The organism is Neorhizobium vignae, from assembly GCF_000732195.1.
Lineage (GTDB): Bacteria > Pseudomonadota > Alphaproteobacteria > Rhizobiales > Rhizobiaceae > Neorhizobium > Neorhizobium vignae.
The window spans coordinates 1-216,819 of sequence record NZ_JNNU01000002.1 but is presented as its reverse complement, the minus strand read 5'-3'; the positions used below and the strand labels follow the sequence as shown (position 1 = coordinate 216,819).

Genomic DNA, 216,819 nt, shown 5'->3' with positions numbered 1-216,819 from the left:
TCGATCTACAAACGCCTCAAGGCATTCGAAGCGGTGATCTACGATGAGCCGCTGCCGATCATCGACCAGCATTACCTGGAGCGGGAAGCCGAGGGCGGCGAGATCGCAGCCGACCGGCCGTAGTGGTCGCCATTGAACTCAGCAGTTTTGGCCACGCAGGACGTTCGTCCGGCGCGGTTTGGTTTGGGAATGGGGCAGGCGGGGTATTTCGGCGTATTGGATATCAGGCTTTCCGCCTGCCCCGACTGTTTGCTGCAGCTTTCCGGGAGTTGTCAGTTCCCGTTCCACCACGTTCGACAGCCATCACCGGAAACCGGGGTCCGAAAACCCTTGGAGGAGGATGCCGGTTCGCGAACCCGGTTTCCATCCGATGACGGGGTGATTATGGGATGGGTTCGGCGAGGCGGGGATGGACGGGGAAGTGGATCTGGGTAAGGCATTGATGCGGTTGGGCGGGTTTTTCGCGGGTGGGTGAAATCGTCCCCGGCAAAGACCCCTCCCGGCCTGCCGGCCACCCTCCCCACAAGGGGGAGGGAGACCCGCGGCGATGTCGGCGCCAAATAACGCATGTCACCGCACGCCATCTTCCGCACGATCATCGTGGTGATCGTTTCGGTGAATGATAGGGGTCTCGTTTTTGGAGCGGCGAGCGCGCCGCATATATCCCTCCCCATTGTGGGGAGGGTGGACGGCAGGCCGGGAGGGGGCTTTGCGTCAAACTCTCAGGCCGATCGAACTTTAAAGCCCCGACGCCATCCGCGGTTTTTCCCGTTCGCGGATCAGCCTGATCGCCTCCGAATAACTCACGCAGGCGACGTCCTCGCGTGCACAGACCTCCGTCACCAGCCGCTCCATTGCCCGCCAATAGGCGCCGCCGTTCATTTCGACGAAATGCAGGCCGATCTGGAGGGGGATGCGGTCGCCGTCATATTCCTTGTCGAAGGCGGCCCTGAAGGCGGAATAGGCGCGGTCCTCGAATTCGGCGGAGCTGCTCGGATTGTCGATGCCGCCGGAATGGCGGATGAAGAGGTTGTAGTCCATGGCGATGATCGGCCGATTGGACGGGCCCTCGGGAATGAGCGGCAGGCCGAAGCGGATGAGGCCGCCCTTTTCTTCCGGCATCATCGGCCCCTTGGTGACGAGGCTGGCGTCATAGCGGATGCCGGCCCGTCTTTCGGCTTCGACCAGGCCGGGGCTGGTGGAGAAATAGGGAGCGCGGAAGCCGGTGATCCCGGTCGCGACGAAATTCCTCCAGCCTGGAGGTTCCTCCGATCTGGCGCCTGCTGTCTTCCAGGCATCGGTCAGCACGTCGTGGAAGGTGCTGAACTCGGCGCTCCAATCGGCTGCCGTCCAGTCCTTGCCGTCGAAATGGCCGCAGGTATGGCTGGAAATATCGTGGCCTTCGAGATGCGCCTGCCAGACGTGGCCCAGCCTTTCTCGGGCCTCGGCAGCCGTCTGGGCAAAGCCGATATTCGATTTGCCGGGCTTCTCGTTCGGCCCCTGATAACTTTTGGCATTGGCGCGCTCGATCACCAGTGTGCAGGAGAGGAAATAGGTGAAATGGGCATTGGTGCGCGCGGCGAGATCGCGGCTGCGCTGCCAGAGATGATTGGCGCCGGCGCCGTCGAAGGAGACCATCACCAGCTGTTTCGGCTTGTCCGCGGCATTGGTTGTGAGGGGCGCGGCGAGAAGACAGAGGGCGAGGGGAAGGGCAAGCGAACGCATCGGGTACCTGAATCATGGCGAAGGGCAGCCGGCTTTGTGGCCGCTGAATAAGGCAAAGCTTTGAGCGGTTTGATTTAAGTGCGGATTCCTGCCGAAAGGCCGCCAACGGGCGCCCCCGGGCGGGTCTTTTTCGATTTGCGCTTGCCGCCTTTGCAAAACCGGCGCCCACTTTTGCGCGACAGGCGTTAAGGGGGGCCTTACATCTCCGGGAAAATAGGCTAGAAGGCGCTTTTCCGCATGATGGGCCGGTTGGGCCGGAGACTTTGATGGCGCAGGACGACGACAGTTTTATTCGCGAAGTGAACGAGGAACTTCGCTCCGATCAGTTCAGGGGTGCATGGCAGCGTTACGGCAGGGTCGTGATCGGTATCGCCGTGCTGATCGTCGTCGGAACTGCCGGCTATCGCGGTTACGAATACTGGGATACGCATAATTCCTCGCAGTCCGGCGACCGTTTCCTGGCGGCCCTGAAGCTTGCCTCGGACAACAAGAACGACGAGGCGCTCGCCGCCTTCGCGGCGCTTGAAAAGGACGGCACCGGCGCCTATCCGGTACTCGCCAAGTTGCGCGCCGGTTCGGTGCAGCAGTCCAAGGGCGATACATCAGGCGCGATCGCCACCTTCTCGGCGGTCGGCAAGGACGCCAAGGCGCCGCAGGCGATGCGCGACCTCGCCCGGATGCGCGCCGCCTGGCTGCTGATCGACAACGGCACCTACGAACAGGTGGCCGCTGAAGTGCAAACCATGGCGGTGCCCGCCAATCCGCTTGCCAATTCCGCCCGCGAGGCGCTTGGTCTTGCCGCCTACAAGGCCGGCAAGATCGCGCAGGCCAAGGAATGGTTCCAGCAGATCGCCAATGACGCCTCTGCGCCGCGCAATGTTGCCAACCGTGCGCAGATCATGCTCGACAACATCGCCTCCTCCGGCAAGGCGCCCTGACGGATTTCGCTCAGGGCTTTAAGGATAAGAGAATGAGCTTCACCGTCGCCATCGTCGGACGCCCGAATGTCGGCAAGTCCACGCTTTTCAATCGCCTGGTTGGAAAGAAGCTGGCGCTTGTCGACGACACGCCGGGCGTCACTCGCGACCGCCGGCCGGGCGACGCGAAGCTCATCGACCTGAAATTCACGATCATCGACACCGCCGGCCTCGAAGAGGCAGGCCCCGAGACGCTCGAAGGCCGGATGCGCGCCCAGACCGAGGCCGCGGTCGATGACGCCGACCTGACGCTGTTCGTGGTCGATGCAAAATTTGGCCTGACGCCGCTCGACAAGACGTTCGGCGAACTGCTGCGCCGCAGCGGTAAGCCGGTCGTGCTGGTCGCCAACAAGTCGGAAGCGCGCGGTTCCGACGCCGGTTTCTACGATGCCTATACGCTGGGTCTCGGCGAACCGGTGCCGATCTCGGCCGAACACGGGCAGGGGATGATCGACCTGCGCGACGCGATCGTCGAGGCGCTGGGTGAAGAACGGGCGTTTCCGGAAGAGGTCGATGAGGCGGAGACCGATATCGACGTTCGCGATTCCGATTTTGCGGACGAGGACGAGAGCGAGCCGGAATATGACGAGACCAAGCCTCTGCGCGTCGCCATCATCGGCCGCCCGAATGCCGGCAAGTCGACGCTGATCAACCGTTTCCTCGGCGAAGATCGGCTGCTGACCGGACCGGAAGCGGGCATCACCCGCGACAGTATCTCGGTCGAATGGGAATGGCGCGGCCGCACCATCAAGATGTTCGACACCGCCGGCATGCGCAAGAAGGCGCGGGTCCAGGAGAAGCTCGAGAAGCTCTCGGTTGCCGATGCGCTGCGCTCGATCCGGTTCGCAGAGACCGTGGTGATCGTTTTTGACGCCACCATTCCCTTTGAAAAGCAGGACCTGCAGCTTGTCGACCTGGTGCTGCGCGAAGGCCGGGCCGCCGTGCTCGCCTTCAACAAGTGGGATCTCGTCGAGGACACGCAGGCGGTGCTCGCCGATCTGCGCGAAAAGACGGAGCGGCTGCTGCCGCAGGCGCGGGGCCTGCGCGCCGTGCCGATTTCCGGCCAGACGGGCTACGGGCTCGACAAGCTGATGCAGAGCATCATCGATACCGACAAGGTGTGGAACAAGCGCATCTCGACGGCCAGGCTCAACCGCTGGCTCGACGGCGTGCAGACCCAGCATCCGCCACCGGCCGTCTCCGGCCGCCGCCTGAAGCTCAAGTACATGACCCAGGTGAAGGCCCGCCCGCCGGCCTTCATGGTGTCCTGCACCAGGCCCGACGCGTTGCCGGAAAGCTATATCCGCTACCTGATCAACGGGTTGCGCGCCGATTTCGATATTCCGGGCGTGCCTATCCGCATGCATTTCAAGGCGGGTGAGAACCCCTTCGAAGGGCGCAAGAAGAAGCGGTAGGCTTTTGCGGCCCTCGTTTGGCTGCTTGCCCGGTGCTGCCCCTCATCCGGCTGCCGCCACCTTCTCCCCGCTTGCGGGGCGAAGGGATATGCCGCGCCGTTTTCGCCCCTCTCATCGCTGTAAATGGCGGCTCGCTCTGGGCGCTCTTCCGGGGAATAGGGAGCCGTGCGTCTTGTGTCCTTCTCCCCGTCGGAACGGGGAGAAGGTGGCTGCAGCCGGATGAGGTGGCAGAGCCTGGCTCCGACACTACACCGCCGAAGGCCGAATTCCGCCTCGCGGTGCCGCCAGCTTCGGGCGCCCTTGCGCGATCATCACATTGTTCAGGAACTGCTTCGACGCGGCTTCCCAGGTGAATTTGCGGGCAAGCGCCTGGGCGTTTTCGCGCGAGCAGTCGAGCGCGGCAAGGCAGGCCGCGCGAAGATCTTCGTGGAGCGCGCCGGCACCGGAACCTTCCTCGATGATGTCGATCGGGCCGGTGACGGGGTAGGCAGCGACCGGCACGCCGCTGGCCAGCGCCTCGAGGATGGTGTTGCCGAACGTGTCGGTTTTCGAGGGGAAGACGAAGACGTCAGCCTGGGCATAGGCGCGGGCGAGGTCCTCGCCGGTCTTCATGCCGGTGAAGAGCACGTTCGGATAACGCTTCTGCAGGTCGGCGCGGGCCGGGCCGTCGCCGACCACGACCTTGGAGCCGGGCAGGTCGAGATCGAGGAAGGCGGGCAGGTTCTTTTCCACCGCGACGCGGCCGACGGTCATGAAGATCGGGCGCGGCAGGTCGAAGGGCCGCTCGTCGAGATCCATCGGGTGGAACATGGTCTGGTCGATGCCGCGGCTCCAGCGCAAGAGGTTCTTGAGACCGAGCTTCGAAAGCTCGCGCTCAAGGCTGGCGGTCGCCACCATGCAGCCATTGCCGGCATTGTGGAACCAGCGCACGAAGCCGTGCAGCCAGCGGACCGGGATGGGGAAGCGCGCCGACACGTATTCCGGAAAACGGGTGTGGTAGCTGGTCGAGAAGGGGATGTTGTTCTTGAGGCACCAGCGGCGGGCAAGCAACCCGAGCGGGCCTTCGGTTGCGATATGCACGGCGGTCGGCATCGACGCCTGGATGGCGCTGGCGATCTGCCAGTAGGTGGCGACCGAGAGACGGATTTCCGGATAGGTGGGGCAGGGAACGCTGGTGAAATCCTGCGGCGTCACCATCGTCACATCGACGCCCATCTGGGCAAGTTCCCGATTGGTATTCTCGATCGAACGGACGACACCGTTCACCTGAGGGTACCAGGCATCCGTCACGATGGTTATTCTTGTCATGGAAGGCCGAACCCGGTTGCCGATCCGTCCACGACTCGCGCGTGACGGAGCGTTGTCGGCCCTCTATCGGAAAAGTTTGTTACAGGCTGATGAAGGGGGCAACCAAGACACGGAGAGGCGACACCGAGGAACTGGGCGGTTCAACAATAGGAATGCCAAGTACCGCCAAAGTTCCGAATATTCCCGCCGCTAATACACTGAAGCCCCAAGCCGCTGACCAGATCAGCACCAGCGTTTGCGGAAAAATTGTGGAGGCGCTACGGCCTCGGTCTATATCCTTCTTTTCGCCAAACGGGCGCGGCAGGCTGATCGCTTTGAATTTGGCCTCGTCTCGTTGATACCTCTCACGCAGATATTCGATTTGCTCAAGCGCAGCATCGACCCCTCTCAGGACGCGGAGAGAGAAATACACGCCAAGGGCAGCCAAACATCCCAGCAGAAAGCAACCGGCGATCATCCAAGTCGTTAGATAGGCGAGTCTCGTATCGACGAGCTTCATCATTATGTTGACGACCACGGCCGAGGCCGAGAAGATACCAGCACTAAAAAATATTGCCCATCCAAGACGTTGGTTGATAAGGTTATTTTCGCGGTCCATATTTCGCCAGATCGCGTCATATATTCGATACGAGTCAGTCTGTTCCGTAGCAACAGCAGGCGGTATGATCGGCTTTTCACACATAGTTGCTACTTTCCGGTGGGACCTAGTTACAACCTTCGCATTCATGCAATCATGAATTGATTTTTCTGGCTACGTCTCCTTTTTGATGATCTCTCAAGGCTTCCGCTTATCGATTGAACTGCCGCGCGTTCAATGGGATTATCGATCCGATCAGGAGGACTGCCCATGATTTCGTCGACCGTCGAGCTTCGCAACGTGGCCGGAACCGAGGCGGCCCTGGGCTGGGCCGGGAGCCATACGATCGTCGTCGATCGGGCGGAGGGGAAGGCTGGCGGGCGCAATCTCGGGTTCAATGGCGGGCAGCTTTTGGCGCTGGCGATCGGCGGGTGCTTCTGCAACGACCTCCGATACGCGGCGCACGAGATGAATATCGACATCGAGGATATCGCGGTCAGCGTCACGCTGGAGCTCGACGGCACGCCGCTGATCGCCGTCGGTGCGGAGCTCGACGTTATCTGCACCTCGGGCGATGGTGCCGACACCAGGGCGCTGATCGAGCGGGCCAGAAGCGTCTGCACCGTCGCCAATTCGGTGATGCGCGGGTTTCCGGTGTCGTTCCGGGTTGCCGGCTGACCTCCGAGCGAGGGCAGCCGGCGCCGGGGGCGGTTAATCGGCGGCGATGGTGAAGTCCTGATCGAATGTCGAGGTCTGGTCACCGCTCATGTCGTGGATCGTATAGGTCAAGGTGTATTTGCCAGCCGGCGCGCCGGTCAGCGTCAGGGTGAAATCCATGGAGAATTCCATGTTGGCGTTGTGGCTCTGAAGCACATTGGTGGAGAAGGCCTTCTTGTCGAGCATGACGTCGCCGTTGGCCGCCTTGATCTTCAGGTCCGATACGAAGTTGAGTTCGTACATGTCGTGGGGAAGTTCTTTCCATCCGTAGCCGATCGGCTCGACATAGGTGATGACCTTTTCACCCTGCTTGAAAATGCTGGACTGCTTTTCCTGATAGATGCCGTAGCCGGTGGAGGGCGCAGTGACGAAGGTCACCAGGCGCTCCGTCAAGCCGAGCTTTCCCCATGCCTCATAAGTTCTTTCTTCGGCCTTGGTCAGGGCATCGATGGGGGCTGAGTGTGCAGCCTGGGATAGGGAGAGGGACAGGACGGTCAGGACGGCAAGAGCGATACGCATTTCATTTCCTCGTTGGGAGCAATCGTAAGCCGCCCTAACTCTTTCAGATAATGACTGAAAATTGATGTATGACGCGCCACCCAAAAATCAGCCGACAACGGGGGTCGATTTCGGCGCCCTTGACCGGCGTGTCCGGATACGTCCGGTGGCGTTTTACCCCGGCAGCAGCGCCGGGCTGATCAGGGCGCCGTGGTGGCCGATCACGACGGACGCGACCGAGGCGCCGTAGGCGGCGGCCTGCGCCGGCGGGGTGCCGCGGACCAGGCGCGACAGGAAGGCGCCGTTGAAGCTGTCGCCCGCGCTGGTCGTGTCGACGAGCTGCTCTGCCCTGACGGAGGGGACATGGACGACGGCGGCGCCGGCGAAGCTCAGCGTCGCGCCCTCCGCGCCGTTCTTGACCACGATGTTTTCGACGCCGAGCGCGTGGTAGCGGGCGATGGTGTCTGCGACGGTCGCATCGCCGAAATGGGTGGTCTCGTCGTCGAAGCTCGGCAGGACGAGGGAGGCGGCCCGTGCGCCGGCTTCGATCGTCTTCAGCATGTAGTCTTTACTCGGCCAGAGGCGGGGGCGGATGTTGGGGTCAAAGGCGACTGTCTTGCCGGAGGCCTTGGCGCGGCGCAGTTCCGACAGCAGCGTCTCGACCGCTTCGGGGCTAAGGATGCCCAGCGTGATGCCGGAGAAATAGAGGATGTCGGCGGCTTCGATCGCGGCGCGCAGATGGTCCGCGTCGTCGGCGAGTTTCCTGGCGGCGGCCGTGTCGCGCCAGTAGCTGAAGGTGCGTTCGCCGTTCTTCAGCGTGATCAGGTAGAGGCCGGGCGTCTTGCCCTCGATGCGGCGGATGAAGCTCGTGCCGATGCCGGCATCCCGCATCATCGACAGCATTTCGGTTGACAGGGGATCGTCGCCGACAGCGGTGAAATAATCCACCGACCATTCGGCCGGCAGGCAGGCGCGCGCATACCAGGCGGTGTTGAAGGTATCTCCGGCAAAGCCCTTGCGCAGCAGGCCTTCGCCCGCCTGCGACAGCTCCACCATGCACTCGCCGATCGAAAGAAGCCGTCCGCCCAATTGCATCCCTCCCGCATTTTTTAACTCGCATAGGCCGAAGTTTCAGCCGTGGCAAGAGAGTGGTTTCGGAACGTCGCAGAGCCCTGCTTATGCGTTGTCTTTTGAACGGGGGGCACTAGGTTGGGCTGGAACATTTAAGAAAGGAGAGTCGGACGATGGCGACACAGGCAGTGAAGGCAGTCGATGCAAACTGGTGGCGCGGCGCGGTGATCTACCAGATCTATCCGCGCTCCTTTCAGGACTCGACCGGCGACGGGATCGGCGACATCAAGGGCATTACCGCGCGCCTGCCGCATGTCGCCTCGCTCGGCGTCGATGCGATCTGGCTCTCGCCCTTCTTCACCTCGCCGATGGCCGACATGGGCTACGACGTCTCCGACTACTGCAATGTCGATCCGATGTTCGGTACGCTCACCGACTTCGACGAGATGATGGCCGAGGCGGAGCGCCTGGGGTTGAAGGTGATCATCGACCAGGTGATTTCCCACACGTCCGACCGGCATCCGTGGTTCGTCGAAAGCCGTTCCAGCCGCACCAATCCCAAGGCCGACTGGTATGTCTGGGCGGACCCGAAGCCGGACGGCACGGCGCCGACCAACTGGCTGTCGATCTTCGGCGGGCCGGGCTGGGAATGGGACGGGGTGCGCAAGCAATATTACATGCACAACTTCCTGATCGCCCAGCCGGACCTCAATTTCCACAATCCCGAGGTCCAGGCCGCCATGCTGGACACGGTGCGCTTCTGGCTGGACCGCGGCGTGCACGGGTTCCGCCTCGATACCGTCAACTACTATTTCCACGACAAGCAACTGCGCAACAACCCGCCGATGGTCTACGACACCGACGGCGCGGGCATGGAGACGGACACCAATCCCTATTCCATGCAGAACCACCTCTACGACAAGACGCAGCCAGAAAATATCGACTTCCTGAAGCGGCTGAGAGCGTTGCTCGACAGCTACGAAGGTCGTGCGACCGTCGGCGAAGTCGGCGACGGCCCGCGTTCACTTTCGACGCTGGCGCTCTACACGACCGGCAATGACAAGCTGCACATGTGCTACACCTTCGATTTCTTAGGTCCTGCCTTCGACGCGGCCTATATCCGCAAGGTGATGACCACGGTTGCCGATACCGTCAGCAATGGCTGGGTCTGCTGGGCGTTTTCCAATCATGATGTCGTTCGCCACGTGACCCGCTTCGCCGAGTCTCCGGCCGAGCAGGACCGGGTCGCAAAACTGTCGATCACGCTGCTTTCGGTCCTGCGTGGCTCGATTTGCCTCTATCAGGGCGAGGAACTGGGGCTGACCGAGGCGGAACTCACCTTCGAGGATCTGCGCGACCCCTACGGCATCCGCTTCTGGCCGGCCTTCAAGGGCCGCGACGGATGCCGCACGCCGATGGCCTGGGAAGCGGGCGAGCCGCATGCGGGCTTTACCACCGGTTCGAAGACCTGGCTGCCGGTGCCGGCCGACCATGCGCGCCGTGCCGTCGATGCGCAGGAGGCGCTCCCGGATTCGGTGCTGCACCACTACCGGGCGGCACTCGCCTTCCGCAAGGCGCATCCGCCGCTCATCGACGGCGACATGACCTTCCTCGATACCAACCAGGACCTGCTCGCCTTCGTGCGCGAGAAGGGCGGCGAGAAATTGCTGTTCATCTTCAACCTGACCCGGGGAACACAGGATTTCACCCTGCCGAAACGGCTCGGCGAAATTCTGCCGGTTAACCTGCCGGGCTTCGTGTCGCGGCTCGAAAAGGGCGTGGTGAAGCTCGATGCCCTCGACGTGTTCTGCGCCCGGGTGTGAAAGTTCTTCAAGCTGGCGGCATGTTCTCGAATTTCGGCAGGGCCGGATCGAGATGATCCCAGGCGTGGCCGGCGGCGTGCCAGGTCACGAATTGCGGCTTATACAGGCTCGGATCGTCGAGGCTGCCGGCGCGGATGACGAAGTAGTCCGGCATAGCCGGGAACGTCATATAGACCGGCGAACCGCAGGTGGGGCAGAAGGCCCGCCTCTTGACGGTTCCGCCGTCGCCGGTCGCCTCCCAATGGGTCGCATTGCCCTCGACCTTGACGGCCGCGCTTGGGAAGGTGAGGTGGGAGGCGTGGCCTGTGCCGCTTTCGCGCTGGCACTGGCGGCACTGGCAATCGACCATGACCGCCGGTTCGGCGGAGATTTCATAACGAAGCGCGCCGCAGGCGCATCCGCCCGTAAAAAGGGTGCTCATGTCGTATCTCCATGGGTATGGCGCCATCGCGGACCTTTGACTGAAACCTCCGCCCCGGCTCTCTGGGGCCTCCCTGAACCATGGGGCGGAGGCGACAACGTGCTTCAGGCCGGGATGCGGCGGTCGTATTCTTCCTTGAGGCGGCTCCAGCCTTCCCAGAACGGTTCAGGCTTGGCGCCGGTCGCCCGGGCGACCAGGATGTCGAGATGCATGTGCCAGCCGGCGCCGACCATGACCATGTTGCGGCGATCGGAGATCCGCCGATGCGTGACGGTGAGCAGGATTTCGCTGCCGGCCGGTTGAAGTTCAAAGCTGACTTCGCCGCGCGGCGGCCACGAGAAGACGAGGCGATGCGGAGGCTCGAACGCGATCACCTCGCTCTGCATGCTGTGTTCCGCGGGAAAGCCTTCCGGTCTGCCTTCGGCCGAGCCGGCCAGTTCGTCGTTTCGCCAGGTGAGTTCGAAGGAACTGCCCGCCTGTGCCGGCATGATGCCCGATGCGAGCCACTGGCGGCGAAGATCGCTGTCGGTGAGGTAGGCCCAGATTCTCTCGATGGGACCCGGCAGGCGGCGCTGGATGGTGAAGGCGAAAGGTTCGGCTACAGCGCCGTATTTGTTCAATGATGTCATGTCGTTCATTGGTCTTCTCCCGTTTCAGTTTCAGATTTCTGGGACGCAGGGAATTTCAACGGATTCTTCTGGGTCTGGTCCCGGGCGTTCTTTTGGGCGTCCTCCTCCCTGAGAAGGCGTTCCAGGATATCGAGCCTGTCGGTCCAGAAGCGCTCATAGAAGGTCAGCCACTCATGGGCGGTCGCGAGCGGGCCGGGTTCGAGGCGGCAGAGATGGGTGCGGCCTTGAATTTCGCGGCGGATCAGCCCGGCGCTTTCCAGCACCTTGATGTGTTTCGAGGCCGCCGCGAGCGACATCTCGTGCGGCTCGGCCAGCTGGCTGACCGTGCGCTCGCCCTGTGCAAGCTCGCGGAGCATGCGGCGGCGCGTGCCGTCGCTGAGGGCGTGGAAGACCGTATCGATCGGATGTGTCTGTAATTCAACCATGTGGTTGAATATGCGCCCATGCCCTTTTATTGTCAACCGATCGGTTGAATATTTTCTGGAAGAGAGATTTGGGCGGTTCAGGCCTCGGCGTAACGGGAGGGTTCGCTTCTGAGCCGGGTGATATCCTGGATCGGCGGGGCGCCGAACAGGCGGCGATATTCGCGACTGAACTGCGAAGGGCTGTCATAGCCGACCTGATGGGCGGCAGTGGCGGCGTCCATGGCATTGCCGAGGATGAGGCGGCGGGCTTCCTGCAGGCGCAGCTGTTTCTGGTATTGCAGCGGGCTCATCGCCGTCACCTCGCGAAAATGCTGGTGCAGCGAGGACGTACTCATGCGCGCTTCGACCGCTACCTGCTCGATCGAGAAGGGGGCGGAAAAGTTCTGGCGGATCCAGGAAATCGCCCGGTTGACCTGATACAGCCGGTTTTCGGGCGCCAGAATCTGGCGGATCATCTCGGCCTGATCGCCGCGCAGCAGGCGGAACATCAGTTCGCGCTCGATCAGCGGCGCGAGATAGGCGATCTCCTCGGGCTTATCGAGAAGCTGGGCGAGGCGGAGTGCGGCGTCCAGGAATTCCGGTGTGGTGTAACTGAGACCGATGCATTTTTTGCGCATGGTTGGGACACCTGGCGCAGCCGGCATGTCCACCAGCATCTCGCTCAGCAGCTTCAGGTCGAGATCGAGGCGCAGGCAGAGATACGGCTCCTCCGCCGTCGCCTCCATGACCTGGCCTGTAACGGGCATGTCGACCGAGACGACCAGATACTGGCCGGGGCTGTAGCGAAAGATTTCGTCGGCCAGCATGACCTGTTTCGCCCCTTGCGCGATGATGCACACCGCCGGCTGATGGATGACGTGCAGCGGCTCGGTCGGCTTCGAGATGCGGATCATCGACAGGCGCGGGATCGCCGTATCGAACACGCCGTCGCCATCGGTGTTTTGTGCAATCAGCCGAGCAAGTTGATCGAGCTTTTCCATCTTCGGGCCTCGTTCGAAGGTACGGATGCCGTAAAATACAGGATGTCTGCGGTCTGGTGTGGGCATCATATGGTGGCGCCGTTGGCCATTTCAACTGAACTTCGGAGGATTGTGCAATCATGCCGGAGGACTGAGCTACCGCTCGCCCGCTGTTTTCCACCATATTCGGCTGGTCCGATCGAACCAGCCCGGACTCAAATGGAGATGGTGATGAGCAACTTTCAGCGCTTACTTGAAAGCCCCTTCCATTGGGCCGCCGATTTTGCCGGCGGCTTCCTCAAACGCTCCCGCGGCACGCAAAGACGCCGCCGCGAACGGATGCTCAGGAGGGAATATCTCAATGGCTGAAAGGCTTTTTCGCGCCCCTTCAGGTTTCCGGGCTCCGCTCGCGTTTGCTGCCTTTGCCGCGGCTTTCGCCTTCATCGCGACGTTTACGGCGCTTGCACACGACATCGAGGAAGAGGAGAAAACCATGGCTGAACATCCCTATGCGGGCATGTGGGTAAACGAAGACAATCACATCCGCCACGAGCTTTTGCCGAACGGCCGCTACGTGGAAGCGCGCGGCACCCGCGAAAAGGCCTATGAGGGTCGCTACTGGGTGGCCGGCGACCATATCGACTACAAGGACGACACGGGGTTCACCGCGGATGGGGATTTTCGCGACGGGGTGCTCTATCATGCGGGGATGGTGCTGAGGCGGCGGTGAGGGGCGGCGCCCGCTCAACGCGACCTTGTCTTCCCCGCACGGAATTCGGTCAAGGCATCCTCTGCGAGACGGTGGAATTTGCTTTCCGCATCGCCTTTCTCGATCTGCTCTAGCTTGCCCATGGACGATCCTAACGGGATTTATGCGGCAGGACGTTTCACCGTCCTGTCGCCGCGCCCTTCCAGAGGGCCGGCGATGGAGATGTCTTCGTCGAAATCATCCCAGTGGATGCCACTGCGATAGTCGGCTCCAACCAGATCTTTGCATTGGCGCCGCCGCTTCGGACATGGATATGCACAGGCTCACGCGGGTCGCCTTCGTTGGAGTAGAAAAAGAACTTCAGCTTTCCCGAGCGGAAGACAAATGGCATCAAAGCCTCCGTTTTTTGACTTTTATCTTCCCTCTTTGGAGCCCGAATGGTTGTCGCTAACGAATGGCTTTGATGCTTCACCCGATCAGCGCGAACCTGTCCACATCCACCATGCCCTTGTCCGAGATTTTCAGGTGGGGGATGACCGGCAACGGCAGGAAGGCGACCTGGAGGAAGGGTTCCTGAAGCGTCGTGCCGAGCGCGTAGGCGGCATGGCGGAGGTGGTGGAGGGTGTCGCGGACCGTTTCATACGGCTCAAGGCTCATCAGGCCGGCGACGGGCAGGGCGATTTCGCCGGTGACCTTTCCATCTTCCACCACCACGAAGCCGCCGTGGATTTCGCCCAGACGGTTGGCGGCGAGCGCCATGTCGTCCTCGCTGACGCCGACGACGCAGATATTGTGGCTGTCATGGCCGACGGTCGAGGCGATCGCGCCCTTCTTCAATCCGAACCCCTGGACGAAACCATTGGCATGGTTGCCGTTCTTGCCGTGCCGCTCGATGACGGCGACCTTGATGATGTCGCGGGACAGATCGAGACCGGTCTGGTTGCCGATTGCGGGCAGGCGGTAGCGGCGGTGTTCGGTGATGATCTTTCCGGGCATTACGCCGATGACGGGCGTCTCGCCCTCGCTCACCGGCACGCCGAAATGCATGGCCTGGACGGGACGCGCCTTGACGCTGTCGAGGCCGACCGGGGCGACGGGTTTGCGGGTGGCGAAGAGCTCGTCGGTCACCTTGCGGCCGGCGGAGAACACCATCTCGGCCTTGCAGTTTTCAAGGCTGTCGATGACGGCGAGATCGGCCCGCCAGCCGGGGGCGACGAGGCCGCGGTCGCGCAGGGCGAAAGCGCGGGCGGCGGAAATCGAGGCGGCGCGGTAGACGGCGAGTGGTTCGACCCCGTGGGCGATGGCGGTGCGGATCATGTAGTCGAGATGGCCCTGTTCGGCGATGTCGAGCGGGTTGCGGTCATCGGTGCAGAGCGCGAGATAGGGTGACAGCCGCTCGGTGAGGAGTGGCATCAGGGCGTGCAGGTCCTTGGAGACCGAGCCTTCGCGCACCAGGATGTGCATGCCCTTGCGGATTTTTTCGAGCGCCTCCTCGGCGGTCGTGCATTCGTGCTCGGTGCGGATGCCGGCTGCGAGGTAGCCGTTCAGATCGAGCCCACGCAGCAGCGGCGCGTGGCCGTCGATATGGTCGCCGTAGAAGGCGTCGAGCTTGGCGAGGCAGATCGGATCCTTGTAAATGACGCCCGGGAAATTCATGAATTCGGCCAGGCCGATGACCTTGGGGTGGTCGCGGAAGGGGAGCAGCTTTTCGATCGGCAGATCGGCGCCGGACGTCTCCAGATGGGTGGCGGGCACGCAGGAGGAGAGCTGGACACGGATGTCCATGATCGTTTCGAGCGAAGAATCCAGGAAAAATTGTATGCCCTCGGTGCCGAGCACGTTGGCGATCTCGTGCGGATCGCAGATCGCGGTGGTGACGCCGTAGGGCAGGACGCAGCGGTCGAACTCGTGCGGGGTGACGAGCGATGATTCGATGTGGAGATGCGTGTCGATGAAGCCCGGCACGACGATCCTGCCGGAAATGTCGATCTCGGTCTTGCCGGTGTAGTCGCCGCAGGTGCCGACGATACGGTCTGCGCAGATGGCGATGTCGGAGGCGACGAGTTCGCCGGTCACGAGGTCGAAGAAGCGTCCGCCCTTCAGCACGATATCGGCGGGTTCGCGGCCGGTGCCCTGGTCGATGAGGGTTTCGAGACGGGTGGTCATGGCAGGCTCCTCGCGCTGAATCGGTCGCCTAACCTAGCCGTTCCATGAGGAAACGGGGAGAGGCGACCGATGCAAGCGGGATGTCATGCGATATCCGCGCGAACATTGCCACCGCAGAGGATGGTGGCGACGGTTCGGCCTTTGAGGTTCGCGCCGTTTTCCAGAAGACCTGCAATGCCGGCGGCGCCGGCTTCCTCGACGACGAGGCCGTAATGGATGCGGCAGAAATCCCGCGCCTGGCGGATTGCCGCCTCGCTGGCTTCCCAGACGTCATCGGCTGTCGTCCTCATGCAGTCCAGCGCGTAAGGAACGCACTCCCGAACTGCGATGCCATCGGCTGCGGTCGCTGCGGTTTGCGTGGAGATGAGCCGGCCGGTCTCCCAGGATTGCTTCATGGCGGGTGCATTGGTGGCAACCACGCCGATGACCTTGCAGTTCGGTGCCCGGGCGCGGATCCAGGCGCCGATCCCGGTCAGAAGCGCGCCATTGCCGAGCGGCACGAGAATGGCGTCGAGGTCGACGGCTTGCCGGGAGAGGCGCTCGGTGATCTCCAGTGCGATCGTGCCTGCACCTTCGGCGATGGCCCGCAATGCGCCGTCTTCGACAAACGGGCAGCCATTCGCTTCGGCATAGGCACGCGCGGCGGCCTTGGCAGTGTCGAAATCGCTGCCTTCCAGCCGCACGTCGGCGCCGAGCCGGCGCATGGCTTCGATCTTGCCGGGATTGGCGGTGGTGGCGGAAAAGATCACCACCCTGCGGCCCCGCGCCCTGCCGGCATAGGCGAGCCCCTGACCGAAATTGCCGGCGGAGGCAGAGACGACGGGGTGATCGCCGGCCGGTTCGTTCCGCATCCACCAGTCGGTGCCGCGTCCCTTGAAGGAGCGGATCGGATTGAGCGTTTCCACTTTCGCCAGCAGGCGAAGGCCGAGAGCCGTGTTGGCCGTCTGCTGCTCGATCAACGGGCTGTTGGTGAAGACGGGATCGATGCTTTTCGAAGCAGCGAGAATACCGTCGGCGGAAGGGTGTGGCTGGTTCTGTGTCATGGCGTTAAGATGCCAACGAAAAGCCGGCAGAATTCCTGAATTCATGCTCATGATCAGGAATATTTCCCGGAATTTGTTGACAGGCGGGAAATCCTCTCAATGGCATTGACGAAAGCCGATCGTGAAATCCTCAAGCTCATGCAGCAGGATGCGACCATCACCCTGAACGAGCTTGCCGAGCGTGTGGGCCTCTCGCCGTCCTCGGCACAGCGGCGGCTGCAGAAGCTGCGCGAGGACAAGGTGATCCTGCGGGACGTTTCGATCGTCGATCCGAAAAAGGTCGGCACCGCCGTTTCCATGCTGGTCGAGGTGGAGCTGGAGCGCGACCGGCCGGAGCTCATGCCGCCTTTCCTGCGCTGGCTGGCGGATACGCCGGAGGTGCAGGAGGCCTGGGGTACGTCCGGCCGGGGCGATTTCACGCTGGTGATCCTCGTCCAGTCCGTCGAGCATTTCGACGTGCTGGCGGACCGGATGATGGAGATGAACCCGAATATCCGCAAATTTACCACGAGCGTCGTGCTAAAGACTTTGAAGCGGACGCTGGCGGTGCATATCGAGTGAGGGAGCAACGTTAAGTCTGCAAACCGATATCGATTGCCTGGCTTTGATCTGTCGGAATAAGGTGACGCCATGAGTGCCAAAGACCTGTCCGGCCCGATTATCGTTTTCGATGCGCAATGCATTCTCTGCTCGACCAACGCCCAGTTCGTGCTGCGTCACGACCGGGCGCGGCGGCTCCGTCTCACCTCGATGCAGAACGAAGCGGGAGCTGCGCTCTATCGCCGCTTCGGCATCGATCCCGCCAATCCGGAAACGCTGATCTTGGTGGAGGGTGACGAGGCGCTGCGCGACAGTGATGCGGTGCTGGCGATCTATGCCGGGCTTGGCTGGCCCTGGAAGGTGCTTTCCATTTTGGGGCTGGTACCGCCTTTCCTGCGCAATCCGCTCTATCTCTGGATTGCCCGCAACCGCTACCGGATTTTTGGTCAGCGCGAGACCTGCTGGGTTCCGCCGGCGGATTATGCAGATCGCGTGTTGTGAAAACGGTCATCGTTCTTGGCGGATATGGCGGTTTCGGCGCGCGACTTTCGCTGCGGCTCGCTGCTGATGGTTGGATGGTGATGGTGGCTGGCCGGAATGGCGAGGCCGCCAAGCGATTTGCAGAGGATTTGCCGAATGCGACGCCAATTGTGGCGGATAGGAACCGAGATCTGACGCCGATCCTTGAGGAACATCGCCCGTTTCTGCTCATCGATGCAGCCGGGCCGTTTCAGGGCAGCGGCTATCAGGTGGCGCAGGCGTGTATCGCCTGTGGGGTCCATTACATCGATCTGGCCGATGCGCGGGATTTCGTCAGCGGTATTTCGGGGCTGGATGAGACGGCGCGTGCTCGCGGGGTCGTGGCGATGGCCGGCGCCTCCAGCGTGCCTGCCATGTCCGGTGCCGTTATTGATGAACTGGCACAAGACATGGAGGACGTGTGCTCCGTCGAAATGTCGATCAGCGCTTCGAACCGTGCGACGGCAGGTTCGTCCGTCGCGGCGGCGATCCTCAGCTATGTGGGCAAGCCCGTGCGGCTCTGGCACGGCCGGCGCTGGCAGCAAGAGACCGGCTGGCACCGGTTGAAGCGCGTACACTACCGCATACGCGGCAAGGTGCCCATTTCGCGGCTGGTCGCGCTGTCGGATGTGCCGGATCATGATCTCGTGCCGGCAAGGGTACCGGGCCGACCTGCAACCATCTTCCGTGCCGGGCCGGAGTTTTCGTTTCAACTGTTGACGCTCTGGCTTCTGAGTTGGCCGGTAAAATGGGGCTGGTTCGCGTCGCTCAGGCCGCTTGCCCGCTGGCTGCTGCCGCTGCAGAAGCTCAGCACACAGTTCGGGACGGATCGCTCCGCGATGGCGATCGAGCTCAAGGGCTCACTTGGCGGTGCGTTCGAAAGCCGGCGCTGGACGTTGATCGCCGAAGATGGCTGCGGGCCGGAAATCCCGACGATAGCGGCGCAATTGATCGCGAATGCGATAGCGCAGGGGACGGTAGCTGCCGGTGCCCGACCGGCTGCGGGAGAGCTGTCATTGGCAGCGTTCACCCCGCAATTCGACCGGCTTGCGATCTTCCGGGAGATCGAGAGTAGCCCCTATCTGCCGCTCTATCTGCGGGTAATGGGCGAGGCTTTCCATATGATGCCGGGGCCGGTGCGGGAAATGCATAACGTTTTCGGCGATGTGGGAGCGGCCGGCACCGCCACGGTGGAGCGCGGGCGGTCATTTCCGGCGCGACTTGTCGCGGCAATCATGGGTTTTCCGCCGGAAGGCGAGCATCCGCTACATGTCGCTTTCTCGGAAAACGATGGCGTCGAACGCTGGACGCGCGATTTCGGCGGGCATGTTTTCAGCAGCGAACTCAGCCAGCGCGGGCGCTATGTCTGCGAGCGTTTCGGGCCGATGCGATTTTATTTCGATCTGCCTTCGGACGCTTCCGGGCTGACGATGGTGATGCGTAGGTGGTCGGTCTTCTCAGTGCCGATGCCGATGGTTCTTGCGCCGAAAAGCGAGGCACGGGAATGGGCGGAGGGTGTTGATTTCTGCTTCGACGTGCCGATCATGCTGCCGCTGATTGGCAAGGCTGTTCATTATCGGGGCCGGCTTCGACGCTTATAGGCGCGTTCACCAAAACAAACGGGCGCCCGAAGGCGCCCGCTGATCGTGCGATTTGAAGGATGTCACTCGGCGGAGACGATCTTGCCGTCTTCCCATTTGAACAGGGAGAAGCTCTGCGAGGTGAGGTCGCCCGTCTCGCCATAGGTGAGCTTGCCGATGGCGGTGGCGATCGGTTCGCCGGACCTGATGGCCGCGGCCACCGCTTCCGTATCCTCGGCGCTCTTTGCCTTTTCGATGCCGGCCTTGATGACTTCCACGGCGGCATAGGCGTTCAGGGTGAAGGCTTCTGCGGGGATCTTGCGGGCGGCGAGCGCTTCGGCGGCAGCCTTGGAATCCGGGCTCTTGGTGGCATCGGAAGCGTTGGTGAAGACGGTGCCTCCCGCCGCCTTGGTGCCGATGTTCCAGAACTCGCTGTTCGACAGGCCGTCACCGCCGACGATCGTCGCCTTGACGCCGAGATCGGCGAGCTGGCGGGCGAGCAGGCCGCCTTCCGGATGGTAACCGCCGAAATAGATCACGTCGACATTCTGCGACTTCAGGCGGGTCGTCAGCGCGCTGAAATCCTTGTCCCCCGGGGTGACGGCGTCATCGAGCACTTCCTTGACGCCGCCGTCATTCAGCGCCGTCTTGAAGGCGTCGGCGAGGCCTTTGCCATAGGCGCCCTTGTCGTTGATGATCGCGACCTTCTTGTCCTTGAAGGTCTTGAGCACGTAATTGGCGGCGACTACGGCCTGCTGGTCGTCGCGGCCGCAGGTGCGGAACACGTTGGTGAGGCCGCGCGTGGTGAGAGCCGGGGTGGTGGCGGTCGGGGTGACCATCAGCACGCCGTTTTCGGCAAGCGCATCGGAAGCCGGCATGGCGACGCCCGACGTCACGGGGCCGACCACGAAGCGGATGCCTTCGCCGACCAGCTGGTTGGCGGCCGAAACGCCCTGCTTGGGCTCCGCCGCGTCGTCGGCGGTCTTGAGGACGACCTTTTCGCCGAGAATGCCGCCCTTCTTGTTGATTTCGGCAATCGCGGTCTCGGCGCCGTTCTTCACCTGGTCGCCATAGGCCGCGACGGGGCCGGTGAGCGGGGCGATCAGACCGATGACGATGTCGGCATGGGCAAGCGGCGCGAAAACGAGCGAGGCGAGGGCAGTTGCCCCCAGTAGCGTCTTGAGGTTCATCTTGGTCTCCTTGGGTGGGGGCTTTGAGCCCCGCGGTGAACGCCGCATCCCCTGCCTTCCGTCTTCGATGTCGCGCCGGGCGCGGTCGTGCCAAGGACGAAGAGACGATGCGGTCGATACCGTGCCGAGCCATGTTTGGCTTCCGGCGACCGGCCGCCAATTCTGTATGAATTCCGCCGGGATTGCGCAAGAAGATAACAAAACGGGTTCGATTTTTGTGATTTTCACGAAAAATTGGCGAGAAAATGCAGAGACTGGCCGGATCTCGCGATTTTCTGCGAAGCTTCAGTCCTTACGTTCCAAAGCGCCGAGGAAGGTCCGGACCTGGTGGTTGAAGGCCTGGAATTCCTTGGGCGTCATGCCGGACCGTTCGATCAGCGTGTCGCCGAGGCACTTGCTCCTGGCGATCAGTGCGCGGCCGGCATCGGTCAGCCAGACGTGGACCTGGCGCTCGTCGGTCTTGCTGCGACGACGCTCGAGGAGGCCGGCCTGTTCGAGCCGCTTTACCGGCGGAGTGATCGTGCTCGACTCCAGCGCCAGCCGGTCGGCGATCGTGCCGATCGTCGAGCCGTCCTGTTCACCCAGCACGCTCAAGACCAGGTATTGCGGATAGGTGATACCCATATCGTCGAGCAGCGGCTTATAGGCGCGGTTGATGGCGATATTGGCGGTGTAGAGCGAAAAGCAGAGCTGATCGTCAAGCAGCGGAAGGGGGGAGGCGGACATGCTGGCTCCGGGGCTGTTCCAGGTTCGTGGGAATGTAGATAGCATAAATTTGTTATCGCGATAAATATTTTTGTAGACAGGATTAAAAAGTGGCGCTATTCAGATGTTTATCGCGATAACAAATATCGAGGTATGAAAATCGCGATAATTCGAAGGGTGTGGTTCAACGGAACGACACGCAACGGTATTATGAATGTCTGGTGCGGCCCTCCGCCCGGTTGCGGTCGCGCCCGACATTCATGTCTCAGTCATTCGAAAATCAGTTTCAAAAGGACAAGAGGACCATGACCAGCAATTTCATCACCACCCAGGACGGCACGCAGATCTTCTACAAGGACTGGGGTTCGAAGGATGCCCAGCCGATCGTTTTCCATCACGGCTGGCCGCTTTCGGCCGACGACTGGGATGGCCAGATGCTGTTCTTCCTGCACCAGGGTTTTCGCGTCATTGCCCATGACCGCCGCGGCCACGGCCGTTCGAGCCAGACCGAAACCGGCAACGAAATGAACACCTATGCTGCCGACGTCGCGGAACTCGCAGCCCATCTCGACCTGAAAAACGCCATCCATGTCGGCCATTCGACCGGCGGTGGCGAAGTTGCCCGCTACGTTGCCCAGTATGGCGGCGGCGGCCGGGTGGCCAAGGCCGTGCTGATGGGCGCCGTGCCGCCGATCATGCTGAAGACGGAGAACAATCCGGGCGGCCTGCCAATCGAAGTCTTCGACGGTTTTCGCGCTGCACTTGCGACCAACCGCGCCCAGTTCTTCCGCGACGTGCCGGCCGGCCCGTTCTACGGTTTCAATCGCCCCGGCGCGACCGTTTCCGAAGGCGTGATCCAGAACTGGTGGCGGCAGGGCATGATGGGCGGCACCAAGGCCCATTACGATTGCATCAAGGCGTTTTCGGAAACCGATTTCACCGAAGACCTGAAGGCGATCGATGTGCCGGTTCTCGTGATGCATGGCGACGACGACCAGATCGTGCCGATCGCCGACTCGGCCCTGCTTGCGGTCAAGCTGCTCAAGAAGGGCACGCTGAAGGTCTATGAAGGTTTGCCGCACGGCATGGCGACGACCCATGCGGATGTGATCAACGCGGATCTGCTGGCGTTCTTCAAGGGCTGAGGCTCTGGTCGATATTGCCATCCGCTGGGTTCCGGCGGGTGGCGGTGTGGCAACCTCTCACTCCTCATTTCTGGGACAAGCACAGGAATGAGGAAGACAAAAAAGGCGGCCGTTGAGGCCGCCTTTTCCGTGCTGAGGCAAAGCCGTCAGATATTGCTCGTCAAAATCTCGCGCAATTTCCCGAAGATCTCGTCGATATGGTGCTTTTCGACGATCAGCGGCGGGGACATGGCGATGGTGTCGCCGGTGGTACGGATCAGGAGGCCGTTTTCGTAGGCCTTCAGGAAGGCCGTGAAGGCGCGCTTGGTGGGTTCGCCGGCGATCGGGTCGAGTTCGATGGCGCCGATCAGGCCGAGGTTTCTGATGTCGATGACATTAGGCAGGTCTTTGAGCGAATGCAGGCCTTCCTCCCAATAGGGGGCGATGTCGCGGGCGCGGTCGAACAGGCCTTCTTCCTTGTAGGTTTCCAGCGTCGCCAGGCCGGCAGCCGAGGCGATCGGGTTGCCGGAATAGGTATAGCCGTGCATGAACTCGATCATGTGCTCCGGACCGGTCATGAAGGCGTCGTGGATCTCGGAGGTGACGAAGACGGCGCCCATCGGGATCACGCCGTTGGTGAGGCCCTTGGCGGTGGTGATGATGTCCGGCTTGACGTCGAAATACTGGGCCGCGAACGGGGCGCCCAGGCGGCCGAAACCGGTGATGACTTCGTCGAAGATCAACAGGATGCCGTGCTTGGTGCAGATCTCGCGCAGCTTCTGCAGATAGCCCTTCGGCGGGATGAGCACGCCGGTGGAACCGGCGACCGGCTCGACGATGACGGCAGCGACGGTCGAGGCGTCATGCAGGGTGACGATGCGCTCAAGCTCGGTGGCAAGATCGCCGCCATGCTCCGGCTCGCCCTTGGTGAAGGCGTTCTTGCCCGGCAGGTGGGTGTGCGGCAGGTGGTCGACGCCGGTCAAAAGCGTGCCGAACATCTTGCGGTTGGAGACGATGCCGCCGACCGAGATGCCGCCGAAATTGACGCCGTGATAACCGCGCTCGCGGCCGATCAGGCGGAAGCGCGAGCCGTTGCCCTTCACGCGGTGGTAGGCGAGCGCCACCTTCAGCGCGGTCTCGACCGATTCCGAGCCGGAATTGGTGTAGAGGACGTGGTTCATCCCCTCGGGGGCGATATCGACGAGGCGGTTGGCGAGTTCGAACGCTTTCGGATGGCCCAGCTGGAAAGCCGGCGCATAATCCAGTTCGCCAGCCTGTTCGCGGATTGCCTCGGTAATCTTCGGACGGCAGTGGCCGGCATTGACGCACCAGAGGCCCGCGGTGGCATCGAGCACCTGGCGGCCGTCATGGGTCGTGTAATGCATATCCTTGGCGGCGACGAAAAGGCGGGGTTCCTGCTTGAACTGGCGGTTTGCCGTAAACGGCATCCAGAACGCCCGCAGGTCGTTGGGCGTAGTATTCAGGCGGTTGGACATGACATTCTCCATGGCCATTCGGTTTCTTCGGGTGGCCATTTCCCGGTCGGCGTCATTGCACCAAGTTTTGACTGCATGGTCAAATTATCAGCGGGATTGGGGGCGTCAACCGCCTTCGGAGCGAGGGCCGTCTCGAATCTCCGCGTCCGGGCAAAAACGGTCCGGACCAGTCTTGAGGTCAGGGCGCTTGTGCGGCAGCCGGCGGCCCAGGCCTTCGGAATTCCAACAAAGGCTCAAGATTTCAACGCGGTTTCCACCGGCGTGAAATTTGATTGCCTCTCTCTGGTCTTTTGGCGAAAGCTGCCAATATCGCCTTAAACTTCAATTCCGAGACTTCTCATTGGCTGATCCCGATCCCAACGAAGACATGCATATCGAGCGACTGGAAGCGCTCGACGCCTACAATATCATGGACACCGAGCCGGAGCCTGAGTTCGACGATATCGTGCTCGTCGCCTCCACGCTCTGCAGCACGCCCGTGGCGCTCGTCAGCCTCGTCGAGAGGGACCGGCAGTGGTTCAAGGCGCGTGTCGGGTTCGAGGCATGCGATACGCCGATAGAGCAGTCTGTCTGCGCCCATGCGCTTGGCAGTTCCGAGGTGCTGGTCATCCCCGACCTGCAGCTCGACCAGCGCACCCGCACCAATACGCTGGTCACCGGCGAACCGCATATCCGCTTCTATGCCGGCGCGCCGCTGATCACGCCGGATGGGGTGGTGATCGGCACTCTCTGCGTCATCGATGTCCAGCCGCGGCCGCAGGGGCTCGACGAGGGGCAGAAGGCGGCGCTGCAGGCGCTCGCCCGGCAGGTCGTCGCGCTTCTCGAAATGCGGCGCATCTCGCAGCGCAAGGACGACCTGTTCCGGCGCCAGAAGACCATTAGCGCCAATATCCGCTCCAGCGTCAATGCCAGCCTGGCGGCCCAGGAGGCGGGAAGGATCGGCACGTTCGAAATCGATATCGCCACCTCGATGATGCGGGTCTCGCGGGAGTTCTGCCGGATCTTCCACGTGCCCATCGCCGAGACCTATCCGGCGCGGGTCTTCGAGGACATGGTGCTGCCGCAGGACAAGGGCCTGCAGTCCGACGATGCGTCTCGGCAGCAGGGGGATGCGCCGCTCGACGTCGAATATCGCATTCGCGTGCCGGGATACGGCGTGCGCTGGATCGCGCGCAATGCCAGCTTCCGCCATGACGAGGCGGGGCGGCCGGTCAAGATGATGGGCACGGTCAGGGACGTGACCGCTGCCAAACGGGAGGCCGCCCGGGTGCAGGCCCTGCTCGATGTCGGCGACAGGCTGCGCGACCTCAGCGACATGGAATCGATGGCGATCGCTGCCGGAGACCTGATGGCCAAGGCGCTCGATGCGACGCGGGCCGGTTTCGGCATCGTCAACGCAGCGGACGAGACGGTGTCGGTGCCGCCCGAATGGTGCGCGCCCGGCATCAAGAGCATTGCCGGGCTGCACCACTTCCGGGACTACGGGTCGTTCGTCGACGACCTGAAGCGCGGCGAGGCCGTGGTCATCGCCGATGTCGCCACCGACCCACGTACCCGCGACCATGCGCCAGCGCTTCTTGCGCTTGGCATCCGCGTGCTCGTCAACGTGCCGATCTTCGACCTCGGGCGCTTCAGGCTCGTCGCCTTCATCCATCACGACCAGCCTTATCCCTGGGTCGAGGAGGAAATTTCCTTCGTCCGCAGCTTCGGCAATCGCATCCAGATCGCAATGTCGCGGGTTCAGGCCGAGCTGGAGCAGCAGATGCTCAACAGGGAAATGAGCCATCGCCTGAAGAATACGCTATCGATGGTGCAGGCGATCGCCACCCAGACGCTCAGGCCGGTGGCGGAGCGGGGTCTCGTGGAGGCCTTCGAAAAGCGCCTGCATGCGCTCAGCACCGCCCACGACATCCTGTTCGAGCAGAACTGGACCAGCGCCTCGGTCTACGCAGTCGTCGACCGGACGATGAACGGGATCGGCGTGCGTGACCGGATCGACGCACAGGGTCCGAACGTGCGGTTCGGGCCGAAAGGCTCGCTTTCGCTTTCCCTGCTCCTGCACGAGCTGACGACAAATGCGGTGAAATACGGGGCGCTCTCCAACGATACAGGGCGGGTGGCGATAGATTGGCGCATCGAAGGCACCGGAGACGGCGCGATCTTTCACCTTTCCTGGCGGGAGACCGGCGGCCCGCTCCCGCGCGAGCCGGAGCGCAAGGGTTTCGGTTCCAAGCTCATTCGGATGGGGTTGATCGGAACCGGCGGTGTCCTCGTTAGTTATGATCATCCGGGGTTCAGCGCTGAGATGACAGCTGTGCTCCTTCAGCTAGCACAGGCAAACTGACCGGATGGGACAATCCGCACCGCCAAAAAGACAGGTAGTCCTCGTGGTCGAGGACGAACCCCTTTTGCGCATGATGGCAATGGACCTCGTGGAAGACGCGGGGTTCGAGGCGGTGGAGGCGGCTGATGCCGACGAGGCGGTGACGATCCTTGAAACCCGCACCGATATCCGCATCGTCTTTACCGATATCGACATGCCGGGCAGCATGAACGGCATGAAGCTGGCGGCTGCCGTGCGCGACCGCTGGCCGCCGATCGAGATCATCATCGTGTCAGGGCAGGTCCGGCTGGACGAGGGCGATCTGCCCGAGCGCAGCGTGTTCTTTTCCAAACCCTACGATTGGCAGAAAGTGACCGCCACGCTGCATCAGATGGCCAGGCACTGACACATGAAAATGCCTGGACCTTGCGCTTGCAGGCTCGATAACCGGCCGTGTCGGCCGGGCATGGAAACGCCCCAGTCCCCGACCGTCATGGCGGGGGCTGGGGCAGAGCAGCGTGACGTCATGTCAGCGCTGTCATTCTCACGCGGCTGCTGATTTCTTCTGCACCGGCGCGCAGTAGATTTCTTCCAAGGTCTCGAGGACCTTGATCACCGATTCCGACGAGCTGGAGTAATAGATGGTCTGCGCATCGCGGCGAGTCTTCACCAGCTTCTGGGCCCGCAGCTTGGAAAGGTGCTGGGACAGTGCCGATTGGCTGAGGCCCACCTGCGACGCAAGCGCGCCTACGGCGACTTCGCCCTTCACCAGGCAGCACAGGATCATCAACCGTTTCGGGTTGGCCATGGCGGACAGCAGGCCTGCGGCTGCGTTGGAATGCTCAGAAAGTGCCATCGTATCCATATGTCTTAAATTCCCATCGTATTCCAAAGCGGTCCCCCCGCTCCAAAATTCGGCCCATCGTCCTATGGGTGAAAATTATCAAGGAGCAAAAGGGATTGTATATCCCTAAATTTCAGGTAACCAGTTATCGTATGTTAGCGATATCAAAAACATAATCAAGAACGGCATGGGGAGACTCCGCAAGGAAGTCAAATTCGTGCCTGAGTTGAAAATCTCCCGCGATAAGGTCGATTCCCGCCCGGTCAACCCCTCCGAAGCGCCAGTTTTTCCCGTTTTCCGTGCCGAGACGAGCGGCAATTTTTTTCGCTTGCTCCGACATATTTTTTAACTTTTGTTGCAGGTCCAACCATTCCGCTGTCGTCCCCGGTTCGGGAATCACCAGGTCCGATCCGGTCAGCATGTATGCACGGCCGAATCCTCCGTTCAAGGACGCTGCCTGCGGAGTGATTCGGAAAAACCGGAAATCATCGAAATCTGCATACAATGCAGCCTTAGGATGGCGATCCAGAAAACGCTGGCGCACGCGCCCATGTTCGGGCGTATCGCGAATGACACCCTCTGCGAGACACTGGACGGTGATCCGGGGATGGGCGAGCGGATCGCCCTTGCCTGGCTCGCCGGCCAGAAGCGAGCAGCGCGGATCGGCAACCAGGCCTTTCGTATGGCCGGAGAGGCTTGAGACGAGGATGACCGGCACGCCGTCGACATCGGTGCCGGTGAGCGCGCGGCTGGCGGAGGGGAAACCGGTCTCCGGATCGAGGACCGCCAGCGCCATGTAACGCGCGCCGCGCACCAGCGTGCGGGCGAGCCGGCGGGCTTCGTCATCCGTATCGCGCAGCACCTGCGGCTTGTCGGTCTGCTGGTCGTCGGCCAATTCGTCGATCTCCTGTTCGTCCGCCGCGGGGCGGCCGCATTCGGCGTCGGCATAGCATCCGGCGCGGCGAAACGAAAGGTGACTTTGCAGCTCCGCTTATTGGGCGTCGCGGCGGCGATGGCGGGTCAGGCCGGCAATCACGTCGTCGGAGGAAATGCTGCCGATGATCGTGCCGTTGTCGACCACCCCGATGGCGCCCGGCTGACGCGACAGCGCATCTAGGATGTCGACGAGCGGCGTCGTCGGCAGCGCGGTGGCGGAGACGGCCGTGGCGCCTGCCACAGCGCTTACCCCGGTCCGCATCACGTCGCCGGCGGTCAGCATGCTGATCGGGTTGAGGTGCTGCACGAAATCGGCGACATACTGGTCGGCAGGCGCACGGACGATCTCCTGCGGCGTGCCGCACTGGATGATGTGCCCGCCCTCCATGATGGCGATTCGGTTGCCGATCCGGAAGGCTTCGTCGAGATCGTGGCTGACGAAGAGGATGGTCTTCTTCAGCCGCCGCTGGAATTCGAGCAGCTCGTCCTGCAGCCGGGTTCTGATCAGCGGATCTAGCGCCGAGAAGGGTTCGTCCATGAGCAGGATCGGCGCGCCGGTGGCAAAGGCGCGGGCAAGGCCGACGCGCTGCTGCATGCCGCCGGAGAGCTCGCCGACCTTGCGGCCGGCCCATTTGGTCAGGTTAACCAGTTCGAGCTGTTCGTTGACCTGCTTGGCACGCTCCGCATCCGGAACGCCGGCAAGCTCCAGGCCGAAGCCGACATTTTCCGCGACCGTGCGCCAGGGCAGAAGGCCGAACTGCTGGAAGACCATCGAGACGGTGTGCATGCGCAGGTCGCGCAACACTTTCGGGCTCGACTTGTAGGGATCGACCGGACCTGAGGGGGTTGCGACGCTGACATTGCCGCGCACGACGGGGGCGAGCCCGTTGACGGCGCGCAGCAGCGTCGACTTGCCCGAGCCGGACAGACCCATCAGCACGAGGATTTCGCCCTCGTGGATGGTGAGCGAGGCGTTGGCGACACCCATGACGATGCCGGTCGCGGCACTGATCTCGTCGCGGGTCTTGCCCTGGTCGACCATCGCCAGCGCCCGTTCCGGCTTGTCGCCGAAGACGATGTCGACATTGTCGAAGACTACGCAGTCACTCATTGGCCGTCTCCCGTCGATGTGCGGAACATGCGGTCGAGGATGATCGCCAGGATGACGATGCAGAGTCCGGAATCGAAGCCGCGCGCCACGTTGACGGTATTCAGTGCGCGCAGCACCGGCACGCCGAGGCCGTTGGCGCCGACCAGCGCCGCGATGACGACCATGGAGAGCGACAGCATGATCGTCTGGGTGAGGCCGGCCATGATCTGCGGCATGGCAAAGGGCAGTTCCACCTTGCGCAGGATCTGCGACGGGGTGGCGCCGAAGGCGACGGCCGCTTCCCGTAGCGAACTCGGGGTCGAGACGATGCCGAGTCGGGTGAGGCGGATCGGTGCCGGGATCGCGAAGATGACGGTGGCGATCAGGCCTGGAACCATGCCGAGGCCGAAGAGGATCAGCGCGGGGATGAGATAGACGAAGCTCGGCAGCGTCTGCATCAGGTCGAGGACCGGCCGCATGGCTTCGTAAAACCATTGCCGGCGGGCAGCGGCGATGCCGAGCGGCACGCCGACCAGCATGCTGACCGCGGTCGAGGCGAGCACCAGCGCCAGGGTTTCGGTGGTTTCCTTCCAGTAGCCCTGGTTGAAGATCAGGAGCAGGCCGCAGAAGGTGAAGGCCGCCAATACGAGGGAACGGCGCAGCCACCAGGAAAGCCCTGCCATGGCGGCCATGACGAACAGCGGATGCGGCGTCGCAAGACACCACAAAAGGCCGTTGATCACTCCAAGGAGAACGGAAGAAAGCCAGTCGAAGAACCAGTCGGCATTCGCCGTCAACCAGTCAACGACCGCCTTCGCCCAGGAACCTATAGGTATTCGATGATCTGCGATCCAATCCACGAGAAAACTGCCGTCCATAGGGAGAGAAAGGGCGGGCTCCGGGGCAGGCGATCCGCCGCCCCGGAAACATTTTCAGGACTGTTAGAGACCGAGTGCCTTCTTGACGGCGGCGAGGCCGTCCTTGCCGTCATAGGTGGTGACGCCGGCAACCCAGGGCTCGATGACCTTCGGGTTGGCCTTCAGCCAAACCTTGGCAGCGTCGTCGGCGTCCTCGCCGTCGTTGAGGATCTTGCCCATGATGGTGTTTTCCATGTCGAGCGAGAACTTCACGTTCTTGAGGAGTTTTCCGACGTTCGGGCATTGAGCGGTGTAACCGCCGCGGGCCACGGTATAGACCGTCGCGCCGCCGTAGTTCGGACCGAAGACGGTGGCGTCGCCGCCGGCGAGATAGGTGATCTGATGGGCGACGTTCATCGGATGCGGCGCCCAGGCGAGGAAGACGATCGGCTTGCCTTCCTTGTCCGCGCGGGTGACCTGGGTCAGCATGCCCTGCTCGGAGGATTCGACAACTTCGAAGCCCTTGAGGCCGAAGGTATTGGCTTCGATCAGCGACACGATCATGCCGTTGCCTTCGTTGCCCGGCTCGATGCCGTAAACCTTGCCGTCGAGTTCCTTCTTATGGGTGGCGATGTCCTTGAAGTCCTTGATGCCGAGCTTGGCGCCGGCGGCATTGGTGCCGAGCGTGTACTTGGCGCCTTCAAGGTTGACGGCGATGCTCTCGATCGACTTGTCGTCGAGATAGGGCTGGATTGCGCCTTGCTGGGCCGGCATCCAGTTCCCGAGGAAGATGTCGATATCCTTGTTCTTCATGGAAGAATAGGTAACCGGAACGCCGAGGGTCTTGACGTCGGCCTTGTAGCCGAGCGCTTCGAGGACCAGAATGAATGATGCGTTGGTCGAGGCGAGGTCCGTCCAGCCGACATCCGAGATCCGGACGGTCTTGCAGGCTTCCGGTTCGGCGGCGGATGCGGTGCCGGCGATCGCAAGGATCGATACGGCGGCGGCGAGCGTGGTCTTCAGTGAGGTAGTCATGCGCATGGGCTGCTCCCGTTTTTTTGGTTCCCGCCATTATCAATATATGCTGCGCCGAGGCAAGCGCGCGCATTCGCGGCGGACAATGGGGTGCATTTGCGACATTTGTGACTTTCTCCCCCAGCGTTGCGCAGTCTACAGTTTCCTGTGGTTTTCGGCCGAGACGGCTTTTCACGAATCCCGATCGCGATCAGAAGGCAGATATGGCCAAGCTCTATTTCCATTACGCCACCATGAATGCCGGCAAGTCGACGATGCTTCTGCAAGCATCCTATAACTACCGCGAGCGCGGCATGCGCACCGCGATCTTCACCGCATCGCTGGACGACCGGGCCGGGCAGGGCCGGGTCGCCTCGCGGATCGGGCTCTCTTCAGACGCGATTCCCTTCGGGCCGTCCGACGACCTCTTTTCGGACCTCGAGGCGATGCATGGGCAGGAGCCGATCGCCTGCGTGTTCGTCGACGAGGCGCAGTTCCTGTCGCCCGAACAGGTCTGGCAGCTGGCGCGGATTTCCGATCGGGTCGGCATCCCGGTCATGACCTACGGCCTCAGGACCGATTTCCAGGGAAAACTGTTTCCAGGCTCGCTGGAGCTGCTGGCGATCGCCGACGAGCTGCGCGAGGTGCGCACCATCTGTCATTGCGGGCGCAAGGCGACCATGGTGGTGAGGGTCGACGAGGACGGCAAGCTGGTGCGCGAAGGCGCTCAGGTGGATGTCGGCGGCAACGAGAAATATGTCTCGCTCTGCCGGCGGCACTGGGAAGCTCAGATGCGTTGCGAGTGATGCCCGGAATTTAAAACTCCGTTCACCGTGTGAGACGGAATGCCGCGGCGATGGGGCGGAAATTGACGCTGGTCAAAGTTTGGGGCCGGCAACATATTTAAATGCCGCATCCGAAACGCCTCGGCCCGATGGGCAGTGGTTCCCAGCAGGAGTTGCCTTGCATGCGCAAGACCGCAAAAACCTTTACGCTTGCCACCAGCCTCGCCCTGTTCGCCCTGCCGGCCTTCAGCGCCGAGATCGAGGTGAAGATGCTCAACAAGGGCAGCGACGGCGAGGCCATGGTATTCGAGCCGGCTGCCGTGAAGGCCCAGCCGGGCGATACGATCAAGTTCGTGCCGGTCGACAAGGGGCATGATGTGGTTTCGATGCCCGGCCTGGTGCCGGAAGGCGTCACCGAAATCAAAGGCAAGATCAGCCAGGAGGTTTCCTTTACACCCGACAAGCCGGGCGCCTATGTCTTCAAATGCACGCCGCATTTCGGCATGGGCATGGTCGCGGTGATCCTCGTCGGCGACGCGCCGGCCAATCTCGATGCGGTCAAGAGCGCCAAGATGCCGAAAAAGGCGAAGGACCGTCTTGATGCGGAAATCGCCAAGCTCGGGCTTTGATTTCTACGGGCTATCCCAATTTTTCCCGGCAATCCAGCCAAGCTCGCGTAGCATAATTTCGCGATGGCGTTATCTTCCCTTCCGACGGCGGGAGTATGCGCGTGGCGGCTTTTAAGAATTTCGACGGCGAGATCGAGCGGATCAGCGGCCTTTTGGCTGCAATGCGCGCCGCGCTTGGCCCGGTCTCGTCCCTGCTTGCCGAAACCGTGCGGGATCTCTCCCTGCCGGACGAGGAGAAGCCGGCTGCGCAGGCGGAGCGGCTGACGGCCGAGATACCCGAGCGGCAGGCAATCGAGGCGGCGATGGCCCGGCTGGTCGCGGATCTGGCAGCCGAGATCGGCATCTGCGCCCGGGAGTTCGACGATCGGGAATTGCCGACCCGCTTCGAAACACTGATCGGCTACGTTTCGGGGGCCGCCAGACACCGCCACCAGCAGGCGCGCTGGCGCAGCCCCGTGCCGCTCAACCGGCTGGCGGAGCTTCTGAGGCGTGCCGATCTGCTGGCCGGTCTTATGCGGCAGGAGCGCGACTTCCTGATCGGGCAGCGCAAGGAGAGCGAGGGCGATCTGGTGACGCTCATCGACCACCGACCGGAGATCATCGAAAAGCTGCGCGGCGATAACGGCGCCGCAATGACCGGCCTGGATGTGGTCGGCCGCACCGAACCCGCCATCAAGGTCTTCCAGGATTTCGTCGCCGGGCTCAACGCCCGGGTGGGCGCCTGCAACATCCTTCTGCACAAGCTGACCACCGATACGGAAAACCTTCTGATCCTCTACCGGATGGTTGCCGATGCCAGCGGGCATGGCGATGCCGGCCTGAAGCCCGAACTCTTTCCGCATCTGAAGCCCGAGGTCGAGCGCTTCTCAAGCGGGCTGCTGACATTACACGGTCTCGACCGCCGGCGGCAGCGCGCCGACCAGGCATTTGCCGAACGATTTCCCCCGGAGGCGGCGGAGGAGGCGGCCGACCGTGGAACGGCCGGCTTTCGGCTGCCGACCGTTTTCGGCTTCAAGTTCGTCCGGTCCCAATAGGACTGCCGAGGATCGGCTGCGCGGCCGTTTCCTGTCGGTTGCGGCGAAACGTTGCGCCCCCGTTGTGCTTGTGACGCCGAGCACATATGTGTGAGCCAAGCCAAATCGGATGCACACCGCCTCACGAGGAGACAGCGATGCTCGACCGGATTACCGCCTTCTTTCAAGGGATCGGCCAGGCCGTCGGGCGAGGCATAGGGCTGTTGATCGCCTGGATCGTGTGGCCGTTCCTGGCCGCACACGGCTGGTACCGCCAGCGCCACTGGATGGTGAAGGGCCCCATTCTCGCCATCCTGGTGCTGATGTTCGGGCTCTACGGCTATTTCTTCTGGCAGACGCAGGTCTGGACCAATTTCAATCCGAATTTCGTCGACAATTATCGCTGGTCGGAGCGCAACGTACCGGCCGGCCAGGAATTGCCGGCAACGGCTCCTGCAAGCGCCAACGCGACCGCTCCGGCGACCGGGGCGAGACAATGCCAGTCCTCGGCGATCGTCGATGCCGCCGCCGATCTCACCGACATGAACGTCAACCAGAATGCCTGGATTTCCTCGATGCTGCTCTATCGGCTGGGGTTCTTCGGTATCGACTGGGATCACACCCCGTTCCTCGACAACAAGGCCTCGTTCCAGCGTGGGGTCAATCAGGCGGTGCGGCGCACATCGACGGAACTTGTCGATTCGCTTGGGCGCGTGCGCGGTACGTCGAGCATCAACAACAATCTCCAGGATGCCCGCGGCAACCTGCAGTTCGACGAATATTCCTGGTATTTCGGGCTCAGCCCCTTTGGGCCGAAGACCCCGACCCCGAGCTACTATCGCGCGGCGATCGACAAGCTGAGGGCCTTCAACACCGATCTGACCACCTGCAACGCGACCTTCGACAGCCGCGCCGACAACCTGATCCAGTTCATCGACCGGATCGCCAACGATCTCGGCGGCACGTCGGCGATCCTGCGGGAGCGCTCGGAGAACTACAATGCCGGCTGGTTCGATACCCGCGCCGACGACCGCTTCTGGTTCGCCTATGGCCAGCTCTACGGCTATTATGCGGTGCTTTCGGCAGCAGGCGCGGATTTCTCCCAGGTGATCCGCGAGCGCAATATCGGGCCGCTCTGGACCGATACGCTATCGCAGTTCAAATCGGCGCTGCGGATCCAGCCGGCGATCATCTCCAACGGTCGCGAGGACGGCTGGATCATGCCGAGCCATCTGGCGGTGATGGGCTTCTATACTCTCCGGGTCCGCTCGAACCTGGTGGAATTGCGCTCGGTGCTGGACCGGTAAGCCGGTCGGCGCCGGTCAGGTTTTCGGCGGATTTTGGTCGTCGAGAAAAAACGTCACGCCGGGGCGTTCGGCAAAGAACTCGTAGGTGATGCCGACGACCTCGCCGCTCGTGCCCGGCTTGTCGCGGAATTTACCGACGCTGCGGACGTATTTATAGTCCTCCGCGTCGGCCTTGATGCGATAGATATTGTGATAGGTCAGGCGCTCGCCGCTGGCGCGCTCGAAGGTTTCCATCAGCTGCGGCATGTCGTCGGGATGGATGCGCGCGGTGAAGGCGACCATGTTCATCGGGCCATTCTTCGGCTCCAGTCCGAAGATGCGGCAGACGTCTTCGGTCACGAAGAAGTGGCCGCTGTCCAGATCGATTCGCCAATAACCGTAGAAACGGAAGGCCGAGGCAAGTTCAACCACCTCGTCTGTCGAGAGTCCCACTTCCAGGTATTGAGTATTGACGCGTTTTTCGGTGTATTCGACCCAAAACGTCAATCTTTTTCTCCCATAGGCCGGGAGAAACGCCCCAACCTCACACTATGAGTCTCAATCTCAATGCCTTAGCTACCAACTGGGTGCGGTTGACGCAATCCAGTTTCTTTATGGCATTGGTCATATATGCGTTAACGGTATGATCCGAGAGGGAAAGAATCCGCCCGATCTCGGAGGATGTCTTGCCCTGCGCCGTCCAGCGGACGACCTCCAGCTCGCGGGTGGTGAGGGGCCCCGCGGTACCGGTCCTGGCACTGCGGCGGATCTTGTCGAAGACATCGAAGGCATGCAGCACGATCATGCCGATCTCGTTGAGTTCCACCTGGCTCAACCGATGCCGGACGCCGTCGAAGCGCAGCATGAAGCGGCCGCCATCGATCGAATGCACCGCCATCGCGACGCTGGTGATGATGTCGTAGCGGCGCTGCAGTTCGTCCATCTCGGCCGGAACCGGGAAACCGCGTACGGTTTCCGGATCGTCGATCGACCAACAGAAGGGAAGGGCGGATTTCGAGATGATCGATGCAACCGGACAAAGCTTCAAAAGGCGGCGGCGGTCAAATTCCTGGACATAGCTTGCCGGCAGCGTCGTCTCGATGATCATCCGCGACAACAGTGTCTCATCCGCTCTGGTGGCGGCGAAAAGCGTGATGTGGCGAAACCCGAACTCGTGGGCGACACGCTTCATGGCAGCAAATATTTCCACCCGCGAATCCGCGGCGGAAATCTCGCTGTTCAGAATCGATTGCCGTTCCAAAGTGATCATGCGGGCGAAGCTGACAGATGGTTTATGTGATGGTTAAGAAATATACAAATCGATTTGAATAGCCAGCGAAATTTCGTGCGCTGCAGCAGATATCACCACTTTTTCCGATATAGGCTCACTTTATTTCCATGAATTCATGGAGTTACCGGGTCAAGATTTATACGGGGATATATCCAGTTCCCTTCACTTCCTCCATCACGGCATAGGTGTGGGTCTCCCTGACGCCCGGAAGCGGGAGAATCACCTCCGAAAGGAATTGGCGATAGGCCTCCATCCCGGCGACCCGGGCCTTCACGAGATAATCGAACCCGCCTGCCACCATGTGGCATTCCATCACGTCGTCGCTGCGTTTCACCGCGGCGGCGAACGCATCGAAAACGTCGGGCGTGGTGCGGTCGAGCTTGACCTGCACGAAGACGAGCAGATTGCGCCCGAGCTTTTCCGGTGACAGCAAAGCGCTATAACCGGTGATGTATCCTTCGCGGGTCAACCGCTTGACGCGTTCGGCGGTCGCCGTCGGTGAAAGCGACACGCGATCGGCGAGTTCGAGATTGCTCAGGCGCCCCTCCTTATGGAGTGCGCGGAGGATTTTTCGGTCGAGACGGTCGATGTCCTTCATGTTTCGCTAGATTTTACCTAAGTTGCCGTGAGATATTTTGTTAATGCCATAAAAATCAGCCGGAATCACCAGGGAATTCCCGCTATGGAGAGAATGAAACGGAGATGCGTATGAGCCAGATTCTGACCGAGCCCTTCATTCCCTTCAATGCGCCCTATGCCGGTGACGACGACCGGCTGATCCGGCAGTTCGCCGCCCGCACCAGCTTCAGTTCGGCGCAGGACGCGGCAATCGACCAGCGGGCGCGGCGGATGGTCAATGCCATCCGTGACGGGGCCGGCAAGGTCGGCGGCGTCGAGGACTTCTTGCGCGAATACGGGCTTTCGACGCGCGAAGGGCTGGCGCTGATGGTGCTTGCCGAGGCGCTGCTCCGCGTGCCCGATGCCTTGACCCAGGACCGGCTGATCGAGGACAAGCTGCGCGAGGGTGGCTGGAGCACCCATGAGGCTTCCGGCGACAGCTGGTTCGTGTCGGCATCCGCCTGGGCGCTTGCCGTTTCGGCGCGCGTCATCGGCCCGGGCGAAACGCCCGAGGGAATCCTGCGCGGCCTCGTCAAGCGCGTCGGCCTGCCGACCGTGCGTACCGCCACCAAGCAGGCGATGCGTTTCCTCGGCCACCATTTCGTGCTCGGCGAGACGATGAAGGATGCGCTCGTGCGCGCCGCCAAGAGCGAGGAGAAAGGCTACCGCCATTCCTTCGACATGCTGGGCGAGGGCGCCCGCACCGCCGAAGACGCCAAGCGCTATTTCCGCTCCTATGCGGATGCGATCCAGTCGATCGGCGTGCATATGAAAAAACACGGCAAGGGCCGCCAGCTTCCCGACCGGATGGGCATTTCGGTCAAGCTTTCGGCGCTGCATCCGCGCTATCTCGCCACCCACCACGACCGGGTGATGGCCGAACTGGTCCCCGACCTTCTCGACCTCGCCCGGATGGCGAAGGAACACCAGCTCAACTTCACCGTCGATGCGGAAGAGGCCGATCGGCTGGAACTGTCGCTCGACGTGATCGCCGCCGTGTTCTCGGACCCGTCGCTTGCCGGCTGGGACGGCTTTGGCCTGGCGATCCAGGCCTATCAGAAGCGGGCGCCTGCGGTGATCGACTATATCGACCAGCTTTGCACCACCCATGGCCGCCGGATGATGGTGCGGCTGGTCAAGGGCGCCTATTGGGACACCGAGGTGAAGCGGGCGCAGGAGCGTGGGATCGAGGACTATCCGGTCTGGACCCGCAAGCCTGCGACGGACCTTGCCTATCTCGCCTGCGCCCAGCAGCTTCTCGCCAAGCGGGCGCGGATCTTTCCGCAATTTGCGACCCATAACGCGCTGACCGTCTCGACCATTCTGGAGCTTGCCGGTCCCGACCGCACCGGCTTCGAATTCCAGCGGCTGCACGGCATGGGCGAGGCGCTTTACGACGATCTTCTCGAAAGCAACGATCGGATTGCCTGCCGCATCTATGCGCCGGTCGGCGGTTATCGCGACCTGCTCGCCTATCTCGTGCGCCGGCTTCTCGAAAACGGTGCCAACTCCTCGTTCGTCGCTGTTGCCGGCGACCGCCAGGTGCCGGTCGAAAAGCTGCTGGAACGGCCGGCCGCACGGCTCGGCCTCGATGACGGCATCAGCGCGCGGCACAAGCAGATCCCGCTGCCCTCCGACATCTACGGCCGACGCAAGAACAGCGCCGGTTTCGAATTCGGCCACCGGGTCGAACTCGAGCGGCTGATGGCGAGCGTTTCCAGGGCCTGGCCGGAGGTGAAGGCCGGACCGCTGGTGGCGGGCGTTGCTTCCAAGGGCGAGGATAAGCCCGTGCGGTCTCCTGCCGACCGGTCGAAGATCGTCGGCACCGTGCGGGATGCGGCGCCGGCCGATGTGGATGCCGCCTTTGCCGCCGCGGCCAAGGCGTTCCGGGCCTGGTCGCGCCAGCCGGTGGAAATCCGCGCCGCCTGCCTGGAACGGGCCGCCGGGCTGATGGAGGAAAACCGCGACCGGCTGCTGGCGCTTTTGGCCGCCGAGTCCGGCAAGACGCTGGACGACGGCATTGCCGAAATCCGCGAGGCGGTGGATTTCTGCCGCTACTACGCCGACAAGGGCCGCGAGCTGTTCGCCATGCCGACGCCGATGCCGGGACCGACCGGCGAGGACAACCGCCATTTCTGGCGCGGACGTGGGGTGTTCGGGTGCATTTCGCCGTGGAATTTCCCGCTGGCGATCTTCCTCGGGCAGATTTCCGCCGCGCTGGTGGCCGGCAATACGGTGGTCGCAAAGCCGGCGCCGCAGACGCCGCTGATCGCCTACGACGCGATCAAGCTGTTTCACCAGGCAGGTGTTCCGGCCGAGGTGCTGGCGCTGGTGCCGGGTGGCCCGGATGTCGGCTCGGCGATCACGGCGAATCCCAGGCTCGCCGGCATCGCCTTCACCGGCTCGACGAAGACGGCGCATGCGATCAACCGGGCGCTGGCCGCCAAGGACGGGCCGATCGTGCCCTTTATCGCCGAGACGGGCGGCATCAACGCGATGATCGTCGATGCGACGGCACTTTCGGAGCAGGTGGCGGACGATGTGGTCGTTTCCGCCTTCCGCTCGGCCGGCCAGCGCTGCTCGGCGCTGCGCATCCTCTTCCTGCAGGAGGACATCGCCGACGGCATGCTGAAGATGATCGAAGGGGCGGCGGCCGAACTCAATCTCGGCGATCCTGCCAAGCAGAATACCGATGTCGGGCCGATCATCGACGAGAACCAGACGAAGATGCTGGCCGATCACGTCTCCGACATGCGGGCGAAAAAACAGAAGATACGTTATGCCGGAGGCGCGCCGGCGACCGGCAATTTCTTCGCCCCCCATATCATTGAGCTCGACAGTGCCTCGGCGCTGACCAAGGAAGTGTTCGGCCCGGTTCTGCATGTGGTGCGCTGGAAGGCAAAGGAATTCGACAAGGTGCTGGCCGCGATCGATGCCACCGGCTACGGCCTGACGCTCGGCATCCACAGCCGCATCGAGGCGACGATCCGCAAGGTGACGGAGGCGCTCGATACCGGCAATGTCTACGTCAACCGCAACATGATCGGCGCCGTGGTCGGCACCCAGCCCTTTGGCGGCTCCGGCCTTTCCGGCACCGGCTTCAAGGCGGGCGGGCCTGCCTATCTGATGCGGTTTGCCGAAGAGCAGGTGATCTCCGTCAACACGGCTGCCGCCGGCGGCAACGCCAGCCTGATCGCGATCGGGGAGGGGTGAGGAACGGTCCGGCGCAGCCGGAGCAATCGATCCAGTGAATCGATTGCAGTGACGAACGCGCCGAGCCAAAGCGAGGCGCTGGGGCGCGCGACGGCCTGCCGGCAAAACGCTCCGATGGAGCTTTAGAGCGCCGAACGCGCTGAGCCTAGCGAAGCGCCGGGCGGTGGCTGCTTTTCAGGCGGAACACAGTAACCATCCCGGAACCAAAAGGCTCGGAGCGATCCGGGCCTTCTTGCATTGGGGCCTGTTGCATTTTTGTCATGGAACCGTGCTCGCATAAATATGATCATTAGACTCATGTTTTAATAATTGACAATAATACTCATGTTTTCTAATGGCATGAATAAGGCATTTTCTGCCTCCCGCCACATTCTTGCCAGAATTGAAAAGGGCCGCCGCCTTCCGGTGCGTTCGCGCGCGCCAACGGTTTCGTGTGCCCTGTTTGAAAGGATAGTCATGGTCACGCGACGTCTGCGATCCACCCTCGCCACCTGCACCGCGCTCGCGGTGTTTTCCCTCGCCTGCGATGCTGCCGCCCAGCAGCAGACGACGCAGCCGCAGACGGACACGACGCTGAAGCCGATCGTGCTCAAGGGGAAACGGGTGAAGGCGGGGGATCCAGAGAGCACGCCGCTCGCCGCGCAAACCACCGAAGCGCAGATCGAGAACAAGCAGATCCGAAGCATCGAGGACCTGGGCCGCACGATCGATCCGGGCGTGAATTTCAGCCGTGCAACGAACTCGTTGAACATCCGCGGTCTGGAGGGCAGCCGTGTCACGACACTCGTCGACGGCATTCCGCTGACCTACCTGCGTGACAACGCGCGCAGCAATAACGGCGGCGCCGATACCATTGATTTTTTTGCGCTGACGACAGTCAATGTGGTGAAGGGCGGGGATTCGAGCCGTCTGGGCGACGGGGCGCTCGGCGGCGCGCTTCTGGCTCGCACCCTGGAGCCGGAAGATCTCATCGGCGAGGGCAGGGATTGGGGCGGCAAGGTCGGCACCGGCTATGACAGCACGGACAAGAGCTGGTACGGAGGTGCTGCGGTCGCAAAGAAGATCGAGAACACCTCGATCATGTTTCTGGGTACCTACAAGAAGGGGCATGAGCGCCAGAACCACGGTTCGGTCGGCGGCTACGGCCCGACCCGCACGGCGACCAATCCGGCCGACTACGATCAGAGCAACCTGCTGTTCAAGCTGCGTCAGGATACCGAATCCGGTCATCGGTTCGGCTTCACCGCCGAGCGGTTCTCGACCGAGAAGGATATCGATCTGCGCCAGGCGCAGACGCTGACCGGCAACTATCGTCCCGGAAGCCACGAATCCGGCGAAGAAAACCGCCGGACGCGCGTTTCGCTCGACTATGAATACGAAGCGCAGAGCACTGACGGAGTGATCGACGCTGCCCAAGCGACGCTCTACTGGCAGCGTCAGGAGCGGGCGCTTACCCAGGATTCGTTCCGCTTTACGACGGTTCCCGGCGTCTATACGCGCGACAACCAGATAGAAGAAGCTGGCGTCGGCTTTACCGGGTTCCTGGATAACAACTTCCGGATGGGAACGGTCGACCACGTCTTCACGCTCGGCACGAACATCTTCCTGTCGAGGGTCGAGCAATATTCCGCGGGCGTCGATTCATGCCCGGCCGCTCCGCCCTATGGCGGTGTCTTCGCAGGGTGCGGCATGTTGCACACCAACCAGGCGGATATGCCGGATGTGGACAGCACGAAGATCGGCATCTACGCCCAGGACCGCATGGCGTTTGGCGATAGCGGCTTCTCGTTGACGCCAGGCTTGCGTTTCGACTGGTATGATCATTCGCCGAGGGACACCCCTGAGTTCACGAACAATGCATCCAACCCTTCCATGCCCGGCGGTTCGCAGGATAGCGCATTTTCACCCAAGCTGCTGGCCGAATACCAGCTCAATGATGACGTCACGCTTTTCGCCCAATGGGCGATGGGCTTCCGTTCGCCTACGGCGACCGAACTTTATCTGAGCTATGGAAGCGTCGGCAGCTATGCGTCGATCGGCAATCCCGATCTGAAGCCGGAAACCAGCAGCGGGTTCGAAGTGGGCTCGCGCCTCGGCGACGATAATTTCGGCGGTTCGGTGAACTTCTTCTATAACCGCTATAAGAACTTCATCGAAGGGCGGAACCTGACGGCTGCGGAAATCATCGGTCTTGGTCTCAACCCGCTCGACTATCTCTTTGTTCAGCAGCAGATCAACCTCTCGAAGGTGGAAATCTTCGGGGCAGAGTTCTCGGCTCACAAACGCTTCGACAGCGGCTTCAACATCCGCGGCGGGCTGGCATTCACCCGCGGTATCGATCTCGTCAACCACACCCACCTCGCTTCTGTCGCACCGGTCAAGGCAATTGTCGGCGCAGGGTACGAGACCGAGACCTGGGGCGTCGACGTGCTGTGGACAGGTGTCGGCAACGTCTCCTACAAGTCCAGCGCCACCTATAAGGCAGCGGGTTATGGGATTGTCGATCTGACGGCATGGTGGGAGCCCGAGCAAGTCAAAGGCCTGCGCATCAATGCCGGCATCTACAACCTTTTCGACAAGAAGTATTGGGATGCACTAAACAACAAGAGCACGACGGTACCGGCGACCACCGCAGACTACTACTCCGAACCAGGCCGGACGTTCAAAGTCTCGCTCACCCAGCGGTTCTGATCTCAAACATCGGCGGGGGCGCCTGGGGAGGGTGGTGCGAGAAATCGCGCCGCCCTTTTCTTTGTCGGGGAGAAGTTGTGACTGCCGCTCCAGCCGCTATTCCCACATCCCCTTTCCCCCGCTAATCATAACCAAACGGGCATATTTGGGTTCGATGGAAAGAACGGGGAGCGGGGAACGCATGGCAGAGGTCAGATCCGACATCGAAATCGCTCGGGCCGCGAAGAAAAAGCCGATCGTCGAGATCGGCGCCAAGCTCGGGATTCCCGTCGAAGCGCTTGCTCCCTACGGGCACGACAAGGCCAAGGTCGGGGCGGAGTTCATCGCGTCGCTTTCCGAGCGGCGGGACGGCAAGCTGATCCTGGTGACCGCGATCAACCCGACGCCGGCGGGCGAGGGGAAGACGACCACGACCGTCGGCCTCGGCGACGGGCTGAACCGGATCGGCAAGAAGGCGGTGATCTGCGTGCGCGAGCCCTCGCTCGGCCCCTGTTTCGGGGTCAAGGGCGGGGCGGCCGGCGGCGGGTATTCGCAGGTGATCCCGATGGAGGACATCAACCTGCATTTCACCGGCGATTTCCACGCCATCACCTCGGCCCACAACCTGCTGTCGACGATGATCGACAACCATATCTACTGGGGCAATGCCGAGAACATGGATACCCGGCGGATCAGCTGGCGGCGGGTGATGGACATGAACGACCGGGCGCTGCGCCAGACGGTCGTCTCGCTCGGCGGCGTCGCCAACGGTTTTCCGCGCGAGAGCGGTTTCGATATCACCGTTGCCTCGGAAGTGATGGCGATCCTGTGCCTCGCGGCCGACCTCAAGGACCTTGAAAGGCGGCTCGGTGATATCGTCATCGGCTACCGGTTCGACCGCTCGCCGGTTTTCGCCCGCGATCTCAAGGCCGACAAGGCGATGACGGTGCTCCTGAAGGACGCCATGCAGCCGAACCTGGTGCAGACGCTCGAAAACAATCCGGCCTTCGTGCATGGCGGGCCGTTCGCCAATATCGCGCATGGCTGCAATTCGGTGATCGCCACCCGCACGGCGCTGAAGCTCGGCGACTATGTGGTGACGGAAGCGGGTTTCGGGGCGGATCTCGGGGCCGAGAAGTTCTTCGACATCAAGTGCCGCAAGGCGGGACTGAAGCCCGATGCGGCCGTCATCGTCGCCACCGTGCGGGCGCTGAAGATGAACGGCGGGGTAAAAAAAGAGGACCTCGGCCGCGAGAATGTCGAGGCGCTGAAGCGCGGCGCATCCAATCTCGGCCGCCACATTGCCAATGTGCGGAAATTCGGCGTGCCGGTCGTCGTCGCCATCAACCATTTCACCTCGGATACGGAGGACGAGATCGCCGCCGTCAAGGACTACGCGGCGCGGCACGGTGCGGACGGCATCGTCTGCCGGCATTGGGCGGAAGGGTCTGCCGGCATCGAGGAGCTTGCCCTCAAGGTGGTCGAGCTTGCCGAGGGTGGGCAGGCAAAATTCCAGCCGCTTTATCCCGACCACCTGCCGCTTCTCGAAAAGATCGAGATCATCGCCTCGAAGATCTATCACGCCGGCGAAGTCACCACCGATCGGGGTGTGCGCGACCAGCTGAAGGCCTGGGAGGAGCAGGGTTACGGCGACCTGCCGATCTGCATCGCCAAGACGCAATATTCCTTCTCCACCGACCCCGCCCTGCGCGGCGCGCCGGAGGGCCACATCGTGCATGTGCGCGAAGTCAGGCTTTCCGCCGGTGCCGGCTTCGTGGTCGCGATTACCGGCGAGATCATGACCATGCCCGGCCTGCCACGCGTGCCGTCTGCGGAACGGATTTTTCTGAACGAGGACGGTTTCGTGGAGGGGCTGTTCTGAGGGCTTGAGCGCCAGAACCGCCTTGGAGGAGGAGATAGGCCGCGCTGTCGTCTCCATATCAAGGTTTACGCGAGGGGTGCGCGCGTTTTGCGCGCATCAAGGATCGGTGGAAAACCAATTATCGGCAATACCGATATCCGTCCTTCCGCTCCAGCACATCCAGGTGCAGGTGGTTCTGGTGGGCCGCGTCGCTGCCCGGTGACAGGACGGTGGTGAAGTGGAGGCAGGCGCCTGCTGTCGCGGTGCGCTGGAAGGCGCCTTCCATCGTGGAGTCTTCGTCGCGCGGCTTCATCTCCAACTTCTCGCCGTTGTCCAGCTTGAAGGCGGCGACGTCGAAGGCGTTGCCGCGGGCGTGTTCGGAAATCTTCCCCGCCGAGGCGCTGTTGCGCAGGCGGCAGGCATAGGTGGAGCCGGGCACGATGCCGGTGATCCGACGGCCCGGCATGGCGATGTTGAGCGCCGGCTGCACCGTGTCCTTCAGCCAATGCGCCATTGAGGCCGCGGTCTTGCAGCGCATCGTCGCGCCGCCCAGCGAGACGCCGGGCAGTACCTCCGTCACGTCGATCGGACTTTCGATGCCGCAGCCACCGCCTTCGTCGATCGGATCGGTCGGCTCGAACTTGGTGCCGAGCGAGGTGAGTTCGGCAAGGCAGGCCTTGAGCTCTTCGGGGTTTTCCTTGACGAGCGGCGGCGGAGGCGGCGGGGGCGGCGCCTCGGCCTTTTGCTCCTCCGGCTGCTTGCCGTCCGACTTGGGTTCGTTCGGTTTAGCCGCGTCCGGCATGGCCGCATCCTGTCCCGGTGCCACCGGCTGGTCGGGTTTGTCTGCCGGCTGCACATCGGCAGCCGTGGTGCCGGGTTTCGGCAGCGGCTTGGGAACTTCCACCTGATGTGCGGGTTCCGAGGCCGTGCCGGGCTGCTCGACGACAGGCGGGCTTGGGGGCGGGCTCGGCGGATTTTCGCTCGGCCGGTTTTGTGCCACAGGTGGCAGGGCTACAGGTGGCGGGGTCTGAGGCAGCGGGGCTTCCTGAAAGACCGGCTTGTCGGCGGTGTTGTCCGCCTGCTCGGGTGCTTCAGTCGGCTTCGCCGCGTCTCCGACCGGTTTCGGGATCGGCAGGGGAACGTTTGCCAGAGCCGGTGGTTGCGGAACTGCACCGCGCGCCTGGGATCGTGGGGACGCGCGGCGTCGGGGCGACGGATCGCGCGATCCGTCCTGCAGAAGGCGGGTCAGGAAATTCACCTCCACGACGCCCGCCGGAGCACCGGAATGCTGCGCCTGCGGTATCGGTCTTTCGGGCGGCACACCCGCCCCAACGATCAGGGGCAGGCCTGCCAGAATTGCGATCCACGAATGCTGCATGCCGTATCCTTCTCGGCCGCGTTTCCTTGAGCCTTAAGGGACAATAAACGCCGATCGCCGGTTTTGGTCGCATCGTACCTGCAGAATTTCTGTTTGCGGGGCATGGAAATTCGCTTGCGCGGCTCAAAAACCCCAGCTAACAATTCGCCCCATGATGAATTCGATGAACATTGCTAACTGGTGGCCGGCTCGCTCAACGCGGCCTTGACCAGTCATGTCCATCGACAAGACCACAAGCCGCCCGGAACCCGAGGCGGCTTTTTTGTTATCCGCCGCAGAGACCCGGGCAAAGACATTGGAGAGGCAGGACAATGGTAACGATCATTCGGGATGACGGTTCGGAGGTTTACGAGACGAGGGGCGGGATTGCGGTCAGCCGGCAGCGGCGCGCCGCTCCCTATGCGGATGCGATCTCCTCCTATGTCGACAGGCTCGACGAGCGGCGCGGCGCGGTGTTTTCCTCCAATTACGAATATCCTGGCCGTTACACCCGCTGGGACACGGCGATCGCCGATCCGCCGCTCGGGATTTCGTCGAATGGCCGCAAGGTGTGGATCGAGGCCTTCAACGGCCGCGGCGAGGTGCTGCTCGGCTTCGTCGCCGACAAGCTGAAAACCGTGGCCGACCTGACGCTCGGGGCGCGGACCGACCGCCGTCTCGACCTTACCGTCAACGAGCCGACCCGCGTCTTTACCGAGGAAGAGCGCTCGAAGATGCCGACGGTGTTTTCCGTGCTGCGGGCGATCGTCGACCTGTTCCATTCGGAAGCGGATTCGGCAATCGGCCTGTTCGGCGCCTTCGGCTATGACCTCGCCTTCCAGTTCGATGCGATCAAGCTGTCGATGCAGCGGCCGGAAGACCAGCGCGACATGGTTCTGTTCCTGCCCGATGAAATCCTCGTCGTCGATCATCATGCGGCCAAGGCCTGGATCGATCGTTACGACTTTTCCAAGGACGGGGTGACGACGGAAGGCAAGGACCAGGAGATCGCGCCCGATCCCTTCCAGCGCACCGATGCGATCCCGCCGAAGGGCGACCATCGGCCGGGCGAATATGCCGCTCTCGTCACCAAGGCGAAGGAAAGTTTCCGACGCGGCGACCTGTTCGAAGTGGTACCGGGGCAGAAGTTCATGGAGCGCTGCGACTCGAAGCCTTCGGAAATTTCCAACCGGCTGAAGGCGATCAATCCGTCGCCCTATTCCTTCTTCATCAATCTCGGCCACCAGGAATATCTGGTCGGCGCCTCGCCGGAAATGTTCGTGCGGGTGTCGGGCCGGCGCATCGAGACCTGCCCGATCTCCGGCACGATCAAGCGCGGCGAAGATCCGATCGCCGACAGCGAGCAGATCCTCAAGCTCTTGAATTCGAAGAAGGACGAGTCCGAACTCACCATGTGCTCGGATGTCGACCGCAACGACAAAAGCCGTGTCTGCGAGCCGGGTTCGGTGAAGGTGATCGGCCGCCGGCAGATCGAGATGTATTCGCGGCTCATCCATACGGTCGACCATATCGAAGGCCGGCTGCGGCCGGACATGGACGCGTTCGACGGCTTCCTCAGCCATGCCTGGGCCGTCACCGTCACCGGTGCGCCGAAACTGTGGGCGATGCGGTTCATCGAGAACCACGAAAAAAGCCCGCGCGCCTGGTATGGCGGGGCGATCGGCATGGTCGGCTTCAACGGCGACATGAATACCGGGCTGACGCTGCGCACGATCCGCATCAAGGACGGCATTGCCGAAGTGCGTGCCGGCGCGACGCTGCTCAACGACAGCGATCCGAACGAGGAAGAGGCTGAAACCGAACTGAAGGCGTCCGCCATGCTGACAGCGATCCGTGATGCAAGGGCCGGCAATGCCGCCAAGGTCGGCCGCGACGTGGCGCGGGTGGGGCAGGGGGTGAAAATCCTGCTCGTCGACCACGAGGACAGTTTCGTCCACACGCTCGCCAACTATTTCCGCCAGACCGGCGCCACCGTCTCGACGGTTCGCACGCCGGTGCCGGAAGAGGTGTTCGACCGCTTCGATCCCGATCTCGTCGTGCTGTCGCCTGGTCCCGGCAATCCGAAGGATTTCGACTGCAAGGCGACGATCAAGATGGCGCGGTCGAAGGGCCTGCCGATCTTCGGCGTCTGCCTCGGCCTGCAGGCGCTTGCGGAAGCCTATGGCGGGGAACTGAGGCATCTTGCGGTGCCGATGCACGGCAAGCCGTCGCGCATCCGGGTGCTGGAACCGGGCATCGTGTTCTCTGGACTTGCCAAGGAAGTGACGGTCGGGCGCTACCACTCGATCTTCGCCGACCCGAAGACGCTGCATCCGGATTTCATGATCACCGCCGAAAGCGAGGACGGCACGATCATGGGCATCGAGCACGTCAAGGAACCGATCGCTGCTGTGCAGTTCCACCCGGAATCGATCATGACGCTCGGGGGCGACGCCGGCATGCGGATGATCGAAAACGTCGTGGCGCATCTGTCGCGGCGGGCGAAGACCCAGGCGGCGTAAGAATGTTGTCAGAAACAATCCCGATCGAATCCATCCGCGAGGAGCATATCGAGAGTTTTCACAAGGCACTCGACACGGTCTCGCGCGAGCGAAAATACCTGAGCTTCCTGGAGGCGCCGCCGCTTGAAGACGTGCGGCCCTTCGTGCTCGACAACATCGAGAACGGCCATCCACAAGTCGTTGCCGTTGTCGGCAGCGAAGTGGTCGGCTGGTGCGACATCCGCCGGCATTCCCGCCCGACGGCTGCTCATTGCGGCACGCTCGGGATGGGGATCATCCCCGGCTATCGTGACAAGGGGCTTGGCACGCGGCTGATCCGCGCCGCTGTCGGGCAGGCCCGCGAATGCGGCTTCCACCGCGTCGAGCTGCATGTGCATGCCGACAACGTGCGTGCCATCGCGCTCTACGAAAAGGTCGGTTTCGTGCGGGAAGGCGTGGCGCGGGATGCGGTGAAGATCGACGGCCGGTATATCGACAGTATCCGGATGGCGGTGGTTTTCGGGTAGGCTGACAGCACATCGAGGAGGAGGCGGACGTGGCCGCCGCGACGCCATCCGACAAGCCCGGATTATGCCAGCCGGCCCTTTGACAAAGCCGCTCATGTGAGCGATATGCAGGCTAATCGAAACCGCCGCAGCGAGACCATCTCGTTGCGGCGGTTTCGCCGTTTTGGGCCTTCGGTCCTGCAAATCATTCGCACGCGCAAAAAGGAAGACATCGTGGCGAGGGAAGTCAAAATCGTCGAGCGGCTGGCCTTCTGGGGCATGCCGCTGTCGCTCGGCGTCATGTCCTTGAAGATGCTGGCCTGGTGGGTGACGGGCTCCGTCGCGCTGCTCTCGGACGGGCTCGAATCCTTAGTCAACGTCGCCGCCGCCTTCATCGCCTATTTCGTGATCCGCTATGCGCAGCGGCCGGCCGACCACGACCATCAGTTCGGCCATCACAAGGCGGAATATATGTCGGCGGTGGTCGAAGGCGCGCTGATCATCGTTGCGGCGATCCTGATCATCAGCGAAGCCTGGGACGGGCTGTCTGCGCCGAGACTTCCGGATGCGCCGGTGCTCGGCCTTGCGATCAACGGGCTTGCGGCGGTCATCAATGCATTGTGGGCCACAACCCTGATCCGGGTCGGCACCACCCATTATTCGCCGGCGATGGCGGCCGACGGCCAGCATATCATGTCCGACGTGGTCACCTCGGCCGGGGTCTTCGTCGGCCTCATCCTGGCTATTGCAACAGGGTATGCGATCCTCGATCCGGTACTTGCCATCCTGGTCGCGATCAACATTCTCTGGCAAGGCTACAAGGTGATCACCCATTCCATCGGAGGGCTGATGGACCGGGCGCTGGAGCCGGACGAGGAGGCGGCGGTGCGCGAGGCGATCGCAACCCATTCAGTCGGCGCGCTCGGCGTCCATGATCTCAAGTCGCGCCGGGCCGGGGCAGCGGTTTTCATCGATTTTCATCTGGTCGTGCCGGCGGATATGAGCGTCGAAGAGGCACATGCGATCTGCGACCGCTTGGAAGATGCGATCAAAGAGATTATTGCGGGCTCCACATTGGCGATCCATGTGGAGCCCGAAAGCGAAAATCCACATGGACAGAAGGTCGAATTCGAAGGAACAGGCAAATGACGATGACGGATGTCAGCGGGCTCTCGCAGCTCGGATCCCAGGTGGAGGCTCCGCAGAGCCCCGAAACCGCGGTGCTGGAAAAGGTACCGAACGGCAACCAGGGCACCGATTACGTGGTGCGCTTCACGGCGCCCGAGTTTACTTCGCTCTGCCCGATGACCGGCCAGCCGGACTTCGCCCATATCGTCATCGATTATATTCCGGACGGGTTCCTGGTGGAATCGAAGTCGCTGAAACTGTTCCTGCATTCGTTCAGGAACCACGGTGCGTTCCACGAGGACTGCTCGATCTATATCGCCAAGCGGATCGTCGACCTGCTCGCCCCGAAGTGGCTGAGGATCGGTGCCTACTGGTATCCGCGCGGCGGCATCCCGATCGACGTGTTCTGGCAGACGGGCGAGGCCCCGGCCGGCGTGTGGCTGCCGGAGCAGGGGGTTGCGACGTATCGAGGACGTGGGTAGCGGGAAGACCCCTCCCCACAAGGGGCAGGGTCCTAACCCGCGTCAGCGCTCCTGCCCTTGGTTCAAATCAATTCGTTGGGAAGGGCTAATGGTAATTGGGGGCGCGAAGAGTCCAACCTACACGTCCATCGAATCATCGCTGCCCAAGTCGCTGTTGTCGAAATCCGCCTGGTCGTCGGAAAAATCGTCATCGACGTAATCGGCCTGTTGCCAACCGGCGTTCGAGCCGGAATTGTCGGCTGCGTCATTGGTGTTGGCGGCGGCGCTCTTGTCATCCGAGGCCTGGCGGATCGCGTCATCGCCGAAATAGTTGTTGTTGATGACGGTTTCCTCGGCCGGGGCGGTGCCGCTTCCGAACGGGTTCGCACCGGCGAGGGGCGAGCCCCAGCCGAGCGAGTTCATGTGGCTGCCGAAAATGCCCGACAGCGAATTGGCGAGCAGCATGCCGCCCGCGACGCCGGCTGCGGTGCCGAGCGCGCCGCGCAAAAAGCTGCCGCCGGCCGACGGGGCTGACATCTGGCCGCTCCAGGGGGCGGCGGACGGCGGGGGCGTCCGATAACCGTCGTCATAATCGCTGCCGGTGCGGTAGTTCTGGCGCGGGGCGCTGCCCCACGGACCTGATTGGGGAGCGGGTCGGATGCCGGGCTGTGGAATCGAGGACTGCTGGGCCTGGCCGGTGCCGAAGATCGAGCTCAGGAAACCGCCGCTCTGTTCGGCGCGGTGATGTTCGCTTGTCTCCGCTTCGAGCTGGTGGACGCGGTCTTCCAGTTCCCGGATGCGGTTGGCGGCGGCTTCCAGGCCTTTTTCCTGCACGATGACGGCCTGGGCCAGATAGTAGGTGGCGTAGGGCTGTTCGCGGGTGGCCTGGTCGATGAGCGTTTCGGCGTCACGGTCGCGCGGGGTTGCGGCGGCGGTGCGGACGCGGTCGAAAAGGGCGGTCAGAAGCTGGCGTTCTTCCGGTGACATGCTTGCCTCCTTGCAGGCGTTTGCCATGCACAAGAAGGTAGGCAGCGATTCCGGCATTTCAAAGCCGGAATCCCTTACATTTCGGTAATCTTCGGGCTCAGCCGAAGGCCAGCGACAGGCCTAGAAGCGCGGTCGCAGCGCCGAGGATACGGGCGATATAAGGGCTGAAGCGGGCAATGCCGAGGCCGAGCGCGATGCCGGCTGAATGCAGGAGGGCGGTGGCGATCATGAAACCGATGCCGAACCGCACTGCGCCTGCCGAGCCGAGTTCACCGCCATGGGCGTGGCCGTGGAACAGCGCAAAAACGCCGACGACGGCCGCTGCCGCCGAAACCGGCAGTTTCACGGCGGTCGCGACGAGCAGACCGAGGCCGATCACCGACGCGAGGATCGCCGGTTCGACGAAGGGGAGGCTGACGCCACCGAGGGCGAGGAGGAAGCCGGCGGCCATGGTGCCGACGAAAGCCAGGGGGACGATCCACAGCGCATTTCGGTTGTTCGCCGTTCCGATCTGCGCCGCCCACAGGCCTACTGCAACCATGACCAGGATATGGTCGGCGCCAAAAAGCGGATGGGAGAAACCGGCGAGAAACGAGCCATGCTCGGCGGGATTGAGGTGCGCAAAGGCCGGCACTGTGGCGGCGGCAAGAACGGCGGCGGTGAGCGAAAGGCGTTTCAGCATTTGGGTCCCCTGGAAATTATGTGCATGCGGAATGACTTGCGAAGATAGGCAAGCGCCCGGTGGCTGTCCATCGCAATTGCGGCGGCTGGAGGCTCGGTAACTACGTCATTCACCTTAGTCCGTGGAAGGTTCCGTCTTAGACTCTACGCTCCATTGTTTTACGGCGGCGAACACATTATGTCCGGTATATGAATCTGATGCAGGAGACTCTCAGCGTGCTCGACGACGAAGACGACAAGGACGACAAGACCAAGGAACTGCCGCTCGGCAAGGAAACGGAAGCGAATCTTTTCAAGTCGCGTTCGATCTTCATCTATGGGACGATTACCCAGGAACTGGCGCAGAAGGTCAACACGCAGCTCGTGGCGCTTGCCGCGGCCAGCGACGACGACATCCGCGTCTATGTGAGCTCGCCCGGCGGCCACGTGGAATCGGGCGATTCGATCCACGACATGATCAGGTTCATCAAGCCGAAGGTCTGGATGATCGGTACGGGCTGGGTCGCATCGGCCGGTGCGCTGATCTACGTGTCCGTTCCGAAGGAGCGCCGCATCTGCTTGCCGAACACCCGCTTCCTGCTTCATCAACCGTCCGGCGGCACTCGCGGCATGGCATCCGACATCGAGATCCAGGCCCGCGAGATCATCAAGATGAACGAGCGGCTGAACAGGATCTTTGCGGAAGCAACCGGCCAGTCGGTCGAAAAGATCGCCAAGGACACCGACCGCGACTACTGGCTGTCGGCCGAAGAAGCCAAGACCTACGGCTTGGTTTCGAGGATCGTGACGTCGCAGAGCGAAATCTGATCTTTCGCCGCCATTTGTGAATTGAATAGCCCCGCCGGTTGCCGCCGGCGGGGCTTTTTGTTGTTTGCGGCTCTCGTGTATCGAGGATGGCGCCTGCGGTTCAGGCGACCTGCGGACGCCAGGCGATGACGCCTTCCGTGCGGGCGCGGACGTCGGGAGCGGCAAGGCAGGTGGCGACGGCCTCGTAACCCGGTGCACCCGGGACGGGTGCGACGCGGCTCGGGGGGCTGTGGTTGGCGGGGCAAAGGATGATCGCCTCGTCCGGTCCGACGGCGCCGAGATCGAGGATCGCCGAGGAGCGGGTCATGATGAAGAGCGGGCAGGCGCCGGGACGGCGGTTGCGCAGATAGGCCGAGACCGCCTCCTGCGATGGCTGGTCCAGACCCTGCTCGATCATGTCGATGACCGGGATGCGGGCCGCGTCGGCTTCGATGGCGACGAGGAGGGCGGTGAGGGCAGGCGTTGCCGTAGCGCCCTCCTCGACAAGCCAGGCGAGCGATTGCTCGACGCGTAGCTTCAGCGCCGGATCGGTTTCCATTCCTGCCCGGGCTTCGGCGGCGTCGTTGGCGGCGCGATCGAGACCTACGAAGATCGCGCCCGGAAGATGTTCGGCGATTGCCTTGGAGAATCTGGTCTTGCCGCTGCCGAGCGGGCCGATGATGTAGTTGAGCGGCCTCACATCCCTAAGCTCGAAGGGTTCGCCGCCCCAGGGCCAGGGGAGATTGAACGCTGCCGCGATCTCGGCCGCCGGACGCGTCAGACGCGTCAACTCGTTGGCCCGGGGCGACTCGCCGCCGGCAAGGCCCGTGCGCAGGCTGCGGACTTTTTCTACCGTCTCGGCGATCCGGCGGGCCTCCGTTTCAAGCCGCGCCTGATGGACGGCAAGCGCGGGAGCAAGGTCCTGCGCGTCGCCTTTCAGCACCCGCGCCACCTGTGCGAGGCTGAGGCCAAGGGCTCGCAACGCGGCGATCTCGCCGGCGCGGGCCATTTCGTGCGGGCCGTAGGCCCGCCATCCGGCCGCGGTGCGCACCGGGGCGATCATGCCGCGCTGTTCATAGAGGCGCAGCGCCTTCGGGGAAATGCCGAGCCGTTCGGCGGCGTCGGACGGGTTCAGGTAGTGTGCGGAAGAACTCAAGGAATCACCTCGTCGGTTGTTGACCGCTCCTCCTATCGGGGCAGCCCCAGGGGCCGGGTCAACATCTGTTTTGCGAGGCGCGATTTTTTCCGAACGCGGTTCGCTCAGCGGACCAGCGCCGCCGATGGCGCGAACCACGTATGGTTGCCTGCCCGCCAGTCCGTCGCGAATGTGATGAACTCGTCGGCCGGCATCGGTTTTGCGAAGACGTATCCCTGCAGGGTCTGGCAGCCGAGGCTGCGCAGGATGTCCACATGCGCTGCCGTCTCCACCCCTTCGGCGACGATCTCGATGCCCTGGGAGCGGCCGATCTCGATGATCGAGGCGACCAGTCGGCGCTGCGAGCCGGCGGCTTCGAGCGGCGCAATCAGCTTGCGGTCGATTTTCAGCCGCTTGGGCCCGAGTTCGAGAAGGCTGACGATCGAGGCATGGCCGGTGCCGAAATCATCGATTTCGATATCGATCCCGAGCGCCTTGAGGTCGAGAATGGCGGATCTCAGGTCCTTGTCCTGATCCTCGAAGGAGATCGATTCGAGAAGTTCGAACGAAAGGGTCCCGGGCGCGATCGGCAGTTCGGCCAGTCGTTTGAACAGCCTCTCGTCCTTCAGGCGCTGCGCCGAGATGTTGACGGAAAGATGCGGGATATCGAGCCCGAGCGCGCTCCATCTCGCCGATTGGAAGAGCGCCTTTTCCAGAATGATCGCATCGATATCGGCCGACCGGTGCAGGCTCTCGGCAATCGCCAGGAAACTGTCCGGTGCCAGCAGGCCGCGTTTGGGATGCTGCCAGCGCGCCAGCGCCTCGACGCCGACTATGGCGAGCGAATGCGCATCGAACTGAGGCTGGAAAAAGGGGATGATCTGGTCGCCTTCGAGCGCGCTCAGGAACTCGTCGGACATGCGCTTGCGCAGCACAACCGCCGAGCGCAGTTCCTTCGAGAAAACCTCGACTCGGTTGCGGCCGCGCTTCTTGGCTTCATAGAGCGCGATATCGGCATTGATTAGCAGCTGGCTCAGTTCCTCGCCGGCTGCAGACTGGCAGGCGATGCCGGCGCTGCAGCCGATGCGACATTCATGCCCGCCGATATCGATGGGGCGGGCAAGGGTATTGACGATCGACTGGGCGAGGTATTCGGCCCGGCGCTGCGGTTCCGGCCCCCCGGTCACGACGACGAATTCGTCACCGCCGATGCGCGAGGCGAACTCGTCGTGGTCGATCAGTTCGAGCAGGCGGGACGTGGCCGCCTTCAGGACCGCGTCGCCCGCCGCATGGCCAAGCGTGTCGTTGACCTCCTTGAAGCGGTCGAGATCGATGTGGATGAATGCCAGCCGGTGACCTGCAGCCTGGTTCTCTCCGGCGGTCATGAACTGGTCGAGGAAGCGCCGGTTCGGCAGGCCGGTCAGGGCGTCGTGCAGCGACTGATGTTCGAGCGTGCGCCTTGCCGAACGCAGTTCGTCGTTCTGCAACTCGGCCTTCGTCTGGGCCTGCCGCAGTTCGGAATGCAGCGTAACGTCCCTGGTGACGTCCCAGTTGGCGCCGACCACCCGCTTGACGCCTGCCGCGGTCCGGTAGGTGGCTCCGTGCGCACGGATGTGACGGATCTCGCCGTTGCGGGAGACGACGCGGAATTCGGTACGGTAGCTCGTTTCATCCTCGAGCGTCTTGCGGAAGCAGGCCTCGGCGGCTTCCATGTCGTCGGGATGCAGCGCATCGCGCCAGTCCACGTATTCGCGGACATCCCTGTCCGGCGCGTCGTAGAGCTCGCACATGCGCTGGTCCCAGATCAGCGTGTCGGTCGAAGGTTCATATTCCCAGACGCCGACGCCGGAGGCCTGAAGCGCAAGTTCGAGGCGCTGGGACAGCGTTTCCAGCTGTTCCTCGCGCTGCTGCAGGGTGAGGATGTGGCCGTGGCGCTGTTTCATCAACAGCCCGGCCCAGAAGAGCGGGGCGGCGACGCAGAAGGCGATCAGAAGGGCGGTGATCCGGAAGCTGAACATGTCCGGCGGAGAGCTCTGCCACCCGTCTTTCGGGACTGCGGCGAGGTACCAGGTGTCGTAGCCAAGCTCGATCCTCGATCTGACCGGGTCTTGCGAAAATATAGCGCCGTTTCCGAGGAATATGTCGCGCTCGGCGGGGATGGGCCGCTGCGAGATTGCGATGTCCAGCGCCTGGCGCTGAGTATTGACGTTGCTGTCCGCGTAGAGCCTGTCGAGGTCGATGACCGCCGAGACGACGCCCCAGAACCGCCCGTTGGCAAGCGAAAAGACCGGATAGCGGGCAATCAGCCCCCGGCCGCCCTGTACCAGATTGACCGGGCCGGTGATGACGAGCGTCCGCCGCTCCACGGCTCTCATCACGGCATCACGCTGGAGCTCGTTGGTGCGGTAGTCGAGGCCGAGGGCCTTCTTGTTCGCCTCTTCGGGGTAGACGAGGCCGACGACCAGGTCCTTGGCTGCGACGACGTTGCGCAGCTGGGACGGAACCCCGAAAATCCGCTCGGAGAGTGCGGTGAATTGCGGCTGGTTGATGTTCGGATTGGCGGCAATCGCGGCGATGAGCCCATAGATCAGGTTGACGTTGCCACGGATATTGGTCTCCAGGCTGGCCGCAACCCGGGCCAGTTGCTCGGCTGCCTTGACCTGCTGCGCCACGTGGTATTGTTCGCGTTTTTCGATATCGGCGCGGACCACCCCAACCAAGAGGCCGGCAACAGCAAGGATGGCCGGAAAGAAATAGCCGAGGCCGAAGAACCGAAGGCCAGACGATTTCGATATGAAGGGCAGCAAGGTCATGGAGATTTCCGATGGTGTCCCTCACTGTCGCCGACAAAATTTAAGATTGTCTAATTTATCCTCGCATCAGTTAGATTTGGCGCGGATATCGCCGATCCAAAGACCGGCAGGACGGGAAAAACGCTTGCCGCATCGACCATCGCCACTGGCGCCCCCAAAGACGACGCCTTTCGCGTCATCCGGGTGCAACCTTGCCTCCAACTTCGGCGATCTCGTCCCGCCGCCTGGCCGCATCGACGCATGGGAACTGCCTATACCGGCGCGCGCTCCGGTACTGCCGGCCGGCGGCCGAACACGGCGACGGAATCGTATTTCTTTTCGTCGGAGGCAAACGCCGTCGAAAGGAGAAGCTGGATCGACCGCAGCAACGTATGCCGCTTGCCTGAAGGACGGGGGGTATATTCGCGGGTCCGGTCGTAGATCGAGGCCTCCCATTGCCGCCAGCTTGCATGGTGGTGGCGGGTATAACCCATGTACTGGAAGCCGGAGAAGGTGAAGCCGCCCAGGCCGATCACCTTGCGAAGACAGGCGGGCGTAAAGAAATAGAGATGACGCGGCGCGTCGAACATGGCCGAGCAGACGCCGAGGCTTTTGAAATGGGTGGCCGCGCAGTTGGGCACTTCGCAGAACAGTATCCCACCCGGGCGCGTCAGGAAGAAGGCCTTCTGAAGCGCCAGGATCGGGTCGCGGCAATGTTCCAGCACATGGCGCATGATCACGAGATCGCAGCTCTGTCCCTTGAGATCGGCCGGAAGCTCCTCGCAGGTGCCCGCAAGCACCGTGACGCCCGCCTTGGCCGCCTCGGCTCTTGCCGCTGCATCCGGCTCGACGCCGAGGACGTTGAAGCCGAGCGCCTTGAAACGGCCGAGGAGCTCACCGCCGCCGCAGCCGAGGTCGCATATCGAGGCGCCTGGCGGCAGATCCTCGGCGATGCGCTCGGGATCGAGCGACCGGCCCTTGTCGAGGCGCCAGGCTGCGTGGAGCAGCGCCCTGTCGACGAGGGTTTGATCGACCTCCGTAAGATGGCCCTGTCCGTGGGTGTAATACCGGGCGGTATCGTAAAAAGACGGAATTTCTTCCGGGCGGGGCATGGGGCTTACGGCGCCGAGCCCGCATTCCGTGCAGACCACGAAGTCTTTATACGGGTTTTCGGCGCCCTTGATCGGGTCGAGTGGCATATATGTCCACGGGGCAGTCTGCCCCCCGCAGGAAAAGCAGGTCATCTCGTGCTCCGCAAAGGTGGTAGCAATTTGCCGACGATATCGATCTTCAACAACATGCCTAAAGTGATGATCTACCGATGGGGTATGTGGTTCTACCTGGGAATGACGCTTGCCGATCCGCGTGTGTCGCCGATGCTCAGCATTCTGTTTTGTACTGGAGGGGATTTCGGCCGTGCCTATGCGGGGCTGATCCGGTTCCGGCCGGCACGCTTGGAAAGGTAGAGGCCGTCGTCGGCGCGCTTCAGAATGTCCTCGAAGGAAGCATCCGCCGGCAGAAATTCGCTCAAGCCGCCGCTGATCGTGGCGTGATGGCCAAGCGCCTCCCGGACCTCGGTGGCGACGCGCTGGCGCAGCCGGTTGGCGATGACGATGCCATGCTCCTGCCGGGTGGCGGGCATGACCACGACGAACTCGTCGCCGCCGAGGCGGGCGAGAAAGTCGGTCTTGCGCAATTCCAGGCGACAGACGCTAGCGATCGCTTTCAGAACCGCATCGCCGACCGCATGGCCGAAGTCGTCGTTGACGGTCTTGAAGTGATCGATGTCGAACATGAACACGGATGTCGGGATATGCTCGTCGCGAAAAAGCTCGAACTTCAGGGCGAGCACGTCCATCAGCTTTCGGCGGTTGAAGAAGCCGGTCAGCGCATCGGTCTCGCTTTGGTGGCGCAACTGGTTCTCGACGGCGTTCTTTTCCGTGATGTTGCTGGCGACCCAGACGATCGCATCCTCGCCGTCGACCTGAAAATCAAGCGCTTGCAAGCGTCCCTCGAACCAGATCGAGTGGGCGGGGCCGTCGTTCTGCAGCCCCTTCACGTCGCTGCCGGAGAGGCTGTATTCGACGATATGCAGGGCACGCGATGCGAGCGCCTTTTCGATCTCCCGCACAAAGCGCTGCGCCTTCTCGACGACGAGGACATCGTAGAGGCTCTTGCCGACGAGATGGCTGCCCTCGTGATAATACCGGGTGTCCTTGCCGCCGAAAAGTGCGGCATAGCGGCCGCTGCGGGTCAGGACGAAGCATGGATCCGGGAGTGCCGACAGAATGAAATAAAGCTGATCGCGGGAAAAGGCGGTTTCCTGTCCGATCTCGATCGCTGGCGCAAGGTGAGCTGCCGTCATTGCGTTTCCCGGGCGTTGATGCAATCCGGGTTGCATGGCCGGACCGACCGGAAGCAACGGGCGCACGGTCCAGAGATTACCGCCAAACTCCTTCCAAATTATCAACAGATGCGAATATGCGCAGGCACGAACAAAGGCGCGGCCGATTGCCGGCAGAGGCAAATGGCCGGTTGAAGGCATGGCTTTCCCGCTCGGCCGTACCCTTTTGCGGCAAACGCGCCTTGCTTTTGCCGGTCGGCCTATGTTCGATTGCAGACTTTCAAATTCATGAGTCCCCGCCCGCATGTTCAAGGATTTTTCCGTTCCAGCCCTGATGATGGGGCTGCTCACAGCCTTTGTCGGGTTCATCAGCTCGTTTGCAGTCATCATGCAGGGGCTGCAGGCGATGGGTGCGACCGCACCGGAAATAGCCTCGGCGCTGCTGGCGCAGTCAATCTCCATGGGCGTCTTGGCGATCGTGTTCTCGAGCTGGTACCGGATGCCGATCAGCATCGCCTGGTCGACGCCGGGGGCAGCGCTTCTATCCGGCATCAGCATGATCGAGGGCGGGTTTCCGGCCGTGGTCGGCGCCTTCGTGGTCTGCGGCGTCCTGATCATTCTCTCCGGCCTGTTCCGGCCGCTCAGCCGGGCGATCCGGCTGATTCCGGCGCCACTCGCCAACGCCATGCTGGCCGGCATTCTCCTGGGGCTTTGCCTCGCGCCGGTGAAGGCTGTCGCCTTCAATGCCGCGCTCGGCCTGCCGATCGTGCTGACCTGGATGGTCGTGGTTTCCAGGTGGCGGCTCTGGGCGGTGCCGGCCTCGCTCGGCGCGCTGATCCTGGTGCTGATCTTCGGCGTCGACCTTCCGCCGGACGCGATGGGACAGATCGGTCGGGCGATCCATCCGGGCCTCACCTTCGTCACGCCGGTCTTTACCCTGCATGGGGTGATCTCTGTGGCGCTGCCTCTGTTCATCGTCACCATGGCCTCGCAGAACATACCTGGGATGGCGATCCTGAAGGTGCATCACTACGAGCCGCCGGCAGGTGTGATGTTTGTCGGCACCGGCATCTTCTCGATCCTCGGTGGGTTGGTCGGTGGCGTGCCGGTCAACATGGCGGCGATCACGGCGGCGATGTGCGCCAGCGAGGACGCCAATCCCGATCCCGCCAAACGCTACTGGGCGGCGATCGTCGCCGGCTTCGGTTACATCGTGTTCGGCCTGATCGCCGGCGGCATCATCGCCTTCGTATCGCTGGCTCCGCCGATCCTGCTGCAGGCGGTGGCTGGCCTCGGACTGATCGGCGCCTTTGCCAACGCGGCCTTTGCGGCCTATCGCGACCCGGAAACGCGCGAAGCGGCGGCGATCACCTTCCTCGTGACGGCATCAGGCCTTTCCTTCGCCGGGATTTCCGGAGCCTTCTGGGGCCTCGTGGCCGGCGGAGTCATGATGGCGCTGCAGCAGTTTATGCGAGCGCTGAAAAAGTAGACGAGCCCTTGCCTCATTCCGGACACGCAGTTATACATCCTACCCATGACCATGACAGGCGCAATCATGTCCGACCGTTCGTCTACCCGCCGCACCGCGGCCGGGACGATGGTATTTGCGCTTTCCTCGCTTCTTAGCCTCGACCTTACGCGCGGTTGCCGGGTCCGTTGAGGAGCGCCCGGCGGCCGAAGGCCCGCCCGGCATAAGAGCTCCTCTCACGAACATTCAAGACCGAGCCACAAAAGACCGCTAAAGGTCCGCATCGACGACGGCCAATTGCCCAGACGGGTGCCGAGCGACGCGTGAAGCGAGAAGAGACGACGACAATGGACGCCAAGACTCATTCCCAGAAATCCGGCCAGAAATCCGGGATGCCCGACGCGGCTTTGAAATACCGCGCTTATCCGCCCATCAACATTCCCGACCGCACCTGGCCCTCGAAAACCATCACCAAGGCGCCGATCTGGTGTTCGGTGGACCTGCGCGACGGCAACCAGTCGCTGGTCAACCCGATGGGCCATGACCGCAAGGCACGCATGTTCCGCATGCTGCTCGACATGGGCTTCAAGGAAATCGAAATCGGTTTCCCGTCCGCCTCGCAGACCGATTTCGACTTCGCCCGCTGGTGCGTGGAAGAGGGCGGCGTGCCGGAAGACGTGTCCATGCAGGTCCTGGTCCAGTGCCGGCCGGAACTGATCACCCGCACCTTCGAATCTCTGGAAGGCGCCCACAAGCCGATCATCCATTTCTACAATTCGACCTCCGAGCTGCAGCGCCGCGTGGTGTTCGCCAAGGACGTCGCCGGCATCAAGCAGATCGCCGTCGATGCGGCCAAGATGATCACCGATATGGCGGCCAAGGCTGGTGGCGGGTTTCGCTTCCAGTATTCGCCAGAAAGCTTTACCGGCACCGAGCTGGAAGTGGCGCTGGAAATCTGCAATGCGGTCACCGAGGTGATCAGGCCGACTGCCGAGGACAAGCTGATCCTCAACCTGCCCTCGACGGTGGAGATGGCGACCCCGAACGTCTATGCCGACCAGATCGAATGGATGTGCCGCAATCTCGACAACCGCGAGAACATCATCATCTCGCTGCATCCGCATAACGACCGCGGCACCGGCATCGCTGCGACCGAGCTCGGCCTCATGGCGGGTGCGGACCGTGTCGAGGGCACGCTGTTCGGCAACGGCGAGCGCACCGGCAATGTCGACGTGGTGACGCTGGCCTTGAACATGTACACGCAGGGCGTCGATCCGGAACTGGATTGCTCCGATATCGAGCGGATCAAGGCGGTCTACGAATATTCCAACCAGATGGTCATTCCCGAACGGCACCCTTATGTCGGCGAACTGGTCTATACGGCTTTTTCCGGCTCGCACCAGGATGCGATCAACAAGGGCATGAAGGCGATCAAGGTCGCCAATCACCCGGTCTGGGAAGTGCCCTATCTGCCGATCGACCCGCGTGACGTCGGGCGCTCCTACGAGGCGATCATCCGCATCAACTCGCAGTCGGGCAAGGGCGGCATCGCCTATATCCTGGCGGAGGATTATGGCCTGAACCTGCCGCGCAATCTGCAGGTCGAGTTCCGCGAGGAGATTCAGCGGATCACCGACGAAGAGGGCGTGGAGCTTCCCGCCAAGCGAATTTATGAGAGCTTCATCGAGCGCTATGTCGAGCAGCCCGGCGGACGGCTGAAATTCGTCGATCACCACACCTATCCGGCCGGCACCGACCACAAGGGCATCCGCGTGGTTGCCGCCGAGATCACCGACGGCGGCGAGACGAGGCGGATCGAAGGCAAGGGCACGGGGCCGATCGACGGCTTCATCAACGCGCTGTCGACCTATCTCGGCATAGAACTTTCGGTCGCCGACTATTCCGAACATTCGCTGCAGCACGGCTCGAATGCGTCCGCCATCGCCTATGTGGAGATGGAGCACCCGAACGGAAAGCTGTTCGGCGCAGGCATCAACAAGAACATCGTCGCAGCCTCGCTCGAGGCGATCGTCTCGGCGGCGAACCGGGTGATCGAGGGGCGCTGAGGAAGGTCGGGCCTGTAAAAATTGCCCGGGGGCCGCTCCACTATCTGGGCGGCCTCTTGGTTTTCGCAGGAAGTTTAGAACTAGAGTTATTTTTTTGCTCGCCTGACGTGCAATTTTGCCCGTAGTGTAGCGGGGCATCAAACGTAAGTGCCAGGAACCACAGCACGCATAGGACGCGAATTAATTTTTCATCACGTCGTGGCTATTCGGCTGATTTTAAGAATAGGTTATTGCCGTGAATGATGATGAATCATCATATTTCAGGATATTCTCGATTTTTGATATCCCTGAGTTTTATTTATTAAAAATTTTATTCCGAAAAATACTCATATATTCGTTTTTTATTTTTTTTATCTCGGGTATTTTTATTGGTTTTTTCCGCTTAGGCGATTCTTTCTGCGAAGAAGTTTTGAATTCTGCCAGCTCAAGCATTAATTCATTGTTGATTCTTGAGCGAGATACAAGTTTGTTACGTTGCAGATTGATTCTTTCATTATATTTATTTCCGATTATTGTATTTTCTATTTCATTTTTATTTTTTATTTTGATCGTACGTTATTTTTCTATTTTTACTCAAGTCAAGAATGAAAGTTATAAATTCCAGAATTTCATGAAGGATAGCTTTTGGATTATAATTTTCTCTTTGGCGGTATTGTTGGCGACATATTGGCATCCGCAGCAAGGGCGATACGGCGGCTCGGGTGAAGTTTTGCTCGGTGGCGCTTTTATCATAGTCATTGCGTCATTTGCCTGGTATATTTTTTGCGCTGTATTTCTTACTTTGATGATATTTGCAGCAACATACTTCGGGCAATTATTAAGAAAATAAAGCTTGAACATTATTGATGGCTGTGATGAAGACATCTTCGCCGGCAGATGCATCCACGTTTTTTGTCATTAATTTTAACTTTACTGCAGTTCACTGCCCACAGATAACTCGCTTGATTCTAAGGCGCGCTAAAGTCAGCCTGACGTTTCCGTATGTCGTAGCCTAAATCAGCCCCGCCGCCTTGGCCGCGATATCATCCAGATCTGCCGCGGACGAGGGGCCGACGATCATGTAGGTGGCCAGCGGCGTGACCCAGGACACGAGGCCCGTGTCGTTGCGGATCTCCTCGATCGAGCGGCTGCCCTCGGGCCGGGTCTTGGTGAAGGAAATGGCGATCACGTCGCCGGCCCCATCGCCATCGGTACGTCGGTAGAGAAGCTGGCCGACCGGCCCGCCGCCGGCGGCAAACAGGCGGGCGCCCTGGAAGGTCAGGCCACTGTCGCTGAGATCGGGGATCCGAAAACCGACGCCGGTATTGGTCGTCAGCCATTCGAGGATATCGGCTGGCCTTTCGGCGGGGATTTCGACGAGATGATTGGTCTGGCGCGCATAGAGCCGGTAATGGGCGATGATATCGTCCAGCCAGTCTCGGCTGCTGCTGCCGGGCATGGAAATCATCGAAAACTGCGGCACGGCCGGGTTGCCGCCGATCATATAGCCGATGCCGCCGCCGAGCACGAAAAACAGGGCGCAGGCGGCGACCGCCTGCAGGCCGGACGGCTTGAAGGAAAGCGTCGGGCGCGGCCCGTTCGGCAGGCGTACGGCCCGGCGCGGCAGCGGCGCATTCTTGATGGTGCGCACCAGATCCAGCGGCACCGGCTCCTTCAGCATCTCGTCAAACGCGCGCCGGCCGAGATCGGCGCCGCGCTTCAGCGCATCGTGCAGGGAGCGGGCCTGCGGGTCGTTGACCAGAAACTCCTCGACGTCATGCCTGTCATCGTCGCTGGTCCGGCCATCGATATAGGCGGAAAGCCGCAGTTCGAGCGGCGACGGCTGGGGAATGTTCATCCTCACGCTCTCCGCTCGCTCGTTTCGGCGGCGGCGGCCGCCAGGCTGAGACGTGCGGTGCAAAGGCGGGCGGCGAAGAGATCCGGCTGGATGCCGAGAATGGCTGCCGCCTCCGCATAGGCGAAACCTTCCACATCGGCGAGCAGGAAAACGCTCGCCAGCCCGTCCGGCAGGCAAGCGAGAGTGTCCTTCTTCGACGGACGGGAACTTCCGGCCGTGGCAGCGTCGCCGGCGGCATTGCCCTCAGCGCGACGGCGCTTCTTGGCTTCGTCCACGAATGTGCTGCGGATCATGCTGAAAAGCCAGCTTTCCAGCCGGCCTTCGCCCTTCCAGTGATGGCTTTTCTGGATCGCCCGGCCTGCCGCTTCACGCACCAGATCATCGGCCTCGGCCGCACTTCCCGTCAGCGTCAGCGCAAATCGGCGCAGGCGCGGCAGGAGCGCTACGAGATCGCGCCGGATGTCGGTCGATGGGCTCGATTGGGTCATGGATAGGGGCGATTTACCTATGATATACTGCAATAACCAGAACGAGCTATTAGTTATGACGAGATTGTGGCGATTCCGCAACAATCACGGCATTGTTTCTACAACATTCTCGCCACTTGCGGAATCGACATCGTCGCCGGCTCGTGGCCGTAGAGAAGCCGGCTGTTGTCGAGCGCGACGCCGTCGCCCCGCTCGGTGAGGCTGTAACGCTCGCAGAGCAGGTTCCAGGCACCGTCCTCGCCGGACAGCGTGAATAGATTGTAGGCGGCGCGCGGCTTGTGCCCGCCGGGCCCCTGAGACGCCGACGCGATGCCGACCACGGGCACGTTGCCGGTATGGCTTCGCAGCCAATAGAGCGTGTTGAGGTGGGTATGGCCGTGCAGAACCAGTTCCGCGCCGCCGGTGGAGATCGCGGCCGCGAAACGCCGGATGCCGAGCATGCGCTTGTGCGAGGAGGCCGCACCCCGGATCGGCGGATGGTGGATCAGCACCACCCGGAAGAGGCCTTCCTCGCCTGCCTGTTTCAACAGGTTGACGGTTTCGCGCGCCTGGCGCGAGCCGTAATAACCCGACGCTGAAAAGGGCAGGGTGGCATTGGAGGTCGAGCAGCCGATGATGGCGAGCGGACCCCGCCGGCGCAGGGTCGGGAAGATATGGTCGTCTTCGGGCCATTCGGCCGGATCGTCGTCGCTCTTGATGAACGGATACCATTCGTTGACCGACTTGTCGTGCGCGCCCGGAACATAGGCGTCGTGGTTGCCGGGCACGACCGTCGTGTCATAGGGCTCGCCGATGGTGTGCAGCCACTCGCCGGCAAGCCGCGTCTCGATCTTGGTCGCCAGGTTGACGAGATCGCCGGTGATGACCAGCTGGTCCGGTTCGCGCGTCTTCAAATCGCTCAAAAGCAGGTCGAGCGTATTGACGAAAAGGTGCTTGCGCCGATTGCGGTGCCAGTTCACAAACCCGGTGATCCGCTTCGAGAACAGCTCGCGAAGCGTGAGTTTTGGAAGCGGCCCCAGATGGATGTCGGAAATATGCGCGAATTTGAACATGGCGCACACATAACGCATGAGGGCGGAAATCGTTATCGATTTTCTGGACGCTCCCGGAGTTATGAATGAGCGGCGAAGGCGTGCCGGAAATCCGCGGTTTGCGGACCCGGGTCGTCGTCTGGCTGCTGCACCGGGTTTTCATGCTGACCCGCGGCATGACGCTCGGGGTGCGCGCCGCATGCTTCGATGCCGGGGGCCGCATCTTCCTCGTCCGCCATACCTATGTGCCCGGCTGGTACATGCCGGGCGGCGGCGTCGAGCGCGGGGAGACGGCGCTTGAGGCGCTGCGCAAGGAGTTGCGCGAGGAGGGCAATCTCGAAATCCGCGGGGAGATCGCGCTTTTCCACGCTTACTACAACCGCAATGCCAGCAGGCGTGACCATGTCCTGCTCTACCGGGTCACCGTGGAGCAGACCGCACCGCGTTTGCCGGACCGGGAGATTGCCGAGAGCGGGTTCTTTGCGCTCGATGCGCTACCGAAGGATACGACTGCGGCGACGCTGCGGCGGTTGCGGGAGTTGAGCGGCGAGGCGGAGAGGGCGGATTACTGGTGAGAGGCGGATGCGTCAAATCATGCCACCCGCTTCACTCTCTCCCGCGCATGCGGCGTATCCAGATCCATGACCGGGCCGACGGGGACGATGCCGGTCGGGTTGATGGTCTTGTGGCTCCCATAATAGTGGTGCTTGATGTGGAAGAGATTGCAGGTCTCGGCGACGCCCGGTTGCTGATAGAGATCAGCGAGATAGCCGGACAGGTTCGGGTAGTCCGCGATGCGGCGGATGTTGCACTTGAAGTGGCCGACATAGACCGGATCGAAGCGCAGCAGCGTGGTGAACAGGCGCCAGTCGGCTTCCGTCGTTGTGTCGCCGAACAGGTAGCGGCTGCCTGAGAGGCGCTTTTCCAGCGTGTCGAGCGTTTCGAACAACCGGGTGACGGCGACCTCATAGGCGTCCTGGGCGGTCGCGAAGCCTGCCTTGTAGACGCCGTTGTTGACGGTGTCGTAGACGACGGCGTTGAGCGCGTCGATCTCGCCGCGCAGCGCTTGCGGATAAAAATCCGCCCTCGAGCTCGTCAGTCCGTCGAAGGCGCTGTTGAACATGCGGATGATTTCCGAACTTTCGTTCGAGACGATGGTGTTCTCAAGCTTGTCCCACAGGACCGGCACCGTGACGCGGCCGGAATAATTGGGATCGGCTTTCAGGTAGACCTGGTAGAGGTAGTCCGAGCCGAACAGGTGGTCGCCGGTGGCGCCATCGCGTTTCTTGAACTCCCAGCCGTTTTCCAGCATCAGGTAATCAACGACGGAGACCGAGATGAGCTCCTCGAGCTTCTTCAGCTTGCGGAAGATCAGAGTGCGGTGCGCCCAGGGGCAGGCATAGGAAACGTAGAGGTGATAACGTCCGGCCTCGGCCTTGAAACCTTGCTTGCCGGAGGGATCGGCCGCGCCATCCGCGGTCACCCAGTTGCGGAACTGCGATTCGGCCCGCTTGAAATGGCCCTTGTTTTCCTTGGTGTCGTACCAGACGTCCTGCCACTTTCCTTCAACGAGCCTGCCCATGGCGATCTCCTTCATTTGTCCATTGGCTGCCAAGATACGGCACTGTCGGCCGAATACGAGGCGCGATTTTCTGAACGCTGTGTTTTTGCGTTGGACGACCAGAAATTTTCCTGCTAATTCGCTTTCCGGATTTCAAGGATAATTCCCTCCATGACCGAAGTACGGGCACTGCGACGACGCTGATTATCGACCAAGACGCCGGCCAATGGCGTCATCGAGATCCCTTGTCCTGTCCGCTCTCTATCCTACGGCTTCGGTCCATCCATGTCTCAGCACAACGTTCTCTATAAGCACGACCTCGTTTATCTCACGGAAGACTCGTCCCATGACGCGGTCATCGAACTCATCAACGCGGAAGCCTTCGGCCCCGGGCGCCATACCCGCGCGGCCGCCCGTATCCGCGAGCAGGGGCCGCATGACCGGACACTCTCCTTCGTCTGTGCCGATGACGGCGAAACGATCGCTTCGGTCAGGATGACGCCGATCCATGCGGGTTCGGTGAAAGGCCATCTGCTCGGGCCGCTTGCGGTGCGGCCGTCGCACAAGAACCAGGGCATCGGCCGCGAACTGGTGCGGATTGCCATCGAAGCGGCGAAACGCAAGGGGTCCGAAGCGGTGATCCTGGTCGGCGACCCGCCCTATTACGGCCCGCTCGGGTTCGAGAAGGTTGCCTATGGCGCGCTGGAATTCCCAGGCCCTGTCGATCCCGGCCGGGTTCTGGTCGTGCCGCTCGGCGAGGATGTCCATCCGCGGCTGAAAGGCGTCATCGGCTGGCGCGGATAGGCCAATTCCTTTAAGCCTTTCTAAGATCGGTCGGCCATGCCGGCCACACGATTCGGAAAGCGCGAGGGGACAGGCCGATGGCAGCAATCACCATGGACGAGGCGCTCGACCGCGCCGGGGCAGGGACCTATCAGCGACGGCTGATGGGTGTTTTCGGCCTCGTCTGGACGGCCGATGCGATGCAGGTGCTGGCGGTCGGTTTCACCGCCGCCTCTATCGCGGCAAGTTTCGGGCTGACCGTGCCGCAGGCGCTGCAGACCGGCACGGCCTTCTTTCTCGGCATGCTGCTCGGCGCGCTCGGTTTCGGCAGGCTCGCCGACCGGATCGGCCGCCGCCGGGTGCTGATCGTCACGGTCGCCTGCGACGCGGTGTTCGGCACGCTCTCCATCTTTGCCCCGGATTTCACCATCCTGCTTGTGCTGCGCTTTCTCACTGGCGCTGCCGTCGGCGGCACGCTGCCGGTCGACTATGCGATGATGGCGGAATTCCTGCCCGCCAGGAACCGCGGTCGCTGGCTGGTTCTGCTCGAAGGTTTCTGGGCGATCGGAACGCTGATCGTCGCGCTCGCCGCCTGGGCCGCAAGCCTTGCCGGCGTCGCGGATGCCTGGCGTTATATCTTCGCGGTCACCGCCATTCCGGCGGTCGCCGGTCTCGGCCTGCGTTTCCTGGTGCCGGAATCGCCGCTCTACCTGCTGCGCTCCGGCCGCAACGAGGAGGCCAAGGCGATTGTCGAGCGGATGCTCGCTGTCAATGGCCATCCGCCGCTCGGGGCGGGAACCAACCTCGTCTCGCCACCGGCGGTCAAGACGACCGGCATCTTCTCGGGCGAGCTGCGCCAGCGCAGCATCATGATCCTGGCGATCTGGTTCCTTGTCTCGGTCTCCTATTACGGCGTTTTTACCTGGATGCCGGCAAGGCTCGCCGGCGAGGGCTTCGGTTTCGTGCGAGGTTACGGCTTTCTGGTCCTGGTCGCACTCGCCCAGCTTCCAGGGTATGCGCTCGCCGCCTATGGCGTGGAAAAATGGGGCCGCAAGCCGACGTTGATCGGGTTCTGCCTGCTCTCGGCACTCGGCTGCCTGATGTTCGTCGTCGCACCGAGTGCCCTCCTGGTCGGGGCCGCGCTGCTGATCATGAGCTTCGCGCTGCTCGGCACCTGGGGTGCGCTTTACGCCTATACGCCGGAACTCTATCCGACCGCGTCGCGGGCGACCGGCATGGGAGCCGCCGGCGCGATGGCCCGTCTCGGCGGCCTGCTGGCGCCCTCGCTGGTCGGTTATGTCGTGGTCCAGGGTCTCGGCCTGACGATCGGCATTTTCGCCGGCCTGCTGGTGATCGCGGCGGTTGCCGCCACGATGATCAATGCGGAGACGCGCCAGGTTTCCCTGGCCTAAGCGCCGGTCAGAACCGCTTTTCCAGCCACGTCACCGAATGGCCTCCTTCGAGGCCCTTCAGCGTGCCGATCTCGGTGTAACCCTGCTTGAGATAGAGCTTGAGCGCTGCCGGGTTCATGGTGTCGATATAGGCGCCGATCGCGCCGCGGGCCTTGGCTTCGGCTTCCGCCATGTCGAGCATGCGGCCAGCGAGGCCCTGGCCGCGCAACTCGTCCGGCACATAGAGCATCGAGATATAGAGCCAGCCGCGGCCGGTATAGCCGGTTAGTCCGCCGATCAGGTCGCCGTCCTCGCCATGCAGCGGCACCGCCAGTTCCCGACGGTTGCTGGGGCCGAAAGTGACAGCATTGTGTGTCATCAGCCGTTCGAGGATGAAATCCTCCTCGTCCGCGTTCATGCCTTCGGTGAGTTTCAGGTCGATATCCATGCGGCGCTTCTTCGTCCCATTTTCGGAGCGAATGGATAGACTACAGAGCTTTCCTCAGGAAGGTGCGGGTGCGGCCCTTCGGAAATTCCGGCAGCTCGCCGAAGATCTCGTAGCCCTGGCGCATATAGGCCTTGCGGGCGACCGGGCTGAACGTGTCGATCCAGGCGCCGTGGCAGCCGCGGGCGCGGGCTTCCTCCTCGGCCTGGCTCAACAGCTTGCCGGCCATGCCTTCACCCCGCAGCGAGTCGGGAATGAACAGCCATTGCGTGAACAGCCAGCCCCAAGCGGTGTAGCCGGAAAGCCCGCCGATCACCTTGTCCTCGACATCCCGGATCAGCACGGCGAGCGGTTTGCGTTCCGAGGGGCCGACGTCGGCGTCGTTGAAGGCGGCCAGTCCTTCGCCGATCACGGCCAGTTCCTCGGGGGAGGGCGAGGCGGTCACATCAAGCTGCGTCATGCCTTTAGCGACCCTCGCGCCACCACATGGCCGCGACCGCGAAGAGCAGGGCGGAGAGGCCGGCGAAACCGGCAAACAGCGGCAGCGTGTTGATGCCGCGCAGCACCGTCTCATCGGTCATGCGGATGACCATGCGGTCGGGATCGTGGACGCGCACTTCGCCGCGTACCGGCAGGATATCCGGCAGCGAGATGCTGTCTCCGGACGCGACGCGGGTGACGAGGCCGCGGGTCTTGTCGGCATAGGGCTTCAGCGTGGCTTCGGTCGAGATCATCGCCTTGAATTCCGGTGCATCTACGGTGCCGACATGCACCAGCGTCGAGAACTGGCCGTTGGTGACCTCGAACAGACCGGTCTCTTCCATGCGGCGTTCGAGCCGGTACTGGCCGGGGCCGGCTGCCGTCATCGGCACGGTCTCGGTACGGCCGGACGGGTATTTGATGGTGGCCGGGCCGGGATCGTCGCCGATCGTCTGGCGGGTCGCTTCGAGCGTGCGGCCGACCGCGCGGGCGGTCAGCGCCTCTTCCTCAAGTTCCGGTTCCTTCATCAGCCAGTGTGCGATGCGGCGATAGAGCGACACATGCGGGCCGCCGCCTTCGAAACCGCGGGCCCAGAGCCAGCCCTGGTCGGACAGCAACATGGCGACGCGGCCTTCGCCCTGGCGGTTCAGCACGAGAAGCGGGCGGTCGCCGTCGCCTTCCATGACCGTCTGGCCCTGCGGCGTGTCGACGTCGATGGTGCGGAACCAGCGGCCCCAGGCGGGCGGATTGGCGTTGGAGCCGTCGAGCCCGCGGGTCACGGGGTGCTTTTCGCCCTCCGGCGACAGATGCGGATAGAAGGCGGCGCTGTGCACTTCGCCGGTCGGCGCGGCCGGCAGGACCTGTTCGAGCGGCGTCGAGGCGATCGAATCCTCGCCGGCATGTTCGGGGCCGGCGGCGATCAGCAGCGCGCCGCCATTGTTCACGTACTGGGCGATGTAGTCGTAATAGAGGATCGGCAGCACGCCGCGGTGCTTGTAGCGGTCGAAGATGATCAGGTCGAAATCCTTGATCTTCTCGACGAACAGTTCGCGGGTCGGGAAGGCGATCAGCGACAGTTCGTTGATCGGCGTGCCATCCTGCTTTTCCGGCGGGCGCAGAATGGTGAAGTGGACGAGATCCACCGAGGCGTCGGACTTCAACAGGTTACGCCAGGCACGCTCGCCCGCATGCGGCTCGCCGGAGACGAGCAGCACGCGCAGGTTCTGGCGGATGCCGTCGATGACGTGGACGGCGCGGTTGTTGGCGATGGTCACCTCGCCCGGAAGCTCGGCGACCGAAAACTCCATGACATTGTTGCCGCCGCGCGGCACGGTGAAAGAGAAGGGTGTCTCCTGGCCGGGCGTGGCGCGCAGCGTTGCTGTCTGCTGGCCGTTCATGCGCACGGTGACTTGCGCCGGCCCGCCGCCGGTGCGGCCGTCGTCGAAGACCCGCAGCGTCAGTTCCTGTTCCTCGCCGACGATGCCGAAGCGCGGGGCACGGACCACTTCGACGCGGCGGTCGAACTCGTCCGGCTTTCCGGTGATCAGGCCATGGACGGGGGCGTTGAAGCCGAGGTCCTGATTGATGCCGGGCAGGTCGTGGATCTGGCCGTCGGTGAGGAGGACCGCGCCGCCGATACGGGCCGGCGGTACGTCTGAGATCGCCGAACGCAGGGCGGTGAAAAGCTTGGTGGACGGTGTATCGGAATCGCCGTCGTCATCGACCTCGACGACGCGCGTCTCGATGCGCGGGTAGCGGGAGAAGCGATCCTGGAGGCTCACGAGCGCCTCGTCGGTCTGTTCCTTGCGCTGGGCGGTATCCTGGCTCTGCGAGCGGTCGACGATGATCGGCACCACGGTCGAAAGCTGGTCGCGATCCTCCTGCAAGAGCGTCGGGTTGGCGAGCGCCAGAAGCAGGGCGGCGAGCGCCAGCGTGCGCAAGGTGGCGCCGCGAATGCCGCGCCAGAAGGCAAGGCCTGCGAGGATCAGCGCGAAGACGCCGAGCGCGGCGAGGATCGGCCAGGAGAAGAAGGGTGCGAATTCGATGGCCATGTTCGGCTGTCCTTACTGGCCAAGCCGTTCGAGAAGCGCCGGGACATGCACCTGGTCGGCTTTGTAATTGCCGGTCAGCATGTACATCATGATGTTGACGCCGGAGCGATAGGCGTATTCGCGCTGCATCTCGTCCGGGGGGACGGTGGGCAGCACGGATCCACCCTGACTGTCCACGGCCCAGGCGCCGGCGAAATCGTTGCCGGTGATCAGCAGCGGGGTGACGCCGTCGCCGCTGGAAGAGAGCTGGGCGCCGGTATTCTTGGCTTCCTGCCGCGCCTCGACCCAGAGCGGGCTGCCGGTATAGCGGCCGGGGAAATTGGTGAGCAGGTAGAAGGAACGGGTCAGCACATGGTCGGCAGGCGTCGGCTCCAGCGGCGGGATGTCGATATTGGCGAGGATCGCCTGCAGCCGCTCGCCATTCGGCGTGGTGCCGCCGCCGTCGAGCGACGAATACTGGTCGCGGGTGTCGAAGAGCACCGTGCCGCCATTGCGCATGTAGGCGTCAATGCGGGAGATCGCCGCTTGGCTGGGCATCGGCGCGGTGGCGGAGATCGGCCAGTAGATGATCGGGTAAAAGGCGAGTTCGTCCTTGGTGATGTCGAGACCGACAGGGGCGCCGGGTTCCAGCGTCGTGCGGTAGGTCAGGAACTGGCTGAGGCCCTCGAGTCCCTGTTCGGAAATGCTGTCGACGTCCCTCTCGCCTGTCACGACATAGGCGAGGTGGGTCGTATCCAGCCGTTCGAGAATCTGCTCGTCACCGGGCTTGGCGCCGGCGCCGGGCGCCATTTCCTGCGCTTGCGATTGGCCGGGCATCAGGGCGAAGAGGCCGAAAGCGAGTGCGGCGATCATCGCCGCAGCACTGCCGGCTGTCCGGCTGCGGGTCGGCACGCGGGAGAAGGCGCCGTTCATGAAGAGCACCACGAGACTGTCAAGGATCAGGAGCGCGAAGGCGGCTGCGAAAAGGGCGGGGCGCAGCGACACGGCTTCGCCGCCCGCAAGACCTTCGCGCACCAGCGGCCGGCCGGCCGTGGTCGGATCGAAGCGGGCTATGACGGTCTTCGGTGCCAGCAGGTTGACGGCAGAGAAACCGTCCTCGGTGCCGTAAAGACCCGGCGGATGGTCGAAGCTTGCGACCGGCACCTGGTTGGCCGCAATCGCGATCGGACGGGCCGTTCCGGTTTCTGTGGTGAGGACGCCGTCGGCGGTGAGCAGCCGGTAGGGCGCCAGGGTCGCTGCGGTCCCCTCCGCTGCCGAGCCGGACGAAGCGGCACCGCCGGCGCGGGCGAGTTGCACCAGGCGGCGGAGCATTTCGACGAAATTGCCGGACAGCGGCAGGTTCGACCAGGTTGCCTCAGCGCTGGTGTGGAAGAGCACGATGCGGCCGGCCTCGACTTCCTTTTCGGTGACGAGCGGCGTTCCGTCGGCAAGGCTTGCCCAGGTGCGTTCGGCAAGATCCGGCGTCGGTTCGGCGAGAACCTGACGGGTGACCGTGATGTCGGCGGCGCGCGGCAAACCTGCGAAGGGGCCGAAACCCGGGAAATCTGCGAGCGACTGCGGCTCGGACCAGGACATGGCGCCGCCGAGAGCGCGTTCGCCCTGGCGCAGGATGACCGGCACCAGCGGATCGTCGGCGGGGGCGGCGGCAAGGCGCGGACCGGCAAAGCGGATCAGCGTGCCGCCTTGAGCGATCCATCGCTGCAGCGGCGCATAGGTTTCCGCAGGGAGGCGACCGACATCGGCGAGGATGATGGCGGACGGATTGCCCTGCAGGATCTGCGGGATGGCGACCGAAAGATCGGCGGTGTTCGGCTGGATGACGTCCGCATAAGGCAGGAGCGCGCGGCTGATGTAATAGAGCGGCTGCAGGAGCGGCTGGAAATCGCTGCCGCTTTCGCCGGCGAGAAGCGCGATGCGGCGGCGCTTGAAGCCATCGTCGAGCAGGTGTGCTGCGCCGGCCGTGGCAAGCCCGTCGATATTGAGGCGGGCGAAATCATTGCGCAGTTCGAACGGCGAGGCGATCTCGGCGGTGGCGGTCGCGGCACCTGCATCGAAGCGCAGCGTACCGGAGGCGAGCGCGCGGCCTTGCGCGTCCAGGGCGTTGACGTTCATCTGCTGCGCCGATGCGGTCGAGAGGCGCGTCGCGGTCACCGACATGGCGGCGGCGTTGTTGACCGCGTCGGTCAGCGCCACGGCGCTGTGGCCGTCGCCCTCGATCAGCCGCATTTCGGCGGGCGAGAGGGCGGATAGCGCCGACATCGCCTCGTCGTCGCTTGCGGCGGCCATGCCGTCGGAGAGGATGGCGAGGGTGCCGGGACGGGTGCCGTTCATCGCCTCCCTGATCGCCTGGGCGGTGCGGGCGCGATCGGGAACCAGAGGCCTGGGAGTGGCGGCCGTCAGCTTGTCGCGGGCAGCCGCTGCGGTGCCGGGCACGGCCTCATGGCTGGCATCGGCCGTGAAGGTGATGGACACCGGCACGTCGGCGCTTTCGGCGTCATCGATCAACAGGTTGGCGGTCTGGACGCGGCGCTCCCAGTCGGCCGCGGTCGCCCAGCTATTGTCGACGACAAGCACCAGCGGCCCACCGGAATTCAGGGAATTGGCGCGTGGGTTCATGACCGGGTCGGCGATCGCCAGAATCACGGCGGCGGCCAGAGCCATGCGCAGCAGAGTCAGCCACCAGGGGCTCTTCGACGGCGTTTCCTCGCGCTTCAGGACCGTTGCCAGAATCCGGAGCGGTGGGAAGACTTCCGCCTTCGGGCGCGGCGGGGTGAGCCGCAGCAGCCACCAGATGACCGGCAGCGCGATCAGGCCGAGGAGAATGGCGGGATTTGCGAAGATGAGCGCGCTCATGACCTGCCTCCGCCGGGTTTTTGCGCCGGCAAGCCGGACAGGTAACCATGCACGGCGACCAGTGCCTCGGAGGCGAGATGATCGGTCCGGTGGAAGACAAAACTCCAGCCGAGGCGACGCAGCGATTCACCCAGCGCATCGCGGCGGGCGAAATAGGCGCGCTGGTAATCCTCGCGTATCATCTCGGCGCGGCCGGAGACGAGCTTTTCGCCGGTTTCGGGATCGGTGAACTCGGTGCGGCCGGTATAGGGGAAGGTCTCCTCTGCCGGATCGGCGATCTCGACCACATGGCCACGCAGGCCGCGGCGGCCGAGCGGGGCAATGCGTTCCATCACCCGGTCGGCGTCGTCGAGGAAATCGCCGATCAGCACGATGTCGCTATGGCCGCGGATCATCGCGGTGTCCGGCAGGCCGGTCGTCAACGGTGCGTGCATGATCGAGGCGGCGAGCCGTTCGGCGGCGTTGCGGGCCGATACCGGCTCCATGATGCCGGGGCAGCCGATCCGCTCTCCGGATCGGGCAAGGATTTCGGCCAGCGCCAGCATCAGCACCAGCGCCCGGCTTTCCTTCGAGGCAATGGCGAGCGTCGACTTGTACATCATCGACGGCGACATGTCGGCCCAGAGCCAGACGGTGTGGGCGGCTTCCCATTCGCGTTCGCGGACATAGGTATGGTCGTCGCGGGCGGAGCGACGCCAGTCGATGCGAGACAGGCTTTCGCCTTCGGCATATGGCCGGAACTGCCAGAAATTTTCGCCGATGCCGCGCTTGCGGCGGCCATGCCAGCCGGCGATCACCGTGTTGGCGATGCGCTTGGCTTCCACCATGCAGTCCGGCACAAGCGTCGCGCGGGCCTGGGCTCGGGAGAGGAGTTCGCTACTCGGTGTCTGCTCTACGATCTGGCCAATGGTGGATGCCACGCAGGTTCCTTTCTAGCCGGCGGACTTAGCCGCGGGCCTGCTTCACCAGACCGGCGATGACGTCGCGGACCGACATGCCTTCGGCGCGTGCCGCAAAGGTCAGCGCCATGCGGTGTTCCAGCACCGGCTCGGCAAGCGCATAGACGTCGTCGAGCGATGGTGCGAGACGGCCTTCGTAGAGGGCACGGGCACGGGCCGTCAGCATCAGCGACTGGCCGGCGCGCGGGCCGGGACCCCAGGCGACATGCTTGTCGGTATGGGCATTGCCATGGCCGGGGCGAGCGGAGCGCACCAGCGACAGGATCGCGTCGACCACCTTGTCGCTGACCGGCATCTGGCGGATCAGCACCTGGATTTCCTGGAGGCGGGCAGCGTCGATGACGCCACGCGCCTTGGATTCGGAAAGGCCGGTGGTTTCGAGCAGGATCTGCCGCTCGGCGGCAAGTTCCGGATAAAGCACGTCGACCTGCAGCAGGAAGCGGTCGAGCTGCGCTTCCGGCAGCGGATAGGTGCCCTCCTGCTCCAGCGGGTTCTGGGTCGCGAGCACGTGGAAGGGGGCGGGCAGATCGTAACGCTGGCCGGCCACCGTGATATGGTATTCCTGCATGGACTGCAGCAGCGCCGACTGGGTGCGTGGCGAGGCGCGGTTGATTTCGTCGGCCATCAGCAACTGGGCGAAGACCGGGCCCTTGATGAAGCGGAAGGAGCGGCGGCCGGCATCGTCCGTATCCATCACTTCCGAGCCGAGAATGTCGGAGGGCATCAGGTCGGGGGTAAACTGGATGCGGTTGGCGCCGAGACCGAGCACGGTGCCGAGCGTGGTGACGAGCTTGGTCTTGGCAAGGCCGGGCACGCCGACGAGCAGTGCATGTCCACCGGAGAGGACGGCCAGCAGCGTGTTCTCGACCACCTTTTCCTGACCGAAGATCACCTTGGCGATTTCGGCTCGGATGGCGGCGATGTCTGAAAGGGCCATTTCGGCGGCGGCGATGATGGCTTTCTCATCGAGGACGGTATCGGTGGAATTCATCAGGCCCATGTCGCTCTCCATCATCGAAAACTGGCATCCAAAACTGGCTGGCATCCAGAACCGGCAGGCACTCAGAAACCGACTGGCTTTCCAAGACCGGGCTCTCATATCCCGGCATCGAATCGCTGCATCGCAGCATCCGGCTTATCCGATCAAACTTATTCCCCGAAACATGGCTGACAAGCACGTATTGAATGACTATCTCGTGAGGAACAATTGCTTTGGTGAATGCTTAAGGTCGAACCGGGACTGAAAGATGGCAGCGCAGACGATAAATTCGGCACCCGATGCCGCAGGGCTTGCGGCCCTGATTTCGCGCGCTTCCGAGCAAACCGGCGACGGAAAGCGCGGTTTGCCGCCCGTCGACAAGTGGAATCCACCCTTCTGCGGCGATATCGACATGGAAATCCGTGCCGACGGCACCTGGTTCTATATGGGCACGCCGATCGGCCGCGCACCGCTGGTGCGGCTGTTTTCAACGGTGCTGCGCAGGGACGAGGACGGCAGGACCTACCTCGTAACACCTGTGGAAAAAGTCGGCATCCGGGTGGTGGACGCGCCCTTCCTCGCGGTCGAGATGCAGGTGACGCAACGTGAGGGCCGGCAGCTGCTCACGTTCAGGACAAATGTCGGTGATGTGGTCGAGGCAGGCGCGGAACATCCCCTGCGCTTCGAAATCTCGGGCGAAAACCGCGAGCTGAAACCCTATCTCACGGTGCGCGGCCGACTGGAGGCGCTCGTTTCCCGCGCGGTCATGTACGATCTCGTGGAACTGGGCGAGGCGATCGTGATAGACGGGGTGCCGATGTTCTCCGTCCGCTCCGGAACGGAGGTCTTTCCCGTGATGCCCAAGGCCGAATTGGACGCCTTATCGCAATGAGTGACTTTCCCCTCTTTTCAGCCGGCGATTTCCGCCGCCGGGCGCTGAACCAGAACGGCGGGCCGATCGACCATGCCTGGCGCGATCACGGCGACCATCTGCTCAATCCGACGCTGGTGGATTTCGCCTCGGGGCTGAAGCTGAAGGACGCGGCGGTGCTGGTGCCCGTCGTCGACGACGGCGACGAGGCGAAGGTGATCCTGACGCAGCGGACATCGACGATGCGCAAGCATTCCGGCCAGATCGCCTTTCCCGGCGGCGGGATCGATCCGGAGGACAGGTCGCCGGAACAGGCGGCGCTGCGCGAGGCGGAAGAAGAGATCGGCCTCGACCGTTCCTTCGTCGAAACGCTGTCGCGCCTGCCGACCTATTACGCGGCGACGGGTTTCCGCATAACGCCGGTGCTCTCCGTGGTCAGGCGCGGCTTCGAGATCACGCCCAATCCGGCCGAGGTGGACGACGTATTCGAGGTTCCGCTGTCGTTCCTGATGAACGACGCCAACCACCAGCGCGGCAGCCGCGAATGGGACGGCAAGGAGCGGCATTTCTACGTGATGCCCTACGAGGACCGAAACATATGGGGCATTACCGCGGGTATCCTGCGCACGCTCTATGAAAGGCTTTATGCATGACCAGTGTAGCCGACGAGGCCTGGTTCCGGGATCCGGCGCTGCAGCGCATCCTGACCCTCCTCAATGCCGACGGCGGCGAGGCGCGGGTGGCGGGCGGTGCGGTGCGCAATGCGCTGATGGGGCTTCCCGTTGCCGATGTCGACGTCGCCACCACGCTTCGTCCGGAAAAGGTCGTCGAGCGCGCGGTCGCGGGCGGGATCAAGGCGGTACCGACCGGTTTCGAGCACGGCACCGTAACGCTTGTCATCGACGGCCACGGCTTCGAAGTCACGACGTTGCGGCGCGATATCGAGACCGACGGCCGGCGCGCCAAGGTCGCCTTCGGCACCGACTGGCAGGCGGATGCGGAACGGCGGGATCTGACGATCAACGCGCTTTATGCGGACGCTCAGGGCACGGTGATCGATCTTGTGAACGGAATTCCGGATATCGAGACGCGCACCATCCGCTTCATCGGCGAGGCTGCCGAGCGGATCGCCGAGGACTACCTGCGCATCCTGCGCTTCTTCCGCTTCTTTGCCCACTACGGGTCCGGCCGGCCGGATGCGGATGGCTTGCGGGCCTGCGCTCGCGCCAAGGACAAGCTTTCGACGCTATCGGCCGAGCGGGTCTGGGCGGAAACCAAGAAGCTGCTGTCCGCCGCTGATCCTTCCCGCGCGCTGCTGTGGATGCGGCAGGCAGGCGTGCTCACCGAAATCCTGCCGGAGACGGAAAAGTGGGGTATCGACGGCATCCACGGCCTCGTGGCGGCCGAGAAGTCGCTCGGCTGGGCGCTCGATCCGATATTGCGGCTGGCGGCGATCGTTCCGCCGGATGTCGAGAGGCTGGATGCCCTCGCGAAGCGGCTCAAGATGTCGAATGCGGAGGCCGCGCAGCTTGCTACCTGGGCGAATGCGCCGGTGCCACCGGACGAGGTGACTGATGTCGGCTTTGACCGGCTGCTCTACCGGCAAGGTGCGGAGGGGCTGGTCATGCGGCTGAAACTCGCGCTTGCCTCTGCGCGAACCGCGGCCGAAGGCGATCCGGCGGCGATGCGCAGATCCGCGCGGCTGTCGGTATTGCTGAAGAGGGCGGAGAACTACGCGAAGCCGGTCTTTCCACTCGGCGGCGCCGATGTCGTCGCAGCCGGCGTGCCCGCCGGAAAGCGGGTGGGGGAAATTCTGAAGGAACTGGAAGACTTCTGGGTGGAGCGCAATTTCACCCTGGACCGGGCGGCGCTGACCGCCCGGCTGGAGGATATGATCCGGAGTTCGCTCTGATGTCAGGCAACTCGCTGCCCTGACATCGCTCGGAAGTGAGGCCGCGAGCGTTCTGCGGCAGAACGGCTTGCGCCTTGGAGCGCGCTCGGCGTCAGGCCGCGGCCGCGCCGTTTTCGTCGCGAATGCGCGCCTTGATGTTCTCGACCATGTTTTCGCGAATGATCTCTTCGCCGTGCACCGTGCGCAGATGCTCCACGGCGCGGCGGACCACTTCGGCGTCCTCGTCGGCACGGGTATGCCACTGGCAACCGGGCACGAGCGTCCCGCATTCGAACAGTCGCATGACATTTCCTCCTGTTAGCGTTGGACTGGAGGCGGCGGATATCTCCCATTATCCGCCGGCGCCAGTCTCGATAACTCGGAAACTACAAGGACCGTTCCCGACGTTTATTCGGAAAGCGCCCAGGCGTGGAAGACGGAAGCCTGTTCCTGACCCTTTTCCCGCGCCGCCTCGTCATTGGCGGCCGACATGGCAACCGACTTGCCGGCAAGCTGGCGCCTTACCTGGTCCACATAAAAGGAATGGGGGAGTTCACCACCGGTTCTCGCGCGCATTTCCGTCGCGAGGCGGTCGATCATGTCAGCGGTATCAAGGGAACGGGCGTCCTTGTCCTCAGACGCATCCGGCATTGGCATGCTATTCGGTGCCATCATGGCGATCCTCCTCCGGTACAACCAAGGGGACGCTACCATCATCGCATCGATTCCGAAATCGCATTTGTTAAGGATGAGATATTGGAGCCCGTTTATACCCCAAAATCGTTAATTTTGTGATCCTTGATCTAAGGCCACCTTACAACCGGAGGCAGTGACGACAGAATGGACTCGACGTTGCCGCCGGTCTTCAACCCGAAAATGGTGCCACGGTCGTAGAGCAGGTTGAATTCGACATAGCGGCCGCGGCGGATCAGTTGCTCGTCGCGATCATACTCCGTCCATGGCTTGTTGAAATTGGCACGGACGATCTTCGGATAGACGAGATTGAAGGCCCGACCGACGTCCTGCACGAAGGCAAAATCCGCATCCCAGCCGCCTTTTTCCTCGGCCGGATGCAGCCAGTCGAAGAAAATGCCGCCGACGCCACGGGGTTCGTTGCGGTGCTTCAGGAAGAAATACTCGTCGCACCAGGCCTTGTAACGATCATAGTCGGCGACCGCCTCGTGGCGCTTGCAGGTGATCTCCATGACCCGGTGGAAGAGCGTGCTGTCGGGGTCCGTCTGGCTACGCCTGCGGTCGAGGACCGGGGTAAGGTCGGCTCCGCCGCCGAACCACTGGCTCGAGGTGACCACCATGCGGGTGTTCATGTGGACGGTCGGCACGTTGGGATTGACCGGATGGGCGATCAGCGAGATGCCCGACGCCCAGAAGCGCGGGTCTTCCTCGGCGCCCGGCATCTGGCTGCGGAAATCGGCGGAAAACTCGCCATGGACCGTCGAAGTGTGGACGCCGACTTTTTCGAAGACGCGCCCCTCCATCATCGACATCCTGCCGCCGCCGCCGGCACCGCCGTCGCGCAGCCAGTCCTTGGGCTTGAAGCGGCCCGGCTCCTGATCGGAAAGAGGTCCGGTCAGTTCGGCCTCGAGGCCTTCCAGCGAGGCGCAGATCGTGTCGCGCAGGCTCTCGAACCAGGCTCTCGCCGCCGCCTTCTTGTCTTCGATGTCCTCGGGCAATCCCTTGGGCAATACCGGCCGTTCCATGTCTCTATTCCTCTCGCCATCCCCTTGGCGCGATTCGCATTTTTCCGATCGGGGATTAGCAGTTCTGGCTTTCGCGAACCATTCCATCGGTTGTCGCAGGTAGAAAATGAGACTCGCAAAGCGTCTCGCCTGGCATTATCTTTACCGCATAAACAGGTGCTGATCAGAGGCTTTCATGGCAAAGTTCACACCCCCGCCGCTCGACGGGCTGAAACGCAGGATCGATCGCCACCGGCAGGAAAAAGCCGGCGAGCGCCAGGGCATGTTCGTACGGCAGACCTTCCAGCTCTCGCGGGAAGAAGCCCGCGAAAAGGCGCGCGAATGGTTTCACGAATTTCCGAAGGCAGCCTACTGGACGGAAGTGGAAAGCTGGCGCCAGCTCGAAGGCGACCAGATCGAATTCACCATGCGCAGGTTGCCGACTGCGGATTGATCCGAGCCGTCACTTCGGGTCCTCATAGGTGTAAAGCGCGCACATTTCGGCGCTGCTCTTCGGCGGATTTCTTCCCGTAAATACGGCGATCGCCGACATTCCCTTGGCCGACGCCCAGTTGGCGACATAGGTCACGTCGCCCGATCCGCAGAGCTGGTTGCCGTTTTCGAGCTCCGGATCGGCCGGTTCGGCGACGCGATAGACCGATCCCGGCACCCGCCTGCCGTCCACCCGGAAATTGTCGGCAACGAGATCGGAGAATTCCAGGGTTTCCTCATTCTCGAAGGTGATGCCGAAGTCGTCGAGCCAGACGTCCCCGGTGACGCTCATCGCCGTCTTGCTGACCGCGGTATAGTGCTCGGCCTCCTGAGCGTGGACGGACGGAGCCGTTAGGGCAAGGGTGGCAACAGTCATCGTGTAGCAAAGCAGGTTGCGCATCTGGGTCCTTGATGGCCTGGGGCTGGGAAGTACGAAGCCCGATTGCGGAAACATATGCGATCTCCGATGTCTGGCCCATGGGCCTCGATCGGTTTGACATGTGTTTCTCGAAAGATGCTAAACGGGCGGGAGCAGGGTGTAGGCTATCCGCGCAATCAATCCGCAGCCACGTGCTCGTCCGCTTCCAGCAAGATCGCCCCCGCGCCCTTTTTTGCGAGCATGTCGAGCGGGTTCCTGAGCGGGCAGTCCTCCATCGACAGGCAGCCGCAGCCGATGCAGCCGGTCAGGTGGTCGCGCAGTGCCGTGAGGCTCGCGATCCGCGCGTCGAGCTGGCGTTTCCAGGTTTCCGAAAGGCGCTGCCAGTCCTTTGCCGTCAGCGGCCGGTCGTGTGGCAGGACGGAAAGCGCCTCGGCGATGTCGGCAAGCGGTATGCCGGTCTTCTGGGCGACCTTGATGACCGCGACCCGGCGCAGCACGACGCGGGGATAACGGCGCTGGTTGCCGCGGTTGCGGCGGCTCTGGATCAGCCCCTTGGTCTCGTAGAAATGCAGGGTCGAGACCGCGACACCGCTGCGTGTCGCCACTTCGCCGACCGTCAGTTCCAGCTCCAGCCTGGTAATTGGATTTTTCTTCGTCAATGCTGTTGACCTCAATATTACTTGAGGTTTTATAGCAGAGGCTCCCTGAAAGAAAACCGGAGCCTAGGTCAATGAAGAAGAAAAACCCGTCTGCCGCAGCGCCTCGCCTGATATCATGGCCGCCGACATGGCGACGTTGATGGACCGCTGACCTTCGACCATCGGGATCAGGATACGGGCGTCGGCCGCCTCGTGCACGTGATCAGGCACGCCGGCGCTTTCGCGCCCGAACAGCAGGATGTCGTCCGGCTTGAATTCGAAGCGGGTATAGGGAACGGCGGCCTTGGTGGAGGCAAGCACGACGCGCCGGCCGTTCGCCTTGCGCCACTTGTCGAAGCGCTGCCAGTTGACGTGGCGAGCAAGCGTGACGCTGTCCAGATAGTCCATGCCGGAGCGCTTCAGGTTCCGGTCGGAAATGTCGAAGCCGGCCGGCTCGATGATATCGACCGACAGGCCGAGGCAGGCGGCGAGCCGGAGGATCGTGCCGGTATTGCCGGCGATATCCGGCTGATAGAGGGCGATGTGCAGGCCAGAGGAAATGTTGCTCATATGCCCGTCCTTACGGGAAACCGGTGTTCGGTCTCAAGCCCTTTCGATGCGCGGCATGGCTGTGACGATCAGGCAACAGAAAAGCTCAGGGTGGCGGGATACGGCGATTTGCTCTTCCCAATTTGTGTCCGAAAGGTTAGAAGACTTGCGTTACTCAACGCCCATTCAAGGAGGCCTACATGGATATGACCGTGCTTTCGCGCCTCCGCCGCCGGATTACTCACTTTCTGGCCTAGGCGTTTCGCGGTTTCTCGCAAACTTCTCCTTTCCTGATTCGTTACGTGGCCGGCATCCGGCCTCGATATCCTAAGTTTCGCCGCCCGATTCCGGCCGCCTTGCGTGCCGAGCCGGCACGGCAATCCGATTTACGGAGCTTTTTTCATGTTCTCGTGGTTCGAACGGCGCGTTGATCCTTATCCGGACGAAGCGCCCTCACTACCGCCCGCCGGCCTCGCGGCCTTCCTGTGGCACTATACCAAGCCGGTCTGGCCGTGGGTCGTCATCATGTCGACCTGTACGATGCTGATTGCGATCGGCGAAGTGGCGCTGTTCCAGTTCCTCGGCGATATCGTCGACTGGCTGACCAATGCCGATCGGGCAACCTTCCTTGAAAGTGAAGGGCCGAAACTGTTCTTCATGGCCTTCGTGGTGCTGATCGGCCTGCCGGCGGTCGCTACCCTCAATTCGCTGATCATGCACCAGATCCTGATGGGCAATTTCCCGATGATCGCCCGCTGGCAGATGCACCGGTTCCTGCTGCGCCACTCGATGACGTTCTTCGCCAACGAGTTTGCCGGCCGCGTCTCGACCAAGGTGATGCAGACCTCGCTCGCCATCCGCGAAACGGTGATGAAGGTGCTCGACGTATTCGTCTACGTCTTCACCTACTTCGTCTCGATGATCGCGATCGTCGCGGCGGCCGACCTGCGCCTTGCGGTGCCGCTCGTCCTCTGGATCGTCTTCTACTCGGTCACCGTCGCCTATTACGTGCCGCGTCTGCGGAAGATCTCGGCGGAACAGGCGGATGCGCGCTCGATGATGACCGGTCGGGTCGTGGACAGCTATACGAATATCGCGACCGTCAAGCTCTTCTCGCATGCGGGAAGGGAAGAGGCCTATGCGCAAGACGCGATGGACGTATTCCTGAAAACCGTACATGCGCAGATGCGCAAGGTGACGGGTTTCCAGGCGCTGGTCTACTTCTACAACTGTGCTGCCCTGTTTACCGTCGGCGCGTTGTCTATCTGGTTCTGGCTGGACGGCGCCATCTCGATCGGGGCGATCGCGATCGCCATCGGCCTTGCGATGCGCATCAACGGCATGTCGCAATGGGTTATGTGGGAAGTGTCGGCACTCTTCGAAAACATCGGCACCGTCTATGACGGCATGTCGATGATGACCAAGGCGCATGACGTGGTGGACCAGAAGGGTGCTTCGACGCTCACCGCGAAAAAGGGTCATATCCGCTACGACAACGTGCACTTCCACTATGGCAAGGGCAAGGGTGTCATCGAAGGCCTGACGCTCGATATCCCGGCCGGTCAGAAGGTCGGTCTGGTCGGCCGCTCCGGCGCCGGCAAGACGACGCTGATGAACCTGCTGCTGCGCTTCTACGATCTGGAGGGCGGCCGCATCACCATCGATGGCCAGGACATATCGACCGTGACCCAGGACAGCCTGCGTTCGCTGATCGGCGTGGTCACCCAGGATACCTCGCTGCTGCACCGCTCGATCCGCGACAACATCGCCTACGGCAAGCCGGACGCGACCGATGCGGACATCATCGAGGCGGCGAAGCGGGCGAATGCCTGGGAGTTCATCGACGGGCTTGCCGACATGCAGGGACGCAAGGGTCTCGATGCGCATGTTGGCGAACGCGGCGTGAAGCTTTCCGGCGGGCAGCGGCAGCGCATCGCGATTGCCCGCGTCTTCCTGAAGGACGCGCCGATCCTGGTGCTCGACGAGGCGACCTCGGCGCTTGATAGCGAAGTCGAAGCGGCGATCCAGGAGAACCTGTTCGCGCTGATGGAGGGCAAGACGGTGATCGCCATTGCCCACCGGCTGTCGACGCTGACCGAAATGGACCGGCTGATCGTGCTCGACCGCGGCCGGATCATCGAGGCCGGCACGCACCGCGAGCTGGTTGCCACCGGCGGCATCTATGCCGACCTCTGGAACCGCCAGTCCGGCGGCTTCATCGGCCATGAGGACGTGATCGAAGAGGCGGCGGCGGAGTAATCCGCTGCCGTCCCATCTCTCGCTCTAAGGTAAATATTCTAAGGGATGCTTCCGCGGAATTCAGATTCGGTTTTCGCGGGTGTGCCAGATACGAAGAAGAAAAATCGTCTCGCCCTGTATCTCGTATCGCAACTCGTAATCACCGATCAAAAGGCGTCGAATTTCACGCGGTGCAAACTCATCCAGCCTTTCACCAAGCCGCGGATGATGGATGAGTTTCTTGGGTGTTGCAGCCAGGTTTTGAACCGTGCGCGCCGCCGCGGGTGCATTCACCGCAGCCAGAAAATCATGAAGGCGGTCGAGGTCGGCTACCGCCTTTGACGACCACTTCAAATCCATCAGAGGGGACGCGGCAGAGGCTTGTCAGTTCCCAGACTGGAAACCCATCTTTCGACCGCTTCCTGATCGACCAGATTTCCCCCATCCACGTCCGCCATTGCTTCCAATGTCAGCCGCCGCCGCTCCTCTTCCAGTTCGACCCAGTTCGCGAGTGCCTGCTTGACCACCCATCCTCTCGAGCGTTCGAGGCGGTTTGCCAGTTCGTCCACTTTCTCGGCCAGCTGAACCGGCACATGTGCAGTCAGAACACGGGTTTCCATGGGAACTCCTTTTGGGCAATCATAGTGATTGATCATGATTATGTCCAACCGGCACGAAAGCCCACATGGCTGGGGTTTTACATTAAGAAAATGTAAGCCGGCGCCTGGCCGCTTTCGCTTTGCCGATGATCAGAATCCGCCTATATCCGGTCCATGTTGAAACCGGTCTTCCGCATCTTCGAAAGCTTTATCAAGCCGTTTGCGAGGCGGGACGACCTGAAGCCGCCTGCGGGCTTGCTCGGCTTCATCTGGTTCTATGTCCGCCAGGCAAAGCTTCCCTTCTTCGCGATGCTGGTGCTCGGCGGGCTTGCCGCCGGCGTCGAGGCGGCGATGTTCTGGTATGTCGGCCGGCTGGTCGATATCCTCGACACGACCCAACCTTCGGAGGGATGGTCGGGGCTGCTTGCCAACCACGGGACCGAACTGGTCGTCATGGCGCTCGTGGTCGGCATCGGCCGCTTCCTGATCGGGTTGATGACGGCGCTGGTCGACCAGCAGATCATCACGCCCGGTTTCTACAACCTGGTGCGCTGGCAATCCTACATCCACGTATCGCGCCAGTCGCTCTCCTTCTTCCAGAACGATTTCTCCGGCCGCATCGTCACGAAAGTCTGGTCGGCCGGCCAGGCGACCGGCGACGTTCTGACCTCCTTCATGGAAAGCGTCTGGTTCGTCGGCATCTATTCTGTCTCGACCATTGCGCTGGTCGCGGGGCTCGACTGGCGGCTCGCGGTGGTCGTCGTCGCATGGCTTTCGATCTTCGCGGTGCTCGCCAGATATTACGTGCCGCGTATTCGTGAACACTCCAAGGCCTCCGCCGAGGCCGGATCGATGATCAGTGGCCGCATGGTGGACGCCTATTCGAACATCCAGACGCTTCGGCTGTTCGGCCGCGACGAGGCGAACGACCGCTACATGCTCTCCGGGTTCGAGAGCTTTCAGGACACGATCATCGCGTTCACCCGGCTGCTGACCAGCGTGCGCGCCTCCATGGCCTTCCTCTCCGGCACGATGATCGTCACCATGGCGGCGATGAGCGTGCATCTGTGGCTCTCCGGCCTGATCTCGTCCGGCGCCGTCGCCTTCACCATGGCGTTGATGCTGAGGCTGAACTTCCTGCTCGGCCGGCTGATGACGCAGCTCAACGGCATCATGCGCAATATCGGCACGATCCAGAACTCGGCCGAGCTGATCTCGCAGCCGATCGGGCTGGTGGATGCGCCCAATGCGACGCAGCTCGTGGTGAAGCGCCCGGAAATCCGCTTCGAGAACGTCAGTTTTCACTACGGCAGAGCGAAGGGCGTCATCGACGATCTGTCGCTCACCATCCGGCCGGGCGAGAAGCTCGGTATCGTCGGGCGTTCCGGCGCCGGCAAGTCGACCCTCGTCAACCTGCTGCTGCGGTTCTACGATCTCGAAGGCGGCCGTATCCTGATCGACGGGCAGGATATCGCCGGGGCGACGCAGGAATCGCTGCGCGCCCAGATCGGCATGGTGACGCAGGACACCTCGCTGCTGCACCGGTCGATCCGCGACAATATCCTGTTCGGCCGGCCGGATGCGACGGAGGCGCAACTCGTCGAGGCGGCGCGCAAGGCTGAAGCCGACACGTTCATCGCGGCTCTCGAAGACCAGCGCGGCCGCAAGGGTTTCGACGCGCATGTGGGCGAGCGCGGCGTCAAGCTTTCCGGCGGCCAGCGCCAACGCGTGGCGATCGCCCGCGTGATGATCAAGGATGCGCCGATCCTGGTGCTCGACGAGGCCACCTCGGCCCTCGACTCGGAGGTGGAGGCGGCGATCCAGTCGAACCTGGAGCGGCTGATGCACGGCAAGACCGTGCTCGCCATCGCCCACCGGCTCTCGACGATCGCAGCCCTCGACCGCCTGATCGTCATGGACAAGGGTCGGATCATCGAGGACGGCACACACAACGAACTGATTGCGCGGGGAGGGCTCTATTCGGAGCTCTGGGCAAGGCAGTCGGGCGGTTTCCTCGCCGCAGACGCCGCCCAATAACACCCCGGCTCACTGTCCGGTAACGGCGATCTCGGCGATCAATCCGAAGTGGTTTGAGCCGTGCGGTTGGGGAATGCGGGTCAGCGACTTTATCTTGAGCGGTGCCCGCGCATAGACGTGGTCGATCGGCACGCCGAAGGCGCCCGCCCGGATCGGCCATGTGGCGGGCTCGAAGCCGGCAGTCGTCAGGTCGGCATTGCGGAGGAACCGGCGCATGTTCGGCGCCAGGCTCGAGGCGTTGAAATCGCCCGAGAGCAGCAGGGGACCGCTCGTCTCGCTGATCGCGAGAGCGGCGCGGGTCAGTTCCACGGAGTGGAAATTGTCGAAATACGGCTTGGTCGTATGCATGCCGACGAAATGGATCGTTTGGCCGCGGATGGTCACCTTGGCGAGGATAAAGCGATCCGGAAAGATCTCGCTGAGCGACTGTACCGTCGGCGCTTCGATCGGCACCTTCGATAGCATGAGCTGGTCGCAGTCCTCGATCAGCAGGCCGCAGCCCACCCGATAGGGATAGGTCTTCGCCAGCTCGTCCATATAGACCCTGAGCGGGGCGGCTTCCATGACGTTGACCAGATCGGCGCCGGACGACCGGATCGTTTCGACGATGTCTTCCGCATTGGCGAAATTGTCGTTGAGGATGTTGAAGGACATCAGCTTGATGGTCGGTGCATCCACCTCTGCGGGTGTCATCGGTGCGGCGAAGTCGCGGCTCATCAGCACCGCGTGGCCGACAAAGAGGAGCGTGGCGGCGAACAGCAGCCAGACCAGAAAATGGCGCTTGACGAGAAGGGCTACGACCATGGCCGCGACGCAGCCGAGTGCCGCGTGCAGCTGCAGGCTGTAAAGCGTTCCCAAAATCCAGTGGGGGTGTATGTAACGCGTCCCGATCGCCATCAGCACAAGCGACACGATGACGCAGATGGCAACCGATAGTGTTTGTCTCATTCGGGTATGTCCGGGACGGCCGCCTTCTGTCGTGGGCTTGGCCTAACATGAGGCCCGATTTGTTGCAATGCAATGCCCGTGAGGGGAGTTAACGGGAAGTGCGCCATCCCCGCCGTTTCGCTTGAAAAGCGCCTGATTTTTCCGGGCCGAACAGGCCGTCGGAGGCCATGTTTCTCAGGCCTGTGCTCTGCCTGTCACGCTGGTCCGGAACCCTCCGGGTTTTCCGGCGACAAACTGGCCGGCACCCCTTGCCAAGGCTGGACATATTTTGCGATCAAGCATAGAACGCGCCGGATTGCTGGGGAATCTATGGTCGAATTGTGTTCAACTGAGATTCGCCCGGACGGGGGCAGAGCGGTTTCCGCGAATTGCGTGAGAAGGATGATTGAGCCGTGAGCGAGCACGACACACATAGCGAAACACTGGGCGAGCCCACTCGCCGTGATTTCCTTTATCTGACCACCGGCATGGCCGGCGCTGTCGGCGCTGTATCGGTTGCCTGGCCCTTCATCGACCAGATGCGCCCGGACGCCTCGACGCTGGCGCTCGCGTCCATCGAAGTGAATGTCGGCGCTCTCCAGCCGGGCATGTCGCTGACCGTCAAGTGGCGCGGCAAGCCGGTCTTCATTCGCAACCGCACGCCGAAGGAAGTGGAAGAGGCGAATGCCGTGGCGCTGGCGGATCTCAAGGATCCCGTCGCCCGCAACGCCAATCTGCCGGCCGACGCGCAGGCAAGCGATATCGATCGTTCCGCCGGCCAGGGCAAGGAGAACTGGATCGTGATGATCGGTTCCTGCACCCATCTCGGCTGCGTTCCGCTCGGCCAGTCCGGCGATTTCGGCGGATGGTTCTGTCCGTGCCACGGCTCTCACTACGATACGGCCGGCCGTATCCGTAAGGGCCCGGCGCCGCAGAACCTCGCCATTCCGACTTTTGCATTTGCGTCCGACACAGTGATCAGGATCGGGTGAGGGGATAATATTTATGAGCGGTCATTCCACATACCAGCCATCGACCGGCATCGAAAAGTGGATCGATTCGCGGCTTCCGCTGCCGCGCATGATCCATGACAGCTTCATCTCCTACCCCGTTCCCCGCAATCTGAACTATGCCTACACGTTCGGCGCGATGCTGTCGGTCATGCTGATCGTGCAGATCATCACCGGCGTGGTGCTCGCCATGCATTATACCGCTTCGACCGGCATCGCCTTCGACTCGGTCGAGAAGATCATGCGCGACGTCAACCATGGCTGGCTGCTGCGCTACATGCATGCCAACGGCGCCTCGTTCTTCTTCGTCGCCGTCTACCTGCATATCGCCCGTGGCCTCTATTACGGCTCCTACAAGGCACCCCGCGAAATCCTCTGGATCCTCGGCGTGGTGATCTACCTGCTGATGATGGCGACCGGCTTCATGGGCTACGTTCTGCCCTGGGGTCAGATGTCCTTCTGGGGCGCGACCGTCATCACCGGCTTCTTCTCGGCCTTCCCGCTGGTCGGCGAATGGATCCAGCAGTTCCTTCTCGGCGGCTTTGCCGTCGATCAGCCGACGCTGAACCGCTTCTTCTCGCTGCACTACCTGCTGCCCTTCATGATCGCCGGCGTCGTCATCCTGCACATCTGGGCCCTGCACGTCACCGGCCAGACCAACCCGACCGGCGTCGAGGTCAAGACCAAGACCGACACCGTCGCCTTCACGCCCTATGCGACGATGAAGGATGCGCTCGGCGTCTCCGTCTTCCTGATCGTGTATGCCTGGTTCATCTTCTACATGCCGAACTACCTCGGCCACCCGGACAACTACATCCCGGCCGACGCCCTGAAGACCCCCGCTCACATCGTTCCCGAATGGTACTACCTGCCGTTCTACGCCATGCTGCGCGCAATTACGTTCAACGTTCTCTTCATCGACTCCAAGCTTGGCGGCGTTCTGGTGATGTTCGGTTCGATCATCATCCTGTTCTTCCTGCCCTGGCTCGACACGTCGAAGGTCCGCTCCGCCGTCTACCGTCCCTGGTACAAGCTGTTCTTCTGGCTGTTCGTCGCCAATGCGATCATGCTCGGCTGGCTCGGTTCCCAGCCTGCGGAAGGCATCTTCACCGCGCTGTCGCAGATCGGCACGCTGTACTACTTCGGCTTCTTCCTGGTGATCATGCCGCTGCTCGGTCTCTTCGAAACGCCGAGGCGCATTCCGAACTCCATCACGGAAGCGGTTCTTGAGAAAAAGAACGGCAAATCCGCCGAAGCCCGCGCCTGACGCCTGCGACCGAGAGGGATTAGAATTATGAACAAGCTTGTTACAAGCCTCGTCTCGCTGGCCTTTCTGGCGGGAATGGGCGTTGCCTCGGCCGTGGCGCAGGAAAATCACGCTGCGGCTCCGGCTGCGGAACACGCGGAAACGCCGCATTTTCCGATCCACCATCCCAAGGAAACCGACTGGAGCTTCGCGGGCCCGTTCGGCCATTATGACAAGGGCCAGCTCCAGCGCGGCCTGAAGGTCTATACGGAAGTCTGTTCCGCCTGCCACTCGATGCGTCTGGTCTCCTTCCGCACCCTGGAGGATCTCGGTTATTCGGAAGCCCAGGTGAAGGCTTTTGCGGCCAACTACAAGGTTCAGGACGGCCCGAACGACGATGGCGAGATGTTCGAGCGCACCGCCGTTCCGTCCGACCACTTCCCGTCGCCCTTCCCGAACACCCAGGCCGCCGCTGCCGCCAATAACGGCGCAGCGCCGCCGGACATGTCGCTGATCGCCAAGGCCCGCGGCGTGACCCGCGGTTTCCCGCAGTTCGTCATCGACATATTCACCCAGTACCAGGAAGGCGGACCGGATTACATCCATTCGCTGCTGACCGGCTACGAGCAGCCGCCGGCCGGGGTCGAGGTTGCTCCGGGCACCCATTACAATCCGTATTTCGCCAGCGCAGCAGCGCTCGCCATGGCTCCGCCGCTCAGCGCCGACCAGGTGACCTACGATGACGGCGCGCCGCAGACGGTCGATCAGTACGCCAAGGATGTCTCGGCTTTCCTGATGTGGGCCGCCGAGCCTCATCTGGAAGATCGCAAGCGTACCGGTTTCATGGTGATGATCTTCCTGGTGATCTTCACCGGCTTGATCTATCTGACCAAGAAGTCGGTGTATGCCAGCAAGGAACACTGAGGTTTTACCTCATGATCGCGAAAAGGCGGCCTGCGGGTCGCCTTTTTTGTTGGGAGGGGAGCCATCAGTTGCTAGGCTCGGCCTCCTTCCTGCCGCCAAATATGTGGGTCACATGTCTTCCAAGAACGCTCTCTCCGCCGCCATCCGTTCCATCCCGGATTATCCAAAACCGGGCATCATCTTCCGGGACATCACCACGCTGCTCGGCGACGCCGTGGCCTTCAGGCAGGCGGTGGATGAGCTGGTGGCACCTTATGCGGGCCTGGGTATCGACAAGATCGCCGGCATCGAGGCGCGCGGCTTCATCCTCGGCGGCGCGCTGGCGCACCAGCTGAGTGCCGGTTTCGTGCCGATCCGCAAGAAAGGCAAGCTGCCGCACCAGACCGTCCGGATGGCCTACAGCCTCGAATACGGCACCGATGAGATGGAGATCCATGTGGATGCGGTGAAGGCCGGCGAGAAAGTGATCCTCACCGACGACCTGATTGCCACAGGCGGCACCGCGGAAGGTGCGGTAAAGCTGCTGCGTCAGCTTGGTGCCGAGATCGTCTCGGCCTGCTTCGTCATCGACCTGCCGGATTTCGGCGGCCGCAGGAAGCTCGAAGCGCTCGGCGTGGAAGTCAGAACGCTGGTGGAGTTCTCAGGTCACTGACGCAGCGGCTGCGGAGGCGTTTCGGGTGAGGGGAGCCCCCTCACGCGAATTCCAGCACAGTGCCTTCGTAGCGCATCACCACCTCGCCATGCTGGTTCACGCCGTCACAGACGGTCATGTTGATCCAGGTGCCGGGACGCGAAGCGAGCGAACGGCTCTCGGACAAGGTGACGGAATAGGTGACGCTGTCGCCGGCATAGACCGGTTTCAGCCATTGCAGCTTCCTGAAACCGGCCGAAGGACCGAGCTTCGGGGCTGCAATTCCCTCGCTTCCGAGCCGCGCCACCTCGCTTTTCCAATAGGCGATATAGGTCTTCATCCAGCCGGCGCAGGTGTGCCAGCCGGAGGCGCAGAGAGCGCCGAAAACATAGTTCTTCGCCGCTTCGGCATCCACATGGAAGGGCTGGGGGTCGAATTTCTTCGCGTAGCGGATGATGTCCTCGGCGGTGAAGAGAAGCGTACCGGTGATGACTTTCTGGCCGGGTGGAGAAAGCTCGATCAGCCTCATGCAGCGTCCTCCCGGGCGTCGCGTAGCCGCATCATGATCGGGTTCTCGCCGCGCATGACGATCTCGCCGCGCTGGTTCTCCACCTCGTGCAGGAACTTGACGATGCCGATGCCGGGGCGTGAGCGAAGCGAGCGGGATTCGAGCACGGTCGAGCGGCCGGACAGCGTGTCGCCAGCCAGAACCGGCTTTTTCCATTCCATGAACTCGATGCCCGGCGATCCCTCCGACGAGGAACTGGACAGCCAGCCGTCGAACATCATGCGCATGAACATGCTCGCGGTATGCCAGCCCGAGGCCGAAAGGCCGCCGAGAATGCTTGCCTTGCCGGCCGCCTCGTCGAGATGCATGGGCTGCGGATCGAATTCCGTGGCGAATTCGACCATCTCGGCTGCCGTCACCGATTTGAATGCGAGCGGGAAAACCCGCCCGATGGTAAAATCCTCGAAATAGTATGCGGCTTCCGTCATGTGGCCCTCCCGCCCACGGTCTCAGGTGTTGAAGCGGAAGTGGATCACGTCGCCGTCCTGAACGACATATTCCTTGCCTTCGTCGCGGCCCTTGCCGGCTTCCTTGGCGCCGACTTCACCCTTGAAGGTGATGTAGTCGTCATAGGCAATGGTGAAGGCGCGGATGAAGCCGCGTTCGAAATCGGTATGGATGACGCCGGCGGCGGCGGGTGCCTTGGTGCCGCGCACGATCGTCCAGGCGCGGGTTTCCTTGGGGCCGACTGTGAAATAGGTGATCAGGTCGAGCAGGTGGTAACCGGCGCGGATCAGCCGGTCGAGACCGGCTTCCTCAAGCCCGAGCGCCGACAGGAATTCCTTCGCTTCCTCTTCGGGAAGCTGAGCCACCTCGGATTCGATCGCGGCCGAGATGATCACGCATTCGGCACCCTGTTCCTTGGCCATGGCCGCAACGGCCTGCGTATGCTCGTTGCCGGTCGAGGCATCGGCTTCCGCGACGTTGCAGACATAGAGGACCGGGTGTGAAGTCAGGAGGTTGAGACCTTTGAGGATCTCGATCTCTTCGGGCGCCAGCGTCTTCAGGAGCAGACGCGCCGGCTTGCCGTCGTTCAGCAGCTTGATAACCGCATCCATGACCGGCAGCTGCGCCACGGAATCCTTGTCCTTGCTGGCGGCGCGCTTGCGGGTCTGCTCGACGCGGCGCTCCAGGCTCTCGAGGTCGGCAAGCATCAGCTCGGTCTCGATCGTGTCGGCATCGCCGACCGGGTTGATGCGGCCCTCGACATGGGTGATGTCGTCGTCCTCGAAGCAGCGCAGCACGTGCACGACCGCATCCACTTCGCGGATATTGGCGAGGAACTTGTTGCCGAGGCCTTCACCCTTCGATGCGCCGCGCACGAGGCCGGCGATATCGACGAAGGAAATGCGGGTCGGGATGATTTCCTTGGAGCCGGCGATCGCCGCCAGCTTCTGCATGCGCGGATCGGGAACCGCCACTTCGCCGGTATTCGGCTCGATCGTGCAGAACGGATAGTTGGCCGCCTGGGCGGCGGCCGTCTTGGTGAGCGCATTGAAGAGAGTGGACTTGCCGACATTCGGCAGGCCCACGATACCGCATTTGAAACCCATGGGTCCGGACCCTGTATCTGAAGAAATTTCGTTGGTGTGGCTATGGGGGAAAGTGCCGGAGCGGTCAAGGCTCTGCTGTCAGACGATCCTTGCGCGTAAGGCATATTTGCCTTACTTTAAATCAATGGAGAATGGCGATGGTCAGATTGAAAGTCACCGCAAAAGGGCAGGTTACCTTGAAAAAGGAAGTTCTTGATCACCTTGGCATCAAGCCCGGCGACGAGATTGATGTCGATCTCCAACCGAAGCGGCAGGCTATGATCCATCCGATTTCCGGCAAGCTGCCGATCGAAAGCGTCTTCGGAATGTTCAAGAATACGACCGGCAAAAGCTATTCGATCGACGAGATCAACGAGGCGATTGCGGCAAGCTACGCCGGTGAGGCCGAGCAATGAGCCTGATCGTCGATACCAATATCCTTTTGAGGGCAATGATCTTCGATCATGAAGTCGAAAGCCCGAAAGCCCAGGCTCTATTGGCCTCGAACGAGGTGACCATTTCGAATCAGACCCTGTGCGAAATGGTATGGGTTCTTCGTCGGCTCTACAAAAAAAGCCAGAGCGACCTTGTCACAGCAATTCAGGCCTGGATGAGCGTCAAGACCGTCGCGCTTGATCGCGCTGCGGTCGAAGCTGGTCTCACGTTCCTGGAAGCAGGCGGCGACTTCGCCGATGGAGTGATCGAATTCGAGGGACGCAAGCTCGGGGGCGACACGTTCGCGACCTTCGACAAGCGGGCCGCCTCTATAGTGCGTGCAAAGGGCCGCGAATGCCTGTTACTCGACGCCAGTTGATCCGCCGTTTGCCATCCGCTTGCTTGAAATTTCCCGGTTGCGGTGCGATATAGCGGGCATGCTTCCGCAGAGGCCCTTGTCATCAGGAACCGCCGATGGCCGAAGATACCACCGTAAAACCGAAGACCAAAACCAAAACCAAGCTGGAGCGGCCGAAGCTCTACAAGGTGCTGCTGGTCAATGACGACTACACGCCGCGCGAATTCGTGACCATGGTGCTGAAAGCCGTGTTCCGGATGAGCGAAGAAACCGGCTACCGGGTGATGCTGACCGCCCACCGGATGGGACTGGCGGTGGTCGTGGTCTGTACCAAGGATATCGCCGAGACCAAGGCGAAGGAGGCGGTGGACCTCGCCAAGGAGGCGGGTTTCCCGCTGATGTTCATCACCGAGCCGGAAGAATAAGACTTATCTCTTCTTTCCCGCCTTCACGCCGAGCGCCTCGGCGCTGATCCAGAAGACCGCGTCCTGGGACTCGGCGGTTTCCAGCCAGAGGAAATCGAGGTCGGGGAATTCCTCCTCGAGGATTTCGCGGCCCGAGCCGATTTCGCAGATCATGCCGCCTTCCGGGTTCAGATGTGCCGGCGCCTCCGCCAGAAGACGGCGGACGATATCGAGCCCGTCGACGCCGCCGTCGAAGGCCATGGCCGGTTCGGAGCGGAATTCCTCCGGAAAGCCTTCCATCGCCTCGTGATCCACATAGGGCGGGTTGGTGATGATCAGGTCGTACTTCCGTTTGCCGAGCGGCGCGAAGAGATCGCCTTGATGAAGTGCCAGCTGGTCTTCCACGTCGTGTTCGGCGACGTTGAGCTTTGCCACCTCCAGGGCGTCGGGCGACAGATCGACCGCATCGACCGCGGCGTTCGGGAAGAATTTCGCGGCGAGGATGGCGAGGCATCCCGATCCCGTGCAGATGTCAACGGCGCTTTCGACGCTCAGCGGATCCGGCAGGAAGGACGAACCGTTTTCGCCGAGATATTCGCTGAACAGGATTTCGCCGATATGGGAGCGGGGAACGATGACCCGCTCGTCGACGAGGAAGCGCACACCCTGGATATAGGCGTGGCCGGTCAGGTAGGACGTCGGCTTGCGGGTCGTCACGCGGGCGTCGATCCGCTCGGCCAGCAGCCGCCGTTCGGCCGGCAGCAGGCGCGCGTCGAGGAACGGATCGAGCGCATCGATCGGCAGGTCGAGGCTGTCGAGGATCAGGAAGGCCGCATCGTCGCCCGCGGTCGTCGTGCCGTGGCCGTAGCTGAGGTTGGCGGCATTGAAGCGGGAGATGGCGTAACGCCAGTAGTCGCGAAGGGTGACGAGTTCGCCGGTGATGGCATCGATATTCGTGGCCTGGTTCATGTCGCGCTTCCGTTTTCAGTCGGCTTCCCTTAGCCGCTCCGAAAGCGGCGCGCCACCCCTTTGACCGGAGCGATACCGGGCCGTCTACGTGCGGCGGATCTGGAAGCCGGTCTTGTTCTGGAGGAAACCGCAGTTTTCGTAGAAGCGCAGCGTCGCCGGGTCCGTTGAACCGGTCAAGAGCATGACCTTGTAGCACCCGTGGCTCCAGGCCTGATCGACGGCTGTGCGAATGAGGGCGCCGGCATAACCGCGCTGGCGGTGGTCCGCGTGGGTGACGACATTTTCGATCAGCGCATAGGGCGCGCCCTTGCGGGTGAGGTTTGGCACCACGATCAGCGTTACTGTCGCCGCCGCGCGCCCGTCAGCGAAGCCGATCAACACCGTCATGCCGGGGTGAGCGAGAATGGCGGCAAAACGCTCCCCGGCAAGCGCCGGCTCCAGGTCCGGATCGTGGTTCAGGTGGTGATAGAGTTCGATCAGGTCGGTAAGGTCGCCGTCGCGGGCCGGGCGGATCGTGAAGTCGGGGTTGGGCATCGAGATCATTCGCTCTTGCCGCCGAACATCTTTTTCAGCATCTCGGCCATCGGGCCTGATGTCGGCAGGTTCGGCTTGCCGCCACCGCGGGCCTGGTGGATATGCGATTGCCCGGCCGGCTTGGTGGCGGGCTTCTTCTCAGGCTTCGGTTTTTCCTCGTCCGGCTTGCCGCCGACGGCGAGCGCCAGCTTGTTCATCAGCTGCGAATCTTCCCCCTTCGCCAGCATCTCGGCATTGTCGGCGAGCGCGTCGAGGAGAGGGGAGAGCCAGGCCTGGTCGGCCTTGGCGAAGTCGCCGAGCACGTGGTTGTGCACCAGTTCCTTGGCGCCCGGATGGCCGATGCCGAGGCGAAGCCTTCGGTATTCCCGGCCGCAATGGGCGTCGAGCGACTTCACCCCGTTATGGCCGCCATGACCGCCGCCGGTCTTGATCCGGGCCTTGGCCGCGGGCAGATCGAGTTCGTCATAGATGGCGATGATGTTTTCCGGGCCGAGCTTGTAGAAACGCATGGCTTCACCGACCGCTTCGCCGGAGAGGTTCATGAAGGTCTGCGGCTTGATCAGCAGCACCTTTTCGCCGGCGAGCTCGCCTTCCGAGATCAACGCCTTGAACTTCTTCGACCACGGCGAAAAGCCAGGCCGGCGCTGGATCGCGTCCACCGCCATGAAGCCGATATTGTGGCGGTTGCCCGCATATTGGGAACCGGGATTGCCGAGGCCGGCGATGATGAGCATGGAGACATCCATCCTTGACTGCTGGCTTTCACCACCGCGAAACGCCGCCAAAGTCAACCGGTTTCGACGTCTGAGCTTCTATTGGATCTCGTCTATGCCGTAGCGCTTCAGAATTGCCTTCTGGATGCCGTCCTTGATGAGGCGGTCGAGACCCGCCTGCATCCTGGCGATCAGGTCGTCGGGTACGTCCGGGTTGCAGGCAATGCCGAGATGCTGTTCGGAGAACAGGATGACCTTTTCGATCGGCGTTCCGTCGGCCTTGAGCTTTTGATAGACGCCTTCCGACATGGGCATCAGGTCGATACGATCCTGCAGCAGCTTTCTGAGCGTCGTATCGACATTGGCGCTGAGATCGATCTTCGGGAAACCGAAGCTCTTCAGAAGCCCCTCGGTATAATCGGCGCGATGAGTGCCGACCGTATATTGCTTGGCCTCGTCCAGGGTGGTCGCCGCGGCCTTCGAACCCGCATGGCGGACAAGGATGTTGCGATCGATGAACAGCGGCACGACCCATTTGAAACGAGGCTCGCGGTCGGGCGTGCGGGCGGCGGCGAAGACGCAGTGCATGGATTGCGTCTCGGCCATGGCGATCGCGCGGGCCCAGGGCATGATCTCCAGCGTGTAAGGCGTGCCGGCGTCCTGCATGATGATGTCTACCTGGTCGATGCCCACGCCGCGATAGTTGCCGCCGGGCTCCTGGTAGCTGAAGGGCGGGTAGGACTCGGTCGAAAAGACGATGGCCTGCTGGGCATGGGCGCCACACGCGAGGCTGAGGCTGGCAAGAAGCGGCGCTGCGATTTTCATCTGTCCACCTTCCAAACGCACATGTTGTCATTTCTGACCCGGCATCTGGTCCGGAGGTGAGAACTTGTCAGCTCGCCATGGACTCGATCTCGGCCTGCCGGGCGGAGAGGGCCGAGAGCAGTTCGGAAATTTCGCGGGGCTTCGAGAAAAGATAGCCCTGCGCATAGTCGATGCCCATTTGCCGTAACAACGAGCGCTGTTCTTCCGTCTCGACGCCTTCGGCGACGACCTTGCAATTCATCTTATGAGAAATAGCACTGATGCCTTCGACTAGCATCCTGTTCTTACTGCCTATGTCGCCCGTCTGTTCGGTGAGCGAGCGGATAAAGGACTGGTCGATCTTGACGATATCGACCGGGAAACGACTCATATAGCTCAGCGACGAATAACCGGTGCCGAAATCGTCGAGCGCGATGCGGCAGCCGAAGCGATGGAGTTCGTTGAGAATGGTGCGGATTTCCGGGTTGTCGTGCATCAGCACGGCTTCGGTGATTTCCACCACCAGGCGCGACGGATCGATGCCGTAGCGGCCGAGCAGGCCGGCAAGGCGTGCCGGCAGGCCGGGCTCGAATTGCAGTGGCGAGAAGTTGACCGCGACATAGGTCTCGTCCATGCCGGGCAGGCGCGAGACGCGGGCGAGGTTCGCCATCGCGTCTTCCAGGATGAGGTTGCCGATCTGACCGATCGAGCCGGTCTCCTCGGCAACGCTGATGATGCCGGCCGGCGACAACAGGCCCTTGCGGGGATGGCGCATCCGCATCAGCGCTTCGAAGCCCGAGGGGATGCCGGTCTCGATGTCGACGATCGGCTGGAAATGCGCCTCGAACCAGCTCGCGGCGATGGCGACTTCGATGTCGCTCTCGATTTCGGCCCTTTCCCGCGTCTGGTCTAGAATGGCGGGATCGTAGACCTGCGCGCCGTTCTTGCCGTCGCGTTTGCGGGCATACATGGCCATGTCCGACTTTTGCAGCAGTTCGGCGGCACTGGCGGCATGGCTCGGATAGAAGGCAAGGCCGATACTGGCGCTCAACCGCACGCCGGTTCCCTCGATCCGGAAGGGAACCTCGAACATGTCGACGATCTTCTGGCTGAGTTCGGTCGCGCGGCGTTCGGCACCGTCTCCGGTGATCAGGATGGCGAATTCGTCGCCGCCGAGGCGTGAGGCGGTATCGCCGTCGTTGAGCATCGGCCGCGTCCGTTCGACGAACTGGCAGAGCACGGCGTCGCCGGCTGCATGGCCGAGATTGTCGTTGATCGCCTTGAAGCGGTCGAGATCGACGAACAGGCAGGCGACCTCGGTGCGCGCCTTGTCGGCCTCGACGATCTTCTGGTCGAGCGTCGCTTCGAAACCCTGACGATTCAGGAGCCCGGTCAGATGGTCGGAGATGGCCTGCTGACGGTTGCGCAGTTCCGATTGCCTGAGTTCCGTGACGTCCGTCATGACGCTCAGCGAGCCGGGAATGTTGCCGCCGGCCGTGCCGAGCTCGGTCTCGACGATCAACACGTCCATCAGGCGGCTGTCGGCGCACAGGAACCGGACCGTGACTTCGATCGCCGGGCCGCTCGATTTTCCCTGCTGCTTGCGCCTTGCATAAATCTGGCGGTCCGCAGGGGCCACCAGTTCGGAAAAGGGATGGCCGATCACGTCCTCGCGGCGATAGCCGGTCGCGAGAAGCCAATAGTCGCTGACTGCGGCGATCTGGTCGCCTTGGGTGAGCGAAAACAGCATGGCCGGCGTCAGGTTGTAGATTTCCGTCGTCTGCTGATGCGCGCGCTTCAGCTCGCGCTCCTCGCGCTCTAGCAGCGTCTGCATTTCGTTGAAGCTCTTCGCCAGCCGTCCCATCTCGTCGTTCGAGCGCCAGTCGACATGGTGGCGCGAACCGAGCCTGCGGGTTGCCTCAATGGCGGCGGTCAACCGCATCAGCGGCTTGATGACCATGACGCGATTGCCGAGGATCGCTGCGCCGAAGACCGTCAGGATGGTGATGATGAAGATGGAGATGAAGGCCATTTCCATCTGGTGCAGGGCGGAGAACCAGCCAAGCTTGGGTACATAGACGGTAATGCTGCCGACATTGCGGGTGCCCTGCTGCGATTTGTAGAAGATCGGCTCGGAAATTGCTTCAAGGCCACGGAAATCGGCCGGATTGACGTCGACTTCGGAAATATTCAGCTTGCCCGTATTGTCGCTGATCTGCACGCCGTTGATGGCGGGATCGGCTATCAGCATCGAGGCGACCTGGTGAATGCTGTCGGTGTCGAGATCCCAGAGCGGTTTGCCGAGGGCCTGGGAATTGGTCACCAGCACGACATTGACATGTTCGCTGAGGTTCTCGGCGGCCTGCTGGGAGGAAAGCGCCAAGAAGAGCGTGAACAGCGGTGCAACGACGACCAGGAGGGCGCCTGAAATGATCGCAATAAAACGACTCTCAACGGAATGAGTCACCGTCTTCCCCGCATTCATCGTCTGGCTGCCGCCGGACTTTTCCCGTCATGCTTGAAGTAGCGTGCATCGTTTCACGTATTCATTAAACTTCACTGAAACGAGAGTACCAAGATTCGAGCGAATTACGGAAGCAGCGTTACTAAACTGTATTCAGCGGGTAATAAAAAACCCGCTTTCTTGCGAAAGCGGGTCCCATTTCAAGAATTTCGGCCTGGTTATTCAGCAGTAGCCGGTTCTTCCTCGGCAACGCCTGCAGCCGGGGCGACGATCGTCGCGATGGTGAAGTCGCGGTCGGAGATGACCGGACGTACGCCAGCCGGCAGCTTGACGGCGGAGATGTGGAGGCTATCGCCGATCTTCGCGCCCGTCAGGTCGACGGTCAGGAATTCCGGAATGTCGTTGGCCGGGCAAAGCAGCTCGACTTCGTGACGCACGATGTTGAGAACGCCGCCGACCTTGATGCCCGGGGACTTCTCTTCGTTGACGAAGTGAACCGGAACTTCAACGGAAACTTCCGTGTTGCCCGAGACGCGCAGAAAGTCCACGTGCATGGTGAAGTCGCGGACCGGATCGAGCTGATAGTCCTTCGGAAGGACCTGGATCTTCTCGCCGTTGACTTCGATCGTGGCAATGGTGGTCATGAAACCACCGGCATGGATGCGCTTCGTCACTTCGTTGGTCGACAGAGCGATCGCGAGGGGGGACTGCTTGTCACCATAGATGACAGCAGGAATGAAACCGTTGCGGCGAAGTTCACGGGAGGACCCCTTACCTACCCGTTCGCGCGCCTCGGCCTTGAGCTCGTAAGATGCGTGGCTCATGGCATATCCTTTCGAGGTTGTTTGGAGAGTTTTTGGCAAGCGTTGTCGGCTCGCGTCAAACCGAAGGGCACCATCCGATGCGCTTCATCCGCGTTGCCTCCAAGGGTGTCTACGCGGACCGGCGCGCTATAATACAACGAGCAAGGATGTGCAAGCTTTTCGGCCTGAAAACAAAGGGCCTGCGCTTGACTTCGCCGGTTCGTCTTCCACATTGGTGCCGGTTGAACGAGGGAAGGGCTTGATTCATGAAACGGACTTTGATCGCGGCCGGCCTGATGGCTGCGTCATGCGTATATCCGGTTGCGGCGGCTGAAATCAACGACAAGGGTGCCCGAACCCTCAAGGACAGCCTCATCTACTTCCTGCCGGATACGGTCAAGTCCACGGGCTTCCTGACCGTCAAGCCGGCCGGCGAGCGCTACGAGATCAGCTACGATTTCGCCAAGCTCCTCAAGTCCATCAACAAGAAAGACTTCACGGTTTCCGGTCTGAAGCCGCTTTCGGTCTTCGCCGCGCCCCTCGACAACGGCCAGTGGAAGTTCAACAGCGACAGCGACATGAATTTCACCGTCAAGGGCAAGATGCCCGACGGCAAGCCGACGAATCTGAGCTATTCCGTCACCGACATGGTGTTTTCCGGCATTTTCGATCCGGCGATCAGCTATCTGCGCTCGGGCGAGGCGACGTCCGGCCCGATCCGCATGGTCTCGAAGAGCGGCCCGGAAGAGGTCGAGGCGAGTTTCGCGAGCACGAACTATTCACTCGCATCCTCGGCGAGTGCCGTTGCCGGGAGCACCGATTTCACCGGCAAGGGCTCGTTCTCGCGTTTCTATGAACGGATTGTGACGTCGGAAACCCCGCCGGTGCAGATCCGCGCCGAAAGCCTCGATTTCGACGTCAGTGTCCAGGGCGTGGTGGCCGAGAAGATTCGCAATCTCGTCGCCTTCGTGCTGGAACTCGTCAACGATGAAAAGCCCTCGCAGGCCGAGGTCGCGAAACTGAAGGAACTCATACGTGGCGCAATGCCGTTCTTCACGGCGCTCTCGGAAAAGATCACCTTCAACCAGTTCACCGTGGCAAGCCCGATCGGCGATTTCGGCATCAACAAGCTCGACTACCTGTTCACGATGAGCGAGCCAGCCGCAGCAACCCGGATCGGCTTCGGGGCGCGCGTCGAGAACATCTCCACGCCTGCCGGCATCATCCCTCCGCTCTACGCCCAGCTTGTGCCCGACATGGCGGAAGTTGAGGTCGGGATCGCCGACCTCAACTTCCAGCGGTTCATCGACACCCTGATGGAAATGGACTTTTCGAAACCCACTCCGCTGCCGGAAGCGGAGGGCGAGCGTCTCGGCAGGGCCTTTCTCGACGACGGACAGCTGACAATCGATTTCCCGCGGGTCGCCGCGAAATCGGCGCTTTACGATGTCGAAGCCTCCGGCAAGGTCAAGGGTTATCCGGACGAGAAGGAGCGCTACACGCTCGAAACCTCGATTCTTGCGCGCGACATCGACAAGCTGATCCAGTATTTCCAGGCCGCCGCCAAGAACGACCCCGAATTCAACCAGGTTTCGTTCGCGATGATGATGGCGAAGGGCATGGCGAAGACTGAGCCGGATGGCCGCCTGCGCTGGGACATCAAGTTCGAGGACGGCAAGAGCTTCAGCGTCAACGGGCAGCCGATCCAATGATCTGACGATCTGTCCACACCTTCTTATACCGGCCTTACGTTTGCCAGTCAGCCGGCATTTACCATCCCAAGGAACGTTTAGAACATGTTTCGGTGCTAAAACTTCTCAATCAAAACAGTTGAAAAGTATCAAGCATTCATGTTTCGCGTTTTCTCCTGCATCTTCGTCGAGCACGATCTCCGCTATATCGCCTGCGCGGTATTGATCTGTGTGGTCGGGTCCTTCCTGACCATCCGGCTTTTTTCCAGAGCCCGGCGCGGCGGCGGGATGGAAAAGGGCATCTGGGTGTTCCTGACGGGTTTCATCGGCGGTTCGACAACCTGGACGACGCACTTCCTCGCGATGCTCGGTTATCTCGGAGGCGGGCAGGCGGGATATGACCCGACCCAGACGCTTTTGTCCTTCATGATCGCGGTCGCCAGCGCCACGATCGGCTTCGGTGTTGCAAGCTATGGCGGCCGATCCCTGCTTGCGGAGGCCGGCGGCGTCGTCATAGGGCTCGGTATCGCTGCGATGCATTACACGGGCATGGCCGCCTATGAAGTGCAAGGCGTCATCGACTGGAACCAGTCCTACGTTGTCGCCTCGCTCATCTTTGCCGCCGTTCTCGGCGCTCTGGTGACCAATCGCGTCGTGCATCCGGTGACGCGGTTCTGCAAGTACGGTTCGATCCTGGCGATGATCCTTGCGATCGCTACGACCCATTTCACCGCCATGGGGGCGATCGATGTCGTTCTCGATCCGAATGCCGTCCTGCCGAATGAGGTCGTACCGCCGTTGGTGCTAGGATTCGCCGTGCTGTCGCTGATGCTGATCCTGCTGGCGCTGACAGCGGCCACCTATCTGATCGATGCCCGCATGACCAAGGCTGCCGTCGAGCAGTATCGCCACCTTTCCCTGCACGACGCTTTGACCGGTCTTGCCAATCGCGCCGCGTTCAACGAGCAGCTTGCGGAGATCGCGGCGCGACCGGCGGATATGGCCGCACGCATCGCAGTTCTCTCGCTCGACCTCAACCGCTTCAAGGAAATCAACGACGTCCACGGCCATGCCGCTGGCGACGAGGTGCTGCGCACGATCGGTGGCAGGCTTGCCGAGGCGGCAGGTGAGGGCGAATTCATCGCCCGTGTCGGGGGCGACGAGTTCGTCGCGCTGAAACACATGTACTACCGGCGCTCCGACGCGATGTTGCTCGCCGGTCGGCTGCTTGCGGAAGTCTGCAAGCCGGTCGAATGGAACGGCAACACGCTCACCGTCGGTTCTAGCGTCGGGATTGCGCTCTATCCGGGGGACGCGAAGACGGTCGACGATCTCGTGGCCCAGGCGGACGTCGCCATGTACCGCGCCAAACAGTCGGGCGACAATGCCATCCGCTTCTACGACTCTTCGATGGATCAGGCCGCCCGCGAACGCAACGCGCTCGCCATGGACATGCGTTCCGGGCTCGTGGCGGGCCAGTTCGAACTCTACTACCAACTTCAGAACGACACGTTCACCGGCGAGGTCATCGGGTTCGAGGTTCTGTTGCGCTGGAACCATCCGGTCCGCGGACTTGTGTCTCCCAACGAGTTCATCCCGATCGCCGAGCGCACCGGCTTCATCGTCGAACTCGGCGAATGGGTGCTTCGGAGCGCCTGCGCGGAGGCGGCGACCTGGAAAAACCCGTTCTGCTTCGCCGTCAACGTCGCCGGCCAGCAGCTTTCCGATCCGAAATTCCCGAACAAGGTCCGCGACATCCTCAAGGAGACGGGACTGGATGCGGAGAGGCTCGAGCTCGAGATCACCGAGTCCGGCATTATCGCCGATCATCAGCGGGCGCTGCAGACCGTTCGCCACTTGAAGAGCCTCGGCGTGAAGATCGCCATGGACGACTATGGCACCGGTTATTCGTCGCTTTCGACGCTGATGTCCTTCCCTTTCGACAAGATCAAGATCGACCGCACCTTCGTGGATGGGCTTGCGGATAATTCCCAGTCGGCGGCGATCGTCCGCTCGACCCTCATCCTCGCCTCGAGCCTTCACATACCGGTGCTTGCCGAAGGGGTGGAGACGGATGCGCATATGGCCTTCCTGCGCAAGGAGGGCTGCATGCAGGTGCAGGGATATCTTTTTGGCAGACCTGGCCCGAGGGCGCTGATCGAGCATCTCGTCAATGGCGAGGCCGGCGGTGAAATCCGATCGGCGGAGGCCGCCAAGGTCGCCTGACCTTGGCCTCAGCGGCGCGGTTCGCCGCCCGGGGCATAGACCGTCTTCTGCTCGAAACGGAACTTGTGGCCGCACTGGCTGCAGCGGATCATGTATTTGCGCGGATCGGTCGAGGCGAATTCGGTCAGAAAACCTTTCGGCAGCTCATCGATGCGAAAATCGCGATTGCCCTGCCGCCTGTCGTCGGTCTCGGAAACCTCGGCGAAACCGACATTGCCGCACTGGGAACATTCGAGCTTTCGGGAATAACGGTCGCGAGCGGCCATGCTTGTCTCCTTCTTCGCAGCGCCTTCTAGCCGAAGCTTTGGCACAAAGCAAAACGCCGGAACCTGGTTCCGGCGTTTTCCGTAGACGATTTGCAGTTACTTCAAGCAGGCTCTCTAGCGGCGGCACTCGCCGGACGCGACGACGCTGAAGCCGGCGTTTGCCGCTTCGCAGGCGTTCGGGAAAGTCTGGGTGCGTCCACCCTGCTGGCCGCAGACGGGACGGTACTCTCGCGTGCAGAAGCGGGGTTCCTCGGGCCTTCCGGGACGGCCGGGCTGGTTCCAGTCCGGACGATCCGGCCGGTCGGGACGATCGGGCCGGCCGGGTTGGTTCCAGTCCGGGCGGTCGGGTCGTTGCGGGCGATCCCAGTCGGGCCGGTCTGGCCGACCGGGGCGATCCGGAGTTCCCGGGCGATCCCAGTCCGGGCGATCAGGCCTCTGGGGCCGGTTCCAGTCCGGCCGGGGCCGTTCCGGCGGATAATAGCCGCCCGGCCTGCTGCCGCCATCGACGCAGGCCGACAGTAGCAGCGGAATGACGAGGAAAATGGCCAGTCTCTTCGACAGGCCGATCAAGGAAGACATTGCGACTCACCCTCTGTTTGCGTTCGAAGGCGAGTCTATCCAAATACTTGTAGCAGAAGAAGGTCAGTCGAACAGGCTGGAGACCGAGGCTTCCATCGCCGTGCGTTTGATCGCCTCGCCGAGCAGGCTGGCGGTGCTGATCACCCGGATATTGTGCGCCGACTGGACTGCCGTGGTCGGCTGGATCGAGTCGGTGATCACCAGTTCCTTGAGCTTGGAGGCGGAGATGCGGGCGACCGCCCCGCCGGAGAGGACGCCATGGGTGATATAGGCCGTGACGCTCGCTGCACCCTGCGCCAAAAGCGCGTCGGCGGCGTTGCAGAGCGTGCCGCCGGAGTCGACGATGTCGTCGATCAGTAGACAGTCCTTGCCGTCCACTTCGCCGATGATGTTCATCACCTCGGACTCGCCGGCGCGCTCGCGGCGCTTGTCGACGATGGCGAGCTGAGAGTCGATCCGCTTGGCGAGCGCACGGGCACGCACCACGCCACCAACGTCGGGCGAAACGACCATGACGTTCTTGAGATCGTAATGTTCCTTGACGTCACGAACCAGGATCGGCACGGCAAACAGGTTGTCCGTCGGAATGTCGAAGAAACCCTGGATCTGGCCGGCATGCAGGTCGAGCGTCAGCACGCGGTCGGCACCGGCCTCGGTGATCAGATTGGCGACGAGCTTGGCCGAGATCGGCGTGCGGCCGGAGGCACGACGGTCTTGGCGGGCATAGCCGAAATAGGGCAGGACAGCGGTGATGCGCTTGGCCGATGACCGACGGAAGGCGTCGATCATGATCAGCAGTTCCATCAGGTGGTCGTTGGTCGGGAACGACGTGGACTGGATGACGAAAACGTCTTCCCCGCGCACATTTTCCTGAATTTCAACGAAGATTTCCTGGTCTGCAAATCGCCTGACACTGGCTTTTCCGACTGGAACATTAAGATAGCTGCAGATCGCGTCGGCAAGATGCCGGTTCGAATTGCCTGCGAAAACCTTCATTGCGGTCCGCCTGTTTTGAAGCTGGATGCGGGCCTTTTACCGCCGCGGCCTTCGAATGCAAGTGCGTTTCGCACCCGCTCACTCTTTTTTATGAAGAAACTGTGACCCGTGGCTTTTGAGGTTCAGTCCAGGATCGACCGGCCAGACCGCTCAGCCCTGGGATTGGCGCCAGGCCACATACTCCTGGATCGTCCTGGCGGCGATGGTTTCCATGGTCGAAGCAGGGACCGACGTCCAGGGGTCCTGGCCACTGCCGGGCACGCTTTCCTGTCCCTGCATGCGGTGCAGCCGGGCGCCGGACCCGTCGAGGATATCCCAGACATAGACGACGGTGACCTTGCCGCTGTCGGAGAAGGCGGAGAAATAGCCTTTCAGGATATGCTCGGTGCTGCTGTCGCTCGACGGCCGGATCGTCAGTCCGTTGGCGCGGGCCTGGGCGCCGAGCTGGCGGGACAGCGGCGTTACCGCCTGGACCGGAGCGCCGATGATCGGCAGGAAGCGGACCGTCGGGCCCGATGCGGGCGGCAGCGAGGCGCTCTGCTGCTGTCGGGATTTTTGCTGGGCCGGAGCGGCCGCCGTCTCGGGCTGCTGCATGGCCTGCTGCTGGCCCTGCCATTGGGGCGGCGGGCCGGAGGAGGCGGGCGAGACGGTGTTGCCGGATTCCAGCGCCCTGGCCTGGGCTTCCAGCGTGTTCTGGGGACCGGATTGATAGCCGCCGCTGCTATTGTAGGTTTCCGGCTGCGCCGAGCGGGCCATGCGGTCGGTTTCGGCCTGGGTCACGGGCGAGGAGGTTCTGGCGCCTCCGCCACCGACATTCGCCTGCGGCGTCAACGCTTCCGTCGTGTTGCAGGAGGCAAGCGCAACCGCCAGCAGGGCAGCGGACAGCAGTGTTCCGAAAAGCCGCATGCCCGTCTCCCTGCCGTAGATTCCTCGGCCGGAGCTTAGGGTTGGCGTTCCCAACCTGTCAATTGCCTGATTTTCGTAGCGTTCAGCGCTGAATGAGCTCCAAAGCATGGCGGGAAAGTGGCTGCGGATCGCCTTCGGTCGTCAGGTAGGTATGGCCGAGGGTCATCGCGGCGCCGCTGTCGGAATCCATGATGATCATGTGCACGAACAGCGTCATGTCCGGCAGAATTTCCTGCGGATTGCCGAAGTGGAACATCTGGTGCTCCATCCAGGAAGGCGAGAAACGGGCCCCGAGCGAATAACCGCAGGCGTTGAGGCGATGGCGCGACAGGCCGCGCTCGTCGAGAATGCGGGCATGGGTGTCGAAGACGTCGCCGAAAGTCTGACCGGGGCGCAGAACCTCCTCGATCGCGGTGATGGTTTCGAGGCACGCCTTGTGGAGCTCGCGGTGGCGCGGCGACGGCTCGCCGACGATGACCGTGCGCATCATCGCCGCATGGTAATGCGCGGCCGCACCTGCCCATTCGAGCGTCAGCTGGTCGGTCGCGTCGAGCTTGCGGCGCCCGGCCTTGTAGCGGCAGAGCAGCGCGTCGGCGCCGGAGCCGATGATGAATTCGTTGGCGGGATAATCGCCGCCGCCGAGAAACACGGCGCCCTGCATGGCGGCGAGGATTTCCGCCTCGTCGCCGCCGGCTTTGATCAGCGGCAGCGCCGCGTCGAGCGCGTCGTCGGCAAGCTCGGCGGCACGGCGGGCAAAGGCGATTTCGGCCGGGCTTTTGACGAGGCGCAGCGAGCTGACCAGATAGGAGGCGTCGCTGATCTGGCCGAAGGTGGCGAGCTGGTTGTCGAGCAGGCGGGCGACGCGGCCGGTCATGCCGTGGGTATCGTATTCGACGCCGATCCTGGCGCCGAGAAGGTCCATGTCGCTCAACAGGTTCTTGAGGTCGAGTGTGGGGTCGGCATTCACCCGGTCCACCCAGACGACGATGTTCTCGACGATCGAGGTGTGGCGGGCCTGGCGCAGGTCGGCCGAGCGGGTGAGCAGCGTCATCGCCCCGTCGGCCTTGACGATCAGGGTCTGGAAAAAGCAGTAGCCGAACGTGTCGTAGCCGGTCAGCCAGTACATGCTTTCCTGGGCGAAGATCAAAAGCGCATCCAGCTTGTCGGCGCGCATCTTCTCCGTCAGCCGCGTCAGCCGGTCGGCGTATTCGCTCCTCTCGAAATGCAGGGCCATATCAATTCTCCCGAAGTGCGATTGCTGAAATCTGGCGGCCGTAATCCGGCTCTTTGGCATGGGTGGTGCGGCGGTAGGAATAGAACCGTTCCGCATCCGGATAGGTATCGAGACCGAGGCTTTCGGCCCTTACGCCTGCTGCTGCCAGCCGCCGGATGGTCAGCGACGGCAGGTCGAACATAGAATGTCCCGCATTCGATGACGGCGTGAAGAAAGCCTCGTAGGAGGGATCGTAGCTCAGGAACCGTTCGACGAATTCCGGTCCGACCTCGTAACTTGCCGGACCGATCGAGGGGCCAAGGACGGCGGTGATGTTCTCGCGCGCCGCACCCAGGGAGATCATCGCCTCGACGGTGTTCTCGAGCACGCCGGTCAACGCACCCTTCCAGCCGGCATGGGCAGCGCCGATCACGCCATTCTCGCCGTCGGCAAACAGGATCGGGCCGCAATCGGCCGCGAGCACCCCGAGCGCCACGCCCGGCACGCTCGTCACCATCGCGTCGACCTTCGGCCGTTCGCCTGCATAGGTCTCGTCGACCACGAAGACGTCGGGCGAATGGACCTGGTGCACGGTCGCGAGCTTTTCGAGGGGCAGGCCGAACCAGGCAGCGACCCGTGTGCGATTCTCGACCACTTTTTCGCGGTCATCGTCCGAGCCGACGCCGACATTCAGACCGGCATAGAGGCCTTCCGAAACGCCGCCCTTGCGGGTGAAGAAACCGTGGCGGATACGGGCGCCGGCCCTGTCGTTCAAGAGGGGGCTCTCGATCGGCTCCGGCAAGGGTATGTCCTGCATCGGCGTTGTCTATCCCGTTGATTTGAAGAGGTTTTGGGCGTTCTCTCAAGGCCTGCCCGCTGCTTCGATCTAGGGCGAGAGTGGCGCAAGAAAAGGGCGGATGTCAATCGATTGATGAATTGACGGCCGCTGTTTACTCCACCGCCCGAAACGGCATCAGCTTCAATGCCGGGCTCGATACCGCGATGACCTTGAAGAGTTCGCCCATCTTGCCGGCACCTTCACCGGCCAGCCGGTCGACGGCGGCGGCAATCAGGCGCTGCTCGCTGGGTTCCTTGTCCTTGGCAAGCGCGGTCGCCCTCTCGGCAAGGCCGAGGCCGAACAGGAAATCGCCCTGGCGCAGGCCGCCGTTCAGGTGAACGCCCGTGGAAACGGCAATGCGCGCGAGGTCCTCGAAGTCGACATGGCTGGTGAGATCCGCTTCGCCGGGATTTTCGAGCGGGGGATCGTAGTCATGGTGGCGTACCGCCTGCAGCGTATCGCCGAAACCGGTGACCAGATGGCCGTAGTCGATGATCAGGGCCGTGCCGCCGAAGATCCGCAAGCGTTCGCACAGCGTCAGCATCACCGCCTGTCGGGCGGGGGAAAGTTCGAAGATCGTGCCATCGGGAATGCCGGCTATGGGCGAGGGCAGCAGCTGCGGGTCGAGCGTGGCGATGCCTACAGCAAAACCGAGTTCGTCCTCGGCGGTCAGTCCGACGAGGCGTTCGCGAAAACCGGTCGGTGTCTTGACGAACTGGCGGATCGGGATCGCGTCGAACAATTCGTTGGCGGCGATCAGCGTAAATCCTTCGGGGACTTCCTCGAAACTGTCGTGCCAAGAGATCTTGGTGGAGAAGGCCTCGAGCGTGATGCGCTGGACGCCGCGCAGGCGCTCGCTGGTCTCGACCAGATGCACGTGCAGGTCTTCGAAAAACCGGGGCGCGATGCGTTTGATCACCCGCAGCATGTCGGCCATCATCGTGCCGCGGCCGGGGCCGATCTCCACCAGCCTGACGCCGGTCGGCGTGCCATGCTGCTGCCAGGCATGGACCATGAAGACGCCGACCATCTCGCCGAATAACTGGCTGATCTCCGGCGCGGTGATGAAATCACCGTGGCGGCCGAAAGGCTCGCGGGTGCGATAATAACCGTATTCCGGATCGGCGAGGCACAGCGCGAAATAGTCGGTCACGCTGATCGGGCCGTTGGTGCGGATCAGGGTCTTGATTTTTTCGGTGAGGGGGGTGCTCAACGGCGTGCCTCCCTCAGGCCTTCGCCGCGGACGTTACCGCCGCGCGGGCACGGAGAATGGCCCAGACACCCGCAGCGATCATCGGCAGAGACAGCACCATGCCCATGGTCAGCCAATTGGTGCCGAGCAGATAACCGAGCTGCGCATCCGGCTCCCGGAAAAATTCCACGAAGATGCGGCAGAGCGCGTAGCCGATGACGAAGGTGCCGGCGATGGTACCCGGGACCTTCAGTGCCTTGAACCGGAAGATCAGCAGGGCAAGGACCAGCAGAAGCACGATGCCTTCGAGGCCGGCTTCGTAAAGCTGGCTCGGATGGCGCGAGAATGGGCCGCCGGTCGGGAAGACGACGGCCCAGGGTGCGCTGCTGAGGCGCCCCCAGAGTTCGCCGTTGATGAAATTGGCGACGCGGCCGAAGAACAGGCCGAAAGGCACGACGGCGGCGACCGTGTCGAACATACTCCAGACGGGAATGGCATTGCGGCGGGCGAAGATGATCATCGCGATCGTGGCGCCGATGAAGCCTCCGTGGAAGGACATGCCGCCGTTCCAGATCTCGATCGCGCGGATGGGGTTCGCGGCCACGGACCCCATGTCGTAGAACAGGATATAGCCGATGCGGCCGCCAAGCACGATCCCAGCCGCGACCCAGACGAGGAAGTCGTCGAGCTGGGCGGCCGTGATCGGCGACTGGCCGTCTTTCCACAGCGAGCCGTTCGCGGCCAGCCGACGCGCATAAAACCATCCGAGCATGATGCCGGCGACATAGGCGAGCCCATACCAATGGACCGCCAGCGGGCCGATGGAGAAGGCCACCGGATCGATATTCGGGAAAGGCATCAGAGCGAAAAGATGAAGCGCTTCGTACAAATTACAGGGTTCCCAGCTCACGGCCCAGATAGCGGCATTGGCCGGAACATGGCGTTGCGGCCATCGGCGGTCAAGGTGAATCTAAGCCGGTGCTGATGCGAACGGTGGATGATGCTTGCAAGCGGCACCCACAGGCCCTACTTGATCCCTATGGACATTCGCCGGCCCGGATTGCCGGCCAGACGATATGGGAGTTCAGAACCATGGCAACCGGCACGAACCGCATTCTCGACGATTTCGCGCGGCTGATGACCGATGCGGCCGGCGCTGCCCAGGGCGTGCGCAAGGAGGTCGAAACGGCATTCCATGCCCAGGCCGAGCGGTTTCTCAACAATATGGATGTGGTCAAGCGCGAGGAATTCGAAGCCGTCCGCGAAATGGCCGCCCGCGCGCGCGACGAGAACGAGGCGCTGAAGGCGCGGATCGAAGCGCTGGAAGCGAAGCTTTCGGGGCAGTGATCTGCGTTTCCCGGGGATGATCTCCCTCTTTCCCGGAAAATCCGACACTTAGATTGTCGGCTAAGATCCTGATTTTTCTTGCTCTCCCCAAGGGGAGAGGAATGCGGCTTGCCCAATACCTTCCCCGCCCTTTGAACCCATGCCTACAATCCTCCCGCTTCCGTCGCCGGAGTGTTTCGCGAGACGTTCGCGGGCAGGCGGAGGCCGGCGCCCTGATTGGACCTGTAACGTGCAGGAAAGGTCAGGGAGGTGAAAGCCATGGAGGGTGCGCTAAAGGCAAGCCTTCCTATCAAGCCTCCCCCTGGCCGCCGGGCTGGGTTCGGTTGAGCCGTGCAAGTGGCAGGATTTCCCGAAAGGAGATCGTGAACGAAGCCATGCAGCGAGGCGAGGTGATCACCTGTAGGGGCCGGAAGCCCTGACAAGACGCCGAAGGCCACGCGAATGCGGAGCCACCTATTAAAATCTATTGAGGTTCCGCATTCGTGTGGGCTCTCCGATCGTACCGTGCCGAACCGATTTTCGGCGCGGGCGCAGGTGTTGAAACGAAAAAAATCATGCCCTGTGGACACATTCAAAAAAGCCAGTGTCCAGAGTCGCTTATGACTCCGTTCTGATCTCCGCTGCGAACATGATTGGAGTTTTGCCCATGTAAAAACCGAGGGAGGGGCTGGCAGCCGGACTCCGTCTAGGTACACTGATTTTAAAGGATGATTCGAAACGACTTGGTAAGCTCCAGACAGGGTGACTGCGTTATTCTGGAAGTGTCGGACGATCATCGACAGTGTTGTTCCCGGTTATTGTTCGCGTGTTTTTGGCGTTTTACCGCACGAATTCGCATTCATTCCGGTCAAGAAGGTGCCGCATGACGCTTATGGAAATGGAAATCGAACGCCAGTCGAATCCGGTCGATATGATCGAATTCGTTGCTGCCTCGAACGATTGGACGTTCGAACGGTCGGGTGAAGACGAAATCGCCATGACCGTGGAAGGCCGCTGGACGGACTACCATGTTTCCTTCTCCTGGATGGAGGAGTTCGAAGCACTGCATCTAGCCTGCGCTTTTGACATCAAGATTCCCGACGTCCGCGTCAATGAGGTCATCCGCCTGCTGAGCCACGTCAACGGCCAGGTGCTGATGGGCCATTTCGACGTATGGCGCCAGGAAGACGTCGTCATCTTCCGGCAGTCGCTGCTTTTGGCCGGCGGCGCCGAACCCAACAACCAGCAGGTCGAAGTGCTGCTTTCGAGCGCGCTCGAAGCCTGTGAATCCTATTACCAGGCGTTCCAGTTTGTCGTATGGTCGGGCATGGAGGCGAAAGCCGCCATGGAAGCCGTTCTGTTCGAAACCGTGGGCGAATGCTGATGGCCTTGGATCACTTGGGATCCATCATTCTGATCGGCGCCGGCAATATGGGCGGCGCCATGCTGTCCGGCTGGCTGAAGAAGGGCGTGCCCGGGGCGTCCGTGACGGTGATCGATCCGTCGCCTTCGGACGCCATGAAGACGATGATGTCGGAGGCCGGCGCGCGTCATTTTGCGTCGGTGCCCGATGGTGCTTCCGCCGACATCCTGTTTCTGGCCGTCAAGCCGCAGCTCATGGATGCGGTCCTGCCACCCCTGAAGCCTGTTGTCGGTTCGAATACCGTGGTCGTGTCGGTGGCCGCGGGCAAGACGCTTGCCTATCTCGAAAAACATCTCGGCGAGGCGGCCATGGTGCGCGCCATGCCGAATACGCCGGCAATGATCGGCCGCGGCGTGACCGGCGCCTATGCCAATCCAAAGGTTACCGACGCCCAGCGCGAAGCGGTCCAGTCCCTGCTCAAGGTCAGCGGGCCGGTGGAATGGGTTTCAAGCGAAGCGGATATCGATGCGGTGACCGCCGTTTCCGGCAGCGGCCCGGCCTATGTGTTCTATCTCGTGGAGTGCATGGCGGAAGCGGGCCGGAAAGCAGGCCTGCCGGCGGACCTCGCCATGCGGCTTGCGCGGGAAACTGTCTCGGGGGCTGGCGAGCTCCTCTACCAGTCCCCCGATGACGCTTCCAGGCTACGCCAGAACGTCACCTCGCCGAACGGCACGACCGCTGCGGCACTTGCCGTGCTGATGGCCGAGGACGGCATGCAGCCGCTGTTCGACAAGGCGATCGCCGCCGCCCGCAACAGAGCCGAAGAACTCGGCGCCTGAGTGAGTTCGAATGGCTAAAGAGATTACCTATTCCGACTTCGAGCGCGTCGATATCCGCGTCGGCACGATCATCGAGGTCGAGCCGTTTCCGGAAGCCCGCAAGCCGGCCTTCAAGCTGAAGATCGATTTCGGCCCGGAGATCGGCGTCAAGAAATCCTCGGCGCAGATCACCGTGCACTATACGCCGGAAACGCTTGTCGGCCGGCAGGTGCTCGGCGTCGTCAACTTCCCGCCGAGGCAGATCGGGCCGTTCCGCTCGGAAGTGCTGACCCTCGGCTTCGAGGACGAGAACGGCGCGATCGTGCTTGCCGCCGTCGAACAGCCGGTGCCGAACGGCCGGAAGCTGATGTAGCCGAGCGGCGGCGCGCCTCAACCCGTCTGATGGACTGTGGGATCGTCAGTGGATATCGCGGCTGTCGACCTCAGTGAGGTTGAACGACCGGAATTCCACCTCGAAGCCTTCGCGCTGCGGCGAGCAGAAGGTCATGCCGACGGAGAGGTCGGCGAGCTCGGGTGGGAAGAACGCGAGCCGCGCCATTCGCCAGTCCGGCTGCGTGTCGGTTCGGTACTGGACGAAGAGGGCGTCGCCCATGCGGGTGACGCGGACGGAGATTTCCTCGAAATCGTCGGTGAGGCGGAAGGCGGACCAGTCGGAGTGGCCGTTGGTCACCACCACGCTGAAATGGGGGGCGCCGTCGGTGAATTCGACACCGCATTTCATCCAGTGTTTTTCGTTATGGCGGATCATCAGGCCTGCCTGGTCGTAGAGCGCCTCGTAGCGGCCGACGAAGGAGGTTTCGGCGGTGAAGTCGCCGCTTCGGGCCCTATGGAGGAAGTGGCCACTGTCGCGGTGAAATCCGTAATAGGTGCCCTGCCAGAAGTCGGTCTTGAAGCCGGAGCGGGCGACCAGACTGCCATTCTCCTCGCGGCTTTCCGGCGGCGGGTTCAGCCAGGTCATGTGGGAAAGATCGATCGGCATCGGTTCCTCGAAAGAATGATCAGGCGGGGACGCGCACGATGGCGCGCAAACCGCCGCGGGGGCTGTCGGCGAGCGTGACGTTGCCGCCATGGGCGCGGGCGATGTCGCGGGCGATCGCAAGGCCGAGGCCGGTGCCGGAGGCGTTAAGGTTGCGGGCCTCGTCCAGGCGGTAGAACGGCTTGAAGACGTCCTCACGAGACTGCGGCGGAATGCCCGGACCGTCGTCGTCGAGCGTCAGCGTCAGCCACTTGGCGCTATGCCGTGCATCCACATGGAGGGTCTTGGCGTAGCGCTCGCTGTTGGACACGAGGTTGCCGACCAGCCGGGCGAAGGCATTCGGCCGCACCGCGATCTCGTCCTCGCCGTCGATCTCATAGGTCATGGTCTTGCCGTGCAGCGCGAATTCCGACCGGAGCTTTTCAAGCAGCTCGCTCAACCGCAGTTCGCCGAAATCTTCTTCCGCTTCGCCCTTGGCGAAGGCGAGATAACCTTCCAGCATCGATTGCATGTCGTCGGCATCCTGGCTCATGCCGGCCAGTTCCGGCTTGTTGCCGGCAATCGCCAGCTGCAGCTTGAAGCGGGTGAGGATGGTCCTCAAGTCGTGGCTGATGCCGGCGAGCATGGCGGTGCGCTGTTCCATCTGGCGCTCGATGCGCTCGCGCATCTGGATGAAGGCAAGGCCGGCGCGGCGGATCTCGTCAGCGCCGCGGGGAGCGAAACCGTCGGTCTTCTGTCCCTTGCCGAAGCTTTCGGCAGCACGCGCGAGCGTCAGGATCGGCCGGATCTGGCCGCGCAGGAAAAGGATGGAGATGATGACCAGAACGACGGCCGCCCCGATCATCCAGACGAGGAAGATATGGGTGTTGGAGGCATAGGTGGAGCCGCGGCGGACGAAGACGCGCAGCACCCTGGTATCGAACTTGATGCGGATCTCGACAAGCCGGCTGTCTCCGATCGTGTCGATCCAGAAGGGCATCTGGATCTGGCGGGTGATCTGTTCGGCGAGAATGTCGTCGAGAATGGCGAAGAAGGGGCGGGGGCGGGGCGGCGGCAGCTGGCCGTTTTCCTCGACGGCGATGGTGAGGTTCAGCGCGTCATTGGCGATGCGGCTCACCACGTCGTAGTTGCTGTCCTGCGGGTAGGCCTGGATCACCTCGATAATGCCGGCGATGTCACGGACGGTGCCTTCCGACAGGCGCTCGGTCACCATGCGCCAGTGCCGTTCCATGAAGACGGAGGCGACGATGCCCTGCAGCAGCAGCATCGGCAGGATGACGATCAGAAGCGAACGGGTGTAGAGGCCGGTCGGCAGGCGGCGGCGCAGCCAGCGGGTCATCGGGCGCCAGCCCGGCAAGGTGAGCCGGTCCATGTCGCGTTTGAGAGGGTCGAAAAGTGCCATCCTGCCTTCAGCCTGTGCCGGTCTCTTCCCGGCTAATCGATACTCAGCCTGTATCCGATACCGCGCACCGTCTGGAGGTAGACGGGGTTGGCCGGATCCTCTTCGATCTTACGCCTCAAACGGTTGATCTGCACGTCGATCGTGCGCTCGCCGACCTCGGCATCGTCGCCGATCAGCTCGTGGCGGGGAATGGTGTCGCCGGCCCGCAGCGCGAAAAGCAGCATGATCTCCTGTTCGCGATCGGTCAGCCGGATGGTTTCGGCGGCCTTGCGCAGTTCCTTGCGCGGGATCGAGAAGGTGAAGGGGCCGAACATGATCTGCTCGATCTTCGGCGTGTCGGGCGAGGTGCTGCGGCGCAGGATATTGTTGATGCGCAGCACCAGTTCGCGCGGATCGAAGGGTTTCGACAGATAGTCGTCGGCGCCGGCTTCGAGGCCGGCGATGCGGGATTCAGACTCGGCGCGCGCCGTCAGCAGGATCACCGGAACCGTCTTCTTCTGGTAAAGCGACTGGGTGAGCGAAATGCCGGATTCTCCGGGCATCATCACGTCGAGAATGATGAGATCGAAATGCAGGCCCTCGAGCTTGCGGCGGGCTTCGGCGGCGTCGCCCGCGACGGTGATGCGAAACCCCTGTTCCATCAGGTAGCGGTTCAGAAGATCGCGGATGCGCGTGTCGTCGTCGACCACGAGAAGGTGAGGTGCATCATCGGAAGGGGGCAGTGTCGTCATCTCAAAGGTCCCACTTAATCCAAGTCGCTGTCGATAGGCTCGAGGCTTTCGTCGCGGCCGCGCATGCTGCGCAGGAAGTCCTTGACCGACGCCCGCGCGTCGGGGGTCAGATCCTCCATGGCGCGAGCGATACGGCGCGATTGCGGCTCGGAAAGGGCGAGAGCCAGCTCACGGCCTGCGAGGGTCGGATAGAGCCTGCGCTGGCGGCGGTCCTTGGCGCCGGCCATCTGGCGTATATAGCCGGATTCGATCAGCTGCTTGAGAACGCGCGCAAGGCTCTGCTTGGTGATCTGCAGCGTATCGAGCAGGTCGGTGACCATCATGCCCGGCTGGCGGCAGACGAAATAAACGACGCGGTGGTGGGCGCGGCCCATGCCGATCTTGGCGAGGATCGCATCCGGGTCGGACACGAAATCACGGTAGGCGAAGAAAAGCAGTTCGATGGTCTCGAAGTCGATCTGGGCTTCGTCGACTGCCGGCATTGTCGGCATGACCTTCTTGACGGCTTTTCCCGTCGATGCGCGCGACACTCGCGTTTCCTTTCCCTTTTTGGCTGCTTGCCCCAGGGTCCGAAGATCTTGGGGGCCGAAGCTCTTATTGCTGATCTCGCACTGTAACCTGCCGCACGTCATAAAGCGCGATCAGGCTGAACAATCAACAGCATTTGTTGGGGAGGGCGGGGTGCTGCGAGCCACGGAGAAGGGCGCTGCCGAACAGCGCCCTTTCATGGTGGAACTCAATCGTAGATGTGGACGATACGGCGGGTGCCGGGATCGACAAGAACCGGGCGGTCGTTGACGACCACGTAATCGTAATCGTAGTCCGGCACTTGCTGGATCACGACCTCGGGGGGCAACGTCGCGCCGATCGCCACCTCGTTGCGGACATAGACCGGCCGGACCGGGTGCTCCTCGATGTAGCTGATGACGGTTTCCGGCGGTTCGACGGCCTCGACCGCACCGACCGGGCCGAGCAGGACATCCCCCGGACCCGGAACGGCAGCGGGTGGAGCGACGCTTGCGGTCGTTTCATAGGTGACGGACGGGACTTCATACTGGGTGCGGTATTCCTCGACCGCGACCGCCGAGCCGTTGTGGCGGATCGTCAGGTACTCGGCATAGACCCAGCCGCGCATGCCGTTGACGTCGATGCGGCACCATTTGCTACCCTGGAGGCAACCGTCCATCATGGCGGGGCTGCCGCGGGTGGCCATCCCGATCTCCGGATAGTTCTGGCCGGGACCGGAGCGGACGATAATGTCCGAGGCGGTGGTGGTGGTCATCTGCGCCTGGGCGGGCAAGGCGAGCGCCGAAAGGACGGCGCCGAGGCCAAGCCACTTCAATTCCGGGCATTTCAACCAAGTCGTCATGGATTTTCTCCTCATGTTGACTGGCAGGGTAACACCCGCATGTCCCGGTGGTTCCGCCGAATGCGGGCGGATTCTGCAAGCTGTGGCGGGGGTGCCACAGCTAGAATGGGGATACGGAACCTTTGTGCCGCCAACTCATTGATCACGCCATAAGCACCGGAGAAACTCATGACGAACCCGACCGCGACCGCCCAGACCTTCACCGCCCAGACCTTCAGCGCACTGCCGCCGATCAGGATGGAAACATCCGGCGCGGCCAATCCGCTCAGAAGCGTGCTGGTGACCGTTTTCGTGCTGAAGCTCGCGATTGCGGCATTCCTGATCGCCACGGTATCGCTCGCGCCGCCGGTTTCCGCCAACGCGCATTACACGACCCTCGCCTCGAACTGATCTTTTCGGCTGAAATGCCTTCCGTTTAGCGGTATATCCCGGCAAGCATCATCGTTCAGGCCGAGGCATCATGGGCAAGTTACAGGCCGGTATCATTCCGGTTACGCCATTCCAGCAGAACTGCACGATCCTCTTCGACGAGGAGACGAAGCAGGGCGTCATCGTCGATCCGGGCGGCGACGTGCCGACCATCCTTGAGGTCATCAGGGAAAATGGCGTCACTCTGAAGGAAATCTGGCTGACGCACGGGCATATCGACCATGCCGGCGGTGCCGACGAGTTGCGCGAGGCGCTTGGCATCCCGGTGATCGGCCCTCATGAGGCGGATCTGCCGCTGCTGCAGCGGCTGGAGACGCAGGCGGAAAAATTCGGGGTCAAGATGGAGGTGCGCAACGTCGTGCCGGACCGCTGGCTCAACGAAGGAGACAAGGTTTCGTTCGGCGAGCATGTCTTCGAGATCTTCCATTGCCCCGGACATGCGCCCGGACATGTGATCTATTACAACCGTGCCCAGGGTTTCGCGCATCTCGGCGACGTGCTGTTCAACGGCTCGATCGGGCGCACGGACCTGCCGGGCGGGGATCACGACACGCTGCTCGCTTCGATCCGCGACAAGGTTCTGCCACTCGGGGACGAAGTCGGTTTCATCTGCGGCCACGGACCGGGTAGCCGGATCGGCGACGAACGGCGCACAAATCCATTCCTGCGCGGCCTCGGCGGATCGAAGCCGCAACACACCTCGGTTTAAAAAAACCCGGCATCTCTGCCGGGCTTCAACTCGAAATGGCAGGCCTCTAAAGGCTTAGCCGGCGATCTGCAGATTGACGGCCTTGGGGCCTTTGCCGCGACGATCCGGTTCCGTGTCGAAGCTTACTTTCTGGTTTTCAGACAATCCGGACAAGCCAGAAGCCTGTACGGCAGAGATATGCACAAAGATATCGGCGCCACCATTGTCAGGCTTGATAAAGCCGAAGCCTTTGTCGGTATTGAAGAATTTTACAGTGCCAGTCTCGGCCATGCAGCAGGTCCTTTTCTCTCTGTCCGTGTTCAGCGGCGGACAGCATCACAGTGTAGCCCCGAAGGGCGGCGGCAGGCAGCTTTAAGAAAGGGTCCCTGTCTTTACCGCGATGACCGGCAGGAATTGCTTTGAAATCTCCGCCCCCGGCCTACCGCCCGAAGTCTTAGCGCCTTCGGAGCGCGTCATTATAGGTCTTCCCATGCTCGTAAATTGCCCGAACTTGCACAGAGTGCTGTGTTTATCGAAAATTGGCAAGAAAAAGTTTTTTGAATTGTCGCCACAATGGCAAATTGTAAATCGCGGGAACCCCCGGAAAATGCGGGTTTTGAGCCTTCCCCGAGGGTGCGGCAAAGCGATTCCATCGCCGGCAATGCTTTCCTAACGGTCTTCTGTGCCGTTTTGGCGCAAATGACGCGAAAAGAAAATTTTTTGTCGCTCACGTCCCTGAATGAGGGTCGGAGTGCGTTCCGCGCCGATATTGAGATGACAGCGATACCCATCCGCAGCGTGAAATCTACGGTTCCTGGTACTTACTCGCCGCTGGATTGGCGGCGGCCAAAAGCGCGGGCAGGCCTTGCGAATACCGGTTTGGCCAGGGCCGGAGGAGGTAGGGTTGTCGCGGCCCGGCTGGCGCCGAGCGGGATTTCATTGCCGGTTGCCTGGATCGGCGCGAAGTCGGCCAGGCTTTCCGGAAAGCTTTCGTTGAATGTCGTCGGGGCGAGTTCGGGCCGCGCCAGGGCATAACCCTGCATCAGCGGCACGCCGAGCTCTTCGCAGAGATCCACCTGCCAAAGCTCTTCGAGTCCTTCGAAGATCGGCTCGATACCATCGTCGAGCATCTGCCGGACGATGACGCGCAGCAACGCGTAACCGGCGGAATTGTCGAGGAAGTCGCGCACCCATGCGGCCTCGAATTTCACGTAGTCCGGCTTGATGCGCTTCAGACGGTCGAGATCGGAATCGCGGGCGCCATAGTCGTCGATCGCAATGCGGAAGCCGACCGCCTGCATGTGCTCGGTGAAGGCGACGACAATGTCGTCGGACGCGCCGGATCTTTCGGAGATTTCGCAGACGATCCGATCGGGCGCCAGGCCGGCCTCGTGGCTGGCGACCTTGATACGATCCACTTCCTGGCGCATTTCCTGGGGCGTGCGGAAGAGGCCGGGATGGAACTTGACGAAGATCCCGGCGCGGGACCGGTGAAGCCGGCCGGTGTTCAAGATGTGAATGGTGCGCAGGATGCTGTCGACATCGGCCATGTCGACCGGTGAAACGAGCGGAAAGAACTCGCCCGGCGAGACCGGTTCGCCATCGCGGGAGGCACGCAGCAGGCCCTCGAAAGCTTCGATTTCAAGGCCGGTTTCCGGGCCTGAACGAAAGATCGGCTGCAGCGCGGATTGCAGCAGGAAAGGACCGTAGACGGTGGAGAACGACCCATTGTCGCTGCGAACCAGATTGGCGAAGATGCTTCTCGGCGTCATGCCCGTGCCCGTCGATTTCCGTTATCCATCCCTCCTGGTTGTAGCAGCCAAGGGTTACGCGGCTGTAAACAAGGTTTCGAAGGTTTTAATCAGCTTCTTTCATGGCTCACATTCAAGCTTTGTGCTTGAAACGGCGTAATAGTTTAGACATAGAGCGTACGGGCGGTTTTCGGCGCGCGATGCCGCCGTGTTCAACAGCTCTTCAGGACGAAGATTATGGCCTTTCTTGCCGACGCACTTTCCCGCGTAAAGCCCTCTGCCACCATCGCCGTTTCCCAGAAAGCCCGCGACCTGAAAGCAAAGGGCCGCGACGTGATCGGGCTCGGCGCAGGCGAGCCGGACTTCGATACGCCGGAAAACATCAAGAAAGCCGCCATCGACGCGATCAATCGCGGCGAGACCAAATATCCGCCGGTATCCGGCATTCCGCAGCTTCGCGAGGCGATCGCCCGGAAGTTCAAGCGCGAGAACAATCTCGACTACACCCCGGCCCAGACGATCGTCGGCACCGGCGGAAAGCAGATTCTTTTCAACGCCTTCATGGCGACGCTCAATCCAGGCGATGAAGTGATCATCACCGCGCCCTACTGGGTTTCCTATCCGGAGATGGTCGCCATCTGCGGCGGCACTTCGGTTATCATCAAGGCGAGCCAGGAAAACAACTTCAAGGTGACCGCCGCCGATCTCGAAAAGGCGATCACGCCGAAGACCAAGTGGTTCCTGTTCAACTCGCCGTCCAACCCGTCGGGTGCCGCCTATACCCATGACGAGCTCAAGGCTCTGACCGACGTGCTCGTCAAGCACGAGCATGTCTGGGTGTTGACCGACGACATGTACGAGCACCTGACCTACGGCGACTTCAAGTTCGTCTCGCCGGCGGAAGTGGAGCCGAAGCTCTACAACCGGACGCTGACGATGAACGGGGTTTCCAAGGCCTATGCGATGACCGGCTGGCGTATCGGTTATGCGGCCGGCCCGCTCGAACTGATCAAGGCGATGGACATGATCCAGGGCCAGCAGACGTCGGGCGCCTGCACGATCGCCCAGTGGGCTTCGGTCGAGGCGCTCAACGGTCCGCAGGACTTCATCCCGGCCAACAAGAAGATCTTCGAAGCCCGCCGCGACCTGGTGGTCTCGATGCTCAACCAGGCGAAGGGCATCGTCTGCCCGTCCCCTGAAGGCGCCTTCTATGTCTACCCGTCCTGCGCTGGCCTGATCGGCAAGACCGCGCCCTCGGGCAAGGTCATGGAGACCGACGAGGATTTCGTCACGGAGCTTCTGGAAACCGAAGGCGTTGCCGTCGTCCACGGTTCGGCCTTCGGCCTCGGCCCCAACTTCCGCATTTCCTATGCGGCTTCGGAAGAACAGCTCGAAGAAGCCTGCAAGCGCATCCAGCGCTTCTGCGCCAACTGCAAGTAAGCTCCGGCAGATTTCTGCACGAAGCCCGCCGGTGACGGCGGGCTTTTTGTTTCGTGCACTCGCGTTGACGATGGCAGCAACATCAAGTCCCGCCTAGGAAAGCTTGATCCGGGCGTGCCGCTTGAAGACATGCAGATCGTTCTGGAAGGCGCGGGCCTCACCATCCTGCGCATCGATATCCCGCATGTCATCACCGCCGCGGAGCCGGAGCTGGAAACACGCGACCCCTTCGACCGGCTTCTGCTGGCGCAATGCCAGGTCGAAGGGCTGCAGCTGGTGACGATCGACCGGGCGCTTGTCGGACATCACCTCGCATTCAAATTCTAGGCGAGGGGGCGGTGGAGCGCTGCCCGCCGAGTTGCCCCCATCAGCTCTTGGTCAGTTTTACGATCGTCGATTCCCCGCCGCCGCGCTGTTCGGTGACGGCATAGACGGCGCCGTCGGGGCCGACCTTGACGTCGCGGATACGGGCGCCGAGCGGTACGCGTTCCTCATAGGCCACCTTGTCGCCGTCCATGTGGACGACCACGATGCCCTGGGCGACGAGGCCGCCGATCAGGAAGGAGTTCTTCCATTCCGGGATGGCGTCGCCGTCATAATAGGCCATGCCGGACGGGGCGATGACCGGGTCCCAGAAATAGACCGGCTGTTCCGTCTCCTTCATGGCGGTGATGCCCTTGCCGATCGGCCTGCCGCTATAGTCGATCCCGTAGGTGACCTCCGGCCAGCCGTAATTCTTGCCGGCTTCCGGGCGGTTCAGTTCGTCGCCGCCGCGCGGTCCGTGCTCGACGGTCCAGAGACGGCCCTGTCCGTCGAGGGTGGCGGACTGCAGGTTGCGGTGGCCGAGCGACCAGATTTCCGGCCGGGCGCCCTGCCGATTGACGAACGGATTGTCGGGCAGGGCCTTGCCGTTCACATCGATGCGAAAGATCTTACCGAGACCGCTCGCGATGTCCTGGGCCTGTTCGCGCTGCTGTGGATCGGAACGCTCGCCGACGGTCACGTAAAGTTCGTTGCTCGGGCCGAAGACGAGGCGCGAGCCGAAATGCTTGTTGCCGTCATAGCTCGGCATCTGACGGAAGATGATTTTGAGATTTTCCAGCCTGCCGCCGCCTTGGGCGTCCGGAACCAGCCGGGCCGAAGCGACCGATGTACCATTGCCGTCCTCGCGTTGTTCGGAGAAGGAAAAGAAGATCGTGCCGGAGGTCGCAAAGTCCGGGGCAAGCGCCACGTCGAGCAGGCCACCCTGGCCGCCGGAAAGCACGTTCGGTACGCCCTCGATTTTCGGCCCGGCCTCGCCTTCGTCCGAGATGATGTGCATGGCGCCCTGCTTGGCCGTCACCAGCATCCGGCCATCGGGCAGGAACTCCATAGCCCAGAGATGCGGCAGGTCGTCGGCGACCACTTCCTGCGCGATCTTCGGCACCCGGGTCGGCTGCGGAGCGCGCGTCTGGTTGGCGAAGGCGGGTTTCTGGTCACGGGCGTTCGGCGCTTTGGTTTCTGCGGGTTGACCGGCGTTCTGAGCAGGAACGGGGCCGGTCAACACGGCAAGCGAGAGGGCCGAACCGGTCACGAGAAGGCTGAGGCGTTTCATCATGGACTCCCTTTCAATGGGCGGCATTCACCGCCAAGGCCTGAAACGACACTCCCGCACGCGGCGAAAGAGTATCTGGCAATGGCCTTCATCTAGGGCGTTCATCGGCAAGCGCCGAACACGGTTCGTTCAAGATTATTTTATCGAGTGGTCGCAAACAAAAGCCCGCCGGCGAAAGCGGGCTTCGTGCGTTCGGACGAAGTTGGGGATCAGTCGGCGAGGTCAGCCGGAACCTTGCCGCCGTTTTCGGCGAGCTTTTTCATCAGCGCCTTGTGGAGCCAGACGTTCATCGTCGCGGAGTCGTTGGTATCGCCGGTATAGTGCAGCTCGGCGGCCAGTTCCTTGCGGGCCGCAAGGCTGGAATCGAGATCGAGCGCCTTCATCAGGTCGACGATCGACTTGCGCCAATCGAGCTTCTGGCCACTCTTCTTGACGGCGGCGTCGAGGATCGGGGTGATGTCGATGGGCGTGGCGGAGGAGGGGGCCGACGGCGTTGCCGAAGGGATGGGCGTCGGATTGGACGCCGGAGCGGCGGACGCCGAAACCGGAGCGGCCGGTTTCAGAGGTTCGGCTGCCGGTGCTGTTTCATCCGCGCCCCAAATCGCATTCTTGATCTTGTCGAAAATACCCATTGTTGCAGTCTCCCTCGGGTTAAATCCGAATAGGAACCTAAGCTAGAACAATGATTTCTCAAGTGGCGGCCGCGGGTTATTCGACCCGCGGCCCACGAATATCAGATCAGGCCGTGCCCCAGATGGCTTCGGCGGTCTTAACGACGAGTTCGAGCTTGCGCTTCTGGTCGTCCTCGGTGATCGAGTTGCCTTCTTCGGTCGAGGCGAAGCCGCATTGCGGCGCGATGCCGAGCTGGTCGATATCGACGAACTTGGAGGCTTCGTCGAAGTGGCGGCGCAGGCTGTCGAGGGTTTCGAGCTCACCGGTCTTGGTGGTGATGAAGCCCGGATAGACGCGCTGCTTCGAACCCTTTGGGAGCAGGCTCAGCGGCTGCAGACCGCCGGAACGCTCGGTGTCGTATTCCATGAAGAACATGTCGACGCCGGTCTTGTTGAAGATCGCGTCGGCCGCCGCATCGTAGCCGCCTTCGGCCGCCCAGGTGGAGCGGAAGTTGCCGCGGCACATATGCATGCCGATCAGCATATCCTTCGGGCGGTCCTTGATCGCTTCGTGCATGGTCTCAGCATACTTCTGGATCAGCCAGTCCGGATCGTAGCCTTCCTCGCGCTTCATGGCGCGCTGCTTCTCGTCGCCGAGATAGGCGAAATAGATATCGTCCATCTGCAGATAACGGCAGCCGGCCTCGTAGAACTTCTGCACGGCCTTGGCATAGGTACGGGCGAGAGCTGCGAAGAGCGCTTCGGGATCCTGGTATTCCGGATAGGTCACGTCGGCGCGGGCGGTGCGGTAATGCGCGACGCTCGGGCCGGGGATGGAGATCTTCGGCGTCACCTTGGTGTTGGCGGCGAGGAACTTGAAGTGTTCCAGATGCGGGTGATCGTCGGGGAAGTCGAGCTTGCCGTTGATGGTCGGGAAGGTCGGCGGCAGCTTGACGCCGTGGAAGGTGACGCCCTTGTGGGCTTCGCGGGTGACGAATTCCAGGCCGTCGAGCAGGCCCATGAAATCGTAGTGCCAGAAGTGGCGACGGGCTTCGCCGTCGGTCACGACCTTCAGGCCGACGCTTTCCTGCAGCTTGATGAGGTCCTTGATGCCTTCGTCTTCGACGGCCTTCAGTTCCTCGGCGGAAATGCTCTTGTCTTCGTAGAATTTCTTGCGGGCGTCCTTGACGGAAGCGGGACGCAGCAGCGAACCGACATGGTCGGCTCTGTAGGGAGGTGTAGACATTTGAAAATCTCCTTCATGCGCAACACGGGGGCCGCGCCAGACGCTGGACGACCGGCGGTAAGCCGGCCTCGCCGCGGCGGACACGACCATATTTCAGACATTGATTCAACCTCTTCCCGATCCGATTCCGTTCTCGCGCGCAAGTCTTTGATCCGGAATCCTTTTCGCCTACAGACCAAGGGCGGTCAGCATCACGAATGTCGCAAAGAGAACGAAATGGGTCATGCCTTCGATGGCATTCGTCTGGCCGTCGTTGAGGTTGATCGCGGCGACGACGAGGGTGATCGCGACCATGACCGTCTGCACCGGGGTCATGGCCATCACGAAGGGCTGGCCGCTGTAGAGCGCGATGCTTTCCATCACGGGAACCGTGAGGATGACGGTCGAGAGCGAGGCTCCCATGGCGATGTTGACGACGGACTGCATGCGGTTGCGCAGTGCCGCGCGCAGTGCCGTCAGGATTTCGGGCGCTGCGGAAATCGCTGCGACCACGACCGCCATCAGGGTCAGCGGCGCGCCGCTGCCCTCCAGCCCGGCGTTCATGAGCGTGGACATGGATTCGGCGAGGAAGCCGATGATCAGGACGCCGACAAGGATGACGCCGATGGAGATCGCGGCGGATTGGTGCTCGGCTTCCTCTTGCGGTTTCTGGCTGCCGGTTGCAGGCTTGGCGCGCGGATAGCTGTAGCTGAAGAAATAGCTGTGCGGGCCGACCTGCATTTTCAGGAAGACCGCATAAAGCGCGATCATCGCGCAGATCGTGAAGGCGGAATAATAGTGCCAGCGATCGCCAGGGATGAATTCCGGGACGATCATGGAAATGCCCATGGCCGTCAGGATCATCACGCTGTAGGTGCGGCTGGAATCGTCGTTATAGGGCTGCTCGCCATGACGCAGGCCGCCGAGCAGGGCGGCGAGGCCGAGGATGCCGTTGATGTCCAGCATGACCGCCGCATAGATCGTGTCGCGCACAAGGGTGGGCGAGGTGGTATTGCCCATCATGATGGCGAGGATCAGCACCTCGACCGCCACCGCCGACAGCGTCAGGATCATCGTACCGTAGGGGTCGCCAACCTTGTGGGCGAGCATTTCGGCATGGTGGGCGACGCGGGTGGAGGCGAGGATGATGATGCCGATCAGGATGACGGCGGCGATCAGCGAAGCCGTTTTGCCGGCCGCGTGCAGGGAATGTTCGGCGGAATAGGCGACGAAGCCTGCGGCAAGCCCGAGGATAAGAAATCTTTCCAGCTTCAGCAGGGACAACAAACCCACATTCCACTCCTGATCTTGGTCCGCGACAATCCAAGGCGGCAACCTGCGGCATCAAGCAAGGTTCCGTTTTCGCCTCGAGGATTTGCGGTCGGCGGCCTTTGATGCCATAATTTGTGACGTGATTTGCGATGTGGCTTGGAACTTCGTGGCACCTTTTTCAATTTCTCACCCCGATGCCGCGACAGGACAAGGATCCGAATGGATCGAGGCAGCCGTAAAAGACAGGAGGGAGTATGACCAAGGTTACCTATAAAGTCGTGCCGCATGACGGCGGCTGGGCCTATCGCCAGGGCGACGTCTATTCCGAAACTTTTCCCAGCCATTCCGACGCCTTGCAGGCGGCGCGCATCGTCGCGGCCGAACAGCAGGTCGGCGGGGATGCAGAAGAGATCAGCTGGCAGGACGAAAAGGGCATCTGGCACACCGAATACAGCGAGGGTGGCGACCGGCCCGAGGCCGAGGTCATGGATGGCGACGAGGGATCGACCACCCACTGAAAGCGTCAGCCGCGGGCAAGGGATTTGCCGTTGTGGCGCAGGAGCTGGCGCAGCGCTCCGCGCAGGCCGCCAAGGAAATCAAGGCCCTTGTTCGGACGTCGACTGGAGACGTGGCGAGCTCGTCTCAACTTTCGGCACGACACATAGAGCGGCTCAGCCGTGATATCCATGAAGATGGCCATGTAGGCAGCAAGAGAAGGGGCCGCCTGCGGGAGCGGCCCCTTCTCTGTTTCGATCAGGCGACTGCTTCGAGCACCGGGTAGTCGGTATAGCCCTTGGCGCCACCGCCGTAGAAGGTGGACTTGTCGGCTTCGTTGAGCGGCGCGTTGTCCCGGAAGCGCTGGACGAGATCCGGGTTGGCGAGGAAGAGCTTGCCGAAGGCAACCGCATCGGCATAACCGCTTTCGACGGCTTCGATGGCGCTTTCGCGGTCGTACCCGTTGTTGACCAGCCAGCCGCCGGTGCCGCCTGCCTTGCGATAGATGCTCTTCAGTTCCTGATAGTCGAAGGGCTTGTCGCCCTGGAAAAAGGCGCGGTCACCGCCGGTGGCACCTTCGATCACGTGGATGAAGGAGAGGCCGCGCGGTCCGAGCTGCTCGACGACATGGTTGAAGACAGCCTGCGGATCGGGATCGCTGACGCCGTTAGCCGGTGTTACCGGCGACAGGCGGATTCCGACGCGACCGGCGCCGATTTCCTTGGTCACCGCATCGACGACTTCCACCAGGAACCGTGCCCGGTTCTCGATCGAGCCGCCGTATTCGTCCGTGCGCTGGTTGGCGCCCGACTTCAGGAACTGGTCGATCAGATAGCCGTTGGCGCCGTGGATTTCGATACCGTCGAAACCGGCGTCGATCGCGGCGCGGGCTCCCTTGGCGAAGTCGCTAACGATTCCGGCGATTTCCGAATGTTCGAGCGCGCGGGGAGCGGACGTATCGACGAAGGCACCGCTGCCATCCGGATTGGTGATATAGGTCTTGCCGCCGGCCGGAATGGCCGAGGGAGCAACCGGAGCGCCGCCGTTCGGCTGCAGCGAGACGTGCGAGACGCGGCCGACATGCCAGATCTGCGTGACGATCTTGCCGCCCTTGCGGTGGACGGCATCCGTCACCTTCTTCCAGCCTTCGATCGCTTGCGGCAGATAAAGGCCCGGTACGTCCGCATAACCCTGGCCCTGGTGGCTGACCGGCGTGCCTTCGGTGACGATTAGCCCGGCGGTGGCGCGCTGTTCGTAATAGGTGACGTTGAGATCGTTGGGGATCGCCTTCGGCGAGCGGTTGCGCGTCAGGGGAGCCATGACGACGCGGTTGGCGAGTTCGATATCACCGAACCTGGTCGGATCAAAAATGCTGGCCATAGGAAAATTCCTTATGCTGTTGGGAGGAGAGGCAGGGGGATCAGAGGGTCGACCTGAGATCGTCGAGGAAAGCCGCGATGGTTTTTTCATCGCGGCGGTAGAATGCCCATTGGCCGACCCGGTCGATTTTCACCAGGCGGGCTTTCTCGAGCGTCGAAAGATGCGCCGAGACCGTGGATTGGGAGAGGCCGCAGCGTTTTTCGAACTGGCCGGCGCAGATGCCCATTTCGAGCGGCTGCGCCTGATCGCAAAAATGACGTTCCGGCTCCTTCATCCATTCCAGGAATTCGACCCGGACCGGATGCGCCAGCGCTTTCAGAATTTCCGTCTTGTCCATGATGAGGATCCAATATCGGAGCTTCTCGATATATAGATCGCCGGAAGACGATTTAAAGGGAGCGATTTGCGGGGAAACGGGAGATTGTAAAAAAAATGGGCCGCCGGATCGCTCCGAGGCCCAATAATTGTGAAGGTCAAAACCTCCAGAGGGGAACAGCCGGCACAGACGACAGGGACGTCGCCGAAGCGCGCCAGCTAAACTCAATATGGGGAGGCGGGTTTCGCTCGACAAGGGTATGGCTGGGATATTGAACAGAAGTTTTGACGGGGATTGTGACGGCGGAAACCGGTGAGTGAGCCGCGACAGAATTCAGCGCAAAAAAAGAGGGCCACTGGATCGCTCCAGGGCCCTATAAGTGTGAAGGTCAAAAAACCTCCAGAGGGGAACAGCTGCTGCGGCGGAACTGGGAGGAAAAGCCGCCATGTGCATCAGCTGTGTGCGATATGGTGGTTTTTTGTGCAGTGAACAATACTCTTTTGTGCAGGACAGCCATGCGTGAGGTGCAACGCTCTAATTTGATGCGCTCAGTGGTTACATATCAGGCGGCCGCAGAACCCGTGAAATCCCCGAGGATATAGGGTTTCTCACGGCATTCGTCCCGGACCTGTGCCGGTCAGAAACTCCAGTTGCGGGCCTTGCCGACCACGAAATCGCGGAAGACTTTCAGCTTCGCGGCGTTCTTCATTTCATCCGGATAGCAGAAATAGGTGTCGAAGGACGGGATGTCGGCATTGATGGCCAGCTGAATCAGCCCCGGATCGCGGCCGACGATATAATCCGGCAGGCAGGCAATTCCGATTCCCAGCAGGCAGGCGCGCTTGATCGAGGTCTGGCTGTTGATCTGCAGATGCGGCGTGCGGGTATTGTCCGATGACCGGCCGGCATATTCCAGCCAGTTCACGTCGAGCAGGTAGTTCGGCGCCGGCTCCCCGAAGGTGATGATGCGATGGTGGTCGAGATCCTCGACGGATTGCGGCTCGCCGTAACGGTTGATGTAGGAGGGAGCCGCATAGACGTGCATGTGGACGGTGAAGAGCTTGCGCTGGATGAGGTCGGACTGCACCGGCTGACGAAGCCGGATGGCGCAGTCCGCATGGCGCATATTGACGTCCACTTCCTCGTTGTCGAGGATCAACTGGATCGACATTTCCGGATAGAGCTGCAGGAATTCCTGCACCTTGTCGGTGAGCCAGCCCTGGCCGAGGCCGACGGTCGTCGTCACACGCAGCTTGCCGGACGGCTTTTCCGTCGTCTCGGTGAGCTGCATCTTCACGGTTTCGAGCTTCAGGAGCACGTCGTGGGCGGTGCGATAGAGAAGTTCGCCCTGTTCGGTGAGAATCAGGCCGCGTGCGTGGCGGTGGAAGAGCTTTACCCCGACATCCTGCTCGAGCGCGCTGACCTGGCGGCTGATCGCCGACTGGGAAAGATGCAGCTTGTCGGCTGCATGGGTGAAGGATCCCGCCTCCGCCGCCGCGTGGAAAATGCGCAGTTTATCCCAGTCGAGCGGCACACCCATCGTTCAACGTCACTCCGCGGCTATGGCAACCGGCTGGATGCCGGAAAGATAACGTTCGGCCTCGAGCGCTGCCATGCAGCCCATGCCGGCGGCGGTGATCGCCTGGCGGAAGGTATCGTCCGTCACGTCGCCGGCGGCAAATACGCCGGGCACGTCGGTGGCGGTCGAATCCGGAGCGGTCCAGAGATAGCCGTTCGGCTTCATCTTCAATTTGCCCTGGAACAGTTCTGTCGCCGGCGCATGGCCGATCGCCACGAAGACGCCATGGATCGGGAAATCGGTCACCGCACCCGTCTGGGTGTTGCGCAGCCTGACGCCCTCGACGGAGGGCGGCATCGGCGCCTTGGCGGGCTTGCCGGTGATTTCGGCGATTTCGGTGTTCCAAAGCACGTTGACATTCGGGCGCTGGAAAAGGCGTTCCTGCAGAATTTTTTCCGAGCGGAAACTGTCGCGGCGATGCACGACCGTCACCGACTTGGCGATATTCGACAGGTAGAGCGCTTCCTCGACGGCCGAATTGCCGCCGCCGACCACGATTACGTCCTTGTTGCGATAGAAGAAGCCGTCGCAGGTGGCGCAGGCGGAGACGCCAAAGCCCTGGAACTGCTGTTCGGTTTCGATGCCGAGCCATTTCGCCTTGGCGCCGGTCGAGATGATCAGCGTCTCGGCGGTCCAGACCTGGCCGGAATCTGTGCGCACCGTGAAGGGGCGATGGTTGAGCTCGACTTCGGTGACGAGATCGTTGACGATCTCGGCGCCCACATGGGTCGCCTGCTTCAGCATCTGTTCCATCAGCCAGGGGCCCTGGATCGGATCGCCGAAGCCCGGATAGTTCTCGACATCCGTGGTGATCATCAACTGGCCGCCCTGTTCCATGCCGGCGATCAGAACCGGTTTCAGCATGGCGCGCGCCGCATAGATGGCGGCCGTATAGCCAGCCGGGCCGGAGCCGATGATCAGGACCTCGGTGTGACGGGAGGACATGGACAATTTCCTTTCAAAGACCGGTCGACGTTTCGTTGCCCCTCATATAGGTGGTCGATATCCGGTCTGCCGCTATAGAAGCGCCATGTAAGATCGATCCATGCAGCAATGCAAGGGCAGCCTTGCACTAACAACAGATCAGTTGGCATGGGAACGGCGGGCCGTCTCATGGAGACATATTGTTGCGTAAAATCCCGCTTGCGATAAAAGCACTGCAGAACGAAGGGGACCTAAGTGCTTCGCGCCGATCTTGATGCCATCGACCTAAAAATCCTGAGGGAATTGCAGCGCGACGGGCGCATGACCAATGTCGAGCTCGCGGAACGCGTCGGCATTTCGGCGCCGCCCTGCCTGCGCCGGGTGCGCAAGCTCGAGGAAGCCGGCATCATCGAAGGTTATCACGCGCTGCTCAGCGCCCCGAAACTCGGCGTCGATCTCGTCGCCTTCTGCATGGTCGGGCTGAAACGGCAGTCGGATGCGGACCTGAAGGCCTTCGCGGCGAAGGTGCAGCAATGGCCAATGGTACGCGAGGCCTGGATGGTCAACGGCGACAGCGATTTCCTGCTGCGCTGTGCTGCCCAGAATCTCACCGTCTTCCAGGACTTCGTCATCGAGGTGCTGACCGCCGACCAGCATGTGGACACGGTGCGCACCATGCTGACTATCCGGCAGGTCAAACAGCTGGGCCTGGTCGAGATCTGAAGCGCGCCGCCGCGAGCGGCGGCGTTTCGTCACTTGCTCCCGGCAGGCCGAAACCGCATCTTGTGAATGAAGGCGATCAGCTTGTCTTCCATCAGGCGGCGCTGCTTGGCGAGCGCATAGAACCACTTCCGCTTGTTGGTTTTTCTGGCGCGGCCGGAACTCGCGAGGATTTCGCTTGCCGCATCCGTCGTGGTGACGGGCGAGGGCCAGAAGGAGTAGCCGTGGCCGGTGCGGGTCAGCCAGTGGCGGAAATAATTGTCGACCGGCGCGAACATCTTTTTGTGCTCCTTGATGAAGAGCCGGGCGCCTTCGCGCGACCAGACGATGGCGCTCGTCGTCATCGGGAAATAGTGGGCGGCGACCAGTTCGCAATCGTGGCCGCCGATGCCGTAGCGGGAGAGGGGGGTGGCGATCTTCAGCTTGTTGTTGCCGATATTGATCAGCCGCCAGTCGGGGTCCACCTTTTCAAGATCGGGGAGGGCCGCTTCGAGCAGTTCGACCGGATTGCAGAGCGGCAGTGCGTCGTCTTCCAGCACCAGCGCATAACGGGCGTCGGACTTCAGGAAATGTTCGGCGACCTTCAGGTGGCTGCGGTAACAGCCGATCTCGCCGCCGACCAGCGTGCGGCCCATATAGCTCTCGGCGCGTTCGGCGTCGTAGTCCGGGATCGTCGCGAGGTCGAACTTGCGGCCGTCGACGGCGGAGATCCGCTCGAAGGGGACGCCGAAGGTTGAAAGACGGTCGCTGATGGTCTGCAGGCGGTCATTGCTGCCATCCAGATTGATGACATAGGTCTCAAGCGATTGCATTTTACCCTTTTCCGGCACGGAGGCGCAGCAGCATTTCGCCCGCTATGGCCGCCCGTCGCCGGTAGACTTGTGATGGTCGAAGCTTTTCAAACGTTGCTATATCGCGGCCGGATGGTTTTTGGAACAAGCGTCGTTTTAGTCCCGATAACATCCTCCACGCAGGCGCTGAAGAGTTGAGGCGCAATATCCGGGACAGGTCCGGCATTTTCGGGACAACTGTTTTCTTCTCCCTCGCTCAGGTTTTTCAACCGCAACGTGGCGGCAGAGCTTCCTTCGGATGCCGATTTCGGTATACAGCGGCGTAAAGAAAACGGCAGGACGACGATCGATGCGGGTTCATCAGTATATTTTCGGCAAGGACGGCGGGGCGGAGAAGTTCTTCGTGCATCTGGTTGGCGCTCTCGACCGCCGCGGCGTCGACCAGACGGTCGTGATGCGCTGGAACCGCCGCTGGAAGCCGGATGTCGAGGCCCATGCCCGCGTTGTCGAGAGCAATTTCCGCAACCTGTCGATCGATCGCATCCTGCTGCCGATGAAGGTGCTTTCGATGGCGAAGCGCGACAAGGCCGACGCGATCATTTCGTGGTCCACCCGCGGCGCCCGCCTGATGCCGGACTACAAGGGGGGCATCAAGCTCTCCCGTTTGGGCGACTATCCGACCCATCTCGGCTATTTCAAGAATTCCGACATTCTCGTCTGCAATACGCCAGGCATTGCTGACCATGTGCGCAACAATCTCGGCTGGACCCGCGGCGTCGAGGTGATCTCCAACTTCACCGATACGTCGGTCGTGGCGCCGATCTCGCGGTCGGTTGCCGATACGCCGGACGGCGTACCGCTGATCATGACGATGGGGCGTTTCGTCAAGCGCAAGCGTTTCCACCTGCTGATCGAGGCGATGGCGGCGGTGCCGGACGCCTATCTGTGGATCGCCGGCGACGGCGAGGAACGGGAGGCGCTGGAGGCGGTCATGCGCGAGCACAAGATGGAGAACCGGGTACGGTTCCTCGGCTGGCACAAGGATACAAGGCCCTATCTTGCCGCCGCCGACATCTTCATCATGCCATCCAGCCACGAACCGCTCGGCAACGTGATTTTCGAGGCCTGGGCGCAGAGCAAGCCGGTGATTTCCTCGCGGTCGGAAGGTCCTTCGTGGTTCATGCAGCACGGAGAAAACGGGCTGCTCGTCGATATCGACGACGTCGCCGGTTATACGCGCGCCATCAACCAGGTGATCGCAGATCGTCAGCTGGCGGCAAGTCTTGGCGAAAAGGGCAGGGCGACGCTGGTGGGGCAATTTTCGGAAGAGGCGGTGGCGAGCGCCTATATCGACCTCTTCAAGCGGAAGCCGTGATCCGGTAGATATTGCCGAGCAGCTTTGCTTCGCCTTCGATGCTGAAATTTTCGAGCGCGTGGGTACGGGAGCGGAGCGCGGCGGCCTTGCGGCGCGGTTCGTCATCCATGAAGGCGGCGGCCGCCTCGGCTATGGCATCGATGCTGTCGCGGGCGATGATCAGCCCGGTTTCCTCGTCGCCCGTCACCAGCAGTTCCGGGAAGGCGCCGACATCGGTGGCGATCACCGGGACTGCGGTTGCCATCGCTTCCAGGGGCGTCAGCCCGAAACCTTCCCAGCGCTGCGGCGCGATGAACAGGTCGAGGGCGCGATACCATTCGTTGATATCGGTATGCTCGCCGACGAACAGGATGCGGTCGGCAAGCCCTGCGGCTGCTACCTTCTTCTTCAGCCCATCCTCGAAATCCACATGCGGGCCGGTGGCACGGCCGGCGACGATCGCCGACCAGTCCTTGCGCTCAGCCAGCACCCGGATCATCGAATCGACGAAAAGGTCGGTGCCCTTCTGGCGCCGCACGCGGCCGAAACAGCCGACGATCTTCTGTGCCGGATCGAGACCGCGGGCGCGCTTGGCGTCGGCCTTGTCCGAGGGCGGCGAGAAGCGGTTCGTATCGATGCCATGCAGCACGACGGTGTTCTTGACGGTCAGATAGTCCGCCGTCTTGCCGCTCGTGGCGATCACGGCATCCATCTTCGAGACCAGCCATTTCGTCCAGCCGGTATGGCGGCGCTGGGAGGCCGACGTGAAGACGACCTTCATCGGCATGCGCAACACGTCGCGCATGAAAATCGCCGGCAGCATCTCGATATTGCGGCGCGCGTGCCAGATCCGGCACCGCTTGCCGCGCGGCGGCGACCAGAGGCGGAACAGGTCCCGATAGCGGATATGGGCCAGGTCGGCGGGCAGGCCGGGGCCAAGCGCCGCCACCTTCTGGCCGAGCGATCTCTGGACGGGAACGAGCTGGATGATCGTCGACGTGACGCCGGAGAGGCGCCGCTTGAAATTCGGCGCGATCACTTCGACGTCACGGATATCGATGATGGCGGGGTCGCCTTGTTTGCCCACGGGCGTATCAGCCCCAGGAAATGGCGAGGATTTCGTAGGCCTTGGAGCCGCCGGGGGCGACAACTTCGATGGAATCGCCCTTTTCCTTGCCGATCATCGCACGCGCGATCGGCGAAGAGATGGAAATGCGGCCAGCCTTCACATCGGCTTCCTGGTCGCCGACGATCTGGTAGATCTTTTCCTCGTCGGTGTCCTCGTCGATGAGCTTCACCGTGGCGCCGAACTTGATCTTCGAACCGGACATTTTCGACAGGTCGATGACTTCCGCACGCGCGGTCAGGTCTTCAAGCTCGGTGATGCGGCCTTCGTTATGGCTCTGGGCCTCCTTGGCGGCATGATATTCTGCATTTTCCGAAAGGTCGCCATGGGCGCGCGCTTCCGCGATTGCCTCGATGATACGGGGACGCTCCTCCTGCTGACGCCAGCGCAGCTCCTCTTGCAGCTTGGAAAAACCACTCTGCGTCATCGGTACCTTTTCAACCATTTCCTTGTCCTTCAGGCGCATGCCCGCGGATACCGCGGACACAAAAAGAAACAGGTTCCGGAGCGAAACTTCGGAACCATCGTAAAATCAGAATGTAGGTCACTATAACAGAATTTCGACAGCGAGCGCTAGGAATTTCGAAACCTTGTCGGTGAGCCCCTCCTTCACCATGAGATTGCAAGCGGCACCGTTTGTCAATGACTTGACGGGTCGAAAAAGAACATTTAGTGAACATTCTAATGAAGAAATCGCTGAAAGAACGCCTGGCGATCCTTTCGGATGCCGCCAAATACGATGCTTCCTGTGCCTCCAGCGGGACCGTGAAGCGGGACTCGTCGGCGACAGGCGGGCTTGGCTCGACGGAGGGTTCTGGCATCTGCCATGCCTATGCGCCGGACGGGCGATGCATATCGCTCCTGAAGATCCTGCTCACCAATTTCTGCATCTACGACTGCGCCTATTGCATCAACCGTTCGTCCAGCAATGTGGAGCGGGCGCGTTTTTCGCCGGAGGAGGTGATCTGGCTGACGCTGGAATTCTACCGCCGCAACTATATCGAAGGCCTGTTCCTCTCCTCCGGCATCATCCGCTCCTCCGACCACACGATGGAGGAGATGGTGCGGATCGCCAGGGAACTCAGGACGACGCATAATTTCCGCGGCTATATCCACCTGAAGAGCATTCCGGAGGCCTCCGCGCATCTGATCGAGGAGGCTGGTCTTTATGCCGACCGGCTGTCGATCAATATCGAGCTGCCGACCGACAGCGGCATCAGCCGGTTCGCGCCGGAAAAGCGGCCGGACAACATCCGCCGCTCGATGGGCAAGCTCAGGCTGAAGATCGAGGAAATGGCCGATCCGACGCTGCAGACGAAACGGAAGAAGACGTTCGCGCCGGCCGGGCAGAGCACGCAGATGATCGTCGGCGCCGACGGCGCCAGCGACGCGACCATTCTCGGCACGAGCGCTAGGCTTTACGGCAGCTACGGGCTGAAGCGGGTCTATTATTCGGCTTTCAGCCCGATCCCGGATTCGTCGAAGAACCTACCGCTGATCAAGCCGCCGCTGATGCGCGAGCACCGGCTCTACCAGGCGGACTGGCTCTACCGGTTCTACGGTTTCGAGATCGGCGAAATCACGGCGACGCAGGCGGGCGGCATGCTCGATCTCGATCTCGACCCGAAGCTTGCCTGGGCGCTCGGCCATCGCGAACGGTTCCCGGTGGACGTCAACCGGGCGGAGAAGGAGATGCTGCTGCGGGTGCCGGGTTTCGGCACCAAGACGGTGAAAGGCATTCTCTCGTCGCGGCGGTTCGGCCGGTTGCGGCTCGACGATCTGAAGCGGCTCGGCGTGTCGCTCCGGAAGGTGCAGCCGTTCATCACGGCTGAGGGCTGGACGCCGCATCGACTGGTCGACCGGACGGATCTCAGGGCAATGTTCGAGCCGAAGCCAGAGCAGTTGTCGTTGTTATGATGTACCGGTTTTCGCTGCGGGGCAGGGGCGATCTCACCGAATGGCGCGATGCCGCCCGCGCCTTCCTGAGGGCCGGGATCGTGCCAGACTATGTCGTATGGCGCACGATGGACGATGCCGACGGGCTGTTCGGTTTCGACGAGAACCATCTGCCGCCGCCGCAACCGGACTGCGAGCCGATGAGGGTGCAGCCCGCCTTCATGCGGCTGGCGCAGGCGGTGCTCTGCCATTCCGACCCGACCCGGTTCGCGCTGCTCTACCGCATGCTGTTCCGGATGATGCATGGGCGGACGGGGCATGGCGCACATCTGCTGCAGATGGCGACCGATCCGGACGTGGTTGCGGCGAGCCGCATGGCGAAATCGGTCGGCCGCGACTATCACAAGATGACCGCCTTCGTGCGCTTCAAGGAACTGCCGCTCAAGGAAGGCACGGCCGGGCGGCGGCGCTTCATCTCCTGGTTCGAGCCGGACCATTTCATCATCGCCCGGGTGGCGCCGTTCTTCCAGCGGCGGTTTACCGACATGGACTGGCTGATCGCGACGCCGAAGGGCTCGGCCTCCTGGGACGGCGAGACGCTGCGCACGACGGACGAGCCGGCGGAGAAACCCGACCTGCGCGACGAGACGGACGAGCTGTGGCGCACCTATTACGCCTCGATCTTCAACCCGGCGCGACTGAAGGTGAAGATGATGACTACCGAGATGCCGAAGAAATACTGGAAGAACCTGCCGGAAGCGGAGCTTATTCCGGGGCTGATCGCCAATGCCGAGGCTCAGGTCATCGACATGGCGCGCAAGGCGGCGAGCGAACCCTTGCCCTTCCATCACCGCATCCAGGAGGCGGCCGCCAGGGCGCCGGCGGAGCCGGTGGCTGCTGCCGGCACGCTTGCGGCGCTGAAGCAGGAAGCGCGGCATTGCACGCGCTGCGACATCCATTGCCTGGCGACCCAGACGGTGTTCGGCGACGGGCCGCCGGACGCTCGGGTGATGTTCGTCGGCGAGCAGCCCGGCGACCAGGAGGATCTGGCGGGAAAACCGTTTGTCGGGCCGGCGGGAAAACTGTTCAACGACGTGATCGGCGAGGTCGGCATCGACCGGCGGTCGCTCTATATCACCAATGCGGTGAAGCACTTCAAATATGAGCCGCGCGGCAAGCGGCGCATCCACCAGAAACCCAACATGGGCGAGGTCAGGCAATGCCGCTGGTGGCTGACCCAGGAACTGGAACTGGTGAAGCCGAAACTGGTGGTGGCGATGGGCGCGACCGCGCTCTTTGCGCTGACCGACATGCGCCAGAAGCTGGAGGATGTCAGGGGCGAGCCGATCGCCATGGAGGACGGGCGGACGCTCTTCGTGACGGTGCATCCGTCCTATCTGCTGCGCATTCCCGACGAGGGCCGGAAGGCGGAGGAACTTGACCGGTTCAGACAGGACATGAGCCGGATCAAGCGCTTGGCGGCGTGAGCGGAGAGAATGAATCAGGCCGCTCAAGGGACGAAAGTGGAGTTTTGAGGGAGGTTTGGCGGAGTGTAGGCGCCAGCGTCCAAACGGGTTTTGACCGACTCGTGAAGCTTTGCTCCGTCTGGAATGAAGCGCCGGTCTTCGAGCGGCACATAGATTCCGCTGCGATCCCCCCGCTTGCGCCACGAGCTTTCGGGAACGCGCCGCGGAATGTATTCGAGGATTTTCCAGCCCGTCGTCATGGAGTTGTGAAGCTCGGCTTTCGGATCCAGGGGCACATATTTGTTGGCGTTCTTGCCAAGAACGATATTGTTGATCGTGCGGGTCACATAGAAGAGACCTGTCGGGCCGGTTTCGCGGATCATCCAATCGAGCGGAATCTTAATCTGTCCGCTCTGCGCCTCGGGGTATCCGCCGCCGATATCGCCGTGCACGCCGGCAAACCAGACCTCCTTGAAATCCTGTCGGGCAACGGTTTTCGGCTTGAACGGGCCGCCCCAATAATCCTGGTCCGGCATCCACAATTCCGGTTGGAACATGGTGCGCCGCTCGTCGATCGCCACCGCGTGGCGCACGCATTCGACGCTCGGGTTTTTGCGGGTGAAGGGATGGGTCTTCAATTGCGGGCGCCACTTGCCTGATTCGATGACTGAAGCCACGGTGTCGAAAAGGCCGAGGAGCGCGATGGGCGGACGGTCGTTGCGGAGCATTCTTTCATAGAGGCGCATGCTGGCGAATGCCGAGGATGCGTCCTCGTCCCCGATGGCGTCTTCCTTGCGCTGTTCCTGCTCGGGAATGCCCTTGTAGGTCTTGTAGGCGTAATCCAGCAGATTGAGGTGATACTTCGTTGTCAGGCCGAAGGCGTGGATGAAGCCTGCAAGCACACGTGCCGAATAGGCGCCGCGGCTGAAGCCGAAGATATAGATACGGTCCCGGTCCGCATGCCGGCCATCGACGTTCTTGGGGCCGCGATCATAGTTTTCGACGAGGAAACGATAGGCTTCCTTGACGTTCTCGTCCAAACCCCAGCCGGTGGCCAGCCCCCAGACTTCGAAGGCCTTGCGGTAGTATCTCGACCAGGAGTTCGCCGCACCGAATGTTCCGACGCCGGGGTCGTAATAGACGATCTGCCTTTCGGATCGCTCCAGCGTTCCGAACAGTCTGAGGATATTCGTGCGGTCAGCGGATATTTCATTCGACGTGCCGTCGAACAGAATGACGATATTCTTTGACATGGTTTCCCCCCGGATGATCCAACCCGGAGACTATCATCACCCTGTCATGTTTACAATTTTAAGTAGATGTATCAGTCTTTACATTCGTCATTTTGCGGGAGGGCAGGCATGGCCGATTTCAGATTTGCGACCTTCAATCTCTTTCATTTCGCCGAGCCGGGCATTTTCTGGCATGAGCGGGATCCCAAATCGACCTACACGCCGGAGCAGTGGCAGGCCAAACGGGCCTGGATCACCGGCATGCTGGCGCAGATGAATGCCGATGTGGTCGGCTTTCAGGAAGTGGTGTCGTTCGAGGCGCTGAAGGACCTTGTGGCCGCCGCCGGTTATCCACATTTCTACAATGCCGGCGTGCCGATTTTCGACAGGGAGGACAGTGCGATCTACGTGAATGCCACGGTGGCGATCGCCTCGCGTCATCCATTCACGCAGGTCGGCGACCTGATCGGGGTCGCCGATATCGACGTCGACACGGTCGTCGATCCAGATTTCAGGTTTTCCCGCACGCCGGTCGCGGCGCGCATCGACTTGGCCGGGATCGGCGGGATGGATATCTATGTGTGCCATCTGAAATCACAGGGCGCATTCGTCGATCCGCGCGATGTCGATCCGATCACGGACTGGGCCGAGAAGATCAAGACCTATTATTCACTCCGCAATGCCGCCGGCGTGGATCAGGTCGCCAAGCGTGCGGCGGAAGCCGGCGTCGTCTACCGGCTGTTCCGCCGTGCCATCGATCGCGACAACGATGCGCCGGTCCTGCTGCTCGGCGACCTCAACGAGGGGCCGGATTCGCACACGATCGGCATTCTGACCCAGGGCGAGCGGGTGTTTTCCTGGGGCAGCATCCCGGCCAACGGTGTTCCGCCGGAATTCGCCTTCCTCAAACATGTCTACAAGCTCTACGATACGTGGCCCCTCGTGCCGACCCAGCTTCAGGGCCGGCCGATCACCCATAGCAGTTCGGGCCATGGCTCAATCCTCGACTACGGGATCGTTTCCAACGGACTGAATCCGAACAACCCGCGCCGGCGCGGCACGGTGACCAAGGTGGAGGTCTTCGACGATCATTTTCGCGATGGGCCACCGAAGGGTATCGCCTCCGACCACGCGCCGGTCATCGTCACCATAGCCGGACGCGATGTTTGAGGCGTGGGAGCGTCGAGCCGCTCTTCCTTCGATCGCATAGCCTCTTCGCTGAATTTCTAGGCGCCGTTCAGGTTGAAGTCCCGGAAATAAAGGCCAGGTTGAAGGGGAGGCGGCGGCCGAAGGTTCTCCCTCGGCCGCGCCGTCATTTTCAGGCGAAATAGCTCTGCAACGGGCGGACTTCGAGGTTGCCGGCCTTGAGTGCCTTGATCGCCATGGCCGCGGCTTCGGCGCCGGCCATGGTGGTGTAATAGGGCACCTTCTGCATCAGCGTCGCGCGACGGAGCGACTTCGAATCCGAGATCGCCTTGTTGCTGTCGGTCGTGTTGATGACCAACTGGACCTGCCGGTTGCGGATCGCGTCCTCGATATGCGGGCGGCCTTCCAGCACCTTGTTGATGCGGGTTGCGGAAATGCCCTGTTCGGCGAGGAAGCGGGCGGTGCCGCCGGTTGCCAGAACCTTGAAGCCGATATCGGTCAGGATGCGGATTGCCGGAAGCACGCGGATCTTGTCCTCGTCGCGGACCGAGACGAACACCGTGCCGTCGCGCGGCAGTTCGACGCTGGCACCGAGCTGCGACTTGGCGAAGGCCAGTGCGAAATCCGTGTCGAGGCCGATGACTTCGCCGGTCGAGCGCATTTCCGGGCCGAGCAGGATGTCGACGCCGGGGAAGCGGGCGAACGGGAAGACCGCTTCCTTGACGGCGATATGCTTCAGGTTGCGCGGATCGGGCTTGGTGCCATAGGCGGCAAAGGTCGCGTCGAGCTTTTCGCCGGCCATGACGCGGGCGGCAATCTTGGCGATCGGCGCGCCGATGGTTTTTGCCACGAAAGGCACGGTGCGCGAGGCGCGCGGGTTGACTTCCAGCACGTAGACCGTGCCGTCCTTGATGGCGAACTGGACGTTCATCAGGCCGACGACATGCAGGGCCTTGGCCATCGCCTTGGCCTGACGCTCCAGTTCGTCGATCATCTCGTTGGAAAGCGTGCGCGGCGGCAGCGAGCAGGCGCTGTCGCCCGAATGGATGCCGGCTTCCTCGATATGTTCCATGATGCCGGCGACATAGACGTCGGTGCCGTCGCAGACGCAATCGACGTCGACTTCGATGGCGTTGCTAAGGTAGCTGTCGAACAGAAGCGGGTTCTTGCCGAGCAGGGTATTGATCTGGCCGGTCTTGTCGTTCGGGTAACGCTGCTTGATGTCTTCCGGGACGAGGCCCGGCACGGTGTCGAGAAGGTAGGTCTGCAGCATCGATTCCGAATGGATGATCTGCATGGCGCGGCCGCCGAGTACGTAGGACGGGCGCACGACCAGCGGGAAGCCGATTTCGGCGGCGACGAGGCGGGCCTGCTCGACCGAGTAGGCGATGCCGTTGTTCGGCTGGTTGAGGTCGAGCTTCATCAGAAGCTTCTGGAAACGATCACGGTCTTCGGCAAGGTCGATCATGTCGGGCGCGGTGCCGAGGATCGGGATGCCGTTCTTTTCAAGCGCCTCGGCAAGCTTCAGCGGGGTCTGGCCGCCGAACTGGACGATGACGCCGACCACTTCGCCCTTTTCCTGCTCGGCGCGCAGGATCTCGATCACGTCTTCGGCGGTCAGCGGCTCGAAATAGAGCCGGTCCGAGGTGTCGTAGTCAGTCGAGACGGTTTCCGGGTTGCAGTTGATCATGATCGCTTCATAGCCGGCATCCTTCAGCGCGAAGGCGGCGTGGCAGCAGCAATAATCGAACTCGATGCCCTGGCCGATGCGGTTCGGACCGCCGCCGAGGATGACGACCTTCTTGGCGGTCGACACTTCGGCTTCCGAGCGCAGTTCGCCGACGAAGGGCGTTTCATAGGTCGAGTACATGTAAGCGGTCGGCGAGGCGAATTCGGCGGCGCAGGTGTCGATACGCTTGAAGACGGGCCTCACATTCAGGCTGTTGCGCAGTTCCGCCACTTCCTTCGGACGCTTCTTGGTGAGGCTTGCGAGGCGGGCATCGGAGAAGCCCATGGCCTTCAGCATGCGCAGGTTCTCGGCATCCTTCGGCAGGCCGTGCTCGCGGATGCGGGCTTCCATGTCGGTGATGCCCTTGAGCTGGGCGATGAACCACGGATCAATCTTGCAGGCCTCGTGGACTTCGCCTTCGGTAAGGCCGAGACGCAGCGCCTGGGCAACCATGCGCAGCCGGTCCGGCGTCGGAGTGCCGATCGCGGCGCGGATGGCGTTCTTGGAATTCTCGCCCTCCTCGAAGCCGGGGATTTCGATCTCGTCGAGGCCGGTCAGGCCGGTTTCGAGGCCGCGCAGCGCCTTCTGCAGCGATTCCGCGAATGTGCGGCCGATCGCCATGACTTCGCCGACCGACTTCATCGCGGTGGTCAGGACCGGCGAGGCGCCCGGGAACTTTTCAAAGGCAAAACGCGGGATCTTGGTGACCACGTAGTCGATCGACGGCTCGAACGAGGCAGGCGTGGCGCCGCCGGTGATGTCGTTGTCGAGTTCGTCCAGCGTATAGCCGATCGCGAGCTTGGCGGCGACCTTGGCGATCGGGAAGCCGGTGGCCTTGGAGGCGAGGGCCGACGAGCGCGAGACGCGCGGGTTCATTTCGATGACAACGAGGCGGCCGTCCTTCGGGTTGACGGCGAACTGTACGTTCGAACCGCCGGTCTCGACGCCGATCTCGCGCAGCACCGCGATCGAGGCGTTGCGCATCATCTGGTATTCCTTGTCGGTCAGCGTCAGGGCCGGCGCGACGGTGATCGAGTCGCCCGTATGGACGCCCATCGGATCGATGTTCTCGATCGAGCAGATGATGATGCAGTTATCCGCCTTGTCGCGGATCACCTCCATCTCGTATTCCTTCCAGCCGAGCACCGACTCCTCGATCAGCACTTCGGTGGTCGGCGAGGCATCGAGGCCGCCGCCGACGATCTCGAAGAATTCCGAGCGGTTGTAGGCGATGCCGCCGCCGGTACCGCCCATGGTGAAGGAGGGGCGGATGATGGCGGGCAGGCCGACCACGTCGATCGCCTGGGCTGCGATCGCCATCGCATGGCTGATATAACGCTGCTTGCGGTCGGTCTCGCCGAGGTTCCACTGGTTTTCGAGCTCGTCGAGTGCCTTGTCCAGTTCGGCACCCGTCAGGCTTTCCTTGACCCGATTGCGCTCGATCTCATGGGTCTTGCGGTCGGCATCCTTGATGTCGGTGGCGTTGGCCAGCATCGACTTCGGGGTTTCGAGGCCGATGCGGGACATGGCTTCGCGAAACAGGGCGCGGTCTTCGGCCATGTCGATGGCGGCCGGCTTGGCGCCGATCATCTCGACATTGTAGCGGTCGAGCACGCCCATTCTCTTGAGGGAGAGCGCTGTGTTGAGAGCCGTCTGGCCGCCCATGGTCGGCAGCAGCGCGTCCGGCCGTTCCTTGGCGATGATCTTGGCGACGACTTCGGGCGTGATCGGCTCGACATAGGTCGCGTCGGCAAGGCCCGGATCGGTCATGATCGTCGCGGGGTTGGAATTCACCAGGATGACCCGGTAGCCTTCTTCCTTTAGCGCCTTGCAGGCCTGGGTGCCGGAATAATCGAACTCACATGCCTGGCCGATGACGATCGGACCCGCGCCGATGATGAGGATCGATTTCAAATCTTGGCGCTTGGGCATGGGGTATCTTTCCGCTTTTTTCCTGCGCGGAAAACCGGCGCGGTGTGGAATACCACCGGTCGGGTCGCGCGCGCATGTCTTTTCAGGCTAGACGCGGCTTATAGGCAAATGTTCTTCCGAACGGAACCCCATAAATCGCCAAATCGACAGGAAAAGCGTTCGGCGTGGCTTGCCGGGGAACCGGGCTTTTCGACAATTTAACCACCACCACTCCCGCGGCCATGTTCGTGGCGTAGGGCCTCCGCCTAACTAGTGATGTCGCCGAACCGCGACCGCACCGCCTCTGCATAGGTGCGGCTCACGGGAATCTCCGTGCCGTCCTTCATGATCAGCACAAGCCTGCCGCCGTCGCGTTTCAGTGTTTCGACATGGGCATCCGTCACCCAATGGGAGCGGTGCACCTGCAGGCCGGGCGTGGGTCCAAGTTCCTTCAGGGCGTCGGCGAAGCGCAGGAGGACCAGTTCGTGGCCGCGGCTGGTGACCACGTCGGTATAATGGTCCTCGACCGAAAGCCGCAGGATTGCGCCGCGGTTCTGGGGTTTGAGCCGGGCGAGGATCTCCGGTTGGGAAACGGGCGATGCGGCGGGCGCTTCAGCAGGAGAAGGTGATACAGACAGGGCTGGCGCGGAAATCTCGGCGATCTGCCGGTGCATCGCCGTGTAGGTCAGCAGGCAGAAAAGGGCGCAGAGCGGCAGCGCGAACAGCGCCCGGTGGAAGCCGGTTTCCATCTCGGCCCAGCGGCCGAAGAAGGCGAAATCGATGGCGCCGAGCGCGAAGCCGATCGGCAGGGCGGCGACCAGCGAACCGATCATCATGCGGGCGAGCGTGTGGCCGAGACGGTTGCGCAGCAGGATTTCGGCCGTGATCGACAGGGAGATGGCGATGGCCCAGGTGACGGCGTGAACGGTCAGCCAGTAGCCGAACCGGATACCGAGCGTCATGCGCTCGAACGTGCCATAGGGTCCGCTGACGACGAAGATCAGGATGACCAGAATGAAGGTCGTCCAGAAGCGCCAGGAGCGGGTGAAGAGCTGCAATTCACGAAGCGTGGAGCTCAAAAACGGGTGATTCACGAAGTTTGTCCGTCGTCTGCGCCATTCCGGTTGAGGGTGAGCCAGTCATGGCGGAAACAGGCGATCAATTCAATCGCTTGGTGATTTCGAACAGGTATTCCCCATGAACCTCCAACCGCTCCTCGACGCTCCGTTTGCCGTCCAGATCCATGTCGCGGCCGTGCTGCCGGCCTCCGTGCTCGGTGCTTATATCCTGCTCAACCGAAAGGGCACTCCGCTACACCGCCTGCTCGGCAAGATCTGGATGGTGCTGATGGTCATCACCTCGATCTCCAGCTTCTTCATCCACGAGATCAATCTGTTCTACGGTTTCAGCCCGATCCATCTCCTGTCGATCTCCGTGCTCGTCGGGGCCTGGCGGGCGATCAGTTCGGCGCGCGCCCACAACATCCGGGCGCACAAGGCGGCCGTCATCGGCATGTATTTCGGCGGCATCGTGATCGCCGGCCTGTTCACGTTGATCCCGGGGCGGATCATGAACGCGGTGGTCTTTTCCGGAGGGCCAAGCTGGATCCTGATCCTGACACTGCTCGGTATCGCCGCAACGCTTTTCCTGCAGCAGCGGCTGGCGACACGCCGGTTTTGAAATCGGGCGTCAAGAATTTCTTCCAGGCGTACCGTTCGGCGCCTTGCTGTCATGGACAGGCCCGGCTTACGGGACTAGACCTGCCTCCAAGACACTTGCAGCAACGGCCATCCGCGATGACGACCGCTTGCGCGGAGGAAATTCCATGGCCGATGCAACATCCAAACCCGTTTCCGCCACCGCCGCCGAAGTAACGGTGCTGCCGATCATCCTGGCGGTCAGCTTCTGCCACATGCTGAACGACATCATGCAGTCGATGATCGCGGCGATCTATCCGATGCTGAAGACGGATTATGCCCTCGATTTCTGGCAGATCGGCATCCTGACGCTCGCCTTCCAGTGCACGGCCTCGCTGCTGCAGCCGGTAATCGGCATCATTACCGACAAGAAGCCTTTCCCGTATTCGCTGCCGGTCGGCATGGGTTCGACCTTCATCGGCCTCTTCATGCTGGCGGCTGCCCAGTCCTATCTCATGCTGGTCGTCGCGGCATCGCTGATCGGCATAGGCTCGGCGGTCTTCCATCCGGAATCCTCGCGGGTCGCGCGACTGGCGTCCGGCGGCCGCTACGGCTTTGCGCAGTCGGTCTTCCAGGTCGGCGGCAATTTCGGCCAGTCGATCGGGCCGCTGCTCGCCGCCTTCATCATCGTACCGAACGGGCAGGGGAGCGTCGCGTGGTTCTCGGGCATCGCGCTGCTCGGCATCGTCATCTTGTCGTGGGTGGCGCGCTGGTACAAGGCGCACATGGCCGCCAACAAGGGCCGCAAGCGGGTTCTGCATGCCCACAACCTCTCCAGGCGCACGGTCACCATCGCCCTCATCGTGCTGGCGCTGCTGACCTTCTCCAAGAACGCCTACATGGCGTCGATCGGCAGCTATTATACGTTCTTCGTCATTGAGCGTTTCCAGGTAACGGTGCAGCAGTCACAGATCATGCTCTTCATCTTCCTCGGCGCCGTGGCGCTCGGCACCGTCATCGGCGGGCCGATCGGCGACCGGTTCGGCTCGAAGGTGGTGATCTGGTTCTCGATCCTCGGCGTGCTGCCGTTCACGCTTGCCATGCCGTTTGCCAACCTGCCGGTAACGATCGCGCTTTCGGGCGTTATCGGCTTCATCATGGCCTCGTCCTTCCCGGCGATCGTGGTGATGGCGCAGGAGCTGGTGCCGGGCCGGGTCGGCATGATCGCCGGCATCTTCTTCGGGATCGCCTTCGGCATCGGCGGCATCGCCGCGGCGGTACTCGGCGTCTTCGCCGACCGGTACGGCATCGGCTTCGTCTACAATGTCTGCGCTTTCCTGCCGGCGCTCGGACTGCTGACGGTTTTCCTGCCGGGGAAAAAGGCCCTGCGGGTCGCCTGAGGAGGAATCTTCAGCTATGTGATGCTGGTACGGATCGCTTTTGCGGCCGCCAGCGTTATATCGGCCAAGATACGGTCGAACAGGAGGGCACGACATGGAATGGAAAGGCCGCCGGCAATCGGACAATGTCGAGGACCAGCGTGGCGCTTCCATGGGCGGCAGTCCGCTCGGCCGGGGCGGATTCCGCATTCCGGTCGGCGGCGGTGGCCGCCGCGGCGGAGGGCTCGGCATCGGTGGGATTATCGTCATCCTGATCATCTGCTGGATCACCGGCATCAACCCGCTTTCGCTGCTATCAGGCGAACTCGGCATGGATGGCTCGGGCTTCGAGCAGCAGCAGACGACGGGCAACCGCACGCCGGCCAATGATGACACGACGGCGTTCGTGCGCACGGTGCTTGCCGAGACGGAAGATACCTGGAACGGCATATTCCAGGCCAACGGCCAGCAATATAAGGAGCCGGTGCTGGTGCTGTTTTCCGGCCAGGTGAATTCCGCTTGCGGATTCGCCTCTTCCGCGACCGGGCCTTTCTATTGCCCAGGCGACCACAAGCTTTATCTCGACACCAATTTCTTCAAGGAACTCGAGCAGCGCTTCGACGCGGCCGGCGACTTTGCCGAGGCCTATGTGATCGCCCATGAAGTCGGCCACCACGTGCAGAACCTGCTCGGCATTTTGCCGAAGTTCAACCAGGCCCGCCAGCGGATGAGCGAGGCGGACGCCAACCGCATGTCGGTACGCGTCGAGCTGCAGGCCGACTGCTTTGCCGGCGTGTGGGGCAAGTTCACCCAGCAGAAGGGCATTCTCGAAACCGGTGACCTCGACGAGGCGCTGAACGCCGCCCAGCAGATCGGCGACGATACGCTGCAGAAGCGCAGCCAGGGTTATGTCGTGCCGGAGAGCTTCAACCACGGCACTTCGGCGCAACGCGCGCGCTGGTTCAAGCGCGGGTTCGATACGGGCGACATGAAGTCCTGCGATACGTTTTCGGGGAATGTCTGAGGAGGCGGTTGCGTTTGGATCCTCGGGTCGTGGCCCGAGGATGACTAACGGAGAGGGCTCCGCCCTTAATGGTTACCGACCTTGAGAACCGTGTGTGTTGCCCCGTCCTACGGACGGAGCAAAGCTGAGAGCCTACTTATACATCCCCTCGCGCAGGTTGATCCCGTATTCGACATAGGCCTTCATGGCGCAGAGCATCTGCGACCAGCCCTGGCAGTTGCCGTAGGAGGCTTCCAGCCCGCCCTTCGTTTCGCGCCAGCCTTCCTCGGCGATCGTCACCAGCGTGCGGTTTCCGTCGAGCGGTTCGAAGGTCATGGTCACCGTCGTCTTGTAGTCGGCGGGCATGACGTTCTCCGGTCCCTGTTCGGCCGCATTGCCTTCCGTCGCATCCCAGCGCAGCACAATCTTCCTGTTCTTTTCCACCTCGACCACGTCGACCGGGAAGGCGCCTGGAAAATCGTGAAAATCCCAGGTGACCGTCGCGCCGGGTTCGAGCCGTCCCTTTGCGCCACCTGTGGTGAAATAGCCCGACAGCTTCTTCGGATCTGCGACAGCTTCGAACACCTCCTCGAGCGGTTTCGAGATCCGGCCCGATACCTTGAACTTCAGTTCCATGATCTTTCTCCCTTGTTTCTCCCCGCCTCATAATGTTATAAAAATATAACATGTCAAGCGATGAAAAAAATGACCTTATTTTCAAGGCCCTGGCTGCGCCGGTTCGCAGGGAGATTCTGGACGAGCTGAAGGATCGGCCGCAGACGACGGGCGATCTCTGCGCCCGGTTTCCCAGGCTCGACCGCTGCACCGTGATGCAGCATCTGAAGGTTCTGGAAGGCGCCGACCTGGTGCTGGTGAAGCGAGAGGGCCGGGAGCGCTGGAACCACCTGAACCCGCTGCCGATCAAGGCGATCCACGACCGCTGGATCGGTGCCTATGCGGCGCATGCCGTCGACATGCTCGACCGGATGAAGCGGGATCTGGAAGGTTAGCGGATCAGCAGGGCGGTGCCGTAAAGCCCGAGCGCGAAAACGGTGTGGGCGGCAAAATTGAGGACGCGGACCTTGCGGGGCTTCGGCGTCTTCGAGGCGGCCCAGCCGAGTCCCATGCCGGGCTGCATCAGGAACCAGCCGGCGCCGATGGTGACGATGCCGAGGATCCAGGCGGGAATGAAGGTCGGCGCGGCAAACCAACCCGGTCCCATGATGAGGGCAAGGATCACGCCGTAGAGAAGGCCGACGGCATAATGGCCGGCCCAGCCGAGGGCGAGTTCATGTTCGTAAGGGTCGGCGGCGGCGATGCTGTCGTGAAAGACCTTCCCGCGGCGCAGGTGCCAGAACCAGCGCCCGGCTGGCGCCCAGTTGGGTTTTGGCTGGCCAAAGACCTTACTGAGGACGATTGCCCAGAGATCCATCAGGATGGTTGCCCCAAGGCCGATCAGGATGCCGCGCCAGAAAAGTTCGATCATGAGGGAGGTCTGCCGGAGAGAGGGAGGTCACCTCCAATCTCTATGGGCTCCGGTTTGGACTGTCGAGACCTTCCGGACGGGAAACATCCTGTCGGCGGGTGCGCCCGACATCGAGATCGCCGAGCCGGCCGAACGATGCGTGAAGGTTGTACCGTTCATCAAAAACTTTGAAATGTTCACGGATTGTTTCCGTTTTCGTTTGCCGCTATGTAGGCAACCCGGCGAGTTGATCGTCTTTCCAGAAAACACCATTGCTAGAGAGACATTTTTAATGCTCGACCCGAAATTCGTTCGCCGCGGCCTTTTCCTCGTCTTCATGATCCTGTTCCTCGACATCATCGGGATCGCGATCATCATGCCGGTGCTGCCGACCTTCCTGCGCGAACTGACCGGCGACGACATGAGTGCGGCGGCTGTCGATGGCGGCTGGCTGCTGCTGATCTATTCCGGCATGCAGTTTCTGTTCGCACCGCTGCTCGGCAACCTCTCGGACCGTTACGGCCGCCGGCCGATCCTGCTCGCCTCGGTGCTGACTTTCGCGCTCGACAACCTGATCTGCGCGGCTGCCACCAGTTTCTGGATGCTGTTCGTCGGCCGTGTGCTTGCCGGTATTTCCGGCGGCAGTTTCGCCACTTGCTCCGCCTATATCGCCGACATCAGTAGTGACGAAAACCGCGCCAAGAATTTCGGGCTTATCGGGATCGCCTTCGGCGTCGGTTTCACGGTCGGGCCGGTGATCGGCGGCCTGCTCGGTGAACTCGGTCCGCGCGTGCCTTTCCTCGGAGCCGGGCTTCTGTCGCTCGCCAATTTCGTCGCGTCCTGGTTTCTGCTGCCGGAAACGCTCGACAGGGCGAACCGCCGCAAGTTCGAGCTGAAACGCGCCAGTCCGTTCGGCGCGCTGCGTCAGATGCGCCACTATCCGGGGATCGGCTGGGTCATGCTGGTGATGTTCCTCTACTGGTTGGCGCATGCGGTCTATCCGTCGGTCTGGTCCTTCGTGTCGGCCTATCGCTACGGCTGGAGCGAGGGGCAGATCGGCCTGTCGCTGGGCCTCTTCGGCATCTGCGCGGCTGTCGTCATGGGTTTCATCCTGCCGAAACTGGTGCCGGTGCTCGGCGAATGGAGGACGGCGGTGCTCGGGCTTTGCTTCTCCTGCCTTGGCCTCACCGGCTATGCCTTCGCCTGGGAGGGGTGGATGGTCTATGCCATCATCCTTGTGACCACGATCGAGAACGTCGCCGATCCGGCGCTCCGAAGCATCGCTTCGGCCAAGGTACCGCCATCCGCTCAAGGCGAGCTGCAGGGCGCGATGACGAGCCTCACGAGCCTGACGACGATCATCGGTCCGTTGATCTTCACGCAGCTGTTCAGCGCGTTTACGGGCGGGCATGCGAAAGTGGAGTTTGCGGGTGCGCCCTACATGATGGCGGCGATCTTTCTGGCTGGTGCGACTGTGGTGTTTTTGAGCCGGATTTCACGAAAAACGCCCGTCGTTCCGGCCGAGAACGAATTCACTCATCAGATTTCTTGAACCGACGTCCAAAAATTCTGCTGAATCACCTGTAAGTGTTGCCGCACGGATGATGCTCCTCTATAGGCTGCATCATCCGCCGCTCGCCAGTTTCTGGAAGCGGCTTTTTTCGTCTGCGGAGGAGTGTCATGTCGAGCCTTTCCCCCACCATGGCCGTGGCGGTGACGGACAATTCCTGGTCCGCGCATATGCGCGCGACCTTTGCGCTCGGTGTGCCGCTGGTCGGCGCCCAGCTTGCGCAGATGGCGATCAATACGACCGACGTCATCCTGGTCGGCTGGCTCGGGACGACCGAGCTCGCCTCCGTGGTGCTCGCCACCCAGATGTTTTTCCTGGTCTTCATCTTCGGTACCGGCTTTACCAGCGCCGTGGTGCCGATGGTGGCACAGGCGCTCGGGCATGGCGATACCCGCTCGGTGCGCCGTTCGGTGCGCATGGGCTTGTGGATCGCGCTTGCCTTCGGGGTGCTGACGGCGCCGCTGCTCTGGTTTTCCGAACCCATCCTTCTGGCGCTCGGGCAGCAGCCGGATGTCGCGGCGAACGCGCAGAGCTACCTGCGCATCGCCCAATGGGGCATTTTCCCGGCACTCGGCCTGATGGCGCTTCGAAGCTTCGTCACCGGGCTCGAGAAAGGCGGCATCGTGCTCTACGTCACGATCGCGATGTTCTTCATCAATGCCGGTCTCGCCTATCTGCTGATCTTCGGCCATTTCGGCGCGCCGAACATGGGGCTGCACGGGGCTGCGATCGCTTCCGTCGCTGCCAACCTGTTCGGTTTCGTGGCCGCCCTCCTTTATGTGGAAAGCCAGCCGAAGATGCGTGCCTACGAGATCTTCGTGCGTTTCTGGCGGCCGGACTGGAGCATGGTGCGCGAGATCGTCGTCCTCGGCCTGCCGATCAGCTTCACCATTCTGGCGGAGACCAGCCTGTTTTCGGCCGCTTCCCTGCTGATGGGCGTCATAGGCAAGTTGGAACTCGCTGCCCACGGCATCGCGCTGCAGCTCGCGGCGATCGCCTTCATGATCCCGCTCGGCCTGTCGCAGGTGGCGACGGTGCGCGTCGGGCTCGCCAACGGCCGCGGCGATTTGCTCGGCGTCAAGCGTGCCGCCATCGCTGTGCTGGTGGTCAGCGTGCTCTTCACGACGATCGGCAGCGTGCTCTATGCGACGATCCCGCGCTTCTTCGGCAATCTCTTCCTGGATATACGCAAGGAGGATGCCGCGACCGTGCTGGAATTGGCGGTGCCGCTGATCGTGATCGCCGGGGCTTTCCAGCTGGTCGACGGGTTGCAGGTGGTCGGTGCCAGCCTGTTGCGTGGCCTGAAAGACACCAGGGTGCCGATGGTGCTGGCACTGATCGCCTATTGGCCGATCGGCTTTTCCTGCGCCTGGGTGTTCGCCTTCCCGCTCGGTTTTCGCGGCGAGGGGGTCTGGTTCGGCTTCGTGACGGGGCTTGCGGCGGCGGCCGCTCTGCTTTGCGGCCGGTTCTGGCTGCTGGTGAACCGCCGGACGATGGCGGCCCGCTGAGGGCCTGCTCGTCCGGCGTGGCGACGCTCAGGCGGGCAGAAGTTCGCGGAACGTGACCGGCGCATAGAAGCCGACATTCGCCTCGACGCCGAGTTCGCGGCTGAGGGCCTGACGGTCGATGCCCGCTTCCCTGTCCGACCTTGCGACGGCGGCGATGATCGGCTGGAGAACGTGTTCGCCCTCGAACTGGATGATGGTGATCAGGCTGAGAAGGCCGGCGGCCGCCTGCTGTTCCAATATCATGTCGTCGACAAAGCCCGGCTGCTCGCGCATCACCCGGTGGGTGCGCTCGAGAAGCGCCATGAATTGCGGGCGTGCCTCTTCCGGCACCGAGAACCTGTTGACGCGGACCACGCGTCCGTTGCGTATTTCGCTCATATGAAAAACCCCTGTTCGTTTCTGAACAGGGGCGTTTATGGGACCTCAACCAATGTTGAGGTCAATAGGCGTCTGCGGATTTTTTAGAGCGCCGGAAATTAGCGTTCCGCAAGGGCAGGCTCGCCCTTCTTCTCTCGCACCATGTTGATGAAACGGCGGAAGAGATAGTGGCTGTCCTGCGGGCCTGGCGAGGCTTCCGGGTGATGCTGGACGGAGAAGACCTGCTTGCCGGTGACGCGCAGGCCGCAATTGCTGCCGTCGAAGAGCGAAATGTGAGTCTCCTCAACCCCTTGCGGCAGAGACTTCGAATCGACCGCGAAGCCGTGGTTCATCGAGACGATCTCCACCTTGCCGGTGGTGTGGTCCTTGACCGGATGGTTGGCGCCGTGATGGCCCTGGTGCATCTTCTCGGTTTTTGCGCCGAGAGCGAGACCGAGCATCTGGTGGCCGAGGCAGATGCCGAAGGTCGGGATGTCGGTCTTGATGACGTTCCTGATGACCGGCACGGCATATTCGCCGGTGGCGGCCGGGTCGCCCGGGCCGTTCGACAGGAAGATACCGTCCGGCTTCAGCGCCAGGATGTCTTCGGCCGAGGTCTGGGCGGGCACGACGGTCACCTTGCAGTCGAGGCCGGCAAAGAGGCGCAGGATGTTGCGCTTGACGCCGTAGTCGATGCAGACGATGTGATATTTCGCATCCTCGGGCTTCAGTTCGCCGTAGCCCTCGTTCCAGACCCAGGGCTTCTGGTCCCATTGCGAGGACTGGCCGGAGGTTGCCTCCTTTGCGAGGTCGAGGCCTTCGAGGCCGCTCCAGGCGCGGGCTTCGGCCTTCAGCGCCTCGATGTCGAAGACGCCGTTCGGGTCATGGGCGATGACGGCGTTCGGGGCGCCGTTCTGGCGGATCCAGGCGGTCAGCGCGCGCGTGTCGATGCCGGAGAGGCCGATGATGCCGCGGGCCTTCAGCCAGCCGTCGAGATCCTTGGCGGCGCGGTAGTTGGAGGGTTCGGTGATGTCGGCCTTGAAGATCGTGCCGACCGCGCCGCGGCGGGCTGCCGGCGTCAGGTCCTCGACGTCTTCCTCGTTGGTGCCGATATTGCCGATATGCGGGAAAGTGAAGGTGACGATCTGGCCGAGATAGGAGGGGTCGGTCAGGATTTCCTGGTAGCCGGTCAGCGCGGTGTTGAACACCACTTCGGCCGGCACCTTGCCGGTGGCGCCGATCCCGGTTCCTTCGATCACGGTGCCGTCGGCCAGAACGAGCAATGCGGTGGGTTTCTTGGTGGTCCAGGGAGCGGTCGCGGTCATATCCATCCTTCTGCCTCACCGGTCCCGTCCCTTGAAGAGACAGGCTGTGGGGGCCATTTATGGTCGTGAGAGACGGGCGCGCGGAAATCCCGGCGCAAGCCCAAACCTCTAAATCTCGTGCAGGTGCCGGAAAATAGACAAAGCGGGCGAGGTGGTCAATCTCGCAGCCCAAGAATTCCATGGAGATTATAGACCTTGGAATTCAACGGTTTGGGTGATTTGATTTGATCGACCCCGAACCGTCGTCTATGACAACGGTGTGAATGCCAAGGAAAAGCCACAATTCACCCTGCCTGCGCCAGAGCTTTTCCCAAGGAGAAAAAACGATGTTGCGCGACAAGCTTTCCGATGCGCTGAAGGAATCCATGAAGGCCAAGGACGCCCGCCGGCTTTCGACCGTCCGGCTGATCCAGACTGCGATCAAGGATCGAGATATTGCCAATCGCGGTCTCGGCAAGGACCCGGTCAGCGATGACGACATCCTGCAGATCCTGCAGAAGATGGTGAAGCAGCGCGAGGAATCGGCGAAGATCTACCAGGATGCCGGGCGCACCGAACTTGCGAAGCAGGAGCGCGAGGAAATAGACGTCATCAAGGGGTTCATGCCCGAGCAGCTCTCGGATGAGAAGGTGCAGGACCTGATCAAGGCGGCGATCGCCGAGTCCGGCGCGCAGGGCCTGCGCGACATGGGCAAGGTCATGGCGGTGCTAAAGGAAAAGCATCCGGGCCAGATGGATTTCGCCAAGGCTTCCGGCGTGGTGAAAGAGCTTTTGAAATAAGCTGCCTTTTGTGAGGCGGCGCATAAGCGAAAGGCGGGAACCCGATGATCGGATTCCCGCCTTTTTGCTCTTCTGATATCGCGGGCCGAAATTAGTCAGGCCTGTGAATAGCGGGAAGCATTTCCCTTGGCGGTGGCGTTCCTGAAGGTCTGCGCTTATATGGAAGCTGGCCCCAAGAGGTAGAAATGCGCTTTTCCAACAGTTTTCTCGACGAGATCCGCGACCGCGTGCCGATATCGGCCGTCGTCGGCCGTCGAGTGACGTGGGATCGCAAGAAGACCAACGTGTCGCGTGGCGACTACTGGGCCTGCTGCCCCTTCCATGGCGAGAAGAGCCCGAGCTTCCATTGCGAGGACCGCAAGGGCCGCTACCACTGCTTCGGCTGCGGTGTTTCGGGCGACCATTTCCGGTTCCTGACCGATCTCGAAGGGCAGAGTTTTCCCGAAGCGGTGCAGACGGTCGCAGACATGGCCGGCATCGCCATGCCGCAGCCGGACCCGCAGGCCGAGAAGCGCGAGAAGGAACGCACGACGCTGCTCGACGTCATGGAACTGGCGACGCAGTTCTTCCAGGACCAGCTCCAGAGCGCCGTGGGTGCCAAGGCGCGCGCTTACCTGCGCGACCGCGGGCTGACCGGCCGCACGATCGAGACCTTCCGTCTCGGTTACGCGCCGGAAAGCCGCAATGCGCTGAAGGAACATCTCGCCGGCAAAGGCGTGCCCAAGGACCAGATCGAGGCCTGCGGCCTCGTCGTGCACGGGGAGGGGATCGCGGTCTCCTACGACCGTTTTCGCGATCGCATCATGTTTCCAATCCTGTCGTCGCGGGAAAAGGTGATCGCGTTTGGCGGCCGCGCCATGGCGCCGGACGCGCCGGCCAAATATCTCAACTCCAACGAGACCGAGCTCTTCCACAAAGGGCAGGTGCTCTACAATTTTTCGCGTGCCAGGCGGGCCCAAGGTGTCGGAAAGCCGGGGCAGGGCGAGGGTACGATCATTGCGGTCGAAGGTTACATGGACGTCATTGCGCTGCATCAGGCGGGTGTCGAGAATGCCGTTGCACCGCTTGGGACCGCGCTTACCGAAAACCAGCTCGAGCTGCTCTGGCGGATGACGCCGCAGCCGGTGCTCTGCTTTGACGGCGACGGCGCGGGCCTCAGGGCCGCAAGCCGTGCGGCAGATCTCGCGCTGCCGTTCCTGAAGCCCGGAAGGTCGGTGCGGTTCGCCCTGCTTCCCGATGGCAAGGATCCGGACGATCTCGTCCGTCATGAGGGTCGCGCGCCGTTCGACAAGGTGCTCAACGATGCAAAGCCGCTGGTGGAGATGATCTGGCAGCGCGAGGCGTCGTCGGCAAGTTTCGATACGCCGGAAAAACGCGCCGAACTGGAAGCGCGGCTGAAGCAGATCGTTTCCGTTATCGCCGACGAAAATGTGCGCCGCCACTACCAGCAGGATATCCGAGACCGGCTGAACAGCTTCTTCGCGCCGGCCCCGCGCGGCGGAGGCGACCGGCGCCAGAATTTTCAGCGCGGTTCAGGCGGGGGCAGGCCAGGCCAGGGCGGTCCGCCGCAGGGACCGCGTGCCGCAGGACGGGCTGCCGGGGTTTCGGACCGGCTCGCGCGGTCTGGCCTCGTGCGTGGTTACCGCGACCTGCCGGCGCTTCGGGAAAGCGTGCTGGCGCTCACCATCGTCAACCACCCCCAGCTTCTGCTGGAGGAATATGACGAGATCGCCGCGATCGATTTCGAGAATCGCGACCTGCAGCGTTTCTGGTCGGCCATGCTGCCGGCGGCCGCGACGTCAGGCGCCAATCTTTCGCGCGAATACCTGATGCAACGGCTTGCGGGCGAAGGTTTCGACGTGATGCTGAAGTCCCTGGACCAGCAGGTGCGCAACGCGCGGCTCTGGACTGCGACCGAGATCGCCGCGCTGGAAGATGCGCGCGAAGGCTATCGGCAGGCGCTGTCGCTGCACAAGCGCACCAAGGCGCTCAGGCTCCAGAAGATCGAACTGGAGCGGGAAATCGCCGAAACGACCGAAGCGGGCGATGCGGGTGAGATCGAGCCGCTGCTGCGCGCGCTTTCCGAAGTTCAGCTCGAAATCCTCCGGATGGAAAACCAGGAAGCCATTATCGACGGGTTCGGGGTACTTTCCGGTCGGGTGAAGGGGGCCGCCGTCAGCCACGGCTGAGGGACAGCCGGCTTGGAAACCCGCCCTTGCCGAATGATGGCGCGGCCCTATTGTATCGGCGTTGAGTCGGCTGAGTGGGGAGCTTGATGCAGATTTCGGGAAGTTGTCATTGCGGCAACATAGCCTTCGAGGCGGAGGGCGAGTTTGGCACCGCGATAGAATGCAACTGTTCCTTCTGCCGGCGGAAGGGCGTGCTGCTGGCTTTCGTCCCGCGCGGCCAGTTCCAGCTCGCGACTCCGCGGGAGAACCTTTCCTCCTACCAGTTCAACAAGTATGTGATTACGCACTACTTCTGCGCGAGTTGCGGTGTCGCACCGTTCAGCGAGGCGACGATGCCGAACGGCGCGGAGATGGCCGCGATCAATCTGAGATGCGTGCCGGAAATCGACATTGCCACGCTGACGGTAACCCAGTATGACGGTGCTTCCCGCTAGGGAATATGCCGGACGAAAAGCATAAGCCTTTATGTCTACGCAAACCTTGTCTTTCAGGGCCTACCGCCTACATATCGGTTAAATCTGGTGAGCGTACCCCTATTGGAGCCCCTCAAAGGGCATATTTTCGACTTTTCCTGGGTATGACCTATGGAAATGCTTGACGGGGCGTTAATTTGTGGGAATCACCATTTCAAGGCAAAATAGGCGGAGTGGGTCAATAGCACCGAACATGACCGGTGATCCTCTTGTAGGACGGTCCTGAGTCAAAAACGGCCGCCGAATGGTAATCGGGAATTAAAGGTCATTCCGTTACGTGTTGGACAGTGATTCGCGACTAAGGCGGTCAACCCCGTCTTCAGCCGGTGGCCACGAAGCGCGGCGAAAGTAGCGTTCAGGGAAAGCGACGAAATACATGGCAACAAAAGTCAAAGAAAACGAAGAAGCAGAGAACGAACGCGAAGGCTCGCACGACGGTCCGCTTCTCGACCTTTCTGACGACGCCGTCAAGAAGATGATCAAAGCCGCCAAGAAGCGCGGCTATGTGACCATGGACGAGTTGAATTCGGTCCTGCCGTCGGAGGAAGTCACCTCCGAGCAGATCGAAGATACGATGGCGATGCTGTCGGACATGGGCATCAACGTCGTCGAAGACGAAGAGGCGGAAGAAACCACCGCCAGCGACGATGACGCTGACGGCGACAGCGACGACAATGAGAGCGAAGGCGGCGAAATCGCCACCACCTCCAGCACTGCGCTCGCGACCGCGAAGAAGAAAGAGCCGACCGACCGTACCGACGACCCGGTGCGCATGTATCTGCGCGAAATGGGCTCCGTCGAGCTTCTGTCGCGCGAAGGCGAAATTGCGATCGCCAAGCGCATCGAAGCCGGCCGCGAAACGATGATCGCCGGGCTCTGTGAGAGCCCGCTGACCTTCCAGGCGCTGATCATCTGGCGTGACGAACTGAACGAAGGCACGACCCTGCTTCGCGAGATCATCGATCTCGAGACGACCTATTCCGGTCCCGAAGCCAAGGCTGCGCCGCAGTTCCAGAGCCCGGAAAAGATCGAGGCCGACCGCAAGGCCGCCGAGGAGAAGGAAAAGACCCGCAAGGCTCGCTTCTCCGCTGCCAATGACGACGACATCACCGCTGTCGGCGGCGAAGGCATGAACCTCGAGGAAGAGGAAGAGGACGACGACGAGTCGAGCCTTTCCCTTGCCGCGATGGAAGCCGAGCTGCGTCCGCAGGTCATGGAGACGCTCGACACGATTGCCGACACCTACAAGAAGCTGCGCAAGCTGCAGGACCAGCAGGTCGAGCAGCGTCTGGCGGCAACCGGCACGTTGTCGTCCGCCCAGGAGCGCCGCTACAAGGAGCTCAAGGACGAGCTGATCACGGCGGTGAAGTCGCTGTCGCTCAACCAGAACCGTGTCGATTCTCTGGTCGAGCAGCTCTACGACATCTCCAAGCGCCTGATGCAGAACGAAGGCCGCCTGTTGCGTCTCGCCGAATCCTACGGCGTCAAGCGTGACTCGTTCCTCGAACAGTACCAGGGTGCCGAGCTCGATCCGAACTGGATGAAGTCGATCGCCAACCTGGCCGCCCGCGGCTGGAAAGAGTTCGCGCGCGCCGAGAACACCACGATCCGCGACATCCGCCAGGAGATCCAGAATCTCGCAACGGAAACCGGCATCTCGATCGCCGAATTCCGCCGGATCGTGTCCATGGTGCAGAAGGGCGAGCGCGAAGCGCGTATTGCCAAGAAGGAAATGGTCGAAGCGAACCTTCGCCTCGTCATTTCGATCGCCAAGAAGTACACGAACCGCGGCCTGCAGTTCCTCGACCTCATTCAGGAAGGCAATATCGGCCTGATGAAGGCGGTCGACAAGTTCGAATACCGCCGCGGTTACAAGTTCTCGACCTATGCCACATGGTGGATCCGGCAGGCGATCACCCGTTCGATCGCCGACCAGGCCCGCACGATCCGCATTCCGGTGCACATGATCGAGACGATCAACAAGATCGTCCGCACATCGCGCCAGATGCTGCACGAGATCGGCCGCGAGCCGACCCCGGAAGAACTGGCCGAAAAGCTTGCCATGCCGCTCGAAAAGGTCCGCAAGGTCCTGAAGATCGCCAAGGAGCCGATTTCGCTCGAAACCCCGGTGGGCGACGAAGAGGATTCGCATCTCGGCGATTTCATCGAGGACAAGAACGCGCTTCTGCCCATCGATGCGGCCATCCAGGCGAACCTGCGCGAGACCACGACCCGCGTCCTCGCCTCGCTCACGCCGCGTGAAGAACGCGTGCTGCGCATGCGCTTCGGTATCGGCATGAACACCGACCACACGCTTGAAGAAGTCGGCCAGCAGTTCTCGGTTACCCGCGAACGTATCCGCCAGATCGAAGCGAAGGCGCTGCGCAAGCTGAAGCACCCGAGCCGCAGCCGCAAGCTGCGCAGCTTCCTGGACAGCTGAGCGATTTCAGATATGGAAAATGCAAAACCCGGCCCGCGAAAGCAGGCCGGGTTTTCTGCTTTTGGTGATCAGGCAGGCCGGATCATGGACTGAACGATCCGCCGCGTCACTGGCAGAGCTCCCAGCAGCGTCGGGAATGCGATGATCCAGGAGACCAGCCAGGCCGACATCCAGTTCGGCAGGAATTCGGGAGCAAGGCCGAGATTCTTGAGTGTCGCGACACCTGATACGACAAAAGTCATCAGGATGGACAGAACGAACGGCATGAGAAGGGCCGCATAGCGTGCGGGGAGGCGCGTAAGCTTCATGGAGAATACTTTCCTGAAGAGGATCGTCGATCGATATCGAGCACATGCATCCGATCAAAATCGCCACTACCGACGATCCGGGGTTGGGATGCGTTGCTTCACGTTAGACGCTTACGGCTGAGTTCAGATCCAGCGACCGTTTCCATAGCGAAAAGCAGATCGCCTAGCAATATCGGACACTCACCTAAACCTGGCATTCATTTTTTCAATGCCCGACCGAGCTCGAAAACACGTTGACCACCACGACGCCGGAGATGATCAGGCCGAGGCCGATGATGGCGGCGGTATCGAGGGTCTGGCGGAACAGGATGGTGCCGACGGCCGAGATCAGCACGATGCCGAGGCCGCTCCAGATCGCGTAGGCGATGCCGACCGGCAGGGTGCGCAAGGCGATCGACAGGAGATAGAAGGCGGTCGCGTAGCAAAGCCCCATCAGGATGGTCGGCAGGGCCCGGGTAAACTGCTGGCTCTGCTGCAGGAAGGTCGTGCCGATGACTTCGAGCACGATTGCACCGGCGAGCGAGCCGTAGGTGAGGAGGGCGGGGTTCATTTTCGTTACTCTTGTATCGTGAGGTTTTGCAGGTGGTCGCGGAGTTCGGCGAGTTCCTTTGCCGGTAAACCGTCCGCTTCCATGAGATTGGCGAGCCAGATGCCATCCGCCGCGTAGCGCGCGAGCTTGAAGGCCGGGTGACTGTCGGTCTGCGCATGGCGTTCGAGCCGGTCGCGCATCCATTCCGACCAGAGCTGCCTGAGCCGTGCATCGGTCATGCAGGAAATCGACAGTGCCGCCCAAGGGCTTTCGGCCCCATCGCGGGTCACCTGGAAAAAGGCGTCGACATAGGCGCGCGTGAACCGGCCCCGGTCGATTGCATCCTCGCTCATCAGCCGGTCGATCTCCATATCGAGCTTGCCGAGCAGGTCTTCGAAGACGGCTTCGATCAGCGCCTGCTTGCTCGGGAAATGATGCAGCAACCCGCCCTTGGTGACCGATGCCGCGTCGGCGACCGCCTGCAGGGTCAGGCTGCCGAGACCTTCATCCACGGCGCATCGTGCCGCGTGGTCCAGAAGGGATCGCCGCACCTGTTCGGGTTGTTTTTCTCGCTTGTGAGCTTTCGACATCAGATAAACATACCGTATGGTCGGTTTGTTTGCAATGGACAGAATCCCTTGGAAGAGGGGCGGCAGCGCAACTCGCTTCCGGAAAGCTGGATTTTGCGTTGTTTTGATCACTCGGGGACTCGATCCGGCCGGCTTTCCATCTTACATCCGCTGCCATGACGGATTTATCTGGAAAGCCGCGCGGCGACATAGGATGGGGCATTCCTGCCTCCATCCTGGTGCACGTCGTTTTCGCGGCGGCCCTGTTCTTCCACCTGCCGGTCGATCAGTCCGAGCCGGAGAAGGAGGAAAGCGTCCAGGTCGAGATCGTGCCTCCACCGGAAGAACCTGAGAAGAAGCCGGAAGAGCAGAAGGCCGAAGAGAAGAAGGCCGAGGAAAAGAAGCCGGCCGAAGAGGCGAAACCGGAGGAAAAGAAACCTCCGGAACCTGCAAAACAGGAAGAGGCCAAGAAGGCGGAGCCGTCCCCACCGCCTGAGCCACCGAAGCAGGCGGAAGCCAAAAAGCAGGAGCCACCTCCGCCGGCGCCTGAGCAGAAACCCACCGAACCGCCGCCTTCCGCCGAGGAGGCCAAGAAGCAGCCGTTGCCGGTTCTGCGCCCTGTCTTCGAATTCGGCGAGAAGGATGCCGGGCCGAAGAAATCCGAAACCGGCAATGCATCGAAGGAAACGACCAACCCGCCTGCCGAGAGTAAGGCGGATGCGGAGGCCGTCGAGCCGGTAAAGCAGGTGAAAGAGGCCCCAACCGTCGTGGAGGCGCCACCGGCCAATCCGGTGCCGGACGATATCCAGCTGCCGGAGGTCGGCGTTGCGGCAGCCAACGGATTGCAGAACGGCCCGGTCACTGGGACCTCGCCTGATGCGACCAAGACCGAAATCGTGACTGCGCCGCCGACCGCTTCGCCCAAGAGCGACCCTTCCAAGACGCCGACCCCCGGCAAGCCGGTCGAGCTGACCGAGGCGAAGACGCTGTTTTCGCAGAGCGCTACGGACGATCCGATTGCCACGACGACGATAGGCCGCATTCCACGAGGCGTGCGCGCCGGCCAGCTCTGCGCCACGGAATTAAGCTTTCAGCTGTGGCATGCGTCTCCGCCTTTTCCGGCGGACCTGGTGCGTCCCTATCGGCTATCGAGCGGATCGGTTCTGGAGGTCAAGCGCAGTGAGTTTCGGGCGAAGGCACAATGGTATGAACTCAGTTTCCGCTGCGAGGTGAACGAGGACGCCACCAAGGTAATCTCCTTCGCCTTTGAGGTCGGTGCTCCGGTGCCCAGGAGCGAGTGGCGGAAGCGCGGTTTTCCGGAATGACTATCGGCCGATCCGCAAATGTGACTTAGGTAGGGGATCACCCTTGGTTGACCGATAGATTGCTGCGACTATGTTTCACCCACTTTGCGATGGGGACCTCCAATGAAAGCCATGTTCTACGATGCCTTTGAAAAGGCGCCGGAAATCCGCAATGTTCCCGATCCGGAGCCGACATTTGACGGCGTCGTGGTCAAGGTCGGCGCGACCGGGCTCTGCCGCAGCGACTGGCATGGCTGGATGGGGCACGATCCGGATATAAAGCTTCCGCATGTGCCGGGCCATGAACTTGCCGGCAAGGTGGTGGCGACCGGCAAGGGCGTGATGCGCTTCAAGATAGGCGACCGGGTGACGGTGCCGTTCGTATCGGGCTGCGGCCATTGTTCGGAATGCCATTCCGGCAACCAGCAGGTCTGCCCCAACCAGTTCCAGCCGGGTTTTACCCATTGGGGCTCGTTCGCCGAATATGTGGCGATCGACTATGCCGATACGAACCTCGTGCACCTGCCTGAGGAGATCGACGATGCGACGGCAGCGAGCCTCGGCTGCCGGTTCGCCACCTCCTTCCGCGCCGTTGCCGACCAGGCCCGCACCGGGCCTGGCGACTGGGTCGCGGTGCATGGCTGCGGCGGCGTCGGCCTGTCGGCGATCATGATCGCCACGGCGCTTGGAGCGAACGCCATCGGCATCGATCTCTCCGAAGACAAGCTGGCGTTCGCCCGCCAATGCGGTGCGGTCGCAACCATCAATGCGAGCGCGGTTGCCGATGTGGTCGAGGCGGTTCGCGAGATCACCGGAGGTGGCGCGCATGTGTCGATCGACGCCCTCGGCCATCCGGTCACCTGTTTCAATTCGATCAAGAATCTCCGCCGCCGCGGCCGGCACGTGCAGGTCGGGCTGATGCTCGGCGAGCACACTACACCCTCGATCCCGATGGCGCAGGTAATCGGCCACGAGCTCGAAATCTATGGCAGTCACGGCATGCAGGCCTGGCGCTATGACGCGATGCTCGCCATGCTGAAGGCCGGCAAGATGAAGCCGCAGCAGCTGATCGCCAAGCGGATCAGCCTCGAAGAAGCGGTGCCGGGGCTGATGACGCTCGATAGATCCGAAACGCCCGGCATCAGCGTGATCACCACGTTCTGACGGGTGACGCGGCGATTGTTCGCCGTCGATGGCCGGAGCATTCCGCTTCGGCCGCTTGGTGGCGTTTCGGGGCGCCCTATATCGGGAGCATGCGTCGAACCCGAAAGGACGAACCATGAATGTCAGGGCACAGAAAATTCCAGGGCCGGATCACCCGATTACCGTTGCGCACAATCCGGCGCGGGTGGTGGTGAAGCTCGGCGGCAAGGTGATCGCCGACAGCATCAATTCGCTCACCTTGCGCGAGTCCTCCTATCCGCCGGTCCATTATATCCCGCGCAAGGATGTAGATATGTCGCTCCTTGAGCGGACCGACCACCAGAGCTATTGCCCGTATAAGGGCGAAGCCTCCTATTTCAGCATTCCGGCCGGTGGCGAGCGTTCGAAGAATGCCGTCTGGTCCTACGAAAACCCTTACGAAGCCGTTTCCGGGATCAGGGAGCATGTCGCCTTCTATCCCGACCGAGTCGATTCCATCGAGGAGTTTGGCACGCCTGAAGCAGGCCAGTTCTGACGGGAGCCCGGGCGGCCGAGCGTACGCTTGCCGCCCCTCGGAGTTTTGCGGGAAGAAGCCCTGGAGGATGAAGAAAAAGCGGGCGCACTTGTCGGGTTTGCGTTCCCTCCCACGTCCTTGGGGTGTTGACGCAACAAGGAGGAACATCATGCCCTATGTCGACGGGTTTATTCTTGCCGTGCCGAAGGCCAATCTCGAGCGCTACAAGGACATGGCGCGCCTTGCCGGTGCCGTTTGGATGGAAAACGGCGCGTTGTCCTATGTGGAATGCCTAGCCGACGACGTGCCCTACGGAGAGCTCACCTCCTTCCCGCGGGCCGTGCAGGCCAAGGAGGACGAGATCGTCATCTTCTCCTGGATCACCTATGAAAGCCGGGCCCGCCGGGACGAAATCAATGCCAGGGTGATGAAGGACGAGCGGTTTTCCGGAGACGAATGGACGCAGGTCTTCGACGGAAAACGGATGATCTTCGGCGGCTTCGAGCCCTTCCTGACATTGTAGCCGGCGGGTGATAGGAGTGCCGTCTCCCTGCCGGTGCTTCTATTTTTGTTGCCGGTGCTTTCGCCGATAAAGGACCCCCTCATGCCCCAGACCGTGATTTCGATCTCCACAAGCGGCCAGGGGCTCTACGAATTCACCGACGCGGCGCAAGGTTTTTTGCGCCGCACGCCAGTGGGCGAGGGGCTGCTCACCGTGTTCGTGCGCCATACGTCCTGCTCCCTGATCATCCAGGAAAATGCCGATCCGGATGTCCGCCGCGATCTGAAGACCTTTTTCTCCCGGCTGGTGCCGCCGACCACCGATCCCGACATGCGCTGGGTTACCCATACTACCGAAGGCCCCGACGACATGCCGGCACACATCAAGGCGGCGCTGACGGCCGTTTCGCTCGGCATTCCCGTCCGGGACGGACGGTTGGTGCTCGGCACATGGCAGGGCATCTACCTCTTCGAACATCGCGACCAGCCGCATGTCCGCCAGGTCGTGCTGCATCTTTCGCCGTGACCTTTCGGCTCCGAGCGGCAGATGAATACCGGCTGAATGACCGGTTAGGATGTTGTTCAGACCCCTTGGGCTAGGGTCGCGCCAATCGCTCGGAAAGGCGAGAGCAACAACCTTTGGGGCCGCAGAACCTGGCCCGGATTTCGGAGAACATTCTATGACCAGCATGATCATCAAAGCCGGTGTGGCCGCCCTCATCGCGCTCACCGGCCTTTCCGCAACAGCCCCGACGGCTGCTGCCGCCGGCCCGGAATTCGCCATCCAGGTGCAGTATCGCGACCGTGACCGCGATTGGCGTCCGGATCGCGGCGGTGATCGTGACTGGCGTCCGGATCGCAGGCCCCGCGGCTGCGCTCCCTGGCTGGCAGAAGAAAAGGCAAGCCGGATGGGCCTGCGCCGTGCCCGCGTCGTGGATGCCGGCCGCCGGGTCGTCATCGTTGCCGGTTTCGGCCGCCGCGGCCCGGACCGGGTCGTCTTCGCCAACGAGCGTGGCTGCCCGGTCATTCGCCGCTAGGCTTCATCCCTAAAGAACCCTTCCGTCTCCATCGCCCGTTGACGGAGGACAAGCGCCCCCACCAGGTCCGACGATCTGGTGGGGGCGTTTTATTTTTTGCCCATTTGCGCGCGAGGGAGGGCCGGGCGCCCTTGGGGAGGGCGTCCGGCTCTGTTCGGCGACCCGTAATTATTGCTCCAGAGCAAAGGTGACGTTGACGGTCACCGTATAGGTGTTTTCGCCGCCGGCCACCGGAACCGCTTCGGCGGCCATGTCCTTGGCCATCGCCATGCGCATCATCGGCTGCGGTGCGGGGCGCATGGAGTTCTCGCTGATTTCCAGGATCCGGCCGAGCTTGACGCCGGCCGCTTCCGTCAGCGTCCTTGCCTTGGCGAGCGCCTCGGCGACCGCCTTCTTGCGCGCCTCGGTCATCACGTCGTCGGGCTTGTCGTTGGTGAAGGCTATCTGGCCGCCCTGGTTGACGCCGAGCTTCACCGAACGGTCGATGATACCGCCGAGTTTCTGAAGATCGCGGACCTTGAGGGTGAGCGTGTTGGACACCTCATAGCCGATCACCTGCGGCGGCTCGATGGCGCCACCCTTCGGTTCGGCATGGCGATATTGCGGATAGATCGAGAAATTGCTGGTCTGCATGTCGCGATCGGCGATGCCATCGCTCTTCAGGGCCGAAAGCACGTCCTTCATGGCGGCGCTGCTCGCCGAAAGTGCCGCTTGCGCGGTCTGGCCGTTGCGAACCACCGAGAGCGTCAGGACGGCCATGTCGGGCACAACGGAAGCCTGGCCCTCGCCGAGCACATTGATGACCGGCTCGCGGGGGCGGATATCCTGGGCCAAAACCTGGCCCGCGGAAGAGGCGGCGACCGCACCGGCAAATGCGGCTGCAAGGACGAGACGTGACGACGAAAGCGCAACGCGCATGGATGTTCTCTCCGATCTGTCAGGGCGGGGGAATGCTGTTCCCGGAACCGCCCGTCATGTTCCGTCTGCCGCGCGAACGCGCCGAGACGGGAATCGGCTCGGCCTGTTCGCGCCAGACGAGCCTACCTGCCGGTTGATTGTGAAGCTATTGCGGCAACGGCTTGTAGCATCTCGTGAATTGCGTTAGAGCGGACCTCGAGGTGACGGCGGACCATTGCGCCCCACTTCTGCCGGATCGGCGGGCCTGTAGCTCAATGGTTAGAGCCGGCGGCTCATAACCGCTTGGTTGGGGGTTCGAGTCCCTCCGGGCCCACCAATTTTTCTTTGTTTTCAAGTAGTTATTTAGGTGGTTATCCAAGGTGGTTAGACACCCGGTTAGCCCTTCGGTTTTTTCGTCTGATATCGCTTGGTGACTTTCGTCATTGCGTCACGCGCGAGCCGCTCTTGCTCGGCTGCTCTGCTGTAAAGTTCGGCATGCTCAATATCGTCATGGCCGAGCGTTTCCATAAGCTGACGGGTGGTCGCACCGGTTTCGGCCAGCATTTTCCCCAGGCTTTTCCTCAGTCCGTGCATGGTGCAGCCCTTGGGCAGATCGGCGCTGTGGGTCCAGTCGGCCATTCTCCCTGTGAGTGACTTTTCCGAAAACGGTTGACCGTATTGGGTCAAGAGGACGGTTTCCGTGTCGCGGGACAGCGGTGCTAGCGTCTCGCGAAGCATTGGGGTTATGGGCAGGACGAGCGTCTTGTCGCCCTTCTTCGTCACCAGTGTGACGTTTCCCTTGCGGAAATCGAACCATTCCCATTTCAGGCGAGCGACGTCAGACCGACGGTTCCCCAGCCACAGCGCCAAGGCGTAGGCCGTTCGCGGGGTTGATCCGATCGGCCACCGGGCCTCGAACATTGCACGTTCCGAATCGGTCCAGGCTCTCCAGCCTTTGTATTCGGGCCGGTAACTGAGCTTCCACGTCGGATCCGTTTCAATCCATTCCTCGTCGAGCGCGACCAGGATCATCTTCCGGATGGTTACCAGAAGGTGCTTCGCCTTGTGAGGCGTGGCGCTGAAATGCGAGAGGATGTCCTTGACGTGACGGCGCTTGAGGTCCTTGATCGGCACATCGCCCCATAGCTCAGGGTGGCCCTCAACGATGGGGAGTTCGAGGAATTCCTCAGCCAACCTCACGTTCTTCGCTTTCGTCGCTGGATCGTGGGCGATCCACTCAGGGCTTCGCTTCACCTTGGTCCAAGCGGCGCGGAATGTGCCTGGCGCGGCGGCACCCGGCATCTTCGAGACTTCCGCTGTCCGCGGCTTCCGTCCCTCGATCGCGGCTTGATACGCCTCTTCGAATTCAGCTTCGCCCGGGCTTCCCTTGAGAGAGATGGTCACCTTTCCACGACGATACCGCCAACGGGTCTTCCCGTGGCGGTCCTGGAAATGCGACAGGTAGGGGCGTTTTTCTTCTTCCATAGGCATTGTTAGGCATGAAGCCCGCGCCGTGACAATATCTCGTCGATCATGTTGCCGCCGTCGGACGGGAGATCCGAAAACGCCGCATCGAGGGCTATGCGGTCCCATACGACCCGACCGTCGATCTTGCGCGGCTTCGGCATCCGCTTGTCAGCAACCATCTCGTCGAACTTTGTGGTGCCGACGCCGACATAGCGAGCAGCTTCCTCCCGGGACATGCCCCGAGGAGGATATGCAAGTGCGTCAGATAGCTTCGCCATCAATCCCCGCTTTCCCTGTTATCCACAGGTCTGCAAGCGAATCCGAGCACGCGCATGACTGCGTCCGTCTGCCAGTCTGTCACCGTCTGCTTAGAGCCTCGGAGGCCTTTGGTCTGGCCAGGATCGAAGATGGCGCGGGAATTGCGATCGCGGATGGAGCAGTAATCTTCAGTCGCTGATCTGCACCTCCGTTTCAATGGTGGAGGAACTTTCGTGCCTCCTTCTAGTTGATCTTCGTTAGGGGGATCAATTTTGGGTACATACATACTGCTTTTCATAATTTGTGTAGTGATTGTCTCAGCCGCAGTGCTCTGGGCGTTCCGATCACGATCTTCGATGCCAAACGATGAAGACTGAATCATCTCGGGGGCCGGTTTTTTGTCGGTCGTCATGCCGCACCTTCAAAAAGTGATTGGAATTTTCGGATTTGAGACGCGAGGCGGATTGCGCGTTGATCCACAAAACCTGTGCGGTTTAAGCCGGCATCGGCTTCAGCCACTATTCCGAAGCGTTCCTTGCTAGACCGAGTTAGACAAATCCGGGATCTGACGGAACTATTCCACTTGCGTGCTGTTGACCGGACGAAGCAGGCGACTGGTCCTCTGTCTGCTTCTGTCAGGAAGGGTCCGCGTTGCGGACCCTTTTCCATTATGCCGGGCTCAAATTTCTTATTTTGGCCGAGGTGGACCTCGCGCAAATCGTCGGCAGATCCGCCTTGGAGGTAAAATGACTGCCCGGCGGCGGTGAGGGCGGCTTCGATCTTCCGGCGCGCCCTGGGCGAGACGTCGTAGCGTTCCATCCCCGCCGAGCATTCGGCCATAGCCAATTTTACGCTTTCAGCGGTCACCGCCGTCCCTCCCTGATAATCTCGCCTGTCTGTTTGTCGTAGACTGTGCCGTCCATGCGCTGACGCAGGCGCTGCGAAAAACCGCGGCCCTCTGTTTTTCTGAGGCCCATGTGCTTCTTCTTCACGCGGGCGATCTTCGATTTGACGCCCATCTCGACGGCGGTCTTTTTCCGGTGAGGACCGCGAAGGGCTGGGAATAGGTTGCTCTCGCGATGCTGGCCGCCGAGGATGAGCGCCATCTTGTGGTCAAGGTCCCACTCATCGCGGACGGGGTCGATCTTGGCGCCCGTCAGGTGGCAGATGCCGCCCTCGCGCTCGAAGACGCGGACCTTGACCCGATCCGGCACCTTCTGGTCATCGTGTTTAGCGATCCATTCGTCGGTCGACCGGCTCATCTAGCCCTCCGCTGCTTCTGGGCGTTCCAGGCGATCTCCCGCTGTGCGTATTCCTCCGCCTTCTTCGTCAGGACCATGAGGGGCTTCCGGCTGTAGGCGGCATATCCGTTGTTTATCAGGTAGGTCTCAGCGTCTGCGTCCAGCGTTGCGATCGGACGGCCGGTGGTGGCGGCGCGCATGATGATGGTGTGGGCGACCGTGTTCATGCCTCCAGGTCCTTCTCTTCCATGCCGGCGACGCCAGCGACGAACTTGCGCAGCGTCTCCCGGTCGATCTCCTGCGTCACGCGCGCCTTGCACTGGCGATAGATGGATCCTGCCTTGTCCTTGGTGGGCTGCGGCGTCCCGGCGGGGTACAGATCGCTCACCGCGAGCCGCTGGTTGTTGAGGAGCTGCAGATCGGCGTCCGTGTCGCCGGTGACGTGAGTTGCCGCCCAGAGCATTTTCGCGGCGACCCGCAGCCATTCAGCGTCGGAAAGGGTGGCAGCAGACGAGCCAGCGGGAGGGGGAGCGCTGTTCTCGTCTGCTGCGGCCGACGACGCGGTGGCGGGGGTCGTCGGCGGTATCCGGCGCGGGGAAGTCGCCGGAATGGGATTGATCGAGGTCAGGCTCGGCGCCGATGTGGGCCGTTTCCTTCTTGAGGGTGGCGACGTCCACGCCCGTCATGCGGCTCAAGAGCTCGGTCATGTTTTCGAGCGCCTCGGCCATCTCCGGGTCCTCTAGCTCGGTGAGCGACTTCGGATACTGCATGAACTGGCCGCCGACCGTCTTCGACAGGTTGACGATACCGAGCGAGAGCTTGATCGCCTCGCTGGCTTCCTCCTTCGTCTTCCACGGCGTTTCGCACTGCTTCACGACCAGGCCCAGGATCGCCCACCATTTGCGGACGAGGACGCGGTCCTTCTCCTCGGTGAAGCGGACAAACACGACTGTGCCGCGCCGGTAGCTATTGAGCCGCTCGGCGTCGAATTGGCCAGCCGGTACAAGCCGGCCGCCCTCGATGGTCATGCGGAGTGCAGGGAAGTCGCCCTTGGTCATATCAGGCTCCGATTTCCTTCAGGCGGCGGTTTTTGATCGCCTTGGCGATGCCCTGGTTGATATCGTCTCCCTCGAACACAGCGAGCGGGTCGCGGGCGGTCCAGACTTCCTCGACGTCCTCGGCGGTCGCAGCTTGGGCCATCTCTGCCTCGAGTGCCTCGAAGAACACGGTGGCATCGACTTCCTCGGACGAGGCGGCGGTCTGGTCGCCTTCCTGCTGGTCGTGCTCGATCACCACGCCGTCGGCGTCGACGATGGGCTCTTCTGGAACGGGAGGCGCGGGCGGCTTCGGCGGTGCCGGCGGCTTCGGCGCCTGAGGCGAGACGTCCTTCATGTCCGCAAATCGGGAACCCTCATCCTCGTCGTAGATGCCGGAGAATCCGAACGCGTAGCGCGCTGCCTGGATCATCGCCTTATGGCGCAGCATCCGGTGCTTCATCTTCCATGGGTCGGTGGTCCTGATGCACTCCAGGAGATATTCCGTGACGGTGACTGGCCGTCCGCGATCCTTGCGGTACATCCGGCATGTGCAGGAGATCAGCGTTCCGTCTTCGGCGTGCTCGAAATCGAACTCAAAACCGTCACATGCCGGGTGAGAGTTGACGAGGTTAACCCACCCGTCGATCGAGACGATCGGCACGATGCCGCCGCCCTTGGCCGGGAAGGCATAGATTTCCTTCAGCAGCGGGTTCAGGTCGTACTCCTTCGCGACCATGATGAAGGCCGCGAATTCCTCTGGTGTGGCTTTCGCCATCCCGCAGGTGCTGCGCACTGTCGCGGAGAATTCGGTTGGCTGGAGGCCGTATTTGTCCGCCATCTCGACGAGGAGCGGCTTCGGCGCGTCTGTTCTGGCGATCGCGTTCATTGCACGTTTTCCTGAATTGGTTTTGCTTCGAAGATGACGCCAGCGTTCGCGCATCCGATCAGCATGGCGATCTGCCACCCTCGGGCCCAACCGTTGTGCGTCCACTTGTGGCGGAAGTAGACGGGACGGCCGGCGGCGATTTCGGCCATGGCCTCCAGCGGCGTCAGTTTCCGGCCCGGTTCCCACTTCCGCTTGCTCATCAGAAGTCCCATTCCGATTTGGGAGCGGCAGGCGCGGTCTCGGCCGGAGCCGGATCGGCGCGGCGTAGGATCAGCTTCGAAGCCATCTCGGATTCGGCCTTGATCTCGACGACCTCGACCTCGGTCTCGCCGCGCTTGGTCTCAACCATGACCTTGTCGCCGGCGGCGAGGTCCAGGCCGTGCGGGACGAAATAGTCATAGGTACGGGTGTCTTCGCCCTTCTGCCACTTGAACTTGACCGCGGCGACGGCGAGGGCGGGGGTGAGTAAATCGGTCATCGTACTGCAGCCTTCTGTTCGGTGGTGATTCCAGGAACGTTCGTGCGGCCGGCGTCGAGCGCGCGCTGGGCGAGGGTGCGAAGTGTGTCCTGCATGACGGGGTGCTCGGACATGTAGATCGCGAGCGCCTTCCAGTCGGTGACGTCCTTGACGACGGTCTTCATGGAGACGCTGGCTGCCTTGCCGTAGGCGGCTCGGATTGGAGCCGGGGCAACCTCGACCGGCGCGGCGACCGGGGGCGGCGCTTCGATCACCTCGGCGTTGGGCGCTGCCTGCCGAGCGGCTTCCTCGGCGGCGCGGCGTTCTTCCTCCGCCTTGCGAAGAGCTGCCTGCTGGCGCTGGTACTTCTCGGTTTCCCAAGAGCCGATCGCATCGCGAACCTTGTCAGCTCCGGCCTTGGCCGACTTCACCAGCGGCTGCCATTTCGCATCCACAGCCTTGCCGGCTTCGAGATGCGGTTCCTTCTGCTTGACGCGAATTTTGTCCGCCTGCCCCGAAAGCTCGTTCAGCCGGTTTCGAAGCGACAGCGCCTTGGCGGCGGTTTCGTCGTCGGTGATCTTGTCGTATGCCGTCATGCCCTTGAGCGCGGCTTCGATTTGGTCCTTGATCGTCTCGGCTTCGTCTACCGGGCCGGAGTTGTCGCCGATGCCGGGCTCCGGCGGCTTCACCTGGGCCGCGACCGTGGCGTCATCGTCGGGCCAGCCCTTGCCGTCGATCGCGGCTTCGTAGGCCGCATGGCTGATCGGGTGTCGGCAGCACGAGGTCCAGATGTCCTCGGCTTTCACCTCGCGGCCGGAGCGGTAGGCGAGCCAGACGCCGTCTTCGTTCCAGATCGCGACCGGCTCGAACGGCTTGTCTTTGCCGTACCGGACGCGGAAATAGCCCTGCTGCGGGTCGCTGTCGTGGACGGGCAGATCCTTGCTGCCGATCTTGGACGGGTCCTTGAGGGCGGTCTGCCACCACTTCCAAGGGTCAACGATCTTGAGCGCAAGCGCGCCGATGGACTGCTCAGTCATGCTGCAGCTTCCTTATGGGTGACTGTTTCGAGTGGTTCGACGCGGAAGCCGAGGATGGCTGCCATCTGCCGGAGCGAGCTTTCAATCTCGCGGCGGTGGTAGTCGGCCGCGTCCTTGCCTTGGCTCTCACCGCGCCAGTAGGCGGTGTGGGCGTGGTTCGCGATCTCGGTCGCATGGCCCGAAATGCTGATGAACTTGATATTCTGCATGGCCGTCACTCCGCTGCCATCAGGTGTTGTTGGGACAGGCGGGGAAGGTCGAAGCCGGGCCGGCGGTACTCGACAACATCGGCGTCAAGTTCGTTCGCCAGCTCGACCGCTTCGGCTTCATCGGTGAAGTCGTTGGCGAGCGTGCGGCCCTGAAGGTCTTCGATGCGGTAGCGGGTTACGAATGCCATTGCGGATCCCCATCCTGAAACTTCGCGGGCACTCGGTACTGAGCCCGCTGGCGCCTTCGGTTTCTTCGTGGCTAGGCCAGATCATTCCGTCGGCTGATGAGGAGGATATTACCCATAATGGGGAAGATTACAACCCCAAAATGGGGAATATTAGATTGACCCCAAAATGGGGCAGGTCTATTGCTGCCATATGGATCAGCAAGTGAAGTTGGAAACGGGCAAGTGGCTCCGGCGTCGGGACGCTTGGATGCGCGTGCTCGTTGGGAATGAATTCGTCAGCCGAAATGGAAAACTCGTAGGGATACACCTGGCGCTGCGCCTGAGCGCGAAGCGGCCATTCTGCTATCCCGCTATGAAATCTATCGGGAAGGCGTTGGGTATTTCGCCTCGGCACGTTGCGAGAGCGCTTAAGGAACTGGAAACCGAGGAGTGGGTGAGGGTGCGGCGGCAGCCTGGACGATCGAGCGTCTACAGCCTTGACCTATGACACTGCTGTCATACCCACCTATGACACCCCTGTCATACGAAATACGGAAAGGCTGAAATACGGAAAGAGTCTATCTCTTTCTCTTGTTCTTGCTCTGAGGGGAGTAATTGGAAGGGTGAAGATCAACCGAATAAGGCGGTTTTGATTGCAGACCAGTTGTTCAGGATAGCGATCCCGCTGGCTGCCAACGCAAACAAGGTCGCAATCTTCCCCAGAGTAGGTAGACCATCAACGCGCCCTTTTATCTCGCCCATCGCCGCCGCCGATGGGAGGCCGTCAATCTTGCCCTTTATGAAGGCGAGGTCATTGCCGATCGAATCCAGCTTCGATTCGATTTTGTCGAACTTCTTTTCAAGCGCCGACACTCGTGCTTCCAAAACATCTCCTCCTGGAGGGGCGCCCCCACCAGCCGACTGGCGGTTATCATTGCTGGTCGCGAAGAAAGCCTCTCCCACCCTAGCCATTTTTCGCCACCCAGTCATTCACTAATCGGGCGGAGAACATCTTGATGTATCCGCAATTCCTGCAGTTGAGTGTATGGACGGGCATAACCTTGTCCGTCCAGGCGCCTGCGATTATTGCCACTTGAAGATCCGGGTTGGCGCGCTGGTCCCCACTAATCTGACTTGTGCCCCAATCGTTAACGCCACATTCGGGGCACGGCTTCTCGGGCGCTTTCTCAACTAGGAACCTTGTGAATTCCTCGTGGGTTATACTCTCGTTCTTGTCCATCGGAGGAGGATCTGTTCTCTCGATTTCGCCCAATGTGGTACCCCTCCGCTATCGCTGGCCGGTCGCTTGGTCATATCGAGCACCGACGATATTGCAGCCATGGAATGCCAAAATCATCAGTAGCGTGATGATCCTCATCCCAGCTTCAAACTCCCCTGGAGCCCGCCGGCGCGGCTTGTCTTTCTGAGCTGCGAACGAGGAAGGACCGCGAAAATTTCGCCTATCCACTCAAGCCCCACGTTTTCGATTGGCGCGGCGTTGAAGGACATAAGTGTGACGGGCGAGCCCTTTACGATCGTTTTGAGGAAACGGCGGCCGTCAGTTGTTCGGACCGCGGCGTCCTCGCCGTAGAAGGAAGTGATGGGCTTCTTTTGGTCGCGGTAGACGACGATGACGTGGCCATCCTTGTAGACCGGCAACATGGAGTCCCCCCGCACCTCGAGCGCGATCATCTCATCAGGCAACGGGAAAGGAACCTGAATCTGGTCCAGACCCTCGGGCGGGACCTGCTCAAAATCCGGCATGATCTCAGCCCCTGCTCCGATGTAGCCCATAAGCGGGACGGTAAATTCCTCCGTATCATCGATGACGTCGGCCGGCCGTATCCCGAAAGCCTTCGCTGCCAGGTTTATATAATCCATCGTCATGCGGCGCTCGCCGCGTTCGAGCTTGATGAACTGGCTGCGCGAGACGCCCATCTCCTCAGCTGCCTTCTCGTGTGTCCAATTTCGCTCTTCGCGCAATGATTTAAGCTTGTTTCCCATAACGGGTAACATTGCAAATTCAGCCATTTGCTGTCTCGCCCCATTTTGGGGTTGCAAATGTTACCCACTTTGGGTAAGTTAAGGCTATGAAACTCGCACAGTACCTCACCGAACAAAATCTAAGCCCAGAGCAGTTCGCTGCTGTGATGGATGGCATGTCCACGTCCGGCGTTCGGAAGTGGATGTACGGCGAGCGCGTACCGCGCCCCGACCAGATGAGGAAGATCGCCGAGTTCACCGGCGGTCTCGTGCAGCCAAACGATTTTGTTCTGGTTGAGGCCGCCGAATGACCGCCGCAGCCGTAAAATTCTATGTTGGACTTCACCAGCCTGCAGACGCCCAGCACTTCGATCTGGCCTGCATCAGCATCAACCGGCTGCGCGGACGCAGGAAGGCGGTCGATTGTGGCGACGTCCTTGTCGATAGCGGCGCCTTCACCGAACTCGCTCAGCACGGCCGGTATCGTCACACGGTCGAAGAATACGCCGCCGAGGTCCAGCGCCTGCACGACTCTGGCGTGGTCAACATCTCTGCTGCCGTTGCTCAAGACTACATGTGCGAACCGTGGATGCTGGAAAAGACCGGCCTCACGATGTCCGATCACCAGCGGCTGACGGTCGAGCGCTACGACGCGCTGCTCGGCTGCGAACTCCCGGTGCCGGTCATGCCCGTGCTCCAGGGCTTCGCGCCGACCGACTACGTCACCCATGTTGTCCAGTACGGCGACCGGCTCAAGTTCGGGATGTGGGTCGGTGTCGGCTCCGTCTGCAAGCGTCAGGGCGACCCACACGCGATCATGGCAGTGCTGCAGGCAATCCGTTCGGTTCGCCCTGAACTTCGGCTGCATGGCTTCGGCGTCAAGAAGACGAGCCTGCTGCATCCCGGCGTTCGGGAATACCTCTACAGCGCCGACAGTATGGCGTGGAGCTTCGCAGCTCGGAAGCAGGGCAGGAGCGCCAACGATTGGCAGGAAGCGGCTCGGTTCGCTGAAGTCGTCAATCATGCGGCTTCGTCTTCTTTCCAGCCGTGGCAGATGGAGATGTTCGCATGAGCTGGAACCACGACATCACCAGCGCCCCGCGCGACCGCAAGCTCTGGCTCGCGTCTGAGTGCGGCGCCGTGGTCGGTCCGACCACCTGGGACAAGAAACGCGAGCAGTGGGCCGGCTTCGCAACGCGCGGCAAGCCGCCGCTGGCCTGGCAGCTGTACATCGTTCCGGAGCATCCGGGGAACTCGGTCATCGTTCACCGGCATACCGAGATCAACCTTCAGATCGTCGACGACTGCGGAGGTGGAGCATGACAGTGCCTGGGATTCAACTGCTGGAGCTCCGCACTGCCGAGGGTGCCGGCATCCGCGATGTGGGAAAGCGGGTCGGAACGTCGCCGGCCACGCTGTCTCGGATAGAGCGCGCTCGCGACTTCGATATATCGATGGCTCGCGCCGTGAGCAAAAACTCTGGGCTTTGCCTCTGCTGCGGTCAGGACTGGCCGTCACCATTTCGCTCCATCATCCATACCCAGGACGGCACCTGCATTATCGTCGATCCCGACGTCGGCGCGGTCTCCGCTCCCAACCGCGAAGCCGCCGAAGCGGAGATCCGCCGGCGGAAGGGAAGGGCATCATGATAACCTGCCCGTGCTGTACTCACTCATTCGAGCCGGAAGCGCCGGCCGCACTCGGTCTCACCGGGCGGCAGCGTAAGCTTCTCGTCTTCATCAAGGGCTACCTCGCTGAAAACGACGGTGTGGCCCCGACCTTCAACGAGATGAAGGATTTCCTGGGCCTCGCGTCCAAGACCGCGATCCACCACCTCATCAACGAACTCGACGAGCGCGGGGCAATCCGCCGCATCCGGGGGAAGACGCGCGCCATCTCGATTGTGGGAGGCTCAGCATGATCGCGTCTTTCGTCACGCTTTTCGTCATCTTCTGCATTCTCTGCATCTTCACGGCGGTCTTCTTCAACATCGCCGGGGCTCATGTCGAGGCCGAGCACATCAATTTCAATCCTGAGGAGTGGGGAAACCCTTTCCTGTGAATTTCGGAGGGTGGCGCGCCAGCCTGCAAGCACGTCGCGCCGCTCTCTCCATCGTTCAGTCTCCGTCTTCGGGCGGGCTTTGATCTCAACTCCTTCATGATCCTCCGCGCTTCCGACAGGGGCAAAGCTATCAGGAGCGCGAACCATGAAGTGGTCAGAAACTCACCATTTGGCGGCAACCAATAACTCAAAGGCGAAAGCGACAATGTCAGCAGTAGACGCATTCAGCCCGGAAGAAGCTCAGCTTTTCGCTGAGAAAATGTTCAGGCGCAGGTGCGAGGGCTGGGGTGATGAAACTCAGGCACTCGATGAGGTTTCAGGGTGGTGCGGCATGTCTCCCCGAAGCTTCAAGCGGCTCATGAAGGGCGAGTTCAAGGACTTCGGTCTCCGGTCATATCGCCGGGTCCGCGGTGCTTTCCTCGACTTCAATCTCCGCCTCATCCACCAGCTCCAAAACGAGGTCAAGGCAGTAGAGGAGGCCCACGGACATGCTCCTGTGGCGGACATTGCAGCAAAGCTGGAGGCTCTGGAAGCTGAAGCGCGAGCTGCGAAAGCAAGGGTCAAAACCTATCCCAAACCAGCAAACCAGAGGTGAAGGCAATGGCTGAGGCCGGCAGTAACACGAAGCTCACGGACGCCGAACGGCAGAAGCTGTTCGCCTACCATTTCCGCAAGGAACTGGCGGCGGAAACGAAGCGGCGGGAAGCAGCTGCCGAGAAGACGGCAAACCGTAAGGTCGCCAAGGCTGCCGATCCGACCTTCTCCGGTCAGAAGTTCGACCATTACCTCAAGGCCCATTTCGGTGAAGACGACCAGAAGCCGGTCGATCGCTTGAAGTCGGATCGCGAAAACCTGGAATGGCTCGGCCTTATCCCATCCACCAGCGGCGGTGATCTGCTTGCCCAGGTCGATAGGGTCGACAAAGAGCAGCTAATCCAGGCCAAGGGCTACAAGGCCGGCCTGCTGAACCTCGATCGCCGGTCCGGCTACGACGCCGGGAGCTCAGACGACAAACTCTGGTTGGCCTCCTACGACGCCGGCAAGACCGAATACGAGACCGAGATCCCCGACATCATGGCGCGCATCGAGGCGGCAAGTTCGAAAGAGGAAGTCGCGAGCGATGGCGATCCCTTCGAAGACGCCGGCGACACCGCCCACTGAGTTCCTCCAGGCGGCCATCCTCCTCCCGGCCGCCCAACTAGACGCGCGAATGCGTCACTCTCTCTCCCGGTGAAGCAATGAACGTAGCACCTCGCATTCAATCATTCTGCTGCCCGACATGCGGTGGCTTTATCGGAGAGGCGGCTCCTATAGAGGCCGTCATCGACGCCCAGACGTCGCCGGTAAGCAAAGCTATTCTCACAGCGCTCTCCAGTCCTATCGGCAAGCATATGACGCGGGATGATATCGTTTCCGCGGTATGGCCGCGCCGTAAGCCAGACGATCCGGCGAACAACTTCCGTGTCACGCTCTACTCCCTCAGGAAACGTCTCACGCCGGTCGGCTGGTCGATCGTTTGCGAGCGCAGTCGTGGCTTGTCGGATGAGAACGGCTCTTTCTATCGCCTCATCCCAACGGAGGCGCGGCAATGATCATCATGGGCCTCGACCTTGCAACCCGATCCGGCTGGGCTGTCCGCGACAGCGAGCGCCACCGCTCATCCATCCAATGCGGCACCTTCACCGTGAAGGAATACGAGTGGGAGGAGAAATACGCGATCGCCGCGAACCTCTTCTACCGCCTCCTGAAGGATCACAAGCCCGACTTCGTCGCGATCGAACGGCCGGAGCACGGCGTCCGCCAGTTCACAAAGAAGGGCAAGCCGGACCTGACGGGCGAGGAGCGTAACGTGATGACGATCAATCCCGCCGCGCTGCAGCTCACGGGCATCGCTGGCGCAATCATCGGCATCTGCATGATGATGCGCGTCCCATACGGCACCATCGCCGCCACGTCCTGGCGCCCGGTCTATTACGGCAAGGGCGTAAAGCCCGCCCAGGGTAGCGACTGGAAGAAGATGGCGATCGAGGCCTGTGATCGCGAGAGCATCAAGCTACCGGGCAACAAGGAAGAGCAGAAGGACGCGGCCGAAGCGGTCGGCGTCTGCACCTGCTGGCACAAGTGCGACGTCCCTCAGATCGAATGGATGCAGCGCAAGTTCATGGATCTGCGCACCGGCGCGCATCAGGCAAAGCAGCGGCAGGCGCAGGTGGGCGTGGGAGCCGCGGCATGACCCTACTCAATCACCAGCAACCCAGCTTCATTTGCAGCAGCGACGAAAGCCATTCGGGCTTCTTCGGGCTCGGCTCTCCCATCGAGGACGAGCATGAACATCCGGAGCGCCTCATGGAAATTCTCACCATCTTCCGTTGGCCAGTCGTGGAGCAGGCAGTCGGCTGCGTCCCTCGTACAGAAAATCAGGTCATGGTCTCCCGGTCCGTGCAGCTCAACCGAGACTGGAACGTCCCAATCAACATCGAACATCAAAACCCCACAGCTTCATGCGGCAACGTCGATATGGGCTTCTCTCGCGGCGGCAATGAAGGCCCGGCGAACATCGTCCGGATCGTTATCCTCGTTGAACGATTTGAGGCAGGCAAGAGTAGCCCGGGACATCGCAGGGCTGCTTTCGATCGGCCATTCGGTTGCCAGGATCTTGATTGCCTCGTGCGCGTCTCTCACAACGCGGTATCGGCCGCTGCCTCTCAGCCTGAATTTCACGGGGCTGAAGGCCGTTTCTCTGCGGGTAGTCATAACGCAGTACCTCACGCGAATCACCCGACTCAACGAATCACTTTAGGACTCGTTCCGGTTGAATGTGGGGTGGCGTGATGAATGCACTAAGCAACCGCGACGCATTCGACCGAATCACCGAGGACGATGCCTTTCAGGCAACCGAACTCCTGCTGGCTTGCATCTTCAACGATAACTCGCTGCTGATCGAGTGCGGGCTTGAGCCTGACGATTTCGCCGAGGGCGTTCACCAGATCGCGTTCCGTGAGGCGCTGGAGCTCTATGAGGGCGGACAGCACGTCAATGCCGTCTCGCTCAAGCCCTTCATGCCCAAGCTGGTCAGCTCGAACCGGTTCGGCGATGTCACGCCCGCGACTTATCTCTCGAACCTCATGATGCTCGGCGCCGATCCTATGGTTCGCCGAAACATCGCCGGCGCCATTGAGGTAATTAAGAGCGTATCGCTCGGTCGGCAGCTTGCCCGTGAAGCCCAGATCGCTGGAGAGATTGCCGCCGAGGGCCACACCCTTCTCACGCTTGCCGATGAGATCGAGCACATGGAGCAGCGCCTCAAGGAGTTGAAGGCGCGCTTCCGCGAAACGACCTCCATCGCATCGCCGGGCGCCTCCTACCTCTCCATGTTCGAGGCATCTGCCAAGCGCGACGGCGTCCTCGGCGTGCCGATCGGTCTGCCGGAGATTGCCAAGGTGCTGTCGGAGCCCGTGTTCGAGGCCGGCAACCTCTACGGACTGCTCTCCTCGTCAGGCGAGGGCAAGTCCAGCCTCACGATGCAGCTCATCTATCACGCGGTGAGCCACGGACACCCGACGCTGTTCCTCTCCTATGACCAGTCCGCCGCCCAATGCGTGCGTCAGATGATCGCCCAGGTTCACGAGATCAGCGTCCGCCAGCAGCGGGAGCCGTCGCGCCTCATGACCGACTACGAGCGCGACAAGTGCGTTCTGTTCGCCACCGAGATCAACAGCAAGCCATTCGACATCATCCGGTGCCAGCGGGAAGGAGTGGACAAGCTCGTCGCCTATGCCCGCCGGTTCATCAAGAAGCGCGCCAATGGCAAGACGCCCTTCATCGTCATCGACCACATCGGGAAGGTGAAGCCGAAGAACGACAAGCTCTCGGCTGACAGGATTTCGGGCGAGGTCACGGTCGAGCTCAAGGCGCTTGCCGATGAGATCGGTGCCTCGGTGCTCATTCTCAACCAGAGAAACGGCGAGAGCGGCCGCCGGCAGAACCCGCGGCCGATCGCCAAGGACCTTTACGGAGGCGAGGGGGCAAAGGCCGACTACGACGCCATCATGACCCTCTATCGGCCTGAGAAATACAAGAAGGAGATGGAGAGGGTCGCCGCCACCACCCAGGACTGGAAGGTGATCAACACCGTGTTCGGATCCGAAATCGAGGGCATCGCCGAGATCGCCTCGATCAAGGTTCGCTTCGGCGACCCCTCGATCGTCGAGACGGTGAAATTCGAGGCTGAATACACCCGCTACGTCTCGCAGAAGCCGAAGCGCCAGCAGGAGGAGATGTTTTGATGGAGATCGAACCAACCGAAGAAGAGCGAGGGGTGATCGCTACCTTGCAGCGGTTGGCCCGCCGTTGGCCTAAATCGCTGTGGTTGTTCTCGGCGTCAGGCAGCCTTTGTGTGATGCGCAACCGTCAGGACGGGGAGCGAGCCCTATACGATAACAGCCGGGGCAGCGGCGCCGATCCCGACTACTGTCTCGCAACCATCGATATACCAAACGATGGAGGCGACTGGTGATTGCCGCGCTCTATGTCCAGAAGAACGGATCCTACTACGGCCTCGACGGTGTCGACCCATGGGACGAGGAGCGTGACGCCCGTCTGTATCCCGGCCCGTGGCCCGTCGTAGCCCATCCACCTTGCCAGCGCTGGGGAAAGATGTGGTTCGGTCAGCCACTGACCGTGAAGCTCACCGGCGAGCGCAAGAAGCTCGGTGACGATGGTGGCTGCTTCGAGGCGGCGCTGCACGCCGCGCGCACTTATGGCGGCGTGATCGAGCATCCATGGGGTTCTCTGGCATGGCCACATTTCGACCTGAACACGCCGGACCGGGCCGGAGGCTGGATCATGGCCGATTATCATGGCGGTTGGACCTGCTGCGTCGAGCAAGGGCAGTATGGCCACTATGCACGCAAGCCGACCCTGATTGTGGTTTACGGCGTCAAAGACCTCCCGTCGCTGAAATGGGGCTACCGGGAAGCAAACCTTGACCCGGTCGTGGTCGAGCGCATGGGGCTGCAGAGAGCAAAGCGCCTCGGAGAAGTGGGCGCCCGCGGTGGCGGCACTGACAGTTCTCCGCGGATTGGCACTCCGGACCCTTTCAGGGACCTTTTAATTTCCATGGCCCGATCGGCACAAGGTGCTGAAGCATTGGAGGCAGCAGAATGAACGAGTTCGCCGGATTTGCCACACCACGAGGCGGCGGCTGGTGGGCCATGACCCGCTTTGCCCGCGACGCAAAGTCTAAGCCGATCCTCGGTGAGGGCGGCGCGCCGATCATCTTCGAGGACGAGCTAGGAGCCACCAAGGCCGCCCTGCAGCATGTTCTCGCCTATTTCAACGGCCACCTCGTGTGCTCTGGCGAGATCGCAGGCGGTGGCATCCGCGACGTCAAGCGCGCTGCGGCAGAGAAACTTTTCCGGGGCGATAAGTCGGTCGAGGTCGAGCGAGTGAGGGCGGAAGCATGATCGCTGTTCTTGAAATAGGCAGGCAGAGTAATCATCTTCAGGCCAGCGATTACGGGACCGTCATCGTCCCAAGCGGCTGGATCGCGACATCACTGAAGAAGCGCAGGAGCCCTCGCGGCTCAACCGTCGCGCATGCCTTCAACAAAAGCAATCATCATCTCCTCGATCGAGCAAAGCACTCTCGAGAGACGTTAAATGCTGGATGCATCATGTCAGTCGAAATCCCCACGGTGACGCCGTATCAGGCCCAATTGCGGCAAGCCCATCAACAACGTCAGATCAAAATGGCGGCCGCCGCGCGGCGTGCCAAGATCGTCAGGACGCAGCCTGAAGTCGCGAGCCGTCCTCCAAAAGAAATAGCTCATGTAGTGAGCAAGCATAGCCAGCATATGCAAAACGGCGAAAATGCTGTGTTGCCACTACCCCCTGTTTTTTGGCATGTTTCAGATAACATCGCAGCCGACGCGCCGATCGAAGAGAAGACGGCTTCAAGGGAACCAGACGCGAAGCCGATGGCCTGCTACTTCGACAGCGAGTTCACGGATTTCTCCTGGGCGATCAAGCGTAACGAGGCTCGCAAGCAGCGAGAGGCCAAGCGCCGCGAGGAAGAGGCCAAACGCGCGGCATGAACTGGCCGCTGGATACTGGTGGCACTTGAACCGCAATTAACTCAGGGATCGTCGCTTATTCCTAACGAGCCGCGCCAACTCGTCGCCGCTGATAATGGGCTCGGGGATCTCCCCACAGTGAACGAACACTTCGATAGCCGGGAGTTCGCCGATATTTTGTTTGCAGTAGGCGAGTGCGTTTTCGAGAGAGGAAAAGGTCTGGCTGGGGACGTTCTCTGACCAGCAGTGCACAGTTGCAGGCGCGGGTGTGGTTCCTGGAATTCGGTCGGGCATTTTGGGATTCCCTCGGCGTATCGTTCTGATGCGAATGTTTGTCACAATTAACATATGGCAAGAACGGCCGGGGAGTTTAGCGTGTTTGCTGGTGAACCGATCGTTAGCCGGTCTCATAGAAGTCGAAGTACATTCGACGCATGTCTCCGCAACCAATGCCAGCCGCCGGTCGCAGCGAGAATGCTGCCCTAATCGGGAAGCCGGACAGTCGTTCGTGAAGATCGGGAAAGCTCGATCGTTCCTTCCTGCTGTAGGCGACGGCCGCCGAAAATAGCCGTGGTTGGGTAACGGGTCTGGAGAAGTCCTTGTAGCCAGACGCCCGCAAGGGGCCGACTAGGGCGATAATCGAGCGCGTTGCGCGTGAGGCTTCGGTCTCCCCGGCGTCCAAAAGCACCGGGAGCAATATACCCGGAGGGACGTGGAAGCCGTCTCGTCAGCCACGTCAGCAATGGCGGGGTTTCTCATTCTGCCGCGATTGAACTTTCCCCAAGGATAGCCTTGAACGCGTGTCTCAGGTTCTCGTAGCGATAAAGTATTTCGGACTTCTCGGCCTTCAGGCGTCGGAGCAAAGCCAGTTCGCGGTCACTCACATCGTTCGCCATAGCGCGTAATCGAAGTTGCCCCTCGATCTCGGCTATCTCTGCCTGATACGCATGTAGTGCTTTCAATACGTTTTGCTGCTGCTTCTCTAGGACGAAGCTCATGGACGTCCTCCTTGCGGGTGCGGTTAACGAATGTATCGCTCCTGCTCGAAATTGGGGCGTTCATTAGCAAGTATGGTTAAAGTAGGATAAACACCCCTGGAGCCTAAGTAGGGCAAATGAAAGCCGGGCTCGCGGTCCTGAGATCAAAGTGTCGTCAACTCTCCGACCTATCGCCATGCAGACCCCGGACGAATGCGCTGCTGACCCCGCACACCCGATAAGGTGAGCCGGGCTAAGGCCCGGTTTGCCGGACGTCTACTGGCGCATGACGATATTCCAGTCGACCGGATAGCCGGCTGCTTCCAACTCTTTTGATACCGCCACTTTCCATCCTGGGTCGAAGGGAATGTAAACGACCCCGTCGAAGTCGCTCGGGCGTTCCACTTGGCCCTTCACCATGGCGGCCACCCGATCCGGGCCGAGGGCGCCAAGGAAGAAGCCCAATTCGAGAATTACGTTCTGGCGGGCGCGGGTCATCCCATCGGGCATGGCATCGTCAGGTGTCATCAGAACAATGGCAAAACCAACGTCTGAGGCCTCCTCCCGGAACTTCTGGATGATAGTTCTGCCTCTGTTGGCTTGCTCATGCAGGATAACCGGCTCGAAGCCAATCGCGCTGATGAAGCGAGCTGTGGCTTCTTTCGGCTCGTTGTCGTGGCCGTGTACGATAAATATTCTGGAGGACTGCTTTGCCCGGGCAACTGGTGCATCATTGGCGCGGCCGGCCTCGCCTGTGTCCGCGATCCGCTCCTGAAGTAAATCGATGGCAGCTTGCAGGAGCTGGATGGATCTCTGCTTATCCTTTTTGACGTGAGCCACCTTTTCAGAATGTCTGATCCCGCCGCCCATCACGATGGGCCAGTCGAAGCGTTTGGCCGCTGCAAAGCGATTGTACTCAATGGTGCCGTGTCCGAACGTTTCACTCAGCGCGGTTTCGATTTCGGCCTCTAGCGGACGGACGGTTGAATAGGGATCGGCCTGATCAAGGGTTTCTGGATCAAATAAGAGAACTTGGTCGAGTCTCTTTTGCAGGCGCCGTACACCCTTAGCCAAATCATCTGGCGTCATTCTGGAAGGTTGTGGTTCTGGGAGCGTAGGGCGGCGGGCCAAAATGTCCTCCTTTGAAAAACAATCAAAACTGCATCAGGAAATCAAACATGTCGAGAGGCGGCAAACGAGATGGAGCCGGCCGCAAGTTGGGAGCGCCGAACAAGGCCACGCAGGAGCGTCAGAGGCGGGTCGCTGCGACAGGCATTACGCCTCTCGATTACATGCTCAAGGTTATGCGAAACCCCGAGGCGAGTGATGAGAGGCGGGATGAAATGGCGAAAGCAGCGGCGCCGTATGTGCATCCAAAGCTCGCTTCCCTGCAGCACACCGGCCGCGGCGGTGGACCCATCCAGACCGTCGACCTCGCCCGAATGACGGAAGAACAGCTCAATGCACTTGAATCCCTCTTTGGCCCGCTTGCCACCGGCAGCGGAGATGATGAAGGCGATCAGAGCGGAGAGGACGAGGAGAGCCGCTGAAGCTGAACGGCAGAGGATCGCCAAGGATGCGGAGCGCATAAGGGCGCGCTGCCAGACCCTGGCTGGTTTCGCGGCCGAAGCATGGCACGTTCTCGAGCCGAAAGCCCATCTTGTTTGGGGTTGGCCGCTTCAGGCAATGGCGGATCATCTCGAAGCGGTTAGTAGAGGGGAGATCACAAGGCTCCTCACCAACTGCCCGCCAGGACTGATGAAGTCTCTGCTTCACTCAGTATTTTGGCCAGCATGGGAATGGGGACCGGCGGGTCTGGCCCACATGCGTTATCTTACGTCGTCCTATTCCCAGGATAACGTGATGCGCGACAACACCAAAATGCGAAGACTGGTCGAGAGTGAATGGTATCGCTCGCTGTGGCCTGAGGTGCAGCTTGCATCCGACCAGAACGCAAAGGGGAAGTTCGAGAACACCAGGTCCGGAGGTCGTGAGGGCCGGCCGTTCGCGTCGATGACCGGTGGCCGCGGCGATCGCGTCATTATCGATGATCCGCATTCGACGGAGACTGCAGAAAGCGACGTGGAGCGGGCTAACACTGTTCGTATCTTTCGGGAGTCAATCTCGGACCGTCTGAACGACCTTGAGCGGTCAGCGATCGTGGTCATCATGCAGCGTCTACACGAGAACGACGTCGCAGGAACCATCCTGAAGCTCCGATTGCCCTATGTGCACCTCTGCCTGCCGATGGAATACGACCCGAGCCCCTACAAAAGCAGCGGGCGTATGATTGATCCGGGAGAGCCCACCAGGATTGGCTTCGTCGATCCCCGCACCGCGGATGGCGAACTGCTACTGCCGGAGCGCTTCAGCCGGGAGGCGGTTGAGGCACTGAAGGTCGTCAAAGGGTCCTATGGTTATGCCGGCCAGTACCAGCAGCGCCCGACGGCTCGCGAGGGTGGGCTGTTCAAGCGTCATTGGTTCGAGGGCAAGATCGTCCGGCAGGCGCCGCCTGGGACGCGATGGGTGCGCCACTGGGACTTGGCAGCGACAAAGAAAACGACCGCTGCGAAGACGGCTGGTGTGAAGCTCGGTAAGGCACCAGACGGATCTTATGTGGTCGGTCACGTGGTCACCACACAAGACGAAGGCAATGCCGTCCGCCGGCTCATCAAGACAACTGCCGAGACCGACGGCACTGACGTCGTAATCAGCCTGCCACAGGATCCGGGTCAAGCCGGCAAAGTTCAGGTCAAGGACTTCGTTTCGATGCTTGCCGGCTGGGTAGTGAAGGCTGATCCGGAAACCGGCGACAAGGCCACGCGAGCCGAGCCGTTTTCTTCTCAGTGCGAAGCCGGCAACGTCTGCCTCGTGCAGGGTGAATGGAACGATGCTTATCTGGATGAGCTCTGCCTATTCCCGGGCGGCGCCTTCAAGGACCAGGTTGACGCAACGTCAGGAGCCTTCGGCCGCCTCGTCGGCAATCGACAGTCGCAGACAACATCCGCTACGGTTAAGGGGCTTTATTAGGCGCGGCGCTCAGGCGTCTCCCACGATCACGGTGATGGTGCCTCGGCCTTCGCAATCGGAGCAGGTCGTGCCGTCGGCTTCGCCAGAGCCACCGCACTTCGGGCAGATGCCTTCAGCGGATTGCTTGGAACCGGGCTCGGTCTCGTCGCCCGGACGAGGAGCCTGGATGTTGTCACTTCGATTGTTTTCGCCTGTCGTCGCCACCTCCTGTGTACGGGAGGCCAACAAGCCACAGTCCGGGATTGTTCCGGCTTATGCGAGGTTTCGAACCTGATGACGGACGCCATCGAGACGAAGCACCCAGCTTACCTTGAACGCGCCGATGAATGGTCGCTGATGCGCGACACGACGGGCGGAGAGAAGGAAGTCAAAGGCGCTGGGACGGCCTATCTGCCGCAACCTTCGGGCTTCTCTGCCCAAGCCGACGGCGGCCGGGCTCTATACGACGCTTACCAGAAGCGGGCACAATTCCCGGAGATCGTTCATCCGACAATTCACGGCATGGTCGGCGTGATCCACAGGACTGAGGCGCAGATCGAAATGCCGGCTGCGATGCAGCCGCTATGGGAGAAGGCCACGAAGGACGGACTGCCGCTTGAGGCGCTTCACCGTCGTATAACCGCGGAGTTGCTGACTACCGGACGCTATGCCTTGCTGGCTGACGCTGCCACGGAGGGTTCGGATCTGCCCTGGCTTGCGGGATACACGGCCGAAGCACTGATCAACTGGGCCGATGACCGGTCGATGTTCGTCCTCGACGAAAGCGGCCTGAGGCGAGAGGGATTTCGCTGGGAGCGGGAACAGCGCTTTCGTGTGCTGGAAATGAAGGAACGGAGCTACACCGTCCAGACTTACACCGGCGCGGCTATGAACGCCGGTGGCGAGGTGACTCCATCGGGCAGGGGCAATGCGAAGCTAGCCGAAATCCCGTTTGTCGTGATGGGAGCTCGTGACCTATCGCTGGCGCCGGAATTGCCGCCACTGCTCGGCGTCGCCCGGTCGGCGGTCGCGCTCTATCAGCTCTCAGCTGATTATCGCTGGCAGCTGTTCATGACGGGGCAGGAGACGCTTGTCGTCATCAATGGCGATGCGCCTTCCGCCGTTGGCGCCGGCGCAGTCATTTCCATTAAGCAGGGCGATCAGCAGGGAACGCCCGATGTAAAGTACGTGGGTCCGGCGGGCACTGGCATCGCGGCTCACCGTGTTGCCATCCAGGACGAGCGCCAGAACGCAGCCCAGTCTGGGGCACGGTTATTCAACAGCTCAGAGAATAAGACAGCAGAGAGCGGCGATGCGTTGCGGATCCGCTTTGCGGCGGAGACGGCAACCCTTACCTCCATCGCGCTTGCCAGTGCGCAAGGCTTGGAGAAGGCCTTGCGACACGTCGCCGTCATGACCGGGCAAGGTCCGGACACCGTAACCGTCAAGCCGAACCTGTCGTTCGTGGACGCAACGCTAACTCCGGAGCAGGCGGCATCTCTTGTATCGCTGTGGCAGAACGGTGCCATCGCATACGAGACGCTCTACGAGAATCTGCAGCGAGGCGAAATCGCCAGCGCCGAGAGGGACCACGAGGCGGAGATGAAGCTTATCGAGGAGGAGCGGTTCGGAAGTGAGGAAGAGCGCAACGCGGCGCTCGGCCTGCCTCAGAGATAGCGGTAGACGAAGTCCATCACGGCGTCCGCCCATTGCTGGAGGACCGCCGGATCGCTCCAAACAATCCACACGCCTACTGCCAGCGCGACCAGCAACACCACGCCGATTAGCTTTCGGAAAACGAAGAACACGAGCCAGAGCACCACGAGCGCGATCGCGCAGGTGATGATGAGTGAAAAGAGATCATTGGGCATCTCGCCTCCGCTATCGCCAAAATTTTGCATACCTACCGCCGCCTTAAGGCGGCTTTTTCATGTCCGGTAGTAACCGGGCTTCACCAAGGAGAAGGCCAGTGGCCCTTAAAGCAATTATCGACAGCCTCGACAGTGTTGAGGAGCAGTATCGCTCGCTCTACGAGGAGAAGGACGGCAAGTTTATTCTCGTTGTAGAAGGTATCGAAAGCCATCCCGGCGCCGCTGCGCTCAAGGCCGCGCTCGATCGCGTCCGCGGTGAAAAGCGCGCACTCAGTGACAAGCTCACGGCCGCCGAAAGCCGGCTGGAAGGCCTGCCGGAAGACTTCGACTCCGATGCCTACGAAACTCTCCGCACCCAGGCAGAAGGCAAGGAGCCTCCGAAGGTCGAGGAGCGGCTCGCGGCCCAGAAGACGCAGCTGGAGGCCAAATTCGCAAAGGATCGCGAAAAGCTGGAGGCGCGCGCCAACAAGCTGGACACGACCCTCCGCCGTGTGATGGTCGACGACGGCCTGACGAAAGCGCTTCTGGAGGCGGGAATCGACAAGACCTACCTTCCGGCAGCCAAGGCGCTCCTGAAGGAGAAGGGCCAGATCAAGCTCGTTGAAGACGATGAGGCGATCCAAGTCTTTGCCGATGACGGCGTGAACGACCGCACGCCGCTGACCGACTACGTCCGAACTTGGGCAAGCCTGGACGAGGGCAAGCCTTTCGTCGCCAAAGCCACCGGCGGCGACGCCAAAGGCGGTGACGGCAAGCGCTTTACCGATAATCCGTTCGACCCGAAGACTCCCAACCGGACGAAGCAGCAGGAGCTGATCGTCCAGAACGACGCCAAAGCCAGACAGATGGCAGAGGCGGTCGGCGTAAAGCCGTACTGGTAATGCCCGGCGCCAGTGGCGCCAACAATCGCAAGGCCATGCCCAGTGGGGTGGCCGAACCTAAAGCACCCCACACCCTCCAAACGACAGGAGCCTTGCAATGGCAACGACCCGCCTGAGCGACGTCATCTATGGCCCGCTCTTCCTCCCCACGACGATCCAGCGCATTGCGCAGCTTTCGCGTATTCGCAATTCCCCGATCGTTTCCACCGATGGCGAGCTTCAGCGCTTCGCCAATGGTCCTGGCGATCTCGTCCAGATGCCCTTCTGGAATGACCTGACCGGCAACTCGAACGTCTCGACGGACGATCCGGCACAGAATGCCACGCCAAACAAGCTGACGCAGGGCCAGGATATGGCCCGGAAAATCCGCCGAAACAACGGCTGGCAGTCGGCAAACCTCGTCGCCTCCATGCTGGCGGAGGATCCGCTAGACGCGGTGGCTCAGCTCATTGCTGAATACTGGGTGCGGGAAGAACAGCGCATCATGGGTCAGCAGATGAAGGGCGTCTTTGCCTCTTCGGGCATGGCGGGTAATGTGCTGAACGTAGCTTCCGAAGACGGCGCGACCACGCCTGTCAATCTCGACGCAGAGGTGGCAGCGAATGCCTATGCTCTGCTCGGCGAGTATGGCACGACCCTTTCGGCAGTGCTCATGCACTCGCGGGTGTTCTACAATCTCCGCGCTGCCCGCGCGATCGAGAAGTTCAAGGATCCGGCAACGGGCCTCGACTTCGACATGTGGGACGACAAGGTCGTCTACGTGTCCGATCAGTGCCCGCGTGAAGCCGGCACCACCTCGGGCTTCAAGTACACGTCCTACCTCTTCGGCAATGGCGCAATCGGTTATGCCGAAGCCACCGGCGAGGGCGGCCCGAAGAAGCCCGTGGAGTTGGACAGCGCTCCCTCTGCCGGCAACGGCGAGGGCGTGGAGACGGTATGGTACCGCCGCCACTGGGTAATGCACCCCCGCGGCGTTTCTTTCAGCGGTACGCCCGCTTCGGCTTCCGGTGTTACCGACGCCGAACTCGCCACCGGTACCAACTGGACGCGGGTCTACGACCCGAAGCTCGTCCGCATGGTGGCCGTGGTTACGAACGGCTGAGGGTAGGGGTTTCGGCCCCTCTCCATCTCATCCTCAATCTGGAGAAGTATCATGACTGATCATGAAAATGATCCGCTTCTGGCGGAGGCGATCGCTCGCCGCGATGAAAGCCGCGCACAGATCCTCCGGTCACGTGCCAATCGGGCAGGTGGTACAGCCATGGATCGTTTGGCATCCGCTTTCGACAAGATGGCGGAGCAGGCTGAAAAGGCGGCTCGCCGATCCTCGGTCGCCTTGGCTGAAATCGAACCTGCCAAGCCCGATCCGGAAGGCACTGCACAGCTTCTCGCTGATAGCGAAGGCAACTTCGCAGCGAACGCGGAAGTCGCAGCCGTCGGCGGCATAGGCATCAAGGCCAGCAATACCGATGTCTCAACCGGGAAGCCGGCGCAGACGATCGAGCAGGCGGGCGAGGCCATTACCCCCGGTGCGCAGAAGCTTGTTGCTGACCAGATCGTGGGCGGTGAGATCGGGGGTGCTAGTGCATCCGATGCCAGCGGTGACGTGACAATCCCCGACGGCTGGCGCGATCTCACCTGGCAGGAGCGACGCTCCCTCGCGTCAAAGCTCAGCGACAAACCGATCAGCAATGGCGAGGAAGCTAATGCTGCAATCGAGGCAGAGTTGAAGCGTCGGGGCTGAGGCAAAAGCTCCCGTGACGCTGATTTACAAGCGCATGGTGACCGCCCTTGAGGCGGTCACCGGTCACCATGGCCTATGTAAATTTAGAACTCGATCTCAAGTCGATCTTCGCAGAAATCGAACTTGGCAGGTTCAGACTCGCTACCATCGGCAAAGTTTGCCTTGACCCATTGAGTGCAGCTTTCGCTATTTGTGCTTTTGTCCCATACCAGATCTACTGTGGTACCTGGCTTGATGCCGCTGCCAATGTCGAAGTATCCCCAGTCCTTCTTGTCCTGAGAGACAAGTACTTTGGTAACAGCAGATTTTGTGCCGTTGGTGGCTGTGAAAGAGAACTCTTCCGCTTGGACGGCAGTGGTCATCAAACCACTCCAAGCGATACTGCAAGCGGCAGCTGCAAAAAGAAAGCGAATGCGATTGATCTTCATGTTCTGACCTCAGGAGGGTGTGAGTTACGTGCTGATCCTTCTTGCACTGTACTTGATGTAAGTCCACGCGGATTCTTCCGGGATCATTAACGGCGGTTGCGCCTCCCCTTTACACGCCACTGAGGTGGCTAGCGTTCAGACGATCGCATGACCGAGATCGAGGCCATCAACTGCTCCGGCCGGGTAGCTCTCGCTGCTGACGGCCGGGTGGGGCACATAACCAACTTGTTCGATGCCGAAGGCAACGAGACTGACGACGTAGCGACCGCCATCTCCGCTGTCGTTAAGCTGGCGGATGATCAGTGGCTAACGGTCGATCTTCTGGCGTTCCAACCAGCAGAGGTGAACTGATGCCTGACCACTATGGGACGCTGGCAGGGGCGCTCGCCTACCACCAAGCACGAGCGAACACAACTTGGGCTGCGACCGGCGGAGACGAAGATCGGCAGGCGGCCCTGCTCCGGGCTTCCGTCTGGATCGACAACACGTACCGTTCGCGGTTCAGCGGCAAGAAAATTGGCGGTCGCACCCAGTTGCGGGAGTGGCCACGCACTGATGCCGTCGATGCGGCAGGCGACGAGATCGCCGCCGATGAAGTCCCGCCCGAGATCGAAGAAGCTGCATATGAAGCTGCGCTGCGCGAGCTGGCAAAGCCGGATTCACTGGCGCCAGACTTCGATGGCAGACTTCAAATTAAGGCGGAACGCGTGAAGGTAGGATCGATCGAAGAAGAGACGGAATACCAGGCCGCTTCTACAATCACTCCTAAGCCGACCTACGCACTTATCGACGGCATCTTACACAACGTCCTTGTCGCCCCCCCGGGCAACACATCAGTAGCTGCCCTGGTCCGCTACTGACTTGCTGGTTATTGAGGGGCTTCTGTGGCCGTTTCTGATGCCGTGCCTGCCCGGGACCTTGGTAGTTAGACGTCGCCCTTGGGCAAATCACCAGTGGCGTCCTTCATGCCCTTTTCGGCCGTCTTCACAAGTTCCTCACGGTTCTTGTCCGCGTCTTTGCCAGTGCGCGCATCGTCACTCGTCTTGTCTGGCTTCTTCTCTGTCATCGCAATCTCCTGTGGTTTGCTGGTCACAACAGAAGCTAGCTGTCATTGTTCCTCGCGAGGTGCGAATGCCTAACCCGATCTATGCCCGCCTGCAGGCCACCGCGAACCGGCTGATTGAGAAATACGGCCAACCGGGCACCGTCACGCGCATCACGCCTCCCGACCCCGTCGAGGGTGGCGACGGCACGAAAACCGCGCACCCGGCCAAGCTCGTGCCGATGACCTATGACCAGCGGTACATCGATGGCACGAACATCACGACGGCGGACCGGCAGGTCTACATCTCGTCCGTCGGCCTCGCGATCGTGCCGGCCCCTGGGGATATCGTCTCCGCCGGCGACGTGACCTACCACGTCATCGCCGGGGACCCGAACAACTACGACGGCATCACGAATGTCGTCTTCATCGTCCAAGGGCGTCTGACGTGACCTACGAGGAACTGCTCGCTCAGTATGAGCCGAAAGTCGCAGCCGCGTTCAGGGAAGCAATTGAAGCCATCCGGTCGTCCGTCGTGCTTAATACGATCGTGGAGCGGCTCGAGCGCGGTGATATTGCGGGCGCGGTGGCTGCTGTGCAGTTCGAGCCAGAAGCCTTCGCAGCCTTGGAGATGTCACTCCGCGAAGCGTTCAACGCGGGCGGTATCAATATGGTCCAGAGCCTGCCGTCGCTGGTGGCGCCGGACGGGACGAGGGTGCTGTTTCAGTTCGGCGTTCGCAACCTGGAAGCAGAGTGGCTGATCAGAGAGCAGTCTTCGACACTGGTGACGAACATCACCCAAGACCAGAGGCTGGCGTTGAGGACTGCTTTCGAGGCAGGCCTGTCGCAGGGAAGGAACCCGACCTCCACGGCGCTCGACGTGATCGGCCGGGTCAACCGGGTCACAGGCCGGCGCGAGGGGGGCACAATTGGGCTAACGTCACGCCAGGTGGAATTCATCGGCCGCGCCCGCGAGAACCTTCTGTCGGGCGATGTCGACGGAATGCGCTCCTATCTCGACCTAAAGACGCGGGACAGGCGCTTTGACCGGACCGTCGCCAAGGCGATCCGTGAGGGCAGGGCGGTTGATGCCGCCATGGTCGGCAAGATCATCGGCCGACTGTCGGACAAGAACCTGCAGCTGCGGGGCGAGATGATCGGACTTGAGGAAACCAGGACGGCACTGTTTTCGGTGCGCGATAATGCCGTCCGCCAGCAGATCGATGCCGGGAAGATAACAGCGGCGGAAGTCACCAAGAAGTGGAAGCATTCCGGATCCGAGCATCCTCGGCTTCAACACCTGAAGCTCGCCGCGCAATCCCGTGAGGCGGGCGTCCCGATCGACATGCCGTTCATCGCGCCGGACGGTACGGCGCTGATGTACCCGCACGATCCGAAGGCGCCGGCCCGTCATCGCATTGGATGCAAATGCCGAATGGAATATGACATCGACTACATCGCGGCCGGGCTTCGCCGCTACAGGGCGAGGGCCGCCTGATGGCAACGCTCTCGTTCTCTGCGGCCGTGGCAGGCTGGGCGGACAAAGTGCCGGAGGCCGTCGAAGCGGTCAGGAACCAAAGCGCCGCCGACGTCGTGAAGGAAATGCAGACGCTGGACAGCGAAGGCGGCCGACTGCCTTTCGATACCGGCTTCCTGTGGGCTTCGCTCATGGCATCCACGGCGACAATGCCACGAATCAACCCGGGCGCGCAGCCGGTCGATGGCCGAACCTACAGCTTCGACTTCGGCACGATCGAGGCAATCATCGCGGGATCATCCTTAGAGGATGACCTCTATTTTGGATACACGGCTGCCTACGCGGGGCATCAGGAGTATGGCGCGAATGGACGCGCGCCGGCTGGCTTCGTCCGTGGAGCGGTCCAGAACTGGAGCGTCCACGTCAACCGGAATGCGGAGAAGGTGGGGAAGGCATTTGGTCTTCTGTAGACCCTTCCATCTTCATCATCATGGTCATCTGGAAGGTAAACAGGGACAGGCGGGCCGCCTTCAGGGTGTTGTTGCCGTACTCGGTCGCGCCTTCCTCGTTGGCCAGCATCAGCCACGCGTTATGCAACGCTTCATGAACATCGCGGTCCGATAGGGGCGGCTTTTCTGACATAGGGTATCGGTACATGGCGACGGGTACAGACGCAATAATCTTTGCTGCGCTGCTCACGCGGCTGGAGGGCTTACCTGCGGCTCTGCCGATCTCAACGCCAGGAATCACTTTCCCGCCGACGGGGCAGACCAAGCCGGCCAAGTACCTGAAGTTCGACTTTATGCCGAACCGAACCCGTCAGGTGACGATGGGCGACGACCCGCAGGAGAAGGTCGGCTTGGCACAGGTGAGCGTCATGTGGCCGCTGGGCTCCGCCATCATCGATGCCCAGGAAGTCGCAGACCAGGTCATCAGCCGCTTCAAGAACCAGACGATATTCGCCTCTGGCGTGAAAATCACGATCAGCAGCGAGCCCTGGGCATCCCGCCCGATCAAGGACGAGGACCGGATGAACATCCCGGTCTCCATCCCCTACATCGCCTTCGAACCGGAGACCTGAAATGGCAAACAAGGCAACTAAGAAGGGCACGAAGGTGTTCGTTTGCGCCACCGCCCAAAATGATGACCTCATCGCAAGCACATTCGCTGCGCTCACTTGGGTTCAAGTCGGGAAGGTGGGTAACGTCGGTGACTTCGGCGCGAACTCCACCATGAACAGCTACAACACGCTGGACGAGGCGGTCACGCAGAAGCAAAAGGGCACGGCCAACGCCGGCGACCCTGTTATCGAGGTCGCATCTGTCTTTGACGACGCCGGCCAGGTGATCCTTCGCACGTTCGGTGACCCGCTCAATCAGAACAACATGGCGATCAAGATCGAGCGGAATGACAAGCCCGATGCCGATCATACCAACACGATCATCTACAGCCGCGGTGTCGTCTCCGGGCCGCTGTATCCCGGCGGCGGGTCCGATGACTTCGAGCTCGAGCGCTTCACCCTTGGCCTGAACCAGCTGCCGATCGTCGTCGGTCCGGCCGAAATCCCCTGAGAGGACTGAACATGGACATTTCGAAACTCGTCAATTCCGAGGATCTCCATGAGCTTAAGCTCACCGGGCCGGATACCGACGAACTGATCGGCATCCGCTTCATGATCCGATCGTCCGAAAGCGACGCGGTCAAGCGGGTCGTGCGGGAGCATTCAGACAAGTTCCTTGCCAGCCGGAAGAAGAAGCTGACGTCGTCCAAAGTCGAGGCCGAATATCTCGATCGCGCGGCAGCCGCTATTGCCTCCTGGGATTGGGGCGACCACGATTGGAAGGGCTCAAAGCCGGTCCTCTCGTTCGAGATGGCCCGCGAGGTCGTCTCTGAAGCGGGCTGGATCTATGACCAGGTAGCGGCAGCATCCGAGGATCGGGCAAATTTTACGAAGAGCTTGGGGAAAGGCTCTGCGAAGCCGTAGCAGTCGTCGCCCGGTATGACTGCGTCAGGGACAAGGACGGCGAAACGCGTCGGGAGAGAAACGATGCGTTCGAGGTCGAAAGCCCGGAGCCTGACATTCCCGATGAAGGCGCCATGCTGTGGGAGTGGTTCTGGGATATACGGGCAGGGCAGGCGAGCGGCTTCAACGGCGCCAACCCTGCCTCATCCTCCGAAATACTGGCTTGGCTGCAACTTACCGGAAACGTCCTCCGGCGGGAGGATGTGGCGATCCTGCGGTCTATGGATAGCCGTTATGTCTCCGAGATCGACCGGGAGGCTGAGGCGATCAGGGAGCGGGAAACAGAAAAATAGGCAACAGAGGCTCCCGAAAGGGGGCCTCTTTTATTAAGGAGATGGAAATGAACAGACGATCTTTTCTCGCGGCTCTTCTGGCCGCACCTATTGCACCGGTAATCGCAAGTAAGGCTATGGCCGCGGCGCCGGTCACTTCTCCATTGGCGGTCGATAACGGGCAGTTGTCGTTGTCCGTTGCCAATATAGGCATGCTTGACGCGGATCGGCTGTACGACCCGCGCAAAGAGAGCGTCGAAGACTTTGAAAAGCGGCGTGACGACTGGATTTACAAGGTCACTCCCGAAGGGAAGTTTCTCGTCAACGCTGACTATTTTGTAGTATCGAGCGAAACGAGGAACCTGCTCGCGCCACGGTAAACAGCTTAGGAACCATGTCTTTCGCGTGTTCCAGCGTCTTATCACGATCAATAGCTTCGGATGTCGCGATGGAGCTCTCGATAGAGCCCAGCGCTTCCTTTTCAACTTCGGCCAGTACGTCCGCGTGGCCCAATTCGATCAGCTTCTGTATAGCGGCTAACGCCACGTTATTGCCGACAAGGCCAGACGCTACAACTTCTTCTTTGGTTGCCATGTGCATTCCTTCTATTGGCTTGGCAGCGAGAAGAGAGCACGGCAGCAACCGGGAGTCGAGCTAGCGAGTCTGTGAGTTGATGTGGATAACTTGGCCCGCTTCGGCGGGCCTTTTCATTTCAGGCGGTCGAGCAGCATTTCGCATAGCTGCTTGGTGACTTTCCCATCAGCGTTTGGTTTCGCGTTTTCAACAGACTTGAACCTTTCCATCGCCTGGTCCGCTTCGCGGTCGCTGTAGCCGGAGGCGACTAGTTGTGCTCGCGCCTTTGGAATTGCTGCTTCATAGGGCAGTGCTGACAGCTCATAGCCTTGGCAGTTGTACGCGGTGACGATCATGAAGCCAGCTCGTTGCAGTGCTTCAGTCTTTTGGTCTGCAACAGCGGCTCCGGCAGTCAGCATCAATATCAGAATAGCTCGCATCGAATCCTCCTTCGTGGGGATGCGACGATAACGCTCGTTCATCGAAAAGGACAACCAATGGCAGATGTTGCTCAGCTTGGCGTACAGGTCACCACTCAGGGCGCCGATCGCGCCACGGGCGAACTGACGAAGCTCGCCGGCGCTGCTGCACGAGCCGAAGCATCTACGGAAGGGCTTGCGGGCGCTAACCGGGGGGCGACCGGCGCGGCTTCCTCGGCTGCTCAAGCCTACGCCCAGCAAGGGGCCGCAGCTGCCAATGCTTCAAAGCAGATCGAACTGATGAACAAGGCGGCGAACCAGAACCGCGGCGCCGGTGGCCGGGCGAACGTTGGCAACATCGCCGCCCAGTTCCAAGACATTGCGGTTACAGCTGCTATGTCGATGAACCCGCTTCAGATCGCCCTCCAGCAGGGCACCCAACTCGTCGGGGTGCTCAGTGCGATGGAGCGGCCGGTAGCCGGGCTTGCGCAGGCGTTCCTGGCGCTTCTGTCGCCTCTTTCCCTCGTAACCATCGGGCTCGTCGCCGCCGCAGCGGCTGGGCTTCAGCTCGTCAACTGGTCCAAGCTGGCTAGCAGCGCGTTACGCGCCTTGGCTGACGTCCTCGACGAGATCGCCCCTTATGCCGTCGCAGCGGCGGCAGCCATCGCCTTGATCTACGCGCCCACCATCATCGGAGGTGTTATTTCCCTCATCGCGTGGCTTGGCCGGCTGGTCGTGCAATTGGGCGGCGTGGCGGCTGCTTTCCTGCTCGCGAACCCGGCCGTTCTCTTCATCGCAGGTATCGGAGCGGCCGTTGCTGCGGTGGTCATCTTTAGGGATGAACTGGCGAGGATACTCGGCTTCGACGTTGTCACCGTCGCGAAACGAGGCGCGAACCTGGTGATCGGCTCATTCGTCGCCGCCTTTGAAGACATCAAGTTTGTGTGGAGTAACCTGGGGAATATTATCGGGAAGGCGATTGAGGGGGCAGTTAACGCCGTTATCAAAGGCGTTAACGAGATGATCAAGCAAACTGCCGCCGGCGTTGATAGCCTCATCAAAACCTTGAATAAGGTGCTTCCCGCGGGCGCTCAAATATCGCCGCTCGGCGACACGGGAGACGCCATAAAGCCGTGGGACGCTGGGTTTGGCAATATGGATGGCGCGATTGGAGCGAGAAACAAAGCCGTCGAAGCAGCTTTGAACCGCGACTATATCGGCGAGATTGGCGACGGAATATCGACGGCAGCTGGCAAGGGTGCCGCTGCGCTTAAGGACCTCGCCAAATGGATGGATACGGTAGACAAGAAAAAGAAGAAGGGTCCGAAGTCCGAAGCCGAGAAATATGAAGATGTCATAGATGGGGCCAAACGTCGGATCGCTTCGCTCCAGGCTGAGCGCGATGCGCTGGGCCTGACCGAGCAGGCCGCGCTGAAGCTTCGGTATGAACAGGATCTGCTGAACCAAGCTCAGGCGCGGGGGATCACGCTGACCGGCTCCCAGAGGTTGGAGATTTCCAATCTTGCCGATCAAATGGCCTCCCTTGAATACGGTACCGAGAAGATCCGTGAGCAGATGGAGTTCGCGAAGGACACCACGCGCGGGTTCATCGACGACTTCCGCGCCGGCCTCCGTGACGGCGAAAGCATGTGGAAGTCCTTCGGAGATGCCGCGCTCGGTGTGCTGGACCGGATAACTGATAAGCTGTTGGATGACGTATTGAACGCCTTGTTCCAAGTGAACAGCGCAGGCTCTGGCGGAGGCGGTGGGGGCATCTTCGGTTTCCTTGGTAGCCTGTTCGGTGGCGGTGGGGCAGGGGCGTTCCCTTCCAAGCACGGTATCGGCCTTTACGCCGCTGGAACACCTGCTGCTCGTCCAGGTATGGCCTGGGTCGGTGAAAAGGGTCCGGAACTGGTGCGGTTCAAGGGCGGTGAGGAGGTCATCCCGAACCATCGGATAACGAGGGCTGCCAATCAGAACGGCGCTGCGGGGCAGGGTAGCAGCAGTGTTGTATCTGCTCCGGTCTCCATCTCCATCGACGCCACCGGCGCTGATCCTGAGGGGCTTGCCAGGGTCCAGCGAGAGCTTGCCGCTCTCAAGGCCGACCTGCCCACCCGCGTTGTTCAGACGGTGAAGGATGCGCAGAAGAGGCGCGTGATCTGATGGCAATCACGTACCCTCGTGAAATCCCGGATGTTGGCTATGTCCGGGCCGACATGATTTTGCGCGACCCGGTGAAAGCGTCTCCTTCTGGAGCGCGCCTCATCAACTACACGCAGATGAACGACCCGGCATGGGACGTGGCCCTCACGACCAAGCCACTCCGATACGATCAATATGCCGAGTTCGAGGCATGGTGGCTTTCTCTCCGGGAGGGGTTGCAACGCGTTCTCTTCCGGCTCCCGTTCGCACGGTATCCGAAGAACCATATCAACAACCACGCCCCCGCGGATGATGCCGGCAATCTCGTGTCGGTCACTGGCGGCAACGTGCTCTCGGTGTCCGGCGTGGATGCGGGGCTGTCGCTTGCTATCGGCGATCGGATTGGGCTTGAGCGCCTCACGCGCTACCACATCGGCCGCGTAACCGAAGTGGCAGGCGCAGGCACGACCCGGACGATCACAATCGAGCCGCCGCCTTTTGCGACGGTTTCCCAAGCCGGCACTGTTGTTCGATTTGCCAACCCGGCTCTGGTCATGCGCCCGGTTCCGGGGAGCTTTGAGGCTCCGAGGGACGGTCTGTTCTACAACGTCTCTTTCCGTCTGGTGGAAGCACAATGACGCTCTCGACTGAAACTAAAGACCTGTACGATCAGGGGCGGATATCCACCAGGCAGATGCTGAGGTTTCAGTTCGCCTCCGGCATCTACGGTTTCATCAGCCGCGCCGAGCCGTTCAACTATTCAGGTGTCGACTACAAGCCGTTCGGCCTGATCGAAGTGTCGGACATTGGTGGCGGCACGGGCACGAGCGCTGACGGCGGCTTCACACTGACGCTTGCTGAGAGCCCGGATGATGGGCTGACGCCGGACGTCCTGACGCAGATCGAGAGCGAGGACTATCGCGACCGGCCGGTGACCGTGATGGATGCCCACTTCCATCCCGACACAGGCGCTCTCCTCCAGGTGGAGGTCGTCGCGCGCGGTTACCTTGATGTCGTTGAGCACCAGGTCGATCCGGAGCGGGGTTACATCCTCGTCGCCCGGTGCGAAGGGCGACAACTCGACTATTCCCGCAAGAATGGCCGGTACCGCACCATGACCGACCAGGCCCGGCGGGCGCCTGACGACAAGTTCTTCCAGCATGCGGCCAAGCGCGGCCGTGTCGATATCTTCTGGGGCCGAGTGGCCGCGAGAACCTGAGGTAAGCCATGACCCATGACAAAGAGACTGCAGCGAAACTTGATCAGCTTAACAAGATCGCCGACCCAATCGGCCACCGGTTCGAGATCGTGGACCGCAAGGTCCGCCACGTCATTGACGTAACGCGGCACCTAGAGCGCTATTGGCCTTCGCCGTCGCCGTCAGGCCCATCAAAATAAGGCGCGCATGCTCCAGCGTCTTTTCCCGGTCTAGCCCCGTTCCTTCAGTTACCGAGGCGTCCAGCGTCTCAAGTGCGCTGGCCTTCAACGTATCGATCAAGTCGCCGTGTCCTAGTCTGATCAGCATTTCGATTGATACGAACGCCAAAGCCTGCGCCGCAAGCGCCGCGCCTACTGCTTCTTCACGTGTCGCCATAGCCGGTCTCCTTGTGGTTTGCGGCAATCCATCACGTTTATCGACGGAAGTACACCTATGACGAGAGTTTCGGATTGGGAAAAGCGCCTCAACGCGGTTGTGGCGAAGCATCTGGCGTTGCCCGGTCAATGGGGCGTGTCCGACTGCTGGATGATGACCATGGACGCGATCGAGGCCGTCACGGGCAACCGTATCCTGCCGCACCTCCAGAAGTACCGGAGCGAGGCGGAAGGCTACAAGGTGTTCCGCAAGGCCGGCTTCAAGGAAACGGTGGAGGAGGCTCTTGCAGCCGAGCTAGGCGAGCCGATCCCTGCGATGATGGCCCAGCGCGGCGACGTCGGCGTGATCGAGCGGGACGGCGCGATCTCCTGCGGCGTGTTCGTCTCGACCGGCTTTGCGGTGAAGACGATCTACGGCCACGTGGACAGGATCGGCCGCAAGCGCGTCGAGGTCACAACCGGATCGGATCTCGAAATCATGTCCGTGCTGTCCGTCAAGCGCGCTTACAAGGTCCGATAAATGCCGTTCATCTCAGCAATCGTCGGCGCGATCGGTGGAGCGCTTGGACTCGGCACGATCGGACTTGCCATCGCCAAGGCGGTGATCGGGATCGGCATCAGTTTGGTTGTTGCCAAGATCCAGGCCGACCGCGCGAAGAAGTCGCAGAAGCAGGCATCCGGCACGCAGTTCGAGCGCGAGTATGGCGAGAACATCAGCCGCAAGGTCGCCTGCGGCCTCGTCGGGATCGCCGGTCATGATTGCTACGTGAACACCTATGGCGCGTCGAACATGTACCTGGAGCAGGTGTTCGTCTTCTCCGACTTTCCCTGTGACGGCCTTTCGAAGATCTGGGCCGGCGGCCAACAGCTGCAGCTCTCGACGACCAATGGCAAGAACTACTCTGTTGTCACCGGAGACTACGCCGGCCGCATGAGCTTCGCCTTTTACGACGGCACCCAGACAGCGGCCGATCCTGGGCTGATCGCCAACTCCAACCCGTTCGGACGCTGGACAGCTGCCCATGTTGGTTCCGGCCAATGCTACCTGATCGCCCGCCTGACGTATGACCAGGAGAAGCTTTCGCAGTTCCCTGACTTCTTCTTCGAGATCCGCGGCGCCCGCCTGTATGATTTCCGCAAGGACGACACTGTCGGCGGGTCCGGCGCGCATCGCTGGGGCGATTACTCGACCTATCAGTTCTCGGAAAACCCGGTCGTGTTTGACTACAATTACCGGCGCGGCTTTTCGTGGAACGATGACCTGTTCCTCGGCATGGACATGGACGCGATCGACCTGCCGATCGACCGCTATGCCGTGGCCGCGAACATCTGCGACGAGAACGCCGGCGGCGAGCCTCGTTACCGTTGCTCGGTCCTGCTCGACGCGGACGTCGACCACGGCGACAATATCGAATCCATCATGGTGTCCTGCGGCGGGATTGTCGTCGACAGCGTCGAGGGCTCCTGGCCGATCATCGGAACTGAGCAGCCGATCGTCGAGACATTCACCGATGACGATCTGATCGTGACGGAGCCGGTGCGGTTCCAGAAGCGCCGCTCGATGGCAGACCTGACCAACTCCGTCTCCGGCACCTATCCGGAGCCGGCAAACATGTGGTCGCCGGCCGGCTATGACACGCAGAGCAATCCGACACAGGTGGCGCTCGATCGCCGCACGCGCGACGTCCAGCTCAACTTCCCGACAGTGCGCTCGAAGCGCCAGGCGAACCAGCTTGCCTCGATCTACTACAATGAGAACCGATACGAGGTGACCGCGGACATCGTCTTGCGCCCTCGCTTCCAGACGATCCGCGTCGGCGACTGGGTACAGTGGAATTCCGCACGCTACGGCTCAATCGTGTTCGTCGTCCAGAGCCGCTCGATCCGGGCGTTGTCCAGTGACGGCCCGCGCAATGTCGTCCTGTCCCTGCAGGAGCGGTCCGGCGAGATCTACGCCTCGGTCGGCCTCATTCCGCCGAACGTGCCGATCCCGAACGGTGAGCCGGTCTATCTCAACGCCCTTCAGGATTGGGCGGTTATAGCGGTAATAGCCACCGGCGCCGATGGTCGTACCTATCCGGCCTTCCGGATGACCTGGGCTCCGATTGAGGATGTGACGGTCACCGGGCTGGTGTTCGAATGGTGGATCAAGACCGAGGCGACGAACAAGTTCTCCCGTCAGGTCGATCGTCAGGCAACGGTGACGTTCCTTCAAGAAGGCATTGTGAACCTGACGGAATACGAGTTCCGTCACAGGCTGATCGCCGACCGCGCAACCAACTGGACCGTTCCGATCACGGTAACCTCCGCAGATGCCGGCAATGCGGATGTCGAGGTCGGGCTCGGCAATCTGCGCGACGATGTGATGGCGGTGTTCTCGGAACTGTACGCCAGCCTCAATCGCAACGAGACGCTGCTCGCTCGCCTGCAACAGAACCTTCAGATCAACGGCGGCGTTTCCCAAACCATTGGCCGCAAGCTCCAGCAGCTCGGCGCGAGCTTCACCGAAGAAGTCGCGATCATCACCTCCGACATCGCGAACGTCGTGGCCGTGACAGAGGAGCTGATCGCCGAGTTCGGGAATAACCTGGCGAACGGCAAGGTGGCATTCCAGGCCGTCGCGGCTCCCGAAGGCGTAACCGTCCGTTATGCCATCCTGCTCAAGGCTGAGATCGAGGATGAGTTCAAGGAGAGCGGCTTCTTCATCGAGCTCTATACCGACGAGGGCGTGATCAAGTCCCGGACCGCCTTCAATGTCGACCAGTTCGTCGTCACGGACGGCGGAGAGGCCAGCTACCCGATGGTGTTTGAGGACGGGGAGCTCAAGCTCAACATCGCCAACATCGGCCTGGTGAACGCCGGGGAGCTAAACTTCAACGACGGGCGCGTCATAATCAACGAAAACGGTATCACGGTATCCTCATGACAAAGACCTTCATTGGGATCGACAGCGTTGGCGAGCCCTGCGTGAAGATCACCAAAGGCGATATTGATCCCTTCTCTGAGCCAGACGCCAACAGAAGCTCCTTCCTCGTCAATTCGAAATTCACCAATGACGTAAAGATAGCCGGCATCGATAGCACGCCGTTTTCCCCGAACTCGACGACCTATTGGCCAGCGGGGACCAGCAACACAAACTACCACAAGAAGAAGATGCCGGGATCTGTCGCCGGCTTCAGCTACATCATGATCCGCAACGCCTATTTCGGTGACGCACTGCCCTACGACCTCCCGGTCTACGACCTGAAATACCAGCGCGTCTCCGATGACCGATACGTTGAGAACTTCAGGGTCTTTACCCAGGGCGCTGAGGACCCCGGTGGGCGAGAGCCTGGCTATCGCACCATGATCGGCTGGATGAACAACGGCTGGTGGCTCAATGACACCCAGACCTTTTACGGCAGCCCGCCGTTGGGCAAGGGCATTCGTTACTACACAAACACCTTCGGCGCGCTCGATGGCGGGTCCTATGAGATCAAACTGGTGGTCTGGAGGCTCCCTGCGACGAACGTGCCCCTGCTCGACAGCGACCCCATGCCCTCAGTCCCCGGGTTGCGTGCCGTAGAGATCACCGACGAGTTCTGTCGGGTCGCAAAGCCGGGATACGACACAAGGACGGCAACCCCGACCCAGCTGGCCTTCGACTCGTCTGGACGCCCGCTCTCGGTGATCAAAGCAGGCGACATTGCCTTGCCGTCCGGTCTTACCGAGATAGAGGTCGGCTATCCGGTCGATAGCACCACGATCTGCGACATGCTGCAGTATGAGAATGGTGTCATCTCCTACCCGGTCAGCGGCTACTTCACCGACACCAGGTGCGAATACTGGTTCTCTGGGACGAAGCTTTATATCAACAATCTGTCGGGGCCATGCCGCGTTCGATACCTGGTCCTGTCGAACGATCAGTTGCCGCCGACTTCCGGCAACAACAAGGTGTTCCACCAGTTCCATGACGGGGTGCAGGACGTCGTCCAGTTCCTCCGTCCCGGCGCTGCCGACCCGCCGAACTTCGCTGACATCGTCCTCGATAGCCGCTGGCCGGCAATCCAGATTCTGGCCGAAGGCTACCAGCCGATCGCCGCGCAGTCGCAGCGCACGCCGCCGGCGGTGAACACGGGTCAGAGCTTCACGGTCGGTTTCAACGGAGCCGGGTTCTTTCCGTTCGTCAAATACATGACGGTAATGTCGGACGCCGATGCTGGGGTAGGGGTGAAGGCTCCGTCCGCCCGACTCGTCGAAAGCTACGACAACTCGACACGCTACAACGCCGGGAACAGCAGCTTCTGCATTCTCGGCAGTAACCAAGCGACCTTCTGGACCTACGAGGGCAACCCGTACCAGGAGCGGTACACCAACAACGCCTGGGCGTTTGACTACTCAACTTCGCGCATCGTCGGCATTCGCTACTACATCCTCGGCATCCCGACCTCATAGGGCATCCATCGTATGGCTGATTACTACATCACCGGGTCGGTTCAGCTGACCAACGGCAGCAAGGCCGTGACCGGCATCGATACCGCCTGGGCGATTGCACAGGTGGCCGGCGGCACGATCTTCGTTCAGGCGGAAGGTAACCCGCTGCCCTTGGCGTCGATCGAAAGCGACACCGCGGCGACGGCGGCTCTGGAATGGACCGGCGCGACCGGCACCTACGCCTATGCGCTGCTTCGCGCTACCGCATTCAGCGAGCAGCTCGAAACCAACAGCAATATCCTGTCGCGGCTTCTGGTGGCGATGGAGGCGGGAACGCTCTACCGCTATGACGTGGCGGGCGAGACAGCCGACCTCGCGACTTATAATGAGCGGCCGGCAGGCTTTGCCTTCCTGGCGATCGACGTCAATCCAGCAGATCTCTACATCAAGGCCTCTGCGACTTCTGGCGATTGGGCGGGGCCGTTCAGCTACGGCACTGGTCCGGCCGGGCCGGCACCTGAGATCGGCTTCGAGCCGGTCATTACCGGTGCTCCCAGCTCGAATGCCGGGATGGTGGTGACGGGTAGCGGTGAACCGGGCGATCCCTACGAGATCACCTTCACGATCCCGGCCGGCGAAATCGGCGTGAACTTCCGTGGCGCCTATTCCGGTGCCACGGCCTACGCCGTGCGTGACATGGTGTTGAACAACGGCTCCTCTTGGATCGCCCTGCAAGCGACCACCGGGAATGCTCCCCCTGTTCTCCCGGCGACTGCCAACGCCTATTGGCAGCTCGCAGCAGCAAAGGGCATGGACGGCACGGGCACGGGTGACGTCATAGGGCCGGGTGGCGCTACGGTCGGCCGCGTCGCCGCCTTCAGCAGCAATACCGGCAAGGCGATCGACGATGGAGGCAAGCTGGTCGCCGATCTTGTAACCGGGCCGGCAGCATCGGAGGACGGGGCGCTTGTTGGTTTTGACGGCGAGACCGGCAAAGTCCTCAAGGCGTTGACGAATGAGGAGGCGAAGGATTGGCTTGCAACAACGGCAGCCGACGTGTCGTTCGATAATGCGGTTGCCGGGCTTCCGGATGCGCCAGCAACGCTCCAGACGGCGATCGAGGTTTTGGCTGCGAACGCAGGCGGCAAGAATGACGCCGCGTTTGCCTTGGCTCTTGCTGACCTGACAGGCAGCATACAGGGGATGAACGGGGGATTTGCGGACTCTTATCGCAACACGGCCGGCATCAATCTTCCGAACGGCGGGCGTGACCCGTTCACCGTTTCTCTTCTCCATTTCGATGGACCTGTAGCTGGCAAGAAGACCGTCCGAGACAGTGCCTATGAAGACTATGCCTCCGGATCGCCGCGTCACTACTGGACGCCTCAAGGATCGTTTCAGATCAGCGATGCGCAGTCTCGATTTGGCGGGTTCTCGGCCCTGTTTGACCAAACCGCGAACTGCCGGCTTCTCGGCGATGGCTCCAGTGATTTCGCGTTCGGTACAGGCGACTTTGAAGTAGACTTTTGGATATATCGCCTTGCCTCAGGCGTTCAGCACACCTTGCTTGACTTCAGGACCGCAGCAACTTCCGTTGCGCCATATCTGTACATCACGAATGCCAACGTTCTTGCTTACTATGTTTCGGCTGCAAACCGTATTGTTGGAACAACAGTCATCGCCTTGAACGCGTGGCATCATATAAAGCTCTTGAGACAAGCTGGATCAACCAAACTGTTTCTGAACGGCGTTCAGGAAGGTGCAACATATGCGGATGCCAATAGCTATATCGTCCATGCGGTTGGCCCTTTTATAGGCGCCGCGCTGGACGGCACCCTCCCGTTCAACGGGCATATGGATGAGCTCCGTGTCTCGAAGGGTATCGCGAGAAATTTCGATAATTTCACGCCACCTGTAGCGGCTTACGGTGATGGGTCGTCCCAGACAAAATTGGCTCTCTATGATGCTGTTGGTTTCCAATGGTATCCCCGCGAGCTGAAGACGACGATTACCACCCTTCGCGGAACCCGCATCAACAGTGCGGCTATAGCGACCGTTTACACCTTCAGGGGGGTTCTTTCTGCGAGCATGCTTCGACAGACGGCTGATTACCTTCGCATATGTTTGGGAGGATCGCTAAGCGGTGCTCAAAAGCAGATAGCGAATGTATTCATCGGCCACAAAGCTGCGGCCGGCAATGCGTGGGATATGGACCCCGCTACGATTACGCGCGTCACCTTTGGCGGGAATAATGGCTTCACTCCCATTGCTTTGACTGATCATTGGTCTGATTGGGTGCCTTTCGTGCCCGATATTTCTAGGGATTTGATCATATCGTTCGATTGCCCTGCTACGTCAGGCATCCTCGACCAGGCTCAGTTTGGAGCGGGGATGATCGCCGGTTATTCGAAGGCAACGGCTCAAGAAGCTGACGTCGCCGCACCGGCGACCTACACCGCACTTGCCGCCGGTAACTTCATCGCCTTCAGGGGGATTGAAGGGAAAACGGCTGCCAAGGTCTATGACGATATGGTTCTGGAATCGGTAGCCGTAGCTTCGACGAGCTCTCCGGCAAAGGGTCGCGTGTTGATCGAAACTGGTGTTGGCAGTGACACGCTGATCCCGAACACCGATTTCGTGGGCGAAATCTCCAGAGACAACGGCGCTACCTGGGCAACCGCAGCGATGGCGCTCATCTCGGATGTCGGGGGTAAGAAACTCTATCAGGGTGACGCCAGCCTCGCTTCTCAACCGAGCGGCATGAACATGAAATACCGTTTCCGCAACCTGACCGGCAAGAAGACCATTGTCTCTGCGGGTGGAGCGCAGTGGGGTAACTTCTGATGTTGACTTCCTGGGGGACCGCAATCCTACCTGGCATTGCTCCGACGCTTGATCACTACAAGCTCGCGTTCGATCATCATCTCGACGCTGTCGCGGCTCAGCGGCAATACGACAACCGCATGACCATCGTCAGCTACGTCGGCAGCACAAATCCCCAATGGGCAGCGGAGGCGGAAGCCTACATTGCCTGGCGGGATGCCGCTTTGATCCACATGTTCCAGCAGCTCGCGGCGGTCGAGGCCGGCGAGATCGCACCTCCGACCATTGAAGAGTTCATCGGCGGCATCACGGCTATCGTTTGGCCGAACTGATTTAAGGCAAGCCGTGCAAGGGCCTGCATCGGTCCGCCGTAATGCAGGCCCTCAACCCGATGCAGAACAACAGGTTCAGAAAAAAGAGAGGGCTCGCCCGTTTTTCCCGTTCGAGCCCTCAACAGTCTCTTGGCGGCGGGAACATTGCAGACAACCTGAGATAAGTCATCCCCCCAATTCTAGTTAGACCTTTTTGCGCGGCTTCTCGGCGCTAGCGGCCTTCTAAACTCCACCACAAAGGAAATTCCTATGAGCGTCATCACTGCCGCGCAGATCCGCGCGGCTGCAAAATCGCGTGTCAACGAAGGCAATATGAACTCGGTCCTCGTCGCTCTCGACAAGTTCGGGCTGGGGCTGGGACTGAACCGGCCGCACCGGGTCGCGCATTACCTCGCGCAACTGATGCACGAGAGCGGCGCTTTCCGCTTCGATCAGGAAATCTGGGGACCGACGGCTGCACAGGCCCGATATGATACCCGCACCGATCTCGGCAACACGCCGGCAGCCGATGGTGACGGCTACCTCTACCGCGGCCGCGCCGGCATTCAGATCACCGGCAAGTCGAACTATGCGGCCTTCCGCGACTGGTGCCGGGAGAAGGGCTTCAACCCGCCGGACTTCGTGGCGCAGCCAGATCTGGTTAACACCGATCCGTGGGAAGGCCTGGTACCGCTCTGGTATTGGTCGACCCGGAACCTGAACGCCTATGCCGACCGGAACGACATCGAGACCATCACCAAGAAGATCAACGGCGGGAAGAACGGCCTGGTCGACCGCATCGACTACTACGGCCGGATCTCGCTCGTTCTGCTTGGCTACCAGCCGACCGAGGCCGACCTCCGGCGCTATCAGTCTGAGCGCGGCCTCAACGTCGACGGCGACGTAGGGCCGAAGACTCGAGCGGCTTTGCACAAGGATCTTCTCGCTATTTCGGGGGCGTCGGTACAGATGGCGGCCTTTTCCGCGTCGCCGGTGACTGAAGAGAAGCCAGTGGTGCCGGTCGCCGTCGAGACGCAAGTAAAGCGCAAGTTCAACATCTTCGGCCTCTTTGGTGGTGGCGGCTCGTTCGGTGGCCTTGGCCTCGCGGCCTTCGCCGGCATGGACTGGCAAGTCGTGGCGGTGATCGCAATCCTCATCCTGGCCACGCTGATCCTCGGTCTCCTGCTTCAGAACTCCATCGTCTCGGCGGTCGGCAAGATCCGTGCGGCCGTAGAACCATGATCACCGACAAGATCAGCATGGCGATCGGTGCGGCCGCCGGACTGGCGCTCGGCTTCGCCGTCTTCACCACCATCAATGCCGTCTGGTGGCTACCGGACGCCAAGGACGAGGCCCGCGCCGTCGAGCGCGCCACCATGCAGGCAGCAACCGACAAAGCCGTAGGAGAACTGAGCAATGAAGCTGACAAGGCTCGCTTTAACCGTCGCATGTGCCGTGAGCGCGGCGGCGTGTACCTCAACTCAACAGGTCAGTGCCTCGAAGGGCCAGCTGTCCCGCACGGCTAGGGCAATCATCGGGACGTCGCTGATTGGCGCGCGTGGCGCCACACCCACCGACCAGGAAGCGATCGACAACACCGTGGCAGGGGTTTGCGGGGCTGGCGTCTGGACGCAGGGGGAATGTCTGGCGCATGACCAGAAGGCGGTGAATAACCCAGATGAACTGCGCTAGAGCAGATAGAAGTAGACAAGCGACAAGAGACATATGATCCTCTATGTTCATGCCGGCTGTATTAGGCCGAAACTTTGCGCCGGTCTAAACCCCACCGCCCCATCAACGTCTGGCGGTATCCTCGCTATATTTGCTCTTTAAAATTCTTATGTGTTTTTTGTATCGTCGCTCCTGTCGTTCAATCGAATGAGAGGATCAAGATTTGGATTATCATCTAACTGTAGGCCTCGATCTGGCAAAGCAGGTCTTTCAAGTGCACGGCACAGATTCGCAAGGCGCGACGATCTTCACTCGGAAGATTCGCCGTCATGACCTGCTTGCTTTCTTTGAAAAACTGGATCCATGCCTGGTTGGGATGGAAGCGTGTGGAAGCTCCCATTATTGGGCTCGGGAGATTAGCTCCCTTGGACACGAGGTCCGTATACTGCCGGCCCAGCGGGTCAAGCCGTTTGTCATCCGTGGAAAGACTGATGCCACAGACGCAGCGGCGATCAATACAGCATTGAGGCAGCCAGGTATTAGAGCCGTGCCTATCAAAACCGCGGGACCGCAGGCCTATGCAATGCTTATGCGCACACGATCGCTTTTCGTTCGCCAGAAAGCAAACGCGGTAAACGCACTACGCGGTCACCTGGCGGAGTTCGGTTTAGTCGCCGAAACCGGTGTCACCAACGTAGGTAAATTGGCAGCGGCTCTCAAAGCTGAGACGGATAGAAACATCCCGCCCAGCGCGAGATTTGTGCTCGATGAGATATTCTCGGAGATTGACCTTCTCACAGCGCGGATCAAGACCATTGACGCACGAATCGCATCAGAAGCTAAAAAGGATGACGACGTACAGCGGCTGACGAGCATTCCTGGGATTGGAACCTTGATAGCCTCAACCATCAAAGCGCACGTGCCAGATCCGAACTCGTTTAAATCAGCGCGCCATTTCGCTTCATCGCTGGGGCTAACACCGCGGTCGAATTCGACTGGAGGAAAATCCAAACAGACGCGGATATCAAAGATGGGAAACCGAGAGTTACGCTCGCTCCTTTATATCGCAGCTGTGTCTGTCTTGATTGCTGTCCGCCGGTATGGAAAGGGTTCGCCATGGCAACTTAGACTACTTGAGAGACGCCCTTTCAAGGTGGCGGCGGTGGCGTTGGCGAATAAAACAGCAAGGGTTGTTTGGGCGCTGCTCACGAAAGGCGGATGCTACAGGAAGGCCTCGGAGCTTGCCCAAGCCAGTTAGTCCAATGAAATCCGGATAGATATGAGTTGCCAGAAGCGATTGCCGTGACAGGTAACGAAGCAGGACAGGCCGGGACAAAATGAGCACGACGAGTGCGTGACTGGAAATGGCCGCTTGCTTCCCGGCTTAGGTTAGGGTCAGCCAGTTATAGCTGGTTAGACCGTTCAAAGATTTGGATCACACTGATTGCTTTATAAGTGCAACTCGTATCGCGGGTCGTCCTCGGTTACGGACGGCCCGCTCATACCCGCGATCATCAGATCGCCCCGTG

The 216,819-nt window shown here is 61.7% G+C and carries 239 protein-coding genes, 1 tRNA gene and 2 pseudogenes (1 of these 242 only partly in view); 121 read left to right on the top strand and 121 right to left on the bottom strand.

All coding sequences use genetic code 11. From position 1 onward, the window contains the following. Window positions 1–123, top strand: partial view of a peptide antibiotic transporter SbmA gene (gene sbmA, locus GQ59_RS01175; protein ID WP_037076514.1) — the 3' portion only. 1,146 nt of this gene lie to the left of the window's left edge; 123 of the gene's 1,269 nt are visible here — the last part of the coding sequence; its start codon lies beyond the left edge, outside the window; it ends in the stop codon at window positions 121–123. A 615-nt stretch (window positions 124–738) separates the two neighbouring features. On the opposite strand, the gene GQ59_RS01170 is transcribed toward sbmA, so the two are convergent. Then, entirely contained in the window at window positions 739–1,725 is a 987-nt protein-coding gene (locus GQ59_RS01170; RefSeq protein ID WP_037076511.1) for a polysaccharide deacetylase family protein, read from the bottom strand. Window positions 1,726–1,991: 266 nt separating this feature from the next. On the opposite strand from GQ59_RS01170, the gene GQ59_RS01165 reads away from it, so the two are divergent. Both GQ59_RS01165 and der read left to right on the top strand, forming a co-directional pair. Further along, window positions 1,992–2,663: a tetratricopeptide repeat protein gene (locus GQ59_RS01165; protein WP_037076508.1), complete on the top strand. Its 672-nt coding sequence runs from the start codon at window positions 1,992–1,994 to the stop codon at window positions 2,661–2,663. Between the two features lie 32 nt (window positions 2,664–2,695). Then, entirely contained in the window at window positions 2,696–4,117 is a 1,422-nt protein-coding gene (gene der / locus GQ59_RS01160) for a ribosome biogenesis GTPase Der (RefSeq protein WP_037076505.1), read from the top strand. A gap of 246 nt (window positions 4,118–4,363) precedes the next feature. Here der and GQ59_RS01155 read toward each other — a convergent pair whose 3' ends face one another. Together GQ59_RS01155 and GQ59_RS01150 are read right to left on the bottom strand one after the other, a co-directional pair. Next, a complete protein-coding gene (locus GQ59_RS01155; RefSeq protein WP_037076502.1) occupies window positions 4,364–5,425 on the bottom strand; it encodes a glycosyltransferase family 4 protein in 1,062 nt (353 codons plus the stop codon). Between the two features lie 79 nt (window positions 5,426–5,504). Further along, window positions 5,505–6,023 (bottom strand): hypothetical protein, encoded by a 519-nt coding sequence (locus GQ59_RS01150; protein WP_152564182.1) that lies wholly within the window; start codon window positions 6,021–6,023, stop codon window positions 5,505–5,507. A 249-nt stretch (window positions 6,024–6,272) separates the two neighbouring features. Here GQ59_RS01150 and GQ59_RS01145 point away from each other — a divergent pair, with 249 nt between their 5' ends. Next, window positions 6,273–6,680 (top strand): OsmC family protein, encoded by a 408-nt coding sequence (locus GQ59_RS01145; RefSeq protein ID WP_037076498.1) that lies wholly within the window; start codon window positions 6,273–6,275, stop codon window positions 6,678–6,680. Between the two features lie 33 nt (window positions 6,681–6,713). Here GQ59_RS01145 and GQ59_RS01140 read toward each other — a convergent pair whose 3' ends face one another. Continuing rightward, the gene (locus tag GQ59_RS01140) at window positions 6,714–7,238 is read right to left on the bottom strand and encodes a hypothetical protein (protein ID WP_037076495.1); all 525 of its coding nucleotides are present in this window, start codon (window positions 7,236–7,238) and stop codon (window positions 6,714–6,716) included. A gap of 153 nt (window positions 7,239–7,391) precedes the next feature. Beyond that, complete coding sequence (locus GQ59_RS01135; protein ID WP_037076492.1) at window positions 7,392–8,306, bottom strand: sugar kinase; 915 nt, start codon at window positions 8,304–8,306, stop codon at window positions 7,392–7,394. 155 nt (window positions 8,307–8,461) lie between these two features. On the opposite strand from GQ59_RS01135, the gene bglA reads away from it, so the two are divergent. Then, window positions 8,462–10,111 carry a beta-galactosidase BglA gene (gene bglA, locus GQ59_RS01130; protein WP_037076489.1) on the top strand — a complete coding sequence of 550 codons (1,650 nt, stop codon included), beginning with the start codon at window positions 8,462–8,464 and terminating at the stop codon, window positions 10,109–10,111. 7 nt (window positions 10,112–10,118) lie between these two features. Here bglA and GQ59_RS01125 read toward each other — a convergent pair whose 3' ends face one another. The 4 genes from GQ59_RS01125 to GQ59_RS01110 all read right to left on the bottom strand — a co-directional run bounded on the left by GQ59_RS01125 (window position 10,119) and on the right by GQ59_RS01110 (window position 12,566). Then, window positions 10,119–10,532, bottom strand: coding sequence for a GFA family protein (locus GQ59_RS01125; RefSeq protein ID WP_037076485.1), 414 nt, complete (start codon window positions 10,530–10,532; stop codon window positions 10,119–10,121). A 104-nt stretch (window positions 10,533–10,636) separates the two neighbouring features. Continuing rightward, the gene (locus GQ59_RS01120; RefSeq protein WP_037076483.1) at window positions 10,637–11,170 is read right to left on the bottom strand and encodes an SRPBCC family protein; all 534 of its coding nucleotides are present in this window, start codon (window positions 11,168–11,170) and stop codon (window positions 10,637–10,639) included. Next, window positions 11,167–11,586 carry an ArsR/SmtB family transcription factor gene (locus tag GQ59_RS01115; RefSeq protein ID WP_051903729.1) on the bottom strand — a complete coding sequence of 140 codons (420 nt, stop codon included), beginning with the start codon at window positions 11,584–11,586 and terminating at the stop codon, window positions 11,167–11,169. The genes GQ59_RS01120 and GQ59_RS01115 overlap by 4 nt, the downstream gene beginning before the upstream one ends. A gap of 77 nt (window positions 11,587–11,663) precedes the next feature. Beyond that, window positions 11,664–12,566, bottom strand: a complete 903-nt coding sequence (locus GQ59_RS01110) for an AraC family transcriptional regulator (RefSeq protein ID WP_037076480.1) — start codon at window positions 12,564–12,566, stop codon at window positions 11,664–11,666. A gap of 210 nt (window positions 12,567–12,776) precedes the next feature. Here GQ59_RS01110 and GQ59_RS32285 point away from each other — a divergent pair, with 210 nt between their 5' ends. Next, window positions 12,777–12,914, top strand: a complete 138-nt coding sequence (locus GQ59_RS32285) for a hypothetical protein (RefSeq protein WP_156376340.1) — start codon at window positions 12,777–12,779, stop codon at window positions 12,912–12,914. Then, window positions 12,907–13,275 (top strand): Atu4866 domain-containing protein, encoded by a 369-nt coding sequence (locus tag GQ59_RS32485; RefSeq protein ID WP_084682929.1) that lies wholly within the window; start codon window positions 12,907–12,909, stop codon window positions 13,273–13,275. The genes GQ59_RS32285 and GQ59_RS32485 overlap by 8 nt, the downstream gene beginning before the upstream one ends. A 157-nt stretch (window positions 13,276–13,432) precedes the next feature. Here GQ59_RS32485 and GQ59_RS01100 read toward each other — a convergent pair whose 3' ends face one another. The 3 genes from GQ59_RS01100 to GQ59_RS01090 all read right to left on the bottom strand — a co-directional run bounded on the left by GQ59_RS01100 (window position 13,433) and on the right by GQ59_RS01090 (window position 16,514). Then, complete coding sequence (locus GQ59_RS01100; protein ID WP_037076476.1) at window positions 13,433–13,645, bottom strand: DUF4160 domain-containing protein; 213 nt, start codon at window positions 13,643–13,645, stop codon at window positions 13,433–13,435. A gap of 77 nt (window positions 13,646–13,722) precedes the next feature. Then, a complete protein-coding gene (gene ade / locus GQ59_RS01095; RefSeq protein ID WP_037076473.1) occupies window positions 13,723–15,420 on the bottom strand; it encodes an adenine deaminase in 1,698 nt (565 codons plus the stop codon). Between the two features lie 83 nt (window positions 15,421–15,503). Continuing rightward, on the bottom strand, window positions 15,504–16,514 hold the full coding sequence (locus GQ59_RS01090; protein WP_244447885.1) for a threonine ammonia-lyase: 1,011 nt from the start codon (window positions 16,512–16,514) through the stop codon (window positions 15,504–15,506). A 48-nt stretch (window positions 16,515–16,562) separates the two neighbouring features. On the opposite strand from GQ59_RS01090, the gene GQ59_RS01085 reads away from it, so the two are divergent. The 3 genes from GQ59_RS01085 (at window position 16,563) to GQ59_RS01075 (ending at window position 19,123) form a co-directional block, all read left to right on the top strand. After that, complete coding sequence (locus GQ59_RS01085) at window positions 16,563–17,024, top strand: Lrp/AsnC family transcriptional regulator (protein ID WP_037076470.1); 462 nt, start codon at window positions 16,563–16,565, stop codon at window positions 17,022–17,024. 69 nt (window positions 17,025–17,093) lie between these two features. Beyond that, window positions 17,094–17,504, top strand: coding sequence for a thiol-disulfide oxidoreductase DCC family protein (locus GQ59_RS01080; protein ID WP_037076467.1), 411 nt, complete (start codon window positions 17,094–17,096; stop codon window positions 17,502–17,504). Next, window positions 17,501–19,123 carry a saccharopine dehydrogenase family protein gene (locus GQ59_RS01075; protein WP_037078035.1) on the top strand — a complete coding sequence of 541 codons (1,623 nt, stop codon included), beginning with the start codon at window positions 17,501–17,503 and terminating at the stop codon, window positions 19,121–19,123. The genes GQ59_RS01080 and GQ59_RS01075 overlap by 4 nt, the downstream gene beginning before the upstream one ends. 62 nt (window positions 19,124–19,185) lie before the next feature. Here GQ59_RS01075 and GQ59_RS01070 read toward each other — a convergent pair whose 3' ends face one another. Both GQ59_RS01070 and GQ59_RS01065 read right to left on the bottom strand, forming a co-directional pair. Next, window positions 19,186–20,292, bottom strand: a complete 1,107-nt coding sequence (locus tag GQ59_RS01070; RefSeq protein ID WP_037076464.1) for a branched-chain amino acid ABC transporter substrate-binding protein — start codon at window positions 20,290–20,292, stop codon at window positions 19,186–19,188. Window positions 20,293–20,577: 285 nt separating this feature from the next. Beyond that, a complete protein-coding gene (locus tag GQ59_RS01065) occupies window positions 20,578–21,018 on the bottom strand; it encodes a MarR family winged helix-turn-helix transcriptional regulator (protein ID WP_037076462.1) in 441 nt (146 codons plus the stop codon). A gap of 284 nt (window positions 21,019–21,302) precedes the next feature. On the opposite strand from GQ59_RS01065, the gene GQ59_RS01060 reads away from it, so the two are divergent. Next, a complete protein-coding gene (locus tag GQ59_RS01060; protein WP_037076459.1) occupies window positions 21,303–22,142 on the top strand; it encodes an alpha/beta fold hydrolase in 840 nt (279 codons plus the stop codon). Between the two features lie 146 nt (window positions 22,143–22,288). Here GQ59_RS01060 and aptA read toward each other — a convergent pair whose 3' ends face one another. Continuing rightward, window positions 22,289–23,617, bottom strand: a complete 1,329-nt coding sequence (gene aptA / locus GQ59_RS01055; RefSeq protein ID WP_037078034.1) for an omega-aminotransferase AptA — start codon at window positions 23,615–23,617, stop codon at window positions 22,289–22,291. A gap of 340 nt (window positions 23,618–23,957) precedes the next feature. Here aptA and GQ59_RS30460 point away from each other — a divergent pair, with 340 nt between their 5' ends. Together GQ59_RS30460 and GQ59_RS01045 are read left to right on the top strand one after the other, a co-directional pair. Then, entirely contained in the window at window positions 23,958–25,961 is a 2,004-nt protein-coding gene (locus tag GQ59_RS30460) for a GAF domain-containing protein (protein WP_051903727.1), read from the top strand. A 4-nt stretch (window positions 25,962–25,965) separates the two neighbouring features. After that, window positions 25,966–26,346 (top strand): response regulator, encoded by a 381-nt coding sequence (locus tag GQ59_RS01045; RefSeq protein ID WP_037076456.1) that lies wholly within the window; start codon window positions 25,966–25,968, stop codon window positions 26,344–26,346. Between the two features lie 138 nt (window positions 26,347–26,484). Here GQ59_RS01045 and GQ59_RS01040 read toward each other — a convergent pair whose 3' ends face one another. The 5 genes from GQ59_RS01040 to GQ59_RS01020 form a co-directional block, all read right to left on the bottom strand. Then, the gene (locus GQ59_RS01040; protein WP_037076453.1) at window positions 26,485–26,805 is read right to left on the bottom strand and encodes an ArsR/SmtB family transcription factor; all 321 of its coding nucleotides are present in this window, start codon (window positions 26,803–26,805) and stop codon (window positions 26,485–26,487) included. 124 nt (window positions 26,806–26,929) lie between these two features. After that, a complete protein-coding gene (locus tag GQ59_RS01035; protein WP_037076452.1) occupies window positions 26,930–27,679 on the bottom strand; it encodes a HugZ family pyridoxamine 5'-phosphate oxidase in 750 nt (249 codons plus the stop codon). A 96-nt stretch (window positions 27,680–27,775) separates the two neighbouring features. Beyond that, window positions 27,776–28,831, bottom strand: a complete 1,056-nt coding sequence (gene choV, locus GQ59_RS01030; RefSeq protein WP_037076450.1) for a choline ABC transporter ATP-binding protein — start codon at window positions 28,829–28,831, stop codon at window positions 27,776–27,778. Further along, window positions 28,828–29,670, bottom strand: a complete 843-nt coding sequence (choW, locus tag GQ59_RS01025; protein WP_037078029.1) for a choline ABC transporter permease subunit — start codon at window positions 29,668–29,670, stop codon at window positions 28,828–28,830. Before choW ends, choV begins: the two co-directional genes overlap by 4 nt. Window positions 29,671–29,751: 81 nt before the next feature. Then, on the bottom strand, window positions 29,752–30,708 hold the full coding sequence (locus GQ59_RS01020; protein WP_037076448.1) for a choline ABC transporter substrate-binding protein: 957 nt from the start codon (window positions 30,706–30,708) through the stop codon (window positions 29,752–29,754). A gap of 197 nt (window positions 30,709–30,905) precedes the next feature. Here GQ59_RS01020 and GQ59_RS01015 point away from each other — a divergent pair, with 197 nt between their 5' ends. The 4 genes from GQ59_RS01015 (at window position 30,906) to GQ59_RS01000 (ending at window position 34,415) form a co-directional block, all read left to right on the top strand. Further along, window positions 30,906–31,487: a thymidine kinase gene (locus GQ59_RS01015; protein WP_037076446.1), complete on the top strand. Its 582-nt coding sequence runs from the start codon at window positions 30,906–30,908 to the stop codon at window positions 31,485–31,487. Window positions 31,488–31,648: 161 nt separating this feature from the next. Next, window positions 31,649–32,095 (top strand): pseudoazurin, encoded by a 447-nt coding sequence (locus GQ59_RS01010; RefSeq protein WP_037076445.1) that lies wholly within the window; start codon window positions 31,649–31,651, stop codon window positions 32,093–32,095. Between the two features lie 101 nt (window positions 32,096–32,196). Further along, entirely contained in the window at window positions 32,197–33,129 is a 933-nt protein-coding gene (locus tag GQ59_RS01005; protein WP_152564181.1) for a hypothetical protein, read from the top strand. Window positions 33,130–33,266: 137 nt separating this feature from the next. Further along, on the top strand, window positions 33,267–34,415 hold the full coding sequence (locus GQ59_RS01000; RefSeq protein ID WP_037076443.1) for a DUF2333 family protein: 1,149 nt from the start codon (window positions 33,267–33,269) through the stop codon (window positions 34,413–34,415). Window positions 34,416–34,430: 15 nt separating this feature from the next. Here GQ59_RS01000 and GQ59_RS00995 read toward each other — a convergent pair whose 3' ends face one another. From GQ59_RS00995 to GQ59_RS00985, 3 genes are all read right to left on the bottom strand, one after another. After that, entirely contained in the window at window positions 34,431–34,901 is a 471-nt protein-coding gene (locus tag GQ59_RS00995; RefSeq protein WP_037076442.1) for a PAS domain-containing protein, read from the bottom strand. Window positions 34,902–34,938: 37 nt separating this feature from the next. Continuing rightward, on the bottom strand, window positions 34,939–35,664 hold the full coding sequence (locus GQ59_RS00990) for a helix-turn-helix transcriptional regulator (protein WP_037076441.1): 726 nt from the start codon (window positions 35,662–35,664) through the stop codon (window positions 34,939–34,941). 157 nt (window positions 35,665–35,821) lie between these two features. After that, entirely contained in the window at window positions 35,822–36,283 is a 462-nt protein-coding gene (locus GQ59_RS00985) for an Lrp/AsnC ligand binding domain-containing protein (protein ID WP_037076439.1), read from the bottom strand. 110 nt (window positions 36,284–36,393) lie between these two features. On the opposite strand from GQ59_RS00985, the gene putA reads away from it, so the two are divergent. From putA to GQ59_RS00970, 3 genes are all read left to right on the top strand, one after another. Further along, a complete protein-coding gene (putA, locus tag GQ59_RS00980; protein WP_037076437.1) occupies window positions 36,394–39,516 on the top strand; it encodes a bifunctional proline dehydrogenase/L-glutamate gamma-semialdehyde dehydrogenase PutA in 3,123 nt (1,040 codons plus the stop codon). A gap of 456 nt (window positions 39,517–39,972) precedes the next feature. Further along, entirely contained in the window at window positions 39,973–42,207 is a 2,235-nt protein-coding gene (locus tag GQ59_RS00975) for a TonB-dependent hemoglobin/transferrin/lactoferrin family receptor (protein WP_037076436.1), read from the top strand. Window positions 42,208–42,388: 181 nt separating this feature from the next. Beyond that, window positions 42,389–44,068 carry a formate--tetrahydrofolate ligase gene (locus GQ59_RS00970; protein ID WP_037076435.1) on the top strand — a complete coding sequence of 560 codons (1,680 nt, stop codon included), beginning with the start codon at window positions 42,389–42,391 and terminating at the stop codon, window positions 44,066–44,068. A gap of 118 nt (window positions 44,069–44,186) precedes the next feature. On the opposite strand, the gene GQ59_RS00965 is transcribed toward GQ59_RS00970, so the two are convergent. Then, window positions 44,187–45,425 (bottom strand): extensin family protein, encoded by a 1,239-nt coding sequence (locus GQ59_RS00965; protein ID WP_051903723.1) that lies wholly within the window; start codon window positions 45,423–45,425, stop codon window positions 44,187–44,189. Window positions 45,426–45,736: 311 nt separating this feature from the next. On the opposite strand from GQ59_RS00965, the gene GQ59_RS00960 reads away from it, so the two are divergent. The 4 genes from GQ59_RS00960 (at window position 45,737) to queF (ending at window position 50,021) form a co-directional block, all read left to right on the top strand. Further along, window positions 45,737–47,926, top strand: a complete 2,190-nt coding sequence (locus tag GQ59_RS00960; protein ID WP_037076432.1) for an anthranilate synthase — start codon at window positions 45,737–45,739, stop codon at window positions 47,924–47,926. A gap of 2 nt (window positions 47,927–47,928) precedes the next feature. Next, window positions 47,929–48,432, top strand: a complete 504-nt coding sequence (locus GQ59_RS00955) for a GNAT family N-acetyltransferase (RefSeq protein WP_037076429.1) — start codon at window positions 47,929–47,931, stop codon at window positions 48,430–48,432. Between the two features lie 213 nt (window positions 48,433–48,645). Continuing rightward, window positions 48,646–49,560, top strand: a complete 915-nt coding sequence (locus GQ59_RS00950; RefSeq protein ID WP_037078025.1) for a cation diffusion facilitator family transporter — start codon at window positions 48,646–48,648, stop codon at window positions 49,558–49,560. Continuing rightward, window positions 49,557–50,021: a preQ(1) synthase gene (gene queF, locus GQ59_RS00945; RefSeq protein WP_037076427.1), complete on the top strand. Its 465-nt coding sequence runs from the start codon at window positions 49,557–49,559 to the stop codon at window positions 50,019–50,021. The genes GQ59_RS00950 and queF overlap by 4 nt, the downstream gene beginning before the upstream one ends. Before the next feature lie 117 nt (window positions 50,022–50,138). On the opposite strand, the gene GQ59_RS00940 is transcribed toward queF, so the two are convergent. Both GQ59_RS00940 and GQ59_RS00935 read right to left on the bottom strand, forming a co-directional pair. After that, entirely contained in the window at window positions 50,139–50,987 is an 849-nt protein-coding gene (locus GQ59_RS00940) for a DUF2076 domain-containing protein (RefSeq protein WP_037078023.1), read from the bottom strand. 97 nt (window positions 50,988–51,084) lie between these two features. Next, entirely contained in the window at window positions 51,085–51,669 is a 585-nt protein-coding gene (locus GQ59_RS00935; protein ID WP_037076425.1) for a HupE/UreJ family protein, read from the bottom strand. 215 nt (window positions 51,670–51,884) lie between these two features. Here GQ59_RS00935 and GQ59_RS00930 point away from each other — a divergent pair, with 215 nt between their 5' ends. After that, a complete protein-coding gene (locus GQ59_RS00930; protein ID WP_244447884.1) occupies window positions 51,885–52,475 on the top strand; it encodes an ATP-dependent Clp protease proteolytic subunit in 591 nt (196 codons plus the stop codon). 100 nt (window positions 52,476–52,575) lie between these two features. On the opposite strand, the gene GQ59_RS00925 is transcribed toward GQ59_RS00930, so the two are convergent. The 4 genes from GQ59_RS00925 to GQ59_RS00910 form a co-directional block, all read right to left on the bottom strand. Continuing rightward, complete coding sequence (locus tag GQ59_RS00925; RefSeq protein WP_037076423.1) at window positions 52,576–53,610, bottom strand: MerR family transcriptional regulator; 1,035 nt, start codon at window positions 53,608–53,610, stop codon at window positions 52,576–52,578. 104 nt (window positions 53,611–53,714) lie between these two features. Continuing rightward, on the bottom strand, window positions 53,715–56,402 hold the full coding sequence (locus GQ59_RS00920; RefSeq protein ID WP_051903721.1) for a bifunctional diguanylate cyclase/phosphodiesterase: 2,688 nt from the start codon (window positions 56,400–56,402) through the stop codon (window positions 53,715–53,717). A gap of 251 nt (window positions 56,403–56,653) precedes the next feature. After that, window positions 56,654–57,625: a class I SAM-dependent methyltransferase gene (locus tag GQ59_RS00915; RefSeq protein ID WP_084682928.1), complete on the bottom strand. Its 972-nt coding sequence runs from the start codon at window positions 57,623–57,625 to the stop codon at window positions 56,654–56,656. Window positions 57,626–57,801: 176 nt separating this feature from the next. Then, window positions 57,802–58,746, bottom strand: a complete 945-nt coding sequence (locus GQ59_RS00910) for a sensor domain-containing diguanylate cyclase (RefSeq protein ID WP_051903778.1) — start codon at window positions 58,744–58,746, stop codon at window positions 57,802–57,804. Between the two features lie 283 nt (window positions 58,747–59,029). On the opposite strand from GQ59_RS00910, the gene GQ59_RS00905 reads away from it, so the two are divergent. The 3 genes from GQ59_RS00905 (at window position 59,030) to GQ59_RS31700 (ending at window position 63,088) form a co-directional block, all read left to right on the top strand. Continuing rightward, window positions 59,030–60,214, top strand: coding sequence for a benzoate/H(+) symporter BenE family transporter (locus GQ59_RS00905; RefSeq protein ID WP_037076419.1), 1,185 nt, complete (start codon window positions 59,030–59,032; stop codon window positions 60,212–60,214). A 326-nt stretch (window positions 60,215–60,540) separates the two neighbouring features. Beyond that, window positions 60,541–62,259 carry a 2-isopropylmalate synthase gene (gene leuA, locus GQ59_RS00900; protein ID WP_037076417.1) on the top strand — a complete coding sequence of 573 codons (1,719 nt, stop codon included), beginning with the start codon at window positions 60,541–60,543 and terminating at the stop codon, window positions 62,257–62,259. 235 nt (window positions 62,260–62,494) lie between these two features. Further along, window positions 62,495–63,088: a hypothetical protein gene (locus GQ59_RS31700; protein WP_152564179.1), complete on the top strand. Its 594-nt coding sequence runs from the start codon at window positions 62,495–62,497 to the stop codon at window positions 63,086–63,088. 162 nt (window positions 63,089–63,250) lie between these two features. Here GQ59_RS31700 and GQ59_RS00895 read toward each other — a convergent pair whose 3' ends face one another. The 3 genes from GQ59_RS00895 to GQ59_RS00885 form a co-directional block, all read right to left on the bottom strand. Then, on the bottom strand, window positions 63,251–64,096 hold the full coding sequence (locus GQ59_RS00895; RefSeq protein ID WP_037076414.1) for an anti-sigma factor family protein: 846 nt from the start codon (window positions 64,094–64,096) through the stop codon (window positions 63,251–63,253). A 2-nt stretch (window positions 64,097–64,098) separates the two neighbouring features. Beyond that, window positions 64,099–64,584 (bottom strand): RNA polymerase sigma factor, encoded by a 486-nt coding sequence (locus tag GQ59_RS00890; RefSeq protein ID WP_037076411.1) that lies wholly within the window; start codon window positions 64,582–64,584, stop codon window positions 64,099–64,101. A 98-nt stretch (window positions 64,585–64,682) separates the two neighbouring features. Then, window positions 64,683–65,636 carry a metallophosphoesterase family protein gene (locus GQ59_RS00885; protein WP_037078016.1) on the bottom strand — a complete coding sequence of 318 codons (954 nt, stop codon included), beginning with the start codon at window positions 65,634–65,636 and terminating at the stop codon, window positions 64,683–64,685. Between the two features lie 65 nt (window positions 65,637–65,701). On the opposite strand from GQ59_RS00885, the gene GQ59_RS00880 reads away from it, so the two are divergent. After that, window positions 65,702–66,190 (top strand): NUDIX domain-containing protein, encoded by a 489-nt coding sequence (locus tag GQ59_RS00880; RefSeq protein WP_037076408.1) that lies wholly within the window; start codon window positions 65,702–65,704, stop codon window positions 66,188–66,190. 17 nt (window positions 66,191–66,207) lie between these two features. Here the strand turns inward: GQ59_RS00880 and GQ59_RS00875 are convergent, their stop codons facing one another. Then, window positions 66,208–67,197 carry a glutathione S-transferase family protein gene (locus tag GQ59_RS00875; protein ID WP_037076406.1) on the bottom strand — a complete coding sequence of 330 codons (990 nt, stop codon included), beginning with the start codon at window positions 67,195–67,197 and terminating at the stop codon, window positions 66,208–66,210. 264 nt (window positions 67,198–67,461) lie between these two features. Here GQ59_RS00875 and GQ59_RS00870 point away from each other — a divergent pair, with 264 nt between their 5' ends. Together GQ59_RS00870 and GQ59_RS00865 are read left to right on the top strand one after the other, a co-directional pair. Next, the gene (locus GQ59_RS00870; protein WP_037076403.1) at window positions 67,462–67,980 is read left to right on the top strand and encodes a GNAT family N-acetyltransferase; all 519 of its coding nucleotides are present in this window, start codon (window positions 67,462–67,464) and stop codon (window positions 67,978–67,980) included. Window positions 67,981–68,057: 77 nt separating this feature from the next. Then, window positions 68,058–69,371 carry an MFS transporter gene (locus tag GQ59_RS00865; protein WP_037076401.1) on the top strand — a complete coding sequence of 438 codons (1,314 nt, stop codon included), beginning with the start codon at window positions 68,058–68,060 and terminating at the stop codon, window positions 69,369–69,371. A 7-nt stretch (window positions 69,372–69,378) separates the two neighbouring features. Here the strand turns inward: GQ59_RS00865 and GQ59_RS00860 are convergent, their stop codons facing one another. Genes GQ59_RS00860 through GQ59_RS00835 form a run of 6 tightly spaced genes read right to left on the bottom strand, consistent with a single transcriptional unit; the run spans window position 69,379 to window position 77,138 of the window. Beyond that, on the bottom strand, window positions 69,379–69,798 hold the full coding sequence (locus GQ59_RS00860) for a GNAT family N-acetyltransferase (protein ID WP_051903718.1): 420 nt from the start codon (window positions 69,796–69,798) through the stop codon (window positions 69,379–69,381). A 40-nt stretch (window positions 69,799–69,838) separates the two neighbouring features. Then, window positions 69,839–70,255: a GNAT family N-acetyltransferase gene (locus GQ59_RS00855; protein ID WP_037076399.1), complete on the bottom strand. Its 417-nt coding sequence runs from the start codon at window positions 70,253–70,255 to the stop codon at window positions 69,839–69,841. Between the two features lie 4 nt (window positions 70,256–70,259). Continuing rightward, window positions 70,260–72,326: a membrane protein gene (locus tag GQ59_RS00850; protein WP_037076396.1), complete on the bottom strand. Its 2,067-nt coding sequence runs from the start codon at window positions 72,324–72,326 to the stop codon at window positions 70,260–70,262. Between the two features lie 12 nt (window positions 72,327–72,338). After that, window positions 72,339–75,179, bottom strand: coding sequence for a DUF4159 domain-containing protein (locus GQ59_RS00845; RefSeq protein WP_037076394.1), 2,841 nt, complete (start codon window positions 75,177–75,179; stop codon window positions 72,339–72,341). Then, on the bottom strand, window positions 75,176–76,099 hold the full coding sequence (locus GQ59_RS00840) for a DUF58 domain-containing protein (protein WP_037076391.1): 924 nt from the start codon (window positions 76,097–76,099) through the stop codon (window positions 75,176–75,178). Before GQ59_RS00840 ends, GQ59_RS00845 begins: the two co-directional genes overlap by 4 nt. A gap of 25 nt (window positions 76,100–76,124) precedes the next feature. Beyond that, window positions 76,125–77,138: an AAA family ATPase gene (locus tag GQ59_RS00835; protein ID WP_037076387.1), complete on the bottom strand. Its 1,014-nt coding sequence runs from the start codon at window positions 77,136–77,138 to the stop codon at window positions 76,125–76,127. A gap of 247 nt (window positions 77,139–77,385) precedes the next feature. Between GQ59_RS00835 and GQ59_RS00830 the strand changes: the two genes are divergently transcribed. Genes GQ59_RS00830 through GQ59_RS00820 form a run of 3 tightly spaced genes read left to right on the top strand, consistent with a single transcriptional unit; the run spans window position 77,386 to window position 79,900 of the window. After that, a complete protein-coding gene (locus GQ59_RS00830) occupies window positions 77,386–78,009 on the top strand; it encodes a DUF1285 domain-containing protein (protein ID WP_037076384.1) in 624 nt (207 codons plus the stop codon). Beyond that, a complete protein-coding gene (locus GQ59_RS00825) occupies window positions 78,006–78,641 on the top strand; it encodes a CoA pyrophosphatase (RefSeq protein WP_037076382.1) in 636 nt (211 codons plus the stop codon). The genes GQ59_RS00830 and GQ59_RS00825 overlap by 4 nt, the downstream gene beginning before the upstream one ends. Continuing rightward, entirely contained in the window at window positions 78,638–79,900 is a 1,263-nt protein-coding gene (locus GQ59_RS00820; protein ID WP_037076380.1) for a CCA tRNA nucleotidyltransferase, read from the top strand. Before GQ59_RS00825 ends, GQ59_RS00820 begins: the two co-directional genes overlap by 4 nt. A gap of 91 nt (window positions 79,901–79,991) precedes the next feature. On the opposite strand, the gene GQ59_RS00815 is transcribed toward GQ59_RS00820, so the two are convergent. From GQ59_RS00815 to hemF, 3 genes are all read right to left on the bottom strand, one after another. Then, window positions 79,992–80,183, bottom strand: a complete 192-nt coding sequence (locus tag GQ59_RS00815; protein WP_037076377.1) for a DUF1059 domain-containing protein — start codon at window positions 80,181–80,183, stop codon at window positions 79,992–79,994. Window positions 80,184–80,287: 104 nt separating this feature from the next. Then, window positions 80,288–80,554 (bottom strand): hypothetical protein, encoded by a 267-nt coding sequence (locus GQ59_RS00810; RefSeq protein ID WP_037076374.1) that lies wholly within the window; start codon window positions 80,552–80,554, stop codon window positions 80,288–80,290. A gap of 128 nt (window positions 80,555–80,682) precedes the next feature. After that, window positions 80,683–81,597: an oxygen-dependent coproporphyrinogen oxidase gene (hemF, locus tag GQ59_RS00805; protein ID WP_037076372.1), complete on the bottom strand. Its 915-nt coding sequence runs from the start codon at window positions 81,595–81,597 to the stop codon at window positions 80,683–80,685. A 175-nt stretch (window positions 81,598–81,772) separates the two neighbouring features. On the opposite strand from hemF, the gene GQ59_RS00800 reads away from it, so the two are divergent. Beyond that, entirely contained in the window at window positions 81,773–82,030 is a 258-nt protein-coding gene (locus tag GQ59_RS00800) for a hypothetical protein (RefSeq protein ID WP_037076370.1), read from the top strand. Between the two features lie 9 nt (window positions 82,031–82,039). On the opposite strand, the gene GQ59_RS00795 is transcribed toward GQ59_RS00800, so the two are convergent. The 3 genes from GQ59_RS00795 to GQ59_RS00785 all read right to left on the bottom strand — a co-directional run bounded on the left by GQ59_RS00795 (window position 82,040) and on the right by GQ59_RS00785 (window position 83,655). Next, complete coding sequence (locus GQ59_RS00795) at window positions 82,040–82,468, bottom strand: hypothetical protein (protein ID WP_037076366.1); 429 nt, start codon at window positions 82,466–82,468, stop codon at window positions 82,040–82,042. Window positions 82,469–82,623: 155 nt separating this feature from the next. After that, a complete protein-coding gene (gene soxR / locus GQ59_RS00790; RefSeq protein ID WP_162183273.1) occupies window positions 82,624–83,106 on the bottom strand; it encodes a redox-sensitive transcriptional activator SoxR in 483 nt (160 codons plus the stop codon). Between the two features lie 63 nt (window positions 83,107–83,169). Further along, window positions 83,170–83,655 carry a tRNA (cytidine(34)-2'-O)-methyltransferase gene (locus tag GQ59_RS00785; protein ID WP_037076363.1) on the bottom strand — a complete coding sequence of 162 codons (486 nt, stop codon included), beginning with the start codon at window positions 83,653–83,655 and terminating at the stop codon, window positions 83,170–83,172. Window positions 83,656–84,036: 381 nt separating this feature from the next. Here GQ59_RS00785 and GQ59_RS00780 point away from each other — a divergent pair, with 381 nt between their 5' ends. Continuing rightward, a complete protein-coding gene (locus tag GQ59_RS00780; protein ID WP_037076360.1) occupies window positions 84,037–85,893 on the top strand; it encodes an ABC transporter ATP-binding protein in 1,857 nt (618 codons plus the stop codon). Between the two features lie 60 nt (window positions 85,894–85,953). On the opposite strand, the gene GQ59_RS00775 is transcribed toward GQ59_RS00780, so the two are convergent. Beyond that, a complete protein-coding gene (locus GQ59_RS00775) occupies window positions 85,954–86,232 on the bottom strand; it encodes a type II toxin-antitoxin system RelE/ParE family toxin (RefSeq protein WP_037076358.1) in 279 nt (92 codons plus the stop codon). Continuing rightward, complete coding sequence (locus GQ59_RS00770; RefSeq protein ID WP_037076354.1) at window positions 86,232–86,492, bottom strand: CopG family ribbon-helix-helix protein; 261 nt, start codon at window positions 86,490–86,492, stop codon at window positions 86,232–86,234. The genes GQ59_RS00775 and GQ59_RS00770 overlap by 1 nt, the downstream gene beginning before the upstream one ends. A 153-nt stretch (window positions 86,493–86,645) precedes the next feature. Between GQ59_RS00770 and GQ59_RS00765 the strand changes: the two genes are divergently transcribed. Continuing rightward, window positions 86,646–88,508 carry an ABC transporter ATP-binding protein gene (locus GQ59_RS00765; RefSeq protein ID WP_037076350.1) on the top strand — a complete coding sequence of 621 codons (1,863 nt, stop codon included), beginning with the start codon at window positions 86,646–86,648 and terminating at the stop codon, window positions 88,506–88,508. Between the two features lie 9 nt (window positions 88,509–88,517). On the opposite strand, the gene GQ59_RS00760 is transcribed toward GQ59_RS00765, so the two are convergent. Next, window positions 88,518–89,456 (bottom strand): endonuclease/exonuclease/phosphatase family protein, encoded by a 939-nt coding sequence (locus GQ59_RS00760; RefSeq protein ID WP_037076347.1) that lies wholly within the window; start codon window positions 89,454–89,456, stop codon window positions 88,518–88,520. A 392-nt stretch (window positions 89,457–89,848) separates the two neighbouring features. On the opposite strand from GQ59_RS00760, the gene petA reads away from it, so the two are divergent. The 4 genes from petA to GQ59_RS00740 all read left to right on the top strand — a co-directional run bounded on the left by petA (window position 89,849) and on the right by GQ59_RS00740 (window position 93,267). Further along, window positions 89,849–90,427 (top strand): ubiquinol-cytochrome c reductase iron-sulfur subunit, encoded by a 579-nt coding sequence (gene petA / locus GQ59_RS00755; RefSeq protein ID WP_037076345.1) that lies wholly within the window; start codon window positions 89,849–89,851, stop codon window positions 90,425–90,427. A gap of 13 nt (window positions 90,428–90,440) precedes the next feature. Continuing rightward, window positions 90,441–91,712: a cytochrome b gene (locus GQ59_RS00750; protein ID WP_037076342.1), complete on the top strand. Its 1,272-nt coding sequence runs from the start codon at window positions 90,441–90,443 to the stop codon at window positions 91,710–91,712. 27 nt (window positions 91,713–91,739) lie between these two features. Then, window positions 91,740–92,615, top strand: a complete 876-nt coding sequence (locus GQ59_RS00745) for a cytochrome c1 (RefSeq protein WP_037076337.1) — start codon at window positions 91,740–91,742, stop codon at window positions 92,613–92,615. A gap of 112 nt (window positions 92,616–92,727) precedes the next feature. After that, a complete protein-coding gene (locus tag GQ59_RS00740) occupies window positions 92,728–93,267 on the top strand; it encodes an adenine phosphoribosyltransferase (RefSeq protein WP_037076335.1) in 540 nt (179 codons plus the stop codon). 40 nt (window positions 93,268–93,307) lie between these two features. Here GQ59_RS00740 and GQ59_RS00735 read toward each other — a convergent pair whose 3' ends face one another. The 3 genes from GQ59_RS00735 to ychF are packed head-to-tail and all read right to left on the bottom strand — an operon-like array spanning window position 93,308 to window position 95,367. Continuing rightward, window positions 93,308–93,775, bottom strand: a complete 468-nt coding sequence (locus tag GQ59_RS00735) for a MaoC family dehydratase (RefSeq protein WP_037076333.1) — start codon at window positions 93,773–93,775, stop codon at window positions 93,308–93,310. Next, on the bottom strand, window positions 93,772–94,242 hold the full coding sequence (locus tag GQ59_RS00730) for a MaoC family dehydratase (protein WP_037076326.1): 471 nt from the start codon (window positions 94,240–94,242) through the stop codon (window positions 93,772–93,774). The genes GQ59_RS00735 and GQ59_RS00730 overlap by 4 nt, the downstream gene beginning before the upstream one ends. A gap of 21 nt (window positions 94,243–94,263) precedes the next feature. Next, on the bottom strand, window positions 94,264–95,367 hold the full coding sequence (gene ychF, locus GQ59_RS00725) for a redox-regulated ATPase YchF (protein ID WP_037076324.1): 1,104 nt from the start codon (window positions 95,365–95,367) through the stop codon (window positions 94,264–94,266). Between the two features lie 137 nt (window positions 95,368–95,504). Here ychF and GQ59_RS00720 point away from each other — a divergent pair, with 137 nt between their 5' ends. The 3 genes from GQ59_RS00720 (at window position 95,505) to clpS (ending at window position 96,564) form a co-directional block, all read left to right on the top strand. Then, window positions 95,505–95,762, top strand: coding sequence for an AbrB/MazE/SpoVT family DNA-binding domain-containing protein (locus tag GQ59_RS00720; RefSeq protein ID WP_037076322.1), 258 nt, complete (start codon window positions 95,505–95,507; stop codon window positions 95,760–95,762). Continuing rightward, a complete protein-coding gene (locus tag GQ59_RS00715; RefSeq protein WP_244447883.1) occupies window positions 95,759–96,160 on the top strand; it encodes a type II toxin-antitoxin system VapC family toxin in 402 nt (133 codons plus the stop codon). Before GQ59_RS00720 ends, GQ59_RS00715 begins: the two co-directional genes overlap by 4 nt. A 95-nt stretch (window positions 96,161–96,255) precedes the next feature. Beyond that, window positions 96,256–96,564 (top strand): ATP-dependent Clp protease adapter ClpS, encoded by a 309-nt coding sequence (clpS, locus tag GQ59_RS00710; RefSeq protein WP_007758880.1) that lies wholly within the window; start codon window positions 96,256–96,258, stop codon window positions 96,562–96,564. A gap of 3 nt (window positions 96,565–96,567) precedes the next feature. Here the strand turns inward: clpS and prmB are convergent, their stop codons facing one another. From prmB to GQ59_RS00680, 6 genes are all read right to left on the bottom strand, one after another. Beyond that, entirely contained in the window at window positions 96,568–97,512 is a 945-nt protein-coding gene (gene prmB / locus GQ59_RS00705) for a 50S ribosomal protein L3 N(5)-glutamine methyltransferase (RefSeq protein WP_037076319.1), read from the bottom strand. A gap of 84 nt (window positions 97,513–97,596) precedes the next feature. Continuing rightward, window positions 97,597–98,055 carry a GNAT family N-acetyltransferase gene (locus GQ59_RS00700; protein ID WP_037076316.1) on the bottom strand — a complete coding sequence of 153 codons (459 nt, stop codon included), beginning with the start codon at window positions 98,053–98,055 and terminating at the stop codon, window positions 97,597–97,599. After that, window positions 98,052–98,780 (bottom strand): aminoacyl-tRNA hydrolase, encoded by a 729-nt coding sequence (pth, locus tag GQ59_RS00695; RefSeq protein ID WP_037076313.1) that lies wholly within the window; start codon window positions 98,778–98,780, stop codon window positions 98,052–98,054. Before pth ends, GQ59_RS00700 begins: the two co-directional genes overlap by 4 nt. 78 nt (window positions 98,781–98,858) lie before the next feature. Next, window positions 98,859–99,584, bottom strand: coding sequence for a substrate-binding periplasmic protein (locus tag GQ59_RS00690; RefSeq protein ID WP_037076310.1), 726 nt, complete (start codon window positions 99,582–99,584; stop codon window positions 98,859–98,861). 67 nt (window positions 99,585–99,651) lie between these two features. Continuing rightward, window positions 99,652–102,030, bottom strand: a complete 2,379-nt coding sequence (locus GQ59_RS00685; RefSeq protein ID WP_037078011.1) for an EAL domain-containing protein — start codon at window positions 102,028–102,030, stop codon at window positions 99,652–99,654. A gap of 215 nt (window positions 102,031–102,245) precedes the next feature. Then, on the bottom strand, window positions 102,246–102,851 hold the full coding sequence (locus tag GQ59_RS00680) for a 50S ribosomal protein L25/general stress protein Ctc (RefSeq protein WP_037076308.1): 606 nt from the start codon (window positions 102,849–102,851) through the stop codon (window positions 102,246–102,248). Between the two features lie 245 nt (window positions 102,852–103,096). Between GQ59_RS00680 and GQ59_RS00675 the strand changes: the two genes are divergently transcribed. Further along, window positions 103,097–104,542, top strand: coding sequence for a hypothetical protein (locus GQ59_RS00675; protein ID WP_037076306.1), 1,446 nt, complete (start codon window positions 103,097–103,099; stop codon window positions 104,540–104,542). Window positions 104,543–104,680: 138 nt separating this feature from the next. Next, window positions 104,681–106,747 carry a putative bifunctional diguanylate cyclase/phosphodiesterase gene (locus tag GQ59_RS00670; RefSeq protein WP_037076305.1) on the top strand — a complete coding sequence of 689 codons (2,067 nt, stop codon included), beginning with the start codon at window positions 104,681–104,683 and terminating at the stop codon, window positions 106,745–106,747. A gap of 8 nt (window positions 106,748–106,755) precedes the next feature. On the opposite strand, the gene GQ59_RS00665 is transcribed toward GQ59_RS00670, so the two are convergent. The 8 genes from GQ59_RS00665 to lgt all read right to left on the bottom strand — a co-directional run bounded on the left by GQ59_RS00665 (window position 106,756) and on the right by lgt (window position 113,596). Continuing rightward, window positions 106,756–107,013, bottom strand: coding sequence for a hypothetical protein (locus GQ59_RS00665; RefSeq protein ID WP_037076303.1), 258 nt, complete (start codon window positions 107,011–107,013; stop codon window positions 106,756–106,758). A gap of 114 nt (window positions 107,014–107,127) precedes the next feature. Further along, the gene (locus GQ59_RS32965; protein WP_084682926.1) at window positions 107,128–107,592 is read right to left on the bottom strand and encodes a Kazal-type serine protease inhibitor family protein; all 465 of its coding nucleotides are present in this window, start codon (window positions 107,590–107,592) and stop codon (window positions 107,128–107,130) included. Between the two features lie 63 nt (window positions 107,593–107,655). Beyond that, a complete protein-coding gene (locus GQ59_RS00660; protein ID WP_037076300.1) occupies window positions 107,656–108,588 on the bottom strand; it encodes a ribose-phosphate pyrophosphokinase in 933 nt (310 codons plus the stop codon). A gap of 150 nt (window positions 108,589–108,738) precedes the next feature. Then, window positions 108,739–109,494, bottom strand: coding sequence for a hypothetical protein (locus GQ59_RS00655; protein WP_051903716.1), 756 nt, complete (start codon window positions 109,492–109,494; stop codon window positions 108,739–108,741). Between the two features lie 82 nt (window positions 109,495–109,576). After that, window positions 109,577–110,728: a M24 family metallopeptidase gene (locus GQ59_RS00650; RefSeq protein ID WP_037076297.1), complete on the bottom strand. Its 1,152-nt coding sequence runs from the start codon at window positions 110,726–110,728 to the stop codon at window positions 109,577–109,579. A gap of 1 nt (window position 110,729) precedes the next feature. Then, a complete protein-coding gene (gene pgeF / locus GQ59_RS00645; RefSeq protein ID WP_037076294.1) occupies window positions 110,730–111,524 on the bottom strand; it encodes a peptidoglycan editing factor PgeF in 795 nt (264 codons plus the stop codon). 133 nt (window positions 111,525–111,657) lie between these two features. After that, window positions 111,658–112,758: a class I SAM-dependent methyltransferase gene (locus GQ59_RS00640; RefSeq protein WP_037076292.1), complete on the bottom strand. Its 1,101-nt coding sequence runs from the start codon at window positions 112,756–112,758 to the stop codon at window positions 111,658–111,660. Between the two features lie 13 nt (window positions 112,759–112,771). Further along, window positions 112,772–113,596, bottom strand: a complete 825-nt coding sequence (gene lgt, locus GQ59_RS00635; RefSeq protein ID WP_037078006.1) for a prolipoprotein diacylglyceryl transferase — start codon at window positions 113,594–113,596, stop codon at window positions 112,772–112,774. A 233-nt stretch (window positions 113,597–113,829) separates the two neighbouring features. Between lgt and GQ59_RS00630 the strand changes: the two genes are divergently transcribed. From GQ59_RS00630 to GQ59_RS00615, 4 genes are all read left to right on the top strand, one after another. Further along, window positions 113,830–114,084 (top strand): accessory factor UbiK family protein, encoded by a 255-nt coding sequence (locus tag GQ59_RS00630; RefSeq protein WP_037076291.1) that lies wholly within the window; start codon window positions 113,830–113,832, stop codon window positions 114,082–114,084. Between the two features lie 862 nt (window positions 114,085–114,946). Then, a complete protein-coding gene (locus GQ59_RS00625) occupies window positions 114,947–115,447 on the top strand; it encodes a type III secretion system chaperone family protein (RefSeq protein ID WP_037076288.1) in 501 nt (166 codons plus the stop codon). Continuing rightward, the gene (proC, locus tag GQ59_RS00620; protein ID WP_037078002.1) at window positions 115,447–116,265 is read left to right on the top strand and encodes a pyrroline-5-carboxylate reductase; all 819 of its coding nucleotides are present in this window, start codon (window positions 115,447–115,449) and stop codon (window positions 116,263–116,265) included. The genes GQ59_RS00625 and proC overlap by 1 nt, the downstream gene beginning before the upstream one ends. 10 nt (window positions 116,266–116,275) lie before the next feature. Continuing rightward, entirely contained in the window at window positions 116,276–116,617 is a 342-nt protein-coding gene (locus GQ59_RS00615) for a tRNA-binding protein (protein WP_037076285.1), read from the top strand. Window positions 116,618–116,662: 45 nt separating this feature from the next. Here GQ59_RS00615 and GQ59_RS00610 read toward each other — a convergent pair whose 3' ends face one another. From GQ59_RS00610 to GQ59_RS00590, 5 genes are all read right to left on the bottom strand, one after another. Continuing rightward, window positions 116,663–117,244 carry a DUF1349 domain-containing protein gene (locus GQ59_RS00610; RefSeq protein ID WP_037076282.1) on the bottom strand — a complete coding sequence of 194 codons (582 nt, stop codon included), beginning with the start codon at window positions 117,242–117,244 and terminating at the stop codon, window positions 116,663–116,665. Between the two features lie 19 nt (window positions 117,245–117,263). Continuing rightward, window positions 117,264–118,643 (bottom strand): ATP-binding protein, encoded by a 1,380-nt coding sequence (locus GQ59_RS00605; protein WP_037076279.1) that lies wholly within the window; start codon window positions 118,641–118,643, stop codon window positions 117,264–117,266. Between the two features lie 32 nt (window positions 118,644–118,675). After that, entirely contained in the window at window positions 118,676–119,374 is a 699-nt protein-coding gene (locus GQ59_RS00600; RefSeq protein ID WP_007758087.1) for a response regulator, read from the bottom strand. 14 nt (window positions 119,375–119,388) lie between these two features. Beyond that, entirely contained in the window at window positions 119,389–119,865 is a 477-nt protein-coding gene (locus GQ59_RS00595) for a MarR family winged helix-turn-helix transcriptional regulator (RefSeq protein ID WP_152564212.1), read from the bottom strand. Window positions 119,866–120,110: 245 nt separating this feature from the next. Beyond that, window positions 120,111–120,743: a DUF1236 domain-containing protein gene (locus tag GQ59_RS00590; RefSeq protein WP_046603875.1), complete on the bottom strand. Its 633-nt coding sequence runs from the start codon at window positions 120,741–120,743 to the stop codon at window positions 120,111–120,113. Window positions 120,744–120,911: 168 nt separating this feature from the next. Between GQ59_RS00590 and GQ59_RS00585 the strand changes: the two genes are divergently transcribed. Next, window positions 120,912–121,133 (top strand): hypothetical protein, encoded by a 222-nt coding sequence (locus tag GQ59_RS00585; protein WP_037076273.1) that lies wholly within the window; start codon window positions 120,912–120,914, stop codon window positions 121,131–121,133. Between the two features lie 70 nt (window positions 121,134–121,203). Continuing rightward, window positions 121,204–121,881: an MBL fold metallo-hydrolase gene (locus tag GQ59_RS00580; protein ID WP_037076269.1), complete on the top strand. Its 678-nt coding sequence runs from the start codon at window positions 121,204–121,206 to the stop codon at window positions 121,879–121,881. 54 nt (window positions 121,882–121,935) lie between these two features. On the opposite strand, the gene GQ59_RS00575 is transcribed toward GQ59_RS00580, so the two are convergent. Further along, complete coding sequence (locus GQ59_RS00575) at window positions 121,936–122,151, bottom strand: cold-shock protein (RefSeq protein WP_003494703.1); 216 nt, start codon at window positions 122,149–122,151, stop codon at window positions 121,936–121,938. Window positions 122,152–122,681: 530 nt separating this feature from the next. Continuing rightward, window positions 122,682–123,632, bottom strand: coding sequence for an EAL domain-containing protein (locus tag GQ59_RS00570; RefSeq protein WP_037076265.1), 951 nt, complete (start codon window positions 123,630–123,632; stop codon window positions 122,682–122,684). Between the two features lie 216 nt (window positions 123,633–123,848). Here GQ59_RS00570 and GQ59_RS00565 point away from each other — a divergent pair, with 216 nt between their 5' ends. Together GQ59_RS00565 and GQ59_RS00560 are read left to right on the top strand one after the other, a co-directional pair. Further along, a complete protein-coding gene (locus GQ59_RS00565) occupies window positions 123,849–125,051 on the top strand; it encodes a pyridoxal phosphate-dependent aminotransferase (RefSeq protein WP_037076262.1) in 1,203 nt (400 codons plus the stop codon). Window positions 125,052–125,132: 81 nt separating this feature from the next. Further along, window positions 125,133–125,378 (top strand): annotated as a pseudogene (locus tag GQ59_RS00560) (type II toxin-antitoxin system VapC family toxin); the annotation flags it as partial. A gap of 40 nt (window positions 125,379–125,418) precedes the next feature. Here GQ59_RS00560 and GQ59_RS00555 read toward each other — a convergent pair. The 4 genes from GQ59_RS00555 to GQ59_RS00540 form a co-directional block, all read right to left on the bottom strand. Next, a complete protein-coding gene (locus GQ59_RS00555; RefSeq protein WP_037076259.1) occupies window positions 125,419–126,645 on the bottom strand; it encodes a PQQ-dependent sugar dehydrogenase in 1,227 nt (408 codons plus the stop codon). Window positions 126,646–126,854: 209 nt separating this feature from the next. After that, window positions 126,855–127,277, bottom strand: a complete 423-nt coding sequence (locus tag GQ59_RS00550) for a DUF3597 domain-containing protein (protein ID WP_037076258.1) — start codon at window positions 127,275–127,277, stop codon at window positions 126,855–126,857. Between the two features lie 106 nt (window positions 127,278–127,383). Next, the gene (locus GQ59_RS00545; protein ID WP_037076257.1) at window positions 127,384–128,502 is read right to left on the bottom strand and encodes a 5-methyltetrahydropteroyltriglutamate--homocysteine S-methyltransferase; all 1,119 of its coding nucleotides are present in this window, start codon (window positions 128,500–128,502) and stop codon (window positions 127,384–127,386) included. A gap of 168 nt (window positions 128,503–128,670) precedes the next feature. Next, window positions 128,671–129,774, bottom strand: a complete 1,104-nt coding sequence (locus GQ59_RS00540; protein WP_037076256.1) for a calcium:cation antiporter — start codon at window positions 129,772–129,774, stop codon at window positions 128,671–128,673. A 233-nt stretch (window positions 129,775–130,007) separates the two neighbouring features. On the opposite strand from GQ59_RS00540, the gene GQ59_RS00535 reads away from it, so the two are divergent. Together GQ59_RS00535 and GQ59_RS33365 are read left to right on the top strand one after the other, a co-directional pair. Continuing rightward, complete coding sequence (locus GQ59_RS00535; RefSeq protein ID WP_037076254.1) at window positions 130,008–130,271, top strand: DUF2188 domain-containing protein; 264 nt, start codon at window positions 130,008–130,010, stop codon at window positions 130,269–130,271. After that, window positions 130,271–130,402 (top strand): annotated as a pseudogene (locus GQ59_RS33365) (methyl-accepting chemotaxis protein); the annotation flags it as partial. The gene GQ59_RS00535 and the pseudogene GQ59_RS33365, both read left to right, overlap by 1 nt. 104 nt (window positions 130,403–130,506) lie before the next feature. Here the strand turns inward: GQ59_RS33365 and GQ59_RS00530 are convergent. The 4 genes from GQ59_RS00530 to trxB all read right to left on the bottom strand — a co-directional run bounded on the left by GQ59_RS00530 (window position 130,507) and on the right by trxB (window position 134,468). Continuing rightward, complete coding sequence (locus GQ59_RS00530) at window positions 130,507–131,628, bottom strand: alkene reductase (protein ID WP_037076252.1); 1,122 nt, start codon at window positions 131,626–131,628, stop codon at window positions 130,507–130,509. Between the two features lie 40 nt (window positions 131,629–131,668). Next, window positions 131,669–131,965, bottom strand: a complete 297-nt coding sequence (locus GQ59_RS00525) for an ArsR/SmtB family transcription factor (RefSeq protein ID WP_037076249.1) — start codon at window positions 131,963–131,965, stop codon at window positions 131,669–131,671. Window positions 131,966–132,581: 616 nt separating this feature from the next. After that, a complete protein-coding gene (locus GQ59_RS00520; protein WP_037077994.1) occupies window positions 132,582–133,478 on the bottom strand; it encodes a LysR family transcriptional regulator VtlR in 897 nt (298 codons plus the stop codon). A gap of 15 nt (window positions 133,479–133,493) precedes the next feature. Then, window positions 133,494–134,468, bottom strand: coding sequence for a thioredoxin-disulfide reductase (gene trxB / locus GQ59_RS00515; RefSeq protein WP_037076245.1), 975 nt, complete (start codon window positions 134,466–134,468; stop codon window positions 133,494–133,496). A gap of 234 nt (window positions 134,469–134,702) precedes the next feature. On the opposite strand from trxB, the gene GQ59_RS00510 reads away from it, so the two are divergent. After that, window positions 134,703–135,170, top strand: coding sequence for an Lrp/AsnC family transcriptional regulator (locus GQ59_RS00510; protein WP_037076242.1), 468 nt, complete (start codon window positions 134,703–134,705; stop codon window positions 135,168–135,170). A gap of 29 nt (window positions 135,171–135,199) precedes the next feature. On the opposite strand, the gene GQ59_RS00505 is transcribed toward GQ59_RS00510, so the two are convergent. Further along, window positions 135,200–135,979: a glycosyltransferase family 25 protein gene (locus GQ59_RS00505; protein ID WP_037076239.1), complete on the bottom strand. Its 780-nt coding sequence runs from the start codon at window positions 135,977–135,979 to the stop codon at window positions 135,200–135,202. 328 nt (window positions 135,980–136,307) lie between these two features. Between GQ59_RS00505 and GQ59_RS00500 the strand changes: the two genes are divergently transcribed. Continuing rightward, window positions 136,308–137,333, top strand: coding sequence for a glycosyltransferase (locus tag GQ59_RS00500; protein WP_037076236.1), 1,026 nt, complete (start codon window positions 136,308–136,310; stop codon window positions 137,331–137,333). Here GQ59_RS00500 and GQ59_RS00495 read toward each other — a convergent pair. Together GQ59_RS00495 and greA are read right to left on the bottom strand one after the other, a co-directional pair. Continuing rightward, window positions 137,317–138,375 (bottom strand): glycosyltransferase family 4 protein, encoded by a 1,059-nt coding sequence (locus GQ59_RS00495; protein WP_037077990.1) that lies wholly within the window; start codon window positions 138,373–138,375, stop codon window positions 137,317–137,319. The two genes, GQ59_RS00500 and GQ59_RS00495, sit on opposite strands and share 17 nt — an antisense overlap. Before the next feature lie 31 nt (window positions 138,376–138,406). Then, window positions 138,407–138,883, bottom strand: coding sequence for a transcription elongation factor GreA (greA, locus tag GQ59_RS00490; RefSeq protein ID WP_024164099.1), 477 nt, complete (start codon window positions 138,881–138,883; stop codon window positions 138,407–138,409). A gap of 239 nt (window positions 138,884–139,122) precedes the next feature. Here greA and GQ59_RS00485 point away from each other — a divergent pair, with 239 nt between their 5' ends. Together GQ59_RS00485 and GQ59_RS00480 are read left to right on the top strand one after the other, a co-directional pair. Beyond that, the gene (locus GQ59_RS00485) at window positions 139,123–140,355 is read left to right on the top strand and encodes a putative DNA modification/repair radical SAM protein (RefSeq protein ID WP_037076233.1); all 1,233 of its coding nucleotides are present in this window, start codon (window positions 139,123–139,125) and stop codon (window positions 140,353–140,355) included. Next, on the top strand, window positions 140,355–141,821 hold the full coding sequence (locus tag GQ59_RS00480) for a UdgX family uracil-DNA binding protein (protein WP_037076231.1): 1,467 nt from the start codon (window positions 140,355–140,357) through the stop codon (window positions 141,819–141,821). The genes GQ59_RS00485 and GQ59_RS00480 overlap by 1 nt, the downstream gene beginning before the upstream one ends. Window positions 141,822–141,844: 23 nt before the next feature. On the opposite strand, the gene GQ59_RS00475 is transcribed toward GQ59_RS00480, so the two are convergent. Beyond that, entirely contained in the window at window positions 141,845–143,053 is a 1,209-nt protein-coding gene (locus tag GQ59_RS00475; protein WP_037076229.1) for a T6SS phospholipase effector Tle1-like catalytic domain-containing protein, read from the bottom strand. 108 nt (window positions 143,054–143,161) lie between these two features. Between GQ59_RS00475 and GQ59_RS00470 the strand changes: the two genes are divergently transcribed. Then, complete coding sequence (locus GQ59_RS00470; RefSeq protein WP_037076227.1) at window positions 143,162–144,202, top strand: endonuclease/exonuclease/phosphatase family protein; 1,041 nt, start codon at window positions 143,162–143,164, stop codon at window positions 144,200–144,202. 148 nt (window positions 144,203–144,350) lie between these two features. Here GQ59_RS00470 and carB read toward each other — a convergent pair whose 3' ends face one another. Both carB and GQ59_RS00460 read right to left on the bottom strand, forming a co-directional pair. Next, window positions 144,351–147,839, bottom strand: a complete 3,489-nt coding sequence (carB, locus tag GQ59_RS00465; protein WP_037076225.1) for a carbamoyl-phosphate synthase large subunit — start codon at window positions 147,837–147,839, stop codon at window positions 144,351–144,353. 245 nt (window positions 147,840–148,084) lie between these two features. Next, complete coding sequence (locus GQ59_RS00460) at window positions 148,085–148,912, bottom strand: LytTR family DNA-binding domain-containing protein (RefSeq protein ID WP_037076223.1); 828 nt, start codon at window positions 148,910–148,912, stop codon at window positions 148,085–148,087. Window positions 148,913–149,015: 103 nt separating this feature from the next. On the opposite strand from GQ59_RS00460, the gene GQ59_RS00455 reads away from it, so the two are divergent. From GQ59_RS00455 to ypfJ, 3 genes are all read left to right on the top strand, one after another. Continuing rightward, on the top strand, window positions 149,016–149,498 hold the full coding sequence (locus GQ59_RS00455; RefSeq protein ID WP_037076218.1) for a DUF2306 domain-containing protein: 483 nt from the start codon (window positions 149,016–149,018) through the stop codon (window positions 149,496–149,498). A 145-nt stretch (window positions 149,499–149,643) separates the two neighbouring features. Next, on the top strand, window positions 149,644–150,855 hold the full coding sequence (locus tag GQ59_RS00450) for an MFS transporter (RefSeq protein WP_037076216.1): 1,212 nt from the start codon (window positions 149,644–149,646) through the stop codon (window positions 150,853–150,855). A 94-nt stretch (window positions 150,856–150,949) separates the two neighbouring features. Next, window positions 150,950–151,858, top strand: a complete 909-nt coding sequence (ypfJ, locus tag GQ59_RS00445) for a KPN_02809 family neutral zinc metallopeptidase (protein WP_037076213.1) — start codon at window positions 150,950–150,952, stop codon at window positions 151,856–151,858. Between the two features lie 132 nt (window positions 151,859–151,990). Here ypfJ and GQ59_RS00440 read toward each other — a convergent pair whose 3' ends face one another. After that, entirely contained in the window at window positions 151,991–152,473 is a 483-nt protein-coding gene (locus tag GQ59_RS00440; RefSeq protein ID WP_037076210.1) for an SRPBCC family protein, read from the bottom strand. Window positions 152,474–152,523: 50 nt separating this feature from the next. Here GQ59_RS00440 and GQ59_RS00435 point away from each other — a divergent pair, with 50 nt between their 5' ends. Beyond that, window positions 152,524–152,847 (top strand): ArsR/SmtB family transcription factor, encoded by a 324-nt coding sequence (locus GQ59_RS00435; protein WP_037076208.1) that lies wholly within the window; start codon window positions 152,524–152,526, stop codon window positions 152,845–152,847. Here GQ59_RS00435 and GQ59_RS00430 read toward each other — a convergent pair. After that, window positions 152,844–153,323 (bottom strand): DUF2938 domain-containing protein, encoded by a 480-nt coding sequence (locus tag GQ59_RS00430; protein WP_037076206.1) that lies wholly within the window; start codon window positions 153,321–153,323, stop codon window positions 152,844–152,846. The genes GQ59_RS00435 and GQ59_RS00430 overlap by 4 nt on opposite strands. Window positions 153,324–153,594: 271 nt before the next feature. Between GQ59_RS00430 and GQ59_RS00425 the strand changes: the two genes are divergently transcribed. Together GQ59_RS00425 and GQ59_RS00420 are read left to right on the top strand one after the other, a co-directional pair. Continuing rightward, a complete protein-coding gene (locus GQ59_RS00425; protein ID WP_037076204.1) occupies window positions 153,595–154,854 on the top strand; it encodes a TCR/Tet family MFS transporter in 1,260 nt (419 codons plus the stop codon). Window positions 154,855–154,982: 128 nt separating this feature from the next. Next, window positions 154,983–156,380: an MATE family efflux transporter gene (locus GQ59_RS00420; RefSeq protein ID WP_051903714.1), complete on the top strand. Its 1,398-nt coding sequence runs from the start codon at window positions 154,983–154,985 to the stop codon at window positions 156,378–156,380. Between the two features lie 27 nt (window positions 156,381–156,407). Here the strand turns inward: GQ59_RS00420 and GQ59_RS00415 are convergent, their stop codons facing one another. After that, entirely contained in the window at window positions 156,408–156,758 is a 351-nt protein-coding gene (locus GQ59_RS00415) for a hypothetical protein (protein WP_051903712.1), read from the bottom strand. Window positions 156,759–156,856: 98 nt separating this feature from the next. Then, window positions 156,857–158,062, bottom strand: coding sequence for a glutamine-hydrolyzing carbamoyl-phosphate synthase small subunit (gene carA, locus GQ59_RS00410; protein WP_037077980.1), 1,206 nt, complete (start codon window positions 158,060–158,062; stop codon window positions 156,857–156,859). Window positions 158,063–158,388: 326 nt separating this feature from the next. On the opposite strand from carA, the gene GQ59_RS00405 reads away from it, so the two are divergent. The 4 genes from GQ59_RS00405 (at window position 158,389) to rpoD (ending at window position 163,943) form a co-directional block, all read left to right on the top strand. Then, window positions 158,389–158,841: a GatB/YqeY domain-containing protein gene (locus GQ59_RS00405; protein ID WP_037076203.1), complete on the top strand. Its 453-nt coding sequence runs from the start codon at window positions 158,389–158,391 to the stop codon at window positions 158,839–158,841. A 185-nt stretch (window positions 158,842–159,026) separates the two neighbouring features. Continuing rightward, entirely contained in the window at window positions 159,027–161,030 is a 2,004-nt protein-coding gene (gene dnaG, locus GQ59_RS00400) for a DNA primase (RefSeq protein WP_037076201.1), read from the top strand. Between the two features lie 86 nt (window positions 161,031–161,116). Continuing rightward, entirely contained in the window at window positions 161,117–161,464 is a 348-nt protein-coding gene (locus GQ59_RS00395; RefSeq protein WP_037076199.1) for a GFA family protein, read from the top strand. A 415-nt stretch (window positions 161,465–161,879) separates the two neighbouring features. Further along, window positions 161,880–163,943, top strand: coding sequence for an RNA polymerase sigma factor RpoD (gene rpoD, locus GQ59_RS00390; protein ID WP_037076197.1), 2,064 nt, complete (start codon window positions 161,880–161,882; stop codon window positions 163,941–163,943). A gap of 68 nt (window positions 163,944–164,011) precedes the next feature. Here rpoD and GQ59_RS00385 read toward each other — a convergent pair whose 3' ends face one another. The 3 genes from GQ59_RS00385 to GQ59_RS00375 form a co-directional block, all read right to left on the bottom strand. Then, complete coding sequence (locus tag GQ59_RS00385) at window positions 164,012–164,251, bottom strand: DUF2798 domain-containing protein (protein ID WP_037076196.1); 240 nt, start codon at window positions 164,249–164,251, stop codon at window positions 164,012–164,014. Window positions 164,252–164,456: 205 nt separating this feature from the next. Beyond that, window positions 164,457–164,801, bottom strand: a complete 345-nt coding sequence (locus tag GQ59_RS00380; RefSeq protein ID WP_037076193.1) for a DMT family transporter — start codon at window positions 164,799–164,801, stop codon at window positions 164,457–164,459. A 5-nt stretch (window positions 164,802–164,806) separates the two neighbouring features. Then, window positions 164,807–165,292: a TetR/AcrR family transcriptional regulator gene (locus GQ59_RS00375; RefSeq protein WP_244447881.1), complete on the bottom strand. Its 486-nt coding sequence runs from the start codon at window positions 165,290–165,292 to the stop codon at window positions 164,807–164,809. A 233-nt stretch (window positions 165,293–165,525) separates the two neighbouring features. Here GQ59_RS00375 and GQ59_RS00370 point away from each other — a divergent pair, with 233 nt between their 5' ends. From GQ59_RS00370 to GQ59_RS00345, 6 genes are all read left to right on the top strand, one after another. After that, on the top strand, window positions 165,526–166,674 hold the full coding sequence (locus GQ59_RS00370; protein ID WP_037076189.1) for a DUF930 domain-containing protein: 1,149 nt from the start codon (window positions 165,526–165,528) through the stop codon (window positions 166,672–166,674). A gap of 102 nt (window positions 166,675–166,776) precedes the next feature. After that, entirely contained in the window at window positions 166,777–167,817 is a 1,041-nt protein-coding gene (locus tag GQ59_RS00365; RefSeq protein WP_037076187.1) for a zinc-dependent alcohol dehydrogenase family protein, read from the top strand. A 115-nt stretch (window positions 167,818–167,932) separates the two neighbouring features. Further along, the gene (locus GQ59_RS00360; RefSeq protein WP_037076184.1) at window positions 167,933–168,331 is read left to right on the top strand and encodes a DUF427 domain-containing protein; all 399 of its coding nucleotides are present in this window, start codon (window positions 167,933–167,935) and stop codon (window positions 168,329–168,331) included. A gap of 148 nt (window positions 168,332–168,479) precedes the next feature. Next, window positions 168,480–168,833 (top strand): DUF1428 domain-containing protein, encoded by a 354-nt coding sequence (locus GQ59_RS00355; RefSeq protein ID WP_037076181.1) that lies wholly within the window; start codon window positions 168,480–168,482, stop codon window positions 168,831–168,833. Between the two features lie 81 nt (window positions 168,834–168,914). After that, window positions 168,915–169,337: a secondary thiamine-phosphate synthase enzyme YjbQ gene (locus tag GQ59_RS00350; RefSeq protein ID WP_037077974.1), complete on the top strand. Its 423-nt coding sequence runs from the start codon at window positions 168,915–168,917 to the stop codon at window positions 169,335–169,337. A gap of 154 nt (window positions 169,338–169,491) precedes the next feature. Beyond that, entirely contained in the window at window positions 169,492–169,848 is a 357-nt protein-coding gene (locus tag GQ59_RS00345; protein ID WP_037076178.1) for a hypothetical protein, read from the top strand. 168 nt (window positions 169,849–170,016) lie between these two features. On the opposite strand, the gene GQ59_RS00340 is transcribed toward GQ59_RS00345, so the two are convergent. After that, window positions 170,017–170,766: an SIMPL domain-containing protein gene (locus GQ59_RS00340; protein ID WP_037076175.1), complete on the bottom strand. Its 750-nt coding sequence runs from the start codon at window positions 170,764–170,766 to the stop codon at window positions 170,017–170,019. 240 nt (window positions 170,767–171,006) lie between these two features. On the opposite strand from GQ59_RS00340, the gene GQ59_RS00335 reads away from it, so the two are divergent. Continuing rightward, a tRNA-Ile gene (locus GQ59_RS00335) sits at window positions 171,007–171,082 on the top strand. A 59-nt stretch (window positions 171,083–171,141) separates the two neighbouring features. On the opposite strand, the gene GQ59_RS00330 is transcribed toward GQ59_RS00335, so the two are convergent. From GQ59_RS00330 to GQ59_RS00255, 16 genes are all read right to left on the bottom strand, one after another. Continuing rightward, on the bottom strand, window positions 171,142–172,230 hold the full coding sequence (locus GQ59_RS00330) for a tyrosine-type recombinase/integrase (protein WP_084682991.1): 1,089 nt from the start codon (window positions 172,228–172,230) through the stop codon (window positions 171,142–171,144). An 8-nt stretch (window positions 172,231–172,238) separates the two neighbouring features. Beyond that, window positions 172,239–172,490: a helix-turn-helix transcriptional regulator gene (locus tag GQ59_RS00325; protein WP_037076169.1), complete on the bottom strand. Its 252-nt coding sequence runs from the start codon at window positions 172,488–172,490 to the stop codon at window positions 172,239–172,241. Then, window positions 172,490–172,882, bottom strand: coding sequence for a hypothetical protein (locus tag GQ59_RS31695; RefSeq protein ID WP_152564176.1), 393 nt, complete (start codon window positions 172,880–172,882; stop codon window positions 172,490–172,492). Before GQ59_RS31695 ends, GQ59_RS00325 begins: the two co-directional genes overlap by 1 nt. Then, complete coding sequence (locus tag GQ59_RS31690; RefSeq protein ID WP_152564175.1) at window positions 172,879–173,337, bottom strand: hypothetical protein; 459 nt, start codon at window positions 173,335–173,337, stop codon at window positions 172,879–172,881. Before GQ59_RS31690 ends, GQ59_RS31695 begins: the two co-directional genes overlap by 4 nt. Next, window positions 173,334–173,732: an HNH endonuclease gene (locus GQ59_RS00320; protein WP_037076166.1), complete on the bottom strand. Its 399-nt coding sequence runs from the start codon at window positions 173,730–173,732 to the stop codon at window positions 173,334–173,336. Before GQ59_RS00320 ends, GQ59_RS31690 begins: the two co-directional genes overlap by 4 nt. Then, window positions 173,729–173,938 carry a hypothetical protein gene (locus GQ59_RS00315; protein WP_037076164.1) on the bottom strand — a complete coding sequence of 70 codons (210 nt, stop codon included), beginning with the start codon at window positions 173,936–173,938 and terminating at the stop codon, window positions 173,729–173,731. The genes GQ59_RS00320 and GQ59_RS00315 overlap by 4 nt, the downstream gene beginning before the upstream one ends. Then, on the bottom strand, window positions 173,935–174,174 hold the full coding sequence (locus GQ59_RS00310) for a hypothetical protein (protein WP_037076161.1): 240 nt from the start codon (window positions 174,172–174,174) through the stop codon (window positions 173,935–173,937). The genes GQ59_RS00315 and GQ59_RS00310 overlap by 4 nt, the downstream gene beginning before the upstream one ends. Before the next feature lie 22 nt (window positions 174,175–174,196). Further along, window positions 174,197–174,769, bottom strand: a complete 573-nt coding sequence (locus GQ59_RS00305) for a hypothetical protein (RefSeq protein ID WP_051903708.1) — start codon at window positions 174,767–174,769, stop codon at window positions 174,197–174,199. Between the two features lies 1 nt (window position 174,770). Then, entirely contained in the window at window positions 174,771–175,634 is an 864-nt protein-coding gene (locus tag GQ59_RS00300; RefSeq protein ID WP_037076159.1) for a RecT family recombinase, read from the bottom strand. Continuing rightward, window positions 175,631–175,834 carry a hypothetical protein gene (locus GQ59_RS00295; RefSeq protein ID WP_037076156.1) on the bottom strand — a complete coding sequence of 68 codons (204 nt, stop codon included), beginning with the start codon at window positions 175,832–175,834 and terminating at the stop codon, window positions 175,631–175,633. The genes GQ59_RS00300 and GQ59_RS00295 overlap by 4 nt, the downstream gene beginning before the upstream one ends. Continuing rightward, entirely contained in the window at window positions 175,834–176,112 is a 279-nt protein-coding gene (locus GQ59_RS00290; protein ID WP_051903706.1) for a hypothetical protein, read from the bottom strand. Before GQ59_RS00290 ends, GQ59_RS00295 begins: the two co-directional genes overlap by 1 nt. Beyond that, a complete protein-coding gene (locus GQ59_RS00285) occupies window positions 176,109–177,128 on the bottom strand; it encodes a hypothetical protein (RefSeq protein WP_037076153.1) in 1,020 nt (339 codons plus the stop codon). The genes GQ59_RS00290 and GQ59_RS00285 overlap by 4 nt, the downstream gene beginning before the upstream one ends. Further along, entirely contained in the window at window positions 177,125–177,337 is a 213-nt protein-coding gene (locus tag GQ59_RS00280) for a hypothetical protein (RefSeq protein ID WP_037076150.1), read from the bottom strand. The genes GQ59_RS00285 and GQ59_RS00280 overlap by 4 nt, the downstream gene beginning before the upstream one ends. Window positions 177,338–177,342: 5 nt before the next feature. Beyond that, entirely contained in the window at window positions 177,343–177,525 is a 183-nt protein-coding gene (locus GQ59_RS00275; RefSeq protein WP_037076146.1) for a hypothetical protein, read from the bottom strand. Window positions 177,526–178,134: 609 nt separating this feature from the next. After that, entirely contained in the window at window positions 178,135–178,377 is a 243-nt protein-coding gene (locus GQ59_RS00265; RefSeq protein ID WP_152564174.1) for a hypothetical protein, read from the bottom strand. 501 nt (window positions 178,378–178,878) lie between these two features. After that, complete coding sequence (locus GQ59_RS00255; RefSeq protein WP_051903704.1) at window positions 178,879–179,535, bottom strand: XRE family transcriptional regulator; 657 nt, start codon at window positions 179,533–179,535, stop codon at window positions 178,879–178,881. A 59-nt stretch (window positions 179,536–179,594) separates the two neighbouring features. Between GQ59_RS00255 and GQ59_RS00250 the strand changes: the two genes are divergently transcribed. The 16 genes from GQ59_RS00250 (at window position 179,595) to GQ59_RS00180 (ending at window position 187,642) form a co-directional block, all read left to right on the top strand. Beyond that, window positions 179,595–179,798, top strand: a complete 204-nt coding sequence (locus GQ59_RS00250; protein ID WP_037076134.1) for a helix-turn-helix domain-containing protein — start codon at window positions 179,595–179,597, stop codon at window positions 179,796–179,798. Next, on the top strand, window positions 179,795–180,559 hold the full coding sequence (locus tag GQ59_RS00245; protein ID WP_051903702.1) for a deazapurine DNA modification protein DpdA family protein: 765 nt from the start codon (window positions 179,795–179,797) through the stop codon (window positions 180,557–180,559). Before GQ59_RS00250 ends, GQ59_RS00245 begins: the two co-directional genes overlap by 4 nt. Continuing rightward, window positions 180,556–180,810 (top strand): hypothetical protein, encoded by a 255-nt coding sequence (locus GQ59_RS00240; protein WP_037076132.1) that lies wholly within the window; start codon window positions 180,556–180,558, stop codon window positions 180,808–180,810. Before GQ59_RS00245 ends, GQ59_RS00240 begins: the two co-directional genes overlap by 4 nt. Further along, window positions 180,807–181,136, top strand: coding sequence for a helix-turn-helix domain-containing protein (locus GQ59_RS32960; RefSeq protein ID WP_037076129.1), 330 nt, complete (start codon window positions 180,807–180,809; stop codon window positions 181,134–181,136). The genes GQ59_RS00240 and GQ59_RS32960 overlap by 4 nt, the downstream gene beginning before the upstream one ends. Next, the gene (locus tag GQ59_RS00230) at window positions 181,133–181,408 is read left to right on the top strand and encodes a LexA family protein (protein WP_037076127.1); all 276 of its coding nucleotides are present in this window, start codon (window positions 181,133–181,135) and stop codon (window positions 181,406–181,408) included. Before GQ59_RS32960 ends, GQ59_RS00230 begins: the two co-directional genes overlap by 4 nt. Beyond that, complete coding sequence (locus GQ59_RS32280; RefSeq protein WP_156376339.1) at window positions 181,405–181,548, top strand: hypothetical protein; 144 nt, start codon at window positions 181,405–181,407, stop codon at window positions 181,546–181,548. The genes GQ59_RS00230 and GQ59_RS32280 overlap by 4 nt, the downstream gene beginning before the upstream one ends. 145 nt (window positions 181,549–181,693) lie before the next feature. Then, window positions 181,694–182,143 carry a hypothetical protein gene (locus GQ59_RS00225; RefSeq protein WP_037076125.1) on the top strand — a complete coding sequence of 150 codons (450 nt, stop codon included), beginning with the start codon at window positions 181,694–181,696 and terminating at the stop codon, window positions 182,141–182,143. 5 nt (window positions 182,144–182,148) lie between these two features. Then, complete coding sequence (locus GQ59_RS00220) at window positions 182,149–182,709, top strand: hypothetical protein (protein ID WP_037076124.1); 561 nt, start codon at window positions 182,149–182,151, stop codon at window positions 182,707–182,709. Window positions 182,710–182,786: 77 nt separating this feature from the next. Further along, window positions 182,787–183,140 carry an AfsR/SARP family transcriptional regulator gene (locus GQ59_RS30830; RefSeq protein WP_084682924.1) on the top strand — a complete coding sequence of 118 codons (354 nt, stop codon included), beginning with the start codon at window positions 182,787–182,789 and terminating at the stop codon, window positions 183,138–183,140. Beyond that, window positions 183,137–183,781 carry a RuvC family protein gene (locus GQ59_RS00215; RefSeq protein WP_051903700.1) on the top strand — a complete coding sequence of 215 codons (645 nt, stop codon included), beginning with the start codon at window positions 183,137–183,139 and terminating at the stop codon, window positions 183,779–183,781. Before GQ59_RS30830 ends, GQ59_RS00215 begins: the two co-directional genes overlap by 4 nt. Then, entirely contained in the window at window positions 183,778–184,380 is a 603-nt protein-coding gene (locus tag GQ59_RS33520; RefSeq protein ID WP_432762559.1) for a hypothetical protein, read from the top strand. Before GQ59_RS00215 ends, GQ59_RS33520 begins: the two co-directional genes overlap by 4 nt. Further along, window positions 184,380–185,834, top strand: a complete 1,455-nt coding sequence (locus GQ59_RS00200; RefSeq protein ID WP_162183270.1) for a replicative DNA helicase — start codon at window positions 184,380–184,382, stop codon at window positions 185,832–185,834. The genes GQ59_RS33520 and GQ59_RS00200 overlap by 1 nt, the downstream gene beginning before the upstream one ends. Then, window positions 185,834–186,064, top strand: coding sequence for a hypothetical protein (locus tag GQ59_RS00195; RefSeq protein ID WP_037076117.1), 231 nt, complete (start codon window positions 185,834–185,836; stop codon window positions 186,062–186,064). The genes GQ59_RS00200 and GQ59_RS00195 overlap by 1 nt, the downstream gene beginning before the upstream one ends. Then, window positions 186,061–186,714, top strand: coding sequence for a hypothetical protein (locus GQ59_RS00190; RefSeq protein ID WP_037076115.1), 654 nt, complete (start codon window positions 186,061–186,063; stop codon window positions 186,712–186,714). The genes GQ59_RS00195 and GQ59_RS00190 overlap by 4 nt, the downstream gene beginning before the upstream one ends. Beyond that, window positions 186,711–187,013, top strand: a complete 303-nt coding sequence (locus GQ59_RS00185; RefSeq protein ID WP_037076111.1) for a hypothetical protein — start codon at window positions 186,711–186,713, stop codon at window positions 187,011–187,013. Before GQ59_RS00190 ends, GQ59_RS00185 begins: the two co-directional genes overlap by 4 nt. Then, a complete protein-coding gene (locus tag GQ59_RS00180) occupies window positions 187,010–187,642 on the top strand; it encodes a hypothetical protein (RefSeq protein WP_037076110.1) in 633 nt (210 codons plus the stop codon). Before GQ59_RS00185 ends, GQ59_RS00180 begins: the two co-directional genes overlap by 4 nt. A gap of 734 nt (window positions 187,643–188,376) precedes the next feature. Here GQ59_RS00180 and GQ59_RS00170 read toward each other — a convergent pair. Both GQ59_RS00170 and GQ59_RS00165 read right to left on the bottom strand, forming a co-directional pair. After that, window positions 188,377–188,619: a hypothetical protein gene (locus tag GQ59_RS00170; protein WP_037076106.1), complete on the bottom strand. Its 243-nt coding sequence runs from the start codon at window positions 188,617–188,619 to the stop codon at window positions 188,377–188,379. 255 nt (window positions 188,620–188,874) lie between these two features. Continuing rightward, window positions 188,875–189,687: a TIR domain-containing protein gene (locus tag GQ59_RS00165; protein ID WP_051903695.1), complete on the bottom strand. Its 813-nt coding sequence runs from the start codon at window positions 189,685–189,687 to the stop codon at window positions 188,875–188,877. 89 nt (window positions 189,688–189,776) lie between these two features. Here GQ59_RS00165 and GQ59_RS00160 point away from each other — a divergent pair, with 89 nt between their 5' ends. Continuing rightward, window positions 189,777–190,148 (top strand): hypothetical protein, encoded by a 372-nt coding sequence (locus GQ59_RS00160; protein ID WP_051903694.1) that lies wholly within the window; start codon window positions 189,777–189,779, stop codon window positions 190,146–190,148. A 313-nt stretch (window positions 190,149–190,461) separates the two neighbouring features. Beyond that, a complete protein-coding gene (gene terL / locus GQ59_RS00155) occupies window positions 190,462–191,628 on the top strand; it encodes a phage terminase large subunit (RefSeq protein ID WP_341872371.1) in 1,167 nt (388 codons plus the stop codon). Window positions 191,629–191,637: 9 nt separating this feature from the next. Here terL and GQ59_RS31680 read toward each other — a convergent pair whose 3' ends face one another. Continuing rightward, window positions 191,638–191,853 carry a hypothetical protein gene (locus tag GQ59_RS31680; protein WP_152564173.1) on the bottom strand — a complete coding sequence of 72 codons (216 nt, stop codon included), beginning with the start codon at window positions 191,851–191,853 and terminating at the stop codon, window positions 191,638–191,640. 48 nt (window positions 191,854–191,901) lie between these two features. Here GQ59_RS31680 and GQ59_RS00150 point away from each other — a divergent pair, with 48 nt between their 5' ends. Next, window positions 191,902–193,284: a DUF4055 domain-containing protein gene (locus GQ59_RS00150; protein WP_037076101.1), complete on the top strand. Its 1,383-nt coding sequence runs from the start codon at window positions 191,902–191,904 to the stop codon at window positions 193,282–193,284. Here GQ59_RS00150 and GQ59_RS00145 read toward each other — a convergent pair. Continuing rightward, window positions 193,275–193,478 (bottom strand): hypothetical protein, encoded by a 204-nt coding sequence (locus GQ59_RS00145; RefSeq protein WP_152564172.1) that lies wholly within the window; start codon window positions 193,476–193,478, stop codon window positions 193,275–193,277. The genes GQ59_RS00150 and GQ59_RS00145 overlap by 10 nt on opposite strands. A gap of 98 nt (window positions 193,479–193,576) precedes the next feature. On the opposite strand from GQ59_RS00145, the gene GQ59_RS00140 reads away from it, so the two are divergent. The 3 genes from GQ59_RS00140 (at window position 193,577) to GQ59_RS00130 (ending at window position 196,103) form a co-directional block, all read left to right on the top strand. After that, window positions 193,577–194,359 carry a hypothetical protein gene (locus tag GQ59_RS00140; RefSeq protein WP_037076095.1) on the top strand — a complete coding sequence of 261 codons (783 nt, stop codon included), beginning with the start codon at window positions 193,577–193,579 and terminating at the stop codon, window positions 194,357–194,359. Between the two features lie 97 nt (window positions 194,360–194,456). Further along, window positions 194,457–195,461 carry a hypothetical protein gene (locus GQ59_RS00135; RefSeq protein WP_037076094.1) on the top strand — a complete coding sequence of 335 codons (1,005 nt, stop codon included), beginning with the start codon at window positions 194,457–194,459 and terminating at the stop codon, window positions 195,459–195,461. Between the two features lie 159 nt (window positions 195,462–195,620). Continuing rightward, the gene (locus GQ59_RS00130) at window positions 195,621–196,103 is read left to right on the top strand and encodes a hypothetical protein (RefSeq protein WP_207642189.1); all 483 of its coding nucleotides are present in this window, start codon (window positions 195,621–195,623) and stop codon (window positions 196,101–196,103) included. 83 nt (window positions 196,104–196,186) lie between these two features. On the opposite strand, the gene GQ59_RS00125 is transcribed toward GQ59_RS00130, so the two are convergent. Next, on the bottom strand, window positions 196,187–196,531 hold the full coding sequence (locus tag GQ59_RS00125) for a hypothetical protein (protein WP_037076090.1): 345 nt from the start codon (window positions 196,529–196,531) through the stop codon (window positions 196,187–196,189). Between the two features lie 147 nt (window positions 196,532–196,678). Between GQ59_RS00125 and GQ59_RS00120 the strand changes: the two genes are divergently transcribed. Beyond that, entirely contained in the window at window positions 196,679–196,882 is a 204-nt protein-coding gene (locus tag GQ59_RS00120) for a hypothetical protein (RefSeq protein WP_037076088.1), read from the top strand. Further along, on the top strand, window positions 196,882–197,391 hold the full coding sequence (locus tag GQ59_RS00115; protein ID WP_037076086.1) for a DnaT-like ssDNA-binding protein: 510 nt from the start codon (window positions 196,882–196,884) through the stop codon (window positions 197,389–197,391). The genes GQ59_RS00120 and GQ59_RS00115 overlap by 1 nt, the downstream gene beginning before the upstream one ends. Window positions 197,392–197,456: 65 nt before the next feature. Here GQ59_RS00115 and GQ59_RS32275 read toward each other — a convergent pair whose 3' ends face one another. After that, on the bottom strand, window positions 197,457–197,597 hold the full coding sequence (locus GQ59_RS32275) for a hypothetical protein (protein ID WP_156376338.1): 141 nt from the start codon (window positions 197,595–197,597) through the stop codon (window positions 197,457–197,459). 65 nt (window positions 197,598–197,662) lie between these two features. Between GQ59_RS32275 and GQ59_RS00110 the strand changes: the two genes are divergently transcribed. The 3 genes from GQ59_RS00110 to GQ59_RS00100 are packed head-to-tail and all read left to right on the top strand — an operon-like array spanning window position 197,663 to window position 199,520. Next, on the top strand, window positions 197,663–198,025 hold the full coding sequence (locus tag GQ59_RS00110) for a hypothetical protein (RefSeq protein WP_037076084.1): 363 nt from the start codon (window positions 197,663–197,665) through the stop codon (window positions 198,023–198,025). Continuing rightward, window positions 198,022–199,071 carry a putative phage head morphogenesis protein gene (locus tag GQ59_RS00105; protein ID WP_037076082.1) on the top strand — a complete coding sequence of 350 codons (1,050 nt, stop codon included), beginning with the start codon at window positions 198,022–198,024 and terminating at the stop codon, window positions 199,069–199,071. Before GQ59_RS00110 ends, GQ59_RS00105 begins: the two co-directional genes overlap by 4 nt. Beyond that, window positions 199,071–199,520: a hypothetical protein gene (locus GQ59_RS00100; protein WP_037076079.1), complete on the top strand. Its 450-nt coding sequence runs from the start codon at window positions 199,071–199,073 to the stop codon at window positions 199,518–199,520. The genes GQ59_RS00105 and GQ59_RS00100 overlap by 1 nt, the downstream gene beginning before the upstream one ends. Here GQ59_RS00100 and GQ59_RS31675 read toward each other — a convergent pair. Further along, a complete protein-coding gene (locus GQ59_RS31675) occupies window positions 199,474–199,692 on the bottom strand; it encodes a hypothetical protein (protein ID WP_152564171.1) in 219 nt (72 codons plus the stop codon). The two genes, GQ59_RS00100 and GQ59_RS31675, sit on opposite strands and share 47 nt — an antisense overlap. Before the next feature lie 13 nt (window positions 199,693–199,705). Between GQ59_RS31675 and GQ59_RS00095 the strand changes: the two genes are divergently transcribed. From GQ59_RS00095 to GQ59_RS00075, 5 genes are read left to right on the top strand one after another with little or no spacing between them, the layout of a single operon-like run. Beyond that, window positions 199,706–200,131, top strand: coding sequence for a phage tail terminator-like protein (locus GQ59_RS00095; RefSeq protein ID WP_037076078.1), 426 nt, complete (start codon window positions 199,706–199,708; stop codon window positions 200,129–200,131). 1 nt (window position 200,132) lies between these two features. Beyond that, a complete protein-coding gene (locus GQ59_RS00090; RefSeq protein WP_037076076.1) occupies window positions 200,133–200,621 on the top strand; it encodes a hypothetical protein in 489 nt (162 codons plus the stop codon). Window positions 200,622–200,632: 11 nt separating this feature from the next. Beyond that, a complete protein-coding gene (locus GQ59_RS00085) occupies window positions 200,633–201,034 on the top strand; it encodes a hypothetical protein (RefSeq protein WP_037076074.1) in 402 nt (133 codons plus the stop codon). Continuing rightward, the gene (locus GQ59_RS33515) at window positions 200,977–201,366 is read left to right on the top strand and encodes a phage tail assembly chaperone (protein ID WP_432762563.1); all 390 of its coding nucleotides are present in this window, start codon (window positions 200,977–200,979) and stop codon (window positions 201,364–201,366) included. The genes GQ59_RS00085 and GQ59_RS33515 overlap by 58 nt, the downstream gene beginning before the upstream one ends. 47 nt (window positions 201,367–201,413) lie before the next feature. Beyond that, window positions 201,414–201,725 (top strand): hypothetical protein, encoded by a 312-nt coding sequence (locus tag GQ59_RS00075; protein ID WP_037076071.1) that lies wholly within the window; start codon window positions 201,414–201,416, stop codon window positions 201,723–201,725. On the opposite strand, the gene GQ59_RS31670 is transcribed toward GQ59_RS00075, so the two are convergent. Together GQ59_RS31670 and GQ59_RS00070 are read right to left on the bottom strand one after the other, a co-directional pair. Next, complete coding sequence (locus GQ59_RS31670; RefSeq protein WP_152564170.1) at window positions 201,667–201,939, bottom strand: hypothetical protein; 273 nt, start codon at window positions 201,937–201,939, stop codon at window positions 201,667–201,669. The two genes, GQ59_RS00075 and GQ59_RS31670, sit on opposite strands and share 59 nt — an antisense overlap. 113 nt (window positions 201,940–202,052) lie before the next feature. After that, complete coding sequence (locus tag GQ59_RS00070) at window positions 202,053–202,358, bottom strand: hypothetical protein (protein ID WP_037076068.1); 306 nt, start codon at window positions 202,356–202,358, stop codon at window positions 202,053–202,055. Window positions 202,359–202,415: 57 nt separating this feature from the next. Between GQ59_RS00070 and GQ59_RS00065 the strand changes: the two genes are divergently transcribed. From GQ59_RS00065 to GQ59_RS00055, 3 genes are read left to right on the top strand one after another with little or no spacing between them, the layout of a single operon-like run. Beyond that, window positions 202,416–204,500, top strand: coding sequence for a phage tail length tape measure family protein (locus tag GQ59_RS00065; RefSeq protein ID WP_051903692.1), 2,085 nt, complete (start codon window positions 202,416–202,418; stop codon window positions 204,498–204,500). Beyond that, complete coding sequence (locus tag GQ59_RS00060) at window positions 204,500–205,117, top strand: hypothetical protein (RefSeq protein WP_037076067.1); 618 nt, start codon at window positions 204,500–204,502, stop codon at window positions 205,115–205,117. Before GQ59_RS00065 ends, GQ59_RS00060 begins: the two co-directional genes overlap by 1 nt. Further along, window positions 205,114–205,698 carry a hypothetical protein gene (locus tag GQ59_RS00055; RefSeq protein WP_051903691.1) on the top strand — a complete coding sequence of 195 codons (585 nt, stop codon included), beginning with the start codon at window positions 205,114–205,116 and terminating at the stop codon, window positions 205,696–205,698. The genes GQ59_RS00060 and GQ59_RS00055 overlap by 4 nt, the downstream gene beginning before the upstream one ends. A gap of 111 nt (window positions 205,699–205,809) precedes the next feature. Here the strand turns inward: GQ59_RS00055 and GQ59_RS00050 are convergent, their stop codons facing one another. Next, window positions 205,810–206,073: a hypothetical protein gene (locus tag GQ59_RS00050; RefSeq protein ID WP_051903690.1), complete on the bottom strand. Its 264-nt coding sequence runs from the start codon at window positions 206,071–206,073 to the stop codon at window positions 205,810–205,812. Between the two features lie 57 nt (window positions 206,074–206,130). Between GQ59_RS00050 and GQ59_RS00045 the strand changes: the two genes are divergently transcribed. The 8 genes from GQ59_RS00045 to GQ59_RS00010 all read left to right on the top strand — a co-directional run bounded on the left by GQ59_RS00045 (window position 206,131) and on the right by GQ59_RS00010 (window position 216,548). Beyond that, window positions 206,131–206,592 carry a DUF6950 family protein gene (locus GQ59_RS00045; protein WP_152564169.1) on the top strand — a complete coding sequence of 154 codons (462 nt, stop codon included), beginning with the start codon at window positions 206,131–206,133 and terminating at the stop codon, window positions 206,590–206,592. Next, window positions 206,593–208,998, top strand: coding sequence for a phage tail protein (locus GQ59_RS00040; protein WP_037076066.1), 2,406 nt, complete (start codon window positions 206,593–206,595; stop codon window positions 208,996–208,998). It abuts the gene before it with no gap. Next, window positions 208,995–210,506 (top strand): hypothetical protein, encoded by a 1,512-nt coding sequence (locus GQ59_RS00035; protein ID WP_037076065.1) that lies wholly within the window; start codon window positions 208,995–208,997, stop codon window positions 210,504–210,506. The genes GQ59_RS00040 and GQ59_RS00035 overlap by 4 nt, the downstream gene beginning before the upstream one ends. A gap of 12 nt (window positions 210,507–210,518) precedes the next feature. Then, window positions 210,519–213,329 (top strand): LamG domain-containing protein, encoded by a 2,811-nt coding sequence (locus tag GQ59_RS30455; RefSeq protein WP_051903689.1) that lies wholly within the window; start codon window positions 210,519–210,521, stop codon window positions 213,327–213,329. Continuing rightward, a complete protein-coding gene (locus tag GQ59_RS00025; RefSeq protein ID WP_051903688.1) occupies window positions 213,329–213,640 on the top strand; it encodes a hypothetical protein in 312 nt (103 codons plus the stop codon). The genes GQ59_RS30455 and GQ59_RS00025 overlap by 1 nt, the downstream gene beginning before the upstream one ends. Before the next feature lie 249 nt (window positions 213,641–213,889). Then, complete coding sequence (locus GQ59_RS00020; protein WP_037076064.1) at window positions 213,890–214,861, top strand: peptidoglycan-binding protein; 972 nt, start codon at window positions 213,890–213,892, stop codon at window positions 214,859–214,861. Beyond that, window positions 214,858–215,145 carry a hypothetical protein gene (locus tag GQ59_RS00015; RefSeq protein WP_037076063.1) on the top strand — a complete coding sequence of 96 codons (288 nt, stop codon included), beginning with the start codon at window positions 214,858–214,860 and terminating at the stop codon, window positions 215,143–215,145. Before GQ59_RS00020 ends, GQ59_RS00015 begins: the two co-directional genes overlap by 4 nt. Window positions 215,146–215,513: 368 nt before the next feature. After that, the gene (locus tag GQ59_RS00010) at window positions 215,514–216,548 is read left to right on the top strand and encodes an IS110 family RNA-guided transposase (protein WP_037076062.1); all 1,035 of its coding nucleotides are present in this window, start codon (window positions 215,514–215,516) and stop codon (window positions 216,546–216,548) included. The last annotated feature ends 271 nt before the right edge of the window (window positions 216,549–216,819 follow it).

What these genes read in the sequence shown, in the direction of transcription:
- queF (WP_037076427.1), top strand. Translation starts at nt 49,557, where the DNA reads ATGACGATGACGGATGTCAGCGGGCTCTCGCAGCTCGGATCCCAGGTG.
- GQ59_RS00820 (WP_037076380.1), top strand. Translation starts at nt 78,638, where the DNA reads ATGACCAGTGTAGCCGACGAGGCCTGGTTCCGGGATCCGGCGCTGCAG.
- GQ59_RS00145 (WP_152564172.1), bottom strand. Translation starts at nt 193,478, where the DNA reads ATGCCCAATGATCTCTTTTCACTCATCATCACCTGCGCGATCGCGCTC.
- GQ59_RS00485 (WP_037076233.1), top strand. Translation starts at nt 139,123, where the DNA reads ATGAAGAAATCGCTGAAAGAACGCCTGGCGATCCTTTCGGATGCCGCC.
- GQ59_RS00910 (WP_051903778.1), bottom strand. Translation starts at nt 58,746, where the DNA reads ATGACGGCAGCTCACCTTGCGCCAGCGATCGAGATCGGACAGGAAACC.
- GQ59_RS00990 (WP_037076441.1), bottom strand. Translation starts at nt 35,664, where the DNA reads ATGATCACTTTGGAACGGCAATCGATTCTGAACAGCGAGATTTCCGCC.
- hemF (WP_037076372.1), bottom strand. Translation starts at nt 81,597, where the DNA reads ATGGAACGGCCGGTATTGCCCAAGGGATTGCCCGAGGACATCGAAGAC.
- GQ59_RS32280 (WP_156376339.1), top strand. Translation starts at nt 181,405, where the DNA reads ATGATCGCGTCTTTCGTCACGCTTTTCGTCATCTTCTGCATTCTCTGC.
- GQ59_RS00580 (WP_037076269.1), top strand. Translation starts at nt 121,204, where the DNA reads ATGGGCAAGTTACAGGCCGGTATCATTCCGGTTACGCCATTCCAGCAG.
- GQ59_RS00095 (WP_037076078.1), top strand. Translation starts at nt 199,706, where the DNA reads ATGGCGACGGGTACAGACGCAATAATCTTTGCTGCGCTGCTCACGCGG.
- GQ59_RS00115 (WP_037076086.1), top strand. Translation starts at nt 196,882, where the DNA reads ATGCCTGACCACTATGGGACGCTGGCAGGGGCGCTCGCCTACCACCAA.
- GQ59_RS00630 (WP_037076291.1), top strand. Translation starts at nt 113,830, where the DNA reads ATGGCAACCGGCACGAACCGCATTCTCGACGATTTCGCGCGGCTGATG.
- GQ59_RS00165 (WP_051903695.1), bottom strand. Translation starts at nt 189,687, where the DNA reads ATGACGCCAGATGATTTGGCTAAGGGTGTACGGCGCCTGCAAAAGAGA.
- GQ59_RS31670 (WP_152564170.1), bottom strand. Translation starts at nt 201,939, where the DNA reads ATGGCAACCAAAGAAGAAGTTGTAGCGTCTGGCCTTGTCGGCAATAAC.
- pth (WP_037076313.1), bottom strand. Translation starts at nt 98,780, where the DNA reads ATGCTCATCATCGCCGGCCTCGGCAATCCCGGTTCCCAATATGCGGGC.
- GQ59_RS00610 (WP_037076282.1), bottom strand. Translation starts at nt 117,244, where the DNA reads ATGCCGATCGATCTTTCCCACATGACCTGGCTGAACCCGCCGCCGGAA.
- GQ59_RS00025 (WP_051903688.1), top strand. Translation starts at nt 213,329, where the DNA reads ATGTTGACTTCCTGGGGGACCGCAATCCTACCTGGCATTGCTCCGACG.
- GQ59_RS00800 (WP_037076370.1), top strand. Translation starts at nt 81,773, where the DNA reads ATGGCAAAGTTCACACCCCCGCCGCTCGACGGGCTGAAACGCAGGATC.
- GQ59_RS00795 (WP_037076366.1), bottom strand. Translation starts at nt 82,468, where the DNA reads ATGCGCAACCTGCTTTGCTACACGATGACTGTTGCCACCCTTGCCCTA.
- GQ59_RS00600 (WP_007758087.1), bottom strand. Translation starts at nt 119,374, where the DNA reads ATGACGACACTGCCCCCTTCCGATGATGCACCTCACCTTCTCGTGGTC.
- GQ59_RS30830 (WP_084682924.1), top strand. Translation starts at nt 182,787, where the DNA reads ATGAACGTAGCACCTCGCATTCAATCATTCTGCTGCCCGACATGCGGT.
- GQ59_RS01120 (WP_037076483.1), bottom strand. Translation starts at nt 11,170, where the DNA reads ATGAACGACATGACATCATTGAACAAATACGGCGCTGTAGCCGAACCT.
- GQ59_RS00700 (WP_037076316.1), bottom strand. Translation starts at nt 98,055, where the DNA reads ATGATCTCGATGCCCAACCCCGACTTCACGATCCGCCCGGCCCGCGAC.
- GQ59_RS33520 (WP_432762559.1), top strand. Translation starts at nt 183,778, where the DNA reads ATGACCCTACTCAATCACCAGCAACCCAGCTTCATTTGCAGCAGCGAC.
- GQ59_RS00395 (WP_037076199.1), top strand. Translation starts at nt 161,117, where the DNA reads ATGCAGATTTCGGGAAGTTGTCATTGCGGCAACATAGCCTTCGAGGCG.
- GQ59_RS00575 (WP_003494703.1), bottom strand. Translation starts at nt 122,151, where the DNA reads ATGGCCGAGACTGGCACTGTAAAATTCTTCAATACCGACAAAGGCTTC.
- GQ59_RS01125 (WP_037076485.1), bottom strand. Translation starts at nt 10,532, where the DNA reads ATGAGCACCCTTTTTACGGGCGGATGCGCCTGCGGCGCGCTTCGTTAT.
- ypfJ (WP_037076213.1), top strand. Translation starts at nt 150,950, where the DNA reads ATGGAATGGAAAGGCCGCCGGCAATCGGACAATGTCGAGGACCAGCGT.
- GQ59_RS00835 (WP_037076387.1), bottom strand. Translation starts at nt 77,138, where the DNA reads ATGGGCCTGATGAATTCCACCGATACCGTCCTCGATGAGAAAGCCATC.
- GQ59_RS00895 (WP_037076414.1), bottom strand. Translation starts at nt 64,096, where the DNA reads ATGAACATTCCCCAGCCGTCGCCGCTCGAACTGCGGCTTTCCGCCTAT.
- GQ59_RS00865 (WP_037076401.1), top strand. Translation starts at nt 68,058, where the DNA reads ATGGCAGCAATCACCATGGACGAGGCGCTCGACCGCGCCGGGGCAGGG.
- GQ59_RS30455 (WP_051903689.1), top strand. Translation starts at nt 210,519, where the DNA reads ATGGCTGATTACTACATCACCGGGTCGGTTCAGCTGACCAACGGCAGC.
- GQ59_RS00430 (WP_037076206.1), bottom strand. Translation starts at nt 153,323, where the DNA reads ATGATCGAACTTTTCTGGCGCGGCATCCTGATCGGCCTTGGGGCAACC.
- GQ59_RS00535 (WP_037076254.1), top strand. Translation starts at nt 130,008, where the DNA reads ATGACCAAGGTTACCTATAAAGTCGTGCCGCATGACGGCGGCTGGGCC.
- GQ59_RS32485 (WP_084682929.1), top strand. Translation starts at nt 12,907, where the DNA reads ATGGCTGAAAGGCTTTTTCGCGCCCCTTCAGGTTTCCGGGCTCCGCTC.
- GQ59_RS00455 (WP_037076218.1), top strand. Translation starts at nt 149,016, where the DNA reads ATGAACCTCCAACCGCTCCTCGACGCTCCGTTTGCCGTCCAGATCCAT.
- carA (WP_037077980.1), bottom strand. Translation starts at nt 158,062, where the DNA reads ATGACCGCGACCGCTCCCTGGACCACCAAGAAACCCACCGCATTGCTC.
- GQ59_RS00665 (WP_037076303.1), bottom strand. Translation starts at nt 107,013, where the DNA reads ATGGCCGCTCGCGACCGTTATTCCCGAAAGCTCGAATGTTCCCAGTGC.
- GQ59_RS00330 (WP_084682991.1), bottom strand. Translation starts at nt 172,230, where the DNA reads ATGGAAGAAGAAAAACGCCCCTACCTGTCGCATTTCCAGGACCGCCAC.
- GQ59_RS00075 (WP_037076071.1), top strand. Translation starts at nt 201,414, where the DNA reads ATGAACAGACGATCTTTTCTCGCGGCTCTTCTGGCCGCACCTATTGCA.
- GQ59_RS00150 (WP_037076101.1), top strand. Translation starts at nt 191,902, where the DNA reads ATGACGGACGCCATCGAGACGAAGCACCCAGCTTACCTTGAACGCGCC.
- GQ59_RS00770 (WP_037076354.1), bottom strand. Translation starts at nt 86,492, where the DNA reads ATGGAAACCCGTGTTCTGACTGCACATGTGCCGGTTCAGCTGGCCGAG.
- GQ59_RS00655 (WP_051903716.1), bottom strand. Translation starts at nt 109,494, where the DNA reads ATGCGGCTTTTCGGAACACTGCTGTCCGCTGCCCTGCTGGCGGTTGCG.
- GQ59_RS00275 (WP_037076146.1), bottom strand. Translation starts at nt 177,525, where the DNA reads ATGGCATTCGTAACCCGCTACCGCATCGAAGACCTTCAGGGCCGCACG.
- GQ59_RS00935 (WP_037076425.1), bottom strand. Translation starts at nt 51,669, where the DNA reads ATGCTGAAACGCCTTTCGCTCACCGCCGCCGTTCTTGCCGCCGCCACA.
- GQ59_RS01040 (WP_037076453.1), bottom strand. Translation starts at nt 26,805, where the DNA reads ATGGATACGATGGCACTTTCTGAGCATTCCAACGCAGCCGCAGGCCTG.
- GQ59_RS31675 (WP_152564171.1), bottom strand. Translation starts at nt 199,692, where the DNA reads ATGTCAGAAAAGCCGCCCCTATCGGACCGCGATGTTCATGAAGCGTTG.
- GQ59_RS00960 (WP_037076432.1), top strand. Translation starts at nt 45,737, where the DNA reads ATGGTAACGATCATTCGGGATGACGGTTCGGAGGTTTACGAGACGAGG.
- GQ59_RS00810 (WP_037076374.1), bottom strand. Translation starts at nt 80,554, where the DNA reads ATGATGGCACCGAATAGCATGCCAATGCCGGATGCGTCTGAGGACAAG.
- GQ59_RS00760 (WP_037076347.1), bottom strand. Translation starts at nt 89,456, where the DNA reads ATGAGACAAACACTATCGGTTGCCATCTGCGTCATCGTGTCGCTTGTG.
- GQ59_RS00170 (WP_037076106.1), bottom strand. Translation starts at nt 188,619, where the DNA reads ATGAGCTTCGTCCTAGAGAAGCAGCAGCAAAACGTATTGAAAGCACTA.
- GQ59_RS00230 (WP_037076127.1), top strand. Translation starts at nt 181,133, where the DNA reads ATGATAACCTGCCCGTGCTGTACTCACTCATTCGAGCCGGAAGCGCCG.
- GQ59_RS00970 (WP_037076435.1), top strand. Translation starts at nt 42,389, where the DNA reads ATGGCAGAGGTCAGATCCGACATCGAAATCGCTCGGGCCGCGAAGAAA.
- GQ59_RS00480 (WP_037076231.1), top strand. Translation starts at nt 140,355, where the DNA reads ATGTACCGGTTTTCGCTGCGGGGCAGGGGCGATCTCACCGAATGGCGC.
- GQ59_RS00985 (WP_037076439.1), bottom strand. Translation starts at nt 36,283, where the DNA reads ATGAAGGACATCGACCGTCTCGACCGAAAAATCCTCCGCGCACTCCAT.
- GQ59_RS01080 (WP_037076467.1), top strand. Translation starts at nt 17,094, where the DNA reads ATGAGTGCCAAAGACCTGTCCGGCCCGATTATCGTTTTCGATGCGCAA.
- GQ59_RS01155 (WP_037076502.1), bottom strand. Translation starts at nt 5,425, where the DNA reads ATGACAAGAATAACCATCGTGACGGATGCCTGGTACCCTCAGGTGAAC.
- GQ59_RS00225 (WP_037076125.1), top strand. Translation starts at nt 181,694, where the DNA reads ATGAAGTGGTCAGAAACTCACCATTTGGCGGCAACCAATAACTCAAAG.
- GQ59_RS00040 (WP_037076066.1), top strand. Translation starts at nt 206,593, where the DNA reads ATGCCGTTCATCTCAGCAATCGTCGGCGCGATCGGTGGAGCGCTTGGA.
- GQ59_RS00905 (WP_037076419.1), top strand. Translation starts at nt 59,030, where the DNA reads ATGTTCAAGGATTTTTCCGTTCCAGCCCTGATGATGGGGCTGCTCACA.
- GQ59_RS00500 (WP_037076236.1), top strand. Translation starts at nt 136,308, where the DNA reads ATGCGGGTTCATCAGTATATTTTCGGCAAGGACGGCGGGGCGGAGAAG.
- GQ59_RS00555 (WP_037076259.1), bottom strand. Translation starts at nt 126,645, where the DNA reads ATGAAACGCCTCAGCCTTCTCGTGACCGGTTCGGCCCTCTCGCTTGCC.
- GQ59_RS00405 (WP_037076203.1), top strand. Translation starts at nt 158,389, where the DNA reads ATGTTGCGCGACAAGCTTTCCGATGCGCTGAAGGAATCCATGAAGGCC.
- GQ59_RS00920 (WP_051903721.1), bottom strand. Translation starts at nt 56,402, where the DNA reads ATGACCTTGCTGCCCTTCATATCGAAATCGTCTGGCCTTCGGTTCTTC.
- GQ59_RS00525 (WP_037076249.1), bottom strand. Translation starts at nt 131,965, where the DNA reads ATGGACAAGACGGAAATTCTGAAAGCGCTGGCGCATCCGGTCCGGGTC.
- GQ59_RS00285 (WP_037076153.1), bottom strand. Translation starts at nt 177,128, where the DNA reads ATGACTGAGCAGTCCATCGGCGCGCTTGCGCTCAAGATCGTTGACCCT.
- clpS (WP_007758880.1), top strand. Translation starts at nt 96,256, where the DNA reads ATGGCCGAAGATACCACCGTAAAACCGAAGACCAAAACCAAAACCAAG.
- GQ59_RS00850 (WP_037076396.1), bottom strand. Translation starts at nt 72,326, where the DNA reads ATGGCCATCGAATTCGCACCCTTCTTCTCCTGGCCGATCCTCGCCGCG.
- GQ59_RS00065 (WP_051903692.1), top strand. Translation starts at nt 202,416, where the DNA reads ATGGCAGATGTTGCTCAGCTTGGCGTACAGGTCACCACTCAGGGCGCC.
- GQ59_RS00775 (WP_037076358.1), bottom strand. Translation starts at nt 86,232, where the DNA reads ATGGATTTGAAGTGGTCGTCAAAGGCGGTAGCCGACCTCGACCGCCTT.
- GQ59_RS01065 (WP_037076462.1), bottom strand. Translation starts at nt 21,018, where the DNA reads ATGTCCGCCTCCCCCCTTCCGCTGCTTGACGATCAGCTCTGCTTTTCG.
- dnaG (WP_037076201.1), top strand. Translation starts at nt 159,027, where the DNA reads ATGCGCTTTTCCAACAGTTTTCTCGACGAGATCCGCGACCGCGTGCCG.
- GQ59_RS00470 (WP_037076227.1), top strand. Translation starts at nt 143,162, where the DNA reads ATGGCCGATTTCAGATTTGCGACCTTCAATCTCTTTCATTTCGCCGAG.
- GQ59_RS00255 (WP_051903704.1), bottom strand. Translation starts at nt 179,535, where the DNA reads ATGGCTGAATTTGCAATGTTACCCGTTATGGGAAACAAGCTTAAATCA.
- GQ59_RS00715 (WP_244447883.1), top strand. Translation starts at nt 95,759, where the DNA reads ATGAGCCTGATCGTCGATACCAATATCCTTTTGAGGGCAATGATCTTC.
- GQ59_RS00450 (WP_037076216.1), top strand. Translation starts at nt 149,644, where the DNA reads ATGGCCGATGCAACATCCAAACCCGTTTCCGCCACCGCCGCCGAAGTA.
- GQ59_RS00020 (WP_037076064.1), top strand. Translation starts at nt 213,890, where the DNA reads ATGAGCGTCATCACTGCCGCGCAGATCCGCGCGGCTGCAAAATCGCGT.
- ychF (WP_037076324.1), bottom strand. Translation starts at nt 95,367, where the DNA reads ATGGGTTTCAAATGCGGTATCGTGGGCCTGCCGAATGTCGGCAAGTCC.
- lgt (WP_037078006.1), bottom strand. Translation starts at nt 113,596, where the DNA reads ATGCCTTTCCCGAATATCGATCCGGTGGCCTTCTCCATCGGCCCGCTG.
- GQ59_RS00615 (WP_037076285.1), top strand. Translation starts at nt 116,276, where the DNA reads ATGGCTAAAGAGATTACCTATTCCGACTTCGAGCGCGTCGATATCCGC.
- GQ59_RS00855 (WP_037076399.1), bottom strand. Translation starts at nt 70,255, where the DNA reads ATGACGCAGCTTGATGTGACCGCCTCGCCCTCCCCCGAGGAACTGGCC.
- GQ59_RS32285 (WP_156376340.1), top strand. Translation starts at nt 12,777, where the DNA reads ATGAGCAACTTTCAGCGCTTACTTGAAAGCCCCTTCCATTGGGCCGCC.
- GQ59_RS00250 (WP_037076134.1), top strand. Translation starts at nt 179,595, where the DNA reads ATGAAACTCGCACAGTACCTCACCGAACAAAATCTAAGCCCAGAGCAG.
- GQ59_RS00845 (WP_037076394.1), bottom strand. Translation starts at nt 75,179, where the DNA reads ATGAGCGCGCTCATCTTCGCAAATCCCGCCATTCTCCTCGGCCTGATC.
- GQ59_RS00050 (WP_051903690.1), bottom strand. Translation starts at nt 206,073, where the DNA reads ATGGCGACACGTGAAGAAGCAGTAGGCGCGGCGCTTGCGGCGCAGGCT.
- GQ59_RS00785 (WP_037076363.1), bottom strand. Translation starts at nt 83,655, where the DNA reads ATGAGCAACATTTCCTCTGGCCTGCACATCGCCCTCTATCAGCCGGAT.
- GQ59_RS00315 (WP_037076164.1), bottom strand. Translation starts at nt 173,938, where the DNA reads ATGAACACGGTCGCCCACACCATCATCATGCGCGCCGCCACCACCGGC.
- rpoD (WP_037076197.1), top strand. Translation starts at nt 161,880, where the DNA reads ATGGCAACAAAAGTCAAAGAAAACGAAGAAGCAGAGAACGAACGCGAA.
- GQ59_RS00300 (WP_037076159.1), bottom strand. Translation starts at nt 175,634, where the DNA reads ATGAACGCGATCGCCAGAACAGACGCGCCGAAGCCGCTCCTCGTCGAG.
- GQ59_RS00220 (WP_037076124.1), top strand. Translation starts at nt 182,149, where the DNA reads ATGGCTGAGGCCGGCAGTAACACGAAGCTCACGGACGCCGAACGGCAG.
- GQ59_RS00015 (WP_037076063.1), top strand. Translation starts at nt 214,858, where the DNA reads ATGATCACCGACAAGATCAGCATGGCGATCGGTGCGGCCGCCGGACTG.
- GQ59_RS00815 (WP_037076377.1), bottom strand. Translation starts at nt 80,183, where the DNA reads ATGCGACTGTTCGAATGCGGGACGCTCGTGCCCGGTTGCCAGTGGCAT.
- GQ59_RS00650 (WP_037076297.1), bottom strand. Translation starts at nt 110,728, where the DNA reads ATGGCCCTGCATTTCGAGAGGAGCGAATACGCCGACCGGCTGACGCGG.
- GQ59_RS00940 (WP_037078023.1), bottom strand. Translation starts at nt 50,987, where the DNA reads ATGTCACCGGAAGAACGCCAGCTTCTGACCGCCCTTTTCGACCGCGTC.
- GQ59_RS01100 (WP_037076476.1), bottom strand. Translation starts at nt 13,645, where the DNA reads ATGCCATTTGTCTTCCGCTCGGGAAAGCTGAAGTTCTTTTTCTACTCC.
- GQ59_RS00545 (WP_037076257.1), bottom strand. Translation starts at nt 128,502, where the DNA reads ATGTCTACACCTCCCTACAGAGCCGACCATGTCGGTTCGCTGCTGCGT.
- GQ59_RS00305 (WP_051903708.1), bottom strand. Translation starts at nt 174,769, where the DNA reads ATGACCAAGGGCGACTTCCCTGCACTCCGCATGACCATCGAGGGCGGC.
- GQ59_RS00085 (WP_037076074.1), top strand. Translation starts at nt 200,633, where the DNA reads ATGGACATTTCGAAACTCGTCAATTCCGAGGATCTCCATGAGCTTAAG.
- GQ59_RS00550 (WP_037076258.1), bottom strand. Translation starts at nt 127,277, where the DNA reads ATGGGTATTTTCGACAAGATCAAGAATGCGATTTGGGGCGCGGATGAA.
- GQ59_RS00180 (WP_037076110.1), top strand. Translation starts at nt 187,010, where the DNA reads ATGATCGCTGTTCTTGAAATAGGCAGGCAGAGTAATCATCTTCAGGCC.
- GQ59_RS00875 (WP_037076406.1), bottom strand. Translation starts at nt 67,197, where the DNA reads ATGGGCAGGCTCGTTGAAGGAAAGTGGCAGGACGTCTGGTACGACACC.
- GQ59_RS00885 (WP_037078016.1), bottom strand. Translation starts at nt 65,636, where the DNA reads ATGTTCAAATTCGCGCATATTTCCGACATCCATCTGGGGCCGCTTCCA.
- GQ59_RS00565 (WP_037076262.1), top strand. Translation starts at nt 123,849, where the DNA reads ATGGCCTTTCTTGCCGACGCACTTTCCCGCGTAAAGCCCTCTGCCACC.
- GQ59_RS00975 (WP_037076436.1), top strand. Translation starts at nt 39,973, where the DNA reads ATGGTCACGCGACGTCTGCGATCCACCCTCGCCACCTGCACCGCGCTC.
- bglA (WP_037076489.1), top strand. Translation starts at nt 8,462, where the DNA reads ATGGCGACACAGGCAGTGAAGGCAGTCGATGCAAACTGGTGGCGCGGC.
- GQ59_RS00890 (WP_037076411.1), bottom strand. Translation starts at nt 64,584, where the DNA reads ATGACCCAATCGAGCCCATCGACCGACATCCGGCGCGATCTCGTAGCG.
- GQ59_RS00730 (WP_037076326.1), bottom strand. Translation starts at nt 94,242, where the DNA reads ATGACGGAAGCCGCATACTATTTCGAGGATTTTACCATCGGGCGGGTT.
- GQ59_RS00570 (WP_037076265.1), bottom strand. Translation starts at nt 123,632, where the DNA reads ATGACGCCGAGAAGCATCTTCGCCAATCTGGTTCGCAGCGACAATGGG.
- GQ59_RS01170 (WP_037076511.1), bottom strand. Translation starts at nt 1,725, where the DNA reads ATGCGTTCGCTTGCCCTTCCCCTCGCCCTCTGTCTTCTCGCCGCGCCC.
- GQ59_RS00420 (WP_051903714.1), top strand. Translation starts at nt 154,983, where the DNA reads ATGTCGAGCCTTTCCCCCACCATGGCCGTGGCGGTGACGGACAATTCC.
- GQ59_RS00365 (WP_037076187.1), top strand. Translation starts at nt 166,777, where the DNA reads ATGAAAGCCATGTTCTACGATGCCTTTGAAAAGGCGCCGGAAATCCGC.
- GQ59_RS00690 (WP_037076310.1), bottom strand. Translation starts at nt 99,584, where the DNA reads ATGAAAATCGCAGCGCCGCTTCTTGCCAGCCTCAGCCTCGCGTGTGGC.
- GQ59_RS00530 (WP_037076252.1), bottom strand. Translation starts at nt 131,628, where the DNA reads ATGGCCAGCATTTTTGATCCGACCAGGTTCGGTGATATCGAACTCGCC.
- prmB (WP_037076319.1), bottom strand. Translation starts at nt 97,512, where the DNA reads ATGAACCAGGCCACGAATATCGATGCCATCACCGGCGAACTCGTCACC.
- GQ59_RS00055 (WP_051903691.1), top strand. Translation starts at nt 205,114, where the DNA reads ATGACGCTCTCGACTGAAACTAAAGACCTGTACGATCAGGGGCGGATA.
- GQ59_RS00475 (WP_037076229.1), bottom strand. Translation starts at nt 143,053, where the DNA reads ATGTCAAAGAATATCGTCATTCTGTTCGACGGCACGTCGAATGAAATA.
- GQ59_RS00045 (WP_152564169.1), top strand. Translation starts at nt 206,131, where the DNA reads ATGACGAGAGTTTCGGATTGGGAAAAGCGCCTCAACGCGGTTGTGGCG.
- GQ59_RS00185 (WP_037076111.1), top strand. Translation starts at nt 186,711, where the DNA reads ATGAACGAGTTCGCCGGATTTGCCACACCACGAGGCGGCGGCTGGTGG.
- GQ59_RS00765 (WP_037076350.1), top strand. Translation starts at nt 86,646, where the DNA reads ATGTTGAAACCGGTCTTCCGCATCTTCGAAAGCTTTATCAAGCCGTTT.
- GQ59_RS00860 (WP_051903718.1), bottom strand. Translation starts at nt 69,798, where the DNA reads ATGGATATCGACCTGAAACTCACCGAAGGCATGAACGCGGACGAGGAG.
- putA (WP_037076437.1), top strand. Translation starts at nt 36,394, where the DNA reads ATGAGCCAGATTCTGACCGAGCCCTTCATTCCCTTCAATGCGCCCTAT.
- GQ59_RS00675 (WP_037076306.1), top strand. Translation starts at nt 103,097, where the DNA reads ATGAAACGGACTTTGATCGCGGCCGGCCTGATGGCTGCGTCATGCGTA.
- GQ59_RS00215 (WP_051903700.1), top strand. Translation starts at nt 183,137, where the DNA reads ATGATCATCATGGGCCTCGACCTTGCAACCCGATCCGGCTGGGCTGTC.
- GQ59_RS00195 (WP_037076117.1), top strand. Translation starts at nt 185,834, where the DNA reads ATGGAGATCGAACCAACCGAAGAAGAGCGAGGGGTGATCGCTACCTTG.
- GQ59_RS00295 (WP_037076156.1), bottom strand. Translation starts at nt 175,834, where the DNA reads ATGAGCAAGCGGAAGTGGGAACCGGGCCGGAAACTGACGCCGCTGGAG.
- GQ59_RS00280 (WP_037076150.1), bottom strand. Translation starts at nt 177,337, where the DNA reads ATGCAGAATATCAAGTTCATCAGCATTTCGGGCCATGCGACCGAGATC.
- GQ59_RS00125 (WP_037076090.1), bottom strand. Translation starts at nt 196,531, where the DNA reads ATGAAGATCAATCGCATTCGCTTTCTTTTTGCAGCTGCCGCTTGCAGT.
- GQ59_RS00680 (WP_037076308.1), bottom strand. Translation starts at nt 102,851, where the DNA reads ATGAGCCACGCATCTTACGAGCTCAAGGCCGAGGCGCGCGAACGGGTA.
- greA (WP_024164099.1), bottom strand. Translation starts at nt 138,883, where the DNA reads ATGGTTGAAAAGGTACCGATGACGCAGAGTGGTTTTTCCAAGCTGCAA.
- GQ59_RS01110 (WP_037076480.1), bottom strand. Translation starts at nt 12,566, where the DNA reads ATGGAAAAGCTCGATCAACTTGCTCGGCTGATTGCACAAAACACCGAT.
- aptA (WP_037078034.1), bottom strand. Translation starts at nt 23,617, where the DNA reads ATGTCCAACCGCCTGAATACTACGCCCAACGACCTGCGGGCGTTCTGG.
- GQ59_RS01010 (WP_037076445.1), top strand. Translation starts at nt 31,649, where the DNA reads ATGCGCAAGACCGCAAAAACCTTTACGCTTGCCACCAGCCTCGCCCTG.
- GQ59_RS00425 (WP_037076204.1), top strand. Translation starts at nt 153,595, where the DNA reads ATGCTCGACCCGAAATTCGTTCGCCGCGGCCTTTTCCTCGTCTTCATG.
- GQ59_RS01015 (WP_037076446.1), top strand. Translation starts at nt 30,906, where the DNA reads ATGGCCAAGCTCTATTTCCATTACGCCACCATGAATGCCGGCAAGTCG.
- GQ59_RS01000 (WP_037076443.1), top strand. Translation starts at nt 33,267, where the DNA reads ATGCTCGACCGGATTACCGCCTTCTTTCAAGGGATCGGCCAGGCCGTC.
- GQ59_RS00915 (WP_084682928.1), bottom strand. Translation starts at nt 57,625, where the DNA reads ATGACCTGCTTTTCCTGCGGGGGGCAGACTGCCCCGTGGACATATATG.
- GQ59_RS00590 (WP_046603875.1), bottom strand. Translation starts at nt 120,743, where the DNA reads ATGACGACTTGGTTGAAATGCCCGGAATTGAAGTGGCTTGGCCTCGGC.
- pgeF (WP_037076294.1), bottom strand. Translation starts at nt 111,524, where the DNA reads ATGCAGGACATACCCTTGCCGGAGCCGATCGAGAGCCCCCTCTTGAAC.
- GQ59_RS00870 (WP_037076403.1), top strand. Translation starts at nt 67,462, where the DNA reads ATGTCTCAGCACAACGTTCTCTATAAGCACGACCTCGTTTATCTCACG.
- proC (WP_037078002.1), top strand. Translation starts at nt 115,447, where the DNA reads ATGGCCTTGGATCACTTGGGATCCATCATTCTGATCGGCGCCGGCAAT.
- GQ59_RS00585 (WP_037076273.1), top strand. Translation starts at nt 120,912, where the DNA reads ATGACGAACCCGACCGCGACCGCCCAGACCTTCACCGCCCAGACCTTC.
- GQ59_RS00120 (WP_037076088.1), top strand. Translation starts at nt 196,679, where the DNA reads ATGACCGAGATCGAGGCCATCAACTGCTCCGGCCGGGTAGCTCTCGCT.
- GQ59_RS00505 (WP_037076239.1), bottom strand. Translation starts at nt 135,979, where the DNA reads ATGCAATCGCTTGAGACCTATGTCATCAATCTGGATGGCAGCAATGAC.
- leuA (WP_037076417.1), top strand. Translation starts at nt 60,541, where the DNA reads ATGGACGCCAAGACTCATTCCCAGAAATCCGGCCAGAAATCCGGGATG.
- GQ59_RS00825 (WP_037076382.1), top strand. Translation starts at nt 78,006, where the DNA reads ATGAGTGACTTTCCCCTCTTTTCAGCCGGCGATTTCCGCCGCCGGGCG.
- GQ59_RS00670 (WP_037076305.1), top strand. Translation starts at nt 104,681, where the DNA reads ATGTTTCGCGTTTTCTCCTGCATCTTCGTCGAGCACGATCTCCGCTAT.
- GQ59_RS00350 (WP_037077974.1), top strand. Translation starts at nt 168,915, where the DNA reads ATGCCCCAGACCGTGATTTCGATCTCCACAAGCGGCCAGGGGCTCTAC.
- GQ59_RS00290 (WP_051903706.1), bottom strand. Translation starts at nt 176,112, where the DNA reads ATGACCGATTTACTCACCCCCGCCCTCGCCGTCGCCGCGGTCAAGTTC.
- der (WP_037076505.1), top strand. Translation starts at nt 2,696, where the DNA reads ATGAGCTTCACCGTCGCCATCGTCGGACGCCCGAATGTCGGCAAGTCC.
- GQ59_RS00355 (WP_037076181.1), top strand. Translation starts at nt 168,480, where the DNA reads ATGCCCTATGTCGACGGGTTTATTCTTGCCGTGCCGAAGGCCAATCTC.
- GQ59_RS00100 (WP_037076079.1), top strand. Translation starts at nt 199,071, where the DNA reads ATGGCAACGCTCTCGTTCTCTGCGGCCGTGGCAGGCTGGGCGGACAAA.
- GQ59_RS32275 (WP_156376338.1), bottom strand. Translation starts at nt 197,597, where the DNA reads ATGACAGAGAAGAAGCCAGACAAGACGAGTGACGATGCGCGCACTGGC.
- GQ59_RS01165 (WP_037076508.1), top strand. Translation starts at nt 1,992, where the DNA reads ATGGCGCAGGACGACGACAGTTTTATTCGCGAAGTGAACGAGGAACTT.
- GQ59_RS00320 (WP_037076166.1), bottom strand. Translation starts at nt 173,732, where the DNA reads ATGAGCCGGTCGACCGACGAATGGATCGCTAAACACGATGACCAGAAG.
- GQ59_RS00135 (WP_037076094.1), top strand. Translation starts at nt 194,457, where the DNA reads ATGGCAACGACCCGCCTGAGCGACGTCATCTATGGCCCGCTCTTCCTC.
- GQ59_RS00160 (WP_051903694.1), top strand. Translation starts at nt 189,777, where the DNA reads ATGTCGAGAGGCGGCAAACGAGATGGAGCCGGCCGCAAGTTGGGAGCG.
- GQ59_RS00245 (WP_051903702.1), top strand. Translation starts at nt 179,795, where the DNA reads ATGACCGCCGCAGCCGTAAAATTCTATGTTGGACTTCACCAGCCTGCA.
- GQ59_RS01020 (WP_037076448.1), bottom strand. Translation starts at nt 30,708, where the DNA reads ATGCGCATGACTACCTCACTGAAGACCACGCTCGCCGCCGCCGTATCG.
- GQ59_RS32965 (WP_084682926.1), bottom strand. Translation starts at nt 107,592, where the DNA reads ATGTCTTCCTTGATCGGCCTGTCGAAGAGACTGGCCATTTTCCTCGTC.
- GQ59_RS01145 (WP_037076498.1), top strand. Translation starts at nt 6,273, where the DNA reads ATGATTTCGTCGACCGTCGAGCTTCGCAACGTGGCCGGAACCGAGGCG.
- GQ59_RS00325 (WP_037076169.1), bottom strand. Translation starts at nt 172,490, where the DNA reads ATGGCGAAGCTATCTGACGCACTTGCATATCCTCCTCGGGGCATGTCC.
- GQ59_RS00310 (WP_037076161.1), bottom strand. Translation starts at nt 174,174, where the DNA reads ATGCTCTGGGCGGCAACTCACGTCACCGGCGACACGGACGCCGATCTG.
- GQ59_RS00380 (WP_037076193.1), bottom strand. Translation starts at nt 164,801, where the DNA reads ATGAACCCCGCCCTCCTCACCTACGGCTCGCTCGCCGGTGCAATCGTG.
- GQ59_RS00740 (WP_037076335.1), top strand. Translation starts at nt 92,728, where the DNA reads ATGTCTTCCAAGAACGCTCTCTCCGCCGCCATCCGTTCCATCCCGGAT.
- trxB (WP_037076245.1), bottom strand. Translation starts at nt 134,468, where the DNA reads ATGTCCTCCCGTCACACCGAGGTCCTGATCATCGGCTCCGGCCCGGCT.
- GQ59_RS01150 (WP_152564182.1), bottom strand. Translation starts at nt 6,023, where the DNA reads ATGGACCGCGAAAATAACCTTATCAACCAACGTCTTGGATGGGCAATA.
- GQ59_RS01060 (WP_037076459.1), top strand. Translation starts at nt 21,303, where the DNA reads ATGACCAGCAATTTCATCACCACCCAGGACGGCACGCAGATCTTCTAC.
- GQ59_RS00200 (WP_162183270.1), top strand. Translation starts at nt 184,380, where the DNA reads ATGAATGCACTAAGCAACCGCGACGCATTCGACCGAATCACCGAGGAC.
- GQ59_RS01085 (WP_037076470.1), top strand. Translation starts at nt 16,563, where the DNA reads ATGGCATTGACGAAAGCCGATCGTGAAATCCTCAAGCTCATGCAGCAG.
- terL (WP_341872371.1), top strand. Translation starts at nt 190,462, where the DNA reads ATGCGCGACAACACCAAAATGCGAAGACTGGTCGAGAGTGAATGGTAT.
- GQ59_RS00345 (WP_037076178.1), top strand. Translation starts at nt 169,492, where the DNA reads ATGACCAGCATGATCATCAAAGCCGGTGTGGCCGCCCTCATCGCGCTC.
- GQ59_RS00660 (WP_037076300.1), bottom strand. Translation starts at nt 108,588, where the DNA reads ATGAAGGTTTTCGCAGGCAATTCGAACCGGCATCTTGCCGACGCGATC.
- GQ59_RS00745 (WP_037076337.1), top strand. Translation starts at nt 91,740, where the DNA reads ATGAACAAGCTTGTTACAAGCCTCGTCTCGCTGGCCTTTCTGGCGGGA.
- GQ59_RS01045 (WP_037076456.1), top strand. Translation starts at nt 25,966, where the DNA reads ATGGGACAATCCGCACCGCCAAAAAGACAGGTAGTCCTCGTGGTCGAG.
- GQ59_RS00625 (WP_037076288.1), top strand. Translation starts at nt 114,947, where the DNA reads ATGACGCTTATGGAAATGGAAATCGAACGCCAGTCGAATCCGGTCGAT.
- GQ59_RS00735 (WP_037076333.1), bottom strand. Translation starts at nt 93,775, where the DNA reads ATGAGGCTGATCGAGCTTTCTCCACCCGGCCAGAAAGTCATCACCGGT.
- GQ59_RS00340 (WP_037076175.1), bottom strand. Translation starts at nt 170,766, where the DNA reads ATGCGCGTTGCGCTTTCGTCGTCACGTCTCGTCCTTGCAGCCGCATTT.
- ade (WP_037076473.1), bottom strand. Translation starts at nt 15,420, where the DNA reads ATGACCACCCGTCTCGAAACCCTCATCGACCAGGGCACCGGCCGCGAA.
- GQ59_RS00090 (WP_037076076.1), top strand. Translation starts at nt 200,133, where the DNA reads ATGGCAAACAAGGCAACTAAGAAGGGCACGAAGGTGTTCGTTTGCGCC.
- GQ59_RS00595 (WP_152564212.1), bottom strand. Translation starts at nt 119,865, where the DNA reads ATGCCGACAATGCCGGCAGTCGACGAAGCCCAGATCGACTTCGAGACC.
- choV (WP_037076450.1), bottom strand. Translation starts at nt 28,831, where the DNA reads ATGAGTGACTGCGTAGTCTTCGACAATGTCGACATCGTCTTCGGCGAC.
- GQ59_RS01070 (WP_037076464.1), bottom strand. Translation starts at nt 20,292, where the DNA reads ATGAACCTCAAGACGCTACTGGGGGCAACTGCCCTCGCCTCGCTCGTT.
- GQ59_RS00440 (WP_037076210.1), bottom strand. Translation starts at nt 152,473, where the DNA reads ATGGAACTGAAGTTCAAGGTATCGGGCCGGATCTCGAAACCGCTCGAG.
- GQ59_RS00605 (WP_037076279.1), bottom strand. Translation starts at nt 118,643, where the DNA reads ATGGCACTTTTCGACCCTCTCAAACGCGACATGGACCGGCTCACCTTG.
- GQ59_RS00965 (WP_051903723.1), bottom strand. Translation starts at nt 45,425, where the DNA reads ATGCAGCATTCGTGGATCGCAATTCTGGCAGGCCTGCCCCTGATCGTT.
- GQ59_RS00435 (WP_037076208.1), top strand. Translation starts at nt 152,524, where the DNA reads ATGTCAAGCGATGAAAAAAATGACCTTATTTTCAAGGCCCTGGCTGCG.
- GQ59_RS00070 (WP_037076068.1), bottom strand. Translation starts at nt 202,358, where the DNA reads ATGCGAGCTATTCTGATATTGATGCTGACTGCCGGAGCCGCTGTTGCA.
- GQ59_RS31695 (WP_152564176.1), bottom strand. Translation starts at nt 172,882, where the DNA reads ATGACGACCGACAAAAAACCGGCCCCCGAGATGATTCAGTCTTCATCG.
- GQ59_RS01140 (WP_037076495.1), bottom strand. Translation starts at nt 7,238, where the DNA reads ATGCGTATCGCTCTTGCCGTCCTGACCGTCCTGTCCCTCTCCCTATCC.
- GQ59_RS00720 (WP_037076322.1), top strand. Translation starts at nt 95,505, where the DNA reads ATGGTCAGATTGAAAGTCACCGCAAAAGGGCAGGTTACCTTGAAAAAG.
- GQ59_RS00370 (WP_037076189.1), top strand. Translation starts at nt 165,526, where the DNA reads ATGACGGATTTATCTGGAAAGCCGCGCGGCGACATAGGATGGGGCATT.
- GQ59_RS00955 (WP_037076429.1), top strand. Translation starts at nt 47,929, where the DNA reads ATGTTGTCAGAAACAATCCCGATCGAATCCATCCGCGAGGAGCATATC.
- GQ59_RS01090 (WP_244447885.1), bottom strand. Translation starts at nt 16,514, where the DNA reads ATGAGCATGAATTCAGGAATTCTGCCGGCTTTTCGTTGGCATCTTAAC.
- GQ59_RS32960 (WP_037076129.1), top strand. Translation starts at nt 180,807, where the DNA reads ATGACAGTGCCTGGGATTCAACTGCTGGAGCTCCGCACTGCCGAGGGT.
- GQ59_RS00240 (WP_037076132.1), top strand. Translation starts at nt 180,556, where the DNA reads ATGAGCTGGAACCACGACATCACCAGCGCCCCGCGCGACCGCAAGCTC.
- GQ59_RS00035 (WP_037076065.1), top strand. Translation starts at nt 208,995, where the DNA reads ATGACAAAGACCTTCATTGGGATCGACAGCGTTGGCGAGCCCTGCGTG.
- GQ59_RS00415 (WP_051903712.1), bottom strand. Translation starts at nt 156,758, where the DNA reads ATGAGCGAAATACGCAACGGACGCGTGGTCCGCGTCAACAGGTTCTCG.
- GQ59_RS00385 (WP_037076196.1), bottom strand. Translation starts at nt 164,251, where the DNA reads ATGAAGCTTACGCGCCTCCCCGCACGCTATGCGGCCCTTCTCATGCCG.
- GQ59_RS01115 (WP_051903729.1), bottom strand. Translation starts at nt 11,586, where the DNA reads ATGGTTGAATTACAGACACATCCGATCGATACGGTCTTCCACGCCCTC.
- GQ59_RS00830 (WP_037076384.1), top strand. Translation starts at nt 77,386, where the DNA reads ATGGCAGCGCAGACGATAAATTCGGCACCCGATGCCGCAGGGCTTGCG.
- GQ59_RS00750 (WP_037076342.1), top strand. Translation starts at nt 90,441, where the DNA reads ATGAGCGGTCATTCCACATACCAGCCATCGACCGGCATCGAAAAGTGG.
- carB (WP_037076225.1), bottom strand. Translation starts at nt 147,839, where the DNA reads ATGCCCAAGCGCCAAGATTTGAAATCGATCCTCATCATCGGCGCGGGT.
- GQ59_RS00110 (WP_037076084.1), top strand. Translation starts at nt 197,663, where the DNA reads ATGCCTAACCCGATCTATGCCCGCCTGCAGGCCACCGCGAACCGGCTG.
- GQ59_RS00880 (WP_037076408.1), top strand. Translation starts at nt 65,702, where the DNA reads ATGAGCGGCGAAGGCGTGCCGGAAATCCGCGGTTTGCGGACCCGGGTC.
- GQ59_RS00130 (WP_207642189.1), top strand. Translation starts at nt 195,621, where the DNA reads ATGGATCGTTTGGCATCCGCTTTCGACAAGATGGCGGAGCAGGCTGAA.
- GQ59_RS00780 (WP_037076360.1), top strand. Translation starts at nt 84,037, where the DNA reads ATGTTCTCGTGGTTCGAACGGCGCGTTGATCCTTATCCGGACGAAGCG.
- GQ59_RS00060 (WP_037076067.1), top strand. Translation starts at nt 204,500, where the DNA reads ATGGCAATCACGTACCCTCGTGAAATCCCGGATGTTGGCTATGTCCGG.
- GQ59_RS00360 (WP_037076184.1), top strand. Translation starts at nt 167,933, where the DNA reads ATGAATGTCAGGGCACAGAAAATTCCAGGGCCGGATCACCCGATTACC.